The organism is Citrobacter sp. TBCS-15 (genome assembly GCF_005280815.1).
Lineage (GTDB): Bacteria > Pseudomonadota > Gammaproteobacteria > Enterobacterales > Enterobacteriaceae > Citrobacter > Citrobacter werkmanii.
Genome location: NZ_SZWK01000251.1, coordinates 1 through 230,686, shown reverse-complemented (window position 1 = coordinate 230,686; position 230,686 = coordinate 1). Strand labels below are relative to the sequence as shown.

Below are 230,686 nucleotides of genomic sequence, written 5' to 3'. Positions count from 1 at the left end.
AAAAACGCGGCCCGGCAATTGCTCAGGCGTTTGACGCCGAAGGCAAACCGAGCAAAGCGGCAGAAGGTTGGGCGCGTGGCTGCGGTATCACCGTTGACCAGGCCGAGCGTCTGACCACCGATAAAGGCGAGTGGTTGTTGTATCGCGCGCATGTGAAAGGCGAAAGCGCTGAAACGCTGCTGCCGAACATGATCGCCACCTCGCTGGCTAAGCTGCCGATCCCGAAACTGATGCGCTGGGGCGCGTCTGACGTCCATTTCGTGCGTCCGGTTCACACCGTGACTCTGCTGCTGGGCGACAAAGTGATTCCGGCAACGATTCTGGGCATTCAGTCCGATCGCGTGATTCGCGGCCATCGCTTTATGGGCGAAGCGGAATTCACCATCGATTCTGCCGATCAATACCCAGAAATCCTGCGTGAGCGCGGTAAAGTGATTGCGGATTACGCTGAGCGTAAAGCGAAAATCAAAGCCGATGCAGAAGAAGCGGCGCGTAAAATTGGCGGTAACGCCGATCTGAGCGAAAGCCTGCTGGAAGAAGTCACCTCGCTGGTAGAATGGCCGGTAGTGCTGACCGCGAAGTTCGAAGATAAATTCCTCGCGGTTCCGTCAGAAGCGCTGGTTCACACCATGAAAGGCGACCAGAAGTACTTCCCGGTTTACGCCAACGATGGCAAACTGCTGCCGAACTTTATCTTCGTTGCCAACATCGAATCGAAAGATCCGAGCCAGATTATCTCCGGTAATGAGAAAGTTGTGCGCCCGCGTCTGGCGGATGCCGAGTTCTTCTTCAATACCGACCGTAAAAAACGTCTGGAAGATCATCTGCCGCGTCTGCAAACCGTGCTGTTCCAACAGCAACTGGGTACGCTGCGCGACAAGACCGATCGTATCCAGGCGCTGGCGGGCTGGATTGCTGGTCAGATTGGCGCTGACGTGAACCACGCAACGCGTGCGGGCCTGCTGTCCAAGTGTGACCTGATGACCAACATGGTCTTCGAGTTCACCGACACCCAGGGCGTGATGGGCATGCACTATGCGCGTCACGATGGCGAAGCGGAAGATGTGGCCGTGGCGCTGAACGAGCAGTATCAGCCGCGTTTTGCCGGCGATGACCTGCCGTCTAACCCGGTAGCCTGTGCCGTCGCGATTGCCGACAAAATGGACACCCTGGCGGGTATCTTCGGTATCGGCCAGCATCCGAAAGGCGACAAAGACCCGTTTGCGCTGCGTCGTGCCGCGCTGGGCGTGCTGCGTATTATCGTTGAGAAGAACCTGAATCTCGATCTGCAAACGCTGACCGAGGAAGCGGTTCGTCTGTACGGCGACAAGCTGACCAACGCGAAAGTCGTGGATGACGTTATCGACTTTATGCTCGGTCGCTTCCGCGCATGGTATCAGGACGAGGGTTACACCGTTGATACCATTCAGGCCGTGCTGGCGCGTCGTCCGACTCGTCCAGCTGATTTCGACGCGCGTATGAAGGCGGTATCGCACTTCCGTACGCTGGAAGCCGCGTCCGCGCTGGCTGCGGCGAACAAGCGTGTATCAAACATCCTGGCGAAGTCTGAAGAAACGCTGAACGACCGCGTGAATGCGGCAACGCTGAAAGAGCCGGAAGAAATTGCGCTGGCGATGCAGGTTGTGGTGCTGCGCGACAAGCTGGAGCCAGTCTTTGCAGCCGGGCATTACCAGGAAGCGCTGGTTGAGCTATCGGCACTGCGTGAACCGGTCGATGCCTTCTTCGAGAAAGTCATGGTTAACGTAGAAGATAAAGAACTGCGTATTAACCGTCTGTCTATGCTCGAAAAACTGCGCGAGCTGTTCCTGCGCGTGGCGGATATTTCGCTGCTACAGTAACGGTCCTGAGCTGACTTAGAAAATGCCGGATGGCGTCTCCGCCTTATCCGGCATTTTTTATGTTGTTAGCGCAACTGCAACTTAGTCAGGCAGGTCTGGCTGTCTTCCATAGTCTTAATGGGATACTCGGCTGATTTACCGTTGTAGTTTACTGCGATGGTGCCTTCCATATTGCGCGGTAGCCATACCCCGACGAAGCCGTTTCGACCGCTTTTCATCGCTTTTTGTACCACGACCTCTCCCTTACTGTCCGTCACTTTGACATTGAATGTCTTCTCCGGCATTTCGCCCTGGCAGCCAGACAGACTATGGTTGAAGCAAGGGTGTGTTTGCCATTCATAGGGGGCGAATGACAGGTAGAATTTGTCACCGAGCGGCAGGGTATAAACCTGATCGCCGGAAGAGAGTTTCAGCGCGGTGCTGGTGACAGACGCTGAGTAAGGCAACGGGCGACTCTGCGGCGACTGGTCAATAGTCTCTACGATTTGCTCAACGGATTTACCGCTGAGTCCATGTTCCGCCAGAAAAGTGGCTTCCGGGGTCGCCGCGAATGCAGTACCCGTTGTGAGCAAACCTAAAACCAGCAGCAGTGAGGATTTCGACATAGCTTCAATTCCTTGTGAACATTATGGAATACAGACTGGCTCACTATAAAGCTTGCCCTTAGGGAAAGGTCAAAGGTACGGCGGGTAAAGTAATGCAAAGACCCGTTTCGGTGGGATGTATTGCGAAATACAGATAAAAAAATCCCCGCCGTTTGGCAGGGATTCAGAATTTTGAGCTTTTTAAGCTTACAGGCTGGTTACGTTGCCAGCTGCCGGGCCTTTAGCGCCGCTTTCGATGGTGAAGGAAACTTTCTGACCTTCGTCCAGAGATTTGTAGCCATCGTTCTGGATAGCAGAGAAGTGTACGAACACGTCTTTAGAGCCATCGTCAGGAGTGATGAAGCCGAAACCTTTATCAGCGTTGAACCATTTTACGATACCAGTCATTTTACCGGACATAGTGTATTACCTTTTAAAAAATAAGTGTGCCTTTCGGCGATATGGCGTGCTCTACAGATTTTTTAACAGTAAAGGAAATGCTCACTACGAGGGGTATCAATGATAACTCTTGAAGGGACTTGCCTTACTAAACTGCTGTAATGGTCTGTACGTCAAACCGTTGAGAGCATTAACTCATTTTACGCCTGTGGATGCAACTACTATTTTCTTATTTGTGGATACCCTCCGTAAGGGAACGGCCCTTTTACCGGACCGTTCTTCAGCAAAATTAAAAAATAGTTCAATCCATCAATTGCTTACTTAATCTCGGATCGGCCTGGATCAGGCGCATCAACTTCAATTCGGTAGTGGAAGGCTTTACGCGTTTAGACTCCCATTCATGCACCATCGCGACCGTCACGCCCATCACTCGGGCAAAATCATCTGTTTTTAAACCTGTCCCTCGTCGTAGCTGTTCAAATTCGGTGAAAGGGTTGGTTTTTTGCGTCAGAGTAACTGTCTGCGATACATCTTTAAAAACAATCTGCTCCAGACTGCTCAGCAGTTCAAACATTGGATCTTTGTATTCCATTGAGAACTCCTATAAATCACACAGCGGGATCGTGAATTTCATCGAAGCTCCTTAAGAGTAGTCGGAAAAAATGAAGTCGGATCTAAGGTTTGCGTGATGGATTCGTTTCAGCAGAGTATGAGCGACAAGCCTTTACAGGCTAACAAACTGATTAAGGTCGCGATCTCCGAACGATCACTCCCGATTGTAAAGATGACGAAAATACGACCCTGGGTAATGAATGGCGCATTGTTTAGCAAAAAAAAGGGGGGCGGGAACGGTTATTTTCCCTCACAAGATTACGCGGAAAGGGTATCTTGAGAGCCTGACCTGGACTATCCTTGTCAACGTCTGGCACGCGGGTGTCGTTGTGCGCATTTTTGGGTGAAAGGAGTATTAAAATGGCGACAGGTAAGTCCTGCTCTCGCTGGTTTGCGCCTGTTTTGGCGCTCTTAATGGTAGTTGGCCTGAGTGGGTGTTTTGATAAAGAAGGCGATCAGCGCAAAGCGTTTATCGATTTTCTGCAGAATACTGCAATGCGTAGCGGGGAGCGTTTGCCAACGCTGACCGCCGATCAGAAAAAACAGTTTGGCCCGTTTGTGTCCGATTACGCGATTCTGTATGGCTATTCTCAACAGGTTAATCAGGCGATGGACTCCGGTCTGCGCCCGGTCGTTGATAGCGTAAATGCGATTCGTGTTCCTCAGGATTATGTGACTCAGCGTGAACCGCTGCGTCAGGCAAATGGCGCACTGGGTGTGTTAGGGCAACAGTTGCAGAATGCGAAACTGCAGGCAGATGCTGCGCATGGCGCGCTGAAGCAGGGTGAGGATCTCAAGCCGGTCTTTGACCAGGTCTACAATAAAGTCGTCACTGCACCTTCAGAGGCGCTACAGCCGCTGATCCCTGCCGCGCAAATCTTCACGCAGCAACTGGTGCAGGTCGGTGATTTTGTGGCGCAGCAGGATACGCAGGTGAGCTTTGTCGCCAACGGTATCCAGTTCCCCACTTCACAACAGGCAAGTCAGTACAACACGCTGATTGGCCCGTTGGCTGCTCAGCATCAGGCGTTTACTCAAGCCTGGACTGCTGCGGTGAATGCCACTCAGTAAAAGAGTGCTGTAATACATAGAAGGCCGGGTAAGCGTAAGCGCTGCCCGGCCTTTTGTTTATTGCGCGACCTGCGGGTTGACGCAGTTCTTCTCCACTCTTCCTTGCAGCGCATCGATTAAGTTATCCACCGCACAGGCCGCCATGTTATAGCGCGTTTCGTGCGTGGCTGAACCAATGTGCGGCACGGCCACCACGTTGGGCAGTGACAGCAGCGGAGAGTCTGTCGCTAATGGCTCCTGCTCAAATACATCCAGACCTGCGGCATGAATGTCGCCGTTTTGCAGAGCGCTAATCAACGCTTTTTCATCGACCACCGGGCCACGTCCAGCGTTAATGAAAATGGCGGAAGACTTCATTTTAGCAAACTGCTCGGTACTGAACAGATGATGTGTTTCGTCGGTTAATGGCAGGATCAGGCAGACAAAATCAGACTCCTGCAACAGCGTGTCGAGATCGCAGTAACGTGCGTTGAAGCGTTCTTCCGCTTCCTGATGATGACGGCGGGCGTTATAGAGAATCGGCATGCTAAAGCCAAAATGCGCACGTTGCGCCAGCGCCAGCCCGATACGACCCATGCCGACAATGCCCAGCGTTTTGTGGTGGACATCGGTACCAAACCAGTCTGGCCCGATACTTTTGGTCCATTCGCCTGACTTCACTCGCTCAGCAACTTCCACCACACGGCGAGCGGTGCTTAGCACCAGCGCCATTACCGTATCGGCGACGGTTTCCGTGAGCACGGTTGGCGTATGCATCAACAGTACCTTACGCGCATTGAGGGCATCGACATCGAAGTTGTCATAGCCTACGGAAATTGTGGATGTCGCACGCAGCCTGGGCATTTTCTCCAACAGCGCGGTATTGACGGCTTCACTGGAGCCCAGCAGACCTTCGGCGTTGGCAAAGGCCTTGGCGTGCTGTGCGACCGTTTCCGGGCGCAGGTTAGGCACCTGAGTCACAGTAAAATGCTCTTCCAGGCGATGCAGTAAATCGTCAGGTAACGCTTTATAGAGAATAATGGACGGCTTCATGCGAATCTCCGTAAGTTAAAATTTAAGCGTGGCGTGCGCCAACCGGAATTTGGGAATTATTAGCAGGCTTAACAATTAAAGTTAGCCATACTGAGGCAAAAAGCGCTACCCCCATAAAAATGTACGAGGCGGATGGGCTGCCGGTTGCGCCATTGAGGTAGCCGACAAACCAGGAACCAAAGAATGAGCCCAGCGCGCCCATGCTGTTAATCAACGCCATTGCACCTCCGGCGACGTTGCGTGGCAGCATTTCCGGGATGATGGCGAAGAAGGGACCATATGGGGCATACATTGCCGCGCCCGCGATAACTAACAGCGTGTAGGACAGCCAGAAGTGATCCGCGCCAACGGCCCAGGAGCCGATAAAGGCGAAAGCGGCAATCAGTAACAGCGGCCAGACAAACAGCTTACGATTTTGCAGTTTATCAGAGGCCCAGGAGACGAGAATCATCGCTGCCGTCGCCGCCAGATACGGTACGGATGACAGCCAGCCAACTTCCACCATCCCCAGATTTGCGCCGCCGTTGCGAATAATGGACGGCAGCCACAGCACAAACCCGTAGACGCCAATACTCCAGGCGAAATACTGCATACACAGCAGGATGACGTTACGTGAGCGGAAAGCCTCACCGTAGTTACGCACGGCTTTGATCCCTTGTTGCTCTTGTTCCAGTTGGGCCTGAAGCGCAGCTTTTTCGGATTCCGACAGCCAGCCGACCTGAGACGGTTTGTCTTTTACCAGTACCCACCAGCAGAACGCCCAGATGATGGCCGGGAAGCCCTCGATGATGAACATTTCCCGCCAGCCCAGCGCCTGAATGAGATAACCGGAAACGACGGACATCCATAAAACAGTAACCGGGTTACCGAGGATTAAGAAGGTGTTAGCGCGTGAACGCTCGGATTTCGTAAACCAGTTGCTGATATAAATTAGCATTGCGGGCATCACGGCAGCTTCAACGACGCCAAGAATAAAGCGGATAGCGGCCAGCATCGGAATATTGCTGACCATCCCAGTTAACGAGGCACAAGCCCCCCACAGGATCAGGCAGACGAAAATCAGTTTTCGTACGCTGCGGCGCTCGGCGTAAATTGCGCCCGGGATCTGGAAGAAGAAATAGCCAAGGAAAAACAGAGCGCCCAGCAGAGAGGAGATCCCTTTGGTAATGCCGAGATCCTCGTTAATGCCTGCGGCGGAGGCGAAGCTGAAGTTCGCGCGGTCAAGGTACGCCAGGCTATACGTGATAAACACGATTGGCATGATGTACCACCAGCGTTTTGCTGCATTGGTTGAGCTATTCATAGACTGCCCTCTGGTTATGCTGATACGCCGCCTCTGTATGTAGGGTACAGCGGTGGCCGGGGATTTATTCCCCTAATTGTTCACGTGTGGGTAATCCTTCGCTGTCGCCCTGAACCTGAATGGCCAGTGCGCCAATTTTATTGCCGCGGGTCACCGCCTGATGCAGCGAACGGCCTTCCAGCAGAGCGCTGATCACGCCCACGGCAAAGCCATCGCCTGCGCCGACCGTATCAACCACGTTGTCGACTTTTACCGGTGCGACGCAGCCGTGCTCGCCGCTGGCGGTTTTGTACCAGGCGCCATCTGCCCCGGTTTTGATAATGACTGCCTTCACACCATGGCGTAGATAAAAGTCGGCGATGGCTTCAGGTGTTTGTTGTCCGGTGAGAATCATTCCCTCTTTTAGGCCAGGCAAAACCCAGTCAGCCTGGAATGCCAGCCGGTTCAGTTTTTCCACCATCTCGGCTTCGCTTTTCCACAGCACCGGACGCAAATTCGGGTCAAACGAGATGGTTTTCCCCTGAGCTTTCATGGCGCGGGCGGTATGCGCCAGAAGTTCATAGGAACTGGCGGAAAGCGCGGCTGCCACGCCGCTCAGGTGCAAGTGACGCGCGCTGGCAAAATAGTCCTCGTGGTAATCCTCAATACTGAGATGGCTGGCTGCGGAATCTTTGCGGAAGTATTCCACAATGGGATCGGTTCCATTTTCGACCTTAGATTTAAGCTGAAAGCCGGTAGCGAAGCGCTCGTCCTGAGTGACTCCCTGCGCATCAATCCCTTCTTTTTCCAGCGACTTAATAATAAAACGGCCAAAACTGTCGTTACCTACGCGGCTTACCCAGCCTACATTCAGACCCAAACGAGCAAGACCGGTCGCCACGTTGAGTTCAGCGCCTGCAACGCGCTTGATAAACTGCTCTACATCCGCCAGGTCGCCGGTTTGCGTGGCGACAAACATCGCCATCGCTTCACCTATAGTGACCACATCCAGTGAATTCTTCANGGCGGGTAACCGCCGTTAAATCCTGTCCTTCCAGGGGAAACTCGATGCCGCGCGGAACATCGTCAGGCAGCGTTTTTAACAGCGCCAGCCAGCGCGGATCGGCTGCATCAGGCGGCACTGCACGGTAGCTGTCGCGATGTGTAACCGCGGCTTTGACATGGATGTATCCCACGGTTGGCGCCAGGTTTTTCGCCGCCTCTTCCGGGGAGTCGCCAACCCACAGCCAGTTGCCCATATCAAAGGTCAGCGAGATCGGCAGGTTTTGCATTTGGCAGGCTTCGTTAAAGTGCTGCATTAGCTGCAGGCGTCCGCAGGCGGTCTGATCGTTTTCGACAACCAGTTCCATCCCGCTGTTATCCAGCCATTCGCGTAAAACGTCGAACTGTTCGGTATGGGAAAAATGACCAAGTGAGACTTTTAACCACAGCGCTTGCAAGGTCTGCGCTTCCGCAAATAGCGCCGGAAGACGGGGGTTGAGGTTACCGTCCTCAAGGAACAGCGGCTCAGGCGCTGAATAACAGGCCAGCAGGCCGAAGATTTCGATCGCTGAGGCCATCGTTGACAGCGTGGTGAGTTCGGCGTCAGTTAGCATCTCGCGGCGAATTTCGACGCCGTCAGCACCGGCTTCAGCAATGATGGGCAGCATGGCGGTTTGTCCACCCGCAGCGCGGACCTGCTCATAGCCGTAGGCGGCGGTGACCACCATAATTTTTCTTTTCATGGAAACTCCATAACCAGCGTTCTTGCTATAACGCTAGATGGAACCGGTTCCAAAGAAAAGCCTGGGATGTCGAATTTATGATCACCATCACGAAGGAAATTTAGCGGGCGGTAGAGCCGCGCACGATCAGTTCACCAGAGAAAACCTGTTCCTGAATGGCGTCAGAGCCGCCATCGATCCGGCGTACAACCTGTTCCACAGCGGTGTAGCCAATCTGCCATGTGGGTTGTTTCAGCGTGGTAATACCGACACCCGCCAGCTCGGCCCATTCCAGCTCGTCAAAACCAAGTAGCCCGATATCGCTGCCCCAGTTGAGGCCAATGCGCTTCAGGGCGCGGGCAACCTGTAGCGTAAGGGCACCGTTGGCGGAGATAACGGCTTTGCGCATGCCTCGATGCTGCTGGTGGAACTGGCGCAGCGTGTCATCCAGTTGCGCATTGTCCGTTAGCGGAACTTCGGCATTTTGCGCGATAACGCCGGGATAGCGTGCGAGCGTGGCGCGAAAGGCGCTCAGACGTTCGCGGCGGGTATTCACCATGCCGAGTGGTTCGCTGAGAAACAGAATGGCTTCAAAGCCTTGTTCAAGCAGGTGTTCCGTGGCAACCGTTGCGGCCTGGGTGTTATCCAGCCCGACCATATCGCAGGCGAAATCAGGAATTTTACGATCAATCAGTACCATCGGCAGCGCAGACTGTTGCAGGCGATTCAGCCCCTCTTCCCGCATCCCAACGGCGTTGACCACAATCCCTTCGACCTGGTAACTGCGCAACAGGTCAAGATAGTGCAACTCCTGATCCACTTCGTTATTGGTGTTACATACCAGCGGGGTAAAGCCTTTATCGCGACAGGCGGCTTCAATTCCGCTTAATACGTTGACGGAGTAGGGGTTGGTAATATCTGCGATGATCAGGCCAATCAGGCGGGTGCGACCGTGTTTCAGGCCGCGTGCCATCAGGCTGGGTCGGTAGTCGAGATCGGCAATGGCTTGTTCAATGCGGGCCAGCAGCGCGTCGGATAGCAGGTGCTTTTCACCGTTGAGGTAGCGTGAAATGCTGGTCTTGCCGGTTTTTGCGGCCTTCGCCACATCGCTGATGGTTGCCCGTGTTGATTTGCTCATCGCTGATTTCTCTGAATTTGGTGACAACACCTTAACGCGAAAATCAACGATGGCAAGTGCTTCATGCCGGATCGGGCGCAGCCTGTCTCCGGCTCAAAACGTTACTGGATCGGGCTTAAGGTAATCTCTACGCGGCGGTTCTGCGCTTTACCTTCCGCCGTGCTGTTGCTGGCGATTGGATTTGCCGGACCCATACCCTGAGTGCGGATACGGTTAGCGGCGACGCCTTGAGTGATCAAGGCGCTGGCGACGGAGTCCGCGCGCTGCTGTGACAGGCGCATATTCAGATCCTGGCTGCCGGTGCTGTCGGTGAAGCCCAGCACGTTAACCGCGGTTTTATTGTACTCTTTCAGGACCATGGCCACGCCGGTCAGGGTGTTAGCCCCGGCAGGTTTCAGGTTGGCACTGCTGCTGTCGAAGGTGACGTTGTTTGGCATGTTCAGAATGATGTTATCGCCACTACGCGTCACGCTGACGCCGGTTCCCTGCATTTTTTCGCGCAGTTTTGCTTCCTGCACGTCCATGTAATAGCCGATACCACCGCCAACAGCCGCGCCAGCTGCTGCGCCAATCAGTGCGCCCTTGCCACGATCTTTCTTCGAAGAAGAGAGTGCGCCAATACCCGCGCCGACCAGAGAGCCAATGCCTGCGCCAATACCGGATTTACCCGCTTCGCGCTCGCCGGTGTAAGGGTTTGTTGTGCAGCCAGAAACCGCCAGGGCGCCGCTCACGATGGCAGCAATAACAAAAACACGTTTCTTCATCTCAATTCCTTAATGACTTATTCTTCTTTGCCACAGCGACGGTGGCGGTTGATTATGACGTGTGAACATGAAGAAAATTCCAGGGAAGACTCTGAAATTTGTAAGTAACATTGAACGGCAGAATAAATAAGCCGCTACATCGTATTCAGGAGCGCCATCTTGGCTAATTCACCCGCACACTACTCGGTGTTAACCGCTGCCCACTGGGGACCTATTCTCGTCGAAACCGATGGCGAGACCGTTTTCTCCTCCCGTGGCGCGTTGCCCACCACTCATCCCAACTCTTTGCAAACCGTGGTGCGTGACCAGGTACACAGTAAAACGCGGGTACGTTTTCCGATGGTACGTAAAGGCTTTCTCGCCTCGCCGGAAAGCCCACAGGGCGTGCGCGGGCAGGATGAGTTTGTTCGCGTCAGTTGGGATGACGCGCTGACGCTTATCCATACGCAGCATAAACGTATCCGTGACAGCTATGGCCCGGCCTCGATTTTTGCTGGTTCCTACGGCTGGCGCTCCAACGGCGTGTTACACAAAGCCGCGACCCTGTTACAACGTTATATGGCACTGGCGGGCGGTTATACCGGGCATCTGGGGGATTACTCCACGGGCGCCGCGCAGGCCATCATGCCGTACGTGGTGGGCGGCAACGAAGTTTACCAGCAGCAGACCAGCTGGCCCGTCGTGTTGGAACACAGCGATGTGGTGGTGTTATGGAGCGCCAATCCGCTGAATACCCTGAAGATTGCCTGGAATGCTTCCGACGAACAGGGTCTTGCTTACTTTGAGGCATTGCGGGATAGCGGCAAACGTTTGATCTGTATCGATCCGATGCGATCGGAAAGCGTGGATTTCTTTGGCGATAAGATGGAATGGATCGCCCCGCATATGGGTACCGACGTGGCGCTGATGCTGGGCATCGCGTATACGCTGGTGGAAAACGGCTGGCACGACGAAGACTTTCTCGCCCGTTGTACCACTGGTTATGAGCGGTTTGCCGACTATCTGCTGGGTAAAACTGACAATGTCGCAAAAACGGCAGAGTGGGCTGCTGAAATTTGTGGGATAACTGCGGCAAAAATACGCGAACTGGCGGCGATATTTCACCAAAATACCACCATGCTGATGGCCGGATGGGGCATGCAGCGCCAGCAGTATGGCGAACAAAAACACTGGATGATTGTCACCCTGGCCGCCATGCTCGGGCAAATCGGCACGCCAGGCGGAGGCTTTGGGCTGTCGTATCATTTTGCCAACGGTGGGAATCCAACGCGTCGCGCCGCAGTATTGGCTTCGATGCAGGGCAGCGTGAAAGGCGGTACCGATGCGGTGGATAAAATCCCGGTGGCGCGAATTGTCGAAGCGCTGGAGAACCCCGGAGGCTTTTACCAGCACAACGGAATGGACCGACATTTCCCGGATATCCGCATGTTATGGTGGGCCGGCGGGGCCAATTTTACTCATCACCAGGACACCAACCGTCTGATTCGCGCCTGGCAAAAACCGGAGCTGGTGGTTATCTCGGAGTGTTTCTGGACCGCCGCCGCGAAGCATGCCGATATCGTATTACCGGCGACCACCTCGTTTGAGCGCAACGATCTCACCATGACGGGTGATTACAGCAACCAGCACCTGGTGCCGATGAAGCAGGTTGTGCCGCCGCAGCATGAGGCGCGCAATGATTTTGATGTCTTTGCCGAGCTGAGCGAGCGCTGGGAAAAGGGCGGCTATGAACGATTCACCGAAGGTAAAAGCGAGCTGGCGTGGCTGGAGACCTTTTACAATATCGCCGGGCAGCGCGGGGCCAGCCAGCAGGTCACACTGCCGTCCTTCACCGAGTTTTGGCAGCGGAACATCCTGATCGAAATGCCGGAAAACCCCGCCAGCGCGCACTTTATTCGGTTTGCGGATTTTCGCCGCGATCCACAGGCGCATCCGCTGAAAACGGACAGCGGCAAAATTGAAATCTACTGTGCGAGGATTGCCGGTTACGGCTATGCGGATTGTGGTGGGCACCCGATGTGGCTGGCGCCTGATGAGTGGTTTGGTAACGCCGAGCCGGGTCAGTTACAGCTGCTTTCCGCCCATCCGGCGCACCGTTTGCACAGCCAGTTGAATTACAGTGCGTTGCGTGAGCAGTATGCGGTGGCGGATCGTGAGCCCGTTACGATCCATCCGCAGGACGCGAACGCTCGTGGTATTAAGCATGGCGACACGGTGAGGGTGTGGAACCCGCGTGGGCAAATTCTGGCGGGTGCAGTCGTGACGACAGGGATCAAACCTGGCGTCATCTGCATTCATGAAGGCGCCTGGCCTGATTTGGATCTTACTGCCGGTGGTATTTGTAAAAATGGCGCCGTCAATGTGCTGACCAAAGATCTCCCCAGCTCGAAGCTGGGGAATGGCTGCGCGGGCAACACTGCCCTGGCGTGGCTCGAAAAATACAATGGACCCGCCCTGACGCTTACGGCGTTTGATCCGCCTGCCAGCCCATAATCCACGTGGGGTGGTGAGTCTCTTCCTGCCATGCGCCGTCTTCAATGCGAAAACCCAGCGCATGGTAGAAGTTTACCGCTGACTGATTCTTCTGGTAGACCTCCAGGCTGAGCAGGGAAAAGCGCTGCTGGACATGCCGCACCAGCGCTGTGCCAATTCCGCTTCTGATGGCCGCTGGCGCGACAAACAACGCGCCAAGAAAGCGTTCGTCAATCACGCTGACAAAGCCTTTGAGTTCACCTTCCTCTTCCCACACCCAGGTTTGCGCGGCGGGCAGGTATACATCACGCACGACGGGTTCACTTTCGCGCCAGTAGCGTTCGTCGATAAACGGATGGGCATGGATCGTGCTTTCCATCCACAGCGCCAGAATTGACGGCAGATCGTCAGCTTTAGATTCACGAATCATGTTGTGCCCCTGGGTAACAGATGCAACTGGTGATATGGTCGTTGACCAGACCACAGGCCTGCATAAAGGAGTAACAGATGGTGGTGCCGACAAACTTAAACCCGCGTTTTTTTAATGCCTTAGACAGAGCATCTGACGCAGGCGTTGAGGTGGGGATATCGCTCAGGTTGGCGGCGCAGGTCACTTGCGGTTGGTTATCAACAAATGACCAGACGAACTCGCTAAACGGTTCACCGTTTTGCGCCATAGTCAGAAAGGCGCGAGCGTTACCGATAATGGCCTGAATTTTTCCGCGATGGCGAATAATGCCGGCATCCTGTACCAGCCTTTCCACATCCTCTTCGGTCATGGCTGCCACTTTTTCCGGATCAAAATGGTGGAAGGCGTGGCGATAATTTTCCCGTTTCTTCAGTACGGTAATCCATGATAATCCCGCCTGCTGGCCTTCCAGGCAGATCATTTCGAACAGCTTCTTGCCATCGGTTTCGGGGACGCCCCATTCCTTGTCGTGATAGGCAATGTAAAGTGGGTCCTGGCTGACCCATCCGCAACGCTGCATATTCTTCCTCGCTGTTTTTACTGGCGTAAAAATTTCATTCGGCCCGCCTTGACGCGCCAGCTAAAAAGACAATATTTAATACAGGGCCTGATGGGCCCGATTTCCTACACACAATGACAATAATATCGCCGAATTCGGCTCTTTTCTGGAGTCGCGTTGATGATTATAAGAAACAGTAGTGGTCGCCAAAGGTTAACTCTGGCGAGCGTCGTAGTTTGTGCGCTGTCCATCAATACAGCATATGGCTGGCAACAAGAATATATCGTTGATGCGATGTCAGGGCATACGGCTGAACGTTATACATGGGACAGCGATCACCAACCACGTTATAACGACATTCTGGAGGAACGAATTCGTTCTACGCAGAACGTGGCGGGGCCGGTGGTGAATCTGGCCGATCAGACGCTGATGGATACGACCAGCGGCATGAGTATGGGCTGGAACTTTCCTCTTTCCAGGCAGGTAACAACCGGACCGGTCGCCGCCTTACATTATGACGGCTCGACCACGTCTACCTACAACGAGTTTGGTGATAGCGCGACCTCGATAACACCGACCGATCCGATGTGGCATGCCAGCGTCAGTACGTTAGGCTGGCGAGTCAATTCGCAGTTCGGTGATGTGCGACCATGGGCGCAAATCAGCTATAACCAACAGTTTGGCGAGAATATCTGGAAGACGCAGTCGGGTCTCAGCCGCATGACGACAGCAGGACAGGACGGTAACTGGCTGGATGTCACCGTCGGCGCAGATATGCTGTTGAATCCACATATGGCGGCTTACGCCGCACTTTCTCAGGCAGAAAACAGTACCAACAACAGCGACTATATGTACACCATGGGGGTAAGTGCCAAATTTTAACGAAAGCAATCATCGTTTATACATCTCAGTTACATATTGAGATCAACAATCACACGCTTTCCAGCGATAGCGTGTACTAACACATGCGGTAAAGTTCAGTATCCCAACTTTTTGTCTCGTCATTCATTCCGCATTCCAGGCATTTCATTCCGTTCTGACGGCATTTCATGCCGTTTTTTCCTGGTATAAATGGCGCTTCGGTATGGTTGTTGGCAGAGAATTTCCCATTTTGCTTATGCAGGAAGACTGCCATGAAAACTACTGATTATCAGCGTACCCGTTGGCTGACACTGATCGGCACCATCATTACCCAATTTGCCTTAGGTTCTGTTTATACCTGGAGCCTGTTTAACGGCGCGCTCTCTTCTAAACTTGACGCACCGGTGAGCCAGGTTGCGTTTTCCTTTGGTTTACTGAGCCTGGGGCTGGCGATTTCTTCTTCCGTCGCCGGGAAGCTGCAAGAACGTTTTGGCGTGAAGCGCGTCACCATGGCCTCCGGTATCTTACTGGGCGTCGGCTTCTTCTTAACCGCCCACTCTGACAGCCTGATTATGCTGTGGCTGAGTGCCGGTGTACTGGTCGGTCTGGCGGATGGCGCCGGATACCTGTTAACCCTTTCCAACTGCGTAAAATGGTTCCCTGAGCGTAAGGGGCTGATTTCCGCCTTTGCCATCGGCTCTTATGGCCTGGGTAGCCTCGGTTTTAAATTTATCGACAGCCAACTGCTTAGCACCGTGGGTCTGGAAAAAACCTTTATGATCTGGGGCGCAATTGTGCTGGTGATGATCGTTTTTGGCTCCATGCTGATGAAAGATGCGCCGAATCAGGAAGTGAAGGCGAAAAATGGTGTGGTCGAGAACGACTACAGCCTGGCGCAGTCCATGCGTAAACCACAGTACTGGATGCTGGCCGTGATGTTCCTCACTGCGTGTATGAGCGGGCTGTATGTAATTGGCGTGGCGAAAGATATTGCGCAGAGCCTGGCGCATATGGATGTTGCCACGGCGGCAAATGCGGTGACCGTCATCTCCATCGCTAACCTGTCAGGCCGTCTGGTTCTGGGTATTCTGTCCGACAAAATCTCTCGTATTCGTGTTATCACCATTGGTCAGGTAGTTTCGCTGGTCGGTATGGCGGCGCTGCTCTTCGCCCCGCTCAATGACGTTACTTTCTTTGCGGCAATTGCTTGTGTGGCATTTAACTTTGGCGGCACCATCACCGTGTTCCCGTCACTGGTGAGTGAGTTCTTTGGCCTCAATAACCTGGCTAAAAACTACGGGGTTATTTACCTGGGCTTCGGTATCGGCAGTATTTGTGGTTCCATTATCGCCTCGCTGTTTGGCGGATTCTATGTGACCTTCTGCGTTATCTTTGCGCTGTTAATCATCTCGCTGGCACTTTCTACCACTATTCGCCAGCCACAACGTAGCGTATATACCGAGGCGCACGCCTAAATCTATTAGTGGTCTGATTAATACCTGGCGCATATATTTACAAAAATATATGCGCCATTTGCATTCTCTATAAGCACTTTTCTTCCCTCTTGTGGTCTACTTACCCGCGCCCGTAGATATTTCACCTCTGCTGTTGTCGCATTTTTCCCCTGTAAAGTCTGTTTGGCCGCTGCACAGGGAGTTTTTATCCCGATCCCCAGGGTTTGTTTGCATGAGATACATTAAGTCGATGACGCAGCAGAAACTCAGTTTCTTGCTGGCAATCTATATCGGTTTGTTTATGAACTGTGCTGTATTTTTCCGTCGTTTTAGCGGATATGCGCACGAATTCACCGTCTGGAAAGGACTCTCTGCGGTTGTTGAATTAGCCGGCACTGTGCTGGTGACCTTCTTTTTATTACGGCTTCTCTCTTTATTCGGTCGACGGGCCTGGCGTGTGCTGGCCACCTTTGTGGTGCTGTGTTCTGCCGGCGCCAGCTATTATATGACCTTCCTGAACGTGGTTATTGGCTACGGTATTATTGCCTCCGTCATGACCACGGATATTGATTTATCGAAAGAAGTGGTTGGCTGGCATTTCATCGTGTGGCTGGTTTCGGTCAGTATTATCCCATTGGTGTTGATCTGGAGTAACCGCTGCCGCTATACCCTGATGAGACAGATTCGTACGCCGGGCATGAGATGGCGTAGCGTGGCGGTGGTGTTACTGGCAGGTCTGATGGTGTGGGTGCCGATTCGCCTGTTGAGTATGCAACAGAGAAGCGTTGAACGGGAAACTGGCATCGATCTACCCAGCTATGGCGGGGTTGTGGCGAACTCTTATTTACCGTCAAACTGGCTCTCGGCGTTGGGCCTGTACGCCTGGGCGCAGGTGGATGAGTCTTCAGATAACAAATCGCTGATGAACCCGGCCAAAAAGTTTACCTATGTTGCGCCGAAGAACCTCGACGACACCTATGTGGTGTTTATCATCGGCGAAACCACCCGCTGGGATCATATGGGGATTTTTGGCTACGAGCGAAATACCACGCCAAGGCTCGCCCAGGAGAAAAATCTGGCCGCGTTCCGGGGATATTCCTGTGATACGGCAACCAAACTTTCTCTGCGCTGCATGTTTGTACGTGAAGGTGGGGCGGAAGAAAATCCTCAGCGAACCCTCAAAGAACAAAACGTTTTTGCCGTGCTTACTCAGTTAGGGTTCAAGACAGACCTTTACGCAATGCAAAGCGAGATGTGGTTTTACAGTAATACCATGGCGGAGAACATCTCCTACCGTGAGCAGATCGGCGCTGAGCCGCGTAACCGTGGCAAAAACGTTGATGACATGCTGTTGATTCCCGAGATGCAGCAGTCTCTGCAGCAGAACGATGACGGTAGTAAGCACCTGATTATTCTGCATACCAAAGGCTCGCATTTTAACTATACGCAGCGCTACACCCGTGAATATGCACAGTGGAAGCCGGAATGCGTCAATGTTGATAGCGGCTGCTCAAAAGCTGAGATGATCAACTCATTCGATAACTCGGTAACCTATGTGGATCACTTTATTACGCAAGTGTTTGACCAGCTGCGCGATAAGAAAGCGATAGTGTTCTACGCCGCCGATCATGGTGAGTCGATTAACGAGCGTGAGCACCTGCACGGGACGCCGCGTAAAATGGCGCCGCCAGAGCAGTTCCGCGTTCCTATGCTGGTGTGGATGTCTGACAAGTATCTGGAAGATCCCGACCATGCGAAGGTGTTCGCGCATCTGAAGCAAGAAGCTGATATGAAGGTGCCGCGTCGTCATGTGGAGCTATACGACACTATTTTAGGTTGCCTCGGTTATACCTCGCCAAATGGCGGTATTAACGAAAATAACAACTGGTGCCGTATTCCGGACGCGAAGAAGGTTGCAGCCCAGTAACGAAGGCTGCTGACTTTCTCGCCGATCAAATGGCATTTTGATGCTAAGGGATTGACGGGCGCGCTGCTGAGCAGTAAGATGCGCCCCGCATTCGGTGATTGGCGCAGCCTGGTAGCGCACTTCGTTCGGGACGAAGGGGTCGGAGGTTCGAATCCTCTATCACCGACCAAATTAGAAAAGCCAGCCTTCGGGCTGGCTTTTTGCTTTCCGGAATTGACGAGGATGAGAACCTCCGGGGGCAAGAGGTTCGACTCGAGCGTAGCGAGAGAACGTTGCGTCAGCAACGGCCCGCAGGGCGAGCCACGCAGTGGCGAGTAATCCTCTATCACCGACCAAATTCAAAACCCTGCTCAACGAGCAGGGTTTTTTGCATTATAGCCCGTGAGGATGAGAACCTCCGGGGGCAAGAGGTTCGACTCGAGCGTAGCGAGAGAACGTTGCGCCAGCAACGGCCCGCAGGGCGAGCCACGTAGTGGCGAGTAATCCTCTATCACCGACCAAATTCAAAACCCTGCTCAACGAGCAGGGTTTTTGCATTTGTAGGCCTGATAAGCGCAGCGCCATCAGGCAATTCGGGAGGCATCGCCGGATGGCGTCGCAGGTGCCTTATCCGGCCTACAGGCTTAGTTTCATCCCGGCGTGTATGGTGTTATTCCAAACCCATCTTTGACCTTCATTTTGTCTACAAAAATTGTGCGCCACTTCCCACTGACTGTTAACGATTCTGTGACATATTCCATTGCCTTTTTTTATATTTGCATGAAACTTTTTTTGCGCTACTTATGGCTGAACCTGGCATTTTCCGCTGTGCGTTTTAACGTTCATGGTATTAATCGCTCAGATATGCAGCATTAATTTAGAAAGTTTTAAGAATTTGCATAAATGTTAATCACCAAATGTTGCTAAATATTAAGATATTTATTCTGGTACAGAGCGCGTAGCACAAATTTCCCTGCTGAAAATAGCCGTCTGCACTTTTTTTAATCTTTGTTTGTCAATTCTCACCGTTGGTGTAAATCACGGTTACCTGTATTGACGTTTTCACATTCTGTTGACAGATTGTAGGGCATGAGGGGCATTTCATGGAGAATCCGCACTGCAACTCAGTCGCTTATGTGAACGGAATCCCCATCCTCTTAACGCCGACCCGGCCGGGTAAAAAACAAAAAAGGCCAGGCGGTGCAAACCCACTGCAAAGGGTAAAACAACAAACATCACATTTGGAGCAGAAGAATGAGTATTTCCTTGAAGAAGTCAGGGATGCTGAAGCTTGGTCTGAGCCTGGTGGCCATGACCGTCGCAGCAAGCGTACAGGCTAAAACTCTGGTTTATTGTTCAGAAGGGTCTCCTGAAGGCTTTAACCCGCAGCTTTTCACCTCTGGCACCACCTATGATGCCAGCTCCGTACCGATCTATAACCGCCTGGTTGAATTCAAAATCGGTACCACCGAAGTAATCCCGGGCCTTGCTGAGAAGTGGGAAATCAGCGAAGACGGTAAAACCTACACCTTCCACCTGCGCCAGGGCGTGAAGTGGCAGGACAATAAAGATTTCAAACCGACGCGCGATTTTAACGCCGATGACGTGGTGTTCTCGTTCGATCGTCAGAAAAATGCCCAGAACCCGTACCACAAAGTCTCTGGCGGCAGTTATGAATACTTCGAAGGGATGGGTCTGCCAGATCTGATCTCCGAAGTGAAAAAAGTGGACGATAAAACCGTTCAGTTCGTACTGACGCGTCCGGAAGCTCCTTTCCTGGCCGATCTGGCGATGGACTTCGCTTCTATTCTTTCTAAAGAATACGCAGACAACATGCTGAAAGCCGGTTCCCCGGAGAAAGTAGACCTCAACCCAATTGGTACCGGCCCGTTCCAGCTGCAGCAATACCAGAAAGACTCCCGTATTCTGTATAAAGCTTTCCCGGGCTACTGGGGTACTAAGCCGCAGATCGACCGTCTGGTCTTCTCTATTACGCCTGATGCTTCCGTACGTTACGCCAAACTGCAGAAGAATGAGTGCCAGGTGATGCCGTATCCGAACCCGGCAGACATCGCGCGTATGAAGCAGGATAAAAACATCAACCTGATGGAGCAGGCTGGTCTGAACGTGGGCTACCTCTCTTACAACACCGAGAAGAAACCGTTTGATGACGTCAAAGTTCGTCAGGCGCTGACTTACGCGGTAAACAAAGAAGCGATCATCAAAGCCGTTTATCAGGGCGCTGGCGTGGCCGCGAAGAACCTGATCCCACCGACTATGTGGGGCTATAACGATGACATTAAAGACTACAGTTACGATCCTGAGAAAGCGAAAGCGCTGCTAAAAGAAGCCGGTCAGGACAAAGGCTTTACCGTTGAGCTGTGGGCAATGCCGGTACAGCGTCCGTACAACCCGAACGCACGCCGTATGGCGGAGATGGTTCAGGCTGACTGGGCGAAAATTGGCGTTCAGGCCAAGATTGTGACCTACGAGTGGGGCGAGTATCTGAAACGCGCCAAAGCGGGTGAGCATCAGGCCGTCATGATGGGCTGGACCGGTGACAACGGGGATCCGGATAACTTCTTCGCCACCCTGTTCAGCTGTGCGGCAGCGAAAGACGGTTCCAACTACTCTCGCTGGTGCTACAAGCCGTTTGAAGACTTGATCCAGCCGGCGCGTGCCACCGACGATCACAACAAGCGTATCGAACTGTACAAACAAGCTCAGGTTGTTATGCACGATCAGGCTCCAGCTCTGATTGTTGCTCACTCCACCGTGTACGAGCCAGTGCGTAAAGAAGTTAAAGGCTATGTGGTTGATCCATTAGGCAAACATCACTTCGAAAACGTCTCTGTCGAATAATTAAAAGCAATCAAGGAAGCGCTGCGCCCCGGTGTTGTGTAGGCCGGATAAGCGCAGCGCCATCCGGCGTAATGCTTTACCCGCGATGCAGTTTGCGTGGGATAAGATTTGTGAGCAATACAGACTCACGGTTCCAGGCCGTGCGTCATTAGAGAGAATCCGGGTTATGTTGCAGTTCATTCTCCGACGTTTGGGACTCGTCATCCCCACGTTTATCGGTATCACTCTTCTCACTTTTGCCTTCGTCCATATGATCCCCGGCGATCCGGTAATGATCATGGCGGGTGAGCGTGGGATCTCCCCTGAGCGTCATGCTCAACTGCTGGCCGAACTTGGTTTGGATAAACCGATGTGGCAGCAGTACCTCCATTATATCTGGGGGGTTATGCATGGTGATTTAGGTATCTCGCTGAAAAGTCGTTTACCTGTGTGGGATGAGTTCGTGCCTCGTTTTAAAGCCACGCTGGAACTTGGCGTCTGCGCGATGATTTTCGCCGTCGCAGTGGGTATTCCGGTGGGTGTGCTTGCCGCCGTTAAACGCGGTTCCATTTTCGATCACACCGCCGTTGGACTGGCGCTGACCGGTTACTCGATGCCGATTTTCTGGTGGGGCATGATGCTGATCATGCTGGTTTCCGTGCAGTTGAACCTGACGCCGGTTTCCGGCCGGGTGAGCGACATGGTATTCCTTGATGATTCCAACCCGCTGACCGGTTTTATGCTGATTGACACCGCTATCTGGGGTGAAGAGGGTAACTTTATTGATGCGCTGGCGCATATGATCCTGCCCGCGATGGTGCTGGGTACCATTCCTCTGGCGGTAATTGTGCGTATGACTCGTTCATCAATGCTGGAAGTACTGGGTGAAGATTACATTCGTACCGCCCGTGCCAAAGGCCTGACCCGTATGCGGGTCATCATCATTCACGCTTTGCGTAACGCCATGCTGCCCGTTGTCACGGTTATCGGCCTACAGGTTGGTACGTTGCTGGCCGGGGCGATCCTGACCGAGACTATTTTCTCATGGCCTGGGCTGGGACGCTGGTTGATCGATGCGTTACAGCGCCGCGATTATCCGGTGGTACAGGGCGGGGTGCTACTGGTCGCGACGATGATTATTCTCGTCAACCTGCTGGTAGACCTGCTGTACGGCGTGGTGAACCCGCGTATTCGTCATAAGAAGTAAGGGGCCATCATGTCACAGGTTACTGAAAATAAAGTTATTGCCGCACCGGTGCCGATGACCCCGATGCAGGAGTTCTGGCACTATTTCAAGCGCAATAAAGGCGCGGTTGTCGGGCTGGTTTATGTTGTCATCATGATTCTGATTGCGGTCTTTGCGAATGTTCTCGCCCCGTATAATCCGGCTGAGCAGTTCCGTGATGCGCTGCTGGCACCGCCTGCGTGGCAGGAAGGCGGCACGATGGCGCACCTGTTTGGTACTGACGATGTGGGCCGCGATGTGCTCTCGCGTCTGATGTACGGCGCGCGTCTGTCGCTGCTGGTCGGCTGTCTGGTCGTGGTTCTCTCCCTGCTGATGGGGGTCATTCTCGGGCTGATCGCCGGCTACTTTGGCGGGATTATCGATAACGTTATCATGCGCGTTGTCGATATCATGCTGGCGCTGCCGAGCCTGTTACTGGCGCTGGTGCTAGTGGCGGTATTTGGCCCCTCGATTGGCAACGCCGCGCTGGCGCTGACGTTCGTGGCGTTACCGCACTATGTGCGCCTGACACGCGCCGCCGTACTGGTGGAAGTCAACCGCGACTACGTTACCGCTTCGCGCGTGGCGGGAGCCGGTGCGATGCGCCAAATGTTCGTCAATATTCTGCCTAACTGTCTTGCGCCGCTGATTGTTCAGGCATCGCTTGGTTTCTCTAACGCTATTCTCGATATGGCTGCCCTCGGCTTTCTGGGGATGGGCGCACAGCCGCCTACGCCGGAATGGGGCACCATGCTCTCTGACGTTCTGCAGTTTGCCCAAAGCGCCTGGTGGGTCGTGACCTTCCCGGGGCTGGCGATCCTGCTGACGGTGCTGGCATTTAACCTGATGGGTGACGGTCTGCGTGACGCGCTCGATCCCAAACTGAAGCAGTAAGAGGTTCGAGATGGCGTTATTAAATGTAGATAAATTATCGGTGCACTTCGGCGACGTAGGCTCCGAATTCCGCGCCGTAGACCGCATTAGCTACAGTGTGAACCAGGGTGAAGTGGTTGGCATTGTGGGAGAGTCCGGCTCTGGTAAGTCTGTCAGTTCGCTGGCGATTATGGGGTTGATTGACTACCCTGGCCGTGTGATGGCCGAAAATCTGGAGTTTAACGGTCGTGACCTGAAGCGCATCTCTGAGAAAGAGCGTCGCCAGCTTGTGGGCGCGGAAGTGGCGATGATTTTCCAGGATCCGATGACCAGCCTTAACCCGTGCTACACCGTCGGCTATCAGATTATGGAAGCCATCAAGGTGCATCAGGGCGGCAATAAAAAAACGCGCGTTCAGCGGGCGATTGACCTGCTGACGCTGGTGGGGATCCCCGATCCGGCTTCGCGTCTGGATGTGTATCCGCACCAGTTGTCCGGTGGGATGAGCCAGCGCGTGATGATCGCGATGGCGATTGCCTGTCGTCCGAAGTTGCTGATTGCCGACGAACCGACGACGGCGCTGGACGTGACCATTCAGGCGCAGATCATCGAGCTGCTGCTGGAGTTGCAGCAAAAAGAGAATATGGCGCTGGTTTTGATTACCCACGACCTGGCGCTGGTGGCAGAAGCGGCGCACAAAATCATCGTGATGTACGCCGGGCAAGTCGTAGAAACCGGCGCTGCACAGGATATTTTCCGCGCGCCGCGTCATCCGTATACCCAGGCATTACTACGCGCGTTGCCGGAGTTTGCGCAGGATAAAGCGCGTCTGGCCTCGTTACCGGGTGTGGTCCCAGGTAAATATGACCGACCGACGGGCTGTTTGCTGAACCCGCGCTGTCCGTATGCAACCGACAAATGCCGCGCTGAAGAACCTGAACTGAATCTGCTGGAAGGCGGTCGTCAGTCGAAATGCCACTACCCACTTGATGATGCCGGGAGGCCCACACTATGAGTACGCATGAGGCCACCTTGCAACAGCCGCTGTTGCAGGCTATCGATCTGAAAAAGCACTACCCGGTGAAAAAGGGCATGTTCGCCCCGGAACGCCTGGTAAAAGCGCTGGACGGTGTCTCCTTTACCCTCGAGCGCGGTAAAACGCTGGCGGTGGTAGGTGAGTCCGGCTGTGGAAAATCCACGCTTGGCCGCCTGTTGACGATGATTGAAGTGCCGACCGGCGGTGAGCTGTATTACCAGGGGCAGGATCTGCTCAAGCACGACCCGCAGGCGCAGAAGTTGCGTCGGCAGAAAATCCAGATTGTGTTCCAGAACCCGTACGGTTCTCTGAATCCGCGTAAGAAAGTGGGGCAGATTCTGGAAGAGCCGTTGCTGATCAACTCCACGCTTAGCAAAGAGCAGCGGCGTGAAAAAGCGTTGGCGATGATGGCGAAAGTCGGGCTGAAAACGGAGCACTACGATCGTTACCCGCATATGTTCTCCGGCGGCCAGCGTCAGCGTATCGCGATTGCCCGTGGTCTGATGCTGGACCCGGACGTGGTGATTGCCGACGAACCGGTCTCGGCGCTCGACGTTTCGGTTCGTGCGCAGGTACTGAATCTGATGATGGATTTACAACAGGATCTTGGACTGTCCTACGTTTTTATCTCGCACGACCTGTCGGTGGTGGAGCACATTGCCGATGAAGTGATGGTGATGTATTTAGGCCGCTGCGTGGAAAAAGGGACCAAGGATCAGATCTTCAATAATCCGCGTCATCCGTATACCCAGGCGCTACTCTCTGCCACGCCACGTCTGAACCCGGACGACCGCCGCGAGCGTATCAAACTGACCGGCGAGCTGCCGAGCCCGCTGAATCCGCCGCCGGGCTGTGCGTTCAATGCTCGTTGCCGCCGCCGCTTTGGTCCGTGTACCCAGCTTCAGCCGCAGTTGAAAGACTATGGCGGTCAGCTGGTGGCCTGTTTCGCCGTTGACCAGGATGAAAACCCACAGCGATAAACGTGGGTTATGACCTAATAACCGGAGCCTTGTGCTCCGGTTTTTTTATATTTTGTTTTTACGTCCACAATGTGAGTCCTCTGGCAGAACATTATTCCACAGCGTCTAAAATGTAGTCAGATTCCCTTTTGTCACAGAAATAGCGATTTCGCAGTTGCTAACGATCAGGAGCAAATGTGGTCACGATACGCTGGGATATTAAAACAATTGATCGTCTGTCGATGGTTGAGGATGTCCTGAAGGAATTTTCCTGCTGTGATATCAATATCATCTCCATGAAAGTCACGCCGGGACGGATCCTGATTAAATCCTGGTGCCGCCAGCTGCAGGATATTTCCTGCGTGCAATCCTGTTTAAGCCAGCGCGCCGATATTATTAACGTCGCTTACCTGTGTGAAGAGATAAGTGAACTGTCAACGTCCGAGCCGGAACGCCCGCGCTATTTCTCTGACATTATTTGCAGTAGCCAGAGCATGCGCTTGCTTATCGAAAAGGCGATCAGAATTGCCGACAGCAAATATACCGTTCTGATCCGCGGTGACACGGGAACCGGCAAGGAGTTACTGGCCCGGGCTATCCATAATTCCGGGCAGCGGCGGTTTTATCCGTTTATTCCGGTCAACTGCTCTGCATTACCTGAGTCGTTGATGGAGAGTGAATTCTTCGGCTATGAGAAAGGGGCCTTTAGCGGCGCAGATTGTAAAGGCAAAAAAGGGCTGTTTGAAATGGCTGATAAAGGCACCCTATTTCTCGATGAGTTTGGTGAAATGTCGCTGAGCTTACAGGCTAAATTACTGCGTGTGCTTCAGGATGGTGGGATCCGTCGCGTTGGCGGGGCACAAATTATACCGGTTAATGTACGTATTATTGTGGCGACCAACGCCAATCTGGAAGAGATGGTGGAACAACGTCTGCTGCGTGCCGATCTCTATTATCGCATCAACGTACTTTCACTCACCATTCCTCCTTTAAGGGAGCGTCCGCAGGATATCACTCTGCTTATTCGCCACTTTGTGCAGAAGTACGCGAAGGAATTTCAGCGCCGGATAATCCTGGATAAAGCCTGTTTTGCGGCCTTGCACCATCACGCCTGGCCGGGAAACGTTCGTGAACTGGAAAATACCATTATTCGTCTGATGCTGATGGCGGAATCGGATGTCATTACCCTGGACGAACTGGGAATGGTGAATTTACCCGCGGTTGAGCAAGCCCCAACGGAACGCCCTTTTAAAGAACAGGTTCTTAGTGCTGAGCGTCAGCTCATCGAACAAATGGTCGAAGATAATGTGTCGTCGCGGCATATCGCTAAAGCGTTGGGGGTGTCGCATACGACGGTGTTGAATAAAATTCGCAGCTATCAGTTGGAGAGTGTGAGTTAAGCGCCGCCAGTGGCTGGCGGCGCGTTAGACGGGTTATTCAATCAGCTTCAATAATGGCGACAGGCATAGCAGAATTCCGTACAGCAGGATCAGCCAGGTTTTAACGCCGCGCAATTTCTCCAGTTGCGTTACTTTATAGATCAGGAAAAAAGGAATAATACACGACACAATCCCGTACAGTGGGCTACCCAACTGGAAGAAAACCAGTACCGATACGCGGAACGACACCCAAATAACCAGGGTGATCACAATAAATGTGCAAATACCCAGCGTAAGCACTAACGGATTAATTTTCTCAACGTCAATGACACGACTCAGGACGTTAAGAATAATACCCTTTATCGCCTCATGGAATCCCAGGTAAATACCAAAAAACGCAGTTAATACGGCGAAGATATTCAGTACCGTTGAGGTGATATGAATAATTTGTCCTGGAATAACCTGCGCTGCCAGCGCCAGGGCGGAAATATTTTGTTCAAAGGCCGAAACGGCCTCTTCATGGCTAATCGAAAAGGTAAAAGAGAAGGAGAAAAACAGAATAACAGCAATCAGCGTAATGTAACTGATGCGATGCGTGCGTATCGCCATGCGCGTCGCCAGTACCCGGTCAGCCACCCGTTTGCGATAAGCGATGTTCATTGGGTTTAATACCTGTATAAACACCGCAGAGAAGAAGCAGAACGGGATGGTCAACAGCACGTTGCGAAAGAAAACCGAGGCTTCAGGAAATGCGCTGATATTGCTAAAGTTCCAGTGCGGGACCATCGCAAAACCAAACACGATGATGATCCCCACTTTTACTACTACCATCGGACCGGAGATTTTGAACAGCAGCTTTTCTCCCCCGGAAGCAATGGCGACCAGCACGGCAAAAATGGCAACTTTGTAGATTATTGACTGCGAAAGGTCGGCCTCGGTCAAGCCAAAGGTTTTGATATAAGAGGCACTGTCAAATACTACGGATAAGGAATAAATAAATATACCGTGAATAATCATCAGGAAGTAAATGACGCCAAGAAATACGCCCCAGTTTTTCCCCAAATAATGACTTATAATATCGGTATAGTCATTACAGGTTTCACTTTCTGATAATGTTTTTAAATAAATGTCCTGCACAATATAGGTTGCGGGATAAGCAATAATAAAGGCGACAATAAATACCCAAATACCAGTTAAGCCAATTTGTACCGGCATCAGTACCGTTCCGGCGCCAATTGCCATGCCGATACAGAGTAATACCCAGCCAAAATCGTATTTCGTGAACGGTATTTTTTTTGAGATTGGTACGGCGGTTGCTGTATTGTTGCTTAATTGTAATGTGTTGTCCTGCATAGAACCCCCTGCCCAAAATACACGCTCTCCCCGGAAAAGGATTGCGCGTATAGCCAGACTGTTGTGCCTTGATTCCCAACAGCCTGAACCGATCGGCGTCGGCTCAGGCTGTAGTGGTCAGAATGTTGCCTTTCTGATGGCGTGTTCAAGGTCGTTAATAATATCTTCTGGATCTTCAAGACCCACAGAAAGACGGATAAGCCCGTCGGTAATACCTGCTTTAAGCCGTTCCTCTGGCGCAACGGGCGAATGTGTCATAGACGCTGGGTGCTGAATGAGGGTTTCGGTATCACCGAGACTGACCGCGAGGAGGCACAATTCTACAGAATTGATCATCCGTCTGCCAGCCTCGAGGCCGCCGGCGATTTCGAAGCTAATAATTCCTCCTGGCAGACTCATCTGCCGTTGGCCCAGCTCATACTGCGGATGTGAAGAGAGACCGGGATAATAAACATGGGTGATGGACGGATGTCCTTCCAGGAAGCGGGCGATTTTCATCGCATTTTCGCAGTGACGTTCCATTCGAATGCCCAGTGTTTTAACGCCGCGCAGCGTCAACCAGGCGTTGAACGGACTCATGCAGCCGCCGGTGATATCTTTCAACCCAACAAACCGCGCCTGGTCGATAAACTCCTGCTTGCCGACGATAATGCCGCCAATCACATCCCCGTGACCGTTGATATATTTGGTGACGCTGTGCACCACGATGTCTGCGCCCAGTTGCAAAGGCTGCTGACAGTACGGCGACATAAAGGTGTTATCCACCACCAACACTGCGCCTTGCTGATGGGCAATACCGGCCACCGTTTCAATATCAACCAATGAGAGCGTCGGGTTGGCGGGCGTTTCGATATACACCACTTTGGTTTCCGGGCGCATGGCGGCGCGAATTTCTTCAGGATTCGCCGCATCGACGAAGCTGACGTTAATCCCGAACTTCGGCATGCTGTGTGACAGAAACGCGTGGGTGCAGCCGTAAATTGCGCTGGCTGAAACGATATGGTCACCCTGCTGGCACAATGTCAGCAGCGTTGTGGTGATGGCAGAAATACCGGACGCGGTTGCCAGTCCGGCTTCACCTCTTTCCAGCACCGCCAGCTTTTTCTCCAGCGCATCGGTGGTGGGGTTACCCAAACGAGTATAAATGTACCCGGACTCCTCCAGCGCAAAGCGGGCGGCACCTTGTTCGGCGCTGTCAAACACAAACGTTGAAGTCTGGAAAATAGGCGTACTGAGCGCGCCAGTTGAAGGGTCGGGTTGTTGCCCCGCGTGAACGATCTGGGTGTTGAATCCGTAAGTACGACAGTCAGACATGATATCTCCTTTAATTCGGAACAGAACAGCTCACACTCAAATAGCAATCGCTGTGCCAGAAATTGAATTAATAGATATCAACGAGTTATGTATTTACCTGGGTTGATGGTCGGCAGGAATGTTGCCAACTGGCAAGAATCTTTCCAGCGTCCTGGCGAGAAACGGGTGAAATGCGAGGCGCTACGCAAAGCGGAATATTGCGCGGTGATATGGCGAATGGGCTGCCGTAGAATCAGCGGCAAGCTGGGAATTCCCGGTGAGGCGCAATGTTGCGGGGGCTTGATCCCCGGCGGCATCGGTTGCTGGAAAGAGAAAACCCCCGCACGTTGTTCGGTATAAACCTGGCAACAAAACGGGGGCTAACTTGACTCCAGACAAGTTAAGAATAGCCGCGAACAGTTGCCATTGCAACACAGGCGGCTATATGACGCTCGCACAGTTAGGCGTGGCCTTCTGGCACGATTTAGCGGCTCCGATCATCGCTGGTATTATTGCCAGCCTGATTCTGAGCTGGCTGCGTAACAGGAAGTAATGCTCTTAGTGGGCGTCTGCCTACCGTGATGGCAACATGCGCCCGAACCAGGCCGCAGGGGTGACCTTGCGGCCTTTTTCGGCTTAAATGCAGATAAATCTCGTCGTCAGGTGCCTATCCTGTCGCGATAATGCACGCTGGGAAGTTTTCAGATACCGTCTCTCTTAATACCGCTACGATCGGGTATACTCTGACGGCAGTTTCGTCTATCCGTGGAGAGTCAGTTTGCGTGTCAGTCGCTCGTTAACAATTAAGCAGATGGCAATGGTCGCGGCCGTTGTCATGGTGTTTGTTTTCATTTTTTGCACCGTTTTGTTGTTCCATCTGGTACAGCAGAACCGCTATAACACGGCTACACAACTGGAAAGTATCGCTCGCTCCGTCCGTGAACCTCTTTCCGACACTATCCTGAAAGGGGATATTCCCGAAGCGGAAGCCGTTCTACGCAGTATTCGGCCAGCAGGCGTGGTCAGCCGCGCTGATGTGGTGCTCCCCAATCAGTTTCAGGCGCTGCGGATGAGCTTTATTCCCGAACGCCCGGTTCCCGTTACGGTGACCCGCCTGTTTGAGCTGCCGGTGCAAATTTCGCTGCCGGTCTATTCACTTGAGCGTTCAGCGAACCCACAACCGCTGGCGTATCTGGTGCTGCAGGCGGATTCGTACCGCATGTACAAGTTTGTGATGAGCACTCTCTCAACGTTAGTGACCATTTACTTACTTTTATCGTTAATACTCACGGTAGCCATCTCATGGTGTATTAACCGTTTGATTGTGCATCCATTACGCAAAATCGCTCGTGAGTTGAACGACATTCAACAGCAGGACCTGATTGGCTATCAACTGGCATTACCACGTCTGCATCAGGATGATGAGATTGGTATGCTGGTGCGTAGCTACAACCTCAATCAGCAGCTCATCAAACGCCATAGCGAAGAGCAAAGCGACCATTCGATGCGCTTCCCGGTTTCAGAATTGCCCAACAAATCGTTTTTAATGGGATTGCTGGAGCAGGTAGTGACGCGTCAGCAAACGACGGCGCTGATGATTGTCACCTGTGAAACCCTGCGTGATACCGCGGGCGTGTTAACCGAAACTCAGCGAGAAATCCTGCTGCTCACGCTGGTCGAAAAACTGAAATCCGTATTGGCTCCCAGAATGGTGCTTACCCAGGTGAGCGGCTATGACTTTGCCATCATCGCGCATGGTGTAAAAGAGCCCTGGCATGCTATTACGCTAGGTCAGCAAGTACTCACTATCGTTAATGAGCGGTTACCGATTCAGGGCATTCAACTACGTCCGAACTGCAACATTGGGGTGGCGATGTTTTATGGTGATTTAACCGCAGAGCAACTCTACCGCCGCGCCCTGTCCGCCGTGTTAACGTCGCGTCATAAAGGTAAAAACCAAATTCAGTTCTTTGATCCGTTGCAAATGGAAGAGGCGCAGCAGCGTTTAACCCAGGAAAACGATATTTTAACCGCTATGGATAACCAGCAATTTGCGCTCTGGATGCAGCCCCAGGTAGAGATGTCCAGCGGCAAGGTATTGAGCGCAGAAGCATTATTGCGGATGCAGCAGCCGGACGGTAGCTGGGAGCTTCCGGAAGGGTTAATCGACAGAATTGAGTCTTGTGGTCTGATGGTGACAGTCGGTTATTGGGTGCTGGAAGAAACATGCCGCCAGCTGTCAGCCTGGCAAGAACGCGGTCTGATGCTGCCGCTCTCGGTGAATTTATCCGCTCTCCAGTTGATGCACCCAAGTATGGTGTCTGATCTGCTGGAGTTGTTGACGCGCTATCGCATTAAGCCTGGCACATTGATTCTGGAAGTGACTGAAAGTCGGCATATTGACGATCCCCACGCCGCAGTGACCATTTTGCGACCGCTGCGCAACGCGGGCGTGCGCATCGCGCTGGACGACTTTGGCATGGGGTATGCGGGTCTGCGACAGCTACAGCATATGAAGTCGCTACCGGTGGATGTACTCAAAATCGATAAGATGTTTGTCGATGGTGTGCCCGAAGATTGCAGCATGATCTCCGCTATCATTCAGTTGGCACACAGCCTCAATTTGCAGATGATCGCCGAAGGCGTTGAAACGGAAGCGCAACGCGAATGGTTATCACAAGCCGGGGTGGAAGTGGCGCAAGGCTTCCTGTTTGCCCGACCCGTTCCGGCAAATATCTTTGAAGAACGTTACCTGGCACCGGAAAGCGCTGATTACAAAAGTTAAAAAAGGTCTCGCTTGTGCGAGCCAGCTCAAAATTTTTAACATTTTTGTATCAATTATGATCCAGGTGCATTTCTGTCATGTTGAGTGGGTGTTACTTTAAGGCCGCAGGTTAAACAAAACCTTACAAGACCTGTGGTTTTTACTTTAAGGACACCCTATGAAGACCTCTATATTCAAAAGCCTTTACTTTCAGGTCCTGACAGCAATTGCCATTGGTATTCTCCTTGGCCATTACTACCCTGAATTAGGCGCCCAAATGAAGCCGCTTGGTGATGCTTTCGTTAAGCTCATCAAGATGGTCATCGCACCTGTCATCTTCTGTACTGTCGTGACCGGCATTGCAGGTATGGAAAGTATGAAAGCAGTAGGCCGCACCGGTGCGGTTGCACTGCTCTATTTTGAAATTGTCAGTACGATTGCGCTGATCATCGGCCTTATCATCGTCAACGTGGTGCAACCCGGTGCCGGGATGAACGTCGATCCGGCAACGCTGGATGCCAAAGCGGTAGCGATTTACGCCGAACAGGCAAAAGACCAGGGGATCGTAGGTTTCCTGATGGACATTATCCCTGCGAGCGTCATTGGCGCGTTTGCCAGCGGTAACATCCTGCAGGTATTGCTGTTTGCGGTAATGTTTGGTTTTGCTCTGCATCGTCTGGGCAGCAAAGGCCAGATGATCTTCAACGTAATTGAAAGCTTCTCGCAGGTTATTTTCGGCATCATCAATATGATCATGCGCCTGGCGCCGATCGGTGCTTTCGGTGCCATGGCCTTTACCATCGGTAAATATGGCGTCGGAACGCTGGTGCAACTGGGGCAGCTGATAATCTGCTTCTACATCACCTGTATTCTGTTTGTGGTTCTTGTACTGGGCTCCATTGCTCGCGCGACTGGCTTTAGCATCTTCAAATTCATCCGCTATATCCGTGAAGAGTTGCTGATCGTACTGGGTACATCTTCTTCTGAATCCGCACTGCCGCGTATGCTCGATAAAATGGAGAAACTGGGCTGTCGGAAGTCGGTTGTCGGGTTGGTTATACCCACGGGGTACTCGTTTAACCTTGATGGGACATCCATCTATCTGACGATGGCGGCGGTGTTTATCGCTCAGGCCACCAACAGTCACATGGATATCTTCCATCAGATAACCCTGCTGGTGGTGCTCCTGCTCTCCTCGAAAGGCGCAGCGGGTGTGACCGGGAGTGGCTTCATTGTTCTGGCCGCGACTATCTCTGCGGTGGGGCATTTACCGGTCGCTGGCCTGGCGCTGATTCTCGGTATTGACCGCTTTATGTCTGAAGCCCGTGCGCTGACCAACCTGATTGGTAACGGTGTTGCAACCGTCGTTGTGGCTAAATGGGTGAAAGAACTGGATACCAAAAAGCTGGATGACACGCTGAATAATCGTGCGCCGGATGGCAAAACGCACGATTTATCCTCTTAATCTCGTCACTTATGCCCGTAGTCCCTTCCAGGACTGCGGGTGTTTGCGCATAATTACCCCCTGTGCCTGAAACCGTCGATTCGGCGGCGTCGGGATTTTTTCACTTCCTCCGTGACATTTTCATGTTCTTGCGGTCTAACACGAAGTGTTTTTAACGTCATATTCAGAGAGCCCTTTCGCGGGCTGTCTTTTTATTACCAGGATAGTTGATCAGGGGTTCACATGCAGGGCACAAAAATTCGACTTTTAGCGGGCGGCTTGCTGATGATGGCCGCTGCCGGCTATGTGCAGGCAGATGCGCTCCAGCCTGACCCGGCGTGGCAACAGGGCACGCTGGCAAATGGTTTACAGTGGCAAGTGTTAGCCACTCCCCAGCGCCCCAGCGACCGTATTGAGGTTCGCCTGCTGGTCAATACCGGTTCACTCACCGAAAGTACGCAACAGAGTGGTTTCAGCCATGCGATCCCGCGTATCGCGCTGACGCAAAGCGGTGGCCTTGATGCCACGCAAGCCCGTTCATTATGGCAGCAGGGGTTCGATCCCAAACGTCCCATGCCGCCCGTTATCGTTTCCTATGATTCCACGCTATATAACCTCAGTCTGCCTAACAGCCGTAACGATCTGCTGAAAGAGTCACTTTCTTACCTGGCGAATATTTCCGGCAATCTGAGCATCACCCCTGAAACGATCAACCACGCGCTGAGTAGCGAAGATATGGTCGCAACCTGGCCGTCCGATACCAAAGAGGGGTGGTGGCGCTACCGTCTGAAGGGCTCAACCCTGTTGGGGCACGATCCAGCCGATCCGCTGAAAACGCCTGTCGACGCCACGAAAATCCAGTCCTTCTACCAGAAATGGTATACCCCGGACGCGATGACGCTGATTATCGTTGGTAATGTAGATGCGCGCAGCGTAGCTGAGCAAATCAACAAAACCTTTGGCGAGTTAAAAGGAAAACGCGAAACACCTGCGCCGGTGCCGACGCTCTCGCCGCTGCGTGCGGAAGCCGTGAGCATTATGACCGATGCGGTACGTCAGGATCGCCTTTCCATCATGTGGGACACGCCGTGGCAGCCAATCCGTGAATCCGCCGCGCTGTTACGCTACTGGCGAGCTGATTTAGCCCGTGAAGCGCTGTTCTGGCATATTCAGCAGGAACTGACCAAAAACAATGCCAAAGATATCGGCCTTGGATTTGATTGTCGGGTCCTGTTCCTGCGTGCCCAGTGCGCTATCAACGTGGAGTCGCCGAACGATAAGCTGAACGCGAACCTCGGTACGGTTGCGCGTGAGTTGGCGAAAGTGCGTGACAAGGGACTGCCGGAAGAAGAGTTCAATGCGCTGGTGGCGCAAAAGAATCTGGAACTGCAGAAACTGTTTGCCACCTATGGCCGTACCGATACGGATATTTTGATCAGCCAGCGTTTGCGCTCGCTGCAAAATCAGGTGGTGGATATCGCGCCTGAACAGTATCAGCGTTTACGCCAGAGCTTCCTCAACAGTCTGAACGTTGAGATGCTGAATCAGGATCTGCGCCAGCAACTGTCGCAAGATATGGCGTTAATTCTGCTGCAGCCGAAGGGGGAGCCTGAATTCAATATGAAGGAACTGCAGGCGACGTGGGATAGCATTATGGCACCCATTACCGCAGCGGCAACGCCGGTAGAAACGGATGAGTCACATTCTGAAGTGACGGATATCCCGCCGGTACAGTAACCTCCAGGCCGGATAAGGCGGTTACGCCGCCATCCGGCCTTGGGTGGGTAGGCCGGGGGCGCTTCGCTTGCCCGGCCTACAAGAACAACACGTTATTGCGGCATAGCGTCGCGTGGGATAATCGCCCCGCGATGCTGAATCACCGTGCTTGCCGTCAGGTGACCGCGTTTTGCGGCATCGGCGGCATCGCCACCGGTCAGACGTACCGCCAGATACCCTGCGCTGAAGGAATCTCCCGCAGCGGTGGTATCAATCACTTTCTCTTTCGGCAATTTAACGGCCGGGACGTCGATCAGCGCTTCGCCCTCGATAGAAACCAGGCAAGAATCTGCGCCGCGCTTCACCACGACTTCCTGAACACCAGCCGCGTGCGTACGGGCAATTACCTCGGCTACAGGTCTTTCACCCCACAACGCGTCCTCATCATCCAGCGTCAGGAACGCGATATTAGTGCATTCCAGCATCTGCTGATAAACCTGCTGCGTTTCTTCTTTGCTGCTCCACAGGCGTGGACGGTAGTTATTGTCAAAAATGACTTTTCCACCGTTAGCGCGGCATTCACGCAGTAACGTCAGCAGTTTGTTACGGCTGGCCGGGCTTAAAATCGCCAGGCTGATTCCGCTCAGATACAAATAGTCAAACGTCGCCAGCTCTTCGCAAATAGCGGCGGACTGTTCGCTCTCCAGCCAGAATTTTGCTGCGGCTTCATTACGCCAGTAATAGAAGGTACGCTCGCCGGTGCTATCGGTCTCAATGTAGTAGAGTCCCGGCAGGCGGTTTTCCATACGCTGGGTTAATGAGGTGTCAACATTTTCACTCTGCCAGGATTCGAGCATTTGTTGGCTGAAACTGTCAGTACCCAGTGCAGTCACATAGTGTACGGAAAGTGCCGCCGCATCGACCTGGCGGGCGATATAAACGGATGTATTCAACGTGTCGCCACCGAATCCGCGCTGAACGTCAGCGCCTTTCTGTGACAGCTCAATCATGCATTCGCCAATCACGGCAATCTTTCTGGACATAGTCGTAACCTGCTCTGAAAAAAATTAGCGTTAGTGTGCGCTGTGGGTGTTAAGTGGTCAACTATATTAAAACAACGTTCCATTATTTTTTTGAGCCAGCACGTGTTCTGCGCTGTTTTTGCCGCTTAGTTTTTATTTTGCCTGCGGCGGAACGTAAAGTTCTGCGCCCGAGCGCCGATAACCTTTGACGAGTCCGGTCAGTCACACTCTTATTTACAGGACATCTTTGATGATAAAGCAGGTTACCCAGCAGCTCATTACGCCCGATGCGAGTATCGAAAGCTTGCAGGCGAGACGCTATTGGCTGCAGTGCGAGCGTGCTTACACCTATCAGCCGATTTACCAGACTGATGGACGGCTGATGGCCGTTGAACTGTTGACCGTCGTGAGCCATCCTGCTAACCCTGCCCAACGTATTGCGCCAGATCGCTATTTTGCTGAAGTGGCCGTCCGACACCGTATAGAGGTCGTGAAAGAGCAGCTTCTGCAGCTTGAGCTGAAAGGTGACTTTTTCAGAACCAATAACCTGCTGGCATCAGTGAATGTCGATGGCCCAACGCTGATTGCAATGCGCCAGGATCCTGAAATCCTGAAAATCATCGAATGCCTGCCCTGGCTGCGTTTTGAGCTGGTGGAGCATATCCGCCTGCCGAAGGGATCGTCGTTCGCCTCAATGTGCGAGTTTGGTCCACTCTGGCTGGATGACTTTGGTACCGGAATGGCGAACTTCTCGGCCCTGAGCGAAGTGAGTTACGACTATATTAAAGTGGCGCGGGATCTGTTTGTCATGCTGCGTCAGACGCCGGAAGGCCGCAATCTCTTCACGCTGTTGTTACAGCTGATGAACCGCTATTGCCGCGGGGTGATTGTTGAAGGTGTTGAAACACTTGAAGAGTGGCGTGATGTGCAAAACTCACCGGCTTTCGCGGCGCAAGGCTATTTTCTTTCTCGTCCAGTACCTCTGGACACCCTCGAAGAGGTGATCCTGTCGCTTTGATTCGGATGTAACGTCCCTCATTTTGCCCTGCTGGACTATCTTTAGGACAGGCAAGGAAGGAAGTGAGGACGCTAACTATGACAAAAGCAGGCAAAATAACCGTATCAATATCAGGGGTTTTCTTGTTGTTGATCGTCGTATTCATCATTGTGATTGCGACATTTGACTGGAACCGGCTCAAACCGACCATCAACCAGAAAGTCTCTACAGAACTCAACCGGCCCTTCGCCATACGGGGCGATCTGGGGGTGGTTTGGGAGCGCCAGAAGCAGGAAACCGGCTGGCGTAGCTGGGTTCCGTGGCCGCACGTTCATGCCGAGGATATTATCCTTGGCAACCCGCCAGAGATTCCCGACGTCACCATGGTGCATCTTCCTCGCGTGGAAGCCACGCTCGCGCCACTGGCATTACTGACAAAAACCGTCTGGCTACCGTGGGTCAAGCTGGTAAAGCCTGATGCGCGCCTTATCCGTCTGTCGGAGAAAAACAATAACTGGACCTTTACCCTCGCAGAAGACGAAAACCGCGATCCTAATGCGCCGCCATCCGCGTGGTCTTTCCGGCTGGATAATATTCTCTTCGATCAAGGGCGCATCGCTATTAACGATAAGGTGACCCGCTCGGAGCTTGAGATCCTGGTCGATCCGCTGGGTAAGCCATTGCCTTTTAGCGAAGTGACGGGCGCAAAAAGTAAAGAGAGTCAAAGCCGCGTTGAGGATTACGTATTTGGTTTGCAGGCCAAAGGACGCTATAACGACGAACCGCTAAGCGGTAGCGGAAAAATAGGTGGGATGCTGGCGCTGAGGGGCGAAGGAACCCCTTTCCCGGTGCAGGCTGATTTCCGTTCGGGCAATACGCGGGTAGCATTTACCGGTACGGTAAATGACCCGATGAATATGGGCGGCGTGGATCTGCGGCTTAAATTCTCGGGTGATTCGCTAGGGGATTTGTACGATTTGACGGGGGTGCTGCTCCCGGATACGCCGCCATTTGAAACCGACGGGCGTCTGGTGGCGAAAATTGACCCGGAAAAATCCTCCGTTTTTGATTACCGCGATTTTAATGGTCGCATTGGCGACAGCGATATTCATGGAACGCTAACTTATACTACCGGTAAGCCGCGTCCGAAACTGGAAGGGGACGTCGAATCACGCCAGCTGAGACTGGCTGATTTGGGACCGCTGATTGGTGTGGATTCGGGTAAAGGCGCGGAAAAGGCCAAACAATCTGAACAGCGCAAAGGTGAGAAGAGCGTCCAGCCTGCCGATAAAGTCTTACCGTATGACCGCTTCGAAACTGACAAATGGAATGTTATGGATGCTGACGTACGTTTCAAAGGTCGACGCATTGAGCACGGCAGCAGCCTACCGATTAGCGATCTCTCCACCCATATCATCCTGAAAAATGCCGACCTGCGCCTGCAGCCGCTGAAATTTGGCCTGGCGGGAGGCAGCATTGTTTCCAGAATCCATCTGGAAGGGGATAAAAAGCCGATGCGCGGGCAGGCGGACATTCAGGCTCGCCGCCTGAAACTAAAAGAGCTCATGCCGGATGTAGAACTGATGCAGAAAACGCTCGGTGAAATGAACGGTGACGCTAAATTTAGCGGCAGTGGAAACTCGGTGGCCGCGCTGTTGGGGAACAGCAATGGCAACCTGAAGCTGCTGATGAACGATGGCTTAATCAGCCGGAATCTGATGGAAATTGTGGGGTTAAATCTGGGTAACTATCTCGTTGGTCAGATATTTGGTGACGACGAGGTTCGCGTAAACTGCGCGGCGGCGAATCTGGATATCGTTAACGGCGTGGCGCGTCCGCAGATCTTTGCTTTTGATACGGAAAATGCGGTGATCAATGTGATCGGGACCGCGAGTTTTGCGTCTGAGCAACTGGATTTAACCATCGATCCGGAGAGCAAAGGTATTCGTATTATTACGCTGCGTTCGCCGCTGTATGTTCGCGGGACCTTCAAGAACCCGCAGGCAGGCGTAAAAGCTGGGCCATTGATTGCGCGTGGTGCGGTTGCCGCCGCATTAGCCACGTTAGTCACCCCAGCGGCGGCACTGTTGGCGCTGATTTCCCCTTCCGAAGGTGAAACCAATCAGTGCCGGACGATACTGTCGCAAATGAAGAAGTGATGTCAGGCCGGATGCGGTGTTTACGCCGCATCCGGCAAAAGAATCACAATGACTGATGACGGGTCTCATGGGTTAACAGCAGCGCGATCAATGTTAACGCCGCCATCGACGCCAGATACGTTCCTACCGCTGCCAGACCGTAGTTCGCCTGCAGCCATGCGGCAATATAAGGGGCAACGGAAGCGCCAAGAATCGACGAAACGTTATACGAGAATGAGGCGCCCGTGTAGCGAACCTCGGTTGGGAACAGCTCCGGCAGCAATGCGCCCATTGGACCAAATGTCAGTCCCATCAGACTTAAACCCAGCAGCAGGAAAGCGAACACCAGTGCCGGATTGCCTGAGCCGAGCAGCGGTTTAAAGGCAAACAGCGCAAACAGAATGATAAGCGTGGTGATGATGAGCATGCTTTTGCGGCGACCAAATGCGTCGGCCAGCAGCCCCGCTACAGGCACCATAACGCCAAAGCCAATTACCGCCATCATCAGCATCCACAACACTTCATTACGCGGCAGGCCAAGCCCTACAGGCGCAGCGGCTGTACTGAACGTCATTGAATAGACGGTCATGATATAGAACAGCGTATAGGTCGCCAGCATGATGAACGTACCGAGGATCGTTACGCGAACATGTTTTGTCAGTAAGGTACCCAGCGGGATTTTCACCTGTTTTTTCGCCGCAGCCACTTTGGCGAAGACCGGGGACTCATGCAATGAAACGCGAACGTACAGGCCGATGATCACCAGTACCGCAGAGAAGATGAACGGTACGCGCCAGCCCCAGCTCATAAACTGTTCATCGGTCAGCAGCCAGGAAAGCATCAGGAAGGTGCCGTTGGCGAAGAAAAAGCCGATAGGTGCGCCCAGTTGCGGGAATGACCCGTACAGTGCGCGTTTACGCGGCGGCGCGTTTTCCGTTGCCAGCAACGCCGCGCCGCCCCACTCACCGCCCAGACCTAAGCCCTGACCAAAACGAGCGAGCGCCAGCAGCAACGGGGCGAAAATGCCGATAGTTTCATAGCCCGGCAGCAGGCCAATGACAACCGTTGAAATCCCCATGGTAAGCAGTGATGCAACCAGCGTGACTTTACGGCCTACGCGATCGCCGAAATGGCCGAACACTGCGGAGCCGATTGGCCGGGCCACAAAAGCGATAGCGAAGGTGGCGAGGGACTGCAGCGTAGCCGCGGTCGGATCTCCCTGCGGGAAGAAAATATGGGGGAACACGATCACCGCGGCGGTCGCGTAGATATAGAAGTCGAAGAACTCAATGGCGGTACCAATGAGTGAGGCGACGACGACTTTATTGCGCGAGTTGACCGGGGTGTGTTCCTGTTCGTTGTCGAGTGTTGTGGCTGTTGCTTGCATAATATTTTCTTATTTTTGGCCGAACGAAAGGCCATATTACGCACAGCAAAAGCGATATTTCAATCTGTAACAAACCCTGTGATTGAGCAAAAAGAGAGCAAAAAGGGAATAATATTTATGCTGGAGATTTCACTTCCATGAAATGCTTCACATAATTTAAAACTTAGATGATAAAACTGGTTTTTGGTTAAATAAAAGTTACGAGTTGGATTTATTCACTAAATCAGTAAGAGCAGGCGGCATTATAATTGCCGGATGGCGCTGCGCTTATCCGGCCTACAAACTCACCCGTAGGCCGGATAAGACGCGTGCGTCGCCATCCGGCAATTCACAACTAATCCGGCAGTGGCTATTGAGTTTTCCCCGGCATTCGCGGGTCATCTTTGTATTCCGCTGTCGCAATCCAGGCGGCGCAAAACAGCGTCAGACGAGCGAAGAAGTAGAAGAACGCCATCAGTCCAAGCACGGAACCAAACGCCGCGCCTGACGGCGATTGCACCAATGATGGCAGCGTGTAGGTCATGATCATTTTGATAACTTCAAACCCCAGCGCCGCGATAAACGTACCGCGAATAAGTGCTTTCTTACGTGGCCGGTGACGCGGCAGTCGCCAGAAAATCCAGAAGAAAAGTAAATAGTTGGCGAAAATAGAGATGGTCAGGCCGATCAGGCGCCAGGCGGGCTTCAGCCATTCGATGCCGTCGAGATACAGCGCAGAGATAATCATCTGCTGGGCGGAACCGGCGATAGAAGTAATGGACAGGGTGACAATCAGCGCAATCAGCAAACCAATCAATGAGACAAAATCTCGCAGGTATTTTACCCAAATTTTTTCCTGATCCTGCGGTGTACGCTCCCAGACATCTCGCGACTGGGCACGAATCGCTTCTCTCAGATTGCCCATCCAGTTAATCCCAGAATAAAGGGCGATCCCAAGCCCGACCAGACCCACGGTGGTTCGCTGCTGAACGGCGGTGTTAATGGTGTTTTTCAGCGTGGAGGCGAGCGTCGGGTCGCTGACATTAAGCAGAATCTTGCCGAAGATATCCTGTAACAGCGTAGGGTGCGAGGCGAGAATAAAACCGGCGGCGGCAAATGACACCATCAGGATAGGGATCATCGACAGGAACGAGAAGTAGGTGATAGCGGCGCCAAACTGGTTTCCCATGCGGTCATTAAAACGCTCTGCGGCTCGAATCATATGGGCGATGACGGGCTGACGTTGAATTTTATCGGCGAGGGTCAGGGCTGTTTGCAATGCCTGGTTGGTTGTACCGTTGGTTTCTGTTTTTTCACGCTCCTGGGTCTCAATTTTTGGGATCGGTGCGTGCTCAAGTTCCTGAATGGGGCGTTTTATCTCTTTTTCCTGCGTCATCAGGCCAGTATTCCTTGTTCTGTTCATTCTCAGGACAGTATAGCTTGTCAGTCAACATAGTCTTTCATTACGCCGGTCAGCCATTCCATAAACAGATGAACCCGGCGGGAGAGGTTGCGGCGATGCGGATACAACAGAGAAACCGGCATTGGCGCGGCACGATACTGCGGTAATACCTCGACCAGCGTACCGGTGCGCAGGGCGTCGCGTACGCCGACGCGTGGCACCTGAATAATGCCCAGGCCGGCAAGGCACGCGGCATGATAGGTTTCCGTGCTGTTCACCGTCAGCATGCCGCCGGTTTTAACCCATTGAGTACCGTTGTCTGTCGCCACTTCGAAACCTTGCGCACGGTTTCCCAGGTTCACTGAGTAATGCACCACCGCATGCGAGGCTAAATCTTCCAGGCTTTCCGGGTAGCCAAAGCGGGCCAGATATTTTGGGCTGGCGCAGTTAATCTGCGTGAGTTTCCCCAGCGGACGGGCAATCAGCCCTGAATCTTTCAGCGTACCGACGCGTACCACGCAGTCGAAACCTTCGCGGATCAAGTCCACCAGACGGTCGCTGCTGCTGAGTTCGAGTTCAAGTCCCGGATATTGATGCAAGAAGGCTGTCAGGCGGGGCATCACCAGATTTCTCGCAACGCCCACCGGCATATCCACGCGCAGCTTGCCGCTGATGCTGGCCGGATCGTGATGAAATAGCCCATCCAGTTCATCCAGATTACTTAACAGATCTTTCGCGCGTTCATAATAGATCATGCCGTCTTGTGTGAGCTGGACGCGTCGGGTGGTGCGGTGCAACAGCTGCGTGCCAAGATGATTTTCCAGGGCCTGGATTTGTCGCGATACGCTACCTTTAGGTAGTCCAAGGGTGTCCGCCGCACGCGAAAAACTCTCCAGTTCTGCGACGCGGATGAACAACTGCATTGCGTGAATTTTATCCATTCCCATGCCCTATTGTTGTTCTGTACGAAACAGTAATGCGTAGTTAGCGGTATTTATTGTTTTTTTACCACCTAATAAGCTTTGTCTCAATCTTCACTACACAAGAAATGAGGTTTCTTATGACGCAACGTATCGCATTGGTGACCGGCGGCGGTCGTGGACTCGGTAAAAACGCCGCGCTTAAGCTGGCGGGCAAAGGAATTGGTATCATCCTGACGTGGAACAGCAATGAAAAAGAAGCGCAGCAGGTTGTGGATGAAATTCGCCAATCTGGCGGTAAAGCCGCGGCATTGCCGTTGAATGTCGGGGATATTTCAACATTCCCTCAGTTTATAAAACAGGTGCAGAAAACCTTACAGGCCCAGTGGCAAAGCGACACCTTTGATTATTTATTGAACAACGCCGGGGTTGGTATTAATGCGCCGTATCCGGCGTTCACCGAAGCGCAATTTGATCAACTTTTGAATATTCACTTTAAAGGTCCATTCTTCCTGACGCAGAATCTTTTACCGCTGATGAATCAAGGCGGCAGGATCCTCAATGTTTCAACCGGGCTCGCGCGCTTTGCATTGCCGGGTTACAGCGCATACGCGGCCATGAAAGGGGCGATGGAAGTGTTAACCCGTTATCAGGCAAAAGAGCTGGGAGAGCGCGGAATTACCGCCAATATTATTGCCCCCGGCGCGATAGAAACGGATTTTAGCGGTGGAAATGTGCGGGATAACGCGCAACTGAATGCGTACATTGCATCGCAAACTGCGTTGGGGCGCGTTGGTTTGCCGGATGATATCGGTGACGCGATTGCCGCATTGCTCAGCGATGAGCTGGCCTGGATGACGGCGCAGCGTATTGAGGTCTCCGGCGGGATGTTCCTGTAATCCATAGTGTCTTATTCAGCCAGATATTGGCTGAATAAGCATTTAATGCGATGTTGTATTTTGTAACACATTTGGCTGATAGTATGGATTCCTTATTTTTCGCCACAAATATAGACTGCGTTTAATTAATTTTAATTTGATGGATATAAACGTCAGAATATAAGAATTTACTTAATATGTGTCGCTGTTTTTGTTCCTTTGTGTGATTCTGTTGATTGAGCTGTAACTAATCATAATTTCTGCTTCTTTCTTCTGCGACTATCGGTAGAATAGCCCTCCGCCAAATGGTGACTTCTTATTTTACCCTATGGGTTATACCCTTCCGCGCGCTAAGGCTAATATCTTATTCAGACGGAGATAAATAATGCAGTTAATAATGTTTGACAGGCAGTCAATATTTATTCATGGAATGAATGTAAGTTTACAGCAACGTATTCCAGGAGTGAATGTTCAGGGTGTCAGTCAGGCAGATGATCTGTGGCAGAAACTGGAAGACAACCCTGATGCGCTGGTAATGCTGGATGGCGATCTTGATGCTGAGTTCTGCCGCAGCTTGCTACAACAGATCGCGCAGCGCTATGCGGCGGCAAAAGTGCTGGTAACAGTAACGGATTGCCGTAAAAGATGGCTACAGGAGGTCACGCAATTAAACGTGCTGGCCATTGTTCCACGTGACTCTGACGCGGAAACCTTCACACTGGCGCTCAATAGTGTCGCGATGGGCATGATGTTTATCCCCAGAGACTGTATTACAGCGACTGAGAGTAGCAGACAAAATATAAAATCGCTCAGTGCGCGTCAGCGGGAGATTCTGACGATGCTGGCCGCGGGCGAATCGAATAAACAAATTGGTCGACTGTTAAATATCAGTACCGGAACGGTAAAAGCCCATCTTGAATCGCTTTATCAGCGCCTGGAGGTAAAAAACCGTACCCAGGCGGCAATGATGTTAAACGACGCCATTTAATGGCCGCAAATTTCACAGTCAGAACACTTCTGGCTGTGAAATCGCCACAGGCCAAATTTCTGCAGCGCTAAATCGAGTTATTCCCACGCTGAATATCCACGTAATTAATGCTTCCAGTTGAAACCGATCTTTTATTTGCGGTCTTTTCTCATGTATGAACCCCTCGCAGAGATGCAGATCGGCGAGCAGAAGTGATTCTGCCTGCATTAGCGTAATGGGAGTATCAAAGGTTTCTTCTGCGGCAATTTCATGCCCGTAACCTATCACCCAAACCCCATTTTTATCCTGATACTTTTCCAGCGACAGGCCTTGCCATTGCTTAATAAATGCGACACAGGCGGGTGTGAAATGCGTCGAACGGAGCGGCATAAGACTCTCTGAACAAAGAGATATATTTTAAGAAATCCACTCTGTTACGCCAGTTGCCATGTGGCCAGTTTTTACAGCAAAACGCCTTATGGCATTGGCGGCCGATATTCACGTTTTAACAGGCCGAAAATTCAGTCATCGCGCCATATGTGATGCAGCCGCTTCCCGCAGCGTATCTTTGTGAATGTATTCGTTCACCCTCAGTGGACGACAGATCGGGCGTGATGTTTTCAATACAGGCGCGGGCATATCTCCTGAATAATTTTCAATGATTGTGCGGAAGTCACTGTAAAACAGATTTATTTGTTATATGAATGTATTTTAGTCTACGTCGATACATATCTGCTTTCATAGAAAATAACGACATACCATTGTGTGGCCGCACGTTTTGGGTCCTTTTAGGGAAGATGATGACCAATAGCGCGTTACAAGCGACAAGTACACCCTTTGAACGTTGTCTGGCAATCATTCGTCAGGCATCGGTAGAAATATTGCTGCTGTTAGGCGTGCATGTAGCAGAAGGCAAAGAGCCGCGATGGTTCCTCGAGCAGCTTGACCAGGCCAGACTGAATCTGGGCGGTTGGGGAGCTGTCGCCAGACGGTTGCAGATGAATGATGCGCAGTTGAGCCAGTTCACTCTGCGGCTGCGTCATCTGCAGCAGAGCGTGCCACAGTATGAAAATGGCCAGGACGTCAGTGAAAACCAGCTGATTTCTGCGCTGCGCTTCGTGGCGTCTCTGGAACAATTGCGCCAGCAACAGCCGATCCTGAAGTATGAAACTGAGATTGAACGTGCAGAGCCGGAAGCACAGATCCACGCGCAGCGTCAGCTTCGTGCAATAGAGTTAACGCTCAAATCGCTTATCGCACGAGTATGGCCGGATCAACATCCACTCAACAGCTTCCTGAAGCAGCACTTCGGGGGTGAACGTCTGCGTCGCTGGTTAAAGCTGGGTGAAAGTCGGGATGCGCTGGACGGCATGATGTTCAGCGAGCTGGCGCTGATGGTCGTGGATAAGAAATTGTTTGTACGCCACTTTACCCAGATTTTTAACGACACCTCGGTGCTGACGCTGTTTGTCGAACCCCGTCTTACGTTGCGTATGTTCCTCGATGATTGTCGGCTGGCCCGTAACGGCGTTATTGCACAGCAGCCGCTGACCTCGGTACAACTGATGCTGCTGGAGTGTCAGTACCGACAGATTACTCACCCTGTACAACGGGCATTTGCAGAACGGCGTACGCGTGTTAATCCCGCGTCGTATATGGAGTCTGATGAGGCGACCGTCCGCCAGTTCTGGGAAACGGCAAAGCAAAAGGATGAGCAGGCGGGCGGCGATAAACAGGAAATTGCCGACAGTATTGATCCGCCGGAGAAGCGAGCAAAGCGCAGTGCGGAGGAGCGTGAACAGCTGATTTCCGGCGTGTTGTGGGTCGCGGTCGGCGTGATGGTGCTGGTGATTTCGCTGGGTGCGTTCTGGTTATTCACTTCGCCAGCGCCACAGGCGTCATCCGGACAAGCCGTTGAAATCGTGCAGGAGGAGCCACGGCGTGATGCACCTTCCGCACGGGAATCTGTGACCCGAATGGGGATCACCTGGGATGCTTTTAACATGCGCGCGGCTATCGATCGCAACGATACTCGCGTGACGTCACTGTTCCTGCAAGGCGGGATGGACTGGAAGCTGGCGTGGACGGAGCAGGCATTTTCTGCGGGCAATACCGAGGTATTGAGACTGCTGCTGCGCTATCCTGCGCAGATGAACGAGAGCAAACCTTGCAGACAGTTTATGAGTACGCTCAGTCATGCCATGTCGAATGGGGCGTCACTCACTTCCTTGCACAAAAGCTACCTGCAAAGTTTTTGTTCGGTTCCGGCGGTTATCGCGCGTCAGCAGTATGATCTGGAACAGGCTCAGCGGCGCGCTCGTGCAGAGCCCAGCCCGGAGAATAAGAAGTGGCAAAAAATTCATACTGAACTCTACGATGCGATTAACTAACGGCCTGAGGAGTCAGGCCGTTAGCGGCTAAGGTTCGCCATACAGACCGATGAGTCGGCGCACCACGCCGTTTGTCCAGCCAAAGCCGTCCTGCAACGGATATTCCCCGCCGCCGCCTTCGCGCGGCATGCCGTCGGCAATATGGTATTTTTCGATAAGCTTATGGTGTTCCTGGTAAAAGAGATTCACCGTTTTCAACCAGTTACGGGCTATTTCATCGCCAAGATGGTCGTCGCCATACAGTTTGAAACCTTGAATAGCCATCCATTGCAGCGGTGCCCAGCCGTTGGGTTTATCCCACTGCTCACCGGTTTCATGTTCTGTGGCTAAAATGCCCCCCGGCGTTAGCAGGCGGCTGCGTACCGCATTGGCTAGTCGGTCGGCTTGTTCATGCGTTGCCATGCCGACATACAGCGGTACGATACTGGCGGCAGAGAAGAGGGCCATTTGTTCACGTCGCCAGTCATAATCGCGATAGCAGCCGTTTTCATCATCCCATAAGTAGCGATTCACCGCGTCGCGCCGGTCATTGGCCTTCTGGCGAAACAGCGCTTCAGCTTCTTTATCACCTTTCAGCGCCGAAATATTGGCGATGGTGCTCTCCAGCTTGTAGAGGAATGCGTTCAGGTCAATTGGGATGAATTGTGTCGTGCGTATGCTGGCAAGGCGACCTGCATCGCGTAGCCAGCGCGAGGAGTAATCCCATCCCGAGGCCGCGCCTGCACGCAAATCGCGATACACCTCATTGGGCGGTCGCCCCGAATGCTTGGCGGTCTCGACGTCTTCAAGCCACGATTCATCGCGCGGCGTATCACGATCGTCCCAATAGCGGTTGAGCAAGGATCCGTCCGACATTCTGATCACGTGGCGGTAGGCCTGGTTGAGCACCAGGGAATCGGCGCCATCCATCCAGAACGCGTACTCCATTTTTAGATGATCAAGATAACGGCGCGCGCCACGTACGCCATCTTCTTCAAACAGTTCCACCATCAGCGCAAAGACTGGCGGCTGCGAGCGGCTCAGGTAGTACGTTCGATTACCATTTGGGATGTGACCATAGTTTTCGATCATCCAGGCAAAGTTATCCGCCATACATTTCAGCAGATCTTCGCGACCGCTCTCTGCCAGACCCAGCATGGTGAAATAGGAATCCCAGTAGTAGGTTTCGCTAAAACGTCCGCCAGGCACAATATATGACTGCGGTAACGGCAGCAGAGAGGACCAGGGAATGTGATCCTGCGGTTCGCGCGTCAGCACTGGCCATAGTTGATCGATATGTTCTTTCAGCGAATTTTCCGGGTCAGAAACGTATTCACTGGAGGGGGCTTCCGGGAGCCAGAAATGGTTCTCAACAAAGCGCTTCAGATCAAAGTCCCGATGGCGTTTGACCTTGCGATAACGGATCAAAATATCCAGCGGGTCCATTTTGGGCGCACAGTCGGGGAAGGTTTTGCTATCGGCAAACAGTTTCGACGACTGAACGTGTTCGAACAGCTCAAGGTAACGATCGGCCGGGGTTAACGCATCTGAGGCGGGCAGCCCTTCAATCATCTCCGGCTCAGGCTCTGCCTCAATCATTTCATCCAGCTTTAACTCGCACGGATCCATTTCATAAAGCAGATCGATGTCGATCGTCAGTTCTTCAGAAGGGGCGTGGGGTAGTTTCTGGTTGAGCATAATGAGAAAGACCTCCGATGGACGTTGAAATAGTAAGGCTGTTGCCCGGTCGTCAGTTAAGCGTAGACATTCGCTTCGGTATTGGCTGAGTAAAGCGTGCGGTTGATCACGTTTTAGAGTCGCGCGTTATTTAAAAAATTAAACTATCTCAATGATAATAATGAATAATTCAGAATCGTGCGCGACCTTAAGATATTCCACTTTCAGAACATTCGATTGCTACGAGGTGTGAATGGGTTCAGATAACGCCTTATCTCTATAATAGGCACAGGCTATTCTATTGATAGTTCTCCTCCATGTAATTGCTTGATACTTATCAAAATAGTAATCCCCTCATTTCCTATGATGGTCAAGTCTGACAAAGACTGTGCATTAATTATTCTAATTTTTCTGGGTCACAATAACTCACAACGGTGAGGGTAAAATAATGAAAATCATTACCCGTCTTACCGCGATTGCCATAGCTGGCGTCGTGATTTGTTATTTTGGATTATCCGGTTATGTGTGGTATCACGATAATCAACGGAGCAAACAGGCTGATGTTCAGGCCTCTTCGCTGGAAGCAAATAATAAAGTTTTAGGATTCTTACGCGAAAAAGGATGCGATTATTGTCACACCCCTTCGGCTGAATTACCTTTCTATTCTTCTTTTCCTGTCGCTAAGCAGTTGATGAATTACGACATTCAACTGGGATACAAATCCTTCAATCTTGAGGCCGTTCGTGCGGCGCTGGTCGCGGATAAACCCGTTTCGCAAAGCGACCTGAATAAAATTGAATGGGTGATGCAGTACGAAACCATGCCGCCGACGCGTTATACCGCGCTGCACTGGGCCGGTAAAGTGAGCGATGCGGAGCGCGAAGAAATTCTGGGCTGGATTGCGAAACAGCGTGAACAGTACTACGCCAGTAATGATACCGCCGCGCAGCATCGTAATGAACCCGTACAGCCAATACCAGAAAGCATCCCGACCGATGCCCGGAAGGTGGCGCTGGGCTTTACGCTTTATCACGATCCACGTATTTCCGGCGACAGCACGATCTCTTGCGCGCACTGTCATGCCCTGAATGCGGGTGGTGTGGATGGCCGGAAAACGTCAATTGGCGTAGGCGGAGCGGTTGGGCCGATCAACGCGCCAACGGTGTTTAACTCAGTCTTCAACGTGGAACAGTTCTGGGATGGTCGTGCGCCGACATTGCAGGCGCAGGCAGGTGGTCCGCCGTTGAACCCAATTGAAATGGCGTCTAAATCCTGGGATGAAATTATCCAGAAGCTGGATAAAGATCCGCTATTGAAGCAAGAATTTATTGCGGTTTATCCACAGGGGTTCAGTGGAGATAATATTACTGATGCGATTGCTGAGTTTGAGAAAACGCTGATTACGCCAAATTCGCCGTTTGATAAGTGGTTACGTGGTGATGAGGAGGCGTTAACGGCCCAGCAAAAACATGGCTATCAATTATTTAAAGAAAATAAGTGTGCGACCTGTCACGGAGGTATTATTTTAGGCGGACGCTCATTTGAACCATTAGGTTTGAAAAAGGACTTTAATTTCGGCGAAGTTACTGCCGCAGATATTGGCAGGATGAACGTGACCAATGAACTACGTGACAAACTTCGTCAGAAAGTTCCAGGATTACGTAACGTTGCGCTGACTGCGCCTTATTTCCATCGCGGTGATGTGCCAACGCTTGATGGCGCGGTTAAATTGATGCTGCGTTATCAGGTGGGTAAAGAACTGCCGCAGGAAGATATCGACGATATCGTGGCGTTCCTCGAAAGTTTGAATGGGGTTTATACGCCGTACATGCAGGGTAAATAATTATTGCCCCTATCCAGCCTGGCGCATTTTGCAGGCTGGATAATTCTCCTTTACCTGGCGGGTGTTTACCTCTGCTCGCCCACGAATATTTCCCATAATTCTTCTACCGCTCTGGACATTCTGCCTGCAGGTCGAAACAGTCGGATATCAATGGGTACCCATAACCCGCACTTCTGTGGAGCCGCTGCGGCGATCGTCCCGGCCCGAACGTCCGGAGCCGCCAGATTTTCCGGCAGCCAGGCAATGCCGTCCCCGGCTTTAACCATCGCCAGCAGCGTGGCGGCCAGATCGGCGGTGAAGGCGATGTCCATACCGCGTCGGGCATGATTCACCGGTGACGTATTCGAGAGGATCCTCCCCAGACCGGATTCTGCAGAGAAGGAGAGAAACGGAAACTTTTTGCCCCCCGTAGCCTGCCAGAGCGGCTGATGAGAGCGGGGATCGCATTTGGAGTAAGGTATTAACGTTTCTCGTCCAAGGCGGACGCTGAGATATTTCGTCTGATCAAGGTTGATGTGCATGTGAGGGTGGTAATAACACAGCAGGAACTGCGCATCCCCTTTTTCAATCATCCTTTCACAGGCGCTGAGCGTGTCTGACAGCAGGCGAAATGAGCCGAAACGGGCGATTTTTTCGTTATTACGCATCAGCGCCGGAAAAAATGAGAACGACAGGGAATGCGTTGCGGAGAAAATAACATCCGGTCGGGTATTTCCCGCCGCTTCGATGGTTTCATTTCTCAGGGTGTATAGCGCCCGGATCAGTTCGGGCACCTGAGCGACGAAAACTTCCCCCGCACGGGTCAGGCTGACGCCACGGCGGTTACGTTCAAAAATCGGCGTTCCAAGCCACTCTTCCAGCGAAACAATGCGCCGACTGAATGCGGGCTGCGTCACATATCGGGAAGCGGCTGCACGGGAGAAATTGAGTGACTGCGCCAGCGCAATGCAGTCTTCAAGCCAGGTGAGTTCCAGGTGATGCCGATTTTGCATTACAGCCAGCCTCTTTGGCATTAGATCAGTAAATGAGCACTGCTTAAGATGGAGAAATACAGGACGATGGCGTCCTTAAATGCTGCCTGGATGCATTATGCCAATAATAAACCGGCATGAGTTATCACTTTTTACAGGCGCGTAAGTGCGAGTATAACTGACTAACAACCCGCCGGAGAAAACATGCGTATCCTCGATGTTGTAGAAATTACCAAACCCATCGCTTCCCCTATTCGTAACGCCTATATCGATTTCAGCAAGATGACGACCAGTCTGGTGGCCGTTATGACTGACGTTGAGATAGAGGGTCGTCGCGTGGTGGGATACGGATTTAACTCTAATGGTCGTTACGGCCAGGGGGGATTGATCCGCGAACGCTTCCGTAACCGCATTCTGGACGCTGACCCGGAAAGTCTGCTGAATGCCGAAGGCGATAACCTGGATCCGCATAAAATCTGGGACGTCATGATGAGTAATGAAAAGCCGGGGGGCCATGGTGAGCGCTCGGTGGCTGTGGGTACGCTGGATATGGCTATCTGGGATGCCGTTGCCAAAATTGCCAACAAGCCGTTGTTCCGTTTGCTGGCTGAGATGAAGGGCATTGAGGCGAATCCACGCGTCTTTGTCTACGCGGCGGGAGGTTACTATTATCCGGGTAAAGACCTGAGCGCGCTGCGTCAGGAAATGCGAGGCTACCTGAACCGCGGCTACAACGTAGTTAAAATGAAAATCGGCGGCGCATCGTTGGAAGAGGACCGTCGCCGTATCGAAGCGGTATTGACTGAAATTGGCGATGGAGCGCGTCTTGCCGTCGATGCCAATGGCCGCTTTAATCTGGAAACCAGTATTGCCTATGCCAAAATGCTACGAGATTATCCATTGTTCTGGTACGAAGAAGCTGGCGACCCGCTGGATTATTCTCTCCAGGCCGCGCTGTCAGAATTTTACCCAGGCGTGATGGCGACAGGTGAAAATCTCTTTTCTCATCAGGATGCGCGCAACCTGCTGCGCTACGGCGGCATGCGCCCGGATCGCGACTACCTGCAATTTGACTGTGCGCTTTCCTACGGTCTGGTCGAATATCTGCGTACCCTCGACGTACTGGCGCAGTTTGGTTGGTCCCCATCACGCTGCATACCGCATGGCGGTCATCAGATGTCGCTGAACATTGCGGCGGGTCTTGGTCTCGGTGGGAATGAAAGTTATCCGGATCTGTTCCAGCCGTACGGCGGTTTCCCGGATTCAGTGAAGGTGGAAGAGGGTCATATCGTCATGCCAGAACTGCCGGGCATAGGGTTTGAAGGTAAATCTGACCTGATTAAAGAGATGCGCGCGTTGGCCGAATAGCGCTGGCGGCGGTGAGATAACGCCCCTCTGGTTGCCGGAGGGGCGCGTGTTAAGTGAATAGCGTCTACACGTGGGCAATTAGCGCATAGTGACGAATTCTTCTGCCGCCGTCGGGTGAATCGCAACGGTGTTATCGAAGTCTTTCTTAGTCGCGCCCATTTTCAGCGCCACCGCGAAGCCTTGCAGCATTTCGTCCATGCCAAAACCGATACCATGAATACCAACAATCTTCTCTTCCGGACCCACGCAAACTAGCTTCATGCGGCAAGGCTGGCGGTGTGAAGTCACGGCAGTGTACATCGCGGTAAACGAGGATTTATACACTTTCACCTGGTCATCGCCGTGCTGTTCGCGAGCCTGCTGCTCGGTCAAGCCCACGGTGCCAATCGGCGGGTGGCTGAAGACCACGGTCGGGATGTTGTTGTAGTCCAGATGCTCGTCCGGCTTGTTGTTAAACAGACGCTCGGACAGGCGACGGCCCGCGGCAACGGCAACCGGCGTCAGCTCAACGGCACCGGTGTTATCGCCAACGGCATAAATCCCCGGTACGCTGGTGTTTTGGTATTTATCAACGACGATGTAGCCTTTTTCGTTGGTTTTCACGCCAGTAACGGCCAGGTTAAAGTTATCGGTGGCTGGTTCACGACCGATCGCCCAAATCAGGCAATCCACCGTTTCGCTACGGCCATCTTCCAGTTGCAGAGTCAGACTGCCGTCGGCGTTTTTAATGACCGCTTGCGGAATCGCATGAGTATGCAGGGTCGGACCTTCGGTGTTCATCACCTCGACCAGCGTCTCGACGATCATCGGATCAAAGCTGCGCAGCGGCGCGTGTTTACGCACGAACAGGTGAGTTTCTGCGCCCAGGCCGTTAATTACGCCTGCCAGTTCAACGGCGATGTAGCCTGCGCCAACAACGGCTACACGTTTTGGCAGCGCTGGCAGCTCAAAGAAACCATCGGAGTCGATACCGTATTCCACGCCTGGAATGTTCGGATGGCTCGGGCGCCCGCCGGTGGCGATCAAAATATGATCGGCAGTAATGGTTTCACCGTTCACTTCAATGGTTTTGGCATCAACGAAGCGGGCAAAGCCTTTAATCACATCAACGTTATTTTTACCCAGCACGTTGTCGTACGAGGTATGAATGCGATCGATATAGGCGGTACGGCTGGCGATCAGTTTATCCCAGTCGAACTTATTAATGGTGGTATCGAAACCGTAATCCGGGCCGTACATATGAATCGCTTCACGGATTTGTGCGGCATGCCACATCACTTTTTTCGGTACGCAGCCAACGTTAACGCAGGTGCCACCTAACTCTTTGGCTTCAATCAGTGCGCATTTCTGGCCGTACATTGCCGCACGGTTAATGGAGGCAATACCGCCGCTGCCGCCGCCAATAGCGATGTAATCATAGTGCTTGGTCATGACCGCTCCTTCATGTTCATTGTAGGGCGGAGAAGCGTTACGCCATCCGCCAAAATATTCGCGATTGTATACCTGAAATTAAAAGGTTCCACCGATGGCTGCGATTACTCCGGCACGATCCAGCTTACGGAAGTGTGTCCGGTTCCAGCGGGAACCAGCTTGCTATGTAGCCACGGCAGGACGTTGTTCATCTGCTGCTCCAGCTTCCACGGCGGGTTAATCACAATCATGCCGGACGCCGTCATGCCGCGCTGATCGCTGTCCGGGCGCACCGCCAGCTCAATTTGCAGAATTTTGCGGATACCGGTGTCTTCCAGATCGTGGATCATGCGCTTGATTTGCTGGCGCAGGACCACCGGATACCACAGCGCATAGGTGCCCGTTGCGAAGCGCTTGTAGCCTTCGTTAATGCCGGTCACTACCGCCTGGTAGTCGGTTTTGATTTCGTATGGCGGATCGATAAGGATCAACCCGCGACGGGAAACCGGCGGTAATTTTGCTTTTAGCTGCTGATAACCGTCGGCTTTGGCTACGCGTGCGCGTTCATCTTTTTGAAATTCGCCGCGCAGCAAAGGAAAGTCACTCGGATGCAGCTCGGTTAATTGCAGGCTGTCCTGTTCGCGCAGCAGCTGACGTGCAATTAACGGGGAGCCTGGATAGTAGCGCAACTGGCCGCTACGGTTGAAATGCTGCACCACGGAAATATAGGGTTCAAGTTCAGCAGGCAAATCGTCCTGCTGCCAGATACGGGCAATACCTTCCAGGTATTCACCGGTACGTTCGGCATGCTCACTGCTCAGCTGATAACGGCCTGCGCCAGCATGGGTGTCCAGATAGAGAAACGGTTTTTCTTTCTCTTTGAGCGATTCAATGATCAGGCTCTGAACGGTGTGTTTAAGGACGTCGGCGTGGTTGCCTGCGTGATAACTGTGGCGATAGCTGAGCATGGGTAATGAAATTCCGCTGAAATGACGATTTGCGACAGTTTACAGCAGATCGGCACAGATTACCCGTAGGCCCGGTAAGCGTAGCACCACCGGGCGTCTTTCCGTCACGGTGAGCATTGAAATCCTCTACACTTAACCCCATTGTACAAATTAATATGCACAGCGCCGGATACGCGCTTCATTCACTCTTTTCAACAGGACCGCGCTAATGACCAATCCATTGCTGACTCCCTTCGAACTGCCGCCGTTTTCTAAAATTCAGCCCGAACATGTTGTGCCAGCCGTTACTAAGGCGCTGAACGATTGTCGCGAAAACGTTGAGCGAGTCGTTGCGCAGGGCGCGCCGTACACTTGGGAAAATCTCTGCCAGCCGCTTGCTGAAGTGGACGATGTGCTGGGGCGTATTTTCTCTCCGGTCAGCCACTTGAACTCGGTGAAAAACAGCCCGGAACTGCGTGAAGCCTACGAGCAAACACTGCCGCTGCTCTCCGAGTACAGCACCTGGGTTGGACAACATGAAGGTCTGTACAAAGCGTACCGCGACCTGCGTGATGGCGACCATTACGCCACCCTGAACACTGCACAGAAAAAAGCGGTCGATAACGCGCTGCGTGATTTTGAACTGTCCGGTATCGGCCTGCCGAAAGAGAAACAGCAGCGCTACGGCGAAATCGCCACCCGTTTGTCCGAGCTGGGTAACCAGTACAGCAACAACGTGCTCGACGCCACCATGGGCTGGAGCAAGCTGGTGACCGACGAAGCTGAACTCTCCGGCATGCCGGAAAGCGCGCTGGCGGCGGCGAAAGCGCAGGCCGAAGCCAAAGAGCAGGAAGGCTACCTGCTGACCCTGGATATCCCAAGCTACCTGCCGGTCATGACCTACTGCGACAACCAGGCGCTGCGTGAAGAGCTGTATCGCGCCTACTCCACCCGCGCCTCCGATCAGGGGCCGAACGCGGGCAAGTGGGACAACACCCCGGTGATGGAAGAGATCCTCGCGCTGCGTCACGAGCTGGCGCAACTGTTGGGCTTCGAAAGCTACGCCTTTAAATCTCTGGCCACCAAAATGGCGGAAAACCCGCAGCAGGTGCTCGACTTCCTGACCGATCTGGCGAAACGCGCCCGTCCGCAGGGGGAAAAAGAGCTGGCCCAGCTGCGCGCCTTCGCCAAAGCCGAATGTGGCGTTGAAGAGCTGCAGCCGTGGGATATCGCGTACTACAGCGAGAAACAAAAACAGCATCTGTACAGCATCAGCGATGAACAACTGCGTCCGTACTTCCCGGAAAACAAAGCCGTTAACGGTCTGTTTGAAGTGGTAAAACGTATTTACGGCATCACCGCGAAAGAGCGTACTGATGTTGACGTGTGGAACCCGGAAGTGCGCTTCTTCGAACTGTATGACGAAAGCAACGAACTGCGCGGCAGCTTCTACCTCGACCTGTACGCCCGCGAACACAAACGCGGCGGGGCGTGGATGGACGACTGCGTCGGCCAGATGCGCAAAACCGACGGCACGCTGCAAAAACCGGTCGCCTATCTGACCTGTAACTTTAACCGTCCGGTGAACGGCAAACCGGCGCTGTTTACCCACGACGAAGTGATCACCCTGTTCCACGAGTTCGGTCACGGCCTGCACCATATGCTGACCCGCATCGAAACCGCCGGGGTGTCCGGTATTAACGGCGTGCCGTGGGATGCGGTCGAACTGCCAAGTCAGTTTATGGAAAACTGGTGCTGGGAGCCGGAAGCGCTGGCGTTTATCTCCGGTCACTATGAGACCGGCGAACCGCTGCCGAAGGAACTGCTGGATAAAATGCTGGCGGCGAAAAACTACCAGGCCGCGCTGTTTATCCTGCGTCAGCTGGAGTTCGGCCTGTTCGACTTCCGCCTGCACGCGCAGTACAACCCGGAGCAGGGGGCGAAGGTCCTTGAGACGCTGGCCGAAATTAAGAAACAGGTCGCCGTGGTGCCTGGCCCAACCTGGGGCCGCTTCCCGCACGCCTTCAGCCACATTTTTGCCGGTGGCTATGCGGCGGGATACTACAGCTACCTGTGGGCCGACGTGCTGGCGGCGGATGCATTCTCCCGCTTCGAAGAAGAAGGCATCTTCAACCGCGAAACCGGTCAGTCATTCCTCGATAGCATCCTGACCCGTGGCGGTTCGGAAGAGCCGATGACGCTGTTCAAACGCTTCCGCGGCCGTGAACCTCAGCTCGATGCCATGCTGGCGCATTACGGCATCAAGGGCTGATTGTTCGCGTGAAAATTTGTTTACTGGATGAAACGGGCGCCGGAGACGGCGCCTTATCTGTTCTGGCCACCCGCTGGGGGCTGGAGCATGATGAAGACAACCTGATGGCGCTGGTGATGACGCCGGAACATCTGGAATTGCGCAAGCGAGACGAACCGAAACTCGGCGGCATCTTCGTCGATTTTGTCGGCGGTGCCATGGCGCACCGACGTAAATTCGGCGGCGGTCGTGGTGAAGCGGTGGCGAAAGCCGTCGGCATCAAAGGCGATTATCTGCCGGACGTGGTTGATGCCACCGCCGGGCTGGGGCGCGATGCGTTTGTGCTGGCCTCCGTCGGCTGCCGTGTGCGGATGCTGGAACGCAATCCGGTGGTCGCCGCGTTACTCGACGACGGTCTGGCGCGCGGCTATGCCGATGCGGAAATTGGCCCGTGGTTGCAGGAACGTTTACAGCTGATTCACGCCTCAAGCCTGACGGCGTTAACCGATATTACCCCACGTCCACAGGTGGTCTATCTCGACCCGATGTTCCCGCACAAGCAGAAAAGCGCGCTGGTAAAAAAAGAGATGCGCGTGTTTCAGTCGCTGGTGGGGCCGGATCTGGATGCTGACGGTTTGCTGGAACCGGCGCGTCAGTTGGCAACCAAACGTGTGGTGGTGAAGCGCCCGGACTACGCGCCGCCGCTGGCTGACGTGGCCACGCCTAACGCGGTGGTGACCAAAGGGCATCGGTTTGATATTTATGCCGGAACCCCTCTGACGGAGTAACGGATTGCCCGATGGCGCTACGTTTATCGGGCCTACAATTCTCAATTATTTGTAGGCCGGATAAGGCGTAAGCCGCATCCGGCACTGAGTATTACTGTTCGGTACTTGGCGTATTAATCATTCGGTTCAGCCATGGCACCATAATTGCCATTACGACCGTTACCGCCAGCGTCACCAGGCCTATCTTACTGAAGACATTGGTATAGATAGGCAGCGTTTGCAGTGGGTCGGTGATGTTTTCCGGTACTGCGGTGAACGTCGCGACATAACCCCCCATCAGGAAAGCGGCTGCCTGGGTCAGGAACCACATCCCAAGAATAAAGCCCATCAGGTGCTGCGGCACCAGCGCGGCGACCATCGCCAGTCCCAGGGCGCTTATCAGCAGTTCACCCAGACTCTGGAACAGATACACCAACACGATAAACCACGGCGACGTCAGTCCCTGCGCATCGGCAAACCACATTCCGGCAGCAGCAGCGGTCAGGAAGCCCAGCGAACACAGGAACATACCGAGTGTAAACTTCATCGGCATGGTCAGGTCTTTGCCTTTGTTTCCCAGACGGGTATAAATTGCGGCCAGCACCGGACTTGCCAGTACCACCCAGAACGGGTTCAGCGCCTGGAAGCTTACCGGGTTGATGGCGAAACCAAGAATTTCATGGTGCACGTTATTGATAGCAAAGAAGTTAAGTGACGTAGGCATCTGTGCGTACAGTACATAGAACACGACCGCTTCCAGCATCAGGATAAAGGCCACGAACATCTTGTTGCGCCCGGTTTTATCCAGTTTGAAGGCCTGACGGAAGAAAATGATCGTCACGGCAATCGACAGAACGATCAGCACCAGGTTGGCAATCTTCACGTTGTGCATCAGCCAGGCGCAGATAAATATCGTCACTACCGTACCGGCCAGCACGCAGAATAGATTACGGAAATTCAGCGGCTTATGATCTGGCTCAGAACCGATATTCTTCACCATCCCACGGCAGGCAAAGTAGACCAGCAGTGCGACGATAAGCCCGGCCCCGCACAGGTTGTAGGTCACCGCGTAGCCAAACTTATCGGCAATCACCGGCGCCAGCGACAGCGACAGCAGCGAACCGATGTTAATCGACATATAAAACAGGGTGAAAGCGCCATCCAGTCGGGCGTCTTTCGGTGGATAGCATTTTGACAGCAGGCTTGCCGGGTTGGCTTTAAACAGCCCGTTACCCACGGCAATGGTACCCAAAGCAATAAAGATCAGATCGGGCTTGAGTAGCGACATCCCGGTCATGAAGTAGCCGATCGCCAGCACAATCGCACCGAGTACCAGCGTGCGCTTGGTCCCTAACAGGTGGTCGCCGACGTAGCCGCCGATCGAGATCAGGCCGTAGACCAGTGCGGCAAAAGCACCAAAGGTGACGAATGCCTGTTCCTGAGAAAAACCGAGTTGCTTAACAAAAAATACCGCCAGGATGCCCTGAACGCCGTAATAGCCAAATCGTTCCCATAATTCCACAAAGAAGATCATGAAGAACGGACGAGGTTGCTGCAGCAAGCCCGTAGGTGCAGTTTTATTCATATTCCATCGCCTTTCAAAGCCATCCCGAAAAGTATGAACGCGTATGCTTAAACGCGCCGAAAAAGTCTTGTTTTGTTATAGACTGCGGCGATTAGCCGTGCGGGTAGAGTATTATACAGATAGTTTTCGATCCAATTAGTTGATCACACTAATTATGATTTGTTTGTTGGGTTGATGTACTAATTGTGTCCGGATGATAAAAACAAAAACGCCCGCGCGAGCGGGCGTTTACAGGCTTTACTGTTTGCAGCGGGCCGGGTTATCTCCCGGCGGCAAGCATTTTATGCTTCTTCGTCGTCACGTAACGGAACAATCAGCATGTCGACGTGGACGGTGTTGATCAGTTGACGTGCGGAGGACATCAGTTTGCTCCAGAAATCCTGGTGGTGACCACAAACGACCAGATCCATGTCGTATTTTTTGATGGCATCAACCAGAACCTGGCCCAGGTCGCCGCTACCGCTCAGGGTTTCGGTGATAGGGTAGCCTGCGTTGGTGGACAGCTCGGTTAACGCGTGGTGGGTTTCTTCAGAAATACGTTTCTGCATGTCGCCCAGATTCACGTCGATTAGCCCGGTGTACAGGTCGGAATAGTTTACGTCAACGTGGATAAGGGAGACTTTAGCATTGTAAGGCCGCGCCATGGAGACCGCTTTTTCAACCAGAACTTTGCTTTCCGGAGAAAGATCAACCGCGATAAGAATGTGTTTATAAGCCATAGTGTTACTCCTTCCATAAGTTGTCGATGACTAGCCTGCTGGCGTTTATCTGCCGCCGCGTCATTCGCGTCCTGCGAACCTTATGCGCGGGGCTAGCCCAGTCGTAAAAACGTATCATATAAGGACTATCCTTACATTATAGCGACCAGGATAATCCGTCAATCCGCCTTGCTTGCCAAGCAGTTAAACAAATTTTTTAGTTAATTGCATTGATAGCGATTAACCTTCTGGCAAAAAAATTAACTAATCTCCTACACTATTTAGAGAGGCGCTCGGATGCGTGATACTAACACGAGCGGTTTCGGTAGCACTCTTCACTGAATGATTGGTAGGGTATCGGGGAGCGGTAGTCCCGGAAAGGAGTTCCGTGGGCGGGTCGCCGGGGAGGAGATATGATAAGCACCATTGCGTTGTTCTGGGCTTTGTGTGTCGTTTGCATTGTTAATATGGCGCGCTATTTTTCTTCGTTACGCGCACTGTTAGTGGTACTTCGTGGTTGCGATCCATTACTTTACCAGTATGTCGATGGTGGGGGATTTTTTACCTCGCATGGGCAACCCAACAAGCAGATGCGTCTGGTGTGGTATATCTACGCTCAGCGTTACCGCGATCATCATGATGATGAATTTATACGCCGCTGTGAGCGGGTTCGCGGTCAGTTCATTCTTACCAGCGCGTTATGCGGACTGGTGCTTATCAGCATGGTTGCGCTGATTATCTGGCACTGATTACCAACAACAGATACAAAAAAAGCGGGTCAGTTTCCTGACCCGCTTTTTTACCGTGCATCCGCTTAGATAAGCTTCAGGGAGAGCCAGTACAGCACCCCGGAAAGAATAATCGCCGCCGGCAGGGTGAAGACCCAGGCCATCAGAATGCTGGTTACCGTTTTACGCTGTAAACCGCCGCCATCAACAACCATCGTTCCCGCAACGGAAGAGGAGAGAACGTGGGTGGTGGAAACGGGCATACCGGTGTAGCTGGCAAGACCGATAGAGACTGCAGCGGTCATCTGCGCCGACATCCCCTGGGCATAGGTCATGCCTTTCTTACCGATTTTCTCACCAATGGTAGTGGCTACGCGACGCCAGCCAATCATCGTACCAATACCCAGCGCCAGTGCGACGGCCATAATGATCCAGATAGGCGCGTACTCAATGGTGCTCAGCATATCAGCTTTCAGTTTTTTCAGCAGACGTTGATCGTCGGCGCTTACGCCAGGCAATTTCACCACTTTATCTGTAGTATCAGAGATACACAGCATAATACGGCGCAGCTGACCACGCTGTTCAACGCTTAACTTGTCGTAGGTTTCCAGATTCGCCAGCATACCTTTCGCACGCTCAAGCGCGTTGATGGTATTCGCCGGGTGGCAATGGAACTCTGTCGATGCCGTTGTGACCGTTTCCGTCGGGGACGGAATCAGCTGGTCAACGCCAGTCGCCTGCTTGAGCAGGTCCGGGCGTTGCTGGAAGAAGACTTCGACGTTATTGATAGCATCGCGGGTACGGGTAATTTCGTAACCGGAAGCATTCATATTCACTACGAAGCCCGCAGGCGCTACGCCAATCAGTACCAGCATCACCAGACCAATGCCTTTCTGACCATCGTTCGCGCCGTGAGAAAACGCCACGCCGATAGCGGAGAGGATCAGGGCAATACGCGTCCAGAACGGCGGCTTTTTCTTGCCGTCTTTCTTTTCACGTTCTGCCGGGGTCAGGTGGATACGGGCACGTTTTTTCGTACCACTCCAGTAGCGACGCAGAATGAAAATAAGACCGCCAGCAACCACCAGGCCGACAATCGGCGAGATGATAAGCGAGGCAAAAATCCCCATCACTTTCGGGATGTTAAGTGCGTCCACCACCGAGGTGCCGTTCATCAACGCATTGGTTAAACCAATACCGATAATCGCGCCAATCAGCGTGTGGGAGCTGGATGCAGGTAAACCAAAGTACCAGGTACCCAGGTTCCAGATAATTGCCGCCAGTAGCATGGAGAACACCATGGCGAGGCCATGTGATGATCCCATATTTAGCAGCAGATCCGTTGGCAGCATATGCACGATGGCATACGCTACGCTGAGACCACCCAGCAAAACACCAAAGAAGTTGAACAACGCAGCCATGACCACCGCCAATTGCGAACGCATTGCACGGGTATAGATCACGGTTGCGACAGCATTGGCTGTGTCATGGAAGCCGTTAATTGCTTCATAGAACAGCACGAAAGCCAGAGCAAGCAATAGTAAAAGCCCGGTATGTAAATCCAGGCCAGCAAACAAATGTAGCATAGGACGTTACGCCATTTTGAGGACATGAACGCGGCGCATTATCAGTGACTTTGGCGGCGCGGGCAAAGTGAAATATAGAGTTTTTTTGATTTGTCTCCTGCTTTGTTTTACACCACTAAAGAATTATCCTATATATTTCAGATAAATACCCTTTATCGGTAGTTTGGCGCTGGTGCGACCACTGAGGAATCTTTACAATTCACCTCCGCTTTTTAGAGAGGATCGCAACGTGGAAAGGTTTGATACCGTTATTATAGGCGCTGGCGCAGCGGGTATGTTTTGTGCCGCGCAGGCAGGACAAGCAGGTAGTCGTGTGCTGCTGATTGATAATGGTAAAAAGCCGGGACGCAAGATCCTCATGTCTGGCGGGGGCCGCTGCAACTTTACCAACCTTTATGTCGAACCTGCCGCGTATTTGAGTCAAAACCCGCATTTTTGCAAATCGGCGCTGGCGCGTTACACCCAGTGGGATTTTATCGATCTGGTGGGCAAGCACGGTATCGCCTGGCACGAAAAAACGTTGGGTCAGCTGTTTTGCGACGATTCTGCCCAGCAAATTGTCGATATGCTGGTGGACGAGTGTGAAAAAGGTAACGTAACTATGCGGTTACGGAGCGAAGTCCTCAGCGTTGAGCGGGAGGGTGAAGATTTCATCCTGGCGCTGAACGGGATGACTGTCGGCACGAAAAAACTGGTTATCGCCTCTGGTGGTCTTTCGATGCCGGGTCTGGGCGCGACGCCGTTTGGCTATAAAATTGCCGAACAATTCGGTCTGAACGTGTTGCCGACGCGCGCAGGTCTGGTGCCTTTTACTTTACACAAGCCGCTGCTGGAGCAGCTTCAGGTGCTCTCTGGCGTATCCGTTTCCTCCGTTATCACCGCCGAGGACGGTACGGTCTTTCGTGAAAACCTGCTCTTTACGCATCGCGGGCTTTCTGGTCCGGCCGTGCTGCAGATTTCCAGTTTTTGGCAGCCAGGTGAATTTGTCAGCATTAATTTGTTGCCGGATGTTGACCTTGCGAGCTTCCTTGATGAACAGCGCAGCGCCCACCCTAATCAGAGCTTAAAGAATACGCTTGCTATGCAGTTGCCAAAACGCCTGGTGGAATGTTTACAGCAGTTAGGGCAAATCCCGGATGTCTCGCTGAAACAACTGAACGTGCGCGATCAGCAAACGCTGGTGGAGACCCTGACCGAATGGCGGGTGCAGCCGAACGGTACGGAAGGGTATCGTACCGCTGAAGTCACGCTGGGCGGCGTGGATACCAACGAGCTGTCATCGCGCACAATGGAAGCCCGCAAAGTGCCAGGACTCTATTTTATCGGTGAAGTGATGGACGTCACCGGCTGGCTGGGTGGATACAACTTCCAGTGGGCATGGTCGAGCGCCTGGGCGTGCGCGCAGGATTTGAACGAAAAAAACTAACTTAATACCTCCGACGCAGGTGGCGGGTATAAACGCCTGTCGCCTAACTTTTTTTAAATGCTTGATTAACAATTGTGCTACATATCACAAAATTAAAGCCAGCTTAAAAAGTCGCTTTGACACGCTTTGCCTTACCTTCTAGAGTGGAAAAATACAGATTTTAGATAAGAGACTATCTGTGAAATTAAGATGGTCTCTTATTGCATTTTTTTAGCTAATGGCGACCTTCTTCCGAATATTATGAAGGGGAAAGCCATGTCCGCATGCTCATTCTCAAATCCGATAAAAATCCGTGGCGTTGATGACGTTATCAATTGCATCGATTCTCGCGGAAAAATAAGTGGCAGAGCCGGTATTATTTGGTGGTTAGCATTAGGCGGCCTGTTTCTTGATGCTTTTTCAAATTCAGCTCTGAGTGCTGGATTAAATCCAATGACCCGCAATTTAAATCTGAGCGCAACTGAAGTTGCGTTACTTACCTCATTTTCATCGTGGGTTGCCATATTATTTAATCCCATTGGCGGCTGGATTGCCGATCGCTGGGGGCGTGTACCACCGCTGATTATCGCCAAAGTAATGGCGGTGATTGGTGCGCTGTTGGTGATGTCATCCTCCAGTTTCAGCACCATAATCGTGGGCCGCTTCTTTGTTGGCGTGTCTTATGGGATGGATTTTGCCGTGGCCATGGCGATGCTGGCAGAGTTCACGCCAGTGAAACTAAAAAGCCGTTTAAACACCTGGCAAGGGGTTTGGTATGTTGCGGTTTGTTTAAATCTGGCATTAGCGCTGATGTTTTATTCCTGGGATGTTGGGGATGCTATCTGGCGTTATTCTATTGCCGTGACAGCGTTATGTGGACTCATCGTACTTTTTTTCCAGTTCCGTTATTTAGTAGAAAGTCCGGTATGGTTGGCGAGAAAATCACGGCTTTCTGATGCTGTGATCGCTATGAATAAAATATACGGTGATAATTTTATTCTGGCGCCAAAAGCGGAGCAAAAACCTGTCATTGGGCAAGCAGAAAAAGGGGCGAGAAATGTACTGCTAATATTCCGTGGCGTATATTTACCGCGTACGATTCTGGCTTCTACGGTTCAGATCTGCCAGTCAATCCAATATTTTGGTGTCGGCTGGTATTTGCCGGTTATTAGCGCCGCGATGTTCGGTAAAAACTTTGTGTACGCAACCTTGTGTTCACTATTTTTTAACGTATTTGGTATTGTTGGTGGTTTCTTGTCTCCTGCAATCGGTCGTCGTCTGGGCTTGCGCCGCTCTTCGGCGATCGGTTTTGCCGTGGCTTTTCTCGTACTGCTCACGCTGGGACTGTTCAGCGACAGTATGCCGCTGTGGGCCTCTTTGCTGGTTCCCGCGTTGTTTATTCTTTGTCACTCAGGTGGACCCGGTGCAAACGGGAAAAGCCTTTCATCCCTCTCTTTTCGCAGTGAACTGCGGGCAGGCGCGAATGGCGTGGTCGGTGCGCTCGGGGCAATAGGTGCGGCGCTCGGTCTGTTTATCTTCCCCGTTTTCCGTGATCTCTACGGCTTGCAAACGACCTTCCTGATCATGTCCGCCGTGCCGTTGTTCGCCAGCATCGTCTGCTTTGTGATCCCATGGGATCCCACTCGCACCACGATTCAGCCGGATAACGAGCCTGGCGCCCCGCAGTTCGAATCACCCCATTCACCCTATCCCGAGTCGATGGCCCCAGAATCAAACAGGAGTACGAAATGATTGAATATGAAGATGTCATTCTGGCTATTGATGAAGGTACATCTGGTACGCGTGCGGCAGTGGTGGGGCGAAATAGCCAGGTCCACTGCCTTGAATACCAACCGCTTCAGGTCAGTAGCCAGCGCCATGGCGTTGTTGAACAAGATGCTGATGAAATTTTGCAGGCCACTATTGCGGTATGTCGTACAGCGATTGCTAATGCGCAGCACAGCAAGATGCGTATTGTGGCGCTGGCGATTGCGACGCAACGTTCAACGGCGGTGCTCTGGGATGCAGACACTGGCAAGGCGCTGGCACCTGCGATGGTCTGGCAGGATGCACGTTTTACGGATGAGCTGGCGCGACTTGCTCCCGAATGGGATGCGAAACTGCTGCCGGTAATTGGACGACCGGTTGGGATACGTTCACCTTACCTCTGGGCGTCATACCATATCGCCAATACACCGGCAGTGAAGAGCGCGCACCAGGCCGGAACACTGGTTTTTGGCACCGTTGACAGTTGGTTGCTCTGGCATCTGGCGGAAGAAAAAAAATGTGTCACTACCCCCACCAACGCCACCTCTGCGGGCGCGTATTGCCTCAACGAGCATCAGTACCATTTGCCATGGCTGCAGACCCTGAGGTTCCCGACGTCATTGCTGCCTGAATTGCACGATGATACCGATGATTTTGGCTCTACACGTGAAGATATCCTCGGGATCAGCGTCCCGATCCGGGCTTGCGCCGGGGATCAGTTTGCGGGGGCTATTGGGCTGGGTTGCACTGAGCGCGGGCAGGCGTTGTGTATGCATGGGACCGGCAGCTTTGTTGATTTAATGATGGGGCCGACGGTGCCGACATTGAAAAAAAGTTGTGAAAGTACGCTCACCATGACCGCGCGCCGACAAAAAGGACGCTCGCACTTCTCTGTAGAAACATTCGTCCCGACGACCGGTTCGGCCCTGAACTGGGTGTGCGAAAAGCTGCGTTGGTTCGACTCACCCGAGCAAATCAGCGAGCTGGCTGCGCAGACCAATGATTCTGGCGGCGTGAGTTTCATTCCAGCATTAACGGGGCTGCGTGTTCCTCATTTGCAGCCGCATGCCCGCGCCTCGCTTAACGGTATTTCAATCTCGACCACGCGTCCGCAGGTGGCCTACGCCATTCTGGAAGGCATTGCGCATTCGGTAGCCGCCTGTATGCGCGCGAATGAAGCGGCAACCGGCATCGCAACGCAAGAGCTGGTGGTAGGCGGCGGGTTGTCCAATAGCGACACGTTATTGCAAATCCAGGCCGATGTTAGCGGGATCCCCGTACGACGGATGGCCGAAACGGCGAGGGCCAGCTTACGCGGCGCGGCGTTTCTGGCGGGAGCCGATGGGCTGCTGTGGGATTCGTTGTCTGATGCCTGCGCCACGCTGAAAACGGCGCGTCTGTTTGAACCCAAAATCAGTCATGACCTTCGCGAACAAAAAATCAACCGCTGGGAGATGCGTATTGCGCTCGAAATGGAAACCGCCAGCAGCCTCACTACCGCTAATCAGGAGCACGCCGACTCATGAAGTTTTTCCCTTCGCGAAAGCCAAACAAAACACGCAGTGATATGTACGGCGCCGAGCCGTTGCGTCTTCAGCGTCCTGAGCAACTGGACCGGCTGGAAAGCGAAACCTACGACATTCTGATTGTCGGCGGCGGAGTGACGGGAGCCTATGCGGCGCTGGATGCCAGCCTGCGCGGCTATCGGGTGGCGTTAATTGAGAAGAGTGATTTTGCCTCGGGGACGTCATCGAAGTCATCAAAAATGGTGCACGGCGGCCTGCGTTACATCGAGCAAGGGAACCTCGGACTGGTACGTCATTCTTTGCTCGAACGCCAGCGCATGCGCCGCAATGCTCGCCATCTGGTGCAGCGGCTGCCCTTTTTATTTCCGGTACTCGATAAGAATGGCGTGTTTGATAAACGCATGTCCTCTGCGTTTGAAAGTCTGCTCTGGACCTACGATCTCGCCGGGGGATGGCGGGAAGGTATTCTTCACCAAAAATTAACTCCGGCGGAAGTGTTATCGCACTGCCCAACGCTGAAAGAAGAGCAGCTCTCCGGTGGCTTTATGTATTTCGATGCCCGCGTTGATGACGCCAGGTTAACGCTTGCCCTGGTACGGACGGCGGCGTTTCATGGGGCGACGGTGACAAATCATGCCGAAGTCATCGAAACCACACGCGACCAGCATGGCAAGGTCAATGGGGGCATCGTGTATGCCGATGGCAGGGAAATCCGGGTCAAAGCGCGGGTGGTCATTATGGCGACGGGCGTCTGGTTGCGTGACTGGAGTGGGCTGAAAAAAGGGGAATCATCGCCGCTGAATATCCGTCCGGCGAAGGGGGTTCATGTCGCCATCCCGTGGATGAAAATTCGCAATGATTGCACGGTGACCATTCCGGTGGCCGGACGCAGTCGGCGCGCGACCATCACGCGCTGGGGCAACGTCTCCTATCTGGGCACTACGGATGAAGACTATCAGGGCGATTTGAACGATGTTCACTGCAATCGCACTGAACTGGACTTTCTGCTGGAAGGCGCAAACTCGGCGCTGAAAACGGATCTGCGCCCGGAAGATGTGGTGGGAAGTATCGCTGGTTGCCGCCCGCTTGTCGGTAGCGCGGGCGGCAAAACCGTTGAGATGAAGCGTAACCATGAGATCAGGGTTGCAGCGGACGGACTGATTACCATTGTCGGCGGCAAACTGACGACATCACGCCACATGGCGGAAGAAACCATTGATGCGGCCAGCAAAATACTGGGCCGTAAAAAAGCCTGCTCAACGAAAACTGCGTATTTGCTGGGCGCGGCTGGCTATGACCCACAGGCCATTCTGGCCTCTGGCGGCCTGTCTGCGCATCTGGGCGAGCGCTATGGCACCGAAGCGCATTTTGTCAGTGACATTATTCAGGCCGATCCCTCGCTGGTTAAACCTATTGTGGAAGGGCTTCCCTACACCGAAGCGGAAGTGGTGTATGCCGTACGCCATGAGCTTGCCAGCACCATTGATGATGTGCTGTCGCGTCGAATTCGCGCGCGTCTGATGGCACGCGATGCGTCAGCCGCTGCCGCTGAACGCGTTGGGGAGATACTGCAACAAGAACTCCGGTTACAGCCTGAACAGGTGGCAAAACAGGTAGCCAGCTATCAGGCCGCAATTAAACATGAAAAATCAATGCTTATGGGGACATCAGAATGATCAGTAAAGAAGCGATTAAACGTGGTTACAACCGTGGAAACTATACCGTTGGCGCACATACTCGCCCCGCATGGGCAACGGATATCACCCGCAGCAATGGCGCAAAAGGAATGCAGGTAGATCCCGTTGCGGTTAGCGAAGCGACGTGTGACCGGCTGCGGGTGATTGCTGATGAGGTGCTGACGTCGGAGTCCGATGTGATTACCTGGACCCGCGACTGGTGGGCCGGTTCGATGATTGCGGAAACCCAGGGCGCGCCCGCCACCTCAAAAGGCGTGATTGTACGCGTTTCTACCGTAGAACAGATTCAGGACGTAATGCGCCTCGCCAGTGAATCCGCTATTCCGGTCACAGTTTCTGCCGGGCGCAGTAACGTTACCGGAGCCGCATTGCCGTTGCGCGGGGGGATTGTGCTCGACGTTTGCGAACTCAACAAATTGCTCGATTTTGACCCGCAAAGCCAGATTGTTGAGGTAGAAGCCGGCATGTTTGGCGATATTTTCGAGAAAACTATTCAAAAAGAGTATGGCATGACCATGGGGCACTGGCCGTCATCGTTTGGGATCAGTACTGTCGGCGGTTGGGTTGCCTGTCGCGGTGCGGGACAGCTATCTACACGCTACGGAAAAATTGAAGATATGGTTTTTGGCATGGATGTGGTGCTGGCTGATGGGCGCTTAATCACCGTTGGCGGTTATGCCCGCAGCGCTATCGGACCTGATTTACAGCAAATGTTTATCGGTTCGGAAGGCACGCTGGGCGTGATTGTACGTGTGCGTTTGAAGCTACATCGTCTGCCGGATTATGGCCGTGCCATCGCCTGGGGCTTTTCCAGTTTTGCCAGTGGGCTGGAGGCGTGTCGTGAAATCTTACAGCATGGCGCTAATCCAGCGGCACTGCGCTTGTACGATAACCTGGAAAGCGGCGTGCAGTTTGGCCTGCCCGAGACCAATGTCCTGTTGATTGCGGATGAAGGAGAGCCCGACATTGTCGACGCGGTGCTGGCGATCAGTGAACGTATTTGTCAGCAGAGCGGAGAAGAACTTGACGGTGAATCTATCTTTGAGCGCTGGCTGGATACCCGGTATCTGACGGGAAAAAGCGCCGAAGGCTTTAAGAAAAGCCCCGGCCTGGTGGCGGATACGCTGGAAATGGTGGGGCGTTGGCGCGATCTCAGCGCGGTTTATGATGATGTGGTGGCAGCGATCAACGCCGTACCGGGCACGCTGGCGGGGTCAGCGCATCAGTCTCATGCCTATGTCGATGGCGCATGTCTTTACTTCTCGCTGCGTGGCGATGTACCCGTCGAGCAGCGTGCGGCCTGGTATCGTGCGGCATGGGATGCGGCAAATGCGGTACTGATTAAACACAATACTTCCCTTAGCCATCACCATGGCGTCGGGTTGCTCCGTTCCCCCTACATGCAGGCTTCTTTAGGCGAATCGCTGTCGGTTCTGGCTGATATTAAAAAAGCGCTGGATCCGCAGAATATCCTTAACCCGGGCAAGCTGGGCTTAAGCGCCCAGCTTCACGCGCATCAGGCAGGTCAATCATGATAAAAAACCTTGGCGTGCTTCTGGCACGCCAGCCCGTCATCATGGCGATTTACGGTATTGAGCAACTGAAAACCGCACTGTCCAGCAAAGCTGAAGTCTGCATTATTGCCAATATCGATCTGATCAAGCTTCAGCCGGTGATCGAACTGCTGTCGAAGGCGGGAAAGTACGTCATCGTGAATATCGACAGTTGTAATGGGCTGTCTCAGGATAAAGGCGGCATTGATTATGTGGCCGAAACGGGGGCGATGGGGTTGCTTTCCACGCGTCTGCAAACCGTACAGCGCGCGAAAAAATGCGGGCTGATCACCATGCAGAAAATCTTCGTCACCGACCGCTCCACCTGGCTACGCAGCCTCAAAGCCGTGGAGCAAAGCGAACCCGATTATGTGCAACTGATGCCTGCACAGATGCTGCCGTTGCTGCCGCAGGCCGATCGTAATGTGTTGCCGCCGATTGTGGCCTCCGGGTTTGTCTGCAATGAGGAACATGCCCGGACGGCGCTGTTGCACGGCGCGATAGCTGTATCAAGCAGCGACAGCGCGTTATGGGATGTGAATTTGCTACGTTAAACCACCGGGAGCCAAAAATGGAAAACACGCAGCTGTTTGTCGTTGCACATTATTTTGCCCAACCGACGATGGGTGACAAGGTTAACGACGCGCTCAGAATACTGGCAGGGGCAACGCGTCAGGAGCCTGAAAATATATCGTATGAGTTTTTCCGCTCCACGGAAGATGGCGATCGCTTTGTGATTCTTGAAACTTATCGTTGTGCAGAGGGGCTGGAACTTCACCGGCAAACGGAACATTTCCAACGTATTGGCACTGGCATTATTGCCCCGATGCTGGCGCGTAAAGAGGTGAAAAGCTTTCACATTCATCCCGATGAACCGCATTGCTAAAAGCTGTCCATTTTCACTGCAAGGAATACCTCAATGAACAAAGTCATGAAGGATTTTGCGTTTACCACGGTAGCGGAAATCATCGTCGAGTGGGCGGGGGCGTCACGGTTAGGAGAGATCCTTCAGCCACGGTTTAGCGTGCGTCGTGTATTGCTGGTGACCGATCCCGGTCTGGTCAAGGCAGGGGTTTTACCGCCGGTTCTGCACAGTCTGCACGACGCAGGGTTTCAGGTGACGGTTTATGATCGGGTCCAACCCGACCCACACGAGCGCCTCGTTCGCGAAGCTTTACAGGTTGCCCGCGATGGTAACTGCGAGATGGTTATTGGTCTGGGGGGCGGTTCCTCGCTCGATGTCGCGAAGCTGGTGGCTGTATTAATCAACGCTGAACAAGACCTGGCGGAGCTTTACGGCATCGACAAGGTCACCGGGAAACGCCTACCGCTGGTTAACATTCCCACCACCGCCGGCACTGGGTCTGAAGTCACCAATATTGCAATTTTGACGACCAACGATGACAGCAAAATGGGCATTGTCTCCTCGCAACTGTATGGCGATTTGGTGCTATTGGATGCGCAACTGACCCTGGGACTTCCTCCTGTCCATACTGCCGCCGCCGGGATAGATGCGATGGTGCATGCGATTGAGGCCTATACCGGCAAGCATAAGAAAAACCCACTCTCGGACGCGCTGGCCCGCGAAGCGTTACGTTTAATCAGTCGCTATCTGGTGACCGCATGTCGTGACGGGCACAACCGTGAAGCGCGAGAAAATGTGCTGCTGGGCGCGATGCTGGCAGGACAGGCTTTCGCTAACTCTCCGGTGGCGGCGGTGCATGCGCTGGCTTATCCCTTGGGTGCCAGACACCATATCCCGCACGGCTTGTCGAATGCGCTAATGTTGGTTCCGGTGCTGCAGTTTAACGTGGCGGTAACGGCCCCACTTTATGCCGAGCTGGCTCCCGTCATTGGGGCGCAGGTGACAGGAAACGTGGATATCGATGCCCAGTCGTTTATTGCCGGGATGGTAAGCATTATTGCGGCAACCGGGGCGCCGAACAGGCTACGTGACGTTGGTGTTCCCGCAGACGGTCTGGCGATATTGGCGCAGGATGCCATGCAGCAGACCCGCTTGCTGGGCAATAATCCCGTTACGCTTAATGAAGACGATGCGTTGCGGCTTTACCAGCAGGCTTATTAAACCCTGAACGTGTCCGGTGAGTGGATCACCAGACACGCTTTGTCGGCGGTAATATCCCCACTACAACCGAATAGACATATTGAATCCAGGTGTTAGTATTCAATAGACAGCAGTTATGAGTATGCGTGTTTCATTTCCGGCCAGGAACGCTGATGATGACAACATTACTACCCGATTTCACAGCATTTTCGTCATTCACTTCCTTCGCGGCGCGCGTTGCCTTAACGCCTGCTCGCTCAATGGCCATTGTTTTTCATTCCTTCTCATCCCGGATGGAATCTCCCGCTGAATAGCTGTTCAGTGGGCTTTGTGACACGCAACGTTTGATAACAGGGATTACGGCGGGTCGAATATGGATAAGTTTAAGCGTCATCTGATGTGGTGGGGAGCGGGTGTTCTTTTGGTGGTGGCCGCGATAGCCTGGTGGATGCTGCGCCCTGCGGGAATACCGGAGGGGTTTGCAGCCAGCAACGGCAGAATTGAAGCCACCGAAGTGGATATTGCCACTAAGATTGCCGGGCGTATTGATACCATCCTCGTTTCGGAAGGGCAGTTTGTCCGTCAGGGCGAGGTGCTGGCGAAAATGGATACCCGCGTGCTGCAGGAACAGCGGCTGGAGGCGATCGCGCAAATCAAAGAAGCCGAAAGCGCGGTGGCGGCGGCGCGAGCGTTGCTGGAACAGCGGCAAAGTGAAATGCGCGCCGCGCAGTCGGTGGTAAAACAGCGTGAGGCGGAACTGCAGTCGGTCTCTAAACGTCATGTGCGTTCCCGTTCGCTATCCCAGCGAGGGGCGGTGTCCGAGCAACAACTGGATGACGATCGGGCCGCGGCGGAAAGTGCACGTGCCGCGCTGGAGTCGGCAAAGGCGCAGGTCTCTGCGGCCAAAGCGGCAATTGAAGCCGCTCGTACCAGCATCATTCAGGCGCAGACCCGCGTAGAAGCCGCACAGGCTACCGAACGTCGCATTGCCGCTGATATTGATGACAGTGAGCTGAAAGCTCCGCGCGATGGTCGCGTACAGTATCGCGTAGCCGAACCGGGCGAAGTGCTTTCCGCGGGTGGGCGTGTGCTGAATATGGTCGATCTCAGCGATGTCTACATGACGTTCTTCTTACCTACCGAACAGGCTGGCTTACTGAAGATTGGCGGCGAAGCGCGACTGGTGCTGGACGCCGCGCCGGATCTGCGTATTCCGGCGACCATCAGCTTTGTGGCCAGCGTCGCGCAGTTCACGCCGAAAACGGTGGAAACCAGTGATGAACGGCTGAAGCTGATGTTCCGCGTCAAAGCGCGTATCCCGCCAGAGCTGTTGCAGCAGCACCTCGAGTACGTGAAAACCGGTCTGCCGGGCATGGCGTGGGTGCGTGTCGATGAAAATCGCGCCTGGCCTGAGGATCTGATGGCGAGGTTGCCGCAATGACGCATCTGGCACTGGTTCCCGTTCCTCCCGTGGCGCACCTTGACGGCGTGAGTCAGCATTACGGGAAAACGGTCGCGCTGAACAATATCACGCTGGATATTCCCGCCCGTTGCATGGTGGGGTTGATTGGCCCGGATGGCGTTGGGAAATCGAGCTTGTTGTCGCTCATCTCCGGCGCGCGGGTCATTGAACACGGCAACGTGATGGTGCTGGGCGGCGATATGCGCGACCCGCAGCACCGCCGGGATGTCTGCCCGCGCATTGCCTGGATGCCGCAGGGGCTGGGGAAAAACCTGTATCACACGCTGTCGGTGTATGAGAACGTCGATTTCTTTGCCCGCCTGTTTGGTCATGATAAAGCGGAACGCGAAGCGCGGATTACCGAGCTGCTAAATAGTACCGGCCTGGCGCCGTTTCGCGATCGTCCTGCCGGGAAACTCTCGGGGGGGATGAAACAAAAGCTGGGGCTGTGCTGCGCGTTGATCCACGACCCGGAGCTATTAATTCTCGATGAACCCACCACCGGGGTCGATCCCCTGTCCCGCGCTCAGTTCTGGGATCTGATTGACAGTATTCGCCAGCGCCAGACCAACATGAGCGTACTGGTTGCGACCGCCTACATGGAAGAAGCCGAGCGCTTCGACTGGCTGGTGGCGATGAACGCCGGGGAGGTGTTAGCCACCGGGAGCGCACAACAGCTACGGGAACAAACCGCCAGCGATACGCTGGAGCAGGCGTTTATCGCGCTGTTACCCGAAGCCCAGCGTCAGGCACACAAACCGGTGGTGATCCCGCCGTATCACGCTGAGCGGGAAGAGATTGCCATTGAGGCGAAAGATTTGACCATGCGCTTCGGCAAGTTCGTCGCCGTTGACCACGTTAACTTTCGCATTCCGCGCGGGGAAATCTTCGGTTTTCTCGGCTCCAATGGCTGCGGCAAATCTACCACCATGAAGATGCTCACCGGGCTGCTGCCCGCAAGCGAAGGCGAGGCATGGCTGTTTGGGCAAGCGGTTGACCCGAAGAATATCGATACCCGCCGCCGGGTAGGCTATATGTCACAGGCGTTTTCGCTCTATAGCGAGCTGACCGTGCGGCAAAACCTCGAACTCCACGCGCGGCTGTTCCATATCCCCGAGGCAGAAATCCCTCAACGCGTACAAGAGATGAGCGAGCGCTTTAGCTTGGCCGATGTCGAAGACGCGTTGCCCGGCGCTCTGCCGTTGGGGATCCGTCAACGCCTGTCGCTGGCGGTGGCAGTGATTCATCGCCCGGAAATGCTCATTCTTGATGAGCCGACCTCCGGGGTCGATCCGGTGGCGAGGGACATGTTCTGGCAATTGATGGTTGATTTGTCGCGCCAGGATAAAGTGACCATTTTTATCTCCACCCACTTTATGAATGAAGCGGAGCGCTGCGATCGCATGTCGCTGATGCATGCCGGAAAAGTGCTGGCCAGCGGCACGCCGCAGGAACTGGTGAAGCAACGCGGTGCCGCCAGTCTGGAAGAGGCGTTTATCTCCTGGTTACAGGAAGCGGCTGGTCCGGCGCCGGAGACTACGCTTTCGCAAGCGGATACGCCGGTGGTGCATGAAAATAATCAGCCGCCACGCCAGGGCTTTAGCCTGCGGCGTTTGTTCAGCTACAGTCGGCGTGAAGCGCTGGAGCTGCGACGCGATCCGGTGCGCTCCACGCTGGCGCTGATGGGGACGGTGATCCTGATGCTGATTATGGGCTACGGCATCAGTATGGATGTGGAAAACCTGCGTTTTTCGGTGCTCGATCGTGACCAGACCGTCAGTAGCCAGGCGTGGACGTTGAATCTGGCAGGGTCGCGCTATTTTATCGAGCAGCCGCCGCTCACCAGTTATGACGAACTGGACAAACGGATGCGTTCGGGCGAGGTGGCAGTAGCCATTGAAATCCCGCCCAATTTTGGCCGCGATATCGCGCGTGGAACGCCGGTGAAGATTGGCGTCTGGGTTGATGGGGCGATGCCGAGCCGCGCAGAAACGGTCAGAGGCTATGTACAGGCGATGCACCAGACCTGGCTGCAGGATGTGATGGCCCGTCAGCCCAATGCCAGCGGGCAAAACGGGCTGATGACCATCGAGACGCGCTATCGTTACAACCCGGATGTGAAGAGTCTGCCGGCGATTGTTCCGGCGGTGATCCCGCTGCTGTTGATGATGATTCCTTCCATGCTCAGCGCACTCAGTGTGGTGCGCGAAAAAGAGCTGGGGTCGATTATCAACCTGTACGTTACGCCCACCACCCGCAGCGAGTTTTTGCTCGGCAAACAGCTGCCTTACATCGTGCTGGGAATGCTGAACTTCCTGCTGCTATGTGCGCTGTCGGTGTTTGTCTTCGGCGTCCCGCATAAGGGTAGCTTTTTAACACTGACGCTGGCCGCGCTGCTGTACGTCACCATTGCTACCGGACTGGGCTTGTTAATCTCTACGTTTATGAAAAGCCAGATCGCCGCCATTTTTGGTACGGCGATTATTACGCTGATCCCGGCGACACAGTTTTCCGGGATGATCGATCCGGTGGCCTCGTTGGAAGGGCCGGGACGCTGGATTGGTGAAATTTATCCGACCAGCCATTTTCTGACCATTGCGCGCGGGACGTTCTCTAAAGCGCTGGATCTGGCGGATCTTTGGCAGCTATTTATCCCGCTGGCAATCGCTATTCCTGTAGTGGTTGGTCTGAGCGTATTACTGCTGAAAAAACAGGAGGGGTGATGCGCCGATTACGCAATATTTATAACCTTGGCATCAAAGAGTTACGCAGTCTGCTGGGTGACAAAGCGATGCTGACGCTGATCGTTTTCGCCTTCACGATTTCGGTTTACTCCTCCGCAACTGTCCTGCCGGGGTCGCTACATCTGGCGCCGATTGCCATCGCGGATATGGACCAGTCGCAGTTGTCGAACCGGATTGTGAACAGCTTTTATCGCCCGTGGTTTTTGCCGCCGGAGATGATCACCGCCGATGAGATGGATGCCGGGCTGGATGCCGGTCGCTACACCTTCGCTGTGAACATTCCGCCTGATTTTCAGCGTGATGTGCTGGCCGGGCGACAGCCGGATATCCAGGTCAACGTCGATGCCACGCGGATGAGCCAGGCCTTCACCGGCAACAGCTATATCCAGAATATCATTAGTGGTGAAGTGAACAGTTTTGTGGCGCGTTACCGCGATAATAATGAGCCGCCGGTGGCGCTGGAAATGCGCATGCGCTTCAACCCCAACCTGGAGCCTGCCCGCTTTGGCGCGGTAATGGCAATTATCAATAACATTACCATGCTGGCGATTGTGCTTACCGGGTCGGCGCTGATCCGCGAGCGCGAACATGGGACCATTGAGCACCTGCTGGTGATGCCGGTGACACCGTTTGAGATAATGATGGCGAAAATCTGGTCGATGGGACTGGTGGTGCTGGTGGTTTCCGGTCTGTCGCTGATGCTGATGGTAAAAGGCGTACTCGGGGTGCCAATTGAAGGCTCGATACCGCTGTTTATGCTGGGCGTGGCGCTGAGCCTGTTCGCCACCACCTCGATCGGCATATTTATGGGTACGCTGGCGCGTTCCATGCCGCAACTGGGGCTGCTGATGATTCTGGTGCTGCTGCCGTTACAGATGCTCTCCGGCGGCTCCACGCCGCGTGAAAGCATGCCGCAGGCGGTGCAGGACATTATGCTGACCATGCCGACCACCCACTTTGTCAGCCTCGCGCAGGCGATACTTTATCGCGGGGCCGGGTTTAACATCGTCTGGCCGCAGTTCCTGACGCTGCTGGCGATTGGCGGGGCGTTCTTCCTGATAGCGCTGCTGCGTTTTCGCAAGACGATCGGCACGATGGCGTAAACATTATTGCCGGATAAGGCGCAGCCGCCATCCGGCAACGAAACAGGCAATCACTCTTCTTTCGGCAGGCACTGCAAATGACCGTGGCGTACGCCGCGCTGGGAAATGACGTCATCGGCAAAATGCTGCACATCGCCCATGTCACCTTTCAGCACAGCGATTTCCAGGCAGTCGTCATGGTTGATATGCACATGTAATGTGGCGACCGATAAATCATGGTGGTGGTGCTGGGTGGAAACAATACGGCTCGCCAGGTCGCGTTTCTCATGCTCATAAACATATGAGAGTACCGCGAAGCCTTGGGTGCCGTGCTCCTGGGTGGTTTCTTGCGCCAGTGCGCCGCGCAGAATATCGCGGATCGCTTCGGAACGGTTGTTGTAGCCACGGCGCTGGCTCAGGCCGTCGAGCGTTTCCAGTAAATCGTCATCGAGGGTAATGGTGACTCGTTGCATCTGCAATTAACCTTTCATGTGGCGCGTTGGCGCACAGGGAATAAAGGGAATAGCGTATTTTGTAACATACGTCAGGCATCCGGGGAAAAGGTTAATGCTCCCGCAATAAACGCAGCAGGGTACTGACCTGTTCATCCAGCGGGGCGAGCGTATCTTTAACGATCAGATGCAGCGGCGTGGCGCGGCGAGCGCCATGGCTTAACGGCAGCGGACGTAAAAGCCCCTGGGCCAGTTGCGTCTGAATACGCTCCTCAGGCAGCCAGCCGTAACCGACCTGATACATGACAGCATCAATCGCGGCATCAATGGTAGAGAAGGTCCAGGCATCGCGCACCGGTTGCTGCGGGTTGTCGCGATCGGCAATGCGAATCAGTGGCCACGCGCGTAATGCGTCTTCATCCAGCGGTGCATCAAGAGTGCAGAGCGGGTGATCGCGATGGGCAACGGCCACGAAGTCAATGTTCATCAGCCATTCACCACGCCCGGTAACATCCTGACGCCGGGTCAGGACCATTACGTCCGCATCGGCATGCGCTGCCAGCCTGTCGTCTGCATTTTCCAGTACCTCGGTCAGCCGCACCTGCGTTTGCGGCCACGCCAGCTGAAACTGCTTGAGGATCGCGAACAGGCGTTTGCGTGGGAAGATACTATCCACCAGCAAATCCAGCCGTGTTCGCGTGCCGTTTTGCAACGTTGCTGCCCGGGTCTCCACCCATAAAAAGGCCTTCAGTAACGGTTTGACCTGAGCTAGCAACAACTCGCCCGCCGGGGTTAAAACCGCCCTGCGGCCTTCCGGCGTCAGCAGCGGCACGCCGAGTCGCTCCTGCAGTAGCGCCAGATTGTAGCTTACCGATGACTGGCTACGGTTGGTCTCTTCCGCGGCTTTCGCAAAGCTGCCCAGTTCCACCACTTTCTCCAGCAGGGCCCATTGTTCGAGGGTTGTTTTGTGCATAACTCATCTAAAAATTGAATGAATATGATGTAAACATAGCGTTATTCATCCAATTTTTGAAGCGTTAAGATCTTCGCATCAAGTAAGAGGAGAACGAATATGAGCGCTTTTGATAAACATGATTTGAGCGAATTTGTCGGCAAACATCTGGTCTATACCTACGATAATGGCTGGAATTACGAGATCTACGTAAAAAATGAGACCACGCTGGATTACCGCATTCACAGCGGTATTGTGGGTAATCGTTGGGTGAAAGATCAGCGGGCGTATATTGTGCGGGTAGGGGCGAGTGTTTATAAAATTTCCTGGACCGAACCGACCGGGACCGACGTCAGCCTGATCGTAAACCTGGGCGACAAACTCTTTCACGGCACCATCTTTTTCCCGCGCTGGGTGATTAACAATCCGGAAAAAACGGTGTGCTTCCAGAATGATCATATTCCGTTGATGATGTCGTATCGCGATGCGGGTCCGGCGTATCCAACCGAGGTGATTGATGAGTTCGCGACCATCACCTTCGTGCGTGACTGCGGGGCAAACAATGACGACGTGATTGCCTGCGCGGCGAGTGAGTTGCCGAAAAACTTCCCGGAAAATTTACGCTAAGGCTTCCAGACGCTGCACGGCGTCGGCGGTCAGGGTAAATGGCGTGGGGGTGCACACCGCCAGGCTCAGGGTATCGATCTGGCACTGGCTGACGGAGAGTGAGGAGGTCAGCGCGGTGCTATCGACGCTGACGATTTGCCAGGCGCTGCCGCCACGCTGTTTCACAATAGCTTCTTTACGCGTCCAGATACGCCAGAACGCCGCCAGCTGTTGCTCCGGGCGTTCGGCCTCTACTTCGGCATGTTCTCCGAGACTGAACACCGTGTTTGCCAGCGTCTGCCAGTTATCGCGCGGGCGCACGACTTCAATATCGCAGCCGACTTCCCCTTCGTCGCTGAGCAGCAGGACGATGTCATCGCCGCTATGGCTGAGATTGAACCACAGAGGCGTATCAGCGGGAAAGGCAGGTTTTCCTTGTTCACCGTAGACAATGTCCGGCAATGGCGAAAGGGCATGGGAAAGCAGCACGCGGCCTGCCAGCCAGCGTGCCCGGCGAGCACCTTGCGGCGCTTGCTCTTTCATCGCGGCAGGCAGTTCGCCAGCGCTTAAAACAGAAACTTTCCCAAGAACGATCTGATACATATCAGGACTAACCTTTAGTAATAATGGGGTTGTGTATCATTCTTCACGTGCCATTTGCAAGTTTATCCCGGTAATCGACTTTTGGGTCTGCCTGGTCCCAGCAAAATTGCCAGTTTGCTGCCGCCTTTGGTGGTTTCCATCCAGATTTTACACACGCTGGTTAACGGCACGGAGAGTAACATGCCGACCGGGCCGAGCAGCCATCCCCATACCAACAGGGAGAGAAAGACGATCAGCGTCGATAATCCCAGGCGGTGCCCCATCATACGGGGTTCGAGAATATTACCAATCACCATATGCACGACCAGAAACAGCGCGCCAACCAGCACGCATTCGTAAATGCCGTTGAACAGCAGCGCCTGAACCATGGGCGGGACGGCGGAAATGACCGAGCCAATATTGGGCACGTAGTTTAGCAGGAATGCCAGCACGCCCCACATCAGAGCAAACTGAATCCCCATCAGCGCCAGCCCCAGCCAGACAATGGCGCCGGTCCATAAGCTGAGCAACGTTTTCAGCGCCAGATAGTGTGAAACGCCCTTCAGCGCCCGATGCAGTCCCGCAATATGAATCTGCGGATTGTTTAACGCGAAGCGCAGCTTATAGGGAACGTGGCGCACTTCAAACAGCATAAAGACGACCGTCATTACCAACAGGACGACGCTGGCCATGGCGCCGGAAAGACTCGTCATTAGCGTGGTCGTGAAGGTCATCAGTTTGTCGGAGTCCATCCGTTGCAGCATGCGCTCCGGGGACATATGCAGGTTCAGAAAGGGGACCATTTCTTGCAGATACAGAACTTTGCGCGTCAACTCCTTATTGTATTTTGGCAACATGGCCATGAACTCAGTGATCGACGATGCAAGCACGCCAACCAGCGCCGTAAGAACAATCAGCATTACCACGACCACTAACGTAATGGCTACCGGGCGACGCACCCCCCGGCGAATAAACCAGGTGACCAGCGGGTTCAATACGATGGCAAAAAAGAGCGCCAATAGCAGTTGCACAATGATATCCGCCGCGGCATGGATGCCCGCAAGGATCACCACCAAAGCGGCCAGTTTGAGCAAAATATGCATACCCGTTTTATCGGGCTGAGCGGTTGTCATGTTTTCTTCCTGTTTGCGTTTTTGCATTAAGTGTAGCGGTTGGCTTGCGTCTGTTATTCCTAAACTGGCTGCTGATTTATGGTCTGCAACATGGTAGAAATGAAACACTGTTGTGAAAATGTGGTGACCTTCCATGCCCGAACCCGTCGCTGAACCGACGCTAAGCGGTTTGCGCCTTAATCTGCGCATTGTTTCGGTGGTGATGTTTAACTTCGCCAGCTATCTGACCATCGGCCTGCCGCTCGCGGTATTGCCAGGCTATGTCCATGATGTGATGGGATTTAGCGCCTTCTGGGCGGGGCTGGTTATCAGCCTGCAATATTTCGCCACGCTGCTGAGCCGCCCTCATGCTGGTCGCTATGCCGATCTGCTGGGGCCGAAAAAAATCGTGGTATTCGGACTGTGCGGCTGCTTTTTAAGTGGTTTGGGCTACCTGCTGGCGGGATCAACGAATGGTTGGCCGTTGGCCAGCCTGTTGCTGCTATGCCTGGGGCGCGTGATTCTGGGCATCGGGCAAAGCTTTGCCGGGACCGGCTCTACGCTATGGGGCGTGGGAGTTGTTGGCTCAATGCATATCGGACGGGTGATTTCGTGGAACGGCATCGTGACCTATGGCGCGATGGCGATAGGCGCTCCGCTGGGCGTTCTGTGTTATGCCTGGGGAGGCTTACAGGGGCTGGCGCTGACCGTGATGGGCGTGGCGCTGTTGGCAATACTGCTGGCGCTCCCCCGTCCGGCGGTGAAGGCCAGCAAAGGCAAACCGTTGCCGTTTCGCGCGGTACTTGGACGCGTCTGGTTGTACGGCATGGCGCTGGCGTTGGCCTCCGCCGGATTTGGCGTGATCGCCACCTTTATCACGCTGTTTTATGATGCTAAAGGTTGGGACGGCGCAGCTTTTGCGCTGACGCTTTTTAGCTGTACGTTTGTGGGTACTCGCTTGTTATTCCCAAATGGTATCAATCGGTTAGGTGGGCTCAATGTCGCGATGATCTGTTTTAGCGTCGAGATTGTTGGGTTACTGCTGGTGGGCATGGCCTCCATGCCGTGGATGGCGAAAATCGGCGTTCTGCTGGCAGGTGCCGGGTTCTCGTTGGTCTTCCCGGCGCTGGGCGTGGTGGCGGTAAAAGCCGTCCCGCAGCAAAATCAGGGCGCCGCGCTGGCGACCTATACGGTGTTTATGGATTTATCGCTGGGCGTTACCGGGCCGCTGGCCGGGCTGGTAATGACGTGGGCGGGTGTACCGGTTATCTATCTGGCGGCAGCCGGGCTGGTGGCGGTGGCGTTACTGCTGACCTGGCGGCTAAAAAAACGGCCTCAGGTGGTGTCACCGGAGGCCGAGTCATCGTCTTAACCGTTACTGGATAACCAGCGTGTTAATGATGTTTTCTGCGGTCGTTTGCGCTTTTTGCTGATCGTCAGCAGGCAGCGTGATTTGCAGCGTCAGCAGTTGGTTGTCCACTTTACCCAGCACCACGGAAGAGTAAGCGGTCTGGCCTTTGGCCGAGATGATGCTGTCTAACTGTTGCAGCGTGTGGCCTTTCAGCTCAATAGATTTATTGGTGACGACCTGCAACTGCGGGTCGCGGCTACGCTGCTGATCTTCCAGGCGTTTTGCCAGCACCGCCAGATCTTCGTTGGTATTGTCGCCGACAATTACAATCACCGCTTTCTGGCCGGTTGCGTCAGAATACACGTGCATATTGTTCGCCTGGGTACCCAGCTTGCCGCTCTGATCGGTCATATCCGCGGGCAGGGAAAAACTGAGTTTGCCGTCCAGCAGGCTGACCGGTTGTCCGGTGGCGCTACTCTCTGCGGCAGCACCTTCTGCTGGCGCTTTTGTATCGCTATTATCACAGGCCGCAAGCCCCATAACCAGCAGGCCAATACCGACATATTTAACCAGATTGCGCATTGACTTCTTCCTTTCGATAAACGGCCATAACGGCTCATTCGACCATCTTATCACAACTCGGAAAATGAACCTTTAACTCGTCTGCAATGCAGATAATTCAGATTTATCTGCCAGCCTTTTCAGTAACATATTCAGCAGTACGCCGTACATCGGCAGGAAGAAAATAATGCTGATCAGTACCTTGAAGCAGTAGTCGACCAGCGCGATTTCCATCCAGTGCTCGGCCATAAAGGCATCCGGGCTACGCCAGAAAGCGATAAAGAAAAAGGCCAACGTATCGCTGATGTTGCCAAACAGCGTGGAAGCCGTCGGCGCCAGCCACCAGCGGCGGTTCTGACGCAGGCGGTTAAAGACATGCACATCCAGAATTTGTCCCAGCGCGTAAGCCATAAAGCTGGCTGCAGCGATACGGGCGACAAACAGGTTAAAGTGCAGCAGCGCGCTGAACCCCTGCCAGGATCCCATATAGAACAGTGATGAAACAACATAGGAGATCAGCAGCGCGGGGATCATCACCGCAAAGATGATACGTCTTGCCAACGGCGCGCCAAAAATACGCACGGTCAGGTCGGTCGCGAGGAAAATGAACGGAAAGCTAAAAGCGCCCCATGTGGTATGGAAACCAAAAATGGAGATCGGGAGCTGCACCAGATAGTTGCTGGAGGTGATCACCAGCAGATGAAATAGCGATAGCCAAAACAACGCTTTTACGCGCTGAGATTGTGTAAACGGAGTCATATTGTGACCTTTTTGTTGGATGGGGTGAGGGAACCCAATAAAAAACCGTCGCATGATACTGCTTTAAGAGCACATTGCAATGGTTGTTTTTCACGCAATCGTTAACCTGATTGGCTTACGCCACAACAGAGCGTAAAATAACGCCGTTTTTGCATGAATGAGACTACGATGAGCGATCTGTTTACCTCTCCCGATCATACGCTTGATGCCCAGGGACTACGCTGCCCGGAACCTGTAATGATGGTGCGTAAAACTGTGCGCGGTATGCAGGCGGGTGAAACGTTGCTGATTGTCGCCGACGATCCGGCGACAACCCGCGATATTCCCGGCTTCTGTACCTTTATGGAGCATGAACTGGTGGCCAAAGAGACCGACTCTCTGCCGTACCGCTATTTAGTGCGCAAAGGGCAGTAATCTTGTTATGCCGGATGGCGCTAACGCTTATCCGGCCTACAGGTTACCCTTTACGCAACAACCGCAGCGCGTTCGCGGTCACCAGCACCGTCGCCCCCGTATCAGCCAGCACCGCCAGCCACAGTCCGGTTATCCCGAGCAGCGTGGTGACGAGGAAAATCCCCTTCAAACCCAGCGCAATCGCAATGTTCTGGCGAATATTAGCGTGGGTGGCGCGCGCCAGTTGAATCATTTGCACCAGGCCACGCAGACGGTTGTGGGTCAGGGCGGCATCGGCGGTTTCCAGCGCGACGTCGGTCCCGCTACCCATGGCAATGCCGATGGTCGCCGCTTTCATTGCCGGAGCGTCGTTGATACCGTCGCCGACCATCGCCAGCGGCGACTGTTGGTTGAGATGGGTAACGGCCCGCACCTTATCTTCCGGCATTAATCCTGCTTTGAATTCCAGACCCAGCTCCCCGGCAATGGCTGCTGCCGCGCGTGGGTTATCGCCGGTCAGGATTACCCCTTTCACGCCGATCTGAGTGAGCTCGCTGATGGCCGTGCGGGCGTCATCGCGCAGCGTGTCCTGTAGAGCCAGTACGCCGAGAACGGTATCGTTACGCAGCACCAGCACCACCGTCTGGCCCGCGCTTTCCAGCTCGCTAATCTGTCCGGCAAAGGCATCGGCAGGCTGTTTGCCCGCAGCGCAAATCAGTACGCGCTCGCCGTTGACCAGCGCTTCAATTCCGGAGCCAACCAGCGCCCGTTGTTCTTTCGCTACAGGAATTGTCAGCTCACGCGTTTGCGCTTCCCGAACAATCGCCTGCGCCAGTGGGTGTGTTGCACCTTGCTCTACCGCCGCTGCCAGCGCCAGCAGTTCAGCCTCATCAATACCGCTTGCCGAATGAATCGCCGTCACGCGCGGTTTACCGATGGTCAGGGTGCCGGTTTTATCAAACGCCACCTGCGTGACTCTACCCAACTGTTCCAGTGTCGCACCGCCTTTAATGAGTGCGCCACGACGCGCCGCGGCGGCAAGACCAGAGGTAATCGCTGCGGGGGTTGAGATAACCAGCGCACACGGGCAGCCAATCAGCAACAGCGTCAGTCCTTTATAAATCCACTCCTGCCACGAGGCGGCAAACAGCAGCGGCGGGACGAGGGTAACCAGCAGCGCAACCGCCATAATAGCGGGGGTATAAATTCGGCTGAAACGGTCAATAAAGCGCTCAATGGGGGCGCGGCGTTCTTCCGCTTCTTCAATCAGCTTCAGAATGCGATCGATAGCGCTGGCGCCCGGCTCGGAGAGCACTTCCAGCGTAACCAGACGATCCACGCTGGTGGCGCCCGCCGGGACTTTCTCGCCGGTGGCGCGTTCAACCGGGATCGATTCGCCGGTCAGGGCGCTTTCATCAAAGCTGGCAAAGCCGGAGACCAACTTACCGTCGGCAGGTAAACGCCCACCGGCGGCAACTTCGATAATATCGCCAGGCTGGAGGGTATTGATAGCCACCTCTTCGCGCTCGCCGTTACGCAGGCGCGTGGCGGTTTCCGGCTTGAGTGCCATCAGTGCGCTGACCCCTTTACGGGCGCGGCTGGCGGCCCACCCTTCCAGACGCTCACCAATTAAAAACAGCAGTAGCACCATGGCGGCTTCCGCCGTCGCGCCGATAAACAGCGCGCCAATCGCGGCCACGCTCATCAACGTTTCAATGGCGAAGTAGCTGCCGGTTTTCATCAGACGTAGCGCCTGACGGGCAATGGGATACAGGCCCACCAGCGTGGTGGCGATAAACGCTATCTGACCGAAAGGATGATTGAACTGCTCCAGCCCCCAGCTAATCGCCATCATGATTATCAGCGAAATCAACGGCAGGTTCTCTCTAAAGCGTGATTCGGGGGCGGCTTCCGGTGCTTGTTCATCGCGCAGGGTATAACCTGCCTTTTGTACCGCGCTTTCAACTTGCTGACGGATATCAGAACCCGCATCGACGACCAGTTTTTCGGTGGCGAACAGCACCTGGACCTGGTTGACGCCGCTCACCTGGCGGACCGCATTTTCCACTTTCCGGGCGCAGGCGGCACAGTCCATTCCTGCCACTTTCCAGGAATAACGGGTGCCAATTACCCTTTCGGATACGGGTGATGGGGTTGAGCAACTTCCTTCACAGCAGCAGTCGTCCGTTTTTTGTGGGGCAGGTGCTGGCTTGAAAGAAGAGAATTGTGGGGCTTTTTTGCCAGGGGCATCGGGCGTCGACATGGCATCCTCCGGTTAATAATCATTTCGTATTAACCGAAGGATACACTCTGAAGTCGACTCCAGAGTCAAGCGATATTACAGATACAACGAACGAACAATCAGGAAATGTCCGGCGAAGTAGCAGGCGGCGGCAATGGCGTTATCGGCGCGGAAGCGGCGGCGATAATGGCTACCCAGCCAGACAAAATTGCCGATGAACAATAATGAGGCGCCGAGGAATGCCGACAGCGCGGGGCCAGTGGGGCGGAAGAACCACAGTTCGCCCGCCATCCAGACCATCATCAGCGTGATGCCGATAAAAGTACAGATGGCTAAACGCAGCTCTTCCAGTCTCGTCCAGATGATAGCGATCAGCAGTGCTCCCAACACCACCAATACCAATGGCAAAGGCCAGAAGAACGACAGCGTCATTTGGCTGGCGAAATAGATGGTATACAGCAGGTGTGAGAGGAAAAATGCCCCCACGGCGTAGAGCAGACGTTGGCGCGGCAACAGCGTCAGCGCATCGCCCAGCAGTGAGGCAAGCAGCCCTGCCAGCACCAGATAGCTGATGGCGTTAAACATTGGCGCCTGCCAGGCCAGCAGCGCCAGCAGGAGTAAAGTTAGGGGTTTAAAGACCCAGCGTTGCCAGGCGGGCCCACGATAGGAAGCATCCACGAACAACCATGCGGAAAGGCAGACAGCGATAAACGACCAAAGCATCTTAGTTCCTTGAATTCGTTATTTTTTCGTAAGCGGGGTGCTTACGGCTCTATTGTTCAGTGTAGAGGTCGACACTGCCAGATGACAACACCATAACAGGCAATGTATGCTTATTTCCGCATTTTCTGATGGGTTAATACTATGAGCAAGCCGCCACTTTTTTTCATTGTTATCATTGTCTTAATTGTTGTAGCTGCGTCGTTTCGCTTTGTCCAGCAGCGGCGTGAAAAAGCGGATAACGATGCAGCACCGCTGGTGCAAAAGCAGGTGGTAGTGAGTAATAAGCGGGAAAAACCACTTAACGATCGGCGATCACGTCAACAGGAAGTGAGCCCGGCAGGAACCAGCATGCGCTATGAAGCCAGCTTTAAGCCGCAAAGCGGTGGTCTGGAGCAGACGTTTCGCCTGGATGCCCGGCAGTACCATGCGCTAGCTGTCGGAGACAAGGGCACGCTGAGTTATAAAGGTTCGCGTTTTGAGGATTTTACGGCTGAACGTTAAGGTTGCATCTGACTGATGCCGGATGGCGGCTTACGCCTTATCCGGCCTACAAATTTTGTCGCCCCGCCCCGCCTCGCAACGCGCCGCCGGGAGAAAAGTTCACAGTTACTTCTTCAACTGGTCCTTAATCTTCTTCTGCCATACCAGCAGTTCAAAGACGCCGAACAGGAAAATGCGGATTTTCTCCCCGCTGGTCATCTGCGGGCCATCTTTTGGCATGGTGCTTTTCAGTAGCGCCAATTGCATGCCGTGCATCAGCACCATAAATATCAGTGCGACGTTAACGAAGATGTTAAGCGGGCGTGGAAAGGGTTGAAAAATATTCAGTAGTAAAAAGGCCCAGACGCACAGCATCAGCAGGCGTCCCAGGTTAATCAGCATCGTGCTCTCCTTGTGCTTCACGTTGATACAGGCGGTAGGCGACCTGTCCTGCCACTTTTTCACGGTATAGTGACCAGTTTACCGGAACCGGCGGCAGGCCGTTTTCGACTTCGCTTTCAACGTAGATATACGCTTCATCTGCCAGCCAGCCATGGGTTTCCAGAAGGGTTAATGTTTCTTCCAGTAATCCTTTGCGAAACGGCGGGTCAACGAACACCACGTTATGCGGCGTACCGGGTTGGGCCAGAAACGCCAGCGTATTGGTGTTGACGACGCGGGCATGATTTGCCTTCAGCGTAGCAAGATTCTTTTGCAACTGCTGCGATACCGCGCGATCCATCTCCAGAAGCGTCGCATTTGCCGCATAGCGAGAGAGGGCTTCCAGCCCCAACGCGCCGCTGCCGGCGAAGCAGTCCAGGCAATGTGAATCGACCATTACCGGGGCCAACCAGTTAAATAAGGTTTCGCGTACGCGGTCGGTGGTCGGGCGCAGGCCGGGACTGTCCGGAACCGGGAGTTTACGGCCACGCCATTGCCCGCCAATAATGCGGATCTGGCCGCTACCAGAGTGATTCGGTTTTTTCATTTCAATTATTGTTCAATCCGCTGCTGACGTGTCATTCCAGGCGGTGATGTGAGTTAAGTTAAGTGATAGACTATTTCATCATTTTTTTAGCTGCTATGTACATAGCGTTGACGCTGTGCCATGAAGCAACAGCGGGGGAGTGTAGTCGCAAATGGCGAAAGAGAAAAAACGTGGCTTTTTTTCCTGGCTGGGCTTTGGTCAAAAAGAGCAGGCACCGGAAAACGAGACAGAACTAAAAAACGAAGAACAACAACCGGTTGCTGAAGAAACTACCGTCGTTGACGAACAGCCGCGCGCCGAGGAAACCCGTAGCGAGGCACAAACACAAGCCTTTGCTGCTGAAGTTGTTGAAGTCACTGAACAGGTTGCGGAAATCGAAAAACTGCAGCCGGAAGAAGAGCCTGTTGCTGAGCAACTGCAGCCGGAAGTTGAAGCGGTTGCTGAATCCACTGTTGAACCTGCAGTGGAAACCCCTGCGGCGGCGGTTATCGAACACGAAGAATTGCCGCTGCCGGAAGAGGTGAAAACCGCAGATGTTTCTGCCGAAGAGTGGCAGGCTGAAGCAGAAACTGTAGAAATCGTCGAGGCGGTTGAAGAAGAAGCCGAAAACGAACCGCAACTGACCGATGAAGAACTTGAAGCGCAGGCCCTGGCCGCTGAGGCGGCGGAAGAAGCCGTCATGGTGGTGCCGGTTGAAGAACCTGCCGTTGAAGAACCGGTAGAAGAGGCGGTCCAGGAGCAGGAAAAACCAACTAAAGAAGGTTTCTTTGCGCGTCTGAAACGCAGCCTGCTGAAAACAAAAGAAAACCTCGGTTCCGGATTTATCAGTCTGTTCCGCGGTAAAAAGATCGACGATGATCTGTTTGAAGAGCTGGAAGAGCAACTGCTGATCGCCGATGTGGGTGTAGAAACGACCCGCAAAATTATTGCGAATCTGACGGAAGGCGCCAGCCGCAAGCAGCTCAAAGATGCAGAAGCGCTGTATGGCCTGCTGAAAGATGAGATGGGCGAGATTCTGGCGAAGGTTGATGAGCCGCTAAACGTCGAGGGTAAAACGCCATTTGTTATCTTGATGGTTGGCGTCAACGGCGTGGGTAAAACAACTACCATTGGTAAGCTGGCGCGTCAGTTTGAGCAGCAGGGGAAAACGGTGATGCTGGCGGCGGGCGATACCTTCCGTGCGGCAGCGGTAGAGCAGTTGCAGGTCTGGGGTCAGCGTAACAATATCCCGGTGATTGCGCAGCATACCGGCGCGGATTCCGCCTCGGTTATCTTTGATGCTATTCAGGCCGCGAAGGCACGTAACGTAGACGTGCTGATCGCTGATACCGCAGGACGTTTGCAGAACAAATCGCACCTGATGGAAGAACTGAAAAAAATCGTTCGTGTCATGAAGAAGCTCGACGAAGAGGCGCCGCATGAAGTTATGCTGACTATCGACGCCAGTACCGGGCAGAATGCGATAAGCCAGGCCAAACTGTTCCATGAAGCGGTGGGCTTAACCGGTATCACCCTGACCAAGCTGGACGGTACGGCGAAGGGTGGGGTCATCTTCTCGGTTGCCGATCAGTTTGGCATCCCTATCCGTTATATTGGTGTGGGCGAACGTATCGAGGATTTACGTCCGTTTAAAGCGGGCGATTTTATTGAGGCACTTTTTGCCCGAGAGGATTAACAATGATTCGCTTTGAACATGTCAGCAAGGCCTATCTCGGTGGGAGACAAGCGCTGCAGGGAGTGACCTTCCATATGCAGCCTGGCGAGATGGCGTTTCTGACCGGCCACTCTGGTGCGGGTAAAAGTACCCTGCTGAAGCTGATCTGTGGAATTGAACGGCCCAGCGCCGGAAAAATCTATTTCAGCGGGCATGACATCAGCCGTTTGAAAAACCGTGAAGTGCCGTTTCTGCGTCGTCAGATTGGCATGATTTTTCAGGATCACCACCTGTTGATGGACAGAACCGTGTTTGACAACGTGGCAATTCCGCTGATCATCGCGGGCGCCAGCGGGGACGATATTCGTCGTCGCGTGTCAGCGGCACTGGATAAGGTCGGGCTGTTGGACAAAGCGAAAAACTTCCCGATTCAGCTCTCCGGCGGTGAACAACAGCGCGTGGGCATCGCCCGTGCGGTGGTGAATAAACCTGCGGTACTGCTGGCGGATGAACCGACGGGGAACCTGGATGACGCGCTGTCGGAAGGGATCCTTCGCCTGTTCGAAGAGTTTAACCGCGTCGGGGTCACGGTATTAATGGCCACGCACGATATTGGTCTGATCTCCCGTCGCTCCTACCGCCAGCTGGTCCTGAGTGATGGACACCTGCATGGAGGCCTGGCGCATGAATAGACGTGACGCTATCAATCAAATCAAACAGTTCGGTGGCCGACTGGATCGTTTTCGTAAATCAGGCGGCGCGCCGGGTGATGGCGGTCGTAATGCGCCGAAGCGTGCGAAAGCCGCGCCAAAACCGAACTCACGTAAAACCAACGTCTTTAACGAGCAGGTGCGTTACGCGTTCCAGGGCGCGTTGCAAGACCTGAAAAGTAAGCCGCTGGCGACGTTCCTGACGGTGATGGTGATCGCCATCTCCCTGACGCTGCCAAGCGTGTGTTACATGGTTTATAAAAACGTAAACCAGGCGGCAAGCCAGTATTATCCCTCGCCGCAAATCACCGTCTATCTGCAAAAAACGCTGGATGACGATGCCGCCGCGCGGGTGGTGGGTCAGTTGCAGGCCGAACAGGGTGTCGAGAAAGTAAATTATCTTTCCCGCGAAGATGCGCTGGGTGAATTCCGTAACTGGTCCGGTTTTGGCGGTGCGCTGGACATGCTGGAAGAGAACCCGCTTCCTGCCGTAGCGGTGGTGATCCCGAAACTGGACTTCCAGGGGACGGAGTCGCTGAACACCCTGCGCGACCGTATTGCACAAATCAACGGTATTGATGAAGTGCGGATGGACGACAGCTGGTTCGCTCGTCTGGCGGCGCTGACGGGACTCGTGGGGCGCGTATCCGCGATGATTGGCGTGCTGATGGTGGCGGCGGTCTTCCTCGTCATCGGTAACAGCGTGCGCCTGAGTATTTTTGCGCGTCGCGATACCATTAACGTGCAAAAGCTGATTGGCGCAACGGACGGATTTATCCTGCGTCCATTCCTTTACGGCGGCGCGCTGCTCGGTTTTTCCGGCGCATTTCTTTCACTGATTTTGTCAGAAATTTTGGTGATGCGTTTGTCGTCAGCGGTGACTGAAGTGGCGCAGGTTTTTGGAACAAAGTTTGATATCAATGGCTTATCATTCGATGAGTGCCTGTTATTGCTGCTGGTGTGCTCAATGATCGGCTGGGTGGCAGCCTGGCTTGCCACGGTTCAACATTTACGCCACTTTACCCCCGATTAAAAAATCTCTGGTATAATCTTTCCCTGCACTGAGTAGTTCGCTCTGCAGGGAAAGAGTCCCTGTTATCTCTTCCCGGCGTATTCATTGTGATGTCACATTTTGTGCGTAATTTATACACATTACGACATGGAACTTGTGGATAAAATCACTGTCTGATAAAAGATTGAATGATATTCTCGTTGCTCATAAGCTCTGGCATGGTTGTTGCTACTGGTTTTTGTTAATTAGTTTTTGCCAACGCGCCAGATGAAAAGATTGAGAGGATTTGAATGACCAAAGAAATGCAAAATTTAGCTTTAGCCCCTGTTGGTAACCTGGAATCTTACATCCGGGCTGCGAACGCGTGGCCGATGTTGTCGGCTGACGAGGAGCGGGCACTGGCTGAAAAGCTGCATTACCAGGGCGATCTGGAAGCAGCTAAAACGCTGATCCTGTCTCACCTGCGCTTTGTTGTTCATATTGCTCGTAACTACGCGGGCTATGGCCTGCCGCAGGCGGATCTGATTCAGGAAGGTAATATCGGCCTGATGAAAGCCGTGCGCCGTTTCAACCCGGAAGTGGGTGTGCGCCTGGTTTCTTTCGCTGTGCACTGGATCAAAGCTGAGATCCATGAATACGTTCTGCGTAACTGGCGTATCGTGAAAGTCGCGACCACTAAAGCACAGCGTAAGCTGTTCTTTAACCTGCGTAAAACCAAGCAGCGTCTGGGCTGGTTCAACCAGGACGAAGTTGAAATGGTGGCTCGTGAGCTGGGTGTTTCCAGCAAAGACGTGCGCGAAATGGAATCCCGTATGGCGGCGCAGGACATGACGTTTGATATGTCTTCAGACGACGAGTCTGACAGCCAGCCGATGGCGCCGGTTCTGTATCTGCAGGATAAATCCTCTAACTTTGCCGATGGCATTGAAGAAGATAACTGGGAAGATCAGGCCGCGAACAAACTGACTCACGCAATGGAAGGTCTGGACGAACGTAGCCAGGATATCATCCGCGCCCGTTGGCTGGACGAAGACAACAAGTCGACGTTGCAGGAACTGGCCGATCGCTACGGCGTTTCTGCTGAACGTGTTCGTCAGCTTGAAAAGAACGCCATGAAAAAACTGCGCGCCGCTATCGAAGCGTAATCTTCCAGTAAACCTGGAAATGCTGATAAACCCTGGATGAAAATCCGGGGTTTTTTGTTTTTATCTCTCCCTCTATCTCCTGACGTTTAGGCTTTTTGTCATCAAGTTGTTATCTGCATGTCAAATTTAGCTATTCCAAAATAATAAAAATCGGGTATGTTTTAGCAGAGTATGCTGCTAAAGCACGGGTGGCTATCCAATAATCGAAATAAAGTGCTGAACAACAACATCACAACATACGTAATAACCACAATAATGGGGATTGTCAGGATGAATATGAAGGGTAAAGCGTTATTGGCAGGATGTATCGCCCTGTCTTTGAGCAATATGGCGTTTGCTAAGGATATTAAAGTGGCCGTTGTCGGCGCAATGTCCGGTCCGGTAGCACAGTATGGCGATCAGGAGTTTACTGGCGCAGAGCAGGCGATTGCGGATATCAACGCCAAGGGCGGGGTGAAAGGTGACAAACTGGTCGTGGTGAAATACGACGACGCCTGCGACCCGAAACAAGCGGTAGCGGTCGCGAACAAAGTGGTCAACGACGGGATTAAATACGTTATCGGTCATCTGTGCTCATCTTCTACCCAGCCCGCGTCAGATATCTATGAAGATGAAGGCATTCTGATGATCACCCCGGCAGCAACGGCGCCGGAGCTGACTGCGCGTGGTTATAAGCTGGTGATGCGTACCACCGGCCTGGATTCCGATCAGGGGCCAACTGCCGCCAAATACATTCTGGAAAAAGTGAAGCCGCAACGCATCGCCATCATTCACGATAAGCAGCAGTACGGTGAAGGTCTGGCGCGTGCGGTGCAGGACGGCCTGAAGAAAGGCAACGCCAACGTGGTGTTCTTTGACGGAATTACCGCCGGTGAAAAAGACTTCTCGACGCTGGTGGCGCGCCTGAAGAAAGAGAATATCGATTTCGTTTACTACGGTGGTTATCACCCGGAAATGGGGCAGATCCTGCGTCAGTCTCGTGCCGCAGGTCTGAAAACCCAGTTTATGGGTCCGGAAGGGGTAGCGAACGTGTCGCTGTCTAACATTGCGGGTGAGTCTGCGGAAGGCTTACTGGTAACCAAGCCGAAGAACTACGACCAGGTGCCAGCGAACAAACCGATTGTGGATGCTATCAAGGCCAAGAAACAGGATCCAAGTGGCGCATTCGTGTGGACCACTTACGCCGCGCTGCAATCCTTGCAGGCCGGCCTGAACCAGTCTGACGATCCGGCTGAAATTGCCAAGTACCTGAAAGCAAACTCAGTAGAAACCGTAATGGGGCCGCTGTCCTGGGACGAGAAGGGCGATCTGAAAGGCTTCGAATTCGGTGTGTTTGACTGGCATGCAAACGGGACGGCGACCGACGCCAAGTAATTGAGTGCCGGGTGGCGGCTTCGCCTTACCCGGCCTACATACCTGGAAAATTGCGAGGTGGTTTTTTATTTTTTGTTCCCAGCATGTAGGCCGGATAAGCGTCAGCGCCATCCGGCTTTTTTATCTTTTTTCCCAGCCATCTGCCTGGGCTGTAAAGCCTAACGCCTGCATAAACGCGGCCATCACGCTGCGGTCTTCAACGCCTACATCTGCCATCCACCATGAACTCACACTTGGGTTTTCGCGGATCACCTCTTCGATCAAATACTGCCCGACGCCGCGACGACGGGTGATTTCACGTACGCGCAACGAATCCAGAGCACCTTGTGTGCCGCTCAGGGTGACACGTACAGCGCCTAACAGACGCTCGTTAAAACGCGCGGCGTAGATCCGGTGCGTTTCATCTACGCTTAACGATGAGGCGGAATATTCCGGCCAGATTTTGCCCAGATCAATCAGATCCTGGGCGCTAAAGTTGTTTAAACGAACGATGGTCAGCTTCATTAGCAGCATGTCCAAATCACAAAAGATGGAAGCAGTGTACCGAAATAATTCACCCGGATGCTTTCTCTTTTTTATGCGATTAACCAGGTTAATCGTTTTACGACAACGGTAATGACAGTTTGAAACATTAGAGATTGAAAAACAGGCAGGATAATACCCTGGGATGCAGCATTTTATTCCGCTCTTTGTACCGTTATTTTATGCTGACAAACGTGCTTTTTTTTGTTTATCTATAGTGAAAAGCAGAATATTATCTTTTCTTAATCGACTGAAATATAGAGATTTTAGCCTGATTTTGCTTAAAAAACTGTGCTAAACCATTAATGAGATTGGTAAAAATAGTGCAGTTCAAAAAAAGCACAGTCTGCTTTTTAACCACATAAATACAAAATATTAATTACGTCACGAATGGGGATTCAGGTAATGAAACGGAATGCGAAAACAATCATCGCAGGGGTGATAGCACTGGCAATGTCGCATGCTGTCATGGCAGAAGATATTAAGGTTGCTGTTGTCGGGGCGATGTCGGGTCCGGTCGCACAGTGGGGTGATATGGAATTTAATGGCGCACGTCAGGCCATTAAAGATATCAATGCCAAAGGTGGGATCAAAGGCGACAAGCTGGTCGCCGTGGAATATGACGATGCTTGCGATCCAAAACAGGCTGTTGCCGTAGCAAACAAAATCGTCAACGACGGTATTCAGTATGTTATTGGCCACCTGTGCTCATCTTCGACTCAGCCAGCGTCAGACATCTATGAAGACGAAGGGATCCTGATGATTTCCCCGGGGGCAACCAACCCGGAACTGACTCAGCGCGGTTACGCACACATTATGCGTACTGCGGGTCTGGACTCCTCCCAAGGACCAACGGCCGCGAAATACATTCTGGAGAAGGTGAAGCCGCAGCGCATCGCCATCATCCATGATAAACAGCAATATGGTGAAGGTCTGGCGCGTTCGGTGCAGGACAGCCTGAAAGCGGGCAAAGCCAACATCGTCTTCTTTGATGGCATCACCGCTGGGGAAAAAGATTTCTCTGCGCTGATTGCCCGCCTGAAGAAAGAAAATATCGACTTCGTCTATTACGGCGGCTACTACCCGGAAATGGGGCAAATGCTGCGCCAGGCGCGCTCCGTTGGCCTGAAAACTCAGTTTATGGGGCCAGAGGGTGTGGGTAATGCCTCTCTGTCTAACATTGCTGGTGATGCCGCAGAAGGCATGCTGGTGACGATGCCAAAACGCTATGACCAGGATCCGGCGAATAAAGCGATTGTCGACGCGCTCAAAGCTGACAAGAAAGATCCAACCGGACCGTACGTGTGGATCACTTATGCAGCCGTCCAGTCACTGGCGAGCGCAATGGATCGCAGCGGAAGCAAAGAGCCGCTGGATCTGGTGAAAGATCTGAAAGCACACGGGGCTGATACCGTGATTGGGCCGCTGAAATGGGACGAAAAAGGCGATTTGAAGGGATTTGAGTTTGGTGTCTTCCAGTGGCACGCCGACGGATCATCGACCGTCGCGAAGTAATACCTGAAGACGAGTTATCCCACCGCCCGTGCAAAACGGGCGGGTTAAGAAAGGTTACCTTATGTCCGAGCAGTTCCTCTATTTCTTGCAGCAGATGTTTAACGGCGTCACGCTGGGAAGCACCTACGCGCTGATCGCCATCGGTTATACGATGGTGTACGGCATTATTGGCATGATTAACTTCGCCCATGGCGAGGTGTATATGATCGGCAGCTATGTCTCCTTTATGATCATCGCTGCGCTAATGATGATGGGGATTGATTCCAGTTGGCTACTGGTCGCGGCGGGCTTCGTCGGCGCGATTGTGATTGCCAGCGCCTACGGCTGGAGTATTGAACGGGTGGCGTATCGGCCCGTGCGCAGCTCCAAGCGTTTGATCGCGCTAATTTCCGCTATCGGGATGTCCATCTTCCTGCAAAACTACGTCAGCCTGACGGAAGGTTCGCGCGACGTGGCGCTGCCCAGCCTGTTTAACGGCCAGTGGACTGTCGGCAGTAGTGATAACTTCTCTGCATCTATCACCACTATGCAGCTGGTTATCTGGATTGTAACCTTCCTCGCGATGCTGGCGCTGACGCTGTTTATCCGCTATTCGCGTATGGGACGCGCTTGCCGCGCCTGTGCGGAAGATCTGAAAATGGCCAGCCTGCTCGGCATTAACACCGACCGCGTGATTGCGCTGACCTTTGTGATCGGTGCGGCAATGGCGGCGGTTGCGGGCGTGCTGCTCGGTCAGTTCTATGGCGTAATTAACCCCTACATCGGCTTTATGGCCGGGATGAAAGCCTTTACCGCGGCGGTACTGGGCGGCATTGGCAGCATCCCTGGCGCGATGATTGGCGGCCTGATTCTGGGCGTTGCCGAAGCGCTTTCTTCTGCTTATCTGAGTACCGAATACAAAGACGTGGTGTCGTTCGCGCTGCTGATTCTGGTACTGCTGGTGATGCCGACCGGTATTCTGGGTCGTCCGGAGGTAGAGAAAGTATGAAACCGATGCATTTTGCAATGGCGCTGCTCTCTGCCGCCATGTTCTTCATTCTGGCGGGCGTCTTTATGGGCGTTCAGTTAGAACTGGATGGCACCAAACTGGTGGTGGATACCGCTGCGGATATCCGCTGGCAGTGGGTGTTCATCGGCACTGGCGTGGTGTTCCTTTTCCAGCTGTTGCGTCCGGCCTTCCAGAAGGGCCTGAAGAGTGTCTCCGGGCCGAAGTTTATTCTGCCAGCGATTGACGGCTCAACGGTGAAACAGAAACTGTTTCTGGTGGCGCTGCTGGTGATTGCCGTGGCATGGCCGTTTATGGTCTCGCGTGGCACGGTGGACATCGCCACGCTGACGATGATTTATATCATCCTCGGCCTCGGCTTAAACGTGGTGGTGGGGCTTTCCGGCCTGCTGGTGCTGGGCTACGGCGGCTTCTATGCCATCGGCGCTTACACCTTTGCGCTACTGAACCACTATTACGGCCTCGGTTTCTGGACCTGTCTTCCGTTGGCAGGACTGGTTTCTGCCGCTGCGGGGTTCCTGCTCGGCTTCCCGGTCCTGCGACTGCGCGGTGATTATCTGGCGATTGTGACCTTGGGCTTCGGCGAAATCGTCCGTATCCTGCTGCTCAACAACACCGAAATCACCGGCGGCCCGAACGGTATCAGCCAGATCCCGAAACCCACCTTTTTCGGTCTTGAGTTCAGCCGCAGCGCGCGTGAAGGTGGCTGGGATACCTTCAGCAACTTCTTTAACGTGAAGTATGACCCGTCCGATCGCGTGATTTTCCTCTATCTGGTGGCGTTGCTGCTGGTGGTGTTCTCGCTGTTTGTCATCAACCGTCTGCTGCGTATGCCGCTGGGACGTGCGTGGGAAGCGCTGCGTGAAGATGAAATCGCCTGCCGTTCACTGGGCTTAAATCCTACACGCATCAAGCTGACCGCCTTTACCATCAGCGCCGCGTTCGCGGGTTTTGCTGGCACGCTGTTTGCCGCGCGGCAGGGTTTTGTCAGCCCGGAATCGTTCACCTTTGCCGAGTCGGCCTTTGTGCTGGCGATTGTGGTTCTGGGTGGGATGGGTTCGCAGTTTGCGGTCATCCTCGCAGCTATCCTGCTGGTCGTGTCACGCGAACTGATGCGTGATTTCAATGAATACAGCATGTTAATGCTGGGTGGTTTGATGGTACTGATGATGATCTGGCGTCCGCAGGGCTTGTTGCCGATGACCCGTCCGCAGTTGAAGCTGAAAAACGGGGAAGCAAAAGGAGAGCAGGCATGAGTCAGCCATTATTATCCGTTAACGGCCTGATGATGCGCTTCGGCGGTCTGCTGGCGGTGAACAACGTTGAGCTGGAACTGAGGCCGCAGGAAATCGTTTCGTTAATCGGGCCAAACGGCGCGGGTAAAACCACGGTCTTTAACTGCCTGACCGGTTTTTATAAACCGACGGGCGGGACGATTAAGCTGCGCGACCAGCACCTGGAAGGGCTGCCGGGCCAGCAAATCGCGCGTATGGGCGTGGTGCGCACTTTCCAGCACGTACGCCTGTTTCGCGAAATGACGGTGATTGAAAACCTGCTGGTGGCGCAACACCAGCAATTGAAAACCGGCGTCTTTTCCGGCCTGTTAAAAACGCCGTCGTTCCGTCGCGCGCAGAGTGAAGCCCTGGATCGCGCCGCCACCTGGCTTGCGCGTATTGGTTTGCTGGAGCATGCCAACCGTCAGGCCAGTAACCTCGCCTACGGTGACCAGCGTCGGCTGGAGATCGCCCGCTGCATGGTGACACAGCCGGAAATCCTGATGCTCGACGAACCGGCCGCTGGCCTCAACCCGAAAGAGACTAAAGAGCTGGACGAGCTGATTGCCGAGCTGCGCAACCATCACAACACCACCATTCTGTTGATTGAGCACGATATGAAACTGGTGATGGGAATTTCCGACCGTATTTACGTGGTGAACCAGGGCACGCCGCTGGCGAACGGGACGCCGGAACAGATTCGTAATAACCCGGACGTGATCCGCGCCTATTTAGGTGAAGCATAATGGGGGCGAGGCATAATATGGATAAGGCGATGTTATCGTTCGATAAAGTCAGCGCCCACTACGGCAAAATTCAGGCGCTGCACGAGGTTAGCCTGTATATCAATCAGGGTGAAATCGTAACGCTTATCGGCGCCAACGGCGCGGGTAAAACCACCCTGCTCGGTACGTTATGCGGCGACCCACGCGCGACCAGCGGGCGAATTGTCTTTGATGGTAAAGACATTACCGACTGGCAGACAGCGAAAATCATGCGCGAAGCGGTGGCGATCGTTCCGGAAGGGCGTCGTGTGTTTTCGCGTATGACGGTGGAAGAGAACCTGGCGATGGGCGGCTTCTTTGCCGAGAAGGACCAGTTTCAGGAACGTATCAAGTGGGTGTATGACCTGTTCCCGCGCCTGCATGAGCGTCGCATTCAGCGTGCGGGCACCATGTCCGGCGGTGAACAACAGATGCTGGCGATTGGCCGCGCGCTGATGAGCCAGCCGCGCCTGTTGCTGCTGGATGAACCTTCTCTGGGGTTGGCGCCGATTATCATCCAGCAGATCTTTAACACCATTGAGCAGTTGCGCGAGCAGGGGATGACCATCTTCCTCGTCGAGCAGAACGCCAACCAGGCGCTGAAACTCGCCGACCGCGGCTACGTGCTGGAAAACGGTCATGTGGTACTGGAAGACACCGGCGATGCGCTACTGGCGAATGAAGCGGTGCGTAGCGCTTATCTGGGCGGTTAAGATTTCTCTTAAGAGTTAAGGGGCCTGATGGCCCCTTTTTATCGCGTTATGTTATTATTGAGAATGGTTATCAATAATAATATGAACATGGAGAAAGGATGATACGTTCAGGTACCTGCATGATGATTGGAACTCTGTTATTGGCGTTTGCATCTGGCGCTCAGGCATTGGAACCGCAAACGTTCGACCCGCGCGATCCGTCTATCTGGGAAGAGAAACCAACCAACCCGTTGGCACAGTCCAGCTCGCCCTGCGAAGTCTTCACCAGCTCGGTATGCCCTGGCTGGGAAGATGAGAAATCAGATATCCAGCGTGAACGTGAGCGGCGGGAACAGCAGCGTTTACAGAATGAATTTGAACGACGCTGGCGTCGGGATTAACGTTACCGGAGTGAATGGGCAGCGTGTCAGGTCACGTCGCTAGCTAAATCTGCAGGTATTGCGAGCCTTGTCCCAGCAAGCATAGGTTATTTGCTGCATAATCAACGGCTTGATGTATATCTCGAGTCAATGGTAATTGAATGAATGATTTACCGCGTCAAACTGACGTGCTGCCCATGCCCGCAATAGAAGGTGTCACGGTCTCTTTTAATGGACTGCACTATCTGCGCCCGGAACTGCTGCTGGACTTCGTCAGCATCAGTAGCGCGCCGTTGCTTGCCGTTACGCCTGTTGCATTGCTGTACTCTTCTGTTGGTGTGCTGCAGCAGGTCGAGTTACGCAAGCTGCCGGTTGAAGTCGTTGGCCGTGTGGTTTATCCCATCACTTCGCTGAAGCTTCCTGCGTTACGAGGAAAGCTCATCATTAACGCCCAGTCGCGACGGCTCAAGTTTCTGGAAAGTCTGGTGGCGATATCGCCGGAAGATAATATCCACGGTATGCAGGTTCTGGGCCTGGCGCTGGAGTTTACGTTCGCACAACCTGAGTGATCTCATCTGTACGGCAAATCTTTTTATGGGCCGGGTAAGGCACCTCCCCGGCTTTGTTGTGCTCCACCCCGCATTTTCCTGTCACTCCGCTTTCACCGCCTTGCCATCTGTTTGTCGCCTTACTATCTTTTTTTTGTAATAAAAAAGTTATTTTTCTGTCATTCGAGCATGTCATGTTACCCCCGCGAGCATAAAACGCGTGATATCGCGCATCCGGCACAACAAGAGAGATAACCGATGATATCGTTACGACATACAGCTTTAGGACTGGCACTTAGCCTGGCATTTGCAGGTCAGGCGATGGCAGTTACCACCATCCCGTTCTGGCACTCAATGGAAGGCGAACTGGGTAAAGAAGTTGATTCACTGGCGCAACGTTTTAATGCCGCCAACCCCGACTACAAAATTGTTCCACAGTACAAAGGTAACTACGAGCAGAGCCTGAGCGCAGGTATTGCCGCCTTCCGTACCGGAAACGCCCCTGCGCTGTTGCAGGTTTATGAAGTGGGTACGGCAACGATGATGGCCTCAAAAGCCATTAAACCGGTCTATGAAGTATTCAAAGAGGCTGGCATCAACTTCGATGAATCTCAGTTCGTGCCGACGGTTTCCGGTTATTACACTGACTCGAAAAGCGGACATCTGCTCTCCCAGCCGTTTAACAGCTCCACGCCGGTGCTGTATTACAACAAAGACGCCTTCAAAAAAGCCGGTTTAGACCCTGAGCAACCGCCAAAAACCTGGCAGGATCTGGCGGAATACACCGCGAAGCTGAAAGCCGCAGGTATGAAGTGTGGCTACGCCAGCGGTTGGCAGGGCTGGATTCAGATCGAAAACTTCAGCGCCTGGAACGGTCTGCCGGTCGCCACCAAAAACAACGGTTTTGACGGTACTGACGCGGTGCTGGAGTTCAATAAACCGGAGCAGGTGAAACACATTGCACTACTGGAAGAACTGAATAAAAAAGGTGATTTCAGCTACTTCGGACGTAAAGATGAATCCACCGAGAAGTTCTACAATGGGGATTGCGCCATTACCACTGCTTCTTCTGGTTCTCTGGCCGACATCCGTCACTACGCCAAATTCAACTATGGCGTCGGCATGATGCCGTACGATGCCGACGTGAAGGGCGCGCCGCAGAATGCGATTATCGGTGGGGCCAGCCTGTGGGTGATGCAAGGCAAAGACAAAGCCACCTACGAAGGCGTAGCGCAGTTCCTTAACTTCCTCGCGAAACCAGAGATTGCTGCCGAATGGCACCAGAAAACCGGCTATCTGCCGATCACCACTGCCGCGTACGATCTGACTCGGGAGCAGGGCTTCTATGATAAGAACCCCGGGGCCGATATCGCCACCCGTCAGATGCTGAACAAACCGCCGTTACCGTTCACTAAAGGGCTGCGTCTGGGCAACATGCCGCAGATCCGTACCATCGTGGATGAAGAGCTGGAAAGCGTGTGGACCGGAAAGAAAACCCCACAGCAGGCGTTGGATGCCGCGGTTGAGCGTGGCAATCAGTTACTGCGCCGCTTTGAGCAATCGACCAAATCTTAATATGAAATGCCGGGTGGCGGCTTTGCCTTACCCGGCCTACAAAGTACGCGTAGGCCGGATAAGCGTAGCGCCATCCGGCACCTTCCAGGAAAAGAACCTTCATGTCCTCATCCCGTCCGGTGTTCCGCTCGCGCTGGCTTCCCTATTTACTGGTGGCCCCGCAGTTGGTTATCACCGTTATTTTCTTTATCTGGCCCGCCGGTGAAGCGCTATGGTACTCGCTACAAAGCGTTGATCCTTTTGGCCTTTCCAGTCAGTTTGTCGGACTGGAAAACTTTGTCGCGCTGTTCCATGACCCGTACTACCTTGATTCGTTCTGGACGACGATAAAGTTCAGTTCGTTGGTTACGGTAAGCGGCCTGCTGGTGTCGCTGTTTTTTGCTGCGCTGGTGAATTATGTCGTGCGCGGTAGCCGTTTTTACCAGACGTTGATGCTGTTGCCCTACGCCGTTGCGCCCGCTGTTGCCGCCGTACTGTGGATCTTCCTGTTCAACCCGGGTCGCGGGCTGATTACCCATTTTCTCGGTGAGTTTGGCTATGACTGGAACCACGCGCAAAACAGCGGTCAGGCAATGTTTCTGGTGGTGTTCGCGTCTGTCTGGAAGCAGATTAGTTACAACTTCCTGTTCTTCTTTGCCGCACTGCAATCTATTCCCCGATCGCTGATCGAAGCCGCCGCGATTGATGGCGCGGGGCCGATTCGCCGCTTCTTTAAGCTGGCATTGCCGCTGATTGCGCCAGTAAGCTTCTTTCTGCTGGTGGTGAATCTGGTGTATGCCTTCTTCGATACCTTCCCGGTGATCGACGCCGCCACGGCAGGTGGACCGGTACAGGCGACTACAACGTTGATTTATAAGATCTATCGTGAAGGCTTTGTCGGCCTGGATCTCTCTGCGTCAGCCGCGCAGTCGGTGGTGCTGATGTTCCTGGTCATTATTTTGACAGTGGTGCAGTTCCGCTATGTGGAAAGTAAGGTGCGTTACCAATGATTGAGAACCGTCGTGGGCTGACAATATTTAGCCATGCCATGCTGATTATGGGGATCATGGTGATCCTGTTCCCGCTGTACGTCGCGTTTGTCGCGGCGACGCTGGACAACAAAGCGGTATTTGAAACGCCGATGACGCTTGTTCCCGGCACGCAGTTGCTGGAAAACATGAAATACATCTGGGTCAACGGCGTGGGCGTCAACAGCGCGCCGTTCTGGTTGATGATGCTCAACAGTTTCATCATGGCGTTCAGTATTACGGTGGGGAAAATCACCGTCTCTATGCTCTCTGCGTTCGCTATCGTCTGGTTTCGCTTTCCGCTGCGCAACCTGTTCTTCTGGATGATTTTTATCACCCTGATGCTGCCGGTTGAGGTGCGTATTTTCCCGACGGTGGAAGTGATCGCCAACCTGAAAATGCTCGACAGCTACGCGGGTCTGACGCTGCCGCTGATGGCATCGGCTACTGCGACCTTCCTGTTCCGTCAGTTTTTTATGACGCTACCGGATGAGCTGGTTGAAGCGGCGCGTATTGACGGCGCGTCACCGATGCGTTTTTTCCGCGATATCGTGCTACCGCTGTCAAAAACCAATCTGGCGGCGCTGTTCGTGATCACCTTTATTTACGGCTGGAACCAGTATTTGTGGCCGTTGTTAATTATTACCGATGTCAACCTGGGCACTGCGGTAGCGGGCATCAAAGGCATGATCGCCACCGGCGAAGGTACCACCCAATGGAATCAGGTGATGGCAGCCATGCTGCTGACGCTCATCCCTCCGGTAATCATCGTGTTAGCCATGCAGCGTGCCTTCGTGCGTGGTTTAGTGGACAGTGAGAAATAAAATGGCTGGTTTAAAACTACAGGCAGTAACCAAAAGCTGGGATGGCAAAACCCAGGTGATTAAACCGCTGACGCTGGACGTTGCGGACGGTGAGTTTATCGTGATGGTCGGGCCATCCGGCTGCGGCAAGTCTACGCTGCTGCGGATGGTGGCTGGGCTGGAGCGGGTCAGCGGCGGCGATATCTGGATCGATAATAAGCGCGTCACCGAGATGGAGCCGAAAGATCGCGGCATTGCAATGGTGTTCCAGAACTATGCCCTCTACCCGCATATGAGCGTGGAAGAAAACATGGCCTGGGGATTGAAGATTCGTGGAATGGGCAAGGAGCATATTGCCGAACGGGTGAAAGAGGCGGCACGTATTCTCGAACTGGGTGAATTGCTTAAACGTCGCCCGCGCGAACTTTCAGGCGGCCAGCGTCAGCGCGTGGCGATGGGACGGGCGATTGTTCGCGATCCGGCGGTATTCCTGTTCGATGAGCCGCTTTCTAACCTCGATGCCAAGCTGCGCGTCCAGATGCGTCTGGAGTTACAACATCTGCATCGCCGACTGAAAACCACCTCGCTGTATGTGACGCACGATCAGGTTGAAGCGATGACCCTTGCCCAGCGGGTGATGGTGATGAACAAAGGCATTGCCGAGCAGATCGGTACGCCGGTTGAGGTGTACGAGAAACCTGCCAGCCGTTTTGTGGCGAGCTTTATCGGCAGCCCGGCGATGAACCTGCTGGACGGGCGCATTAGCGCTTCGGGTACGCATTTTGAACTGGATGACGGCATGGCCCTGCCCATTGCCAGGAACGTCCGGGAATATATTGGGCGTAACATGACGCTGGGTATCCGCCCGGAGCATATTGCGTTAAGCTCGCAGGCCGATGGCGGTGTGCCGTTGGTTGTCGACACCCTGGAAATGCTGGGCGCGGATAACCTGGCGCACGGACGCTGGGGTGAGCAAAAGCTGGTGGTGCGACTGGCGCATCAGCATCGCCCGACGGCAGGCAGCACGCTATGGCTGCATCTGCCAGAAAATCATTTGCATCTCTTTGATGGCGAAACAGGACAACGCGTATGAGTAACTGGCCTTATCCCCACATTGCCGCCCATCGCGGCGGCGGTAAGCTGGCACCGGAAAACACCCTGGCGGCGATCGACGTGGGGGCGCGATACGGGCATACCATGATTGAATTTGACGCTAAATTGTCGAAAGACGGCGAGATCTTTTTGCTGCACGACGACAATCTCGAACGGACCAGTAACGGCTGGGGCGTGGCGGGTGAGCTGAACTGGCAGGATCTATTACGCGTGGACGCAGGCGGCTGGTTTAGCGGCGAGTTTAAAGGCGAACCGCTGCCGCTGCTCTCGCAAGTGGCTGAGCGCTGCCGTCAGCACGGCATGATGGCGAATATTGAAATTAAACCCACGACCGGTACCGGAACGTTAACCGGCAAAGTCGTGGCGCTGGCTGCGCGTGAACTATGGGTGGGAATGACGCCGCCGCTGTTGTCGTCTTTTGAAATTGACGCGCTTGAAGCAGCGCAGCAGGCGGCTCCAGAACTGCCGCGCGGTTTACTGCTTGATGAATGGCGTGACGACTGGCGCGAACTCACTACCCGGCTCGGCTGCGTCTCGATTCATCTTAATCATAAGCTGCTGGATGAAGCGCGCGTGGATGCGCTGCGCGACGCGGGGCTACGTATTTTGGTTTATACCGTCAACCGACCCCAGCGCGCGGCAGAGCTGCTGCGCTGGGGAGTGGACTGCATCTGTACCGATGCCATTGATACAATAGGGCCGGATTTCCAGCCCTATTAAGGCCCGATCGTTTTTAACGGAACGTTAGGCTGCGGCGTGCTGGAGGGCTTCAGCATGTCGCCGTTCTTTTTCTCCGACAGCATATGTTGCTGTTTATTCAGCGAACTGTCCGGGTTGCGGGTTCCGTTCAACATGCCACCGTTGCTGTTGGGCAGCATCTGCTGTTGACCCGAATTCAACTCTCCCGGCTGAGACTGAAGGACTCGCTGGGAATTAGTGTTGATTTGGTTTTCCATGTGCTGTTGCTGCATGCGGGTTTGCGTTTGCAACTGCTGGTTGAGCATCCCTTTTTGCTGAATTTGCTGCGTTTGCATTTGGGTCTGCATACGCTGCTGGCTCGGGATCTGGTAACCCGGTTGATTCGGGTTATTCATGGTGTTGATGGGCTGTGCAAAGCCTGCAAACGGCAATAGCATGGCTAAAAGTAAGAGTCGTTTCATCGCTTTTCTCCTCTCGGGGATCGTTTAAGTTTACTCCTTTCTCGCCGTTACGATGATTATTTCAGAGTTATGCACCAGGCTTAGTGGGGGCCGACCCCATACATCTGGAGAATAACGATGATAAAACCGACGTTTTTACGCCGGGTAGCCATTGCTGCTCTGCTCTCAGGAAGTTGTTTTAGCGTTGCTGCCGCGCCGGCAGCGCCACCACCGGTATCCTACGGTGTCGAGGAAGATGTGTTCCATCCCGTGCGTGCGCAGCAGGGAATGGTGGCCTCGGTGGATGCATTAGCCACCCAGGTTGGGGTGGATATCCTCAAACAGGGGGGCAATGCCGTCGATGCCGCCGTGGCCGTTGGCTATGCGCTGGCGGTGACGCATCCGCAGGCGGGTAATCTGGGCGGTGGTGGTTTTATGCTGCTGCGCACCAAAGACGGTAACACGACGGCGATTGATTTTCGTGAAATGGCGCCTGCTGCCGCGACCCGTGATATGTTCCTCGACGATCAGGGTAACGCCGATGCGAAAAAGTCGCTGACGTCGCATCTGGCATCCGGTACGCCGGGTACCGTGGCGGGTTTCTCGCTGGCGCTGGAGAAATACGGCACGATGCCGCTGAATAAAGTAGTGCGTCCGGCGATGAAGCTGGCGGAAGAGGGTTTTGTGGTTAACGATGCGCTGGCCGACGACTTAAAAACTTACGGCAGCGAAGTGCTCCCTAATCATGAGAACAGCAAAGCCATTTTCTGGAAAGACGGCGAGCCGCTGAAGAAGGGCGATAAGCTGGTCCAGAAGAATCTGGCGAAAAGCCTGGAAATGATTGCCGAAAATGGCCCGGATGCGTTTTATAAAGGGGCGATTGCCGACCAGATTGCCGGGGAAATGCAGAAGAACGGCGGTCTGATGACCAAAGAGGATTTAGCCAGCTATAAAGCCGTTGAGCGTACGCCAATCAGTGGTGACTATCGCGGGTATCAGGTCTTCTCCATGCCGCCGCCATCCTCGGGCGGTATTCACATCGTGCAGATCCTTAATATTCTTGAAAACTTCGACATGAAGAAGTACGGCTTTGGCAGTGCCGATGCCATGCAAATCATGGCGGAAGCGGAAAAATACGCCTATGCCGACCGTTCAGAGTATCTGGGTGACCCGGACTTTGTGAAAGTGCCGTGGCAGGCGCTGACCAACAAAGCCTATGCGAAAACGCTGGCCGATCAAATTGATATCAACAAGGCCAAACCTTCCAGCCAGATAAAACCGGGCAAGCTCGCCCCGTATGAAAGCAACCAGACCACCCACTTCTCGGTGGTGGATAAAGACGGCAATGCCGTGGCGGTGACCTATACCCTGAATACTACCTTCGGCACCGGGATTGTGGCGGGTAATACCGGTATTCTGCTCAATAATGAAATGGACGATTTCTCTGCCAAGCCAGGCGTGCCGAACGTATACGGACTGGTGGGCGGCGACGCCAACGCGGTTGGTCCGAAGAAGCGTCCGCTGTCGTCTATGTCGCCGACTATCGTGGTAAAAGACGGAAAAACCTGGCTGGTGACCGGCAGCCCTGGCGGGAGTCGAATCATCACTACCGTGCTGCAAATGGTAGTGAACAGCATTGATTTCGGAATGAACGTCGCCGAAGCGACCAACGCGCCGCGCTTCCATCATCAGTGGTTGCCGGATGAGCTTCGCGTTGAGAAGGGCTTCAGCCCGGATACAATCAAACTGCTGGAGCAAAAAGGACAGAAAGTGGCGCTGAAAGAGGCGATGGGCAGCACACAAAGTATTATGGTTGGGCCGGATGGCGCACTGTATGGCGCGTCCGACCCGCGTTCCGTAGATGACTTAACGGCGGGATACTAAGCATAACGGCCCTCTTCGATGGGAGAGGGCTTGTCGGGTAGTTTTCACTATAGTGAATGGTCTTGGTGATGCTGGTCAATTTCGATTAGCAACTTATGGCCTTGGGCAGATACGCGATAATAATCCATTCCTGAGGGGGTCCTTGCTACTATATCGACTAAACCCGCTTTAGATAGGTTATTTATGAGCCTGACTACGTTACCAACTCCATCCATTTTCCTACTGGTCATTGCGCGATCAAGATTATACCAGGTCCAATTTACGTCATCTCTGGAAGCTAATAATTTCAAGATGTTAAGTTCAGTATTGTTTACCATGATGGTGCATCCGGGTGATAAAGGTCATTACCAGTTATTCTATAATCTTCGAGTGTTGATGTATGCGTGTTATTCCATAGATCATAAGCCTCTTGGTTATCGCTTGGCCTGCCAGTTTCCCAACCTAAATTGCAATAACGTTGATACTCTCGACATTCATGAGTGTAGTAGTTTAAATCCACTTGTTCTGGTAACAACTCACCGTTCGCTATCTTTTTTAACGGCTTACCATAAATTCATTACCAGGATCTGGATCGAAGCGAGATATGTGTTTTTCTACAATTGCAATTCCTTCATGGGTAATATTTACGCCTTCAGTTGTAAGATGTTCAACAGGGCCTCCCGCTTTATCTGGATCAAATGGCCTTGATGTATAAGTTCCTTTCGCTCCAAACTGCTCCAGTTCTTCTAATTCAGGAAATTTCATCCTTCCCATAGTTAAGCCTGCAGCTACTGAAGCACCAAGAATCAGCAATCCTTTGTTATCCATAACCTGCTCGTAACCCGCAGGAGCATCGCCACCCAGCTTTTCCGCCGTTTCCCTGAAACCGTCGATATTGCCGTTGTAGATCCCTCCGGCGGCAAGCAGTCTGCCAACCCCTTTGCTGTTTAACGTTTTGAGGCCGTTGTCTGCGGGGGTTTTTGGTCGGGGGATAAACAGGCGGTTGTAGTTTTCGGGCAATGCCAGGTAGCTGAACTCAGTGTTGGCAATAAGATGTTTGCAAAGGATATATTCATAGCTGATGGTTATTGTTTCTGTATCTAAATTATTTTCACTGAATTGGTGTTGAATACCTGATAAGAATGCTCCCCGCAGTTGAATATAATAATACTTCTCCCATCTACCGAATCTATTGATACGGTAGAAATAAAACTCCATATACAACTGTTCGTTGTTATTAATCGTATTAACAAACAACGGTGTACTTTTATCGATAAGTTTACAAAATCGCAGTCCGTGCAAATGTGAACCTCTGCCAGTACTGGTTATACTATTAGAGAGCGAAAAGGCAAAAATCTCGTCTTCGTGCCCTGATTGCCAGCGGTTACCCACAGATGCAACGGTTCCACATCCGTCAGAAATAGCGCCCTGCTGTTGTCCAGAAACCATCAGATAGACGATATCACTCATGACATCCTTATCCTTTTATTACGTGTTGTCGTGAAAAGGGTAATTCTTTCTTTGTTGTAATTACGCTTTCTGATGGCGTTCGTATATAGCAGAAATAAAACGTTTCACTTTAAGTGAGTTTTTTTGAGGGGAATCTGAATATAAATAATGTGTAAGATGAGAATTTATATATTCAATAATTTGGAGTTATAGATGGAGTATTGGTCGATATTGTTTTATCCATATCGATAGCCTACAGCATTCTGAACGATGTAGGCCTGACTGGTAGGTTATGGCGCATATTGCTGCAGTGATTCGGACCAGCGGAATATTTGGCTGCTTTTATCCTGTAGATTAACGCGCTCTAAGTCATAAAACCCGTGCGTCTTTGCCGAGCGCATTTTGAGAATGTACTTACTTTCGCTGATGTCGTGCTGCCTTGTGCCGTCTTTATTCCAGTCTCCGGCGATGTCTGAATAGTAATAAACAAGGTCAGAAAACACGTTGATTATTTTGCTGTCTTTGATGGTGTAGAGTTCCAGCACTTCATAAAATGCGCCACCGCCGGAGTAGGCATCGGAGTATCCACCCCGTACCCCGAATGCCAGGGTATCGGGTGCTATCCGGTACGGTGCCAGATCCAGCTTTGTATAATAAGCCAGCGGTCTGACGGACTCATCATCGCTCTCTTTTTCAGCGGCTTTATTCCACTCTGAGAGCTGGTTTAACGGTTTTTCCGAGCGTGCAATCGGCGTTAGCTGTGGATTCTGCCAGGAAAAAACGCCGAGATATAATTTATTAGCGCGCCCGTTGCTGTAGTTTTCCGGGCAGGTGTTATCCGCGTATTTTTTTGCTTGCTCGGCGTCAGCCGTATTATCGGCAAAACAGGCAATGCCAATATATTTACCGTCTTTTCCCCAAGATTTAGCACCAGTCAGGATCAGGTTGTCAGGATCTTCATTCGGTGCAACCCAGGCAATCCACTGCTTTTCAGATAAGCCCTGAGGAAGCTCACCAAATCCTTTTGCAGGGGTTGCTCCCGCCATTTGTTCAGCGAAAATCTGTTTACCTTCCGGATGTTGGATGGCACTGGGTACGGAATCGAGATTTTGTACAGTAGTGGCAAAAGCAGGGGAGAGCGAGGCCAGCAAAACCAGGGGAAGAAACTTTTTCACTATTGCGTCCTTTCAATAATCAGGGCGATATGACTCGCCCTTAAATTTATTTCACGCGCGCCATAAAGTACGCATCAACGTATTCACCGTTGCGCAGGCCGTATTTTTTACCGGTGCCTTCGATTTCAAAACCGTACTTCTTATAGACCGCTACGGCGGGCTCGTTATCAACAAATACCGTTAGCTCAATGCGGTCAACGCGCAGCCAGTTGTCGCACATATCGATCATGGTGCGGATCAGCGCGCTGGCGACGCCGCGGTTTTGCCAACGAGCGTCAACGCAAATACCGAAATCAGCGACGTGGCTGCGGCGCGGGCGCTGGGCAACTGCAATGGAAAGATGTCCCACGACGATATCATCGATGCAGGCAACCAGCTGTTTGATCCCCGGCTGATCGGTGAGTCGCGTTTGCCACATCTCCATGGAAGGATGAGGAACCTGTAGCGTGTTGTGGTACACCTCCGGCTGGGCGTGGATCTGACGAATGGTATCGTAATCTTTCGGTTCAGCGTGGCGTATCACTATCTCACTCATTCCTTATCTCCTGCAGGGTTAATTGAGCATTTACACTCGCTGAGAAAGAAAATTCCGTCAACTGCATTTTTTTGCAAAAAGAAGTAGACAAGTGCGAATGAGAATGATTATTATTGCTCTGCGTTCAGGGGAACCCCTACGGAGAACCTGAAAGCACGACATTGCTCACATTGCTTCCAGTATTACTTTAGCCAGCTTTTGCTGGCTTTTTTTTGGGGTTTTGTTTCAGCCTGGCTTACTTGTCATTTTGTCCCCGGGAAGTGCTCGTGCTCCTCACGTACATTTAATACGCTCCGGGCCCTGCGCGCTTGCCGTGAACAAACTGACCGCGACGCCGACGGCCGATTTTGAGGCATCTGCTTTTGTAGGCCGAATAAGGCAATGCCACCATCCGGCAAAGAATCCAACATTCAGTCTTCAGTCGCTTTGCGCTATGGTGTAGACAATCACCTTCAAAAGGATCGTCTCATGACCTTACACTGCGCATTTATTGGATTCGGTAAAAGCACCACCCGTTACCATCTCCCTTACGTTCTGAATCGTAAAGATACCTGGCATGTCGCGCATATTTTCCGTCGTCACGCTAAACCGGAAGAGCAGGCACCGATCTATTCCCACATTCACTTCACCAGCGATCTGGATGAGGTGTTGGGCGATCCGCAGGTGAAACTGGTGATCGTCTGTACTCATGCTGACAGCCATTTTGAATACGCTAAACGCGCGCTGGAAGCGGGTAAAAATGTGCTGGTTGAGAAACCCTTCACGCCGACGCTTGCGCAAGCAAAAGAGCTGTTCGAACTGGCGCGAAGCAAAGGACTGACCGTTACGCCGTATCAGAATCGCCGTTTTGACTCCTGCTTCCTCACCGCGAAAAAAGCCATTGAGAGCGGCAAGCTCGGCAAGATTGTTGAGGTTGAAAGCCATTTCGATTACTACCGTCCTGAAGCAGAAACCAAGCCGGGACTGCCGCAGGACGGCGCGTTTTATGGTCTGGGCGTACACACCATGGATCAGATTATTTCCCTTTTCGGGCGTCCCGACCATGTAGCCTATGACATTCGCAGTCTGCGCAACAAAGCGAACCCGGATGATACCTTTGAAGCGCAATTGTTCTATGGCGACCTGAAAGCCATTGTGAAAACCAGCCATCTGGTGAAAATCGACTATCCGAAGTTTATCGTTCATGGCACCAAAGGCTCGTTTGTGAAGTACGGCATCGACCAGCAGGAAACCAGCCTGAAGGCCAATATCATGCCCGGTGAACCCGGTTTCGCCGCTGACGATTCTGTTGGTGTGCTGGAGTATGTCAATGATGACGGTGTTACGGTGAAAGAAGAGGTGAAACCGGAAGTGGGGGACTACGGTCGCGTCTATGATGCGCTGTACCAGACGCTGACCGTCGGTACGCCTAATTACGTCAAGGAATCTGAAGTTCTTACCAACCTGGAAATCCTCGAGCGTGCTTTCGAACAGGCAACGCCTGCCACGATAACCCTCGCTAAATAGCCTGCGCAGACTCCTCTGGGCTTGTTCATATTTTTTGAACAGAGGAGTCAATTTTCACCCTCTATGATCCCAGGCGGATTGAGTCCACACTTACTCCATCGAAAACATCTGGGGGTGAACATAATGATCTATTTACGCAAAGCTAACGACCGTGGCCATGCTAATCATGGTTGGCTCGATTCCTGGCATACCTTTTCTTTTGCCAACTACTATGACCCGAATTTTATGGGATTCTCGGCACTGCGCGTGATTAATGATGACGTGATCGACGCGGGCCAGGGCTTTGGTACTCACCCCCATAAAGACATGGAAATCCTGACTTATGTGCTGGAAGGCGCGGTGGAGCATCAGGACAGTATGGGCAATAAGGAGCAGGTTCCGGCCGGTGAATTCCAGATTATGAGCGCCGGTACGGGGATCCGTCATTCGGAGTACAACCCGAGCAATACTGAGAAACTGCACCTGTATCAAATCTGGATCATGCCGCAGGAAAACGGGATTACGCCGCGCTATGAACAGCGCCGTTTCGATGCGGTGCAGGGCAAACAGCTGGTGCTGTCGCCGGATGCCCGTGATGGTTCGCTGAAAGTGTACCAGGATATGGAGCTGTATCGCTGGGCACTGCTCAAAGATGAGCAGTCGGTGCATCAGATTGCCGCCGAGCGCCGCGTCTGGATCCAGGTGGTAAAAGGCAATGTCACCATTAACGGCACCAAAGCCACCACCAGCGATGGTCTGGCAATCTGGGATGAGCAGGCAATTTCGATTCATGCCGATAGCGACAGCGAAGTGTTACTGTTTGACCTGCCACCAGTATAACGTGCTGTAGCCCTTTGTAGGCCGGATAAGACGCGAAAGCGTCGACATCCGGCTTTTCATCGTTTGTCATTAATTCCGCACGTCCGTGGTAAACTGGGCAAATCTATCCCTTTTTAACGCTTCAGGACGATGAAAAAGAAAAGACCCGTACTTCAGGATGTAGCCGACCGCGTGGGCGTGACCAAAATGACGGTCAGCCGCTTTTTGCGTAACCCGGAGCAGGTCTCCGTGGCGCTGCGGGGCAAAATTGCCGCTGCACTTGATGAGCTGGGTTATATTCCCAATCGCGCACCTGATATCCTTTCTAACGCCACCAGTCGCGCTATCGGCGTGCTGTTACCGTCTCTCACCAACCAGGTTTTTGCTGAAGTGTTACGCGGCATTGAGGCCGTCACCGACGCGCATGGTTATCAAACCATGCTGGCGCACTACGGCTATAAGCCCGAAATGGAGCAAGAGCGTCTGGAGTCGATGCTGTCGTGGAATATCGATGGTCTGATCCTCACTGAACGTAGCCATACACCCCGTACGCTGAAAATGATCGAAGTCGCGGGAATCCCGGTCGTCGAGCTGATGGACAGTCAGTCCCCGTGTCTGGATATCGCCGTCGGTTTTGATAACTTCGAGGCCGCACGTCAGATGACCGCCGCTATCATCGCCCGTGGACACCGTCATGTTGCTTATCTCGGCGCGCGTCTTGATGAACGTACTATCATCAAACAGAGGGGCTACGAACAGGCTATGCGCGATGCCAATCTGGTGCCGTACAGCGTGATGGTGGAGCAGTCTTCATCTTACTCATCCGGTATTGAACTTATCCGTCAGGCGCGGCGTGAATATCCGCAACTGGACGGTGTGTTCTGTACCAACGATGACCTGGCGGTAGGGGCGGCATTTGAATGTCAGCGTTTAGGGCTGAAAATCCCGGATGATATGGCGATTGCCGGTTTCCACGGCCATGATATCGGCCAGGTAATGGAGCCGCGTCTGGCGAGTGTGCTCACGCCGCGTGAACGGATGGGCAGCATTGGCGCAGAACGCCTGCTGGCGCGTATCCGAGGTGAAGCAGTCACACCTAAAATGTTAGATTTAGGTTTCACCTTGTCACCGGGTGGATCTATTTAAGCCAACAACTTTGAAGTAGCTCACACTTATACACTTCGAGCACGAATGGATATTGCTTCTCCATTTATCCGGCTGGACAATGTTACCGATAACAGTTACCCGTAACAATTTCCTGATTCTTGTACCAGTGGGGGCAACGCTTTGAGCACGACTAATCATGATCACCACGTTTACGTTCTGATGGGCGTATCGGGCAGCGGTAAATCTGCTGTCGCCAGCGAAGTGGCGCATCAACTGCAGGCCGCGTTTCTTGATGGCGATTTTCTCCATCCGCGCAGCAACATCATGAAAATGGCTTCCGGTGAGCCACTCAACGATGACGACCGTAAACCGTGGTTACAGGCGCTGAATGACGCCGCCTTTGCGATGCAGCGTACCAATAAGGTGTCGCTGATCGTCTGTTCCGCGCTGAAAAAAGTCTATCGCGATCAGCTGCGCGACGGTAACCCGAACCTTTCATTCATTTACCTGAAAGGCGATTTCGACGTAATCGAAAGCCGCCTGAAGGCACGTAAAGGCCACTTCTTCAAAACGCAAATGCTGGTAACCCAGTTCGAAGCGCTGGAAGAACCGGGTGCGAATGAAAATGATGTTCTGGTGGTTGATATCGATCAGCCGCTGGACGGTGTGGTAGCTAGCACCATTGAAGTGATTAACCAGGGCAGTAAGTAGTGACTACATTAACGCTTGTTTTAACAGCAGTAGGGTCTGTTTTATTACTGCTGTTTTTGGTGATGAAGGCGCGTATGCATGCCTTTGTTGCTTTGATGGTGGTGTCCATTGGTGCAGGTCTCTTTTCCGGTATGCCGCTTGATAAAATCGCGGCGACCATGGAAAAAGGGATGGGAGGCACGCTCGGTTTCCTGGCGATTGTGGTGGCGCTGGGAGCGATGTTTGGCAAGATTCTGCATGAGACCGGCGCGGTCGATCAAATTGCCGTCAAGATGCTTAAATCTTTCGGTCACAGCCGTGCGCATTATGCGATTGGCCTGGCCGGCCTGATTTGCGCGCTACCGCTGTTCTTTGAAGTGGCGATTGTGCTGCTGATAAGCGTGGCGTTCTCGATGGCTCGCCACACCGGTACTAATCTTGTGAAGCTGGTCATTCCGCTGTTTGCGGGGGTGGCGGCAGCTGCGGCGTTCCTGCTGCCGGGACCTGCACCGATGCTGCTGGCATCCCAAATGCACGCTGACTTTGGCTGGATGATCCTGATTGGTCTGTGCGCAGCCATTCCGGGCATGATTATTGCCGGGCCGTTGTGGGGCAATTTCATCAGCCGTTACGTTGAACTGCATGTACCAGAAGACATTACCGAGCCGCATCTGGGCGAAGGCAAAATGCCCTCCTTTGGCTTCAGTCTGGCGCTGATCCTGCTGCCGTTAGTACTGGTTGGCCTGAAAACCATCGCCGCGCGCTTTGTACCAGTTGGTTCTTCAACCTACGAATGGTTCGAGTTTATCGGTCACCCGTTTACCGCGATTCTGGTTGCCTGTCTGGTGGCGATTTACGGCCTGGCAGTGCGCCAGGGCATGGCAAAAGATCGGGTGATGGAGATATGCGGTCACGCGCTGCAACCGGCGGGTATTATTCTGCTGGTGATTGGTGCGGGCGGCGTGTTCAAGCAGGTGCTGGTTGATTCCGGCGTTGGCCCGGCATTGGGTGAAGCGTTAACCGGTATGGGGCTGCCCATTGCCATTACCTGCTTCGTGCTGGCGGCGGCGGTACGTATCATTCAGGGTTCCGCGACCGTGGCCTGCTTAACGGCGGTCGGTCTGGTCATGCCGGTGATTGAGCAACTGAACTACTCCGGTGCGCAGATGGCGGCGCTGTCTATCTGTATCGCAGGCGGCTCAATCGTCGTCAGCCACGTTAACGACGCCGGTTTCTGGCTGTTCGGTAAATTCACTGGCGCGACCGAAGCGCAAACACTGAAGACCTGGACGATGATGGAAACTATCCTCGGCACGGTCGGCGCGATTGTCGGTATGATTGCTTTCCAACTGCTGAGCTGAGTCTTGTTGCCCGGTGGCGCTGTGCTTACCGGGCCTGGAAACGGGCACATATCGACACCATAGGCCGGGTAAGGCGAGGCCGCCACCCGGCGAGCATATTACCCCTTCATCCACATCCGTACGCCATCGAGGAACATCTGGGTTGCCATCATCACCAGAATCAATCCCATCAGACGTTCCAGCGCGTTCACCCCTTTCTCGCCCAGCAGGCGTAAAAACAGCGACGACTGCAGCAGAATCACAAATGTCCCGCCCCAGGCGATCAGCAGCGCAATCACCAGATGCCCCATCTGATTTGGGTACTGATGTGATAACAGCATCAACGAGGCCAGGATTGTCGGCCCGGCCACCAGCGGGATTGCCAGCGGTACGATAAATGGCTCTTCGCCTGCCGGAAGGCCGGTGCTGTTCCCGGTGGCGCTGGGGAAAATCATCTTAATGGCAATCAGGAATAAAATGATGCCCCCGGAAATCGAGACGGTTTCTGCGCGAAGGTTAAGAAATGCCAGAATTTTCTCGCCCGCAAACAGGAATATCAGCATCACCAACAGCGCAATGAACAGCTCGCGAATCATAATCGCGCGGCGGCGTTTTGGTTCGGTATGTTTCAATACGGACATGAAAATGGGCAGATTTCCGAGCGGATCCATAATCAGGATCAATAAAACTGCCGCTGAAATGATTTCATTCATAACTCAAATTCCCTGATAATTACCGCGGACTTTCTGCTTGCTTGCGCAGCGGGATAAGTCGCATTACTGATGGCTTCGCTATCATTGATTAATTTCACTTGCGACTTTGGCTGCATTTTGTATGGTGAAGGATATGCCACCAGGACGCTGGCATACATACACAGCACACATCTTCGCAGGAAAAAACGCTATGAAAAATGTTGGTTTTATCGGCTGGCGCGGTATGGTCGGCTCTGTTCTCATGCAACGCATGGTTGAGGAGCGTGACTTCGACGCCATTCGCCCTGTTTTCTTTTCTACTTCCCAGCTCGGGCAGGCGGCACCGACGTTTGGTGGAACCGCGACCGGCACGCTTCAGGACGCTTTTGATCTGGACGCGCTGAAGGCGCTCGATATCATCGTGACCTGTCAGGGCGGCGATTATACCAACGAAATCTATCCAAAGCTTCGTGAAAGCGGTTGGCAGGGTTACTGGATTGACGCGGCCTCTTCGCTGCGCATGAAAGACGATGCCATCATCATTCTCGATCCGGTTAACCAGGATGTGATTACCGACGGTCTGAACAAAGGTATTAAGACTTTTGTCGGCGGTAACTGTACCGTTAGCCTGATGCTGATGTCTCTCGGTGGCCTGTTTGCCAATGACCTGGTCGACTGGGTTTCCGTGGCGACCTATCAGGCGGCTTCCGGCGGCGGCGCACGTCATATGCGTGAACTGCTATCCCAGATGGGCCATTTGTATGGCCATGTGGCCGATGAACTGGCGACCCCTTCTTCTGCTATTCTCGATATCGAACGTAAAGTGACGACCCTGTCCCGCAGCGGTGAACTGCCGGTTGATAACTTTGGCGTACCGCTTGCCGGGAGCCTGATTCCGTGGATCGACAAACAGCTCGATAACGGTCAGAGCCGTGAAGAGTGGAAGGGACAGGCGGAAACCAACAAAATTCTCAACACCTCTGCTGTGATCCCGGTAGATGGCCTGTGTGTGCGCGTCGGCGCGCTGCGCTGCCACAGCCAGGCGTTCACCATTAAACTGAAAAAAGATGTGTCTATTCCGACCGTGGAAGAGCTGCTGGCGGCACACAATCCGTGGGCCAAAGTGGTGCCAAACGATCGAGAGATCACCATGCGTGAGTTAACCCCGGCGGCCGTTACCGGTACGCTGACCACGCCAGTAGGCCGTCTGCGTAAGCTGAATATGGGACCGGAGTTCCTGTCAGCCTTTACCGTGGGCGATCAGTTGCTGTGGGGAGCTGCGGAGCCATTGCGCCGTATGCTGCGCCAGTTGGCGTAATAATTTGTTAACGATCAAGGGGTGAGGAATCACCCCTTTTTTTGCGTAATACAGGAGTAAGCGCAGATGTTTCATTTTTTACCAGGAGTAAGATAAAGCATTGGCTATTCTTTAAGGGTGACTTAGTACCGGAGGTATTAAGTTGTTGCCTGAAGGTGGGACGACGCAGAGAGGATGCACAATTGTGCTGCGCCGTTCAGGTCAAAAAAAGTGTCACTACCTGATGTCGAAAATCAGTTGGAAGGCGTGACACCATAAAACAGGATGACAACCATGTCCGTTCGTATCGATAGAGACGTGATTAATGCGCTAATTGCAGGCCATTTTGCGGATCCTTTTTCCGTACTCGGTATGCATCAAACTGACGCGGGACTTGAAGTCCGCGCCTTACTTCCAGACGCCACAGAAGTGTGGGTGATCGAACCCAAAACCGGACGTAAAGTCGGCAAGCTGGACTGCCTCGACTCTCGCGGTTTTTTCTGTGCTGTACTTCCCCGCCGTAAAAATTTCTTTCGTTATCAGTTAGCCGTTGTCTGGCATGGCCAGCAGAATCTGATTGATGACCCTTATCGTTTCGGTCCGCTAATCCAGGATATGGATGCCTGGCTGTTATCTGAAGGTACGCACCTGCGTCCTTACGAAACGCTGGGCGCGCATGCGGATACCATGGATGGCGTAACCGGTACGCGTTTCTCAGTCTGGGCGCCCAACGCCCAACGTGTTTCAGTGGTCGGGCAGTTCAACTACTGGGATGGCCGTCGTCATCCGATGCGTCTGCGTAAAGAGAGCGGTATCTGGGAGCTGTTTATCCCCGGCGCACAGCATGGTCAGCTGTATAAGTACGAGATGATCGATGCTAACGGTAAGTTGCGCATTAAAGCTGACCCTTACGCCTTCGAAGCGCAGATGCGCCCGGAAACCGCGTCGCTTATCTGCGGCCTGCCCGAAAAAGTGGTGCAAAGCGAGGAGCGCAAAAAAGCCAACCAGTTTGATGCGCCGATCTCTATCTACGAGGTGCACCTGGGTTCATGGCGTCGTCATACTGATAACAACTTCTGGCTGAGCTACCGCGAACTGGCGGATCAACTGATTCCTTACGCCAAGTGGATGGGCTTTACTCATCTCGAGCTGTTGCCGATTAACGAGCATCCGTTCGACGGCAGTTGGGGCTACCAGCCTACCGGCATGTATGCGCCGACCCGTCGTTTCGGGACGCGTGATGATTTCCGCTATTTTGTGAATGCCGCGCATCAGGCGGGGCTGAACGTCATTCTGGACTGGGTTCCGGGCCATTTCCCGTCAGATGATTTTGGTCTGGCAGAGTTTGATGGCACCAGGTTGTATGAGCACAGTGACCCGCGTGAAGGGTATCACCAGGACTGGAATACGCTGATCTACAACTACGGTCGCCGTGAGGTCAGCAACTATCTGGTGGGTAACGCCCTGTACTGGATAGAACGTTTTGGTATTGACGCGCTGCGCGTGGATGCCGTGGCGTCGATGATTTATCGCGACTACAGCCGTAAAGAAGGGGAATGGGTCCCGAACGAATTTGGTGGTCGTGAGAACCTCGAAGCGATTGAATTTTTACGCAATACCAACCGTATTCTTGGCGAGCAGGTGCCTGGCGCCGTGAGCATGGCGGAAGAGTCAACCGACTTTGCCGGCGTATCAAGACCGCAGGACATGGGCGGTTTAGGGTTCTGGTATAAGTGGAACCTCGGCTGGATGCACGACACGCTGGACTACATGAAACTGGATCCGGTTTATCGTCAGTATCATCACGACAAGCTGACCTTCGGCATGCTGTACAACTACACCGAAAACTTTGTTCTGCCGCTGTCGCACGATGAAGTGGTGCACGGTAAAAAATCCATTCTCGACCGCATGCCGGGAGACACATGGCAGAAGTTTGCCAACCTGCGCGCTTACTACGGCTGGATGTGGGCTTTCCCGGGTAAGAAACTGCTGTTTATGGGCAACGAGTTTGCTCAGGGACGTGAATGGAATCACGACGTCAGTCTGGACTGGCACTTACTGGAAGGCGGCGATAACTGGCACCACGGGGTGCAACGTCTGGTACGTGACCTGAACCATACCTACCGCCATCACAAGGCGCTGCATGAACTCGACTTTGACACCTATGGTTTTGAATGGCTGGTGGTTGACGATAAAGAACGTTCGGTGCTGATTTTTGTTCGTCGTGACAAAGCCGGAAACGAAATTATCGTTATCAGCAATTTTACGCCAGTACCTCGCCACGGCTATCGCTTCGGTATCAATCAGCCGGGCAAATGGCGTGAAATCCTCAATACCGATTCGATGCATTACCACGGTAGCAATACCGGCAACGGCGGCGCGGTACATAGCGATGAAATCGCCAGTCATGGCCGCCAGCACTCACTGAGCCTGACGTTGCCGCCGTTGGCGACGATCTGGCTGGTTCGGGAGGGGTAATGACGCATCTGGCAACCGGCAACGCCACCCCGCATGGTGCAACGTATGACGGCCATGGCGTTAATTTCACGCTTTTCTCGGCCCACGCCGAGCGCGTTGAATTATGTGTATTCGATGAGCAAGGCTGTGAACTCCGCTACGACCTGCCGGGACGTAGCGGCGATGTCTGGCACGGTTATCTGGCCAACGCCCGTCCGGGCCTGCGCTATGGCTATCGCGTACATGGTCCGTGGCAACCAGAGCAGGGCCACCGGTTTAACCCGGCGAAACTGCTGCTCGATCCTTATGCGCGCCGGGTGGATGGCGAGTTAAAAGATAACCCGCTGCTGCACGGCGGGCTAAATGAACCTGATCATCATGATAATGCCGCCATCGCGCTGAAGGGCGTGGTGGTATCTGACCATTATGACTGGGAAGACGATGCCGCGCCGCGCACGCCGTGGGGCAATACCGTGATTTACGAAGCGCATGTGAAAGGACTGACGTATCTGCATCCTGAGCTGCCGGAAGAACTTCGCGGGACCTATAAAGCGCTGGGTCATCCGGTAATGATCGACTATTTCAAGCACCTTGGCATTACTGCGCTTGAGCTGCTACCGGTGGCGCATTTCGCCAGCGAACCGCGTCTTCAGCGGCTGGGCTTGTCGAACTACTGGGGCTACAACCCGGTCGCTATGTTCGCGTTGCATCCGGCTTACGCCTGCTCGCCGGAGAGCGCGTTGGATGAGTTCCGTGATGCGGTGAAAGCGTTACACAAAGCGGGGATTGAGGTCATTCTCGACATCGTTTTGAACCACAGCGCCGAGCTGGATCTCGAAGGCCCCGTCTTCTCGCTGCGCGGAATTGATAACCGTAGCTATTATTGGATCAGGGATGATGGCGATTACTACAACTGGACCGGTTGTGGGAACACCCTCAATCTGAGCCATCCCGGCGTTGTGGAGTACGCGTGTGAATGCCTGCGTTACTGGGTTGAAACTTGCCACGTGGATGGTTTTCGTTTTGATTTAGCGTCCGTTATGGGGCGTACGCCTACGTTTCGTCAGGATGCGCCGTTGTTTACTGCAATCAAAAACTGTCCGCTACTCTCACGCGTCAAACTGATTGCGGAACCGTGGGATATCGGTGAAGGCGGGTATCAGGTGGGGAACTTTCCACCGCCGTTTGCCGAGTGGAATGACCATTTTCGCGATGCGACGCGACGTTTCTGGCTCCAGCGTAATCTCTCTTTGGGAGAATTTGCCGGGCGTTTTGCCGCCTCCAGCGACGTGTTTAAACGCAATGGCCGCAAACCCAGCGCCACGGTCAATCTGGTGACAGCGCATGACGGTTTTACCCTACGTGACTGTGTGTGCTTCACAAATAAGCACAATGAAGCGAATGGTGAGGAAAATCGCGACGGCACTAGCAATAACTACAGTGATAATCATGGTAAAGAAGGGTTAGGCGGCACGCTGGACCTGATTGAACGGCGGCGCGACAGCATTCATGCGCTGTTGACCACGCTGTTGCTCTCACAGGGAACGCCGATGCTGCTGGCCGGTGACGAGCATGGTCATAGCCAGCACGGCAACAATAACGCTTACTGTCAGGATAACGCCCTGACCTGGCTGGACTGGCAGCAGGCAAACGGTGGGCTAACCACATTTACCGCCGCGTTGATTCATCTTCGTCAGCAAATTCCGGCATTAACAGGCGATTGCTGGTGGGAAGAAGGCGATGGCAATGTTCATTGGCTGAATAAGTACGCACAACCCTTAAGTGCGGATGAGTGGCAAAACGGCCCGAGGCAGATGCAAATCCTGCTTTCTGGCCGTTTCCTGATTGCAATTAACGCCACGCTTGAGGTGACAGATATCGTTTTACCTGAAGGGGAATGGCGAGCTATTCCCCCATTTGCCGGAGAGGACAATCCGGTGCTTACGGCTGTCTGGCAGGGACCTGCGCACGGACTGTGTGTGTTCCATAGAGGATAAAAAAGGAGTTAGTCATGGTGAGTTTAGAGAAGAACGATCGTGTTATGTTGGCGCGCCAGCTGCCATTAAAATCTGTTGCCCTGATCCTGGCCGGTGGCCGCGGTACCCGCCTGAAAGATTTGACCAACAAACGTGCCAAGCCGGCCGTGCACTTTGGCGGTAAATTCCGCATTATCGATTTTGCTTTATCCAACTGTATTAACTCCGGCATCCGCCGTATCGGCGTGATCACGCAATACCAGTCGCACACGCTGGTACAGCATATTCAGCGCGGCTGGTCGTTCTTTAGCGAAGAGATGAACGAGTTTGTCGACCTGCTGCCTGCCCAGCAGAGAATGCAGGGTGAAAACTGGTATCGCGGCACGGCGGATGCGGTAACTCAAAACCTGGACATCATTCGCCGTTACAAAGCGGAATATGTGGTGATCCTCGCAGGCGATCATATTTATAAGCAGGACTACTCGCGTATGCTGATCGACCACGTCGAGAAGGGCGCGCGTTGTACCGTGGCTTGTATGCCGGTGCCTATCGAAGAGGCCAGCGCGTTTGGCGTAATGGACGTGGACGACAGCGACAAAATTATCGAGTTTGTTGAAAAACCTGCTAACCCGCCAGCCATGCCAGGCGATCCGACCAAATCCCTTGCCAGTATGGGGATCTACGTTTTTAACGCCGACTACCTGTATGAATTGCTGGCGGAAGATGATCTCGATGAAAGCTCCAGTCACGATTTTGGTAAAGACATCATTCCAAAAATCACTGAAGCTGGCATGGCATATGCACATCCCTTCCCGTTGTCCTGCGTACAGTCTGACCCGGAATCCGAGCCGTACTGGCGCGATGTGGGAACGCTGGAAGCTTACTGGAAGGCCAACCTCGATCTGGCCTCAGTGACGCCTGAACTGGATATGTACGACCAGGACTGGCCAATCCGTACGCATATGGAATCTCTGCCGCCGGCGAAATTTGTGCAGGATCGTTCCGGTAGCCACGGAATGACGCTGAACTCGCTGGTTTCCGGCGGCTGTATCATTTCTGGTTCGGTGGTAGTGCAGTCCGTTCTGTTCCCGCGAGTGCGGGTGAATTCATTCTGTAACATTGATTCGGCAGTGTTGTTGCCTGAAGTATGGGTAGGACGTTCATGCCGTTTACGTCGCTGTATCATTGACCGCGCCTGCGTTATCCCTGAAGGCATGGTGATTGGTGAAAATGCGGAAGAGGATGCACGTCGCTTCTACCGCTCAGAAGAAGGCATTGTGCTGGTCACGCGTGAAATGCTGCGCAAACTGCAAATCAAACAGGAGCGATAATGCAGGTTTTACACGTATGTTCAGAGATGTTCCCCCTGCTAAAAACCGGGGGACTGGCGGATGTGCTTGGGGCGTTACCGGCCGCGCAAATTGCCGACGGTGTAGATGCCCGCGTGCTGCTCCCGGCGTTTCCGGATATCCGTCGCGGCATTCCTGATGCTCAGGTAGTGACGCGTCGCGATACCTTTGCAGGCAGAATCACGCTGCTGTTCGGGCATTACAACGGTGTCGGCATTTACCTCGTTGACGCGCCGCATCTCTACGACCGTCCTGGTAGCCCGTATCACGACACCAACCTGTTCGCTTATACCGATAACGTCCTGCGTTTTGCGTTACTCGGCTGGGCCGGATGTGAAATGGCCTGCGGGCTTGACCCATTCTGGCGCCCGGATGTGGTGCATGCGCACGACTGGCATGCCGGTCTGGCTCCGGCGTATCTGGCGGCGCGCGGCCATCCGGCGAAATCGGTGTTCACCGTACACAACCTGGCGTATCAAGGCATGTTTTATGCAAAGCATATGGATGACATCCAATTGCCATGGTCGTTCTTTAATGTGCACGGACTGGAGTTTAATGGGCAGATTTCGTTCCTGAAGGCCGGGTTGTACTACGCAGACCACATTACGGCGGTGAGTCCGACTTACGCTCGGGAGATTACCGAGCCGCAGTTTGCCTACGGCATGGAAGGTCTGTTGCAGCAGCGTCATCGGGAAGGACGGCTTTCCGGCGTGCTGAACGGCGTGGATGAAAAAATCTGGAGCCCGGAAACCGATCTGCTACTGGCCTCGCGCTATACGCGCGACACGCTGGACGAGAAGGCGGAGAACAAACGTCAGCTACAAATTGCGATGGGACTTAAGGTTAACGATAAAGTGCCGCTGTTTGCTGTCGTGAGCCGTCTGACCAGTCAGAAAGGGTTAGATCTGGTGTTGGAGGCTCTGCCGGGTCTGTTAGAGCAGGGTGGTCAACTGGCGCTGCTTGGCGCGGGCGACCCAGTATTACAGGAAGGCTTCCTGGCCGCTGCGGCGGAACATCCAGGACTGGTAGGGGTACAAATTGGTTATCACGAAGCCTTCTCGCACCGCATCATGGGCGGGGCTGACGTCATTCTGGTACCCAGCCGCTTTGAACCGTGCGGCTTAACGCAGTTGTATGGACTGAAGTATGGCACGCTGCCGCTGGTGCGGCGTACCGGTGGGCTGGCGGATACGGTCTCTGACAGTTCGCTGGAAAACCTGGCGGACGGTATCGCCAGTGGGTTTGTCTTTGAAGACAGTAATGCCTGGTCGCTGCTACGCGCGATCCGGCGTGCTTTCGTATTGTGGTCCCGGCCTTCGCTTTGGCGGTTTGTTCAACGCCAGGCCATGACCATGGATTTTAGCTGGCAAGTCGCGGCGAAGTCTTACCGCGAGCTTTACTACCGCTTGAAATAGATATCCAGGAATCACCTATATGAACGCTCCATTTACTTATGCATCGCCCACACTCAGCGTCGAGGCACTTAAGCATTCTATTGCCTACAAACTGATGTTCACGATTGGTAAGGACCCGGTCATTGCCAACAAACATGAGTGGCTGAACGCCACGTTATTCGCGGTGCGCGATCGTCTCGTGGAGCGCTGGCTGCGTTCTAACCGTGCGCAATTATCCCAGGAAACCCGTCAGGTTTATTATCTGTCAATGGAGTTTCTGATTGGGCGCACGCTTTCCAATGCGCTGTTATCGTTGGGGATTTACGACGATGTTAAAAGTGCGCTGGAAGGTATGGGATTAGATCTGGAAGATCTGATCGACGAAGAGAATGACCCCGGTCTCGGTAACGGTGGCCTCGGACGCCTGGCAGCCTGCTTCCTCGACTCACTGGCAACGCTGGGTCTGCCGGGACGTGGCTACGGTATCCGTTATGACTATGGCATGTTTAAACAGAACATTGTCGATGGTCGACAAAAAGAGTCCCCGGACTATTGGCTGGAATACGGTAACCCGTGGGAATTCAAACGCCACAACACGCGCTACAAAGTGCGCTTTGGCGGCCGCGTGCAGATGGAAGGCAAGAAAACGCGTTGGATTGAGACCGAAGAGATCCTCGCAGTGGCCTACGACCAGATTATCCCCGGTTATGACACTGACGCTACGAATACGCTGCGCCTGTGGAATGCCCAGGCCAGTAGCGAAATCAACCTCGGTAAATTTAACCAGGGCGACTACTTTGCGGCGGTGGAAGATAAAAACCACTCCGAGAACGTCTCCCGCGTACTGTATCCAGATGACTCTACCTATTCGGGACGCGAGCTGCGGTTGCGTCAGGAGTATTTCCTCGTCTCCTCAACGGTGCAGGACATCCTGAACCGTCATTATCAACTGCATAAAACCTACGACAACCTGGCCGATAAAATCGCCATTCACCTTAACGACACCCACCCGGTGCTGTCGATCCCAGAGCTGATGCGCCTGCTGATCGATGAACACAAATTCAGTTGGGACGATGCGTTTGAGGTGTGCTGTCAGGTCTTCTCATATACCAACCACACCTTGATGAGCGAAGCGCTGGAGACCTGGCCGGTGGATATGCTGGGCAAAATTCTGCCGCGCCATCTACAAATCATTTTTGAGATTAACGACTACTTCCTGAAGACGTTGCAGGAGCAGTATCCGAACGATACCGCTCTGCTGGGACGGACGTCGATTATCGATGAATCAAACGGTCGTCGTGTGCGTATGGCATGGCTGGCGGTGGTGGTGAGCCACAAGGTTAACGGTGTGTCTGAACTGCACTCCAACCTGATGGTGCAGTCGCTGTTTGCTGACTTTGCGAAGATTTTCCCGACCCGCTTCTGCAACGTGACCAACGGTGTGACGCCGCGTCGCTGGCTGGCGCTGGCGAACCCATCGCTTTCTGACGTACTAGATGAGAACATTGGCCGCACCTGGCGTACTGATCTCAGCCAGCTCAGCGAGCTTGAGCAGCACTGTGATTTCCCGTTAGTGAATCAGGCTGTGCGTCGTGCGAAGCTGGAGAACAAAAAGCGACTGGCAACGCTCATCGCCCAGCAGCTGAACGTGGTAGTGAACCCGAAATCGCTGTTTGATGTGCAGATCAAGCGTATTCACGAGTACAAACGTCAGCTAATGAATGTGCTGCATGTGATCACCCGCTACAACCGCATCAAAGCCGATCCAGACGCCGAGTGGGTGCCGCGCGTGAATATCTTCGCGGGTAAAGCGGCTTCAGCCTATTACATGGCGAAGCACATCATTCATTTGATCAACGATGTCGCGAAGGTGATCAACAACGATCCGCAGATTGGCGATAAATTGAAGGTCGTGTTTATCCCCAACTACAGCGTCAGTCTGGCGCAGGTGATTATTCCTGCCGCCGATCTGTCTGAGCAGATTTCGCTGGCCGGGACCGAAGCTTCTGGGACCAGTAATATGAAATTTGCGCTCAACGGTGCGCTGACCATCGGGACGCTGGATGGTGCCAACGTTGAGATGCTGGAGCATGTGGGAGCAGAGAATATCTTTATCTTTGGTAATACGGCAGAAGAGGTCGAGGCTTTACGTAGCCAGGGCTACAAGCCGCGTGAGTATTACGAGAAAGACGAAGAGCTGCATCAGGTATTGACGCAGATCGGCAGCGGCGTGTTCAGCCCTGAGGAGCCGGGACGCTACCGTGATTTGGTCGATTCATTGATCAACTTTGGCGACCACTATCAGGTGCTGGCGGATTATCGCAGCTATGTCGATTGCCAGGATAAGGTTGATGAGCTGTATCGCCATCCGGAAGAGTGGACCACGAAGTCGATGATAAACATCGCCAATATGGGGTACTTCTCATCGGACAGGACGATCAAAGAGTATGCCGAAAACATCTGGCATATTGATTCGGTGCGGTTGTAACACACGAGGCCGGGGGCGCTGCGCTTGCCCGGCCTACGTTTATGCACTTTTGAAGGCCGGATAAGGCGTTAGCCGCCATCCGGCATTTTTATCAGGAGGCCAGCGACAGCTGGTGCTTCTCGACATACTCCGTCAGCCACTGGGTCATGCGGGACTGCTGTTCAGCATTCAGCCACATGCCTTCTTTCGTACGACGCCACAGCGCATCTTCCGCGCGACGCACCCACTCGTGCTCAACCAGATACTTCAGCTCGGCCTCATAGAACTCATGGCCGAAGTCTTCGCCTAACTCGGCAATTGACGTGGCGTCGCCGATAATCCATTCAGTATTGCTGCCGTAGGTACGTGAATAATGGCGTGTCAGCGATTCGGTCAGGAACGGATAGCGACGGCGCAGTTTTGCTGCGTAATCTTCGCGATCGCCGCCAATATCACCGCCAGGCAGGATGCACTCTTTGGTCCATGCCGGGCCAATGCCCTGATAGTATGACGACAGTTTTTCCATCGCGTGCTCGGCCAGCTTACGATAGGTTGTCAGCTTACCGCCAAACACCGACAACAGCGGAGCTTTGCCGTTTTCGTCGTGGATATCCAGCGTGTAATCACGAGTAATAGCCTGCGGCGAGTCGGACTCGTCATCACATAGCGGACGCACGCCCGAGTAGGTCCAGACGATATCGTCACGGCCCAGTTGTTTCTTAAAGTGCGCGTTGTAGACCTTCAGCAGGTAATTGATTTCGCTCTCATCAATTTTCACTGCTTTCGGGTCGCCTTTGTATTCGACGTCAGTCGTCCCGATAATCGAGAATTCGTCCATCCATGGGATGACAAACACAATACGTTTATCTTCGTTTTGCAGAATATACGCTTGCTTCTGGGTATGTACGCGCGGCACCACGATGTGGCTACCTTTAATCAGGCGAATACCGTACGGCGACGGTAGATGCATGCCATCGTCGAAGAACTCTTTCACCCACGGTCCGGTGGCGTTGACCAGACCACGCGCCTGCCAGGTGTGCTTTTTACCGGTATCGATATCTTCGGCTTCAACAATCCACAAGCCGTTTTCACGGCGAGCGGAGGTGGCACGGGTGCGGGTTAATACTTCACCGCCTTTGCGTACGACCATTTGGGCGTTTGCCAAAACCAGACGCGCATCGTCTACCCAGCAGTCAGAATATTCGAAACCGCGCACAATCTCAGGTTTCATTACGGAATCCGCGCCAAAACGCAAACCGGTAGAACCCGGCAAACTGGTGCGTTTGCCCAGATGATCGTACATAAACAAACCAATACGGATCATCCATGCCGGACGCAGGTGCGGGCGATGGGGCAGACGGAAGCGCATAGGGAAGGCGATATGCGGTGCCATTTTCAACAGTACTTCACGTTCTGCCAGCGCCTCGCTCACCAGGCGGAATTCGTAGTGTTCCAGGTAGCGCAGGCCACCGTGGATGAGTTTGGAGCTGGCGGAGGAGGTGGCGCAGGCTAAATCCTGAGCTTCCAGCATCAGCACGGATAAACCGCGTCCAGCGGCATCTGCCGCGATACCGGCACCGTTAATGCCTCCACCTATCACAATCAGATCTTTGGTTTCCATGCTGGCCTCTCGCACTTTCGTTATAGCTCATTAATGTTCGTTATCGAACATAATAGCAAAGAATCGCGCCATTGGTAACATCGGATAAACAATTTACAGTGATACATATAACATTATGGCGTTTACCTGCTCAGGCAACGTACACTGGAGGGTAATATTGGTTACCTGCCAGAATATAAGTAGAACTTAACAAGAGAACGCCATGGATCAGTTTGAGTGTATTAATGTCGAAGAAGCCCATCAGAAACTACTGCACGGAATGGCGGTGCTCGTGGACATCCGCGATCCGCAAAGCTATGCGATGGGCCACGCGCCGCAGGCCTTTCATCTGACGAACGACACGTTGGGGACGTTTATGCGTGACCATGATTTTGATACTGCCGTAATGGTGATGTGTTACCACGGCAACAGCAGTAAAGGCGCGGCGCAATATCTTCTTCAGCAGGGCTATGACGCGGTTTACAGCGTTGACGGCGGCTTCGACGCCTGGCATCGACATTTTCCTGCAGAAGTGACATACGGTTCGTAAGCTAACAAAGATGCAGCCTGAAACGGACAGGATATATATACTGTCCTCTTTTGTGTGGAATAAGCGACAGCAATAATGTTGATGATTACCTCTTTTGCTAACCCCCGCGTGGCGCAGGCATTTGTTGATTATATGGCGACACAGGGCGTTATCCTGACGATTCAACAACATCAGCAAACGGATGTCTGGCTGGCGGATGAGTCCCAGGCTGAACGCGTGCGTGCTGAACTGGCGCGATTTCTCGATAACCCGGGCGATCCGCGTTACCTCGCGGCCAGTTGGCAGTCAGGTCATACTGACAGCGGTCTGCGCTATCAACGTTATCCGTTTCTGGCCACATTGCGCGAACGTGCCGGCCCGGTGACCTGGGCGGTAATGGCGGCGTGTGTGTTGGTGTTTATCGCGATGAATGTGCTGGGCGATCAGGCGGTAATGCTCTGGCTGGCCTGGCCGTTCGATCCTTCGCTGAAATTTGAGTTTTGGCGTTATTTCACCCACGCTTTTATGCACTTCTCGCTGATGCACATTTTGTTCAACCTGCTGTGGTGGTGGTATCTCGGCGGTGCGGTTGAAAAGCGCCTGGGCAGCGGAAAGCTGATTGTCATTACTGTGATCAGCGCCTTGCTGAGCGGTTATGTGCAGCAGAAATTTAGCGGCCCGTGGTTTGGCGGGCTGTCTGGCGTGGTATATGCGCTGATGGGCTACGTGTGGTTGCGCGGCGAGCGCGATCCGCAAAGCGGTATTTTCCTGCAGCGTGGTTTGATTATCTTTGCCTTGATCTGGATTGTTGCCGGCTGGTTTGATCTGTTCGGCATGTCGATGGCGAACGGCGCACATATCGCCGGGCTGGCCGTGGGTCTGGCAATGGCGTTTGCCGATACGATGAATGTGCGGAAACGAACTTTGTAGGCTGGATAAGCGTTAGCGCATCCGGCAAAATTCCAGGGAACAATAATGAAGCAAACACAACGACATGACGCGATCATTGAGCTGGTAAAAAAACAGGGATACGTCAGTACCGAGGAGCTGGTGGAGCATTTCTCCGTCAGTCCGCAGACGATTCGCCGGGATCTGAATGACCTGGCCGATCAAAATATGATTTTGCGTCACCACGGCGGCGCGGCGTTGCCATCCAGTTCGGTCAATACCCCATGGCATGACCGTAAAGCGACGCAGACGGCGGAAAAAGAGCGCATTGCGCGCAAAGTTGCCACGCAGATCCCTAACGGTTCAACGCTGTTTATTGATATCGGCACCACACCGGAAGCGGTGGCGCATGCGCTGCTTAATCACAGCAACTTACGCATCGTGACCAATAACCTCAATGTGGCAAACACGCTGATGGCGAAAGAGGATTTCCGCATTATTCTGGCCGGGGGCGAACTGCGTAGCCGTGACGGCGGCATTATGGGCGAAGCGACTCTCGACTTTATTTCCCAGTTCCGTCTGGACTTCGGCATCTTGGGGATCAGCGGCATCGACAGCGATGGCTCTCTGCTGGAGTTTGATTATCACGAAGTGCGCACCAAACGCGCGATCATTGAGAATTCACGTCATGTCATGCTGGTGGTGGATCACTCGAAGTTCGGACGTAACGCGATGGTGAATATGGGCAGTATCAGCATGGTGGATGCGGTGTATACCGACACGCTACCGCCAGCCGGTGTGATGCAGGTTATTGCCGACCACCATATTCAGTTAGAGCTGTGCTGAGATAATTGCCTGATAAGCGTAGCGCATCAGGCATTAACTATACCCCATAGCCCATCATCTTCAGCAGTTTCTGCGCATGTTGCACCGCATCCTGGCGGTGGGCGACGCCGAGCTTTTGGTACAAATTGCGGATGTGCGTCTTAATGGTCGTGGCTGCAACGGCCAGCTCACCGGCGATCTGCTCGTTGCTGTAACCTGAATAAATGAGTCCCAGAACCTGCCATTCGCGCTGGGTCAGCGGGCTGGTGCGGATAAGCTCCGGCACTTCCGGATGGGTAAGCAGTCGCTCAACGAATCCTTCATCAAAGTGGGCGAATTTGTGGCGGTGGTGCTGGTTAATCTCCCGCAAAACGCGCTGGGCGCGGTGCTGGTCGAGTTCTGGCAGCGTATTGAGCTGAATCAGTTGGCGCAACTGCTGCGCCATCGCCTCACCTTCGATAACAAAGTGGCTGATAAATCCGGTACGGTTCGCCAGTTGCAGCGCTTCGAGTAAGACGCGCTGCGCGTCATTTTTGCGTCCTGCCTGCCAGTACAACTGATTAAGCAGCAACAGGTTACGGTTCAGATCGCTCATCAGGCGCAGGTTACGCGCATTTTCATTTAACTCTTCCAGTACGATTTCCGCCGGTTCAAACTCACCCAGCAGGATCTGCGCGCGGGCGATGTTGCGCCACTGACTTTGCAGGAAGTGGTTATTAGCGAACTCCGGCTTCGGCGTGTGGCGCAGCCAGTTGGCGGCCGAGTTTTTGTCACCCACCATTTGCCAGTAAATCACCCGTACCTTATCGGCGTTCGAGATCCAGTCGCTATGATAACGACCATTGCCCAATAAGTTTTCCAAACGGTTGAGCAGGCTACGCGCGTTGTCTAAATCGCCCCGGGCCAGCGAACACTGAATCAGCAGCGCCAGGCACTGTAGCTGTTGCTGTGGCTGGAATGTGGAAAGTAACTCAATGCCCGCGCGGGCAGACGCTTCGGCTTCGTCCAGACGTGCCCATGCCCACAGGAGTTGCGCGCGAATGCGCACCAGGAACTCGTGCATCGGCAACTGTTCCAGGTGCTGCTCTTTGATCAGCTGGAACGCCTTTTCCTGCGTCTCCCAGGCCGCCTGTAAAAAACCCTGGGCAAATAAAATTTCGCTTTGCTGGATCAGACTCCACAGCGCGTAATGCCAGACATCATGATGGCGCGCCATTTGCTCGGTTTGCTGCATCAACGCCAGTGAACGTGTGAGATCGCCCTTACAATGCAGGACTTCACCATGCACCGAGGTGGCAACGATACGGCTATAGAACCAGGCGATAGGTAATTCATCCAGCGCCAGTTTTGCCAGACGTTCAGCTTCGTCAGGGTTTCCGTCGTTAATCGCTACCTGTGCCCGCAGCGCGTTAAATTCAGCGTACAGCGTCGGCTCCATGTCGCCTTTCATCTCTTGTTCTGCACGGGCCAGCAGGGTATTAACCTCGCTGTAGCGGTGCTGGCTTTGCATCAGCCAGGCTTGCAGCAGAACCAGACGCGGATTTTCCAGTAGGCTTTCCCACGGCAGGGCTTTCAGCGACTCTTCCAATAGCGCCAGTTCGCTGTGGTTAAACAGGCCCCACGCATGGTTAAGCAGGATATCGCGTAGCATGTGGGCATCGCCTGCCGCCAACGCGTGGTGGATAGCTTCGCTAGGGAAACCCTGCGCCATCCAGCTTTCTGCGGCGGCGCGGTGTATTTCAGGCAGCTCGCTCGCCAGTTCCCACTGGCAACGCTGGCGTAAAAAGCTGCCAAACAGTGGGTGATAACTGAACCACTCGCCGACGTCATCCATCCGCTGCAGAAATAACCCCTGACGCTCAATTTCCTCAAGTCGCATTTGCCCGTTTTCTTCGCCGGTGACCCGAACGATCAGCGCATCGTTCATCGAACGCAGGATGGCGCTTTTTAGCAGAAAGTGACGGGTGCCGAGGTCAACGCTGTCCAGCACTTCATCCACCAGGTAGTCGGATAAATGGCTGGCGTTGATTCCGGCGAGGCGTCGTGCCGACTGGTGCGCAGAGTTATTGTTCTGGCGAGCGGAAAGAGCAATCAGTTGTAACGCAGTAGCCCAGCCAGCAACGTCATCGCACATCCGGCTGCTTTCAGCTGCTTCAATAGGGGAGGATAAACGACGATCGAAAAATTGTTTCGCTTCCTGATGGTTAAAGGCCAGCTGTTGGCTGCCTATTTCCAGCAACTGATCGCGCACCCGCAGGTTGGCAATGCCCAACTGCGGCAGATTACGCGACAGAACGACCAGTGTGAGATTTTCAGGCTGGTGACGCAGGAAAAAGCGCATTGCCTCGTGAATGGCCGGATTGGAGATCAGGTGATAATCATCCACCACCAGATAAAGTGGACGATGCCACTCGGCCAGTTCAATAAATAGCTGCGCAAACAGTGAGGTCAGGCTGGCATACTGGCGTTTTTGCACCATCGCTTCGCTGGTGGTGCAATGTCCACCGGTCGCCTGCTGGATCGCGGCAATCAGATAGCTGGCAAAGCGCTCCTGCTGGTTATCGCCTTCATCCAGAGAGTACCAACCTAACTCGGTCTTCCCCGCCGCCCATTGTGAAACAAGCGTTGTTTTTCCATAACCAGCAGGACTTGTGATCAGGGCGAGCCTGAAATTGTTCGCGCCGGAAAGTTTAGCCAACAGGCGCTCACGAACCACCGTATGGTCGAGACGAACCGGACGACTTAATTTAGACGGAATCAACATAAGTTAGTCACTTCACTGTGTGAAAATGGGGAAGAATGATTTTTTTTGCGCTTCGTAATTAATAGATATAAGGTCGGCCAGATTGGTATTTTATGCAAGCTAAGCGGGCTTTTTGTGTGTCTGATTTTGCACTATGTCACAAATCTATACATCTATTGCAATAATTTCTTTAAAGAGTCGCAACAGGCGTGGTGACTGGATCCAGCGTGACTTTCACCCAGCGGAAAGATTCCACTTTTTTATGTTGTTACTGTATCGTTTAATAAAAAGACGATGAATTTTGTGCTCGACTTAAAACTTTCATGTGAAATAACTCAAGCAGAATGCGTATTTCAGGTGAGAAACTATTTCTCTGTTTACATATTTTTTCTAAATATCATCTTACTGTTTGATATTGTCTGGCTAATCTCTTTAGGTTAATGCGAAAACCGTGATGCATTTCAGGGGGATGCGGGGGAAACCTACGTATTGACCGGCAATGCCTCTCTTCTTTAAGTGGCGGCGATCACACTTTTATGCTCATCCCCGCCCCTCCTCCCTCCCTAATCCGTGCCAGGATGAGGAAGGTCAACAACGAGCCTGGCAAACTAGCGATAACGTTGTTTTATTACCTAAGGACCTGGAATCCCTATGTCACAGCCAACCTTCAACAAAGATCAATTTCAGGCAGCCCTGACGCGTCAGTGGCAGCATTTCGGTTTACTGTCGGCTCACGAAATGACGTCGCGCCAGTGGTGGCAGGCAGTGAGTGGGGCGTTGGCTGAGTTACTCAGCGCCCAGCCAGCGGTGAAACCGGCAAAAAATCAGCGCCATGTTAACTACATCTCGATGGAGTTTTTGATTGGTCGTCTGACCGGCAACAACTTACTCAATCTGGGCTGGTATCAGGGGGTGAGCGATGAGCTGAAAGCGCACGACATCAACCTGACCGATCTGCTGGAAGAAGAGATCGATCCGGCGTTAGGTAACGGTGGGTTGGGGCGCCTGGCGGCCTGCTTCCTTGATTCGATGGCGACGGTCGGCCAGTCGGCGACGGGCTATGGTCTCAACTACCAGTACGGCCTGTTCCGCCAGTCTTTTGCCGACGGTCAGCAGATGGAAGCCCCGGATGACTGGCATCGCGGTAGCTACCCGTGGTTCCGTCACAACGAGGCGTTGGACGTGCAGGTCGGCATTGGCGGTAAAGTCACCAAAGAGGGACGTTGGGAGCCTGGGTTTACCATCACCGGCCAGGCCTGGGATCTGCCGGTTCTCGGCTACCGTAACGGCGTGGCGCAACCGCTGCGTCTGTGGCAGGCCAGCCACGCGCATCCGTTTAACCTGACCAAATTTAATGACGGCGATTTCCTGCGTGCTGAGCAGCAGGGCATCGACGCCGAAAAACTGACCAAAGTGCTGTACCCGAACGATAACCACACCGCGGGTAAAAAGCTGCGCCTGATGCAGCAGTACTTCCAGTGCGCCTGCTCCGTAGCCGACATTTTGCGTCGTCATCATCTGGCCGGGCGTAAGCTGCACGAACTGGCTGATTACGAAGTGATTCAGCTTAATGATACTCACCCGACTATCGCGATCCCTGAGCTGTTGCGTGTGCTGATTGATGAGCACCAGATGAGCTGGGACGATGCGTGGGCCATTACCAGCAAAACCTTCGCTTACACCAACCATACCCTGATGCCGGAAGCGTTAGAGTGCTGGGATGAGAAGTTGGTGAAAGCGCTACTGCCGCGCCACATGCAAATCATCAAAGAGATTAATGACCGCTTTAAGAAACTGGTCGATAAAACCTGGCCGGGTAACGCTGAAGTGTGGGCGAAACTGGCGGTGGTGCATAATAAACAGGTACGTATGGCCAATATGTGTGTGGTCAGCGGTTTTGCGGTTAACGGCGTGGCGGCGCTGCACTCCGATCTGGTGGTGAAAGATCTATTCCCGGAATATCACCAGCTCTGGCCGAACAAATTTCATAACGTCACCAACGGGATTACTCCGCGTCGCTGGATTAAGCAGTGCAACCCGGCGCTTGCCGCACTGCTGGATAAATCGCTGAAAAAAGAGTGGGCCAACGATCTCGACCAGTTGATTAACCTGGAAAAATACGCCGACGACGCGAAGTTCCGTCAGACTTATCGTGACATTAAGCTGGCGAATAAAAAGCGCCTGGCAGAGTTTGTGAAGGTACGGACTGGTATCGAAATCAATCCGCAGGCAATCTTTGATATTCAGATCAAACGCCTGCATGAGTACAAGCGTCAGCATCTGAACTTGCTGCATATTCTGGCGCTGTATAAAGAAATTCGTGAAAACCCGCAGGCGGAACGCGTGCCGCGCGTATTCCTGTTTGGCGCAAAAGCCGCTCCGGGTTACTACCTGGCGAAAAATATTATCTTCGCTATCAACAAGGTGGCGGAAACCATCAATAACGACCCGAAAGTTGGCGACAAGCTGAAAGTTGTCTTCCTGCCGGATTATTGTGTCTCGGCGGCGGAAATGCTGATTCCGGCGGCGGATATCTCTGAGCAGATCTCAACCGCCGGGAAAGAAGCTTCCGGCACCGGTAATATGAAACTGGCGCTGAACGGCGCGTTAACTGTTGGTACGCTGGATGGTGCCAACGTCGAAATCGCCGAGAAGGTGGGTGACGAGAATATCTTTATCTTTGGTCATACCGTGGAAGAGGTGAAAGCGCTGAAAGCGAAAGGCTATGACCCGGTGAAATGGCGTAAGAAAGATAAGGTGCTGGATGCTGTTCTGAAAGAGTTGGAAAGCGGGAAATACAGCGACGGCGATAAACATGCCTTTGACCAGATGCTGCACAGTATTGGCAAGCAAGGCGGTGATCCGTATCTGGTCATGGCGGACTTCGCGGCCTACGTTGAAGCCCAGAAGCAGGTTGACGTGTTGTACCGTGACCAGGAAGCCTGGACCCGTGCGGCGATTCTGAATACCGCGCGTTGCGGCATGTTCAGTTCAGATCGCTCTATTCGCGATTATCAGGCTCGTATCTGGCAGGCGAAACGTTAAGGAATCGCGATGGAAAGCAAACGTCTGGATAATGCCGCGCTGGCGGCGGGGATCAGCCCTAATTACATTAATGCCCACGGTAAACCGCAGTCTATTGGCGCCGAAACCAAGCGGCGTTTGCTTGACGCCATGCATCGCACCACCGCCGCCACGAAGGTGGCGGTGACCCCGGTGCCGAACGTCATGGTTTATACCGCGGGTAAAAAAATGCCGTTGGCGGTTGAGGGAAGTGGAGAGTTTAACTGGCTGCTAACTACCGAAGAGGGTGTGCAGCACAAAGGGCATGCCGTCGGCGGTAAATCTTTCAACCTTCCGGCGAAGCTGCCGGAGGGGTATCACACGTTTACCCTGACTCAGGGGGAGTTGCGTGCCCATTGCCGCATCATCGTGGCGCCGAAACGCTGTTATGAACCGCAGGCGTTGTTGGCCGGGCAGAAGCTGTGGGGGGCATGCGTTCAGCTTTACACCCTACGTTCAGAAAAAAACTGGGGGATTGGCGACTTTGGCGATCTCCGTGCCATGTTGGTGGATGTGGCAAAGCGTGGCGGCGCGTTTATTGGTTTGAATCCGATTCATGCGCTGTATCCGGCGAACCCGGAAAGCGCCAGCCCGTACAGTCCGTCCTCACGTCGCTGGCTGAATATAATTTATATTGATGTCAACGCAGTAGACGATTTCCACCACAGTAAAGAGGCGCAGGCCTGGTGGCAGAAGCCAGCGACTCAGCAAGCTCTGCAACGCGCGCGTGACGCCGTATGGGTTGATTACTCCACCGTTACCGCACTAAAGATGACCGCGCTACGTATGGCGTGGAAAAGCTTCTCTGCGCGCGATGATGAGCAGATGGCGGCATTTCGCCAGTTTGTGGCTCAGGAAGGCGATAGCCTGTACTGGCAGGCGGCCTTTGACGCCCTGCATGCGCATCAGGTGAAAGAAGACGCCTTGCGCTGGGGCTGGCCGGTGTGGCCAGAGGCTTTCCAGTCGGTGGACTCGCCAGAGGTCAAACAGTTCTGCGAAGCGCATCGTGATGACGTGGACTTCTACCTGTGGCTTCAGTGGCTGGCGTATACCCAGTTCGCTGACTGCTGGAAAACCAGCCAGGGCTTTGCGATGCCTGTCGGGCTGTATCGCGACCTGGCGGTTGGTGTGGCTGAAGGCGGGGCGGAAACCTGGTGCGACCGCGAGCTGTACTGCCTGAATGCCTCGGTTGGCGCGCCGCCGGATATTCTCGGTCCGCTGGGGCAAAACTGGGGGCTGCCGCCGATGGATCCGCACATCATCACGGCACGTGCTTACGAACCGTTTATCGAACTGCTGCGCGCTAACATGCAGAACTGCGGTGCGCTGCGTATCGACCATGTTATGTCGATGCTGCGTCTGTGGTGGATCCCTTACGGTGAAACGGCCGATCACGGTGCCTACGTGCATTATCCGGTCGACGACCTGCTTTCAATTCTGGCGCTGGAAAGTAAACGTCATCACTGCATGGTGATTGGTGAAGATTTGGGTACGGTGCCGGTAGAGATCGTCAGCAAGCTGCGCGATAGCGGCGTGTACTCCTACAAAGTGCTTTATTTTGAGAATGACCATGAGAAAAACTTCCGTGCGCCGAAAGCGTACCCGGAACAATCAATGGCAGTCGCGGCGACGCATGACCTTCCTACGCTTAAAGGTTATTGGGATAGCGGCGATCTGACGCTGGGTAAAGCGTTGGGGCTCTATCCGGACGAAGTCGTACTGCGTGGCTTGTATCAGGACAGAGAACTGGCCAAACAGGGGCTGCTGGACGCGCTGCACAAATATGGTTGTCTGCCAAAACGTGCGGGCCACAAGGCCTCATTGATGTCGATGACGCCGATTCTTAATCGTGGCATGCAACGCTACATCGCTGACAGCAATAGTGCGCTGCTGGGCCTGCAACCGGAGGACTGGTTAGGAATGGCGGATCCGGTCAACATCCCGGGGACCAGCGACCAGTACAAAAACTGGCGGCGTAAGCTCACCGTCACGTTGGAGCAGATGTTTGCCGATGACGGGGTGAACAAGCTGATTAAGGATTTGGATAAGCGCCGCAAAGCCGCTGCGAAGAAGAAGTAAAAAAGCCGGGGATTTCCCCGGCTTTTTTGTCTGGGATATGTAGGGGTTAAACCACCATACCCAATAGCAGACAACCCACCAGACCGCAGACTGAGATAATGGTTTCCAGCATTGACCATGACTTGATGGTCTCACCGATGGTCAGGTTGAAATACTCCTTGAACAGCCAGAAGCCTGGATCGTTCACGTGGGAGAAAATGACGGAACCGGAACCGACTGCAATAACCATCAGCTCAGGGCTTACGCCAGTCGTCGCAATCAGCGGCGCCACGATCCCACCTGCAGTAATCGCAGCAACGGTCGCGGAACCCAGCGCGATACGCAGTACCGCAGCGATAGACCATGCCATCAGCAGCGGGGAAACACTTGAACCGTGCATCATTGAAGCGATGTATTTGTCCACGCCGCTATCAACCAGAACCTGTTTGAAGGCACCGCCACCACCGATGATCAACAGCATCATCGCGATGATTTTGATTGAGGACACCAGCGTGTCGTTAATCTGATCCATCGAACGTCCACGGTTCAGACCAAAAGTGAACATCGCAATCAGCACCGCGATAAGCGTAGCCATGACCGGGTCGCCAAGGAATTCTGCAACAGTCAGGAAAGCATGACCTTTTGGCAGAATCATCTCCGCGACGGCGCGCATCGCCATCAGGATAACCGGAACCAGAGAGGTCCAGACGCTGACGCCAAAGCCAGGCATCTCTTCTTCAGTAAAGGTTTTCGCGCTGTACAGACCTTCCGGGATTGGCTTATCGATGCCTTTCAGGAAACGTGCGTACACCGGACCGGCGAGAATCACGGTCGGGATGGCCAGAATCGTACCAAACAGCAGGGTTTTACCCATATCTGCGTGGAAAATGGTGGCAATAGCGGTTGGACCCGGGTGCGGCGGCAGGAATCCGTGTGTGACGGACAGCGCAGCAGCCATTGGTACACCAACGTACAGCAGAGGGATATTTGCCGCCGCGGCAATTGTGAACACCAGCGGCAGCATCAGAACGAAGCCGACTTCATAGAACAGGGCGAAACCGACGGTGAAACCGGTTAATACCACCGCCCACTGAATGTGTTTTTTACCGAATTTAGCAATCAGCGTGGTGGCAATGCGCTGTGCGCCGCCACAGTCCGCCAACATTTTGCCCAGCATGGCGCCAAAACCCATAATCAGGGCGAGGCTGCCAAGAGTTCCGCCGACGCCGGCTTTAATAGAACCGATGACTTTATCCAGTGGCATCCCTTGCATCAATCCGACAGCAAGCGCCACCAGGACGAGAGCGATGAAGCCGTTCATTTTGAAACGGATCATCAGGAGGAGTAACAAGATTACACCGATAGCAACGATGACTAATGGCATGATTTACCTGGCCTTTACTTTGTTATGGGTAACGTCAGTGTTTAGATGACAAATTCCGATTGTCCCGACCGGGAACAGAGTATTTACAGCACCAATGCTGATTACCTTCAAAACTAATCAGTTTAGCTGGCTATTATGTGTGTGTTAGGTGCTGATACGAATGATACGGGTAACATGCAGCGCTTGAAAATCACCTGGGCAGGCAAAATTTAAATTATGAGAGGCTGGTCAAATTATGCAGGGGATTGTTGCAGGGCACAGGCAGAGAAATGCAGGGTTGTAGGCCGTTACGCTGCCATTCGGCAGCAATGCCCGATAGCGACGCGGATGCGTCTTATCGGGCCTACGGCAACTCTACAGCTTAGGACTTAGTAGTAAGAGTGCTCACCGCGCTGGTGTTCGGTTAAATCGCGAACGCCTTTCAGTTCAGGGAATTCAGCCAGCAGCTGTTTCTCGATACCTTCTTTCAGCGTTACATCTACCATTGAACAGCCGTTACAGCCGCCGCCAAATTGCAGAATGGCGTAGCCTTCATCGGTGATCTCCATCAGAGAGACGCGGCCGCCATGGCCTGCCAGCTGTGGGTTGATCTGCGATTGCAGCATGTACTCTACGCGTTCCATCAGCGGCGCATCATCGGCAACTTTACGCATTTTGGCGTTTGGCGCTTTCAGCGTCAGCTGGGAGCCTAACTGGTCGGTAACGAAATCGATTTCTGCATCTTCCAGATACGGTGCGCTCAGTTCATCAACATATGCGGTCAGCAGGTCAAATTTAATGGCGGTGTCGGTTGCTTCCACGGCGTCTGGCGGACAATAAGAAACGCCGCATTCAGCGTTAGGCGTGCCGGGATTAATCACAAATACGCGAATTTGTGTCCCTTCTTCCTGATTTGCCAGCAGTTTGGCAAAGTGCGCTTGTGCAGCATCGGAAATATGGATCATAGTAATGGCCTAATAGTTGACTATTTTACTTGGTTATAATACGCCCATCATCGAGGCTCTACAAGGTTCGACACAGGCACCATACCTGGACAGTCGCCGCGCCGTTGCGCAAAAGCAGCTGCGCGATTTCCGCGACGGTACTTCCGGTAGTGACGACATCATCCACAATAACCATATGGAGTCCCTGCACTGGCAATTCAAGGCGAAAGGCATTTTTCAGGTTACGTTTGCGTAATCTGGCGCTGAGATGGTGTTGTGTAGCGGTGGCCCGAACCCGTGTGATGGCCTGCCTGTCCCAGTCGCAGCCAAGCCAGTGCGCCAAAGGGCGACACAGTAAGTCGCTCTGATTAAATCCTCTGCGCCAGTGTCTGCGTTGCCAAAGTGGGACGCTAACGATCCTGTCCAGCAGAGGAAGACCGCTGACGCGCCGGGCCTGTAATACCTCCAGCAACAGTAAACGTGAAAGGGCAATGGCCATTTCGCTGCGGCGTGAAAACTTAAACTGGTGGATAAGTCCGCTCAGCGGAGGAATATAGTCACTGACGGCGATCAGACGCTGCCACGGCGGGGGTTTTTGCAGGCAACGGCCGCAGGGAAACGAAGGATGCGCGGCAGGTAGTCCGCATTGAGGACATCGGCTGAGAGGTTGACGCGTTGCCCGCGAGCAAACCGAACAGATCCCCCAGTGCCCCAACGTCAACGGCATTCGGCATAGCCAGCACAATCCTGGTACTGTTAGCATAGATGCATCCTTTCAGGCTAAAAGAGAACAATAACTGATGAATGACATTTGGTGGCAGACCCAGGGTTCGGGAAATTGCCATCTTGTGCTGCTGCACGGATGGGGACTGAATGCGGAAGTATGGCATTGCATAAGTGAGGAACTGAGCTCGCATTTTACGCTGCACCTTGTCGACTTGCCGGGATTTGGTCGCAGTCAGGGTTTCGGCGCAATGTCGCTGGAAGAGATGGCTGAACGGGTATTAAGACAGGCGCCGGAGAACGCTATCTGGCTCGGCTGGAGTCTTGGCGGGCTGGTCGCAAGTCAGGTGGCGTTAACGCACCCTGAGCGTGTTCAGGCGTTGGTGACCGTCGCGTCTTCACCTTGCTTTAGCGCGCGCGCTGAATGGCCGGGAATTAAGCCGGAAGTGCTGGCAGGTTTCCAGCAGCAACTGAGCGAAGATTTTCAGCGTACAGTGGAGCGTTTTCTGGCATTGCAAACGATGGGCACGGAAACCGCGCGTCAGGATGCGCGGGCGCTGAAGAAAACGGTGCTGGCTTTACCCATGCCGAAAGTCGAGGTGCTTAATGGCGGACTGGAGATCCTGAAAACAGTCGATCTGCGTGAGCCGTTATGCTCGGTGGATAAGCCTTTCCTGCGGATGTACGGTTATCTTGATGGTTTGGTTCCGCGCAAAGTCGTCCCGATGCTGGATACCCTGTGGCCACTGAGCGAGTCGTTGGTGTTTGCCAAAGCCGCGCATGCGCCGTTTATCTCACATCCAACGGAGTTCTGCTCAGCGCTGGTGGCGTTAAAACAGCGGCTATAAATCCGCTGTTTTGCCCGGTAGAATCATGCTGCCGGGCTGGGAATTAATGGCTGAACGTAGCCAGATCCTCAGCAGTCAGGCCGGTGATTCTGCAGATAGTCAGCGGGTCTATGCCATCAGCCTGCATGGTTGTTGCAATGCGCAGAGCTTCCTCACGTTTGCCTTGTTGCAAACCCTCTCGTAACCCTTTCCTGTGACCTTCTTGAAGACCATTAAGGTGCCCTTCCTGACGTAATCTTTCGGCAATTGTCATCAACTTTTCCTTGTGTTGAGGTAAACGTTCGGCGACCTGGTGAATAAATTCGCTAAAACGCGCGGTGTCCCCGGCCTGCATCAGGTAATTAAACAGGGCTTTCAACTGGTTGTCATTAGCGTGTCCTTTAACAAGCAGGATGGCGAGTTTTTCTACTAACCCCATCAAATCTCGTTTACGAATATGTTTTTGGATGAGCTCCAGCAGCGCCATCCGGCGGTGCTGCATGATCTCGTCATCTGGCACAACGGTGATATCGACCAATGGAAATGCTGTGGCATAAAGTGGTCTGGCTGCCTCCGGGTTGTCAAATTCGTCCAGCCAGCAGAGTGAATATGGATATGGGCTGACGGTACCATGATAAAAAAGTATGGGGATCACCAACGGTAGTTTCTTATGGCCCGCGTCCAGATGCCTCTGCATTACGGCAATGGCATAGCGCATGAGGCGAAATGCCATATGAGCATCCGCGGTACTCTGATGTTCAATGATGGTGTAAATGTAGCCATCGCCTTCACGAGTTTTCAGCGACCACAACACGTCTGAATAGTACGCGCGCAAATCATCTTCAATAAAGCTGCCCGATTCCAGTTGTAGTGTGTTCAGATCGCAAAGTGCACGTAAAGAGTCGGGTAGATGAAGTTGCAGAAAATCGCGGGCGGTCGCTGGGTGGTTCAAAAACGTTTTGAAAATCGCGTCATGCGGCGTAGCTGTCGTGTCAGTATTCATGGCGAACCGTCACCTGGGAAATAAGATGACGAGACTCTACTTGCCCGATCGACAGTAATCATCCACGAGTTGATAGTTCTGCGCGGAAGGCAGAGGGATAGATCTGTTTTGCTGAAACAGTGAAATCGTTGTGGGAGCCGTTACGCAAAAAGCCGGATATCAGCATAAACGCTGAATCCGGCAGGAGCGGCACACTAGCGCAAAGCCCACCACTCGCGCAGGCAGGCTTTACCTTCCGGGCAACTCTTGCAGCTTCCGGACAGACACCCATCGGCATCTTCCTGAATCCGCACCGCTTTGCCCATCTTTTCTAACTGATTCAGCATGGCGTCAATCATTGGCTGCGGGGTATGCAGCGTGTGGCTAATTTGCTTTGCCTCCATACGCCCCCGCAGCGCCAGTAAATCACGAACCTGAATAAGCGATGCCATTGTTGACGACCTTAGTGGCAATCGCCAGTGGTACTGGAACAGCAGGAGCTAGCCGTTCTGTTGGTTGACAGCAGTGAGAGATCCACCCGGCTGCGGGCACGGCGCAGCAGACCCAGCAATACGATGTTAAACAGGATGACGGCTAAGATGCACACCAGACTGTAAGTCGGATGCTCTTTGTAACTGACGGTCTGATAAAACAGCGTCGACAGTGAATAGGCGATGTTCAGGCCCCACAGGATCGAGAAGCCCATCCAACCACGGCTTGATTCACGTGCGATAGCACCCATCACTGAAATGCACGGGACATACAGCAGCACGAAAATCAGGTAGCTGTACGCGGCGGCGGCGCTGCCAAATTTCTCGCCCATCACGCCCATTGCGCCTGTAGCCATCTCGCCGTCGCCTTTGCTGGCTTCGATAGGGTTGGCCAGAACGCTCAGGCTAAAGGTATCTTTCAGGCTTTGCCAGGTTTCATCCACCGCACTGAACAGCTCTTCACCGAGGTGGAAATCTGCCGGATTGAACTCTTCTTCCTGAATGTTTTCTGCGGTATAGAGCGTGTTCAGCGTACCGACAACCACTTCTTTCGCCATCGCGCCGGTAAACAGACCTACGGTTGCCTGCCAGTTATCTTCGTGAACGCCAATCGGCTTAAAGACTGGGGTAATAACGCGGCTAACGGAGGCTAGAGCAGAGTCGTTGATGTTGTCGACGATTTTTCCGCTCAGCGAGAAGCTGTTAAACGCGCTGAGGAAAATGCTGACGATGATGATGACTTTACCGGCACGCAGCACGAAGCCTTTCAGGCGTTGCCAGGTCTGAATAATCAGGCTCTTGATGTGCGGCACATGGTACACCGGAAGCTCCATCACGAACGGTGTTGCTTCGCCACGCATGATGGTGTGTTTGAGCATCAGACCGGTCAGTACCGCCATGATGATACCCAGTACATACAACGAGAAGACCGCCAGCGCGCCGTTCTGACCAAAGAAAGCCGCGGCAAAGACGGCGAAAATCGCCAGGCGTGCGCCGCAGGACATAAACGGCGCCATCATGATGGTCATCAGACGTTCACGTGGGGCATCCAGGGTACGGGCCCCCATCACCGACGGTACGTTGCAGCCAAAACCGACTATCAGCGGGACAAACGATTTACCCGGCAGTCCCAGCGCCTGCATCAGGCGGTCCATCACAAACGCAGCGCGCGCCATGTAACCGGAGTCTTCAAGGAAGGAGAGGAACAGGTACATCATGCCGATTTGCGGTACCAACGGTAGCACGGTGTTAATCCCGCCGCCAAGACCTTGCGCCAGGAAGATGGTCAGCCAGTCCGGGAAGTGCAGCGTATAGCCAATCCATTGAATACCATGAATAAATAGCGCCACGGAACCCACATCGAATAACGGCTGCAGCGCGCCGCCAATGTTAATGGCGAGCAGGAACATCAGGTACATCACGAACAGGAAAATTGGCAGCCCAAGGAAACGGTTGAGGACAATTTTATCCACCGCGGTAGTGAAACGGCTCGGCTCTGCCGTCAGGGTATTACTGACGGTATCGCAGATTGCGGCGATGCATTGGTAACGCGCATCGGCGATATGCAGCGCCGGATCGTCCATTGTTTCGCTTAGACGCGCAATGGCGGCATCGAGGTTTTGCGCGGCGTCACCGGCGTAGGCACGGCTGTAGATATCGCCTTCCAGCATTTGCAGGCCCAGCCAGCGGCGCTGTTTTAGCGGCATATCTTTGGCCATCGCGTCAGCGAGGGAATCGGCTTCCTGCAGCAGCGGCTGGGCATAATGCACCAGTTCGACGGTGTCGTTTTCTTTATAGCGATCGATCGCCAGCTTCAGCGCTTCAATGCCGCGGGCGCGGGTGGAGACCAGCGGAACCACCGGGCAGCCAAGACGGGCGGAGAGGGCGTCGATATCGATACGGATTTGCTGTTTCTCAGCAATATCCAGCATGTTCAGGGCGACGATACAGGGAATACCCAGCTCAAGCAGTTGCAACGTCAGGTAGAGGTTGCGCTCAAGGTTTGAGGCATCGACCACGTTGATCAACAGATCCGCGTCGCCGCTTAAAATGTAGTGACAAGCGATTTGCTCATCGAGAGAGGTCTGTGATGAGATTGTTGTCAGTGAATAGGTGCCGGGTAAGTCGACCAGCGTGACCTGATGGTCCGTCGTGGCGAAATGACCTTCTTTACGCTCAACGGTAACGCCAGCCCAGTTGCCTACACGCTGACGCGCGCCGGTGAGCTGGTTGAATAAGGTTGTCTTGCCGGAATTAGGATTACCAATTAAACCAATGGTTAGTTTTTTCATTTTTATAGACTCACTGTATTAACAGGACACCGCTTCCACTTCTAATAACGCCAAATCCTTTTTACGCAATACCAGACTTACGCGACGCGTTTCAATATGGATAGGATCGCCGAGCGGGGCGACGCGAACCACGTTGAAGGATGAGCCGGGTAGCATGCCAAGTGACAACAATTTCTGACGATAAGCCGGGCTGATTTCACGGGCAAAACCGGTAATTTTCCACGCACTGTCAGGAGTGAATTGCATAGGGACCTACTTATATCTCGCTAACTGGGTGATTACCTCATGGGGCGACAGGGCGGCATGAGACCAGATGATTAGCCAACGTAAGGAAAGAGTAAATAATCAACAAACCAATGATAATGAGAATGGTTTCTATCATCAATAGAATAAGTGTGACGGAATGTACAATTAGATAATAATTTGAGCCAATTTTGATATTCCTCAATATTTATTCTGGTTGGGGACGAATGATTCGCGCTAGCAATTATTGAAATCCTTAATGTTTAATTAAGGTTTCATCTGTTAATGAAGTGATAAATATAATGAGGAAGAGAGAAGATAATATAGCAAATATGCCGGATACGGTATTTACACCGCTATCCGGCACATGATCCAAACTTAGCGCTTTTTACCCATTGCCGCTGCCAGCGCATCCATCATCGCGCTGTTGCCCGCAGGCTGAGCGTCACGGCCACGAGGTTTCGCGGCTTTTGGTGCCGGACGATTGCCCTGAGTACGATCGCTATTTTCGCCGCTGCGGCGCGCGTTGGTTTCACCTGGCTGCTCATCCAGACGCATAGTCAGCGCGATACGCTTACGCTGTAGGTCTACTTCCAGCACTTTTACCTTCACAATATCACCCGCTTTCACCACGGTGTGTGGATCTTCGACGAACTTATTTGACAGTGAAGAAATGTGCACCAAACCGTCCTGGTGTACGCCGATATCGACAAACGCGCCGAAGTTGGTGACGTTGGTGACAGCCCCTTCCAGAATCATTCCCGGTTGCAGATCGTTCATGGTTTCTACGCCGTCAGCAAACTGTGCGGTTTTGAATTCAGGACGCGGGTCGCGGCCCGGTTTTTCCAGCTCTCTGATAATGTCGGTGACGGTTGGTACCCCGAAACGTTCGTCGGTAAAGTCGGACGCTTTCAGATTACGCAGTTCTGTGCTGTTGCCCATCAGATCACGCAGCGATTGCTCGGTGGCAGCCAGAATGCGTTCCACAATCGGATACGCTTCCGGGTGAACGGTGGAGGCATCCAGCGGATTATCGCCGTGATTGATACGCAGGAAGCCCGCGCACTGCTCAAAGGCTTTAGGTCCCAGGCGGCTGACTTTGAGCAGTTGTTGGCGGTTCTGGAACTGGCCGTTCTCATCGCGCCAGGCGACGATGTTTTGCGCCATCATGCGCGTCAGGCCCGCCACGCGGGTCAGCAGCGGTACGGAGGCGGTGTTCAGATCCACGCCGACGGCGTTTACGCAGTCTTCCACTACCGCATCCAGCTTACGCGCCAGCTGCGTCTGGCTGACGTCGTGTTGATACTGGCCCACACCGATAGATTTCGGATCGATTTTCACCAGCTCAGCCAGCGGATCCTGCAGACGACGGGCGATAGACACCGCCCCACGCAGCGAAACATCGAGGTCCGGGAACTCCAGGGCCGCCAGCTCGGAAGCGGAGTACACTGATGCGCCGGCTTCGCTGACGATTACTTTCTGCGCGGTGACTTGCGGGAACTGTTTCTGTACATCGAGGAAGAAACGCTCGGTTTCGCGCGACGCCGTACCGTTACCAATCGCCACCAGCTCAACGTTGTATTTTTCACATAACGCCGCAACGGCGACGGCGGCTTTGGCGGCCTGACCGGTATGCGGATAAATGGTATCGGTAGCGACCAGTTTGCCGGTACCGTCAACCACAGCTACTTTTACCCCGGTACGCAGACCCGGATCGAGGCCCATTGTGGCGCGCAGTCCGGCTGGGGCGGCCATCAGCAGGTCATGCAGGTTGCGGGCAAAGACGTTAATCGCTTCATCTTCCGCACGTTCGCGCACGGTACCCATCAGCTCGGTTTCAAGGTGCATCAGCACTTTGATGCGCCACGTCCAGCTCACAACGCCTTTACGCCAGCTGTCGGCAGGTGCGTTATTCAGGCGCAGTCCCAGATGATCCTGGATAATCTGCTCGCCGTGGCTCTCTTTTGGCGGCTCATCGAATTGCGGGTCGGCATTCAGAGAAAGCTGTAACACGCCTTCGTTACGACCACGAAACATGGCCAGCGCACGGTGGGATGGCACGGTAGAAATCGGTTCATGGTGGTCGAAGTAGTCACGGAACTTCGCCCCTTCCTCTTCTTTACCGCTGACCACGGTAGAAACCAAATGCGCGTTTTTCCACAGGTAATCACGAACTTTTGCCAGCAGCGCGGCGTCTTCTGCGAAACGCTCCATCAGAATGTAGCGCGCGCCATCGAGAGCGGCTTTGGTGTCCGCCACGCCGTTTTCGGCGTTGAGGTATTTTGCGGCTTCCGTTTCCGGGTCGTGGGAGGGGTCGTTCCACAGCAGATCAGCCAGTGGCTCCAGCCCGGCTTCAATGGCGATTTGCCCACGGGTGCGGCGCTTGGGTTTGTACGGCAGATAGAGATCTTCGAGTTCGGTCTTACTTAACGTACCGTTGATCGCATTCGCCAGATCATCGGTCAGTTTGCCTTGCTCGCCGATAGATTTCAGGATCGCCTGACGGCGGTCTTCCAGTTCACGCAGATATCCCAGACGGGTCTCCAGATTACGCAATTGCGTATCGTCCAGACCGCCGGTGATTTCCTTACGATAACGTGCGATAAACGGCACGGTGTTCCCTTCATCAAGCAGGCGAACGGCAGCTTCTACCTGTTCAGCACGAGCCTGAATTTCACCTGCGATAATGCGGCAGAAAGAATCATTCATCATGGATAGCTTCGTCTATAGGATAAAAAATCAGGGGATAGTTATACGGATTGACTGGCAAAAATGCCAGTCATCTACGGGGGCTTCGGATTGTTCCGGTCTCACTTCACGTATTCGATCTCGTTTACATACCAACTGGCTTCGCCGCCAGGGGTGTTGACTACCGCGAGATCGCCTACCTCTTTTTTCAGCAGCGCCCGCGCCATTGGCGAATCGATAGAGATGTAATCTTTACGACCGAAGATCTCATCGTAGCCGACAATGCGGAATTTGCGGATGTCGCCATCGTCATTTTCAATCTCGACCCATGCGCCGAAGAAGACTTTGCCTTCCTGTTGCGGGGAGTAATCGACGATTTTCAGATTTTCCATGCACTTGGTCAAATAACGAACGCGGCGGTCAATCTCGCGCAGGCGCTTTTTATTATACTGGTAGTCGGCATTTTCGCTGCGGTCGCCCAGACTTGCGGCCCAGGTGACCTTTTTGGTGACTTCCGGGCGCTCTTCACGCCAGAGATAATTCAGCTCTTGTTTGAGTTTTTCATACCCTTCACGGGTTATCAGGGGCGTTTTCATCTTATTGTTTTACCTTCGACTCTGTGATGATGCGCACAATTAGTATTACGTGAGCATATCAACAGAATAAATAATGTATTGCGAGAAACATTGTATACTTAAGCTGCTGTTTAATATGCTTTGTAACAATTTAGCCTGGAATTCATACCAGAATTCGCTGGTGACTCACGTGAGCTTTCTTAAGAATATACACTTAATTGTTGCGAACCTTTGGGAGTAATAACAATGCAAGAGAACTATAAGATTCTGGTGGTCGATGACGACATGCGCTTACGTGCGCTTCTGGAACGTTATCTGACCGAGCAGGGCTTCCAGGTTCGAAGCGTCGCAAACGCTGAGCAGATGGATCGTCTGCTGACCCGTGAGTCCTTCCACCTGATGGTGCTGGATTTAATGCTGCCGGGTGAAGACGGCCTGTCTATTTGCCGTCGCCTGCGCAGCCAAAGCAACCCGATGCCGATCATTATGGTGACCGCGAAGGGTGAAGAAGTTGATCGTATCGTAGGGCTGGAAATCGGCGCTGACGATTACATTCCGAAACCGTTTAACCCGCGTGAACTGCTGGCGCGTATTCGTGCCGTACTGCGTCGTCAGGCGAACGAACTGCCGGGCGCACCTTCTCAGGAAGAGGCGGTTATTGCCTTTGGTAAGTTCAAACTGAACCTCGGTACGCGTGAAATGTTCCGCGAAGATGAGCCGATGCCGCTCACCAGCGGGGAGTTTGCGGTACTGAAAGCGCTGGTAAGCCACCCGCGTGAGCCGCTGTCTCGCGACAAGCTGATGAACCTGGCCCGTGGTCGTGAATACTCGGCGATGGAACGTTCTATCGACGTACAGATTTCTCGTCTGCGCCGTATGGTGGAAGAAGATCCGGCGCATCCGCGTTATATTCAGACCGTATGGGGCCTGGGCTACGTTTTTGTTCCGGACGGTTCTAAAGCATGAGGCGAATGCGCTTCTCGCCACGAAGTTCGTTTGCCCGCACATTATTGCTCATCGTCACCTTGCTGTTTGCCAGCCTGGTGACGACTTATCTGGTCGTGCTGAACTTCGCGATTTTGCCGAGCCTCCAGCAGTTTAATAAGGTCCTGGCCTACGAAGTTCGTATGCTGATGACCGATAAACTGCAGCTGGAGGACGGTACACAACTGGTGGTGCCTCCCGCGTTTCGTCGGGAAATTTATCGTGAGTTGGGTATTTCCCTCTATTCCAACGAGGCCGCTGAAGAGGCCGGACTGCGTTGGGCGCAACACTATGAATTCTTAAGCCATCAGATGGCGCAGCAGTTGGGTGGCCCGACAGAAGTCCGCGTTGAGGTCAACAAAAGCTCGCCGGTCGTGTGGCTGAAAACCTGGCTGTCGCCCAATATCTGGGTACGTGTGCCGCTCACTGAAATCCATCAGGGTGATTTCTCGCCGCTGTTCCGCTATACGTTGGCGATCATGCTGCTGGCCATTGGCGGCGCATGGCTATTTATTCGTATTCAGAACCGACCGCTGGTGGATCTTGAACATGCGGCGTTGCAGGTAGGGAAAGGTATTATTCCGCCGCCGTTGCGTGAGTATGGCGCTTCTGAGGTGCGTTCTGTTACCCGTGCCTTTAACCATATGGCGGCAGGCGTGAAGCAACTGGCCGATGACCGTACATTGCTGATGGCAGGGGTGAGCCACGATCTACGTACTCCACTGACGCGTATCCGTCTGGCGACGGAAATGATGGGCGAGGAAGACGGTTATCTCGCAGAATCCATCAATAAGGACATCGAAGAGTGTAACGCTATTATCGAGCAGTTTATCGATTATCTGCGTACCGGTCAGGAGATGCCGATGGAGATGGCAGATCTGAACTCGGTGTTAGGCGAAGTGGTAGCGGCGGAAAGCGGCTATGAGCGTGAAATTGAGACTGCGCTGCTGCCGGGCAACATTCAGGTGAAGATGCATCCACTGTCGATCAAGCGTGCGGTTGCCAATATGGTGGTTAATGCCGCCCGCTATGGTAACGGCTGGATTAAGGTCAGTAGCGGTATGGAGCCGCATCGCGCCTGGTTCCAGGTGGAAGATGATGGTCCGGGTATCAAGCCGGAGCAGCGTAAACATCTGTTCCAGCCGTTTGTCCGCGGGGACAGCGCGCGTAGTACCAGCGGTACGGGTCTGGGGCTGGCGATTGTGCAGCGTATTATCGATAACCATAACGGTATGCTGGAAATTGGCACCAGCGAGCGGGGTGGGTTGTCGATTCGCGCCTGGCTTCCGGTGCCCTTCACTCGTGCGCAGGGCACCACGAAAGACGCATAAAAAAGGGAGGCGAAATGCCTCCCTTTTTGTTGTTGCAGGCCGGATAAGGTGAAACCGCCATCCGGCAACGTTAATTAAAGCTGCGGCCCGGCGCTAACCAGCGCTTCACCTGCTGGGGTGTCGGTGTACTTCTCGAAGTTCTCGATAAACAGTTTCGCCAGTGCATTGGCTTTTTCCTGCCACTGCTCCGGTGACGCGTAGGTATTACGCGGATCGAGAATACGAGTATCCACACCCGGCAGTTCGGTTGGGATAGCCAGGTCAAACATTGGCAGACGGAATGTTTCTGCGTCGTCCAGTGAACCGTTCAGAATGGCGTCGATAATCGCGCGAGTATCTTTGATGGAGATACGCTTACCGGTACCGTTCCAGCCGGTGTTAACCAGATACGCCTGCGCACCTGCCGCCTGCATACGTTTCACCAGCACCTCTGCGTACTGCGTTGGGTGCAGCGTCAAAAATGCTGCGCCAAAGCAAGCAGAGAAGGTTGGGGTCGGTTCAGTGACGCCACGCTCGGTACCGGCCAGTTTAGCGGTAAAGCCAGACAGGAAGTGGTACTGCGTTTGATCGGCGGTCAGGCGAGAAACCGGCGGCAGCACGCCAAACGCGTCGGCGGTCAGGAAGATAACCTTAGTGGCATGACCCGCTTTTGACACCGGCTTAACAATATTCTCGATGTGATAAATCGGGTAGGAAACACGGGTGTTCTCGGTTTTGGAACCGTCGTCGAAATCGATGGAACCATCTCCGCGCACGGTAACGTTTTCCAACAGCGCGTCACGACGGATCGCGTTGTAGATTTCCGGCTCGGCCTCTTTAGACAGTTTGATGGTCTTGGCGTAGCAACCGCCTTCGAAGTTAAACACGCCATCGTCATCCCAACCGTGTTCATCATCGCCGATCAGGCGGCGTTTGGGGTCGGTGGACAGCGTGGTTTTACCGGTGCCGGACAGGCCAAAGAAGACCGCCACATCACCTTTTTCCCCGACGTTTGCCGAGCAGTGCATAGAGGCGATGCCCTTCAGCGGCAGCAGGTAGTTCATGACGGAGAACATCCCTTTTTTCATCTCGCCGCCGTACCAGGTACCACCAATCAACTGAATGCGTTCAGTCAGGTTGAATGCCACGAAGTTTTCTGAGTTCAGACCCTGCTCTTTCCATTGCGGGTTGGTGCATTTAGCGCCGTTCATTACGATAAAATCAGGTTTAAAATCAACCAGTTCTTCGTCGCTTGGGCGGATGAACATATTTTTGACAAAATGCGCCTGCCAGGCCACTTCGGTAATAAAGCGCACGGAAAGACGGGTATCGGCGTTAGCGCCGCAGAACGCGTCAACGATAAACAGGCGTTTGCCAGAGAGTTGCTGGGTGACTAACCCTTTCAGATGTTGCCAGGTTTCCGGGGAGAGCGGTTTGTTGTCGTTCTTGCCTTTACCTTTGTCTGACCACCACAGCGTATCTCGCGTGGTGTCGTCGCGGACAATGTACTTATCCTTCGGCGAACGCCCGGTAAAGATACCGGTATCAACAGCAACGGCGCCCAGATCCGTTAACACGCCACGCTCATAACCTTCCAGATTTGGATCAAGTTCTTCCTGATACAACAGGTCGTAGCTGGGATTGTAAACGATATCCTGAACGTCATTGATACCATAAGCCTTGAGATCTTGCGGGGTTAAACTGTTGTTCACACGCATTTCACTGCTCCTTAGCCAATATGTATTACCTGGAATAGTAAGGTTTTTTTGGGATTGCTAACCGCGACAAGGCTCATAGATTTACGCATCCGGAAAAACCACAGGCGACCGAATGCGCTGCGACTCCTGTCACAAAGAGGCAGATATTATGGCAGGAAACCCTTTTTTGTTGTGGAAAATGTTCTTAAAACGTTAATAGAGAGTGTTTTTGACGGGAATCTTGTGAGTGTAATCGCATTCACGTAAGAAAAATACGTAACTCATACATAAACAATATCGATTCACTTCCCGTGGCGGTGGTCTGAATCCGGTCCATCAATGCTCAAAATTGTGAAGTTGATGCGATAATTACCTTTTCTCTTCATTCTGGATGACGACATGGATAGTGTTAAACTTTCACGCACAACTCGCTGGGGCATGATATCCATCGGCCTGCTTCAGGGGATATTGTGCTACCTGCTAATGACGTATCTTGTGCCGCATAACGACGGCTGGCTGTTCTACGGCATGCCCGCGACAATTGCCCTCTCTTCGGCGCTTCTACTCACCGTGGTCTCTTTCAAACAGCGTGTGCTGTGGTTCTGGATGGCGCTGATCTTTGTTGTCGTGCTGGCGATGAGCGTCTGGCTAAAGTGGCAAATCGAGGGCAGCGACAGGTGGCGGCAAAATGATATTTTTATGCTCTACGGCTGGCGATTACTGCTGATGGCGATGCTGGCTTTGCCGTGGATTCAGTACTCGCTCCAGGCATCCCGTCAGCAGACGCGCTATGCGCAGTTTTATACGAGCTTGTGGCTTAACGCGCTGACGTTACTGATCGTCTTTATTTCTAATGGCTTGTTCTGGCTGGTGCTCCTGCTGTGGAGTGAGATGTTTGAGCTGGTCGGGATTACCTTTTTTAAAACGCTGTTCTTTGAAACCGACTGGTTTGTGTATGTCGCGGTAGGATTGATCACGGCTCTGGCGGTCGTGTTAGCCCGCACGCAGTCGCGTCTGGTCGTCGCAGTACAAAAGCTGCTGACGTTTATCGCCACTGGCCTGCTGCCCCTGGTCGCTTTGCTGGCGCTGATGTTTATGCTGACCTTGCCTTTCACTGGACTGGAGGCTATCTCGCAGCGGGTGTCTGCGGCTGGGTTGATGTCAACGCTGACGCTGCTCCTGCTGTTGTTGATGGCTATCGTGCGTGAGCCGCAAAAAGAGGCGCTTCCTTATCCTGGCGCGTTGCGCTACCTGATCAAATGTTCTCTGGTTGTCGCGCCCATCTATATGCTGATCGCCGGTTGGGCATTGTGGGTGCGAATTCAGCAGTACGGTTGGACGCCCGAGCGTTTACATGGTGTGCTGGTGGTCTGCGTGCTGCTGGTCTGGGCGTTTGGTTATTTGGCGAGCATTTTACGCCGTGGGCGGAATCCGCTTGCGTTTCAGGGGCAGGTGATTCTTTGTGTTTCGTTACTGGCGTTGGGGCTGTTGATTCTGCTGTCGTCGCCGGTTATTGATGCCTGGCGCATCAGCGTCAACAGCCATATGGGGCGGTATCACAGTGGGAAAATTAAGCCGGATCAGGTCAGCCTGTATATGTTGGATCGCAGCGGAAAACCGGGACGTGCCGCATTGGAAGCATTACAAAAAGATGTGGCGTTTAATCAGGACAGTAAGCGCCGACGCGACTTGAATTCTCTGCTGCAAGGAAGTCGCAATCCCATTCAGGATCTGAGTGCCACTCAGTTAGCGCCGAAAGTGACGATCGCACCGGGTAGCAAGCAACCTGATGAGAGCTTCTGGACGTATGTCAAAGGGCAGAGCTACCGTATTACCTCCTGCGTTGAGGAGAACGCATGCGTGCTGGTCGATCAGGACCTCAATGCGGATGGTAAGCCTGAACAGGTGCTGTATGCCTTTGGCGATGGGGTGAGTCTGGTTTTCGGTTTGCAGGAAAATAAATGGGATCTGTTAGCGGTTGCCGAGCTTCCTGAAGGATTCAATAAGGATAAATTACTGCAGGCGGTGGCGAACCATCAACTGGCTTCAGCCCCCAGAATCTGGCGGGATATCACTATTGATGGCACCCGATTGCAGATGAATTATTACAACGAGTGATCTTGTTGCCGATAGCGTTTTGCCGGATGGCGACGCGAACGCCTTATCCGGCCTACAATAGTTTTCCGTAGGCCAGATAAGCGCCATCACGCAAGACGGTGATTAATGTACCTGTGGGTCTGCCGGGGACGCGTTGCTGCGGATCTCAGCAATGTCCATGGCGTTAAACAGATAGTGGCTACCGCAGTAATCGCAGTGCATATCGATCTCGCCTTCTTCCGCCAGAATGCTGTCCACTTCTTCGTCCGGCAGCGTTTTCAGTGCGCCTGCGCAGCGTTCGCGTGAACAGGTGCATTTGAACTCAACGTCCTGCGGATCGTAGAGAGTGACTTCCTCTTCGTGGTACAAACGCCACAGCACTTCGTTGGCTGGCAGCGTCAACAGCTCTTCGGTTTTGATGGTTTCGGTCAAAGCGGTGAGGTGATCGAAATCATCTGCCTGCGCGTTTTGCGCCGGCATCACCTGCAGCAGCATCCCACCAGCGGCGGGTTTGCCATCGACGTCGCCAGTTCGGATAAACAGACGAGTCGGTAGCTGTTCAGAACGCATGAAGTAATCTTCCAGACAGGCGGCCAGCGTGTCGCCTTCCAGACCGACCACCCCCTGATAACGCTCGCCTTCTTCCGGCGTAATGGTGATCACCAGGTAGCCGTTACCTACCAGCGTTTTCAGATCCGCGCCTTCAGGAATATCACCCTGCATGCGGGCCACGCCACGCATCTGCTGGTTGTTATTGCCGTTGATGACGGCCAGGCTCAGCGGACCATCGCCCTGCAACTGAACGGTGATATCACCAGCAAACTTCAGCGTAGCGGTGAGCAGGCTGGTGGCAACCAGTAGTTCAGCCAGCACGTTTTTGACCGGCTGCGGGTAAGTATGGTTTTCGAGGATCTGTTGCAGGGTTTCCGAAACGGTCACCAGCTCGCCGCGCACGGCAAAGTTTTCAAACAGATAACGATGTAATTGGTCATGTTGCGGCATAATCATCTCTCTTGCAGGTGACAGTCACTCGCTGTCGCCGTGTTTAAATCGTAACAGGTCGCGGCGTTCTTTCTTGTCCGGTCGTCTGTCCGGGTGCGGCATGGTTAACGCGTTAAGTTTACGCGCCAGCGCCATTTTTTCGCGTTTTTCCACGCTTTCCGCGGTTTCTTCATACAGCGTAACGGCTTCTGTGGCCGGGCGACGCTGCTCGGTAATGGCCTTGATAATGACCGTTCGCTCGTCATTTCCCTGGCGCAGGGTGAGGGTGGCGTTCAGCTCGACAATTTTGCTCGGCTTACTGCGCTGGCCGTTGTAATGCACCTTACCGCCTTCAACCATTTCGCGGGCCAGCGCACGCGTTTTATAAAAGCGCGCAGCCCATAGCCATTTATCCAGCCTGACTTCAGCAGAGGGCTTTTCTTTCATGGCGTCTCCTTCACATCAGTGAGGGGATCAGTCGGCGGTAGTCATTCAATGACGGATGGCGTGCGTACTGTTTTTCCGCAATACCTGAGTCGGGATTGGTTACGCCGAGGCAGTAACGAATGCCGAACAGAGCAGCAGCGTCGAGAATGGGTTCGCTATCGTCAATAAACAGCGTCTTCTCTGCACTCATTCCCGTTTCTTCAGCCACAGCGTGCCATAACCGCTGATCCTCTTTGGGATAACCAAATGTGTGGGTGGAAAGTAATAAATCAAGGTGCGAGGCCAGACCGGTATGCTCTAGTTTTACCGCGAGATTATGCGGATGTGCGTTGGTGAGCAAAATACGGCGTTTGCCGCTGGCTTTCAAAGCATCAAGAAACGGTACGGTATCTTCACGCAAAACGGCGCGTGGTCCTTGTTCCGTTGTCATGGCGCAAATATCCAGATCCAGGCACTCGCTCCAGTAATCCAGGCAGTACCAGTTTAGCGTATGCTGCACGGCATGATACTGCTGGCGAATATAGTCCTGGGCTTCCTGGGGAGAGATGCCCTGCTTCGCGCCGTAGGTTTCCGGCACCAGTTTTTGCCAGAAATAATTGTCGAATGCCAGATCGAGTAGCGTGCCGTCCATATCCAGCAACACGGTGTCGACATCCTGCCAGGCAATATTGATATGCATGGAAACTCCCCAGAAGAAAACATGATGCGCGACAGGGTAGCATATCCTGGCGCGCGAGCGTGTTATCGAATCAGGCTTTCCGGGTCGTCAATCAGCGTTGGGTTGAGGCAACTTTCGTAGTAGCTCTGAATTTCCGCGATGCGCGAACGATGGCGCTGGTAGCGTCTGAATGCCTGAACGCTGTTATAGATAGTGCATCCGAGCATGGAGAGCATCAGCAGCGTCGTGCCAAGGTAGCGCCATAATCCTGAACGATCCGGGATTCGGTGCAGGCCAATGTGCTGAGTACCGTTGGCGTCGGTAGAGATATTGGTGACAATCCCCTCCGCGCGAAATGGTGTTTGCATTAGCATCTGAGCCAGACGCTGGAAGGCGTTCCACTGTTCTTGCGGCGGGTAGTCATACAGAGAGGTCGACGGCCAGGGCTGATCCACCAGATCGCTGCCTTCGTCGCTGATAATCAAAAAACCGCCAGGGGCAGGGCTATTCAGCGCCTGGGCCGCACGCGCTGTCTCGCGTGCAATAAACGGCGCCGTAGAGGTATTCACCAGATTATCCAGCGACTCTGCGCTTACTGGACGCAACAATACGTTTACGCCATCCAGTTTTCCGGCGTTAGCGCGTTTCACCAGCGCAGCCCAGTCTTTACTGTTACCGAGGTTAACTAGCGCATTTTTTAAGCGTACGCATTCATCTTTGGCTGCGCACAAATCGGCTGTTTTCAGGACAATTTCACCAAAATCGTCCAGTAACACCATGCCGGACTTTTGGATTGCCGAACGTAACGACGCGCTGACGCGGGAATCATCATCCGGTTTGGGGTGCAACTGGCGGTTTACGGCCTGCGTGAGCGCGGTGGCTTTATTCACCAGATCGGATTCAGGAAGCGGTAGCGCGCGCGCGTCATTCCAGATAATTTGCGTGCAATCAAAAGGCATGAACGGCGTGGCGGGCTGTGTATTCCAGCTCCCTTGGGTATGAATGTTACACATACCTGTGCCGCTCAGGTGTAGCGTGTCCCCCACGCGGACGCCCGCGTTCTCAAGCTGTTTCACGCTGGTGGCTTCGATAGTCTGTGCACCTTTCATCCACGAAAGCGTGAATTTTATCGGCATATCTAACGGGATCCAGAACAGTAGCATCAGCAGCACCAGCAGCGAACCGCCTGCGATAACGGCATTGCGTAGCCAGTGTTGCAACGGGAAATTTTTAACTTCGTCGTGCAGGGATAAAAAACGCCCCTGGCGAACAACGTGGCGATCGAGATAAATATCGATATCCGTTTGCTGACCGAGATCCTGCGCAATGTATGGCTGCCAGTGAGGGGGGTAGATCAGATCAATAATACCCAGAGAGATATTGTTAATTTGCTCCTGGTCGTTCTCGCCAAACAATCCCCAGCGACGCGGTGTCCCGCGCAGACAATGAATTTCTCGCAGGGCGGTTTTAGATGGCGGAGCGAACAGCCCCCACAGACCTGCACCCAGCAACAGCACCGCGCCACCGACTGCCCACGGCACAAACGTATCCGGGATGATTAAACATAAAAAGAACAGCAGGAACGATGCGGCGATCAGTAACGCTTCGCGTAATCCAGAAGGGCGGCTGAGCGCATATTCTTCATGGGTTTCCTGACGAATATTCAGTAGTTCGATTTGTTCGCTTTCTTCACCGCGAATGGACGCCTGGGTAGAGGCGGTATGCTGCAACGCATAGCCACGCGCTTCCTGCATATATTCCTGCAGCGTGTGGCCGTTTAGCGAAATAACCAGCGGCAACGTATTGGTGTGGATCAGCTCAACGCTGTTTTCGTCATTGATGTATTGTTCCCAAAAAGGCGGCAAATGCACCTCAACGGAATCAAGATAATAGCGCCATTTGTTAGGATCGTCGGTGGTAATGCCGTAACGTGTAATCGCGTGCGTAAGCACAATGACGCTGTTACTTTGGGCATTCAGCGTTAACGATACCGGCGCAGAGCTGGCGCCCGTTGGACCTGGTACTTGCTGAATTTGACTCAGGTTTTCGAGATAGTTTTCGACAGCGCTGCGTTCTTCAGGCGTAAGTTTACGCTTCGCGGCGTCTGAAAAGACGTTGCTCAAGGGTAAATTTTTCCGTCTGGATTTCGTTCTGAGTCGCCACCCTGCAAGCAATGAGCAGGCCAGCAAAGCAGCTAAAAAAATCAGAATGGTGCTCATGCTTTCCCCATCTTACTTAGTCTGTCAGGCGTGGTCAGTCGCACCCTGTTCAATATTCGTGATTCTTTAGTTGGCTATCGGCAAGTGTGGAGTTGAACTTGAGCATCTTAAAGCGCAGCCCAGTAAATGCGAATCATAGCAAAATCACTAAAAATGGAATATCAGCAAATTCCTGGAGTTATTTCAACCTATTGACTTTTAATTTGAAATAGGGATTAACTTTTAGTACGTTACATAAATGTAAATAAACGGCAATTCACGTTGCCGAAACCGTGCGGTATATCGCACAATGACCCCAGATTTCACAGCAAAGATCCTCACAATGAGCAAATCATTACAAAAACCCACGATTTTGAAAGTGGAAACCGTCGCCCAATCCCGGCTGTTTAAGGTCGAAAGCGTGGACCTTGAGTTCAGCAATGGCGTACGCCGCGTTTATGAACGTATGCGGCCCTCCACGCGTGAAGCAGTAATGATTGTGCCGATTGTGGATGACCACCTGATCCTTATCCGCGAATACGCGGTCGGGACCGAGTCCTACGAACTGGGTTTTTCCAAAGGATTAATTGATCCCGGTGAAAGCGTATTTGAGGCGGCGAATCGGGAACTGAAAGAAGAGGTGGGATTTGGCGCGAAAGATCTGACTTTTTTGAAGAAACTCAGCATGGCGCCATCTTATTTCTCCAGCAAGATGAACATTGTGGTGGCAGAGGATCTTTATCCTGAATCGCTGGAAGGGGATGAACCTGAGCCATTACCGCAGGTACGCTGGCCACTCGCGCATATGATGGATTTGCTGGAGGATCCTGATTTCCACGAAGCTCGCAATGTGAGCGCGTTGTTCCTCGTACGCGAATGGCTGAAAGGGCAGGGCCGGCTTTAATATCTATCCCACTAAATACACAAACAATAAAAAAGGCGCCGAAGCGCCTTTTTTGATCAGAACAGTTCGTGTGTCTCACCATTATCGATAATGGTTGTCCCTACCTCGTGTACCGCCTGCTGCGTTGGCTGAGTACCTTCAATGAAATACTCTGCACGGCTGTTACCGCCGCTCGCCAGTTGACCGGTACTGCGATCGATATTGACTGTCACAATACCCGGCGGCGGCGTCAACGGCTGCTCAGGCACTCCTTCCAGCACGGATTTCATGTAAGCATCCCACGCAGGCTGTGCGCTCTTCGCGCCGCCTTCATAGCCGGAGATTTGATCTTTGATCGCCCCGGAAGCTGTCGTGTGACCCAGATTGCGGCGATGATCATCAAAGCCGATCCATACTGACGTCACTACGCCTGGCCCGTAACCGGAGAACCATGCATCTTTCGAACTGTTGGTGGTCCCGGTTTTCCCGCCGATATCATGACGCTGTAAATCGCGACCGGCACGCCAACCAGTTCCCATCCAGCCTGGTTCACCAAAGATATTGGTGTTCAGCGCGCTTTTAATCAGGAAGGCCAGCGGCGTGTTGATCACGTGCGGAGCGTACTCCTGCGTTCCACTTTGCGCGACCAACGCCTGATTCGCCTGCTCAAGCTGCGGCATAGGCACGGCGGCATTCTGCTGTTCCTGCGAGACAGCGACATCTTCTACATTGCTGTTTTCCAGCACGTTAGATTTCTGGGTATCGCCATAAATCACCGGGATATCACAATCCGGGCAGGCAATTTTTGGCTTCGCTTCGAAGATAACGCCGCCCATATCGCTTTCGATCTTACTGATGAAATACGGATCGACCAGGAAACCTCCGTTCGCCATCACCGCGTAACCGCGCGCCACCTGCATTGGCGTGAACGAGGCGGAACCCAGCGCCAGCGACTCGGTGTGCACAATGTTCTGTGCCGGGAAGCCGAAACGTTGCAGATACTCTGCCGCGTAATCCACGCCCATGGCGCGCATGGCACGGACCATCACCACGTTTTTCGACTGGCCCAGACCCTGACGTAAACGGATAGGACCAGCATACTGCGGCGGTGAGTTCTTCGGCTGCCAGTCGGAACCGGCACCGGCATCCCAGCGGGAGATCGGCACGTCGTTGAGCATACTCGCCAGCGTCAGACCTTTATCCATCGCGGCGGTATAGAGGAATGGTTTGATGTTGGAACCCACCTGGCGTAGCGCCTGGGTTGCACGGTTAAACTTGCTCTGGTTGAAGTCAAAACCACCCACCAACGCCAGCACCGCGCCGTTTTGCGGATTAATAGAAACCAGGGCGGAGTTAACGTCCGGCACTTGCGCCAGCCACCAGGCATCGCCAACCTGGCGTACCCAGATTTGCTGACCGGCCTGTACCACATCTGTCACTTTACGCGGTGTCGGACCTTGCTGGGTATCCGAGCGGTAAGGACGCGCCCAGCGCATGCCATCCATCCGTAATGACACTGACGTACCATCCGCCAGCGCGGCAATGGCTTCCTGCGGATTGGCGCTGGTGACAACCGCCGGCAACAGTGGCCCATATGTTGGCAGCGCTTTCAGCGTATCGGTAATTTTTTTGCTGTCCCAACTGCCTTCGCCCACTTTCCACAGCACGTTTGACGGGCCGCGGTAGCCGTGGCGCATGTCGTAATCCATCACGTTGTTACGTACTGCCTGCTGAGCCGCCTGCTGCACTTTGCGCGTAATGGTGGTGGTGATGCGATACCCGTCTTCATAGGCTTTCTCGCCATAGCGGTTATACATCTCCTGGCGCACCATCTCAGACAGATACGGCGCAGAGAAGGCGATTTCCGGCGCGTGGTAGTTGGCGTCAATGGCTTCATTACGCGCCTGATCGTACTGGGCCTGCGTAATGTAGTTTTCACTCAGCATACGCGACAGCACGACGTTACGTCGCGCGGTGGCCCGGTCCATCGAATAGAGAGGGTTGAAGGTTGACGGCGCTTTTGGCAGACCGGCAATCACTGCAATCTCACTTAAGCTGAGCTGATCGACCGTCTTACCGAAATAGACCTGTGCGGCAGCACCCACGCCATAGGCGCGATACCCCAGGTAGATCTTGTTCAGATACAGCTCGAGGATCTCATCTTTACTCAACAATTGTTCAATGCGGATCGCCAGAAACACTTCTTTGATCTTACGCATCAGCGTACGTTCCGGGCTCAGGAAGAAGTTTCTCGCCAACTGCTGGGTAATAGTACTCGCCCCTTGTGAAGCGTGACCGGAGAACAATGCGACGCTGGCTGCACGGAAGATTCCCACCGGGTCTACCCCGTGGTGCTCATAAAAGCGGCTGTCTTCTGTGGCGATAAAAGCTTTGACCATCACTGGCGGCATCTGATCCAGCGTGACCGGGATTCGACGTTTCTCGCCATATTGCGCGATCAGCTCGCCGTCAGCGCTGTAAACCTGCATCGGGATCTGTAAACGCACATCTTTGAGCGTCGCGACGTCAGGTAATTGCGGCTCAATATAGCGATAGAGGCCATAAATCGAGCCTGCTCCCAGCAGGATGCAACATACTGCAAGGATTAATAAATACTTTACGAACTTCACTGGAGATTTCCCATTTAGTGGCATTTGGGCAGTTTATAAACAAACGCGCGGTAGTATAAAGGCAAGCCAGACGCATTGATATACCCGTTAAAGCAACGGGTGATAAGGAGATCATCAGCAATGGCTTTCAATATCTGGAAAATTGGTCTGCATATTCAGCAACATGAAGCGCTGGCTGCCGCTGTCGTTCGCGACGCGACCGGTTGGTTTCTACAGCGCTGGTGGCGTATGCCGCTGGCACCTCAGGCTATCGTTGATGGCCACATTCGCGAGCCTGAACAGCTTGTCGCAACGCTACTGCCGTGGAGCCGTGAGCTTCCTCGCCGACATCATATTCATCTCTCCTTTCCCGCCAATAGGACGTTACAAAAAAAGTTTCCTCGCCCGGCAATATCCTTGCGCGAGCCAGAGCAAACCGCATGGTTGTCCGGTTCGATGGCGCGTGAACTGGATATGTCGCCGGATGCGCTGCATTTTGATTATAGCGAAGACACGTTGAGCCCGGCGTTTAACGTCACCGCCGCTCAAAGCAAAGAGATTTCAACGCTGCTGACGTTAATACAAACGCTGAAAGTACAGGTTAAAGCGATTACGCCGGACGCCAGCGCCTTACAACGATTTATTCCTTATTTACCCGAAGATCAACAGTGTCTGGTATGGCGTGATGATACCCAGTGGCTATGGGCGACCCGCTCGTCATGGGGGCGAAAATTGACGAGCGATATTAGCCGTCTCGACGAACTCGCCGCGACGTTATCTCTTTCCCCGGCAGCCATTGCGCTATGCGACCCCAGCGGATTCGATCCTTTAAATGTCGTGTCCGTTCGCCAGCCGCCAATTCCACCGCAAAGTCACCGCTTTGCCATTGCATTGGGACTGGCTATGGGAGGAACGTATTGATGATAGCGACCATCAATCTTCTGCCCTGGCGTCAGACACGGCGGTATGCCTGTTTGCGCTTCTGGGGTGTCTTCTTTAGCGCTTCGCTACTATTGAGCATTGGCGTGACGTTAATCTATTACAGTGTTTTTAGCATGGAAAACCGGGTCGAACTCCTGCTGGTAGAGGCTGAAAATAAGCGGATAGCGGCGCTGACGGCGCTAAAGCCTCGTTTGCAGCAGCGTCTGCAACAATGGCAACAGGTACAAGCGCGAAACAAACAGCGTGACCAGACCCAAAGCTGGCAACAGATTCTGCAACAGCTGGCGGAATTACTCCCGGAACAGGCGTGGTTAACCAAAATGACCTGGCAGCAAGGGACGCTGGAGCTGACCGGAAATACGTTGAGCTTTGCCGCCCTTAAGTCACTGGAAACGCAATTACGCCAACAGCCGTGGTTTGCGTTAAATCGCCCCGGCGAAACGCAGCAGGATGCCCAAGGGCGCTGGCAATTCCACTATCGTCTGACGCGGAGTGACACGCATGATAACGCTCTGTGATGCCTGGCTGGCGCAGTCGCCGCGCTTTCGATTTATGTGCGCATGCGGCTGGATTTTAGGGCTGCTCATGATAGTAGCGCTATGTCTTTACCCCGCCGCCAGGCAGCGGGGTATGCAACAACAGGCGCTGAACCAGCAGCGTGCCGCCATTCAGACGCAATGGCGAAACGTGTATTTGCTGGCATCATCGCCAGGAGAGTCTGAAGAAACGTTTACTCCGTTTTCCCCGCTGCTGTTTCAGACCCCCCTTGCACGTCTTGTTCACTGGCAACCCACCATTAAGGGCGGGGAGATGACGCTGAGGCCAGCGTGGGATGCTATCCCGCCGATGTTTGCCCAACTGGCGGAACAAGGGATGAACGTCAGCCGGTTTTCTCTCAGTGTAGAAGGCGCTGAACTGCTGTTAACGCTACAGCTGGAACATCTGAATGACGGTTGAACGCTGGCTGTTGGCGTGCATTAGCGTGCTGATCCTGACCGGTATGCGCAATCCCTTCTTACCGCCGGAAGATCCTTGCCAGATAGCCGAGCTGTCGACGTGGCGCTATCAGGGCATGGTGAGCGTGGGTGAGCGACCGATCGGCATCGTGCAGGATGGGCAGCACAAATGGCGGCGAGTTGAGCGAAACGACGTCCTGAAAAACGGCTGGACGATTTCGCAGATAACGGCTGAAAGCTTAACTCTCAACACAGAGAAAAGCTGCGAGCCTGCTCAATGGCAGTGGCAACGACAGGGAGCGATAAATGAATCGATGGATGAGATGGATAGCCATGATGCTGCTGGTCGTGGTGCCCGGCGAGCTGGCGGGAAAACCGCAAAACGTAACGCTGGTGGTGGATGATGTGCCTGTTGTGCAGGTTTTGCAGGCCCTGGCGGAACAAGAAAAGAAAAACCTGGTGGTTTCACCGGATGTTGGCGGGGTGCTGTCACTTCATCTGACCGATGTGCCCTGGAAGCAGGCATTGCAAACGGTCGTGAAAAGCGCCGGATTGGTGCTACGTCAGGAGGGCAACATTCTGCATGTGCATTCTGTGCAATGGCAGAGTGAAAATGCGGCCCGCCAGGAAAATGAACAGGCGCGGATTCAGGCCAGCCTGCCTTTGGAACAACGCAACATCATTTTGCAATACGCTGACGCCGCCGAGTTGGCAAAAGCTGGAGAGAAGCTGCTGAGCGCCAAAGGCAGCATGACGGTGGATAAACGAACCAACCGCTTACTGCTGCGTGATAATAGCGTGGTGCTTAACGCGCTGGAAAAATGGGTGGCGCAAATGGATCTACCCGTTGAACAGGTCGAACTGGCGGCGCATATCGTCACGATTAATGAAAAAAGTTTGCGCGAGCTGGGGGTTAAATGGTCGCTGGCTGAAGCGCAACAACCGGGGGCGGTGGGGAATGTCACCACGCTTGCCAGCGATCTTTCGGTGCCCGCGGCGACATCCCGTGTGGGATTTAATATTGGTCGTATTAACGGTCGGTTACTGGAACTGGAGTTGTCGGCACTGGAGCAAAAACAGCAGCTTGATATCATCGCCAGCCCGCGATTACTGGCTTCTCATCTGCAACCTGCCAGTATTAAGCAGGGCAGCGAGATCCCGTATCAGGTCTCCAGCGGAGAAAGCGGGGCGACATCCGTCGAGTTTAAAGAAGCGGTCCTGGGGATGGAGGTTACGCCCACTGTTTTGCAGAAAGGTCGAATCAGGTTGAAACTGCATATTAGCCAGAATGTTCCCGGGCAGGTGCTACAACAAGCTGATGGTGAAGTTCTGGCTATCGATAAGCAGGAAATTGAAACACAGGTTGAGGTAAAAAGCGGAGAGACGATCGCGTTGGGCGGCATTTTTTCACATAAAAATAAATCTGCGGCTGACAGCGTACCGTTGTTAGGCGACATCCCCTGGCTTGGCTCTCTTTTTCGTCACGATGGAAAAGAAGATGAACGTCGGGAGTTAGTGGTCTTTATTACGCCCAGACTGGTGTCAACGGAATAACTTATGCATGAAAAACCGTTGTTTTTGCACTGAACACGTTTCAGGGATTTGACGTGGGGGTGTATTTAGCATACAAGGAGTACCGATTTGAGCGTCGGTACTTTTCTTTACTTGTGCGGCAATGAATACGCTTTGCCTTTCTGGTGGTGTGTCATAGGCTTATTTAGCCGTCATTTGACTGCGCGATACGTCGCCAGGTCTGATGTTTGCAGGGCTGCATGCCTGTCACGACCAGAAATGCGTAGGGTTTGGTGATTTATTCAGTTGCCAAACCCGCTTGAGTATTGAGATAATTTTCAGTCTGACTCTCGCAATATCTTATGAGGTTTCAGTTCATGTCCTGCTGCGCTGGGTGTCTGCGAAGCGGGTTTACCATTAACGAATAGTCTTAGTAGTACCGAAAAAATGGCAGAGAAACGCAATATCTTTCTGGTTGGGCCTATGGGTGCCGGAAAAAGCACTATTGGGCGGCAGTTAGCTCAACAACTCAATATGGAATTTTACGATTCTGATCAAGAGATTGAGAAACGAACCGGAGCTGATGTGGGCTGGGTCTTCGATGTAGAAGGTGAAGACGGCTTCCGTGATCGCGAAGAAAAAGTCATCAACGAGTTGACGGAAAAACAGGGTATTGTGCTGGCAACTGGCGGTGGCTCTGTAAAATCACGTGAAACACGTAACCGTCTCTCCGCGCGTGGCGTCGTGGTCTATCTTGAAACGACAATTGAAAAACAACTTGCGCGTACTCAACGTGACAAGAAACGCCCGCTGCTGCAGGTAGAATCACCGCCTCGTGAAGTTCTGGAAGCGTTGGCTGACGAACGCAATCCTCTGTACGAAGAGATTGCAGACGTGACCATTCGCACTGACGATCAGAGCGCAAAAGTCGTAGCAAACCAGATTATTCACATGTTGGAAAGCAACTAATTCTGGCCGAATACACACTCGTCTGCGGGTACAAGTAACTAAGGTGGATGTCGCGTAATGGAGAGGATCACAGTCACTCTCGGGGAACGTAGTTACCCTATCACCATCGCGGCTGGTTTGTTCAATGAGCCAGCTTCATTCTTACCGCTGAAATCGGGCGATCAGGTTATGTTGGTGACCAACGAAACCCTGGCTCCCCTGTATCTCGATAAGGTTCGCGGCGTACTTGAACAGGCGGGTGTTAACGTTGATAGCGTTATCCTTCCCGATGGCGAACAGTATAAAAGCCTGACGGTTCTGGACACGGTCTTCACCGCGTTACTGCAAAAACCGCACGGTCGTGATACCACGTTAGTCGCACTTGGCGGCGGCGTGATTGGCGATCTGACCGGTTTTGCGGCAGCCAGTTATCAGCGCGGCGTTCGTTTCATTCAAGTCCCGACAACCCTGTTGTCGCAGGTCGACTCCTCCGTTGGCGGCAAAACTGCCGTAAACCATCCCCTCGGTAAAAACATGATTGGCGCGTTTTACCAACCAGCCTCCGTGGTGGTGGATCTCGATTGCCTGAAAACGCTTCCTGCGCGTGAGCTGGCATCGGGGCTGGCGGAAGTCATCAAATACGGCATCATTCTTGACGGTGAGTTTTTCAACTGGCTGGAAGACAATCTGGACGCGTTATTGCGTCTGGACGGTCCGGCAATGGCGTACTGTATTCGCCGTTGTTGTGAGCTGAAAGCAGAAGTTGTCGCAGCAGACGAGCGCGAAATGGGCTTACGTGCTTTACTGAATCTGGGACACACGTTCGGCCATGCGATCGAAGCTGAAATGGGTTATGGCAATTGGTTACATGGTGAAGCCGTCGCAGCAGGTATGGTAATGGCTGCTCGTACGTCAGAACGTTTGGGTCAGTTTACCTCCGCGGATACGCAGCGCATTATTACGCTGCTACAGCGAGCAGGCTTACCGGTTAATGGGCCGCGTGAAATGTCTACCGAGGCTTATTTGCCGCACATGCTGCGAGATAAAAAAGTGTTAGCGGGAGAGATTCGTTTAGTGCTTCCGCGGGCAATAGGGAAGAGTGAAGTGCGCGGCGGAGTGTCGCACGAGGTGGTTCTTAACGCTATTGCTGATTGCCAGCAGGCGTAACAACAAGAAAGGTCCGACGTACGTTGCAAAACGTAGGTCTTTTAGCTTCAGGTTACGTGCAAAGTTGTAAGCATTAACCTTTGAGTGGGGTGTTAAATGGATGAATTCAAACCAGAAGACGAGCTGAAACCCGATCCCAGCGATCGTCGTACTGGTCGTTCTCGTCAATCGTCTGAACGCGATAATGAGCCGCAAATCAATTTTGATGATGTTGATCTGGATGCTGACGATCGCCGTCCTGCGCGCGCACGTAAAGAGCGTGAAGAAGAGCGGGACATCGAGGAAGACTATGAATCTGATGACGATGCGGTGGATGAAGAGCGTGTAGAACGTCGTCCGCGCAAGCGTAAGAAAGCGGTCAGTAAACCTGCCTCTCGTCAGTATATGATGATGGGTGTCGGTGTTCTGGTGCTGCTGCTTCTGATCATCGGTATTGGTTCTGCGCTGAAAGCCCCCTCATCTTCTTCCAGTGAACAGACTGCGTCTGGCGAGAAGAGCATCGATCTTTCTGGCAGCAATGCGACGGATCAGGCGAACACGAATACGCCTGCAACGGGCGCAGAGCAGACTGCGGGCAATACCCAGCAGGATGTTTCCTTGCCGCCGATTTCCTCTACCCCAACTCAAGGGCAGACGCCTGCGGCAACTGAAGGCCAGCAGCGTGTTGAAGTGCAGGGCGATCTGAACAATGCGCTGACGCAACCGCAAGGTCAGGAGCAGGTTAACAACGTTGTGGTGAACTCTACGCTGCCGACCGAACCTGCGACCGTCGCACCAGTTCGTAATGGTACTGCTGCGCGCCAGACTGCGAAAACGGAAACGGTTGAACGTCCTGCTGCTACGCACCAGGAACGTAAACAGGCCGTCATTGAGCCGAAGAGCAAACCGCAGACCACGGTGAAAGCGACGACGACAGAGCCAAAACCTGTTGCTCAGGCAAAACCAACCGCGACTGCGCCGACGACCACAACCAAAGCGCCTGTGGTAACCGCTGCGCCAAAAGCGACAGCAGAACCGAAAGCAACCGCGACGACGACACCTGCACAGACCGCAACTCCTGCGCCAACCGCGACGGCAACGCCTGTTGCTGGCGGAGCGAAAAGCACAGGGAATGTTGGCGCGTTAAAATCTGCGCCGTCCAGTCATTACACGCTGCAGCTCAGCAGTTCTTCTAACTACGACAACCTGAACGGTTGGGCGAAGAAAGAAAACCTGAAGAACTACGTGGTGTATCAGACGACGCGCAACGGTCAACCGTGGTATGTTCTGGTGACGGGTGTGTATGCGTCTAAAGAAGATGCAAAACGTGCAGTGTCTACGTTACCCGCCGACATTCAGGCGAAAAATCCGTGGGCAAAACCGCTGCACCAGGTTCAGGCCGATTTGAAGTAAGATAGGATATGTTCTGCAATGGTTTGCTGTTTCGCCCAATTGCGGGACAAAGACTAAAGCGCAGGATGCTGTCGGAGCTTTCTCCACAGCCGGAGAAGGTGTAATTAGTTAGTCAGCATGAAAAAAAATCGCGCTTTTTTGAAATGGGCAGGGGGAAAATACCCCCTGCTTGATGATATCAAACGGTATTTACCTCAGGGTGAGTGTCTGATTGAACCCTTCGTAGGGGCCGGGTCGGTGTTTCTCAACACCGACTTTTCTCGTTATATTCTTGCCGATATCAACAGCGACCTCATCAGTCTCTATAACATCGTGAAGACCCGCACCGATGAGTACGTGCAGGCTTCGCGCGAGCTGTTTATGCCAGAAACTAATCAGGCTGAGGTGTACTACCAGTTTCGGGAAGAATTTAATGCCTGCCAGGATCCATTCCGCCGCGCAGTGCTATTCCTGTATCTGAACCGCTTTGGTTACAACGGGTTGTGCCGTTATAACCTGCGCGGTGAGTTTAACGTACCGTTTGGTCGTTATAAAAAACCTTACTTCCCGGAAGCCGAGTTGTACCATTTTGCTGAAAAAGCGCAGAATGCGGAGTTCCATTGCCTCTCCTATGAAGAGTGCATGGACCGTGCGGATACCAACTCCGTAGTCTATTGTGACCCGCCTTATGCACCGCTTTCGGCGACGGCAAATTTCACCGCGTATCATACCAACAGCTTTAGTCCGAAAGAGCAGGCGCATTTGGCCGAGATGGCAGAAAAGCTGGTCAGTAAGCAGATCCCGGTGTTAATTTCGAACCATGACACGCCCGATACCCGTGAGTGGTACCGGGCAGCGAAACATTTTCAGGTCAAAGTGCGGCGCAGCATCAGCAGCAATGGCGGCACGCGTAAAAAGGTGAACGAACTGCTGGCGCTGTATAAACCAGGAGTCGCAACGCCTGCGAAAAAATAATTCTCAAGGAGAAGCGGATGAAACAGTATTTGATCGCCCCCTCAATTCTGTCGGCTGATTTTGCCCGCCTGGGTGAAGACACCGCGAGAGCGCTGACTGCCGGTGCCGATGTAGTACACTTCGACGTTATGGACAATCACTACGTACCGAACCTGACCATCGGACCGATGGTGCTGAAATCGCTGCGTAAATATGGCATCACCGCCCCGATTGATGTTCACCTGATGGTGAAACCGGTCGATCGTATTGTCCCGGACTTCGCCGCCGCTGGCGCCAGCATCATTACTTTTCATCCGGAAGCCTCCGAGCACGTTGATCGTACCTTGCAACTGATCAAAGAGCATGGCTGTAAAGCGGGCCTGGTGTTTAACCCGGCAACACCTTTGAGCTACCTGGATTACGTCATGGATAAGCTGGATGTGATCCTGCTGATGTCCGTTAACCCAGGCTTTGGTGGACAGTCTTTCATCCCGCAAACGCTGGATAAGCTGCGTGAAGTGCGTCGTCGTATTGATGAATCTGGCTATGACATCCGCCTGGAAGTTGATGGTGGCGTCAAGGTGAACAATATTGGTGAAATCGCGGCGGCGGGTGCAGATATGTTTGTTGCAGGCTCCGCTATTTTCGACCAACCAGACTACAAAAAAGTCATTGATGAAATGCGCAATGAACTGGCGAAGGTAAGCCATGGATAAGTTTCAGGATATTCGGGGCGTAGCCTTTGACCTCGACGGTACGCTGGTCGACAGCGCGCCGGGATTAGCCGCAGCGGTGGATATGGCGCTGTATGCGCTGGAATTGCCGGTTGCTGGTGAAGAACGTGTTATCACCTGGATTGGTAATGGTGCAGATGTACTGATGGAGCGCGCGCTGGCGTGGTCTCGTCAGGAGCGCGCGACATTACGTAAAACGATGGGTAAGCCCCCCGTTGATGATGATATTCCCGCCGAGGAACAGGTACGTATTTTGCGTAAGCTGTTCGACAGGTACTACGGCGATGTCGCAGAAGAGGGGACATTCCTGTTCCCTGATGTTGCCGATACGCTGGGCGCGTTGCATGCTAAAGGTTTGCCGCTGGGTCTGGTGACCAACAAACCAACCCCGTTTGTCGCGCCATTGCTCGAGGCGTTAGATATCGCCAAATACTTCAGCGTGGTCATCGGTGGTGACGACGTGCAGAATAAAAAACCACACCCGGATCCACTACTGCTGGTGGCAAGCAAGCTTGGCATTAAGCCCGAGCAAATGCTCTTCGTAGGGGATTCTCGTAATGATATTCAGGCGGCTAAGGCTGCTGGTTGTCCGTCCGTTGGTCTGACGTATGGTTACAACTATGGTGAGTCTATCGCCTTGAGCGAGCCCGATGTCATGTCCGACCGCATTAATGAACTACTGCCCGCTCTCGGGCTTCCGCATAGCGAAAATCAGGAATCGAAAAATGACTAAGCCCATCGTTTTTAGTGGCGCACAGCCCTCAGGTGAATTGACCATTGGCAACTATATGGGTGCGCTGCGTCAGTGGGTGAACATGCAGGATGACTACCATTGCATCTACTGCATCGTTGACCAACATGCCATTACCGTTCGTCAGGATGCTCAGCAACTGCGTAAAGCAACGCTGGATACGCTGGCGCTGTACCTGGCATGCGGGATCGATCCTGAAAAAAGCACCATTTTCGTTCAGTCTCACGTACCGGAACACGCACAGTTAGGCTGGGCGCTGAACTGCTACACCTATTTCGGCGAGCTGAGCCGTATGACTCAGTTCAAAGATAAATCTGCGCGTTATGCAGAAAACATCAACGCCGGTCTGTTTGATTATCCGGTACTTATGGCGGCAGACATTCTGCTGTATCAGACCAACCAGGTACCGGTTGGCGAAGATCAGAAACAGCATCTGGAACTGAGCCGCGATATCGCTCAGCGCTTCAACGCGCTGTATGGCGACATCTTCAAAGTGCCGGAGCCGTTCATTCCTAAATCCGGCGCGCGCGTGATGTCGCTGCTGGAGCCGACGAAGAAAATGTCCAAGTCGGATGACAACCGCAACAACGTGATCGGTCTGCTGGAAGATCCGAAATCTGTGGTTAAGAAAATCAAACGAGCGATGACTGACTCGGAAGAGCCGCCTGTTGTGCGTTACGACGTGAAAGAAAAAGCGGGCGTTTCTAACCTGCTGGATATCCTCTCTGCCGTCACTGGCCAGAGTATTCCGGAGCTGGAACAGCACTTCGAAGGCAAAATGTATGGTCATCTGAAAGGCGAAGTCGCAGAAGCCGTTTCCGGTATGCTGACCGAGCTTCAGGAACGTTATCACCGTTTCCGTAACGATGAAGCATTCCTGCAGAAAGTGATGAAAGAAGGTGCGGAAAAAGCCAGTGCACGCGCGTCTGTTACGCTGAAAGCCGTTTACGAAGCGATTGGTTTTGTCGCCAGGCCGTAATGTTCTCTGCGTTGTTGAAGAAACCGGGTTTCGCCCGGTTTTTTTTCGCCTGCTCGTTGGTAAATCTCAAAAAATGTGAACCGTCTCGCCGTTTGCATATTTCCCCATTGCGCTATATCTTCATTTTAATGAAGATATAAATATTCAATTTACTGAAAATATAAAATGCGTCGGACATTTATTAAGAAAGAGGGGGTTGTGCTGACAACCCTGGCCCGTTACCTGCTCGGTGAGAAGTGCGGTAACCGACTGAAAACGATAGATGAATTGGCTGCTGAGTGTCACTCATCGGTAGGATTAACCCAAGCTGCGTTGAAAACGTTGGAATCCTCGGGGGCGATCCGTATCGAGCGTCGTGGGCGAAACGGTAGCTATCTGGTGGAGATGGATAATCGTGCGCTGCTCAAGCATGTGGATATTAATAACGTCGTCTGCGCAATGCCGCTGCCCTATACCCGTTTATATGAAGGGCTGGCGAGTGGGCTAAAGGCGCAGTTCGAGGGGATCCCGTTTTATTACGCGCATATGCGCGGGGCTGATATTCGTGTGGAATGCCTGTTGAACGGCGTCTACGACATGGCGGTGGTTTCCCGGCTGGCTGCGGAAAGTTATCTCGCTCAGGATGGATTGCGCATCACGTTGGCGCTGGGACCGCATACCTACGTTGGCGAGCACCAACTGATTTGCCGCAAGGGTGAATCCGCAGCGGTAAAACGAGTCGGACTCGATAACCGCTCGGCGGATCAGAAAATCATGACCGAGGCCTGTTTTGGCGACCGCAACGTTGAATTGATCGATATGCCTTATCACGAGAGCTTGCAGCGCATTGCGAAAGGCGATGTCGATGCGGTTATCTGGAACGTGGTTGCGGAGGCTGAGCTGGCTGTACTGGGGTTAGAAGCCACGCCGCTCACCAACGATGCGCGGTTTCTTCGGGCCACAGAGGCTGTAATACTGACCCGGGCAGAGGATTATCCGATGCAGCAGCTTCTACGAGCCGTTGTGAATAAAGAGGCACTGCTTGCCCACCAACAACGTGTGGCGAACGGTGAACAGGAACCCAGCTATTAAGTAAAGGCGAACGACATGGAAAACAGGCTTAACCTGCTGTGTGAAGCGGGCGTTATCGACAAGGATATTTGTAGCGGCATGCTGCAGGTGATCAGACGGCTGGATGAAGAGTGGCGTTTGCCGGTTCATAGCGAGCAAGGGATTATGGCGATGACCCATATGGCGAGCGCGTTGATGCGCAGCCGCCAGGGCGAAGTGATTGAAGCGCTGGACGGTGAGATTTTGGCGGAGATGGCGCAATCACCTCTCTGGCCAACTATTTTGCTGGTTCATCAGGCGCTGCTGAAAGAGTTTACGGTGACGCCGCACGCTAATGAGGAAGGTTACATGCTGGCGAACCTGTATGGATTGTGGATGGCGGCGAACGAAGGCGTCTGAAATCAATGAAGAATTAGCTTAGCGCACCCTAAATATTCAAAAAAATGAATATTTAACTGAAGGATTAGAAACGAGGCAGAGAAATGTTTATAGAGGCATTGAAACGCCAGAACCCCGCGCTGATCTCGGCCGCTATCGCGTTATGGCAGCAGGGAAAAATCGCACCTGACAGTTGGGTCATTGATGTTGACCAGGTTATTGAGAATGGCAAACGCCTGCTGGATGTCGCCAGGCAACATGGCATTTCGCTGTATCTGATGACCAAACAGGTTGGACGCAACCCCTGGCTGGCGGACAAGCTGTTGCAGCTTGGCTATGAAGGCATTGTGGTTGTGGATTACAAAGAGAGTCGCGTTATGCGCCGTGCCGGGTTACCGGTTGCGCATCAGGGACATCTGGTGCAGATCCCGTCGCGACTGGTCAATGAGGCTGTGGCGCAGGGGACCGAGGTTATCACGCTGTTCTCGTTAGAAAAAGCGCGCGAAGTCTCGGCTGCCGCGGTGAAAGCCGGCTGTGAACAGAACGTGATGTTGAAGGTGTATGACAAGGATGATTTTCTCTATCCGGGGCAGGAAAGTGGTTTTCCGTTGGCGTATCTGACGGATGTGGTCAATGAAATCCGCAGACTGCCGGGTCTGCGCCTGAGCGGGTTAACCCATTTTCCCTGCCTGCTATGGGATGAAAAAACAGCGCAGACGGTGCCGACACCTAACCTGCATACCCTGGTGAGTGCCCGACACCAGTTGGCGGAAGCCGGAATTGCCATTGAGCAACTTAATGCGCCGTCAGCCAGTAGTTGCACGTCGTTACCCCTGTTGGCGGAATATGGCGTCACCCACGCCGAGCCGGGCCATGCGTTGACCGGCACTATCCCTTCCAACCAAAAAGGCGACCAGCCGGAACGCATCGCGATGCTGTGGTTGAGCGAGGTTTCGCACAATTTTCGTGGAGACAGTTATTGCTACGGCGGGGGGTATTACCGTCGCGGCCATGCGCAAAACGCGCTGGTCTTTACGCCAGAAAGCGACGCGCCGATCGCCGCAACGCTGAAACCCGTGGATGACAGCAGCATTGACTACTACCTGCCTGTGGCCGGTGAGTTTCCGGTGAGCAGCGCGGTGATCTTCTGTTTTCGCACACAGATCTTCGTGACGCGTAGCGACGTCGTGCTGGTGTCCGGTATTCAGCGTAACGCGGCTGAAATCGTCGCCCGCTACGACAGTCTTGGCAATATTCTGGAGGACTAATGGCCCGATTCGTGGTGTTGGTTATTGATAGCTTTGGCGTTGGCGCAATGAAAGACGTCACGCTGGTCAGGCCGCAGGATGCCGGAGCGAATACCTGTGGTCATATCCTGAGCGAGTTCCCGCAGCTACAGCTGCCAACGCTGGAAAAGTTGGGACTGATTAACGCCCTGGGCTTTGCGCCGGGGGTGATGAAACCTTCAGCATCGGCAGTCTGGGGCGTTGCACAGTTGCAGCATGAAGGCGGCGATACCTTTATGGGTCATCAGGAGATCCTGGGTACGCGTCCTCAGGCGCCGTTGCGGATGCCGTTTAACGACGTCATCGATGGTGTTGAGCAAGCGTTGAAAGCCGCAGGCTGGCAGGTGGAAAGGCGTGGTAGCGACCTGTCGTTTCTGTGGATTAACGACGCGGTGGCGGTAGGGGATAACCTCGAAGCGGATTTAGGACAGGTCTATAACGTTACCGCCAATCTTGCTGTTATGCCGTTTGATGAGGTGTTGAAAATTGGCCGCGTGGTACGTGAGCAGGTACAGGTTGGGCGCGTGATCGCGTTTGGTGGGCTGCTTACGGACAGTCAGCGCATTCTGGATGCCGCTGAGACCAAAGAAGGACGCTTTATCGGTATAAGCGCCCCACGCTCCGGCGCTTATGACAACGGTTTTCAGGTCCGGCATATGGGTTACGGCGTAGATGAGCAGGTGCAGGTTCCGCAAAAACTTCATGAAGCCGGAATCCCTACCGTACTGGTCGGTAAGGTGGCGGATATCGTTGGCAATCCGCACGGGCGCAGCTGGCAAAACCTGGTGGATAGCCAGCAGATCATGGATATCACCCTTAACGAATTTAACGCGGAGCCGACGGTATTTATCTGTACCAACATTCAGGAAACCGATCTTGCCGGACACGCTGAAGACACGGCGCGTTATGCCGAACGGTTGCAGGTTGTTGACCTTAATCTTTCGCGCCTTCTGGCCGCTATGGATCCAAATGATTGTCTGGTGGTCATGGCCGATCACGGCAACGATCCGACCATTGGGCACAGTCATCATACCCGAGAGGTTGTACCGGTTCTGGTGTATCGGCAGGGGCTGGAGCCAGCAAAATTAGGTATTAGGGCGACGTTATCCGATGTTGGCGCTACGGTGTGCGAATTTTTCGGCGCGTCGTTACCACAAAACGGCAGCTCTTTTCTTTCGGCATTACGGCTTAAAGAGGACATCTTATGAGTTTTGATCCGATGGGTTACACCTGGGTTCACGAACATCTGCATATCGATCTCTCCGGGTTCAAGAATAACCTCGATTGCCGGTTAGATCAGTACGACCTCATTTGCCAGGAGATGAAGGATCTCCGGGCGTTAGGTGTCAGCAACATTATTGAGATGACCAACCGCTATATGGGGCGTAATCCGCAATTCATGCTCGACCTGATGCGCGATACCGGCATCAACGTGATGGCCTGCACAGGCTATTATCAGGATGCTTTTTTCCCCGAGCATGTTGCGACACGTAGCGTGGAACAGCTCGCGCAAGAGATGATCGATGAGATTATCATCGGTATCGATGGCACTGAGTTGCAGGCTGGAATTATCGCGGAAATCGGCTCCAGTGAAGGAGTGATTACGCCGCTTGAAGAGAAGGTTTTTATCGCCGCAGCACGCGCGCATAACGAAACCGGACGCCCCATTTCGACCCATACCTCTTTTAGCACCATGGGACTGGAACAACTGACCCTGCTGAGGACGTACGGCGTTGACCTTTCTCGCGTAACCGTTGGTCACTGCGACCTGAAAGATAACCTCGACAATATTTTACGCATGATCGATCTCGGCGCGTATGTGCAGTTCGATACCATCGGTAAAAACAGCTATTACCCGGATGAGAAACGCATTGGCATGCTGCACGCGCTACGCAATCGTGGGCTGCTAAATCGCGTGATGCTCTCTATGGACATTACTCGCCGCTCGCATTTAAAAGCCAATGGCGGCAATGGCTATGACTATCTGTTAACCACTTTTATCCCACAGTTGCGCCAGTCAGGATTCAGCCAGGCCGATGTGGACACGATGTTACGTGATAACCCCTCACAATTTTTCCAATAAGGACAGAATCATGAAAAAAATTGGCGTTGCTGGCTTACAACGTGAGCAGATTAAAAAGACCATCGAAACCGCCGCTCCTGGCTGCTTTGAGGTATCCATTCATAACGATATGGAAGCGGCGATGAAGGTGAAATCCGGACAACTGGATTACTACATCGGCGCTTGTAACACCGGCGCGGGCGCAGCGCTGTCGATTGCCATTGCGGTGATTGGCTACAACAAAAGCTGCACTATCGCCAGGCCGGGTATTAAGGCGAAAGACGAACATATCGCAAAAATGGTTGCGGAAGGGAAAGTGGCTTTTGGCCTCTCCGTCGAACATGTTGAACATGCGATACCGATGCTGGTTAACCATCTGAAATAAAAGGCATGACTATGGATCTGTACATTCAGATTGTGCTGGTGGCCTGCCTGACCGGCATGACGTCACTTCTGGCGCATCGCTCGGCGGCTGTCTTTCATGACGGTATCCGTCCGATTCTGCCGCAGCTGATCGAGGGATACATGAACCGCCGCGAGGCGGGAAGTATCGCGTTTGGTCTGAGTATCGGTTTTGTGGCGTCGGTGGGGATCTCTTTTACCCTAAAAACAGGTTTGCTTAACGCCTGGCTGCTGTTCCTGCCAACGGACATTCTCGGTGTGCTGGCGATGAACAGCCTGCTGGCGTTCGGTCTGGGCGCTATCTGGGGCGTATTGATTCTGACCTGCCTGCTGCCGGTAAACCATCTGCTCACGGCGTTGCCGGTTGATGTGCTGGGTAGCCTCGGTGAGCTGAGTTCTCCGGTGGTTTCTGCATTCGCACTCTTCCCGCTGGTGGCGATTTTTTACCAGTTTGGCTGGAAGCACAGCATTGTCGCCGCGGTAGTGGTACTGATGACCCGTGTGGTGGTCGTGCGTTACTTCCCGCATCTGAACCCGGAATCCATTGAGATCTTCGTCGGGATGATGATGCTGTTGGCCATCGCCATTACGCATGATATTCGCCATCGTGGTGATGACGAGATAGATGCCAGCGGGTTATCGGTCTTTGAAGAGAGAACTTCGCGGATTATTAAAAACCTGCCGTACATCGCCATTGTCGGCGCGTTGATTGCCGCCGTCGCCAGTATGAAGATTTTCGCCGGCAGTGAAGTTTCGATTTTTACGCTGGAAAAAGCTTACTCGGCGGGAATTACGCCGGAGCAATCGCAGACACTGGTTAACCAAGCGGCATTGGCGGAATTTATGCGCGGGCTGGGTTTTGTGCCAATGATTGCGACAACCGCGCTGGCGACGGGTGTTTATGCGGTAGCTGGCTTCACGTTCGTCTATTCCGTTGGCTACCTGGCGCCGAACCCGTGGATTGCGGCAATCCTTGGCGCTATCGTGATTTCAGCGGAAGTGCTGCTGCTGCGTTCGATTGGCAAATGGCTGGGACGGTATCCGTCAGTGCGTAACGCGTCGGACAATATTCGTAATGCCATGAATATGCTGATGGAAATGGCGCTGTTGGTCGGCTCGATTTTTGCCGCTATCAAGATGGCGGGCTACACCGGCTTCTCGATTGCGGTGGCGATTTACTTCCTCAACGAATCGATAGGGCGTCCGGTTCAGAAGATGGCGGCCCCGGTCGTGGCGGTGATGATCACCGGTATTGTGCTGAATATTCTCTACTGGTTTGGTCTGTTTGTTCCGGCTTGAGGAGGCGTAAAAAATGAAAACATTCCCTCTGCAAAGCCTGACGCTCGCACAAGCGCAGCAGAAGCAGTTTGCGCTGGTGGATACGCTGTGCCGTCACTTTCCCGGCGCTGATTTTCTGACCGGAGGTGACTTGGGACTGGTGCCGGGGCTGAATCAGCCTCGGGTGACGCAGCGTGTGGAAAAAGTGCTGGCCGAGGCATTTCATGCTGAGGCCGGCGTGTTGGTTCAGGGGGCTGGTACCGGTGCGATACGCGCCGGACTGGCGGCGCTGCTCAAACCCGGCCAGCGACTGCTGGTTCATGATGCGCCCGTTTACCCCACAACACAGGTACTCATCGAGCAGATGGGCATTACTCTGGTCAGGGCAGATTTCAACTGCCTCCCGGAAATCACGCGGGTTATTACGCAGCATCGCCCGGATGCCGCGCTGGTGCAACATACGCGTCAGCAGCCGCAGGATCGTTACATTTTAACCGAGGTACTGGCGGAGATTGCGCGCTGCGGCGTACCGACGTTAACCGATGATAACTACGCCGTCATGAAGGTAGACGGTATCGGCTGTGAACATGGGGCGACGCTGTCTACATTTTCCTGCTTCAAGCTCTTTGGCCCGGAGGGAGTTGGGGCGGTTATCGGCAAGGCGGAGGTTATCGCCAGAATCCGTGCGACTCTCTATTCCGGCGGCAGCCAAATTCAGGGGGCGCAGGCCCTGGAGGTGCTTCGTGGTTTGGTTTTTGCTCCGGTGATGCATGCGGTACAGGCTGGCGTTTCAGAACGATTGCTGACGCTACTCAATAGCGGCGTGATACCTGAGGTTAAAAAGGCGGTTATTGCCAATGCCCAGTCGAAGGTGCTAATTGTTGAGTTTCATCAGCCGATTGCCGCCCGCGTACTGGAAGCGGCGCAAGAGAAAGGCGCATTACCGTATCCGGTGGGGGCAGAGTCGAAATATGAGATCCCTCCTCTGTTTTATCGTCTTTCCGGGACGTTTCGCGAAGCAAATCCGTCGCTGGGCGATTATGCGATTCGTATTAATCCAAACCGGAGTGGAGAAGAGACCGTACTACGTATTTTGCGTGAGAGCGTGAATGCGATAGCATATGAATGAGCATAGAATCTGAAAATGCAAAAAACCGGGAAATACCCGGTTTTTTTGTATCTGCGCAATAACGTCTATTACTGATCTGCAGCCGGGCCACAGCCACCAATAATTTTAGAAATTGAAATTGCCGGATGCAGGAAATAATCGTAGCTGCAGTTATTTTTTTTGTTTTCGATATGACCAGTACATGCGGTCAGTGTAGCCAGAACCCCAGCGACAATGGTGATTTTTGCAAATTTAAACATGTTAAAAATCCTTGTTAGATATCTATTTTAAAATGGATGAAATCCATTTCTCGGCGGTTAGGATATCAACTAACATAAAACTTAAGTAGTCCAGAAAAGGACTTGGTAATTTTTATATAAAACATATGGTTAGTGAATTGTTTTTAAATTAAAACAGCCTGGTATTAATAAGTAATACCAGGCTGCCGATTTAATTTATTAGCGGAATGTTTTTCTGAAATTTAACATAAAGCCTTTATCGCTGATGTTGTCCTCTTTCCACTGGTAAGCATCCAGATTCAGGCTGGCGTCTTTGGTGCTGTATTTCACGCCGATGGTTGCCAGACCATTAACGCCGCCGCCTTTTTGACCGTCATCCACGCCGAACGATTGACCCGCCGCACCCTGTAATGACGCTGTACGCTGGCTCTTGCTGTAGCTCAGGTTCGGGCCGCCTTCCAGCGTGGCGGTGGCACCCCAGCCGTTTTTCCCAACGTAATCCAGCTTCAGGCCGACAATGGAATCTACAGCGGTTTCGCTGCCAGCGTTCATCGACAGGTTAAAATCTCCTGCACTGCGCTCTTTGTAACCATCTTCCATGGTGTGACGGAATTTCACCCCGGCATACGGCGTGACTTTCAGCGCATCGCCCATCATGGTGAAAGTTTTCGCTCCTTCGCTGCGAAGCTCAAGATACTGCTGACGTGCGTCGGAATCCGCCACCTTGTTGGTGTCGCCATATGAGACAGAACGGCTGCTGTCGAGGTTGTGCACGTCATAACGCAGGCTGTTGTTCCACGCCAGACCTTCATCAAACGCCATGCTGTGCTTCAGACCAAAGAACTGACTGTAGCCGCCGGTCAGGCCGTTATCGCCCGCGGTTTTCGAACCGTCGCCATTCAGACGCGCAATACCGTACTCCAGCGTCAGATTCTGGCTGGCGGTAAGATCCAACGTCTGGCGTAATGCCAGCATGTCGTACTGGGTATCGTTGCCCAGCTCAGCGCGTGGGTCGCCTTTCGCTACGACGTTGAACGCTAAACCATCTTTGATCTGCGGCGCAGCGTCGGCCAGCATGGTAAAGCGGTTGCTGAGTACACGCGCTTCACGGAATACCGTGGTGGCCTGACTGCCGCTTACCTGTTTCAGCGCGCTGTTCAGCTCAGCAGTGGTGCTTACGTTAAGGCTGGTGTACAGCTCGTTGTTGGTGTAACCAGCGTCCAGCGCACTCGCCACGCCAGAAACGCTGGCGTCGGTGGCCACGTCGGCATAGGCGTTTTTGGTCATGGTGACGTCAACGTTGCCGTCGCTGTCCTGGCTACCCTGGGCGTTCCACACTACGCTGGTGGATGTGATGTTGTCCGCACCCTGGATATTGCTGCCGGTGAAGGCGTTATCCACCACCACGGTGGTCTCCGCCGTGCCGCTGGTAAAACCGGTATCCACCTTCACGTTGTCACCAATCACCAGATTATTGGCTTTCAGCGTACCGGAACTGCCATCGGCGTTGGTGCCGACAATATAGTTGGAGAGCTGCTGCGGCGCGTTTGGATCCGCTGGCGGCGTGGGGATGCTGCCCTCGGTTGGGGCGGTAGCCGCATCTGGGATAACGATGTCTGCCGTACCGTTGTGGTCATCCAGCGTACCGGTGGTGCCCGGTGCGTAGATGTCGCAGCCGCTGTCGCACAGCAGGTTGATTTCACCGTTGTTAATGATGGCTTTGGTCTGGCCGCCAAACGCATACGAGTCATCGGCGTAAACGTTGATCACGCCGTCTGCGGCGTTGTTAATAGTGGTGGCTTTACCGTTGCCTTTGATACCGATAAGCCCGGTGCCGTTGGTGCCGTCCTCCTTGCCCTGCTCAGTACCGACGTTGATGGTGCCGCTGTTGACCAGGTTGATTACATAGCTGCTGGTGCCGCCGCTAATCGCCACGGCGTTATCGCCCTGCACGTTGATAGTGCCCTGGTTGCCAAAGTTATAGCCGCGGCCCAGGTTAATCAGCGGCGCATCCGGGTTAATACCGTTGATCACGCCGGTTTCGGTGTTCCAGATCCATTTGGGGTCATTGCTGCCGTTGACCGTGGTGATGGCGCTGTAACCGTTAGTGGCGGTGATGGTGCCGCTGTTCACCTGGGTCAGCGAATCATTGGCGCGTGTCAGGTTGATAATGGTGTTCTCGCCGCCTTCCACCGCGCTTCCGCTGTTGGCAAGCGTTGCGCCCTGCTGGTTATAGAAGTAGAAGCTGCCACTGACCAGCGATTTGCCATCTTCCGCCACCGTCATATCGCCGGTGTTGACGATTTCTTGCTGGTAGCTGCCGCCCACGATGGAGCCGGTAAAATCACCGTCATTGTAGAAAGTAACGTCGCCGTTAAGGGTTAACAGATCAGTGGTGATGCTGCCGCCCTCTTCATTGAAGAGGCTGTGCCAGGTGGAAATAGCATCTGCGTCCAGCGTCCCGTAGTTGGCCAGCGCGTTAGCCCCGCCGTTAATCGTCAGGGTGCCGTTGACGGTAAGTGAAGCGCCAGCCTCGTTGTACAACCAGCCCCCGCTAACGTCCACATCACCGTTCAGGGTTTCAGTACCGTAGTTTGCCAGCGTACCATTGGTGAAGAAACCCGCGTCAGAAGTCTGGGTGTCGCTGTCGCCGCTGCCAGGCAGGGACTGAATCCAGATTTTATCCGTTGGTGCGTCGCCCATATGGGAATCAGCGTCATCCATCGGGCTGCCGTTAAGGTTGATGGAGCCGTTATTGATGATGTAGCTGGAACTGTCGCTCAGAAACGCCTGGCCGTAATCGGCGTCGATGTTAATCACGCCGGTAGTGTCATTGATGACGACGCCGCCGTTGAGCGCCGCCATGCCGACCAACTCGTTTGCCTGGCCTTCAACGCCTGCATCGGCGGTCAGGGTGATCATACCCTGGTTAATCGCGGTGCCACCGTTGAGCGCCATCATACCGAACCCGGCGTTGTTGACGGTAATGGTGCCGGTGTTGATGGCGGTGGCGTCGCCATCGGCATCGGTGGAACCCGCCACCATTCCTGAGCTGGTGAGATAGAGCGATGACGGCTGCCAGTAGCTGGTGCTGGTGATGTTATTTTCATCGTCCAGCGTCGGGACCAAGCCGTCCAGATAGATATCGCCTGCGTTTGACGCTGTTCCTCTGCTGGCAGTTACGCCATATACACCCGCGCCCTGCAAATGGATAGTGGCATCCTTATCATTAACGACATCGCCATAATCCGTAGCCAACATGGCGTAAAAGGTGTGGGTGTACCATTTCAGTGGATATGCGCCATCACCGCCACTGCCCTGCGGCGTCTGGTCAGAAATGATGGTGATATCGCCGTCGGCTTTGTTATGAACAGCCGATCCCTCGCCACTAGCCCTTGTGATGGTTGCACGATCCTCACTGCTGTTGCTATTGGTCGCGTAGACAAGAATATCTCCGCTGTTGCGGACTTCCGCGCCGTTATCTGCGCGAATGACGGAATATACGCCATGGCTTGTAATATCGCCTTTATTTTCAATTGATGTGCCTTCGCCATCAGCCATCAGCAACGCGTTGTAGGTGAAAAGGTTTGTGGGTATATAACTGACATTAACGTCAACAACTGAGTCATCACCCAGAATCAGGGAGCCGCCATTGTTGACCCGCGCCAGTACAACGTGACCACCCACTATCGTGTTGGTATCAATGGTAGAATGACCGTTTAGCGTAACGGTACTGTTACCGCTGACGCTGATGCCGGTAATGTCGGCAGAGGTTCTATCAAGTGGATCCTCGCTGTGGGTGATATTAATACCGCCGCCAATCTCAACGTCGTTATCATCACCTGTTACGCTCAGGCCAACAACGTCCAGGTACTGCCCGCTGGTGGCGGACAGATCGTTGTCATCAATATTCAGCGCGCCATTAAGGGTAACGTTATTGTCATTACCGCTGACAACAACGCCGGTTAACGGGGGATCCCCGGCAGCCAGATCATCCTGCCCGTAGTCGGCGCTGATATTTACGTTGCCGGTGATATCAACGGCGTTGCTGTCGCCGCTCACGCTCACGCCTGTCGCTGAGCTAAATACGCCTTCGCTATCCTGGACTGAGACAACGTTAATATCGCCATCCAGCGTAACCTGCGACATATCGCCGCTTACCAGCGCGCCGGTGCCGTTAAGGCTGACGTCAATATCCCCTTTGTTTTTGAAAGTGTTTTTTTCGCCTGCAACCACAAAACCTATGGAGTCCTGATCGCGGACGGTGGCATTGCCGGTATTTTTTGCTTCATTTCCGGTGCCGTAGGTGATGATGCCCATCGCGCCGTCGGTGACCAGCAGATCGCCCGCCTGGGTCAGGCTGCCGTTATCGCCATTGATAACTACGGCGGCAGAGCCTGCGCCATCCACCGCGATATCGCCGGTATTGGCGATACGGGCACCGTCGCCGTCAATTTGCGTACCGATGGCGCCGCCGGAGATAGTCTGATTACCTTCGTTGATAATAAGCGCGTTGTTGCCGTCGATATACAGCGCCGTGGAGTCCGCGCCGCTGACGGTGGTGCTCCCGGCGTTATCGATAACCACGTTGTCGCCGGTAATGTGGCCGCCGGTGCCGCCGTCGGTGATGGTCATATCACCGTCGTTGTTGACGCGGGCGTTATTGCCGTCAATGACGGTACCGGTGGAGCCTGCTCCGCTGATGTTAGAGGTACCGGTATTCTTAATCGTGGCGTTGTCGCCATCGATGATGATGGCGGTGCCGCCGCCGCTTACGGCAATGTCGCCGGAGAAATCGGTGCTGGTGCCGTTGCCGGAAATCAGCGCGCCGGTGGCGTTGTCCACCGTTGAGTGGCCCGAAATGGTGTTGGTGGTGCCGTCTCCGGAGATAACCATACCGGTGGCACCGTCGGTCACGCTGGAGTCCCCGGTGAGCGTGTTGACGGTTCTATCGCCGGAAATAATCGCGCCGGTACTGCCCTGGCCGCTGATATCCATGCCGCGATCGGTAGAATGCGATTCGTCGTCGCCGCTGATAACCGTGGTTTTATCGTCGGCAATAATCAGATAGCCACGGCTGTCGTACTTCCAGTAGAGACCGTTTTCCTGGGTGCCTTCAATCACGGCGGCATTGGCGTCGGTCACGTCCCAGCCGGAGACGTTCAGCGTTTTGCCGTCCAGGGTGGTGAGCTGCCACTGGTTGTTCTGTTCTGAATAATTCCACACGGCACCCTCGAGAACGCTGCCGCTATCCAGTTTGAAGCTATCGAAGGCCAGGGTGTCTTTGCCTTTATCGATGGTGACGCCGTTGCTGAAGGTAGTAACAGAGTTATCTGGGGGCGTGTCGTCGTCATCAGGCGGGGTCACATCGTCATCGCCGCCATCATCGGGCGGGGTCACATCGTCATCGCCGCCATCGTCAGGCGGGGTCACATCGTCATCGCCGCCATCGTCAGGCGGGGTTACATTGTCATCGCCGCCATCGTCGGGCGGGATCACATCATCATCGCCGCCATCGTCGGGCGGGGTTACGTCGCCGCCATTGTCGGGCGTAGGGGGCATATAAGAATGAGTGGAATCTCCGCCACTGTTATTTTCAACGCCAATAGCCACGCCCGCGGCCAACGCAGCAACGCCGCCAGCAACCCAGCCCCAGTGATTATCTTTTTCAGATAATGTAGCAAGGCAGGCCGGTGAGAGTTTTTCGCGCTTTTCTTTAGGCAGGGAGGAGATATTACTGGGACATTCTTTTTCATCATCGTTATTCTCTGCGGCGATGGCCGGAATGTAATAACTTTGCATCGCGAGAGCTATAGCGATAGAAATAAGTTTTTTCTTTTGCATAGGGTTCATCTTTGATTAATATTTTCCTTGCGTACTAAATATATGCAGATAGCGATACAGGCAATGATGAAATGGCCAGAGTAAAATTATCCTTTAGTGTTTATTTTATCACCCGATAACCTGGGTAGGTCAAATTGAATACTTAACGATACTATTTGCGGTATGAATGGATGTGGGGCGAATTTGGCTAATGAAAGAGTTTTTACGCAATATTATTAATAATCAAATTCACTTCATGAATTTAATTTGGGTTGCTTAATTCAATTTTAAGTAAAGTTAATTCGAAGTTACGAGTAGTTGTAAAAAAAGCCCTGGGGAACAGGGCTTTTTTTAATTAATGGTTAGAGAACCAGTTCAGCTTATCGCGAAGGCCTACCACACGACCAACAATAATTAGCGCTGGGCTTTCAACCTGTTGCGCTAATTCCCCGAGCTGCGTCAGCACACCGTTGACGACGCGTTGTTTCACGGAGGTGCCGTTTTCTACAAGTGCAACCGGCATATCGGGCTGCATGCCAAATTCGATCAGTTTTTCCTGAATCGTGGCCGCCTGGTTCAGCCCCATGTAGAACACCAGCGTCTGTTTCTCTGCCGCCAGATTTTCCCAGTCCAGCTCGCCGCCGGTTTTCAGGTGCCCGGTAACCAGACGAACGCTCTGGGCGTAATCACGATGGGTCAGTGGAATGCCGGAATAGGCGGAACAACCGGAGGCTGCGGTAATACCCGGTACGACAGAGAATGGAATACCGGCGTGGCAAAGCGTTTCCAGCTCTTCGCCACCGCGACCAAAGATGAACGGGTCGCCACCTTTCAGTCTCACGACGCGTTTACCCTGTTGCGCTTCACGCAGCAGGATCTGGTTAATCTCTTCCTGCGGTACGCAGTGGTAACCCGCACGTTTACCGACGAACACCCGGTCGGCATCGCGGCGCACGAGGTTCATAATATCGTCGGAAACCAGACGGTCATAAACCACTACGTCTGCCTGCTGGATCTGCTGCAGCCCTTTCAGCGTCAGCAGCCCGGCATCGCCAGGACCGGCACCAACCAGCACCACTTCTCCACGGTGATCCAGTGGTTCGCTAAGCAACTGCTCGGTGGTTTCTTCGACGGCTTTTGTGTCACTGTTTGCCAGCGACTGCGCCAGGCGGTCATTAATGAACAATTTTTCCCAGAAGCGGCGACGTTCACCCATACTGGCAAACTGTTTTTTAACCCGGGAGCGCAACTTGCCGGCATATTGCGCGACCTGGCCCAGATGCTGAGGCAGCATGGATTCGAGTCTTTCACGCAGCAGACGGGCCAGCACCGGTGAAGTGCCGCCAGAGGAGACCGCCACCATCAGCGGCGAGCGGTCGATAATGGAGGGCATGATAAAACTGGCTGCTTTTGGCGCATCGACCACGTTGCAGAAGATACGGCGTGATTCTGCGGCGGTGCTGACGCTTTGGTTAACGGCATCGTCATCGGTGGCGGCGATAACCAGCCAGCAAGGATCGAGCAGGGACTCATCGAACGGCCCCTCAACCAGTGTCAGCATGCCTTCATTTGCCCATACGGTGAACTGCGGAATAAACGCCAGCGCATTAACTGTTATACGGGCGCCCGCTTCCAGCAGCAACCGCGCTTTGCGTTCTGCGACATCACCACCGCCGACGATCAAGCAGTCGCGGTCACGTAGTTGACAAAATATAGGCAAATGGTCCACGACATTACCCCTTAATTATTGGCAGCAGCCTCTGGCTGATTGATTTTTGCCGGAGCCGGACGCTCCGATTTTGGCGTAGCATACCAATAACCCAATCCCATGAATACGACACCGGACAAAGTATTACCGAGTGTCACCCACAACAGGTTATGACCAATTCCGGCCAGGGTATAGGCTTCGCTATGATGACCGAACCAGGAGAGGGCAAACAGCGTCATGTTGGCAACTGAGTGCTCGTAGCCGGAAGCAATAAATGCCAGCAGACACCACCAGATAGCGAGGAATTTCGCTGCGCCTTCGGTACGAATTGCCATCCAGATTGCCAGACAAACCAACCAGTTACACAGCGCGCCTTTGAAGAACAGCACCGTTGCAGGCGCTGTGGTTTTCGCCAGTGCAACCGAATGCACGATGCTGGTATCGATCGGCAACAGGCTGCCGCCGCCCCAGCTATAAAGCAGGGCGACAAACACGGATCCGACCAGATTACCCAGCCAGGTTTGCGGCAAAATTGCCCACATTTGACCGTGGCTGATGGTGCCCGCTTTAACGCCGAGCGTCAGGAACATGGTGTGACCGGTAAACAGTTCAGAACCCGCGATGATGACCAGCGTTAAGGCGATACCAAAGGTTGCACCCATCACCAAAGGACGTACGGATGGGTCGAGCAGATTGCCGAGGGTGAAAATAAGAATGATGCCAAGACCGACATAAGCCCCTGCCATTGCTGAACTGACCCAGAATCCGAGCGGGTTATTAGTCGACAGGCGTGCGATGCGCGCAGCGTTAGCCGCACACTTATTGATAGTGTCAGTAAACATTTGATTATCCTTTTCTCACTTCATCCTTTGCACTGCCTCTTTGTTGGCTGCCCTCGCTCACCCCAGTCACATAGTGAACTATGCTCCTGGGGATTTTCTCGGTTGCCGCCGCGATGCAGTACAAATGATTTTGTGATAACAATTAAAATGAAAAAAATACAAAAAAGGGGAGGCGTTGCGCCTCCCAAAAATTTATTAACCGCGCAACTGCACCGTGCCGTCTTTTACTCGCGCTTCGTAATGTTTTACCGAGAACTGTTCGTCTTCCATGCACAGCCCATCGCTTAAACGAAAGCGCTGTTTTTTCAGCGGGCTGGCGACCCACAGTTCGCCCTGATGTTCAGCGATCAAACCACGAGAAAGCACGCTGGACTCAAAGAACGGATCGATGTTGCTGATCGCAAACACCTGGTCGCTGTGATACGGGCGGAAAATCGCGACTTGTTCAGTACCTAACAGGGCACAGACGCCTGTTGCAGGCAGAATGTCATCGATTTTGCAGATGTTTTGCCACTGGCTCATGCGTTCTCCTCCACCAGAGTCACCGGGATACGCTCATAAGGCGTTGCCGGACGATGTTGTTCACGTTCAGGCACAACCTGGACGTTCGGGTCGCGTTTGTCGCTGTTGATGAAGTGCTTGAAGCGAACCTGCGCGGATGGGGTGTTAACGGTTTCTGTCCACTCGCAGACCACCGCTTCACGCAGACGGGCCATCTCTTCTTCCAGATGTTCGTTCAGGCCCAGCTTGTCGTCGATGATGACCGATTTCAGATACTCGATGCCGCCTTCCAGGTTGTCTAACCATGGTGCGGTACGGGTCAGTTTGTCGGCAGTGCGGATGTAGAACATCATGAAGCGGTCGAGATACTTCAGCAGCGTTTCGCGATCGATATCCGCCGCCAGCAGATCCGCATGACGAGGTTTCATCCCGCCGTTACCGCAAACGTACAGGTTCCAGCCTTTTTCCGTGGCGATGATACCCACGTCTTTGCCCTGGGCTTCCGCGCATTCACGGGTACAGCCGGAGACACCGAACTTCATCTTGTGCGGCGTACGGATGCCTTTGTAGCGGTTTTCCAGCTCGACGCCGAAACCGACGCTATCGCCCACGCCGTAGCGGCACCAGGTGCTGCCCACGCAGGTTTTCGCCATACGCAACGCTTTAGCATAGGCATGACCGGTTTCGAAACCGGCTTCAATCAACTGGCGCCAGATTTCCGGCAGGTCATCTTTCTGTGCGCCGAACAGGCCAATACGCTGAGAGCCGGTGATTTTGGTATACAGGTTAAATTCACGCGCGATACGCCCCACGGCCACCAGACCTTCAGGGGTGATTTCACCGCCAGCGGAGCGCGGGATTACAGAGTAGGTGCCGTCTTTCTGGATATTCGCCAGGAAGTTGTCGTTGGTGTCTTGCAGCGGTGTGTGCTGAGGTTTGAGAATGTACTCATTCCAGCACGAGGCCAGCAGGGAACCGACGGTCGGTTTACACACTTCACAGCCGTAGCCTTTCCCATGTTTTGCCAGCAACTCTTCGAAGGTTTTAATGCCTTCTACGCGAATGAGATGGAACAGTTCCTGACGCGAGTACGGGAAGTGTTCACACAGGTTGTTGTTAACTTCAATACCCTGTTTCGCCAGTTCAGCGTTCAGGACCTGCGTTACCAGTGGGATACACCCACCGCAACCGGTACCGGCTTTGGTTTCAGCTTTCAGCGCCGCAACGGTGTGGCAACCTTTATTGATAGCAGCAACCAGCATGCCTTTGGTGACGTCGAAGCAGGAACAAATCTGCGCGCTGTCCGGCAGTTTATCGACGCCGATAGACGGTTTGCCGCTGCCCGCATGTGCTGGCAGGATCAATGAGTCCGGGTTTTCCGGCAGTTCGATAGCGTTCAGCACCAGTTGCAGCAGATTGCCGTAATCGCTGGTGTCGCCTACCAGAACCGCGCCGAGCAGCGTTTTGTTATCTTTGCTGACAATGAGGCGTTTGTAGACTTCTTTGCTCTCGTCGAGGTAAACGTAGCTGCGCGCACCCGGTGTGCGGCCATGTGCGTCGCCAATCCCGCCAACGTCAACGCCGAGCAGCTTCAGCTTGGCGCTTAAATCTGCGCCTTCGAAGGCGTTTTCGGTTTCGAGGATATGGTCAACGGCAACCTGCGCCATTTTGTAGCCGGGTGCCACCAGACCATACACACGGTTGTTCCAGCTGGCGCATTCGCCGATGGCATAGATGTCCGGGTCAGAAGTCTGGCAGGTGTCGTTAATCACGATCCCACCGCGCGGAGCGACGTCCAGACCGCACTGGGTAGCCAGTTTGTCGCGTGGACGAATACCGGTAGAGAAAACGATAAAATCGACCTCCAGTTCGCTACCATCGGCAAAACGCATGGTTTTGCGCGCTTCGACGCCTTCCTGAACAATCTCTTTCGTATTTTTGCTGGTGTGCACACGCACGCCCATGCTTTCAATTTTGCGACGTAACTGTTCGCCACCCATATGATCCAGCTGTTCAGCCATCAGCATCGGAGCGAATTCAATCACGTGGGTTTCAACGCCGAGGTTTTTCAGCGCACCGGCGGCTTCCAGGCCCAGCAGACCACCGCCGACGACAGCACCGCGTTTGCTACGGCGCGCACAAGACTCAATGGCGTTGAGATCTTCAATGGTGCGGTAAACGAAGCAGTCCTGTGTTTCCGAACCTTTAATCGGCGGGATCCACGGATAAGAGCCAGTCGCCATGATCAGCTTATCGTAATAAACCGTACGCCCCGCGCTGGAGTGGATCACCTTCTCCTGGCGGTTGATGGTAATTGCGCGCTCGCCCACTAATACCTTAACGCCGTGCTTCTCGTAGAATCCTTCGCGCACCAGAGAAAGCTCTTCGGCGGTGTGGTGGGAGAAGTAGGAAGACAGGTGTACGCGGTCGTACGCTTTGCGGGGTTCTTCACAGAAGACGGTAATATCAAAATTGGCAGCGTCGGATTTATCAAGAAGATCCTCAATAAAGCGATGGCCGACCATACCATTACCGATAATAGCGAGTCTGACTTTGCTCATTTTTGCCTCGATTTCTTTTCTATTACCGCCTACCTTAACGATTCAGCAACCCCGCTTATTGATACAAATCAAATTCGCTCTCATATACTCCTTAAGAGGTATATGACTGATTTACCTACATTTTTATAAGTTACGGAATTGACTGGCTTTTCGTGTTTGTATAAATAGCGTACAAATTAAGGGGTTTTTGTATGAATTGGCCTGCATCACCTGGAGAGGTGGGGGATGCGAGGTATATGCCGGATGGCGCGGACACCATCCGGTAGTGTGCAGGCCGGGTAAGCGGAAGCGTCCCCGGCAGTGAGATTAATGCGTGGCTGGAGCGTTATGCTGGCGATGGCGCGTGACAAACCCAAGAACAAAGCACATCACGAACACAACGGCATACAAGCCGTTAGCCGTTTGCAGTGCCGCCATTGGACCGCTATGAGCGACGATCGGGCCAGTGACGACGAAAGTAAGCATGGTACCGATGGTGCCGCAAGTCAGAACGAAGTTAACCAGTTTAGGTGAGGCGACCTTCGTCTGTTGGGAACCGAGGGTAATGATGGTGGTATAAATCGCGCTGGAGAAGAAGCCCAGTGTCAGAATGAACCACGGCATATGCTCTGGCGTACCGGTGATAAACAGATACATCAGGATGGTGGCCAAACCCGCCAGTACGGTCAGGATGCGCTGCAGATCGAAGAAACGCAGAATAAAGCTAAACGCCCACATGCCAACCATGTAAGACATCCAGAAGTCGCTGACCAGTTTACCCGCATCACCCAGGCTCATGCCCAGACTTTTGGCATATTCCGGTACCCATGAGATAAAACCAAGCTGGCCGAGGATGTAGCATAAAGCCGCAATGGACAGAAACAGTACGCCAATGCCCCATTTTTCTTTTACTACCGGTGCGTCTGACTGCTGCGCGTGTTTGCCAAGCGCCGGGAATTCGCAACCGAAGGTCAGCAGGAAAATAGCAACATAGACCAGGCCGATGCAGGCATAAACCCAGTACCATTCAATGCTGCGCGCTAACAGGAATGCTGCCACCATCGGGAAAATCATGCCAGCCATGCTGAAGAAAGAGTCCGTAAACAGCAGGCGGGAACCGCGCTGGCGACCTTCATACATCTGCGTGACCAGGAATGTACCAATCGACATGGTGATACCGCTCACCAGCCCAAGGACAAACATTGCTGCTGAGAACAAGGCCAGGCTATGGCTGAGCATCAGTCCGGCGACCGCCAGAACCATCAGGATAAAGCCAAAGCGCAACTGGGTTTTCAGGGGCACAATCTCCATCAGCCATGCATTCAGGAAGATAGAGATCAGGATGCCGGCATTCAGGAAAGTGAAGGTGTTACTCATACTGGAAACGGGCAAATGGAAGTAATCTGCGATATTTCCCATCACCATCCCGGTGACAATTACCAACGCGCCTGTCAGGGCGTAGGAGAGAAAGCTAATCCATGTGAGCTTAATGCGGTTGCTGTTAGTCATGACTGGCCTGTATAGAAGTGTAAGGCGCATTGACTGCGCCGTGAGCGGGCAGATTTTAGGCGCTTTAGTGACACATTTAAATATTTAATGGCAATAACTTGCTCCGTTACATTTTTGTATGTGATCTCGATCACAATGAGTATTGCGACTGTGAGGTTACATTTGTTTCAAGTACGTAAAATTAAGTAAAGGGATGGCCTTGTCCTTGAAGGCTCTTTAGAATCAATTCACTTGCTTCATTTCTGCTCTTGTTAAGGAATTCTCATGCTCAAATCGACTCTGGCGGCTGTTGCAGCTGTTCTCGCTCTTTCCGCTCTCTCCCCTGCAGCACTGGCAGCAAAAGGTGACCCACATGTCCTGCTGACCACCTCTGCGGGTAACATTGAGCTGGAGCTGAACAGCCAGAAAGCCCCGGTTTCAGTGCAAAACTTTGTCGATTATGTGAACAGTGGTTTCTATAACAACACCACGTTCCACCGTGTGATCCCGGGCTTTATGGTACAGGGCGGCGGCTTCACCGAGCAGATGCAGCAGAAGAAACCTAACCCGCCAATCAAGAATGAAGCCGATAACGGGCTGCGTAACACCCGTGGCACGATTGCGATGGCGCGTACAGCAGATAAAGACAGCGCGACCAGCCAGTTCTTTATCAACATCGCAGACAACGCTTTCCTCGATCACGGCCAACGCGACTTTGGCTATGCTGTATTCGGTAAAGTTGTGAAAGGTATGGATGTCGCGGATAAGATCTCTCAGGTACAGACCCATGATGTTGGTCCTTACCAGAATGTCCCGTCAAAACCGATTGTTATCCTTTCAGCTAAAGTTCTGCCGTAATCGTATTTTTCGCGGGTAGTTCCTGCCCGCGTTCTCTCCCTTCTCTGCGTAACCCGAAATTGCTGCTTATACTTGTGGCAAGTGCCGCTTACATTCAGGGAGGTCACGTGAAAAAACTCACCGATAAACAAAAGTCCAGACTCTGGGAGCAACGGCGTAATGTCAATTTCCAGGGAAGCCGACGACTGGAAGGCGTGGATATTCCACAGGTTACTCTGAACGCGGAAGACGCCCTGGCGCGTCTGGAAGAGTTGAGGAGGCACTATGAGCGATAAATTCGGTGATGGACGTGACCCTTATCTGTACCCCGGTCTGAATGTGATGCGTAACCGCCTGGGGATTCATCAGGCCCAGCGTCTGGCACAAGCGGCATACGAATTAACAGCACTGCGCGCCGCGACGATTGAGTTGGGGCCTTTAAAGCGTGGCTTGCCACACCTGTGCGCCATTCATCGCCAGTTATACCAGGATATTTTCGACTGGGCGGGGCAGTTGCGGGAAGTTGATATCTACCAGGGCGATACTCGCTTTTGCCATTTTGCCTATATCGAGAAAGAGGGCAATGCGCTGATGCAGGATCTGGAAGAGGAGTCCTGGCTGGTGGGATTGCCGGAAGACAAATTCGTCGATCGCCTCGCGCACTATTATTGCGAAATTAATGTGCTGCATCCGTTTCGTATTGGTAGCGGTCTCGCGCAGCGTATTTTCTTCGAACAGTTAGCGATTCATGCCGGGTATATGCTGAGCTGGGATGACATTCAGGTTGAGGAGTGGAACCAGGCGAACCAGAGCGGGGCAATGGGCGACCTGAGCGCTCTGCGGGCGATATTTCGTAAAGTGGTAAGCGAAGCCCCGGAAACTGAGTAGAATAGCGCGGGTCTTATGTACCGGAGCCGCCATGATCCTGCTTATCGATAACTATGATTCTTTTACCTGGAACCTGTACCAATACTTCTGCGAACTGGGCGCTGATGTTCTCGTCAGGCGTAACGACGAGCTGACGCTGTCGCAAATTGACGCGCTGAATCCGCAAAAAATCGTGATTTCCCCGGGCCCCTGCACGCCGGATGATGCCGGTATCTCGCTGGACGTTATTCGCCATTTCGCGGGCAACATCCCGCTGCTGGGCGTGTGTCTCGGTCACCAGGCGATGGCGCAGGCGTTTGGCGCGACCGTGGTTCGGGCAGCAAAAGTGATGCACGGTAAAACCTCGCCGATTACGCATAACGGGCAGGGCGTTTTTCAGGGACTCGCCAACCCATTAACCGTGACACGCTACCATTCTCTGGTGGTTGCCCCCGAAACGCTTCCTGACTGCTTTGAAGTGACGGCCTGGAGTGAGACACAGGAGATCATGGGTATTCGCCACCGCGAGTGGGATCTGGAAGGTGTGCAGTTTCACCCGGAGAGTATTCTCAGCGAACAGGGGCATCAGCTGCTGGATAATTTCCTCCAACGGTGATTTATGGTTGCTATTCAGTGATTTTTTATTCATATTTTGTGATTATAATTTCACTAGCATTTCTGCTTAACAGGGTGGTAATGACATGGCAACTGAACAAACTGCGATTACGCGCGCGACATTCGATGAAGTAATTCTGCCGATTTATGCACCGGCTGAGTTTATCCCGGTAAAAGGAAAAGGGAGTCGAGTCTGGGATCAACAGGGCAAAGAGTATGTTGATTTTGCGGGCGGCATTGCAGTTACCGCGTTAGGGCATTGCCATCCGGCGCTGGTTGAGGCGTTAAAAACCCAGGGCGAAACCCTGTGGCACACCAGTAACGTTTTCACCAACGAACCAGCGTTGCGCTTAGGTCGTAAAATCATTGATGCGACCTTTGCTGAACGCGTGCTGTTCATGAACTCTGGTACCGAAGCCAACGAAACCGCCTTTAAGCTGGCGCGTCATTATGCCTGCGTACGCCACAGCCCGTTCAAAACCAAAATCATTGCCTTTCATAATGCGTTTCACGGTCGTTCGCTGTTTACCGTATCTGTTGGTGGGCAACCGAAATATTCCGACGGCTTTGGACCAAAACCGGCGGATATCATCCATGTGCCGTTTAACGATCTGCATGCGGTAAAAGCGGTGATGGACGATCACACCTGTGCGGTGGTGGTTGAGCCAATTCAGGGGGAAGGCGGAGTTACTGCGGCAACCCCGGAATTCCTGCAAGGTTTACGTGAACTCTGCGACCAGCATCAGGCGCTGCTGGTATTTGATGAAGTGCAGTGTGGGATGGGGCGTACCGGCGATTTATTTGCCTATATGCACTACGGCGTGACGCCGGATATCCTCACCAGCGCTAAGGCGCTCGGCGGCGGCTTCCCGGTGAGCGCCATGTTGACCACCCAGGAAATTGCCTCCGCGTTCCACGTGGGTTCGCACGGTTCCACTTACGGCGGTAATCCACTGGCCTGTGCAGTTGCAGATGCCGCGTTTGATATCATCAACACCCCGGAAGTGCTGGAAGGTATTCAGGGCAAACGTCAGAAGTTTGTGCAGCATTTGCAGCAGATTAATCAGCAGTTCGATATTTTCAGCGATATTCGCGGCATGGGGCTGCTGATTGGCGCCGAGCTGAAGCCGCAGTTTAAAGGCCGGGCGCGCGATTTCCTCTACGCCGCCGCGCACGAAGGGGTGATGGTGTTGAATGCCGGGCCGGACGTAATGCGTTTCGCGCCGTCGCTGGTGGTGGAAGACGCGGATATCGAGGAAGGGATGCAGCGTTTCGCGCAGGCGGTGGGGAAGGTGGTGGGCTGATTGCCTGATGTCGGCGCGAGCGCCTTATCCGGCCTACAGGGTAAGGTTTGATTCGTAGGCCGGATAAGCGTAGCGCATCCGGCAGTCGATCTTAACCTTTCATATCCCGCAGTCGGCGGCTCAGCCAGATGCCGTGGTGTGGGCGCTGACGCCATGCGACCGACGAAATGGTGTGCATGGTGTTCAGATGCCCCAGAACCCGCTGCAGATGCTGCTCCAGGGTGCTTAACGGACCGTGGGACAGCATCTCTGGTGCCTCGAGAATATTCACATCGCCCGAGCTTCCCGGTCCGTCATATTCCAGCCGCTGCTGACAGCGCTGAAGCGCGATTTCGCAGGACTCCAGATACCGCTGTGCCAAATCCGGCGTCAGCATCGTATGTTCCCTCGCCAGCGTGGTCATCGCGTTGATGTGTTCGACAATAAACTGGCTGTGCGTGACCCACAGTTTCATATCCGCCAGATAGTGCGAGTTGAATCCCGGCTCCTGCATTGCCTGATTCAGTGAGTTAAACAGCGTGTTATGCGCCTGGTTGACCCGCATGCGTTGATACGCCAGCGGCGTGGCCTGCGGATCGTTGCTGAGGATCAGGCGAATGGCTTCCTGATCGGCTTCTAACGCATCGTGGGCGTTCTTACGCAACAGACCACTCTGCCACTGCGGCCACAGCCAGAGCGTGCCGCCAAAGGCGATTAAGCAGCCAATCACCGTGTCGACAAACCGCGGCACGATAAATTGTTCCCCATTCAGCGTCAGCAGTTGCAGGGTGTATACCGCCGTAACCGTAAAGCCGACGGTGGCCCAGCCGTAGTTTTTGCGAATGATCAGATAGCTGCCTAATGTGATCAGCAACATGCCTGCCAGCGTGAAACCTTCCTGAATATGAAAGTGCAATGTGACGCCCGCAATCACCAGTCCGACGAGCGTCCCCACCGAACGATGCAAAATACGCACCCGGGTCGCCCCATAGCCATTTTGCGTGACGAACAGGATCGTCATCAAAATCCAGTAAGGTTTAGGCAGATGTAAGGCGCTGCCCATCAGGCTGGCGATACTCAGCATGACGCTGATGCGCCCGGCGTTACGCAGCGCCGGGGATTTCAACGACAGATAGTTTTTCAGCGCCGGGATCAACGGCAACCGCCGTTGTTTGTCTGCCATTAAATCACGGGCATACAGCGGGCGCTGGGTCCGTAGCACGCGGGCGATACGGCTGAAGTGCCAGTAGCAAAACTGTCCTACCGGATTATCCGGATGCTGGTTGGCGATTTTCTCCAGCGAGCCAATCTGCTTTTCCATTGAGAAACGGGTCGGTAAGCGGTGATACAAGATATCATCGGCCAGGACGCGCAGGCGGGCGGCGACGGTGCGCGCGTTCCAGCGAATCACCTGTTCCGCGTGGCTTCGCTCGACCAGCTTTTGCACCTCTTCCGGCTGATGCAGGCTAACTGAAATATGTTCCTGCAAATCGAGCGCTTCCTGAAAGGCACGCAACAGTCGCTTGTATTCATTATTGTGATGCGTCGACAGCATGTGCATTTGCTGGTAGCACTGGGTAATCAAATCTACCGCTTTTTGTTGACGAACCAGTAATGGAGGCAGCGCTTTTTCTGGATCGGCATGCTGGGTCAGCAGACTGTACTTGGCCTCACAGTAATCGGCTAATTCGCGGTACAACAGGCTGAGCGATTCACGCAGTGGCTGCTCACGCCACATCCAGAACCAGAACCAGTTGAACAGACCATACCACAACGTACCCAGTGCATAGATCAGCAATGGCTCCCAGACGGGCATGTTCCCGGCAAGGCTTAACGTGAAAATTGCCGCGATGAGTGAGGCTGGCAGCAGTCGCGCATGCAACGGGCTTAGCTCGGCGGTTACGCCAAGAATTAGCGTCAGGCCGGTGAGGATGAGCGGCAGTGGTATATCTTGCGCCAGCAGTAACTGCATGATCAGGCTGCAACCGGCAAACAGCGATGCGCCAATAACTAAACGTTTAAAAAAGCGTTTATGCGGGGTATCAAGACCGGCAATGTTGCAACAGGCAGGGACGAGGGAAAACAGAAGCCCCAGATGAAGCTGACCAATGATAAGACCGACGGCCACAGGTAAACACAGCACCAGGGTCTGTCGTAGTGCGTAGTTGATCTCGGGGTGATAAATCAGTCTTCGCCACATCGGAGCAAACAAAAATGGCGCGCTACCGGGTAACGCGCCATTTCGATGGGATTAACGTGTGCCGTAAACGACGATGGTCTTACCGTGAGCGGAGATCAGGTTCTGATCTTCCAGCATCTTCAGAATACGACCAACGGTCTCACGGGAGCAGCCAACGATCTGGCCGATTTCCTGGCGGGTGATTTTAATCTGCATACCGTCCGGGTGAGTCATCGCGTCAGGCTGTTTTGCCAGATTCAGCAGAGTCTGAGCAATACGACCGGTGACGTCGAGGAAGGCAAGGTTGCCTACTTTTTCAGACGTGACCTGCAGGCGACGAGCCATCTGAGAAGACAGGCGCATCAGAATATCCGGGTTGACCTGGATTAATTGGCGAAATTTTTTGTATGAAATTTCAGCGACCTCACATGCGGTTTTGGCCCGTACCCAAGCGCTACGTTCCTGGCCTTCTTCGAAGAGGCCTAATTCACCAATAAAATCGCCCTGATTCAGATAAGAAAGGATCATTTCTTTCCCTTCTTCGTCTTTGATCAGCACTGCCACTGAGCCTTTAACGATGTAATACAACGTTTCCGCTTTTTCACCCTGGTGAATCAGCGTGCTCTTCGATGGGTACTTATGAATATGGCAATGAGACAAGAACCATTCGAGAGTCGGGTCTGTTTGCGGTTTGCCAAGCACCATGCGCGGTTATCCTCTGTTATAAGCTGTCTCCAGAGCCAGAAAACGACGCTGCCTCTGGGTTTGCAAAAATGTGCTTCCCGCTACCTGGGAAGGGGGCTACTAAAAATATACTGCAGCCTGTAATGTGATGTCCTCTGCATACATGCAGTACGTCAATGTATTACTGTAGCATCCCGACTGTTTTAGCATAGCTTTCGCCGTGTGTCTCCTGGTGTCTCGCTTCAGCATGACGCAGGTCGCCTTCCGTTGCGAGAATTGTTATGTACGCGTAATCTGTCAGGAAAATTGAAACATTGGAGTTACGAATTATGCAAGCGCGTGTAAAGTGGGTTGAGGGGTTAACCTTCCTCGGTGAGTCCGCCTCTGGCCACCAAATTTTGATGGACGGTAACTCCGGTGATAAAGCGCCGAGCCCGATGGAAATGGTATTAATGGCTGCAGGTGGTTGTAGCGCCATCGATGTGGTGTCGATCCTGCAAAAAGGGCGTCAGGATGTGACCAACTGCGAAGTGAAACTCACCTCTGAGCGCCGTGAAGAAGCGCCGCGTTTGTTTACCCACATCAATCTGCATTTCATCGTCACCGGCAACGATCTGAAAGAGGCGTCGGTCTCCCGTGCTGTTGATCTCTCGGCGGAAAAATATTGTTCTGTGGCATTGATGCTGGAAAAGGCGGTGAATATTACCCACTCCTATGAAGTGGTTGCTGCGTAATACGTGATGCCCGATAAGCGTAGCGCCATCGGGCACATCCCGTACATCACTCTATCTTTTTACCTTCCATCAATCGCTGGACCAGCGGCAGCATAATCAATTCCATCGCCAGACCCATTTTGCCGCCAGGTACGACTAATGTATTGATGTGGGAAATGAATGAGCCTTGCAGCATGGCCAGAAGCCACGGAAAGTCGATCCCTTCGAGATTACGAAAATGAATGACCACAAAGCTTTCGTCCAGCGACGGAATGCTCTTGGCTGCAAAGGGGTTTGAGGTATCGACGGTGGGTACGCGCTGAAAGTTAATGTGCGTACGGGAAAACTGCGGCGTGATGTAATTGATGTAATCGTCCATTGAGCGCACAACCGAGTCCATCACTGCTTCACGCGAGTGTCCACGCTCGCTGGTATCGCGGGTCAGCTTTTGGATCCATTCCAGGTTAACGATCGGCACCACGCCGACCAGAAGATCGACATGCCGGGCCACATTTTGCTGTGGGGTGACGACGCCGCCGTGTAGCCCTTCATAGAACAGGACATCCGTCGGTTCAGGCAATGGCTGCCAGGGGGTAAACGTTCCCGGGACCTGGTTCCACGGTACGGCTTCATCGTAGGTGTGCAGATATTTACGCGACTGACCTGTTCCCGTCTGGCCGTATTCAATGAAGGTTTGTTCCAGCAGACCAAAGTCATTGGCTTCGGGACCGAAATAGCTGATATGCCGCCCGGCATCGCGCGCTTTGCGAATCGCCATGTCCATTTCTGGACGGGTATAGCGATGAAAACTGTCACCTTCCACCTCGGCGGCGCGCAGATTTAGCTGCGCGAAAATTTTACGAAACGCGAGGCTGGTGGTGGTGGTCCCCGCGCCGCTGGATCCTGTTACCGCAATCACCGGATGTTTGGCAGACATAACAACTCCATGAATAGGTTGATTTTTTATTATAGTCAGCCGTCGGCTACGGATTACTCGTGAATCTGCTTCCTCGGCATGATGTTGACCGTTTCATGCAGTTCGGACCACACCAGGACGGCTTCACCTGATTGTAGTTGGCGTTTGACGTCGGCGACTTTTTGTTCGAGCGAGCGTTCATGTTCACCATAATCGGTGCCTTCGCGCAAGACAAAGCTTTCAATCAGATTGTCCAGTGCGTCCGGGGAGATGTCTTGCCAGGGGATAATCATGATGACGCCTCCAGATACGTTGTCAGCCAGTCGGGAATTCTTGATTCCAGCCACATCTCAGGGCGGCGCACCGTGCCGCCAATAAATCCGACGTGTCCACCGTGTTCAGTTAACTGGTACTCCACCTGTGAGGGCAGGTTTTCCGGTTCAGGGATCACGTGATGATCCATAAACGGATCGTCCTTGGCATGGATAATCAGCGTCGGTTTGGCGATCTGATTAAGCAATGGCATGGCGCTACACTGGCGGTAATAGTCTATAGCATCGGCAAAACCGTGGATTTTGGCGGTGATCAGATCGTCAAAATCACGAATGCGACGCAGGGATTTCAACTGGGTCAGACTCACCGGCAGCGAACCCGGATAGGCCTGTAGCTTACGCGAGGCGTTAGCTTTCAACAGATTGAGCAGATAGCGTTGGTAGACGCGTGAGAACCCCTTCTCCATATGGTAGCTACAGGCTTCCAGCACGAAAGGCGCAGAGACAATAACCGCTGCATCAATGGGAATGTCGTTGCCTTCTTTGGCCAGCAGGCAGGCCAGCATGTTCCCGCCGAGTGAATAGCCTACCGCCGCGGTCGGCACACGACCAAACTCGCGCTCCAGCCAATGTAAAAACCAGGTGCCATCTTCTGTTTCACCAGAATGATAAATACGGTTGAGACGATTTGGCTCGCCGCTGCAGCCGCGAAAATGCATCACCACGCCCAGCCAGCCACGCTTTTGCGCTGCTTCAATCAGGCCATGTGCGTACGGGCTGTTCAGACTGCCTTCCAGACCGTGAAAAACCACCAGGCGCGGTTTGTGCTTCGCCTGTTGCGGATCTTCACTCCATGCCAGATCGACAAAGTCACCGTCGGGTAATTCCAGACGCTGCCAATGGGCGTCGAACTTCACCTTGCGGCGAATTAAACGCGGCAGCATTGTCTGCAAATGGCGGTTACTGATACCGCGCATCGGGCGGAATTCTCGCGAATCATCAGTAGGTGGGATCATTTCTGTGGACGTGATTTCAACCATAACACCAGAGCAATTAATAATCGGAAAGAATAACTATACCGCGCGCAGCGCTTGCGGGTTAGCCAATATGTGATTTTGTCGCTAGTCAGTCAGCAGGTTACGCGAGAAAAGATGAAAATCGACGTCGGGCTTTCGTCGCCACAGGCGAGCTTTACGCGTCCCTGTCGCTACGCTTTCTCCGGTATCTTCAAACATTCCTGACGCTTCAAAGCGGCGAATCAGACTTTTACGCTGGATCGACTGACCGAGGATCACCTCGGTGGCTTCGAGCAGTTGCCCATGGGTAAATGTCTCCGGCAAGCAGTATACAGGCAGGAGTGAGTACATCGTTTTTTGCCGTAAGCGATGCAGGGCCGCCGTAATGATGTCTCCGTGGTCGAACGCGAGTGAATAATTTTTCAGTTCATCAACCGGGACCCAACGGGCATTGCTGACGCTGGCGATGTGCGGCGCACAGTCTACCCAGGCGATTAGCGCAAACCAGGTAACCGTCAGACTCCAGCCGCGCGGGTCGCGATCCGGGCCGGAAAAGGTATCCAGTTGTTCCAGCCACGAAGGCAAAACACCTGTTTTTTCAGTGAGCTTGCGTAGCGCTGTGGCGCGAGTGGAGTCATCGTGCTCGATATCAATGAAGCCACCAGGTAATCCCCAACGCCCTTTTTGCGGCTGGTTTGCACGTTCAACCAGTAATACGCACAGCGCCTGTTGATGCAGGGTAAACAGCACGCTATCGACCGTCACCAGAGGTGAGGGAAAGCGGCGGGCATCGTATTGATTCAGGTAGTCGGCTTCGGTGGTCATAAAGTACTCACGATGATTTGCAACGCCCACAAGTGTACCAGTCCAATACCGGGGGGCAAGGTTCGTTTTTTCTTATTATTTATCAGTTGATTATGCCGCAGTCTAAAAATAATGCATTTTGTGCTTGCTTAATATGTGTCTTAGGGACATTATTAATTGTGTCGAAGAGACACAATTAAAGGTGAGCGTGATGAGCATAAAACTGACACTAACGTTGGACGACCAGGACTACGGAATGACGCACGGTGTTTTTCCTGATGGCGCCGTCTGGTTGAAGGTTACTGAAGTATTACCTCCCTTTGCTCGTCTGATGCGCATTCGTGCGACGGCAATGCGCGACATGAACGACTTTATGCTGTTGGCGCAACTGGTGGAGGCGGTTCGCCATCAAACGGATGTACTGGTCAGTCATCTCGAGCTTCCCTGGTTGCCGTGTGCACGTCAGGATCGCCATATGGTGGCGGGTGATAGCTTTGCGCTGAAAGTCTTTGCCAGCCAGCTCAATACGCTGCAATTCGATAAGGTGAAGGTGCTCGATCCGCACAGCGACGCGGCGGCGGCAGCTATCAATAATTTTGTGGCGATTTCACAAGACACTTGCCTGCTACACAGCGCGACTTTGCAGCGCCAGTTCCAGCAAAAAACGCTAATGCTGGTCGCCCCCGATGCCGGAGCACTGAAGAAAATTGATGCCGTTGCCAGAGCGGTCGGTGTAGCGGAGTACGCCGTCCTGAGCAAAAAACGCGATGTAGCAAGCGGCAAACTGACGGGATTTGCTTTAGTGGCTGGAGACGTGAGGGGCAGGGATATGCTGATTGTTGATGACCTGTGTGATGCCGGCGGTACGTTCATCGGCTCTGCGCAGGTACTCCGTGATGCTGGCGCCCGTAGCGTCAGCCTGTATGTTACCCACGGTCTTTTCACTAAGGGCGTCGAACACCTGTTTGCGAACGGTATTGATGCTATCTACACCACCACCTCTTTCGCTGCCCCGACGCTGGAACATCCGCAGCTTGAGCTTATCGATATTGACGCGATTTACCGCGCCTGAGGGAGATACTGATTATGAAAATGAACCCGATTCTGGCTATCGACGGCTACAAAGTTTCTCACCGCGTACAGTATCCGCAAGGAACCAGCCGCGTGTATTCCAACTTTACCCCGCGCTGCGATCGCTTTTTCTCCTCGCCGTTGGCGGATGGCAAACTGGTGTTTTTTGGCCTGCAAGGTTTTCTGCAGTGGTTTCTGGTTGATCTGTTTAACGAGGCATTCTTTGCCCGTCCGGAAGACGAGGTGGTCAGGGAATACAAACAGGTCATGGACAGCTATCTCGGCAAAGATGCGGTAGCGGTTGATCATATCCGCGCCCTGCATCAGTTGGGCTATTTGCCGCTGCACATCAAAGCGCTGGATGAAGGCAGCAAAGTGCCGATGGCGGTGCCCGTTTTAACTATCATCAATACCCAACCTGAGTTTTTCTGGTTGGTGAATTACCTGGAGACCGTGCTGTCGGCAGAACTGTGGAAGGCGTCAACAAATGCCACCATTGCGCATCACTATCGTAAAATCTGCGCGCGCTGGGCACAGAAAACCTGTAGCGACCTTACGCACCTGGACTTCCAGTGCCATGACTTTTCCTTTCGCGGTATGGCCGGATTGCAGGACACCATGCAGGCGGGCTGCGGCCACTTGTTGAGCTTTAAAGGGACCGACAGTATTCCATCTCTGCTGTACGCCCGCGATTATTACACCGACGGCGAGCCCTATTTTATCGGCGCTAGCATTCCGGCGACCGAGCACAGCGTGATGTGTATGGGGGAGCGTGAGCATGAGATTGAAACCTTCCGCCGCCTGATTGCCGATCTCTACCCGCAGGGATTTGTGTCGATTGTCTCTGATACGTGGGATTACTGGCAGGTACTGACGGAGTACACCCGCGAGCTGAAGAACATCATTCTGGCGCGCGAGGGACGGGTGGTTTTCCGCCCGGACAGCGGTAACCCGGTTGAGATCCTGTGCGGTACTGGCGCGGATGAGGATACCCGAGCCGATCGTACGGCACAGGAGAAAGGCTCTGTGGAGGTGCTGTGGGAGATATTTGGCGGCACGGTTAACGCCAAAGGCTACAAGGTGCTCGACCCACATGTGGGGCTGATTTATGGCGATTCCATCACCCTTGAGCGGGCGAATGAGATCCTGCGTCGTCTGGAAGCGAAAGGTTTTGCCAGTTCAAATGTGGTGTTTGGCGTCGGTTCTTTTACCTATCAGTACAACACGCGTGACACCTTCGGTTTTGCGATGAAAGCTACGTGGGGAGAAGTCGACGGTAAAGGGCGGACGATCTTTAAAGAGCCGAAAACCGATAATGGCTTAAAACGCTCTGCCCGTGGTTTGCTGCGTGTGACGAGGAATGAAGCAGGTGATTTATGCCTGCATGACGAACAGACCTGGGAGCAAGAGCAGGAAGGGGAACTGAAAACTCGTTTTCTCAACGGCAAGCTGTTTAACCGTCAGCATTTCGACGATATCCGCCAGCGTCTGGCGGCGCAAAGGTAATTTCCCGTAAGCGGGTAGCATTACCCGCTTCCTCCTCCCTCCCGGCGTAAATTGATCATCGTCACAAATGGTTACTTCAATTATTACTCTCAAGCTAATGATTCTTTCCTACGCTTAATTGATGACTTTCTCACCAGGGTGCACACTCTTTCCAGTGTTAAGCAATCAAAATGATTAGCTGAATCAGGAGGTTAATAATGTTATCTGGGCAAACGCCAGCACGAGTCTGGAACACCCGCCGCACGGAAAAACAGCGCCGTCTGGCTTCCGTTCCGGTGCAGGGTAAGGTGCTGCCGACCGCAGACCTGACCGCGATGCTGGAAAAACTGATCGCGCCGGGTGACCGCGTGGTATTAGAAGGGAATAACCAAAAGCAGGCAGATTTCTTGTCCCGTATGCTGGCTGAGGTGAACCCGCAGATTGTGCATGACCTGCACATGATCATGCCAAGCGTCGGGCGCAGCGAGCATCTGGATATCTTTGAAAAAGGCATCGCCCGCAAGCTGGACTTCTCCTTCTCCGGCACCCAGAGCCTGCGTATCTCGCAGCTGTTGGAAGATGGTCAGCTGGAAATCGGCGCCATCCATACCTACATCGAACTCTATTCCCGTCTTTATGTTGACCTGGCCCCGAACGTGGCGCTGATTGCCGGTTATAAAGCTGACCGTAAAGGCAACCTCTACACCGGGCCGAGCACCGAAGATACGCCAGCGCTGGTGGAAGCCGCCGCATTCCACGATGGCATTGTCATCGCGCAGGTGAATGAACTGGTGGACGACGAATGTGACCTGCCGCGCGTGGATATTCCGGGCTCCTGGATTGACTACGTGGTTGTCGCCGACAAGCCGTTCTTTATCGAACCACTGTTTACCCGTGACCCGCGCCTGATTAAACAGGAACACATCCTGATGGCGATGATGGCGATTAAAGGCATCTACGCGGAACACCAGGTGCAGTCGCTGAACCACGGTATCGGCTTCAACACCGCGGCGATTGAACTGCTGCTGCCAACCTACGGCGAACAACTGGGGCTGAAGGGCAAAATCTGTAAACACTGGACCCTGAACCCGCATCCGACGCTGATCCCGGCGATTGAAAGCGGCTGGGTAGAAAGCGTGCACTGCTTCGGCGGCGAACTGGGGATGGAAGAGTACATCCGCGCCCGTCCGGATATCTTCTTCACCGGTTCCGACGGCTCCATGCGTTCCAACCGCGCCTTCTGCCAGCTGGCAGGTCAGTACGCGGTGGATATGTTTATCGGTTCCACCTTGCAGGTTGACGGCTACGCCAACTCCTCAACGGTGACCCGCGGCCGCCTTTCCGGCTTCGGCGGTGCGCCGAACATGGGTCACGATCCGCACGGTCGTCGCCACGCTACCCCAGCCTGGCTGAACATGATCACCGAACCGGATCCGATGCAGCGCGGTAAAAAACTGGTCGTGCAGATGGTCGAAACCTTCCAGGCCGGCGTGAAACCAACCTTCGTTGAGAAACTGGATGCGGTAGACGTGGCGAAAGCTTCCGGTATGCCGCTGGCGCCGGTAATGATTTACGGCGACGACGTGACCCACGTGCTGACTGAAGAAGGTATCGCCTACCTCTACCGCGCCAAAGATCTGGAAGAACGCCGCGCGATGGTCGCTGCGGTTGCCGGTATCACCGATATCGGTCTGGGCGTTGACGCGAAACGCGTTGCTGAGCTGCGTCAGAGCGGCAAAGTGGTCTACCCGGAAGATATGGGCATTCGTCGTACTGACGCCACCCGTTCGCTGCTGGCAGCCGGTAGCGTCGCTGACCTGGTGGAATGGTCCGGCGGTCTTTACAACCCACCTGCGAAATTCCGGAGCTGGTAATGAAACTTCTGCCCCAGATTCAGGTTGAAGGCGGTGCCGAATGGCTGGCGCGAACCGCCACGCAGTGTCTGATTGACGAAGCACGATTAAGCCCGAAACCCGGTCTGGTGGACAGTCGGGGGAACGGCGCGCACCACGATTTATCGCTTGCGCTAATGGAGCGCTCCGCGCACAGCCTGACCCCCACGTTTCAGGCGCTTGCGCAACAGAGCTGGCAGCGGCCAGCCGATATTGCGCTGAGACAAACCGTAGGGCGACTAGGCCGAGAAGGTGAGAAACAGATGATGGCCGCCACCGACGGCGTGAATACCCACCGCGGCGCGATTTGGGCGCTGGGGCTGCTGGTCAGCGCGGTGGCGATGCACGGCGGCGTGGGCAGCGCGCAGCAGGTAGCGATGACCGCCGCCGAGCTGGCAAAACTGCCGGATGCCGCCGCGCCGAAGGTCTTCAGCAAGGGGCTACGCGCCACCCACCGTTATCAGGTGCCGGGTGCCAGAGAAGAGGCGCAGCAGGCGTTTCCGCACATCATGCAGCGCGCGCTGCCGCAGCTTCGTTTAAGCCGCTTTAACGGCAGCAGCGAAACGCACGCCAGGCTCGATGCGCTGATGGCCATCATGACCTCGCTGACCGATACCTGCGTGCTGTCCCGCGCGGGGCTGGAAGGGCTTGATGCCATGCAGGACGGCGCCCGCGCCGTGCTGAGTGCAGGTGGTAGCGCCCATCCGGCAGGTCAGGCGGCCTTAGCGGCGCTCGATAGCCACATGTTGGCGCTGAACGCCTCGCCGGGCGGCGCAGCCGATTTGCTTGCCGCCACGCTGTTTCTCGATCGCATCGAATCGCCCTATTTCAAGCATTAAGAGGATGTTATGGAACACATTACGTTAACCGTACCGGCCAGCCGCACTTTAAGCGGCAAAGCGCTGGCAGGCGTTGTGGGCTCCGGGGATATGGAGGTGTTATTCACCGCCGACCAGGGCCAGACGTTAACCATTGATATCACCACTTCCGTCGATAACAGCCGCAGCCGCTGGGAAGCACTGATTAACCGTCTGCAGACGGTCAGCAGCCTGCCTGCGGGCCAACTGACTATCCACGACTTCGGCGCGACGCCGGGCGTGGCGCGCATCCGTATCGAACAGGTTTTTGAAGAGGTGAACTATGCGTGATGACCGCAGTTTTATCGAATTAAAAGCACGTCAGCGCGCGCAGGCGCTGCTGGATGAAGGCAGCTATCGTGAACTGCTCGACCCGTTTGAAGGCGTGATGTCGCCGTGGCTCGGCGCGCAGGGTATTGTTCCACAGGCCGATGACGGCATGGTGGTGGCGAAAGGCACCATCAATGGCAAACCGGCCGTTGTTGTAGCGATTGAAGGCGCGTTCCAGGGCGGCAGTATGGGCGAGGTGTCCGGTGCCAAAATGGCGGCGGCGCTGGAGCTTGCGGCGGAAGATAACCGCAACGGTATTCCGACTCAGGCCGTACTGAGCCTGGAAACCGGCGGCGTGCGTTTGCAGGAAGCCAACCTGGGGCTGGCGGCGATTGCCGATATTCATGCGGCGATTGTTGATCTGCGCCGTTATACCCCGGTGGTTGGCATTGTCGCCGGGACAGTCGGCTGCTTCGGCGGGATGTCTATCGCCGCCGCACTGTGTAGCTATCTGATTGTCACCCGTGAAGCGCGTCTGGGCCTGAACGGCCCGCAGGTTATCGAACAGGAAGCCGGGATTGAAGAGTATGACTCCCGCGACCGTCCGTTCATCTGGAGCATGACCGGTGGTGAAGTTCGCTACCAAAGCGGGCTGGTGGAAGCGCTGGTCGACGACGGCGTCAACGCGGTCAAAGCGGCGATGAACGAGGCGCTGGTCAAAGGCGTACCGGCAAAACATCGCACCGATAATTACGACTGGTATCTCGATCGCCTGACCAACTTCGACACGCGTAAACAGGCCGATACCGAACAGATTCATGCGCTCTTTGCCCGGGAGGTGAAATGATGAGTAACGCAATGAGCCGTGGCCAATTATGGCTGGAAACCCTGGTGCCAAACGCTAAACGTATCGAGGGTCTGTGTCCGTCCGTCCAGGCTGCCGACGGCGAGCTGAACGGTGAAACGGTGCGTTTTATTGCCGTGGTGCCGGACGCGAACAACCACTACCCACGCGCAGCCAAAGGCGAAGTAGGTCTGCTGGAAGGCTGGACCCTGGCGAAAGTGGTAAGCGAAACCATCGCCGCCGATGCCGATAAAGCCGTGAAGCGCCCGATAGTGGCGGTGATTGACGTGCCGAGCCAGGCCTACGGTCGTCGTGAAGAGGGCTTTGGGATTCACCAGGCGCTGGCCGGAGCCGCAGCGGCGTATGCCAATGCGCGTCTGGCAGGCCACCCGGTGATCGGCCTTATCGTCGGTAAAGCGATGTCCGGGGCATTTCTGGCGCACGGCTACCAGGCAAACCGCCTGATAGCCTTCAACGATAAAGGCGTACTGATTCACGCGATGGGCAAAGAGTCCGCGGCGCGCATCACCCTGCGTACCGTTGAGGCGCTGGAAAAACTGGCGGCAACTATTCCGCCGATGGCGTATGACATCAGCAATTACGCCACCCTGGGGCTGCTGGAAAATCTGCTGGATATCAGCAATCCGGACGCGCCTTCTGCTAGCGATCTGGCGCTGGTGAAAAACACTCTGCAACAGGCCATCAACGACGCGCGTCAGGACCCGACGCTGAAAAGCCGTCTGGGCGCTGACAATCGCCGCAGCTCTGCCCTCGTACGCGAACGCATGCGAGCAAGCTGGTAAGTAAAAAAGAGACCTGCCGGATGTACGACTCCGTGGGTGCAGTGACAGCACCCGCGTGGGTCGCTGCATCTGAAAAATAACAATCATCGCGTCAGTGCTACTTCTTTTAAGATTACAGGTGAAATATGACTTACGTAATTGTTCATGCTCTTGCTCCGATTTTCGTCATCATGCTGCTAGGATTCTGGGCCGGGAAGGCCAAAATGGTGGACAACAAGAATGTCTCCCTGCTCAATATCTTCGTGATGGACTTTGCGTTACCCGCCGCGCTGTTTAGCGCCACGGTACAAACACCGTGGGCCGGCATCGTTGCGCAGTCGCCGCTGATTGTGGTGCTGACGCTGGCAATGTGGATTACCTATGCCGCCATCTACTTTATGGCGACCAAACTCTTCAAAAAATCACCGCAGGATGCCGCCGTGCTGACCCTGACCGTTGCGCTGCCAAACTACGCCGCGCTGGGTCTGCCGATTCTGGGTAGCGTGCTGGGTGAAACCTCTTCCACCTCGCTGTCCGTTGCCGTTTCCATCGCCTGCGGCTCTGTGCTGATGACGCCGTTCTGCCTGCTGATCCTCGAACGTGAGAAAGCGCGTGCGGAAGGCGGTAACTCCGGCTCTACGCTCTCCATGCTGCCGGTGCTGATGTGGCGTTCGATTAAAAAACCGATCGTGATGGGGCCGCTGTTGGGGGTTATCCTCTCTGCCATTGGTATTAAAATGCCGGAGCTGGTGCTGGCGGCCATTAAACCGCTGGGTCTGTCTGCTACTGCGGCGGCGCTGTTCCTGACTGGTGTGATCCTCTCTGCGCGTAAACTGCAGATCAACACCGTGGTGATCACCTCAACTATCGCTAAACTGTTGATTCAACCGGCGATTGCCTGGGGTATCGTGCTGATTTTCGGCCTGCATGGCTCCGTAGCGATTACCGCTATCCTGATGATTGCGCTGTCCGCGGGCTTCTTCGGTGTGGTATTCGGTAACCGCTTTGGCGTGCAGTCGCCGGATGCAGAAGCCGTGCTGCTGTTGAGCTCGGTACTGTGTATCCTGTCGCTGCCGCTGTTTATCTCGCTGACTTCAGGAATCTAAATCATGAGCACAACATTACGCCCACACGACTTAATCTGGCTGAACGCGCGCGACGCGCTCGAAGATGTCACGGAATCCTGGGTGGATACCGTCTGGCATAGCGGCCTGCCGGTAGTGGTGCGGCGTGATGTTGATGCGCAGGGGCGCATTCCCGTGGGTGTCCGCGGGATGAAACGCGAGCAGCGCGCCGCCGGTTGGGTAAAAGCGGAGGCGGTCGTTCGCGTCTGCTCGCCGGAATCGCTGGTGGATCCGCTGTCGCTGCTGCGTTCGCCCTTTATCTCTCAGCCACCGGTTCAGGTGGCTTTGTTATTGGCGCAGCAGGCGTGGCCGTGGACGTGGGGTATTACCGGGAGTACCGGCTATGCGCTGGCGACCGGGATCCCGGTTATCCACGCGGCAAGCGATTTGGATCTGCTGATCCGCGCGCCGCAGCCGCTCTCCCGTGAGGCGCTGGAGAAGTGGCAGCTGCAGCTGGCGGGCGGGCTGTGCCGGGCAGATACCCAGGTAGATACCCCGCGCGGCGGCTTTGCCCTCAATGAGTGGCTGCGCGATGGAAAAGCGCTGTTAAAAACCTCACAGGGGCCGCAGTTGGTCCGCGACCCGTGGGGCAGGGAGGAGTCATGAAAATTCTGTTTACCTTTCCGGGGCAGGGGACGCAGCACCCAGGGATGCTGCAAAACCTTCCGGGGACGGAGCTGACCCAGGCGCGTGACGTGCTGGGGGCCGAGGTGGATACGCTGGATAGCCCTGAAGCGTTGAAACATACCCGAGCCGTTCAACTGTCTCTGCTGATTGCTGGCGTTGCCTGGGCGCGTGAGCTGGAACGTCGTGGCGTAGCGCCGGATATCGTCAGCGGGCTGTCGATCGGCGCTTATCCGGCAGCGGTTATCGCGGGTGCGCTGGAATTCAGCGATGCGCTGCGGCTGGTGGCGCTGCGCGGTGACTTAATGGAGCAAGCATACCCACATGGTTACGGTCTAACGGCCATTATGGGGCTGACGCTCAATCAGGTGGAAGCGCTGGTAGCTGATAGCGGTACTTACATCGCCAACCTGAATGCGGAAACACAGATTGTGATTGCCGGTACCGATGAAGCGATGGCTGAAGTGGCAAAACGCGCGATGGCAAAAGGGGCAACTAAAGCACATCGCCTGGCGGTGAGCGTGCCGTCGCATTGTGAACTGCTGGCCGAGCCTGCACAAAAGCTGGTTGAGGCGTTCAGCCAGGTGACGCTTTCCCGTCCACGCTACGCCTATCTGAGCGGCAGTACCGGGCGCGTGCTGTGGCAGCCGGAACGCATTGCCGACGATCTGGCGATGAATATGGCGCGCACGGTGCGATGGCAGGAGGCGGTTATCTCCGCTAACGAACGTGAAGCGCGGCTGGCGATTGAAATGCCACCCGGTGGCGTGCTGACCTGCCTGACGCGTCAGGCTGCATGGGAAGGGGAGTCTATCGCTCTGGAACGCAGCGGCATGGATGTGGCCGTGCATCTGGCAAAGCGCCTTCGCGCATGATGTGATGGCCCGATGGCGCTGCGCTTATCGGGCCTACAAAACCGGCTCGACACGCGTAGGCCGGATAAGACGCGTAGCGTCGCCATCCGGCAAATCAGTCGTTCTGGTTCAGCGCTCTGGCGTACATGCGCCCTTCAGCGGCCAGCGCCAGCAGGCTTGGGTCGCGCTCGCGGTTGCGGGCAAAGACGATGGCGATAAGCTGCTGCATCTGATACGGCTCAGCCAGTTTTTGTAGCTTCACGGTATTCTCATACATTTTCTTCATTCGCCCCGGCATCAAACAGAAACCCACTCCTGCCTGTACCAGACTGAGCATGGAGAAGATATCGTTCACGCGGGTGACAATCTCCGGCTCGAACCCGGCGATATGAAACGCTTCCTGGAAACCGGCGTAGGTCGCAAACCCTTCCGCCAGCGAGACAAACTTTTCATGGCGATAGTGGCGCAGGTCGGCCTTCGCGGTGGTATCCAGCGCGGCGGACATCGGCGCGGCGAGGTAGATATCGTCGTGGAACAGGGGGAGCACTTCGAGGCTGTTGCGGTCGATTTCGCTTTCGGAAATGGAGATGAGGATGGCATCCAGAACGCCGTCTTCCAGCATTTTCAGCAGCGCCTCGTTAGATCCCATGGTGAGGTCCAGCTCCAGGTCCGGACGGCGCAGCTTCATCCCCATAATCAAGTGCGGCACCGTCTCCAGCGTCAGCGAGTAGAGCGTGCCCACACGTAAACGGCCCTGGCCCACGCCTGCCGTTTTGCGCGTCTCTTCCAGCCCGCGCTCCATCAACTGCGTGACTTCCTGACAGTATTCCAGCAGCGTCCACGCCGCCGGTTGGGCAATCAGGTTGCGGCCTTTATGGACGAACAGCGGACAGCGAACGTTCTCTTCCAGCGTGTGCAGCGCCCGATGCACGCTGACGCCGCTGATGTTCAGCGCCTCGGCGGTACGGGCGATGTTGCCCTTCTCCATAAAGGTCATGAAGATGCTCAGCTTGCGGAAGGTAATATCGTTGGTCGTCAGCTGATTCATCATCGTCTTCCTATAGTTAGTCGGCCATCATCTGTTCGAGCTGTTCCTGCGCATCCAGCCAGGCCATTTCACACTCTTCCAGCCCGGATTTTGCGTTCGCCTGCTGCTGCAAACAGGCCGTGAGTTCGGCTTTGCGACTTTGATCGTACAGTTCGCTATCACCGAGTTTTTCTTCCGCCTGCGCCAACTGTGCCTGTAGTTTCTCCATCTCTTTTTCCAGACGGGCGATCTCTTTGCGCAGCGGCTGCGTCAGAGTGCGGAGTTCAGCTTCGCGACGCTTCTGATCCTTACGCGCCTGGGCGCTGTTCACGCTCTCCTTCGCCGGTTCGTCGCTCTGGTTTTCCTGTTTCTGCACATCGCTCAGCCACTGTTGATAATCTTCCAGATCGCCGTCAAACGGCTCGACTTTCTTGTCGTGCACCAGATAGAGGTCGTCGGTCGTGGAGCGAATCAGATGACGGTCGTGCGAGACCACGACCAGCGCGCCTTCGAAATCGATCAGCGCTTCGGTCAGCGCCTGACGCATATCCAAATCCAGGTGGTTAGTCGGTTCATCAAGCAGCAGCAGGTTCGGGCGCTGCCAGACGATCAGTGCCAGCACCAGACGCGCTTTTTCACCACCGGAGAAGCGGGCGGTCTGTTCGCTGACTTTATCGCCCTGGAAGCCGAAGCCGCCGAGGTAGTCGCGCAGTTTCTGCTCCAGCTCCTGCGGCGCCATGCGCGCCAGGTGCTGGATGGGCGATTCATCGGCACGTAAAAACTCCAGCTGATGCTGTGCGAAGTAACCCAGTTTAATGCCCTTGGCGAGCCCGATTTCACCGCTGATGGGGGCCAGTTCGCCCGCCAGCAGCTTAATCAGGGTTGATTTACCCGCGCCGTTACGACCGAGCAGGCCGATGCGTGAACCCGGCACCAGATTCAGTTTGATCGAATCGAGAATGACGCGATCGCCATAGCCGGCGCTGACCTTCTCCATCTTCAAGAGCGGGTTTGGCAGGCTTTCCGGTTGACGGAAGCTGAAGTGGAACGGGTTGTCGACATGCGCAGGGGCAATTAGCTCCATGCGTTCCAGCATTTTGATACGGCTCTGCGCCTGTTTTGCTTTCGTTGCTTTAGCGCGGAAACGATCGATATAGCTTTGCAGATGCGCCACACGCTCCTGCTGACTTTCGTACATCGCCTGTTGCTGCGCGAGGCGGGTGGCGCGCTGGATTTCAAACGCGCTGTAGTTGCCGGTGTACTCGAACATGGTTTGCTGTTCGATATGAATAATTTTATCTACTACCGGATCGAGGAAATCGCGGTCGTGGGAAATCAAAATCAGCGTACCCTGATAGCTTTTCAGCCATCTTTCCAGCCAGATCACTGCGTCAAGATCGAGGTGGTTAGTCGGTTCATCAAGCAGCAGAAGGTCTGAACGGCAAATCAGCGCCTGGGCCAGGTTAAGACGCATACGCCAGCCGCCGGAAAAATCGCTGACCGGACGTTCAAGCTGTTCATTGGAGAAGCCGAGGCCATGCAGCAGGCTTGCCGCGCGTGAGCGTACGGTCCAGGCGTCAATGGCATCCAGCTTGCCATGGACGGTGGCAATAGCGTGTCCATCGTTACGTTCGTTGGCATCGTTCAACTGCGCTTCCAGTTGACGATACTCGCGGTCGCCGTCAATCACGTACTCCAGCGCGGGCTGTGGCAATGCTGGCGTTTCCTGATTCACCCAGGCGAGTTGCCAGTTTCCCGGATAGGTAAATCCTCCGGCGTCAGCGCTGATTTCATTTTTCAGCAATGCCAGCAGAGTAGATTTACCGCAGCCATTTTTGCCCACCAGACCAACTTTCTGCCCTGGATTAATGGTGGCCGTGGCATTGTCCAGCAAGACGCGCACGCCGCGACGAATTTGTAACGATGAGAAAACAATCATAAGGCGCCGTATGTTCAGACTATGTTAATTTATCATTATGATAATGTAATGTGTGGGCCGTTTGCCGCACCGAGGCGCCATGGTAGCCCAAAACGTCGAAAATAGACAAAAGACAAAACCGGGAGGGGGATGATGTTCCAGCCAGCGAAAGTGTTGCTGCTGTATGCCCATCCGGAATCTCAGGACTCGGTCGCGAACCGGGTACTGCTTAAACCGGCCATGCAGCTCAGTAATGTTACCGTGCACGATCTTTACGCGCACTATCCTGATTTTTTTATCGACATTCCGCATGAGCAGGCGCTGCTGCGTGAGCATGATGTGATTGTTTTTCAACATCCTCTCTACACCTATAGCTGCCCGGCGCTATTAAAGGAGTGGTTTGACCGCGTACTGAGCCGCGGATTTGCCAGCGGTCCCGGAGGGAATCAACTGGCGGGAAAGTACTGGCGAAGCGTCATCACCACCGGTGAACCCGAAAGCGCGTACCGTTATGACGCGCTGAACCGTTATCCGATGAGCGATGTACTGCGTCCTTTTGAGCTAACGGCCGGTATGTGCCGCATGCACTGGATGAGCCCAATCATTGTTTACTGGGCAAGGCGGCAAACGAAGCAGGAGCTGGACAGTCATGCTAAAGCGTACGGTGACTGGCTGGTGAATCCGATTCCTGTGGGAGGCCGCTGATGGAAGGCTCTGATTTATTGACAGCGGGAGTGTTGTTCCTCTTCGCGGCGGTAGCTGCGGTGCCGCTGGCATCGCGGCTGGGTATTGGCCCGGTATTAGGGTACTTGCTGGCGGGGATCGCTATCGGCCCGTGGGGATTAGGATTCATTAGCGATGTGGATGAAATCCTGCACTTTTCCGAACTGGGCGTCGTCTTTTTGATGTTCATCATTGGGCTGGAACTTAACCCGGCCAAGTTATGGCAATTGCGGCGTTCAATTTTTGGTGTCGGTGCCGCGCAGGTGATGCTGAGCGCAGTGGCGCTGGCTGGCTTGCTGATGCTCACTGCGTTCTCCTGGCAAGCGGCAGTGGTCGGCGGCATTGGTCTGGCGATGTCATCGACCGCTATGGCGCTACAGTTGATGCGCGAAAAAGGCATGAACCGTAGCGAATCCGGGCAACTGGGTTTTTCGGTGCTGCTGTTCCAGGATTTGGCAGTGATCCCCGCACTGGCGCTGGTTCCATTGCTGGCGGGGTCTGCCGATGAACATTTTGACTGGATCAAAGTGGGCATGAAGGTGTTGGCTTTCGCCGGCATGTTGATTGGCGGACGCTATTTGCTGCGCCCTGTTTTCCGCTTCATTGCGGGTTCTGGCGTGCGGGAAGTGTTCACCGCCGCTACGCTGCTGTTGGTACTGGGTTCTGCGCTATTTATGGATGCGCTGGGATTGTCGATGGCGCTGGGAACGTTTATCGCGGGCGTGCTGCTGGCGGAAAGCGAATACCGCCATGAGCTGGAAACGGCAATCGATCCTTTTAAAGGCTTGTTGCTCGGACTGTTTTTCATCTCCGTAGGCATGTCGCTCAATCTCGGCGTGCTCTATACCCATATTCTGTGGGTAGCGGCGAGCGTAATCGTGCTGGTGGTCGTAAAAATGATGGTGCTGTATGTGCTGGCACGACTGAACGGCATGAGAAGCTCTGAACGAATGCAGTTTGCCGGCGTGTTAAGCCAGGGCGGAGAGTTCGCTTTTGTGCTGTTTTCAACGGCATCCTCGCAACGATTGTTTCAGGGCGATCAAATGGCGCTACTGCTGGTGACCGTCACGTTGTCGATGATGACCACGCCGCTGGTGATGAAGCTGATTGATAAATGGCTCTCCCGCCAGTTTAACGGCCCGGATGAAGAAGATGAAAAACCCTGGGTGGAGGATGATAAACCGCAGGTCATTGTCGTGGGGTTTGGACGCTTTGGTCAGGTTATTGGTCGCTTACTGATGGCCAATAAAATGCGTATTACCGTCCTGGAGCGAGATATCAGCGCGGTGAATCTGATGCGCAAATATGGCTATAAGGTCTATTACGGAGATGCCACCCAAGTGGATCTGTTGCGTTCTGCGGGGGCAGAGGCGGCGCAATCCATCGTCATTACCTGTAATGAACCCGAAGACACCATGAAACTGGTGGAGCTTTGCCAACAGTACTTTCCGCATTTGCATATTCTTGCGCGAGCGCGCGGACGTGTAGAGGCGCATGAGTTATTACAGGCCGGAGTGACGCAGTTTTCCCGCGAAACGTTCTCCAGTGCGCTGGAGCTGGGGCGTAAAACGCTGGTTACGTTGGGGATGCATCCGCACCAGGCTCAGCGTGCTCAGCTGCATTTTCGGCGGCTCGATATGCGCATGTTGCGGGAACTGATCCCCATACATACCGACACGGTACAAATCTCGCGAGCCAGGGAAGCCCGGCGTGAACTGGAGGAGATCTTCCAGCGTGAGATGCAGCAAGAACGACGTCAGCTGGATGGCTGGGATGAATTTGAGTAGAGGTAATCATGGCAATTCGTAAACGTTTTATTGCAGGCGCAAAATGTCCGTCCTGCCAGGCACAGGATTCGCTGGCGATGTGGCGCGAAAATAATATCGATATTGTTGAGTGTGTTAAGTGTGGTCATCAGATGCGGGAAGCCGATAAAGAGGCGCGCGAACACGTTCGCAAAGAAGAGCAAGTGATCGGGATTTTTCATCCGGACTAGCGATATGGCGCAGCTTTTTTTAAGCTAGAGGGTACACGGGTGCAGAATTCCGCTACAATCTGCGCCACTATTCTTTCCATGCTCAGGAGATATCATGAAAGTAGCAAAGGACCTGGTGGTCAGCCTGGCCTATCAGGTACGTACAGAAGACGGTGTGTTGGTTGATGAGTCTCCGGTGAGTGCACCGCTGGACTACCTGCATGGTCACGGTTCCCTGATTTCTGGCCTGGAAACAGCGCTGGACGGTCATGAAGTTGGCGACAAATTCGACGTCGCTGTTGGCGCAAATGACGCGTACGGTCAGTACGACGAAAACCTGGTGCAGCGCGTTCCTAAAGACGTCTTCATGGGCGTTGACGAACTGCAGGTTGGCATGCGTTTCCTGGCTGAAACTGACCAGGGTCCAGTACCGGTAGAAATTACCGAAGTGGAAGACGACCACGTTGTGGTTGATGGTAACCACATGCTGGCTGGCCAGAACCTGAAATTCAACGTAGAAGTTGTTGCGATTCGTGAAGCGACCGAAGAAGAACTGGCTCATGGCCACGTTCACGGCGCGCACGGTCACGACCACGATCATGACCACGGTCACGATGGTTGCTGCGGTGGTCACGGCCACGACCATGGTCACGAGCACGGTGGCGAAGGCTGCTGCGGCGGTGGCGGTAAAGGTAACGGCGGCGGCTGCGGTTGCCACTAATACCCTTCGTCTTTCAACCCACAGCGGTGTTGGCTGCGCTTTCAAATCCCGGTCACATAGTTATCTATGCTCCCGGGACTTCCTCAAGCTTGCCGCCTTGCTGTGATTTGAAATCCTTTGGGTATATGTGAGTAGGCCTGCTAAGCGTTCGCGCTATCGGGCACAAAAAAAGCGGGATATTCCCGCTTTTTTTACGTCTTAATAATGTGGCGGCGGGGTCTCTTCGGACTGAGACGCGATGTGGGACGGCTGCGTGGCTTTCAGCTTCTCAGTCAGCAGACGCAAATGATCGCGTAGTTTGGCCATTTCCAGTTCATGCGCAGTTACCGTCACGTTGAGCTCTTCAATGGTGATTTCCTGAAATGCCAGGCGGCTTTCCAGCTCGGCCAGGCGAGTTTCCAATGTTGTATCCTGCATGATTCACCTCTTTCTTTTTTCTCCGGCAGATCGCGGACTGCGGCGAATTCTACTTAACTTTGCCTGTTTGCACAGCACTCAATCTTCAGCAACGAAACTAATTTAAACAAAAAGAGTCTGAAAAGTGGTGATAATAGGGCGTGCCTGTATGTTGATTTGTTCTGCAACGCTTTATAGTACATTTTTATGTTAGATAACCCTGGGGTGAGATGCCCCGGCCCTGGAGAGATGGATGAAATCACTGTTTAAAGTAACGCTGCTGGCGACCACAATGGCTGTTGCTCTGCATGCCCCGATCACCTTCGCTGCTGATGCTGCGAAACCAGCCGCTACTGCTGACAGCAAAGCAGCATTCAAGAATGACGACCAAAAAGCCGCTTACGCGCTGGGCGCGTCCCTGGGTCGTTATATGGAAAACTCCCTGAAAGAGCAGGAAAAGCTGGGCATCAAACTGGATAAAGATCAGCTGATCGCTGGCGTTCAGGATGCGTTTGCTGACAAGAGCAAACTGTCCGACCAGGAAATCGAACAAACTCTGCAGGCGTTTGAAGCGCGTGTGAAGAGTTCCGCTCAGGCGAAAATGGAAAAAGACGCGGCTGACAATGAAGCCAAAGGTAAAGTTTACCGTGAGAAATTTGCTAAAGAGAAAGGCGTTAAAACCTCTTCCACTGGCTTGATCTACAAAGTAGAGAAAGAAGGTACTGGCGCAGCGCCGAAAGACAGCGATACCGTGGTTGTAAACTACAAAGGTACGCTGATTGATGGTAAAGAGTTTGACAACTCCTACACCCGTGGCGAGCCGCTCTCTTTCCGTCTTGATGGTGTTATCCCTGGCTGGACCGAAGGCCTGAAAAATATCAAGAAAGGCGGTAAAATTCAGCTGGTTATCCCACCGGATCTGGCTTACGGCAAAACCGGCGTTCCGGGTATTCCGGCCAACTCTACGCTGGTGTTTGATGTTGAACTGTTAGACATCAAACCGGCACCGAAAGCCGAGGCGCAGCCAGATGCTGCACCGGCCGATAAAGCTGCAGACAGCAGCAAAAAGTAAGCGAACAGTAACCGCCGCCCACAGGGCGGCGGTTTTTTATTATCGACAGGATATAATTAATACTGGAAAGCGCCTTGTGCGCTGTATTACTTTAGATGCCCCTATAATAGTGATGAGCCTGCCCTGACAACATAACGACAGGCTCCTGAAAAGGAGTGCTTTTTTTCATGTCCAGGTCGCTTTTAACCAACGAAACCAGTGAGCTAGATTTACTGGATCAACGTCCTTTCGATCAAACTGACTTCGATATCCTTAAATCCTATGAAGCGGTAGTGGACGGGTTGGCGATGCTCATTGGTTCCCATTGTGAAATCGTATTGCACTCTTTGCAGGATTTGAAATGCTCGGCTATCCGCATTGCGAACGGTGAACACACGGGCCGTAAAATTGGCTCACCGATAACCGACCTTGCATTGCGTATGCTGCATGATATGACGGGTGCGGATAGCAGCGTGTCGAAGTGTTACTTCACGCGCGCGAAAAGCGGTGTCTTGATGAAGTCGGTGACGATTGCCATTCGTAACCGAGAGCATCGCGTGATTGGTCTGCTGTGCATCAACATGAACCTCGATGTGCCATTCTCGCAGATAATGAATACCTTTATCCCACCGGAAACCCCGGAAGTGGGTTCTGCCGTGAACTTTGCTTCTTCTGTAGAAGATTTGGTCACCCAGACGCTGGAATTCACGATCGAAGAAGTGAATGCCGATCGCAATGTTTCCAATAATGCGAAAAACCGCCAGATTGTCCTGAATCTGTATGAGAAAGGTATCTTCGATATTAAAGATGCGATTAACCAGGTCGCCGATCGGTTGAATATCTCCAAGCACACGGTCTACCTCTATATTCGCCAGTTCAAAAGCGGCGATTTCCAGGGGCAAGACAAGTAATGCGCTTTACCATCATGGTGACGGGACCTGCTTATGGCACACAGCAGGCGAGTAGCGCGTTGCAATTTGCCCACGCGCTACTTAAAGAAGGGCATGAGTTATGCAGCGTCTTTTTCTATCGTGAAGGTGTGTATAACGCTAACTTCCTGACTTCGCCCGCCAGCGATGAGTATGATCTGGTACGGGCCTGGCAACAGCTGAATCAACAATATGGCGTGACGCTGAATATCTGCGTTGCAGCGGCGTTGCGTCGTGGTGTTGTTGATGAGGCTGAAGCAAAGCGGCTTGGACTGGCAGGTGCTAATTTACAATCAGGTTTTAATCTCAGCGGGCTGGGTTCGCTGGCTGAGGCGTCCTTGACCTGCGATCGCGTGGTGCAGTTTTAATGAAACGTGTTGCTTTTGTCTTTTCTACCGTGCCGCACGGCAGCGCATCCGGCCGTGAAGGGTTAGATGCATTACTGGCGACATCTGCGCTCACGGAAGATCTCGGCGTGTTTTTTATCGGCGATGGCGTCTTCCAGATCCTCCAGGGTCAACAACCGGACGTCGTTCTGGCACGAGACTATATCGCAACGTTCAAGCTGTTGGGGTTGTACGATATCGATCAATGTTGGCTTTGCGCCGCCTCATTACGTGAGCGGGGGCTTCAGCAGGGTGTTAATTTTGTGGTTGATGCCACGGCGCTGGAACCTGAAGATTTACGCCGTGAGCTAGGCAACTATGACGTCATTTTAAGGTTTTGAGACTCTCATGCTGCACACACTACACCGCTCCGCGTGGCTTACCGATTTCTCCTCTCTTCTTCGCCTGATTGAAAAAGACGATGAACTTTTATTGCTCCAGGATGGCGTGACGGCGGCAATAGAAGGAAGCCGTTTCCTTGAAAGTCTGCAAAATGCCTCCATTAAGGTCTCTGTGCTGGAAGAAGACATTAAAGCTCGCGGGTTAGATGGTCAAATTTCAGACAGTGTCGTCAGGGTTAGCTATACTGACTTCGTCAGACTTACGGTGAAGCATCCCAACCAGATGTCCTGGTAATTGCGGGATCGTTGTATATTTCTTGACACCTTTTCGACACCGACCTAAAATTCTGCGTCCTCATATTGTATGAGGTCGTTTTATTACGTGTTTACGAAGCAAAAGCTAAAACCAGGAGCTATTTAATGGCAACAGTTAACCAGCTGGTACGCAAACCACGTGCACGCAAAGTTGCAAAAAGCAACGTGCCTGCGCTGGAAGCATGCCCGCAGAAACGTGGCGTATGTACTCGTGTATATACTACCACCCCTAAAAAACCGAACTCCGCACTGCGTAAAGTTTGCCGTGTTCGTTTGACTAACGGTTTTGAAGTGACTTCCTACATCGGTGGTGAAGGTCACAACCTGCAGGAGCACTCCGTGATCCTGATCCGTGGCGGTCGTGTAAAAGACCTCCCGGGTGTTCGTTACCACACCGTTCGTGGTGCGCTTGACTGCTCCGGCGTTAAAGACCGTAAGCAATCACGTTCCAAGTATGGCGTGAAACGTCCTAAGGCTTAATGGTTCTCCGTTAAGTAAGGCCAAACGTTTTATATTAATGTCAAACTAAACTCTTAGAGTTTTGGACAATCCTGAATTAACAACGGAGTATTTCCATGCCACGTCGTCGCGTCATTGGTCAGCGTAAAATTCTGCCGGATCCGAAGTTCGGATCAGAACTGCTGGCTAAATTTGTAAATATCCTGATGGTAGATGGTAAAAAATCTACTGCCGAAACTATCGTATACAGCGCGCTGGAGACCCTGGCTCAGCGTTCTGGTAAAAACGAACTGGAAGCTTTCGAAGTAGCTCTCGAAAACGTGCGCCCGACTGTCGAAGTTAAGTCTCGCCGCGTTGGTGGTTCTACTTATCAGGTACCAGTTGAAGTCCGTCCGGTCCGTCGTAATGCCCTGGCAATGCGTTGGATCGTTGAAGCTGCTCGTAAACGCGGTGATAAATCCATGGCTCTGCGCCTGGCGAACGAACTTTCTGATGCTGCAGAAAACAAAGGTACTGCAGTTAAGAAACGTGAAGACGTTCACCGTATGGCAGAAGCCAACAAGGCGTTCGCACACTACCGTTGGTAATCCCTTCGGAGTTTTAGTCACCAGGCGGGCGCTTCTAGTAAGCAGCCCGCTTTGGGCTACTTAAATTGAACGCCTAAAAGATAAACGAGGAATCAAATGGCTCGTACAACACCCATCGCGCGCTACCGTAACATCGGTATCAGTGCGCACATCGACGCCGGTAAAACCACTACTACCGAACGTATTCTGTTCTACACCGGTGTAAACCATAAAATCGGTGAAGTTCATGACGGCGCTGCCACCATGGACTGGATGGAGCAGGAGCAGGAGCGTGGTATTACTATCACCTCCGCAGCGACTACTGCATTCTGGTCTGGTATGGCTAAGCAGTATGAACCGCATCGCGTAAACATCATCGACACCCCGGGGCACGTTGACTTCACTATCGAAGTAGAACGCTCCATGCGTGTGCTTGATGGTGCAGTAATGGTTTACTGCGCAGTTGGTGGTGTTCAGCCTCAGTCTGAAACCGTATGGCGTCAGGCAAACAAATATAAAGTTCCGCGCATTGCGTTCGTTAACAAAATGGACCGTATGGGTGCGAACTTCCTGAAAGTTGTTGGTCAGATCAAAACCCGTCTGGGCGCGAACCCTGTTCCGCTGCAGCTGGCGATTGGCGCTGAAGAAGCGTTCACCGGTGTTGTTGACCTGGTGAAAATGAAAGCCATCAACTGGAACGAAGAAGATGCAGGCGTAACCTTCACTTATGAAGATATCCCGGCTGACATGCAGGAACTGGCTGACGAATGGCACCAGAACCTGATCGAGTCCGCTGCAGAAGCTTCAGAAGAGCTGATGGAGAAATACCTGGGTGGTGAAGAACTGACTGAAGAAGAGATCAAAAAAGCTCTGCGTCAGCGTGTTCTGAACAACGAAATCATCCTGGTAACCTGTGGTTCTGCGTTTAAGAACAAAGGTGTTCAGGCGATGCTGGATGCGGTAATTGATTACCTGCCATCCCCAGTCGACGTACCTGCGATCAACGGTATTCTGGACGACGGTAAAGATACTCCGGCTGAGCGTCACGCTAGCGATGATGAGCCGTTTGCTGCTCTGGCATTCAAAATCGCTACCGACCCGTTCGTGGGTAACCTGACCTTCTTCCGTGTGTACTCTGGTGTGGTTAACTCCGGTGACACCATCCTGAACTCCGTGAAAACTGCACGTGAGCGTTTTGGCCGTATCGTTCAGATGCACGCCAACAAACGTGAAGAGATCAAAGAAGTTCGCGCAGGCGACATCGCTGCTGCAATCGGTCTGAAAGACGTGACCACTGGTGACACTCTGTGTGACCCGGATCACCCGATCATTCTGGAACGTATGGAATTCCCTGAGCCGGTAATCTCCATCGCGGTAGAACCGAAAACCAAAGCTGACCAGGAAAAAATGGGTCTGGCTCTGGGCCGTCTGGCTAAAGAAGACCCGTCTTTCCGCGTATGGACTGACGAAGAATCTAACCAGACTATTATCGCTGGTATGGGTGAACTGCACCTCGACATCATCGTTGACCGTATGAAGCGTGAATTCAACGTTGAAGCGAACGTCGGTAAACCTCAGGTTGCTTACCGCGAAGCGATTCGCGCGAAAGTTACCGATATCGAAGGTAAACACGCCAAGCAGTCTGGTGGTCGCGGTCAGTACGGTCATGTTGTTATCGACATGTACCCGCTGGAGCCGGGTTCAAACCCGAAAGGCTACGAGTTCATCAACGACATCAAAGGTGGTGTAATTCCTGGCGAATACATCCCGGCCGTTGATAAAGGCATCCAGGAACAGCTGAAATCCGGCCCACTGGCTGGTTACCCGGTTGTTGATCTGGGCGTGCGTCTGCACTTCGGTTCTTACCATGACGTTGACTCCTCTGAGCTGGCGTTTAAACTGGCCGCTTCTATCGCCTTCAAAGATGGCTTTAAGAAAGCGAAACCAGTTCTGCTTGAGCCTATCATGAAGGTTGAAGTAGAGACTCCGGAAGAGAACACCGGTGACGTTATCGGTGACTTGAGCCGCCGTCGTGGTATGCTTCGTGGACAGGAATCCAACGTCACTGGCGTTGTTATCCATGCTGAAGTTCCGCTGTCTGAAATGTTCGGATATGCAACCCAGCTGCGTTCTCTGACCAAAGGCCGTGCTTCTTACTCCATGGAGTTCCTGAAGTACGACGATGCGCCGAACAACGTTGCTCAGGCCGTTATTGAAGCCCGTGGTAAATAAGCCACAGGATTAAAACCTAAGTCCCGTGCTCTCTCCATAGGGGAGAGCACTATAGTAAGGAATATAGCCGTGTCTAAAGAAAAATTTGAACGTACAAAACCGCACGTTAACGTCGGCACCATCGGCCACGTTGACCACGGTAAAACTACCCTGACCGCTGCAATCACCACCGTACTGGCTAAAACCTACGGCGGTGCTGCTCGTGCATTCGAC

Annotated in this window: 202 protein-coding genes, 1 tRNA gene, 2 other RNA genes and 4 pseudogenes (1 of these 209 cut by a window edge); 133 read left to right on the top strand and 76 right to left on the bottom strand. The window is 53.6% G+C overall.

All coding sequences use genetic code 11. The annotated features are described in order from the left end of the window. A protein-coding gene (glyS, locus tag FDW96_RS13945) for a glycine--tRNA ligase subunit beta (protein ID WP_042311682.1) crosses the window boundary here: on the top strand, nt 1-1,859 show its 3' portion. The gene continues 211 nt to the left of window position 1, outside the view; 1,859 of the gene's 2,070 nt are visible here — the last part of the coding sequence; its start codon lies off the left edge, out of view; it ends in the stop codon at nt 1,857-1,859. Between the two features lie 65 nt (nt 1,860-1,924). Here glyS and cueP read toward each other — a convergent pair whose 3' ends face one another. From cueP to FDW96_RS13930, 3 genes are all read right to left on the bottom strand, one after another. Beyond that, complete coding sequence (gene cueP / locus FDW96_RS13940; protein ID WP_042311683.1) at nt 1,925-2,464, bottom strand: copper-binding periplasmic metallochaperone CueP; 540 nt, start codon at nt 2,462-2,464, stop codon at nt 1,925-1,927. A 186-nt stretch (nt 2,465-2,650) separates the two neighbouring features. Further along, entirely contained in the window at nt 2,651-2,863 is a 213-nt protein-coding gene (gene cspA, locus FDW96_RS13935; RefSeq protein ID WP_000014594.1) for an RNA chaperone/antiterminator CspA, read from the bottom strand. Nucleotides 2,864-3,143: 280 nt separating this feature from the next. Further along, nucleotides 3,144-3,434, bottom strand: coding sequence for an HTH-type transcriptional regulator (locus tag FDW96_RS13930; RefSeq protein ID WP_003024273.1), 291 nt, complete (start codon nt 3,432-3,434; stop codon nt 3,144-3,146). Nucleotides 3,435-3,814: 380 nt separating this feature from the next. On the opposite strand from FDW96_RS13930, the gene FDW96_RS13925 reads away from it, so the two are divergent. Then, nucleotides 3,815-4,525 (top strand): DUF3053 domain-containing protein, encoded by a 711-nt coding sequence (locus FDW96_RS13925; RefSeq protein WP_042311688.1) that lies wholly within the window; start codon nt 3,815-3,817, stop codon nt 4,523-4,525. Between the two features lie 57 nt (nt 4,526-4,582). Here the strand turns inward: FDW96_RS13925 and ghrB are convergent, their stop codons facing one another. The 6 genes from ghrB to FDW96_RS13895 form a co-directional block, all read right to left on the bottom strand. Further along, the gene (gene ghrB, locus FDW96_RS13920) at nt 4,583-5,557 is read right to left on the bottom strand and encodes a glyoxylate/hydroxypyruvate reductase GhrB (protein WP_137365841.1); all 975 of its coding nucleotides are present in this window, start codon (nt 5,555-5,557) and stop codon (nt 4,583-4,585) included. A gap of 22 nt (nt 5,558-5,579) precedes the next feature. Then, nucleotides 5,580-6,860, bottom strand: a complete 1,281-nt coding sequence (locus FDW96_RS13915) for an MFS transporter (RefSeq protein WP_042311692.1) — start codon at nt 6,858-6,860, stop codon at nt 5,580-5,582. A 64-nt stretch (nt 6,861-6,924) separates the two neighbouring features. Continuing rightward, nucleotides 6,925-7,863 carry a sugar kinase gene (locus FDW96_RS13910; RefSeq protein ID WP_212732909.1) on the bottom strand — a complete coding sequence of 313 codons (939 nt, stop codon included), beginning with the start codon at nt 7,861-7,863 and terminating at the stop codon, nt 6,925-6,927. Next, nucleotides 7,829-8,584 carry a sugar phosphate isomerase/epimerase gene (locus FDW96_RS13905; protein ID WP_137365840.1) on the bottom strand — a complete coding sequence of 252 codons (756 nt, stop codon included), beginning with the start codon at nt 8,582-8,584 and terminating at the stop codon, nt 7,829-7,831. The genes FDW96_RS13910 and FDW96_RS13905 overlap by 35 nt, the downstream gene beginning before the upstream one ends. A 100-nt stretch (nt 8,585-8,684) precedes the next feature. After that, nucleotides 8,685-9,701 carry a LacI family DNA-binding transcriptional regulator gene (locus tag FDW96_RS13900; protein WP_061380947.1) on the bottom strand — a complete coding sequence of 339 codons (1,017 nt, stop codon included), beginning with the start codon at nt 9,699-9,701 and terminating at the stop codon, nt 8,685-8,687. A 101-nt stretch (nt 9,702-9,802) separates the two neighbouring features. Beyond that, a complete protein-coding gene (locus FDW96_RS13895; RefSeq protein WP_003827397.1) occupies nt 9,803-10,465 on the bottom strand; it encodes an OmpA family lipoprotein in 663 nt (220 codons plus the stop codon). A 159-nt stretch (nt 10,466-10,624) separates the two neighbouring features. On the opposite strand from FDW96_RS13895, the gene FDW96_RS13890 reads away from it, so the two are divergent. Next, nucleotides 10,625-12,958 (top strand): molybdopterin guanine dinucleotide-containing S/N-oxide reductase, encoded by a 2,334-nt coding sequence (locus FDW96_RS13890; protein WP_137365839.1) that lies wholly within the window; start codon nt 10,625-10,627, stop codon nt 12,956-12,958. On the opposite strand, the gene FDW96_RS13885 is transcribed toward FDW96_RS13890, so the two are convergent. Both FDW96_RS13885 and tag read right to left on the bottom strand, forming a co-directional pair. Continuing rightward, nucleotides 12,927-13,367 (bottom strand): N-acetyltransferase, encoded by a 441-nt coding sequence (locus FDW96_RS13885; RefSeq protein WP_061380949.1) that lies wholly within the window; start codon nt 13,365-13,367, stop codon nt 12,927-12,929. The two genes, FDW96_RS13890 and FDW96_RS13885, sit on opposite strands and share 32 nt — an antisense overlap. Then, complete coding sequence (gene tag, locus FDW96_RS13880) at nt 13,357-13,926, bottom strand: DNA-3-methyladenine glycosylase I (protein WP_038635153.1); 570 nt, start codon at nt 13,924-13,926, stop codon at nt 13,357-13,359. Before tag ends, FDW96_RS13885 begins: the two co-directional genes overlap by 11 nt. Before the next feature lie 159 nt (nt 13,927-14,085). Here tag and FDW96_RS13875 point away from each other — a divergent pair, with 159 nt between their 5' ends. The 12 genes from FDW96_RS13875 to FDW96_RS13815 all read left to right on the top strand — a co-directional run bounded on the left by FDW96_RS13875 (nt 14,086) and on the right by FDW96_RS13815 (nt 26,460). Beyond that, nucleotides 14,086-14,787 carry an autotransporter outer membrane beta-barrel domain-containing protein gene (locus FDW96_RS13875; RefSeq protein ID WP_042311705.1) on the top strand — a complete coding sequence of 234 codons (702 nt, stop codon included), beginning with the start codon at nt 14,086-14,088 and terminating at the stop codon, nt 14,785-14,787. Between the two features lie 251 nt (nt 14,788-15,038). Further along, nucleotides 15,039-16,241 (top strand): MFS transporter, encoded by a 1,203-nt coding sequence (locus FDW96_RS13870; RefSeq protein WP_042311707.1) that lies wholly within the window; start codon nt 15,039-15,041, stop codon nt 16,239-16,241. Between the two features lie 211 nt (nt 16,242-16,452). Then, the gene (gene eptB / locus FDW96_RS13865) at nt 16,453-18,147 is read left to right on the top strand and encodes a kdo(2)-lipid A phosphoethanolamine 7''-transferase (protein WP_137365838.1); all 1,695 of its coding nucleotides are present in this window, start codon (nt 16,453-16,455) and stop codon (nt 18,145-18,147) included. Nucleotides 18,148-18,239: 92 nt separating this feature from the next. Further along, a tRNA-Pro gene (locus FDW96_RS13860) sits at nt 18,240-18,316 on the top strand. Nucleotides 18,317-18,348: 32 nt separating this feature from the next. Next, nucleotides 18,349-18,482: non-coding RNA, RtT sRNA (locus FDW96_RS13855), on the top strand. Between the two features lie 32 nt (nt 18,483-18,514). Beyond that, a non-coding RNA gene (locus FDW96_RS13850) (RtT sRNA) lies at nt 18,515-18,647 on the top strand. A 733-nt stretch (nt 18,648-19,380) separates the two neighbouring features. Beyond that, complete coding sequence (dppA, locus tag FDW96_RS13845; RefSeq protein WP_038635147.1) at nt 19,381-20,988, top strand: dipeptide ABC transporter periplasmic-binding protein DppA; 1,608 nt, start codon at nt 19,381-19,383, stop codon at nt 20,986-20,988. A 166-nt stretch (nt 20,989-21,154) separates the two neighbouring features. Next, a complete protein-coding gene (dppB, locus tag FDW96_RS13835; protein ID WP_032940634.1) occupies nt 21,155-22,174 on the top strand; it encodes a dipeptide ABC transporter permease DppB in 1,020 nt (339 codons plus the stop codon). A gap of 9 nt (nt 22,175-22,183) precedes the next feature. Continuing rightward, entirely contained in the window at nt 22,184-23,086 is a 903-nt protein-coding gene (dppC, locus tag FDW96_RS13830; protein WP_042311715.1) for a dipeptide ABC transporter permease DppC, read from the top strand. Between the two features lie 10 nt (nt 23,087-23,096). Further along, a complete protein-coding gene (gene dppD / locus FDW96_RS13825) occupies nt 23,097-24,080 on the top strand; it encodes a dipeptide ABC transporter ATP-binding protein (protein WP_042311717.1) in 984 nt (327 codons plus the stop codon). Continuing rightward, nucleotides 24,077-25,081, top strand: coding sequence for a dipeptide ABC transporter ATP-binding subunit DppF (gene dppF, locus FDW96_RS13820; RefSeq protein WP_079225848.1), 1,005 nt, complete (start codon nt 24,077-24,079; stop codon nt 25,079-25,081). The genes dppD and dppF overlap by 4 nt, the downstream gene beginning before the upstream one ends. A 176-nt stretch (nt 25,082-25,257) precedes the next feature. After that, nucleotides 25,258-26,460, top strand: coding sequence for a sigma-54-dependent Fis family transcriptional regulator (locus FDW96_RS13815; RefSeq protein ID WP_042311720.1), 1,203 nt, complete (start codon nt 25,258-25,260; stop codon nt 26,458-26,460). A gap of 33 nt (nt 26,461-26,493) precedes the next feature. On the opposite strand, the gene FDW96_RS13810 is transcribed toward FDW96_RS13815, so the two are convergent. Both FDW96_RS13810 and megL read right to left on the bottom strand, forming a co-directional pair. Next, the gene (locus tag FDW96_RS13810; protein WP_042311726.1) at nt 26,494-27,792 is read right to left on the bottom strand and encodes an aromatic amino acid transport family protein; all 1,299 of its coding nucleotides are present in this window, start codon (nt 27,790-27,792) and stop codon (nt 26,494-26,496) included. 117 nt (nt 27,793-27,909) lie between these two features. Further along, nucleotides 27,910-29,106, bottom strand: coding sequence for a methionine gamma-lyase (gene megL / locus FDW96_RS13805; RefSeq protein ID WP_061380953.1), 1,197 nt, complete (start codon nt 29,104-29,106; stop codon nt 27,910-27,912). Nucleotides 29,107-29,211: 105 nt separating this feature from the next. Between megL and FDW96_RS13800 the strand changes: the two genes are divergently transcribed. The 5 genes from FDW96_RS13800 to FDW96_RS13780 all read left to right on the top strand — a co-directional run bounded on the left by FDW96_RS13800 (nt 29,212) and on the right by FDW96_RS13780 (nt 35,030). Beyond that, nucleotides 29,212-29,445 carry a hypothetical protein gene (locus FDW96_RS13800; RefSeq protein ID WP_137365837.1) on the top strand — a complete coding sequence of 78 codons (234 nt, stop codon included), beginning with the start codon at nt 29,212-29,214 and terminating at the stop codon, nt 29,443-29,445. An 85-nt stretch (nt 29,446-29,530) separates the two neighbouring features. Further along, on the top strand, nt 29,531-29,638 hold the full coding sequence (locus tag FDW96_RS13795; RefSeq protein WP_042311730.1) for a type I toxin-antitoxin system toxin Ldr family protein: 108 nt from the start codon (nt 29,531-29,533) through the stop codon (nt 29,636-29,638). 225 nt (nt 29,639-29,863) lie between these two features. Then, nucleotides 29,864-31,870 (top strand): biofilm formation regulator HmsP, encoded by a 2,007-nt coding sequence (gene hmsP, locus FDW96_RS13790; protein WP_072014793.1) that lies wholly within the window; start codon nt 29,864-29,866, stop codon nt 31,868-31,870. Between the two features lie 157 nt (nt 31,871-32,027). Further along, nucleotides 32,028-33,314, top strand: a complete 1,287-nt coding sequence (gene dctA, locus FDW96_RS13785) for a C4-dicarboxylate transporter DctC (RefSeq protein ID WP_006687518.1) — start codon at nt 32,028-32,030, stop codon at nt 33,312-33,314. A gap of 222 nt (nt 33,315-33,536) precedes the next feature. Beyond that, complete coding sequence (locus tag FDW96_RS13780; RefSeq protein WP_137365836.1) at nt 33,537-35,030, top strand: pitrilysin family protein; 1,494 nt, start codon at nt 33,537-33,539, stop codon at nt 35,028-35,030. Nucleotides 35,031-35,122: 92 nt separating this feature from the next. Here FDW96_RS13780 and FDW96_RS13775 read toward each other — a convergent pair whose 3' ends face one another. Further along, nucleotides 35,123-36,052 (bottom strand): sugar kinase, encoded by a 930-nt coding sequence (locus FDW96_RS13775; RefSeq protein WP_137365835.1) that lies wholly within the window; start codon nt 36,050-36,052, stop codon nt 35,123-35,125. 229 nt (nt 36,053-36,281) lie between these two features. Between FDW96_RS13775 and pdeH the strand changes: the two genes are divergently transcribed. Both pdeH and FDW96_RS13765 read left to right on the top strand, forming a co-directional pair. Then, nucleotides 36,282-37,049: a cyclic-guanylate-specific phosphodiesterase gene (gene pdeH / locus FDW96_RS13770; RefSeq protein ID WP_042311746.1), complete on the top strand. Its 768-nt coding sequence runs from the start codon at nt 36,282-36,284 to the stop codon at nt 37,047-37,049. Between the two features lie 77 nt (nt 37,050-37,126). Further along, nucleotides 37,127-39,187: an AsmA family protein gene (locus FDW96_RS13765; protein ID WP_137365834.1), complete on the top strand. Its 2,061-nt coding sequence runs from the start codon at nt 37,127-37,129 to the stop codon at nt 39,185-39,187. A 43-nt stretch (nt 39,188-39,230) separates the two neighbouring features. Here the strand turns inward: FDW96_RS13765 and FDW96_RS13760 are convergent, their stop codons facing one another. The 3 genes from FDW96_RS13760 to FDW96_RS13750 all read right to left on the bottom strand — a co-directional run bounded on the left by FDW96_RS13760 (nt 39,231) and on the right by FDW96_RS13750 (nt 42,875). Continuing rightward, complete coding sequence (locus FDW96_RS13760; RefSeq protein ID WP_042311748.1) at nt 39,231-40,553, bottom strand: MFS transporter; 1,323 nt, start codon at nt 40,551-40,553, stop codon at nt 39,231-39,233. A 349-nt stretch (nt 40,554-40,902) separates the two neighbouring features. After that, nucleotides 40,903-41,928 (bottom strand): inner membrane protein YhjD, encoded by a 1,026-nt coding sequence (gene yhjD / locus FDW96_RS13755; RefSeq protein ID WP_042311750.1) that lies wholly within the window; start codon nt 41,926-41,928, stop codon nt 40,903-40,905. Between the two features lie 47 nt (nt 41,929-41,975). After that, nucleotides 41,976-42,875: a LysR family transcriptional regulator gene (locus FDW96_RS13750; protein WP_137365833.1), complete on the bottom strand. Its 900-nt coding sequence runs from the start codon at nt 42,873-42,875 to the stop codon at nt 41,976-41,978. A gap of 119 nt (nt 42,876-42,994) precedes the next feature. Here FDW96_RS13750 and FDW96_RS13745 point away from each other — a divergent pair, with 119 nt between their 5' ends. After that, nucleotides 42,995-43,753, top strand: coding sequence for an SDR family NAD(P)-dependent oxidoreductase (locus FDW96_RS13745; RefSeq protein WP_061380957.1), 759 nt, complete (start codon nt 42,995-42,997; stop codon nt 43,751-43,753). Nucleotides 43,754-44,117: 364 nt separating this feature from the next. Further along, nucleotides 44,118-44,720 carry a response regulator transcription factor gene (locus FDW96_RS13740; protein ID WP_042311756.1) on the top strand — a complete coding sequence of 201 codons (603 nt, stop codon included), beginning with the start codon at nt 44,118-44,120 and terminating at the stop codon, nt 44,718-44,720. An 18-nt stretch (nt 44,721-44,738) separates the two neighbouring features. On the opposite strand, the gene FDW96_RS13735 is transcribed toward FDW96_RS13740, so the two are convergent. Further along, nucleotides 44,739-45,089, bottom strand: a complete 351-nt coding sequence (locus FDW96_RS13735) for a glycoside hydrolase family protein (protein ID WP_042311758.1) — start codon at nt 45,087-45,089, stop codon at nt 44,739-44,741. A 410-nt stretch (nt 45,090-45,499) separates the two neighbouring features. On the opposite strand from FDW96_RS13735, the gene FDW96_RS13730 reads away from it, so the two are divergent. Beyond that, a complete protein-coding gene (locus FDW96_RS13730; RefSeq protein ID WP_061380958.1) occupies nt 45,500-47,089 on the top strand; it encodes an STY4199 family HEPN domain-containing protein in 1,590 nt (529 codons plus the stop codon). 27 nt (nt 47,090-47,116) lie between these two features. On the opposite strand, the gene FDW96_RS13725 is transcribed toward FDW96_RS13730, so the two are convergent. Beyond that, nucleotides 47,117-48,766, bottom strand: a complete 1,650-nt coding sequence (locus tag FDW96_RS13725; RefSeq protein WP_137365832.1) for an alpha,alpha-trehalase — start codon at nt 48,764-48,766, stop codon at nt 47,117-47,119. A gap of 427 nt (nt 48,767-49,193) precedes the next feature. On the opposite strand from FDW96_RS13725, the gene FDW96_RS13720 reads away from it, so the two are divergent. Further along, complete coding sequence (locus FDW96_RS13720; protein ID WP_137361633.1) at nt 49,194-50,588, top strand: cytochrome-c peroxidase; 1,395 nt, start codon at nt 49,194-49,196, stop codon at nt 50,586-50,588. Nucleotides 50,589-50,653: 65 nt separating this feature from the next. Here the strand turns inward: FDW96_RS13720 and FDW96_RS13715 are convergent, their stop codons facing one another. Beyond that, a complete protein-coding gene (locus FDW96_RS13715) occupies nt 50,654-51,580 on the bottom strand; it encodes a LysR family transcriptional regulator (protein WP_061380960.1) in 927 nt (308 codons plus the stop codon). A gap of 183 nt (nt 51,581-51,763) precedes the next feature. Between FDW96_RS13715 and FDW96_RS13710 the strand changes: the two genes are divergently transcribed. Continuing rightward, nucleotides 51,764-52,927 carry a mandelate racemase/muconate lactonizing enzyme family protein gene (locus tag FDW96_RS13710; RefSeq protein ID WP_137365831.1) on the top strand — a complete coding sequence of 388 codons (1,164 nt, stop codon included), beginning with the start codon at nt 51,764-51,766 and terminating at the stop codon, nt 52,925-52,927. A gap of 78 nt (nt 52,928-53,005) precedes the next feature. Here FDW96_RS13710 and gorA read toward each other — a convergent pair whose 3' ends face one another. Both gorA and FDW96_RS13700 read right to left on the bottom strand, forming a co-directional pair. Then, nucleotides 53,006-54,358: a glutathione-disulfide reductase gene (gene gorA, locus FDW96_RS13705; protein ID WP_042311770.1), complete on the bottom strand. Its 1,353-nt coding sequence runs from the start codon at nt 54,356-54,358 to the stop codon at nt 53,006-53,008. Between the two features lie 104 nt (nt 54,359-54,462). Next, entirely contained in the window at nt 54,463-55,305 is an 843-nt protein-coding gene (locus tag FDW96_RS13700) for a 23S rRNA (adenine(2030)-N(6))-methyltransferase RlmJ (protein ID WP_038635089.1), read from the bottom strand. Between the two features lie 208 nt (nt 55,306-55,513). Between FDW96_RS13700 and prlC the strand changes: the two genes are divergently transcribed. Both prlC and rsmJ read left to right on the top strand, forming a co-directional pair. Then, nucleotides 55,514-57,556, top strand: coding sequence for an oligopeptidase A (gene prlC, locus FDW96_RS13695; RefSeq protein ID WP_137365830.1), 2,043 nt, complete (start codon nt 55,514-55,516; stop codon nt 57,554-57,556). A gap of 8 nt (nt 57,557-57,564) precedes the next feature. Continuing rightward, nucleotides 57,565-58,323 carry a 16S rRNA (guanine(1516)-N(2))-methyltransferase RsmJ gene (gene rsmJ / locus FDW96_RS13690; protein ID WP_042311775.1) on the top strand — a complete coding sequence of 253 codons (759 nt, stop codon included), beginning with the start codon at nt 57,565-57,567 and terminating at the stop codon, nt 58,321-58,323. 91 nt (nt 58,324-58,414) lie between these two features. On the opposite strand, the gene dtpB is transcribed toward rsmJ, so the two are convergent. Both dtpB and uspA read right to left on the bottom strand, forming a co-directional pair. After that, the gene (dtpB, locus tag FDW96_RS13685; protein ID WP_042311784.1) at nt 58,415-59,887 is read right to left on the bottom strand and encodes a dipeptide/tripeptide permease DtpB; all 1,473 of its coding nucleotides are present in this window, start codon (nt 59,885-59,887) and stop codon (nt 58,415-58,417) included. Between the two features lie 281 nt (nt 59,888-60,168). Beyond that, nucleotides 60,169-60,606 (bottom strand): universal stress protein UspA, encoded by a 438-nt coding sequence (gene uspA, locus FDW96_RS13680; RefSeq protein ID WP_003023368.1) that lies wholly within the window; start codon nt 60,604-60,606, stop codon nt 60,169-60,171. Between the two features lie 392 nt (nt 60,607-60,998). Here uspA and uspB point away from each other — a divergent pair, with 392 nt between their 5' ends. Then, nucleotides 60,999-61,334, top strand: coding sequence for a universal stress protein UspB (gene uspB / locus FDW96_RS13675; RefSeq protein WP_003023371.1), 336 nt, complete (start codon nt 60,999-61,001; stop codon nt 61,332-61,334). Nucleotides 61,335-61,399: 65 nt separating this feature from the next. Here the strand turns inward: uspB and pitA are convergent, their stop codons facing one another. After that, complete coding sequence (gene pitA, locus FDW96_RS13670; RefSeq protein ID WP_038635082.1) at nt 61,400-62,899, bottom strand: inorganic phosphate transporter PitA; 1,500 nt, start codon at nt 62,897-62,899, stop codon at nt 61,400-61,402. A gap of 229 nt (nt 62,900-63,128) precedes the next feature. Here pitA and FDW96_RS13665 point away from each other — a divergent pair, with 229 nt between their 5' ends. The 11 genes from FDW96_RS13665 to FDW96_RS13615 all read left to right on the top strand — a co-directional run bounded on the left by FDW96_RS13665 (nt 63,129) and on the right by FDW96_RS13615 (nt 78,221). Next, complete coding sequence (locus FDW96_RS13665) at nt 63,129-64,325, top strand: NAD(P)/FAD-dependent oxidoreductase (RefSeq protein ID WP_137365829.1); 1,197 nt, start codon at nt 63,129-63,131, stop codon at nt 64,323-64,325. Nucleotides 64,326-64,565: 240 nt separating this feature from the next. Beyond that, on the top strand, nt 64,566-66,056 hold the full coding sequence (locus FDW96_RS13660; RefSeq protein ID WP_306463082.1) for an MFS transporter: 1,491 nt from the start codon (nt 64,566-64,568) through the stop codon (nt 66,054-66,056). Next, nucleotides 66,053-67,597: an FGGY family carbohydrate kinase gene (locus FDW96_RS13655; protein ID WP_137365828.1), complete on the top strand. Its 1,545-nt coding sequence runs from the start codon at nt 66,053-66,055 to the stop codon at nt 67,595-67,597. The genes FDW96_RS13660 and FDW96_RS13655 overlap by 4 nt, the downstream gene beginning before the upstream one ends. Then, nucleotides 67,594-69,273 (top strand): glycerol-3-phosphate dehydrogenase/oxidase, encoded by a 1,680-nt coding sequence (locus FDW96_RS13650; RefSeq protein WP_137365827.1) that lies wholly within the window; start codon nt 67,594-67,596, stop codon nt 69,271-69,273. The genes FDW96_RS13655 and FDW96_RS13650 overlap by 4 nt, the downstream gene beginning before the upstream one ends. Continuing rightward, a complete protein-coding gene (locus FDW96_RS13645; protein WP_137365826.1) occupies nt 69,270-70,829 on the top strand; it encodes an FAD-binding oxidoreductase in 1,560 nt (519 codons plus the stop codon). The genes FDW96_RS13650 and FDW96_RS13645 overlap by 4 nt, the downstream gene beginning before the upstream one ends. Continuing rightward, nucleotides 70,826-71,401: a glycerol-3-phosphate responsive antiterminator gene (locus tag FDW96_RS13640; RefSeq protein ID WP_042311797.1), complete on the top strand. Its 576-nt coding sequence runs from the start codon at nt 70,826-70,828 to the stop codon at nt 71,399-71,401. Before FDW96_RS13645 ends, FDW96_RS13640 begins: the two co-directional genes overlap by 4 nt. A 17-nt stretch (nt 71,402-71,418) precedes the next feature. Next, nucleotides 71,419-71,733, top strand: coding sequence for a putative quinol monooxygenase (locus tag FDW96_RS13635; protein ID WP_061380971.1), 315 nt, complete (start codon nt 71,419-71,421; stop codon nt 71,731-71,733). Between the two features lie 33 nt (nt 71,734-71,766). Beyond that, nucleotides 71,767-72,933, top strand: coding sequence for an iron-containing alcohol dehydrogenase (locus FDW96_RS13630; RefSeq protein ID WP_137365825.1), 1,167 nt, complete (start codon nt 71,767-71,769; stop codon nt 72,931-72,933). Nucleotides 72,934-73,285: 352 nt separating this feature from the next. Beyond that, entirely contained in the window at nt 73,286-74,353 is a 1,068-nt protein-coding gene (locus FDW96_RS13625) for an HlyD family secretion protein (protein WP_137365824.1), read from the top strand. Next, nucleotides 74,350-77,097, top strand: a complete 2,748-nt coding sequence (gene rbbA / locus FDW96_RS13620; RefSeq protein ID WP_061380973.1) for a ribosome-associated ATPase/putative transporter RbbA — start codon at nt 74,350-74,352, stop codon at nt 77,095-77,097. The genes FDW96_RS13625 and rbbA overlap by 4 nt, the downstream gene beginning before the upstream one ends. Further along, nucleotides 77,097-78,221 carry an ABC transporter permease gene (locus FDW96_RS13615; protein WP_042311808.1) on the top strand — a complete coding sequence of 375 codons (1,125 nt, stop codon included), beginning with the start codon at nt 77,097-77,099 and terminating at the stop codon, nt 78,219-78,221. Before rbbA ends, FDW96_RS13615 begins: the two co-directional genes overlap by 1 nt. Nucleotides 78,222-78,271: 50 nt before the next feature. On the opposite strand, the gene nikR is transcribed toward FDW96_RS13615, so the two are convergent. Beyond that, entirely contained in the window at nt 78,272-78,673 is a 402-nt protein-coding gene (nikR, locus tag FDW96_RS13610) for a nickel-responsive transcriptional regulator NikR (protein ID WP_006687486.1), read from the bottom strand. 91 nt (nt 78,674-78,764) lie between these two features. Beyond that, nucleotides 78,765-79,625 carry a LysR family transcriptional regulator gene (locus tag FDW96_RS13605; protein WP_042311810.1) on the bottom strand — a complete coding sequence of 287 codons (861 nt, stop codon included), beginning with the start codon at nt 79,623-79,625 and terminating at the stop codon, nt 78,765-78,767. 99 nt (nt 79,626-79,724) lie between these two features. On the opposite strand from FDW96_RS13605, the gene FDW96_RS13600 reads away from it, so the two are divergent. Beyond that, nucleotides 79,725-80,231 carry a phenolic acid decarboxylase gene (locus FDW96_RS13600; protein WP_042311811.1) on the top strand — a complete coding sequence of 169 codons (507 nt, stop codon included), beginning with the start codon at nt 79,725-79,727 and terminating at the stop codon, nt 80,229-80,231. Here the strand turns inward: FDW96_RS13600 and acpT are convergent. Together acpT and FDW96_RS13590 are read right to left on the bottom strand one after the other, a co-directional pair. Beyond that, on the bottom strand, nt 80,223-80,813 hold the full coding sequence (gene acpT / locus FDW96_RS13595; RefSeq protein WP_042311813.1) for a 4'-phosphopantetheinyl transferase AcpT: 591 nt from the start codon (nt 80,811-80,813) through the stop codon (nt 80,223-80,225). The two genes, FDW96_RS13600 and acpT, sit on opposite strands and share 9 nt — an antisense overlap. A gap of 62 nt (nt 80,814-80,875) precedes the next feature. After that, nucleotides 80,876-81,925, bottom strand: coding sequence for an AI-2E family transporter (locus FDW96_RS13590; protein WP_042311816.1), 1,050 nt, complete (start codon nt 81,923-81,925; stop codon nt 80,876-80,878). Between the two features lie 133 nt (nt 81,926-82,058). On the opposite strand from FDW96_RS13590, the gene FDW96_RS13585 reads away from it, so the two are divergent. Beyond that, nucleotides 82,059-83,276 carry an MFS transporter gene (locus tag FDW96_RS13585; protein WP_079225863.1) on the top strand — a complete coding sequence of 406 codons (1,218 nt, stop codon included), beginning with the start codon at nt 82,059-82,061 and terminating at the stop codon, nt 83,274-83,276. Between the two features lie 3 nt (nt 83,277-83,279). Here FDW96_RS13585 and FDW96_RS13580 read toward each other — a convergent pair whose 3' ends face one another. Together FDW96_RS13580 and FDW96_RS13575 are read right to left on the bottom strand one after the other, a co-directional pair. Continuing rightward, on the bottom strand, nt 83,280-83,837 hold the full coding sequence (locus FDW96_RS13580; protein ID WP_016154847.1) for a DcrB family lipoprotein: 558 nt from the start codon (nt 83,835-83,837) through the stop codon (nt 83,280-83,282). Between the two features lie 72 nt (nt 83,838-83,909). After that, a complete protein-coding gene (locus FDW96_RS13575) occupies nt 83,910-84,575 on the bottom strand; it encodes a 7-cyano-7-deazaguanine/7-aminomethyl-7-deazaguanine transporter (protein WP_061380975.1) in 666 nt (221 codons plus the stop codon). 168 nt (nt 84,576-84,743) lie between these two features. Here FDW96_RS13575 and tusA point away from each other — a divergent pair, with 168 nt between their 5' ends. Further along, the gene (tusA, locus tag FDW96_RS13570) at nt 84,744-84,989 is read left to right on the top strand and encodes a sulfurtransferase TusA (RefSeq protein ID WP_003827551.1); all 246 of its coding nucleotides are present in this window, start codon (nt 84,744-84,746) and stop codon (nt 84,987-84,989) included. 43 nt (nt 84,990-85,032) lie between these two features. Here the strand turns inward: tusA and zntA are convergent, their stop codons facing one another. Then, on the bottom strand, nt 85,033-87,231 hold the full coding sequence (gene zntA / locus FDW96_RS13565; protein WP_137365823.1) for a Zn(II)/Cd(II)/Pb(II) translocating P-type ATPase ZntA: 2,199 nt from the start codon (nt 87,229-87,231) through the stop codon (nt 85,033-85,035). 75 nt (nt 87,232-87,306) lie between these two features. Beyond that, the gene (locus tag FDW96_RS13560) at nt 87,307-87,933 is read right to left on the bottom strand and encodes a lysoplasmalogenase (protein WP_038635015.1); all 627 of its coding nucleotides are present in this window, start codon (nt 87,931-87,933) and stop codon (nt 87,307-87,309) included. Between the two features lie 141 nt (nt 87,934-88,074). Between FDW96_RS13560 and FDW96_RS13555 the strand changes: the two genes are divergently transcribed. Then, nucleotides 88,075-88,434, top strand: a complete 360-nt coding sequence (locus FDW96_RS13555; protein ID WP_137365822.1) for a DUF2500 domain-containing protein — start codon at nt 88,075-88,077, stop codon at nt 88,432-88,434. A 105-nt stretch (nt 88,435-88,539) separates the two neighbouring features. Here FDW96_RS13555 and FDW96_RS13550 read toward each other — a convergent pair whose 3' ends face one another. Both FDW96_RS13550 and rsmD read right to left on the bottom strand, forming a co-directional pair. Further along, nucleotides 88,540-88,815, bottom strand: a complete 276-nt coding sequence (locus FDW96_RS13550) for a DUF1145 family protein (RefSeq protein WP_042311836.1) — start codon at nt 88,813-88,815, stop codon at nt 88,540-88,542. Next, entirely contained in the window at nt 88,805-89,401 is a 597-nt protein-coding gene (gene rsmD, locus FDW96_RS13545) for a 16S rRNA (guanine(966)-N(2))-methyltransferase (RefSeq protein WP_042311838.1), read from the bottom strand. Before rsmD ends, FDW96_RS13550 begins: the two co-directional genes overlap by 11 nt. A 151-nt stretch (nt 89,402-89,552) precedes the next feature. Here rsmD and ftsY point away from each other — a divergent pair, with 151 nt between their 5' ends. From ftsY to livJ, 5 genes are all read left to right on the top strand, one after another. Continuing rightward, on the top strand, nt 89,553-91,076 hold the full coding sequence (gene ftsY, locus FDW96_RS13540) for a signal recognition particle-docking protein FtsY (protein WP_137365821.1): 1,524 nt from the start codon (nt 89,553-89,555) through the stop codon (nt 91,074-91,076). Nucleotides 91,077-91,078: 2 nt separating this feature from the next. Next, the gene (gene ftsE / locus FDW96_RS13535; RefSeq protein WP_006687468.1) at nt 91,079-91,747 is read left to right on the top strand and encodes a cell division ATP-binding protein FtsE; all 669 of its coding nucleotides are present in this window, start codon (nt 91,079-91,081) and stop codon (nt 91,745-91,747) included. After that, nucleotides 91,740-92,798 carry a permease-like cell division protein FtsX gene (gene ftsX, locus FDW96_RS13530; protein ID WP_042311999.1) on the top strand — a complete coding sequence of 353 codons (1,059 nt, stop codon included), beginning with the start codon at nt 91,740-91,742 and terminating at the stop codon, nt 92,796-92,798. Before ftsE ends, ftsX begins: the two co-directional genes overlap by 8 nt. Before the next feature lie 269 nt (nt 92,799-93,067). After that, the gene (rpoH, locus tag FDW96_RS13525; RefSeq protein ID WP_038634997.1) at nt 93,068-93,922 is read left to right on the top strand and encodes an RNA polymerase sigma factor RpoH; all 855 of its coding nucleotides are present in this window, start codon (nt 93,068-93,070) and stop codon (nt 93,920-93,922) included. 270 nt (nt 93,923-94,192) lie between these two features. Next, nucleotides 94,193-95,296 carry a branched chain amino acid ABC transporter substrate-binding protein LivJ gene (livJ, locus tag FDW96_RS13520; RefSeq protein WP_139815584.1) on the top strand — a complete coding sequence of 368 codons (1,104 nt, stop codon included), beginning with the start codon at nt 94,193-94,195 and terminating at the stop codon, nt 95,294-95,296. A gap of 41 nt (nt 95,297-95,337) precedes the next feature. Here livJ and FDW96_RS26185 read toward each other — a convergent pair. Together FDW96_RS26185 and panM are read right to left on the bottom strand one after the other, a co-directional pair. Further along, nucleotides 95,338-95,432 (bottom strand): annotated as a pseudogene (locus tag FDW96_RS26185) (hypothetical protein); the annotation flags it as partial. Beyond that, entirely contained in the window at nt 95,417-95,800 is a 384-nt protein-coding gene (panM, locus tag FDW96_RS13515; protein WP_038634992.1) for an aspartate 1-decarboxylase autocleavage activator PanM, read from the bottom strand. The gene panM and the pseudogene FDW96_RS26185, both read right to left, overlap by 16 nt. Nucleotides 95,801-96,223: 423 nt before the next feature. Between panM and livK the strand changes: the two genes are divergently transcribed. From livK to ugpQ, 12 genes are all read left to right on the top strand, one after another. Continuing rightward, a complete protein-coding gene (gene livK / locus FDW96_RS13510) occupies nt 96,224-97,333 on the top strand; it encodes a high-affinity branched-chain amino acid ABC transporter substrate-binding protein LivK (RefSeq protein WP_038634989.1) in 1,110 nt (369 codons plus the stop codon). Between the two features lie 61 nt (nt 97,334-97,394). Beyond that, a complete protein-coding gene (gene livH, locus FDW96_RS13505; protein WP_003827575.1) occupies nt 97,395-98,321 on the top strand; it encodes a high-affinity branched-chain amino acid ABC transporter permease LivH in 927 nt (308 codons plus the stop codon). After that, nucleotides 98,318-99,595 carry a branched chain amino acid ABC transporter permease LivM gene (livM, locus tag FDW96_RS13500; RefSeq protein ID WP_038634986.1) on the top strand — a complete coding sequence of 426 codons (1,278 nt, stop codon included), beginning with the start codon at nt 98,318-98,320 and terminating at the stop codon, nt 99,593-99,595. Before livH ends, livM begins: the two co-directional genes overlap by 4 nt. After that, nucleotides 99,592-100,359: a high-affinity branched-chain amino acid ABC transporter ATP-binding protein LivG gene (gene livG, locus FDW96_RS13495; RefSeq protein WP_003827578.1), complete on the top strand. Its 768-nt coding sequence runs from the start codon at nt 99,592-99,594 to the stop codon at nt 100,357-100,359. Before livM ends, livG begins: the two co-directional genes overlap by 4 nt. 17 nt (nt 100,360-100,376) lie before the next feature. Beyond that, nucleotides 100,377-101,090, top strand: coding sequence for a high-affinity branched-chain amino acid ABC transporter ATP-binding protein LivF (gene livF / locus FDW96_RS13490; RefSeq protein ID WP_087856271.1), 714 nt, complete (start codon nt 100,377-100,379; stop codon nt 101,088-101,090). A gap of 98 nt (nt 101,091-101,188) precedes the next feature. Then, nucleotides 101,189-101,470, top strand: a complete 282-nt coding sequence (locus FDW96_RS13485) for a hypothetical protein (protein WP_042311846.1) — start codon at nt 101,189-101,191, stop codon at nt 101,468-101,470. 140 nt (nt 101,471-101,610) lie between these two features. After that, nucleotides 101,611-102,018, top strand: coding sequence for a hypothetical protein (locus FDW96_RS13480; RefSeq protein WP_042311848.1), 408 nt, complete (start codon nt 101,611-101,613; stop codon nt 102,016-102,018). 237 nt (nt 102,019-102,255) lie between these two features. Further along, nucleotides 102,256-103,572, top strand: a complete 1,317-nt coding sequence (ugpB, locus tag FDW96_RS13475; protein ID WP_042311849.1) for a sn-glycerol-3-phosphate ABC transporter substrate-binding protein UgpB — start codon at nt 102,256-102,258, stop codon at nt 103,570-103,572. 101 nt (nt 103,573-103,673) lie between these two features. After that, the gene (gene ugpA / locus FDW96_RS13470) at nt 103,674-104,561 is read left to right on the top strand and encodes a sn-glycerol-3-phosphate ABC transporter permease UgpA (RefSeq protein ID WP_137365820.1); all 888 of its coding nucleotides are present in this window, start codon (nt 103,674-103,676) and stop codon (nt 104,559-104,561) included. Continuing rightward, a complete protein-coding gene (gene ugpE / locus FDW96_RS13465) occupies nt 104,558-105,403 on the top strand; it encodes a sn-glycerol-3-phosphate ABC transporter permease UgpE (RefSeq protein ID WP_003023450.1) in 846 nt (281 codons plus the stop codon). The genes ugpA and ugpE overlap by 4 nt, the downstream gene beginning before the upstream one ends. 1 nt (nt 105,404) lies before the next feature. Then, a complete protein-coding gene (locus tag FDW96_RS13460) occupies nt 105,405-106,475 on the top strand; it encodes a sn-glycerol-3-phosphate import ATP-binding protein UgpC (RefSeq protein ID WP_042311854.1) in 1,071 nt (356 codons plus the stop codon). Continuing rightward, nucleotides 106,472-107,215, top strand: coding sequence for a glycerophosphodiester phosphodiesterase (gene ugpQ, locus FDW96_RS13455; RefSeq protein WP_042311855.1), 744 nt, complete (start codon nt 106,472-106,474; stop codon nt 107,213-107,215). The genes FDW96_RS13460 and ugpQ overlap by 4 nt, the downstream gene beginning before the upstream one ends. Here ugpQ and FDW96_RS13450 read toward each other — a convergent pair. Beyond that, a complete protein-coding gene (locus FDW96_RS13450) occupies nt 107,212-107,655 on the bottom strand; it encodes a DUF2756 family protein (RefSeq protein WP_038634965.1) in 444 nt (147 codons plus the stop codon). The two genes, ugpQ and FDW96_RS13450, sit on opposite strands and share 4 nt — an antisense overlap. Before the next feature lie 117 nt (nt 107,656-107,772). Here FDW96_RS13450 and ggt point away from each other — a divergent pair, with 117 nt between their 5' ends. Beyond that, the gene (gene ggt, locus FDW96_RS13445) at nt 107,773-109,518 is read left to right on the top strand and encodes a gamma-glutamyltransferase (RefSeq protein WP_079225867.1); all 1,746 of its coding nucleotides are present in this window, start codon (nt 107,773-107,775) and stop codon (nt 109,516-109,518) included. Nucleotides 109,519-109,828: 310 nt separating this feature from the next. Here the strand turns inward: ggt and tssD are convergent. The 3 genes and pseudogenes from tssD to yhhY all read right to left on the bottom strand — a co-directional run bounded on the left by tssD (nt 109,829) and on the right by yhhY (nt 112,656). Further along, a pseudogene (tssD, locus tag FDW96_RS13435) lies at nt 109,829-110,967 on the bottom strand (type VI secretion system tube protein TssD). A 269-nt stretch (nt 110,968-111,236) separates the two neighbouring features. Beyond that, a complete protein-coding gene (locus FDW96_RS13430) occupies nt 111,237-112,121 on the bottom strand; it encodes a hypothetical protein (RefSeq protein WP_042311863.1) in 885 nt (294 codons plus the stop codon). A gap of 46 nt (nt 112,122-112,167) precedes the next feature. Beyond that, complete coding sequence (gene yhhY / locus FDW96_RS13425; RefSeq protein WP_137365819.1) at nt 112,168-112,656, bottom strand: N-acetyltransferase; 489 nt, start codon at nt 112,654-112,656, stop codon at nt 112,168-112,170. A 468-nt stretch (nt 112,657-113,124) separates the two neighbouring features. Between yhhY and FDW96_RS13420 the strand changes: the two genes are divergently transcribed. The 5 genes from FDW96_RS13420 to gntU all read left to right on the top strand — a co-directional run bounded on the left by FDW96_RS13420 (nt 113,125) and on the right by gntU (nt 118,118). Next, nucleotides 113,125-114,162, top strand: a complete 1,038-nt coding sequence (locus FDW96_RS13420; protein ID WP_137365818.1) for an oxidoreductase — start codon at nt 113,125-113,127, stop codon at nt 114,160-114,162. 123 nt (nt 114,163-114,285) lie between these two features. Beyond that, nucleotides 114,286-114,981 carry a quercetin 2,3-dioxygenase gene (gene yhhW / locus FDW96_RS13415; RefSeq protein WP_005121602.1) on the top strand — a complete coding sequence of 232 codons (696 nt, stop codon included), beginning with the start codon at nt 114,286-114,288 and terminating at the stop codon, nt 114,979-114,981. Nucleotides 114,982-115,110: 129 nt separating this feature from the next. Further along, nucleotides 115,111-116,106 carry a gluconate operon transcriptional repressor GntR gene (gntR, locus tag FDW96_RS13410; protein WP_008786351.1) on the top strand — a complete coding sequence of 332 codons (996 nt, stop codon included), beginning with the start codon at nt 115,111-115,113 and terminating at the stop codon, nt 116,104-116,106. Between the two features lie 141 nt (nt 116,107-116,247). After that, the gene (gene gntK / locus FDW96_RS13405; RefSeq protein ID WP_003023475.1) at nt 116,248-116,778 is read left to right on the top strand and encodes a gluconokinase; all 531 of its coding nucleotides are present in this window, start codon (nt 116,248-116,250) and stop codon (nt 116,776-116,778) included. Then, on the top strand, nt 116,778-118,118 hold the full coding sequence (gene gntU / locus FDW96_RS13400) for a gluconate transporter (RefSeq protein WP_032940610.1): 1,341 nt from the start codon (nt 116,778-116,780) through the stop codon (nt 118,116-118,118). The genes gntK and gntU overlap by 1 nt, the downstream gene beginning before the upstream one ends. Here the strand turns inward: gntU and FDW96_RS26180 are convergent. Both FDW96_RS26180 and yhgN read right to left on the bottom strand, forming a co-directional pair. Further along, nucleotides 118,041-118,208 (bottom strand): annotated as a pseudogene (locus FDW96_RS26180) (MarC family protein); the annotation flags it as partial. The gene gntU and the pseudogene FDW96_RS26180 sit on opposite strands and share 78 nt — an antisense overlap. Before the next feature lie 8 nt (nt 118,209-118,216). Next, the gene (gene yhgN, locus FDW96_RS13395) at nt 118,217-118,810 is read right to left on the bottom strand and encodes an NAAT family transporter YhgN (RefSeq protein WP_003023480.1); all 594 of its coding nucleotides are present in this window, start codon (nt 118,808-118,810) and stop codon (nt 118,217-118,219) included. 190 nt (nt 118,811-119,000) lie between these two features. Between yhgN and asd the strand changes: the two genes are divergently transcribed. The 6 genes from asd to glgP all read left to right on the top strand — a co-directional run bounded on the left by asd (nt 119,001) and on the right by glgP (nt 129,750). After that, nucleotides 119,001-120,107, top strand: a complete 1,107-nt coding sequence (gene asd / locus FDW96_RS13390; RefSeq protein WP_069323790.1) for an aspartate-semialdehyde dehydrogenase — start codon at nt 119,001-119,003, stop codon at nt 120,105-120,107. Nucleotides 120,108-120,380: 273 nt separating this feature from the next. Further along, complete coding sequence (glgB, locus tag FDW96_RS13385) at nt 120,381-122,564, top strand: 1,4-alpha-glucan branching enzyme (RefSeq protein ID WP_137365817.1); 2,184 nt, start codon at nt 120,381-120,383, stop codon at nt 122,562-122,564. Next, nucleotides 122,564-124,540, top strand: coding sequence for a glycogen debranching protein GlgX (glgX, locus tag FDW96_RS13380; RefSeq protein ID WP_137365816.1), 1,977 nt, complete (start codon nt 122,564-122,566; stop codon nt 124,538-124,540). The genes glgB and glgX overlap by 1 nt, the downstream gene beginning before the upstream one ends. A gap of 14 nt (nt 124,541-124,554) precedes the next feature. Continuing rightward, nucleotides 124,555-125,850 carry a glucose-1-phosphate adenylyltransferase gene (glgC, locus tag FDW96_RS13375; RefSeq protein WP_042311877.1) on the top strand — a complete coding sequence of 432 codons (1,296 nt, stop codon included), beginning with the start codon at nt 124,555-124,557 and terminating at the stop codon, nt 125,848-125,850. Next, nucleotides 125,850-127,283 carry a glycogen synthase GlgA gene (glgA, locus tag FDW96_RS13370; protein WP_137365815.1) on the top strand — a complete coding sequence of 478 codons (1,434 nt, stop codon included), beginning with the start codon at nt 125,850-125,852 and terminating at the stop codon, nt 127,281-127,283. Before glgC ends, glgA begins: the two co-directional genes overlap by 1 nt. Nucleotides 127,284-127,302: 19 nt before the next feature. After that, nucleotides 127,303-129,750, top strand: a complete 2,448-nt coding sequence (gene glgP, locus FDW96_RS13365; RefSeq protein ID WP_137365814.1) for a glycogen phosphorylase — start codon at nt 127,303-127,305, stop codon at nt 129,748-129,750. Nucleotides 129,751-129,841: 91 nt separating this feature from the next. Here glgP and glpD read toward each other — a convergent pair whose 3' ends face one another. Beyond that, nucleotides 129,842-131,350, bottom strand: a complete 1,509-nt coding sequence (gene glpD / locus FDW96_RS13360; protein ID WP_137365813.1) for a glycerol-3-phosphate dehydrogenase — start codon at nt 131,348-131,350, stop codon at nt 129,842-129,844. Nucleotides 131,351-131,552: 202 nt separating this feature from the next. Between glpD and glpE the strand changes: the two genes are divergently transcribed. From glpE to FDW96_RS13345, 3 genes are all read left to right on the top strand, one after another. Then, entirely contained in the window at nt 131,553-131,879 is a 327-nt protein-coding gene (glpE, locus tag FDW96_RS13355) for a thiosulfate sulfurtransferase GlpE (RefSeq protein ID WP_042311890.1), read from the top strand. 75 nt (nt 131,880-131,954) lie between these two features. Further along, nucleotides 131,955-132,788: a rhomboid family intramembrane serine protease GlpG gene (gene glpG / locus FDW96_RS13350; RefSeq protein WP_042311892.1), complete on the top strand. Its 834-nt coding sequence runs from the start codon at nt 131,955-131,957 to the stop codon at nt 132,786-132,788. Nucleotides 132,789-132,833: 45 nt separating this feature from the next. Further along, a complete protein-coding gene (locus FDW96_RS13345; protein ID WP_003023499.1) occupies nt 132,834-133,592 on the top strand; it encodes a DeoR/GlpR family transcriptional regulator in 759 nt (252 codons plus the stop codon). A 37-nt stretch (nt 133,593-133,629) separates the two neighbouring features. On the opposite strand, the gene malT is transcribed toward FDW96_RS13345, so the two are convergent. Next, a complete protein-coding gene (gene malT, locus FDW96_RS13340) occupies nt 133,630-136,335 on the bottom strand; it encodes an HTH-type transcriptional regulator MalT (RefSeq protein WP_137365812.1) in 2,706 nt (901 codons plus the stop codon). 630 nt (nt 136,336-136,965) lie between these two features. Between malT and malP the strand changes: the two genes are divergently transcribed. Then, nucleotides 136,966-139,359 (top strand): maltodextrin phosphorylase, encoded by a 2,394-nt coding sequence (gene malP / locus FDW96_RS13335; RefSeq protein ID WP_042311896.1) that lies wholly within the window; start codon nt 136,966-136,968, stop codon nt 139,357-139,359. A gap of 9 nt (nt 139,360-139,368) precedes the next feature. After that, on the top strand, nt 139,369-141,456 hold the full coding sequence (gene malQ, locus FDW96_RS13330; RefSeq protein ID WP_137365811.1) for a 4-alpha-glucanotransferase: 2,088 nt from the start codon (nt 139,369-139,371) through the stop codon (nt 141,454-141,456). A 46-nt stretch (nt 141,457-141,502) separates the two neighbouring features. Here malQ and gntT read toward each other — a convergent pair whose 3' ends face one another. The 3 genes from gntT to gntX form a co-directional block, all read right to left on the bottom strand. Continuing rightward, nucleotides 141,503-142,819 carry a gluconate transporter gene (gene gntT, locus FDW96_RS13325; protein ID WP_042311900.1) on the bottom strand — a complete coding sequence of 439 codons (1,317 nt, stop codon included), beginning with the start codon at nt 142,817-142,819 and terminating at the stop codon, nt 141,503-141,505. A gap of 368 nt (nt 142,820-143,187) precedes the next feature. Beyond that, nucleotides 143,188-143,763 (bottom strand): Fe-S biogenesis protein NfuA, encoded by a 576-nt coding sequence (gene nfuA / locus FDW96_RS13320; protein ID WP_003023509.1) that lies wholly within the window; start codon nt 143,761-143,763, stop codon nt 143,188-143,190. A 58-nt stretch (nt 143,764-143,821) separates the two neighbouring features. Then, entirely contained in the window at nt 143,822-144,505 is a 684-nt protein-coding gene (gene gntX, locus FDW96_RS13315) for a DNA utilization protein GntX (protein ID WP_137365810.1), read from the bottom strand. Nucleotides 144,506-144,542: 37 nt separating this feature from the next. On the opposite strand from gntX, the gene bioH reads away from it, so the two are divergent. After that, nucleotides 144,543-145,313: a pimeloyl-ACP methyl ester esterase BioH gene (gene bioH, locus FDW96_RS13310; RefSeq protein ID WP_137350119.1), complete on the top strand. Its 771-nt coding sequence runs from the start codon at nt 144,543-144,545 to the stop codon at nt 145,311-145,313. A 43-nt stretch (nt 145,314-145,356) separates the two neighbouring features. Here bioH and FDW96_RS13305 read toward each other — a convergent pair whose 3' ends face one another. The 6 genes from FDW96_RS13305 to greB form a co-directional block, all read right to left on the bottom strand. Further along, nucleotides 145,357-146,295, bottom strand: coding sequence for an Rpn family recombination-promoting nuclease/putative transposase (locus FDW96_RS13305; RefSeq protein ID WP_061380994.1), 939 nt, complete (start codon nt 146,293-146,295; stop codon nt 145,357-145,359). 194 nt (nt 146,296-146,489) lie between these two features. Beyond that, nucleotides 146,490-146,726 carry a [Fe-S]-dependent transcriptional repressor FeoC gene (gene feoC, locus FDW96_RS13300; RefSeq protein WP_038634895.1) on the bottom strand — a complete coding sequence of 79 codons (237 nt, stop codon included), beginning with the start codon at nt 146,724-146,726 and terminating at the stop codon, nt 146,490-146,492. Between the two features lie 11 nt (nt 146,727-146,737). Then, on the bottom strand, nt 146,738-149,056 hold the full coding sequence (gene feoB, locus FDW96_RS13295) for a Fe(2+) transporter permease subunit FeoB (protein ID WP_042311913.1): 2,319 nt from the start codon (nt 149,054-149,056) through the stop codon (nt 146,738-146,740). Nucleotides 149,057-149,074: 18 nt separating this feature from the next. Beyond that, a complete protein-coding gene (feoA, locus tag FDW96_RS13290; protein WP_003023519.1) occupies nt 149,075-149,302 on the bottom strand; it encodes a ferrous iron transporter A in 228 nt (75 codons plus the stop codon). 375 nt (nt 149,303-149,677) lie between these two features. Beyond that, complete coding sequence (locus FDW96_RS13285) at nt 149,678-152,011, bottom strand: Tex family protein (protein ID WP_061380995.1); 2,334 nt, start codon at nt 152,009-152,011, stop codon at nt 149,678-149,680. A 98-nt stretch (nt 152,012-152,109) separates the two neighbouring features. Continuing rightward, a complete protein-coding gene (gene greB / locus FDW96_RS13280; RefSeq protein WP_003023524.1) occupies nt 152,110-152,583 on the bottom strand; it encodes a transcription elongation factor GreB in 474 nt (157 codons plus the stop codon). A 225-nt stretch (nt 152,584-152,808) separates the two neighbouring features. Here greB and ompR point away from each other — a divergent pair, with 225 nt between their 5' ends. Both ompR and envZ read left to right on the top strand, forming a co-directional pair. Beyond that, nucleotides 152,809-153,528 carry a two-component system response regulator OmpR gene (gene ompR, locus FDW96_RS13275; RefSeq protein WP_001157751.1) on the top strand — a complete coding sequence of 240 codons (720 nt, stop codon included), beginning with the start codon at nt 152,809-152,811 and terminating at the stop codon, nt 153,526-153,528. Beyond that, nucleotides 153,525-154,877 (top strand): two-component system sensor histidine kinase EnvZ, encoded by a 1,353-nt coding sequence (envZ, locus tag FDW96_RS13270; protein ID WP_042311918.1) that lies wholly within the window; start codon nt 153,525-153,527, stop codon nt 154,875-154,877. Before ompR ends, envZ begins: the two co-directional genes overlap by 4 nt. 74 nt (nt 154,878-154,951) lie before the next feature. Here envZ and pckA read toward each other — a convergent pair whose 3' ends face one another. Continuing rightward, nucleotides 154,952-156,574: a phosphoenolpyruvate carboxykinase (ATP) gene (gene pckA, locus FDW96_RS13265; protein ID WP_061380996.1), complete on the bottom strand. Its 1,623-nt coding sequence runs from the start codon at nt 156,572-156,574 to the stop codon at nt 154,952-154,954. A 378-nt stretch (nt 156,575-156,952) separates the two neighbouring features. On the opposite strand from pckA, the gene FDW96_RS13260 reads away from it, so the two are divergent. Continuing rightward, nucleotides 156,953-158,671 (top strand): DUF4153 domain-containing protein, encoded by a 1,719-nt coding sequence (locus FDW96_RS13260; protein WP_137365809.1) that lies wholly within the window; start codon nt 156,953-156,955, stop codon nt 158,669-158,671. Between the two features lie 102 nt (nt 158,672-158,773). Here the strand turns inward: FDW96_RS13260 and hslO are convergent, their stop codons facing one another. The 4 genes from hslO to igaA all read right to left on the bottom strand — a co-directional run bounded on the left by hslO (nt 158,774) and on the right by igaA (nt 162,955). Next, nucleotides 158,774-159,652: an Hsp33 family molecular chaperone HslO gene (gene hslO / locus FDW96_RS13255; RefSeq protein ID WP_016157640.1), complete on the bottom strand. Its 879-nt coding sequence runs from the start codon at nt 159,650-159,652 to the stop codon at nt 158,774-158,776. 24 nt (nt 159,653-159,676) lie between these two features. After that, the gene (gene hslR / locus FDW96_RS13250) at nt 159,677-160,078 is read right to left on the bottom strand and encodes a ribosome-associated heat shock protein Hsp15 (protein WP_003837900.1); all 402 of its coding nucleotides are present in this window, start codon (nt 160,076-160,078) and stop codon (nt 159,677-159,679) included. A gap of 10 nt (nt 160,079-160,088) precedes the next feature. Then, nucleotides 160,089-160,757 (bottom strand): GMP/IMP nucleotidase, encoded by a 669-nt coding sequence (gene yrfG / locus FDW96_RS13245; protein ID WP_042311923.1) that lies wholly within the window; start codon nt 160,755-160,757, stop codon nt 160,089-160,091. Between the two features lie 62 nt (nt 160,758-160,819). Beyond that, nucleotides 160,820-162,955: an intracellular growth attenuator protein IgaA gene (gene igaA, locus FDW96_RS13240; RefSeq protein WP_079225881.1), complete on the bottom strand. Its 2,136-nt coding sequence runs from the start codon at nt 162,953-162,955 to the stop codon at nt 160,820-160,822. A 322-nt stretch (nt 162,956-163,277) separates the two neighbouring features. Here igaA and nudE point away from each other — a divergent pair, with 322 nt between their 5' ends. Beyond that, nucleotides 163,278-163,838, top strand: a complete 561-nt coding sequence (gene nudE, locus FDW96_RS13235) for an ADP compounds hydrolase NudE (protein WP_038634868.1) — start codon at nt 163,278-163,280, stop codon at nt 163,836-163,838. Nucleotides 163,839-163,894: 56 nt separating this feature from the next. Here the strand turns inward: nudE and mrcA are convergent, their stop codons facing one another. Then, on the bottom strand, nt 163,895-166,447 hold the full coding sequence (mrcA, locus tag FDW96_RS13230; RefSeq protein ID WP_042311928.1) for a peptidoglycan glycosyltransferase/peptidoglycan DD-transpeptidase MrcA: 2,553 nt from the start codon (nt 166,445-166,447) through the stop codon (nt 163,895-163,897). A gap of 120 nt (nt 166,448-166,567) precedes the next feature. Here mrcA and FDW96_RS13225 point away from each other — a divergent pair, with 120 nt between their 5' ends. The 20 genes from FDW96_RS13225 to FDW96_RS13130 all read left to right on the top strand — a co-directional run bounded on the left by FDW96_RS13225 (nt 166,568) and on the right by FDW96_RS13130 (nt 184,325). Then, the gene (locus FDW96_RS13225) at nt 166,568-167,347 is read left to right on the top strand and encodes a DNA utilization protein HofM (protein ID WP_137365808.1); all 780 of its coding nucleotides are present in this window, start codon (nt 166,568-166,570) and stop codon (nt 167,345-167,347) included. Then, on the top strand, nt 167,347-167,886 hold the full coding sequence (locus FDW96_RS13220) for a PilN domain-containing protein (protein ID WP_137365807.1): 540 nt from the start codon (nt 167,347-167,349) through the stop codon (nt 167,884-167,886). The genes FDW96_RS13225 and FDW96_RS13220 overlap by 1 nt, the downstream gene beginning before the upstream one ends. After that, entirely contained in the window at nt 167,870-168,325 is a 456-nt protein-coding gene (locus tag FDW96_RS13215; RefSeq protein ID WP_079225882.1) for a hypothetical protein, read from the top strand. The genes FDW96_RS13220 and FDW96_RS13215 overlap by 17 nt, the downstream gene beginning before the upstream one ends. After that, nucleotides 168,315-168,728 (top strand): HofP DNA utilization family protein, encoded by a 414-nt coding sequence (locus FDW96_RS13210; protein ID WP_061381002.1) that lies wholly within the window; start codon nt 168,315-168,317, stop codon nt 168,726-168,728. The genes FDW96_RS13215 and FDW96_RS13210 overlap by 11 nt, the downstream gene beginning before the upstream one ends. Then, a complete protein-coding gene (hofQ, locus tag FDW96_RS13205; protein WP_170974715.1) occupies nt 168,643-169,878 on the top strand; it encodes a DNA uptake porin HofQ in 1,236 nt (411 codons plus the stop codon). The genes FDW96_RS13210 and hofQ overlap by 86 nt, the downstream gene beginning before the upstream one ends. A gap of 405 nt (nt 169,879-170,283) precedes the next feature. Continuing rightward, entirely contained in the window at nt 170,284-170,805 is a 522-nt protein-coding gene (aroK, locus tag FDW96_RS13200) for a shikimate kinase AroK (RefSeq protein WP_003023552.1), read from the top strand. Between the two features lie 57 nt (nt 170,806-170,862). Beyond that, nucleotides 170,863-171,951 (top strand): 3-dehydroquinate synthase, encoded by a 1,089-nt coding sequence (aroB, locus tag FDW96_RS13195; RefSeq protein WP_061381003.1) that lies wholly within the window; start codon nt 170,863-170,865, stop codon nt 171,949-171,951. 96 nt (nt 171,952-172,047) lie between these two features. Next, entirely contained in the window at nt 172,048-173,343 is a 1,296-nt protein-coding gene (gene damX, locus FDW96_RS13190; RefSeq protein WP_042311943.1) for a cell division protein DamX, read from the top strand. A gap of 117 nt (nt 173,344-173,460) precedes the next feature. Continuing rightward, nucleotides 173,461-174,297, top strand: a complete 837-nt coding sequence (gene dam / locus FDW96_RS13185; protein ID WP_042311945.1) for an adenine-specific DNA-methyltransferase — start codon at nt 173,461-173,463, stop codon at nt 174,295-174,297. 17 nt (nt 174,298-174,314) lie between these two features. Then, nucleotides 174,315-174,992, top strand: a complete 678-nt coding sequence (rpe, locus tag FDW96_RS13180; protein ID WP_003023561.1) for a ribulose-phosphate 3-epimerase — start codon at nt 174,315-174,317, stop codon at nt 174,990-174,992. Next, nucleotides 174,985-175,743, top strand: coding sequence for a phosphoglycolate phosphatase (gene gph, locus FDW96_RS13175; RefSeq protein WP_079225883.1), 759 nt, complete (start codon nt 174,985-174,987; stop codon nt 175,741-175,743). Before rpe ends, gph begins: the two co-directional genes overlap by 8 nt. After that, on the top strand, nt 175,736-176,740 hold the full coding sequence (gene trpS, locus FDW96_RS13170) for a tryptophan--tRNA ligase (protein ID WP_042311949.1): 1,005 nt from the start codon (nt 175,736-175,738) through the stop codon (nt 176,738-176,740). Before gph ends, trpS begins: the two co-directional genes overlap by 8 nt. A gap of 165 nt (nt 176,741-176,905) precedes the next feature. After that, the gene (yhfZ, locus tag FDW96_RS13165; protein WP_042311951.1) at nt 176,906-177,811 is read left to right on the top strand and encodes a GntR family transcriptional regulator YhfZ; all 906 of its coding nucleotides are present in this window, start codon (nt 176,906-176,908) and stop codon (nt 177,809-177,811) included. A gap of 15 nt (nt 177,812-177,826) precedes the next feature. After that, nucleotides 177,827-178,189: a hypothetical protein gene (locus tag FDW96_RS13160; RefSeq protein WP_061381007.1), complete on the top strand. Its 363-nt coding sequence runs from the start codon at nt 177,827-177,829 to the stop codon at nt 178,187-178,189. Between the two features lie 83 nt (nt 178,190-178,272). Next, nucleotides 178,273-179,436, top strand: coding sequence for a YhfX family PLP-dependent enzyme (locus FDW96_RS13155; RefSeq protein ID WP_061381008.1), 1,164 nt, complete (start codon nt 178,273-178,275; stop codon nt 179,434-179,436). Beyond that, on the top strand, nt 179,436-180,662 hold the full coding sequence (locus FDW96_RS13150) for a phosphopentomutase (protein ID WP_042311961.1): 1,227 nt from the start codon (nt 179,436-179,438) through the stop codon (nt 180,660-180,662). Before FDW96_RS13155 ends, FDW96_RS13150 begins: the two co-directional genes overlap by 1 nt. After that, a complete protein-coding gene (locus FDW96_RS13145; RefSeq protein ID WP_137365805.1) occupies nt 180,659-181,537 on the top strand; it encodes a phosphotriesterase-related protein in 879 nt (292 codons plus the stop codon). The genes FDW96_RS13150 and FDW96_RS13145 overlap by 4 nt, the downstream gene beginning before the upstream one ends. A gap of 10 nt (nt 181,538-181,547) precedes the next feature. Continuing rightward, entirely contained in the window at nt 181,548-181,901 is a 354-nt protein-coding gene (locus FDW96_RS13140; protein ID WP_047408212.1) for a DUF2620 domain-containing protein, read from the top strand. A gap of 11 nt (nt 181,902-181,912) precedes the next feature. Continuing rightward, nucleotides 181,913-183,217 carry a YhfT family protein gene (locus FDW96_RS13135; RefSeq protein WP_042311968.1) on the top strand — a complete coding sequence of 435 codons (1,305 nt, stop codon included), beginning with the start codon at nt 181,913-181,915 and terminating at the stop codon, nt 183,215-183,217. A 13-nt stretch (nt 183,218-183,230) separates the two neighbouring features. Next, nucleotides 183,231-184,325: an aminotransferase class I/II-fold pyridoxal phosphate-dependent enzyme gene (locus tag FDW96_RS13130; protein ID WP_137365804.1), complete on the top strand. Its 1,095-nt coding sequence runs from the start codon at nt 183,231-183,233 to the stop codon at nt 184,323-184,325. Nucleotides 184,326-184,393: 68 nt separating this feature from the next. Here FDW96_RS13130 and FDW96_RS13125 read toward each other — a convergent pair whose 3' ends face one another. From FDW96_RS13125 to tsgA, 7 genes are all read right to left on the bottom strand, one after another. Beyond that, the gene (locus tag FDW96_RS13125; RefSeq protein WP_042311973.1) at nt 184,394-184,564 is read right to left on the bottom strand and encodes a YhfL family protein; all 171 of its coding nucleotides are present in this window, start codon (nt 184,562-184,564) and stop codon (nt 184,394-184,396) included. A 198-nt stretch (nt 184,565-184,762) separates the two neighbouring features. Then, a complete protein-coding gene (gene bigA, locus FDW96_RS13120) occupies nt 184,763-190,387 on the bottom strand; it encodes an autotransporter adhesin BigA (protein ID WP_137365803.1) in 5,625 nt (1,874 codons plus the stop codon). Nucleotides 190,388-190,721: 334 nt separating this feature from the next. Continuing rightward, complete coding sequence (gene cysG / locus FDW96_RS13115) at nt 190,722-192,095, bottom strand: siroheme synthase CysG (RefSeq protein ID WP_042312024.1); 1,374 nt, start codon at nt 192,093-192,095, stop codon at nt 190,722-190,724. A gap of 11 nt (nt 192,096-192,106) precedes the next feature. After that, nucleotides 192,107-192,916: a nitrite transporter NirC gene (gene nirC / locus FDW96_RS13110; protein ID WP_137365802.1), complete on the bottom strand. Its 810-nt coding sequence runs from the start codon at nt 192,914-192,916 to the stop codon at nt 192,107-192,109. A gap of 195 nt (nt 192,917-193,111) precedes the next feature. Further along, nucleotides 193,112-193,438 carry a nitrite reductase small subunit NirD gene (nirD, locus tag FDW96_RS13105; RefSeq protein ID WP_042312029.1) on the bottom strand — a complete coding sequence of 109 codons (327 nt, stop codon included), beginning with the start codon at nt 193,436-193,438 and terminating at the stop codon, nt 193,112-193,114. Next, a complete protein-coding gene (nirB, locus tag FDW96_RS13100) occupies nt 193,435-195,978 on the bottom strand; it encodes an NADPH-nitrite reductase large subunit (RefSeq protein WP_061381016.1) in 2,544 nt (847 codons plus the stop codon). Before nirB ends, nirD begins: the two co-directional genes overlap by 4 nt. A 306-nt stretch (nt 195,979-196,284) precedes the next feature. Beyond that, nucleotides 196,285-197,466 carry an MFS transporter TsgA gene (gene tsgA / locus FDW96_RS13095; RefSeq protein WP_061381017.1) on the bottom strand — a complete coding sequence of 394 codons (1,182 nt, stop codon included), beginning with the start codon at nt 197,464-197,466 and terminating at the stop codon, nt 196,285-196,287. Between the two features lie 264 nt (nt 197,467-197,730). Here tsgA and ppiA point away from each other — a divergent pair, with 264 nt between their 5' ends. From ppiA to FDW96_RS13070, 5 genes are all read left to right on the top strand, one after another. Continuing rightward, entirely contained in the window at nt 197,731-198,303 is a 573-nt protein-coding gene (ppiA, locus tag FDW96_RS13090; RefSeq protein WP_003023595.1) for a peptidylprolyl isomerase A, read from the top strand. 107 nt (nt 198,304-198,410) lie between these two features. Further along, a complete protein-coding gene (locus tag FDW96_RS13085; protein ID WP_064507016.1) occupies nt 198,411-198,578 on the top strand; it encodes a YhfG family protein in 168 nt (55 codons plus the stop codon). Further along, nucleotides 198,568-199,170 (top strand): putative adenosine monophosphate-protein transferase Fic, encoded by a 603-nt coding sequence (locus tag FDW96_RS13080; protein ID WP_042312036.1) that lies wholly within the window; start codon nt 198,568-198,570, stop codon nt 199,168-199,170. The genes FDW96_RS13085 and FDW96_RS13080 overlap by 11 nt, the downstream gene beginning before the upstream one ends. Before the next feature lie 31 nt (nt 199,171-199,201). After that, nucleotides 199,202-199,765 carry an aminodeoxychorismate synthase component 2 gene (gene pabA / locus FDW96_RS13075; RefSeq protein ID WP_042312037.1) on the top strand — a complete coding sequence of 188 codons (564 nt, stop codon included), beginning with the start codon at nt 199,202-199,204 and terminating at the stop codon, nt 199,763-199,765. Between the two features lie 85 nt (nt 199,766-199,850). Beyond that, a complete protein-coding gene (locus tag FDW96_RS13070; protein ID WP_137350132.1) occupies nt 199,851-201,068 on the top strand; it encodes an aspartate aminotransferase family protein in 1,218 nt (405 codons plus the stop codon). A gap of 91 nt (nt 201,069-201,159) precedes the next feature. Here the strand turns inward: FDW96_RS13070 and FDW96_RS13065 are convergent, their stop codons facing one another. Further along, complete coding sequence (locus FDW96_RS13065) at nt 201,160-203,247, bottom strand: YccS/YhfK family putative transporter (RefSeq protein WP_137365901.1); 2,088 nt, start codon at nt 203,245-203,247, stop codon at nt 201,160-201,162. 51 nt (nt 203,248-203,298) lie between these two features. Beyond that, nucleotides 203,299-203,931, bottom strand: a complete 633-nt coding sequence (gene crp / locus FDW96_RS13060; RefSeq protein ID WP_000242758.1) for a cAMP-activated global transcriptional regulator CRP — start codon at nt 203,929-203,931, stop codon at nt 203,299-203,301. Nucleotides 203,932-204,239: 308 nt separating this feature from the next. Between crp and FDW96_RS13055 the strand changes: the two genes are divergently transcribed. Next, nucleotides 204,240-204,644: an OsmC family protein gene (locus FDW96_RS13055; protein WP_006687378.1), complete on the top strand. Its 405-nt coding sequence runs from the start codon at nt 204,240-204,242 to the stop codon at nt 204,642-204,644. A gap of 46 nt (nt 204,645-204,690) precedes the next feature. On the opposite strand, the gene FDW96_RS13050 is transcribed toward FDW96_RS13055, so the two are convergent. The 4 genes and pseudogenes from FDW96_RS13050 to FDW96_RS13035 form a co-directional block, all read right to left on the bottom strand. Further along, complete coding sequence (locus FDW96_RS13050; protein WP_042312044.1) at nt 204,691-205,560, bottom strand: phosphoribulokinase; 870 nt, start codon at nt 205,558-205,560, stop codon at nt 204,691-204,693. Nucleotides 205,561-205,613: 53 nt separating this feature from the next. Next, on the bottom strand, nt 205,614-205,832 hold the full coding sequence (locus tag FDW96_RS13045) for a YheU family protein (RefSeq protein WP_003023615.1): 219 nt from the start codon (nt 205,830-205,832) through the stop codon (nt 205,614-205,616). After that, nucleotides 205,829-206,888: pseudogene (locus tag FDW96_RS13040) on the bottom strand (hydrolase). The gene FDW96_RS13045 and the pseudogene FDW96_RS13040 overlap by 4 nt, the downstream one beginning before the upstream one ends. A gap of 44 nt (nt 206,889-206,932) precedes the next feature. Beyond that, entirely contained in the window at nt 206,933-207,652 is a 720-nt protein-coding gene (locus FDW96_RS13035; RefSeq protein WP_061381034.1) for an NUDIX domain-containing protein, read from the bottom strand. A gap of 190 nt (nt 207,653-207,842) precedes the next feature. Here FDW96_RS13035 and prs point away from each other — a divergent pair, with 190 nt between their 5' ends. The 10 genes from prs (at nt 207,843) to mdcH (ending at nt 217,455) form a co-directional block, all read left to right on the top strand. After that, nucleotides 207,843-208,703, top strand: coding sequence for a ribose-phosphate diphosphokinase (prs, locus tag FDW96_RS13030; RefSeq protein WP_137365801.1), 861 nt, complete (start codon nt 207,843-207,845; stop codon nt 208,701-208,703). Nucleotides 208,704-208,717: 14 nt separating this feature from the next. Beyond that, nucleotides 208,718-210,208, top strand: coding sequence for a nicotinate phosphoribosyltransferase (locus FDW96_RS13025; RefSeq protein ID WP_137365800.1), 1,491 nt, complete (start codon nt 208,718-208,720; stop codon nt 210,206-210,208). Nucleotides 210,209-210,405: 197 nt separating this feature from the next. Beyond that, on the top strand, nt 210,406-212,061 hold the full coding sequence (gene mdcA / locus FDW96_RS13020) for a malonate decarboxylase subunit alpha (protein WP_038634792.1): 1,656 nt from the start codon (nt 210,406-210,408) through the stop codon (nt 212,059-212,061). Next, nucleotides 212,061-212,918, top strand: coding sequence for a triphosphoribosyl-dephospho-CoA synthase (locus tag FDW96_RS13015; protein ID WP_137365799.1), 858 nt, complete (start codon nt 212,061-212,063; stop codon nt 212,916-212,918). The genes mdcA and FDW96_RS13015 overlap by 1 nt, the downstream gene beginning before the upstream one ends. 9 nt (nt 212,919-212,927) lie before the next feature. Next, complete coding sequence (gene mdcC / locus FDW96_RS13010; RefSeq protein ID WP_061381024.1) at nt 212,928-213,227, top strand: malonate decarboxylase acyl carrier protein; 300 nt, start codon at nt 212,928-212,930, stop codon at nt 213,225-213,227. Further along, nucleotides 213,220-214,053, top strand: coding sequence for a biotin-independent malonate decarboxylase subunit beta (locus FDW96_RS13005; protein WP_137365798.1), 834 nt, complete (start codon nt 213,220-213,222; stop codon nt 214,051-214,053). The genes mdcC and FDW96_RS13005 overlap by 8 nt, the downstream gene beginning before the upstream one ends. After that, the gene (gene mdcE / locus FDW96_RS13000) at nt 214,053-214,853 is read left to right on the top strand and encodes a biotin-independent malonate decarboxylase subunit gamma (protein WP_137365900.1); all 801 of its coding nucleotides are present in this window, start codon (nt 214,053-214,055) and stop codon (nt 214,851-214,853) included. Before FDW96_RS13005 ends, mdcE begins: the two co-directional genes overlap by 1 nt. A 125-nt stretch (nt 214,854-214,978) precedes the next feature. Next, nucleotides 214,979-215,938, top strand: coding sequence for an AEC family transporter (locus tag FDW96_RS12995; RefSeq protein ID WP_042312064.1), 960 nt, complete (start codon nt 214,979-214,981; stop codon nt 215,936-215,938). 3 nt (nt 215,939-215,941) lie between these two features. Continuing rightward, nucleotides 215,942-216,562, top strand: a complete 621-nt coding sequence (locus FDW96_RS12990) for a malonate decarboxylase holo-ACP synthase (protein ID WP_042312067.1) — start codon at nt 215,942-215,944, stop codon at nt 216,560-216,562. Then, nucleotides 216,559-217,455: a malonate decarboxylase subunit epsilon gene (gene mdcH / locus FDW96_RS12985; RefSeq protein ID WP_137365797.1), complete on the top strand. Its 897-nt coding sequence runs from the start codon at nt 216,559-216,561 to the stop codon at nt 217,453-217,455. Before FDW96_RS12990 ends, mdcH begins: the two co-directional genes overlap by 4 nt. A gap of 94 nt (nt 217,456-217,549) precedes the next feature. Here mdcH and FDW96_RS12980 read toward each other — a convergent pair whose 3' ends face one another. Both FDW96_RS12980 and FDW96_RS12975 read right to left on the bottom strand, forming a co-directional pair. Then, nucleotides 217,550-218,482: a LysR family transcriptional regulator gene (locus FDW96_RS12980; RefSeq protein ID WP_137365899.1), complete on the bottom strand. Its 933-nt coding sequence runs from the start codon at nt 218,480-218,482 to the stop codon at nt 217,550-217,552. A 16-nt stretch (nt 218,483-218,498) separates the two neighbouring features. Continuing rightward, nucleotides 218,499-220,400, bottom strand: a complete 1,902-nt coding sequence (locus FDW96_RS12975; protein ID WP_137365796.1) for an ABC transporter ATP-binding protein — start codon at nt 220,398-220,400, stop codon at nt 218,499-218,501. A 132-nt stretch (nt 220,401-220,532) separates the two neighbouring features. Here FDW96_RS12975 and kefG point away from each other — a divergent pair, with 132 nt between their 5' ends. From kefG to slyD, 4 genes are all read left to right on the top strand, one after another. Next, nucleotides 220,533-221,084 (top strand): glutathione-regulated potassium-efflux system ancillary protein KefG, encoded by a 552-nt coding sequence (kefG, locus tag FDW96_RS12970; RefSeq protein ID WP_024136663.1) that lies wholly within the window; start codon nt 220,533-220,535, stop codon nt 221,082-221,084. After that, nucleotides 221,084-222,889 (top strand): glutathione-regulated potassium-efflux system protein KefB, encoded by a 1,806-nt coding sequence (kefB, locus tag FDW96_RS12965; RefSeq protein WP_061381029.1) that lies wholly within the window; start codon nt 221,084-221,086, stop codon nt 222,887-222,889. The genes kefG and kefB overlap by 1 nt, the downstream gene beginning before the upstream one ends. Nucleotides 222,890-222,897: 8 nt before the next feature. Continuing rightward, nucleotides 222,898-223,098: a YheV family putative zinc ribbon protein gene (locus FDW96_RS12960; RefSeq protein WP_005121675.1), complete on the top strand. Its 201-nt coding sequence runs from the start codon at nt 222,898-222,900 to the stop codon at nt 223,096-223,098. A gap of 94 nt (nt 223,099-223,192) precedes the next feature. Next, the gene (gene slyD / locus FDW96_RS12955) at nt 223,193-223,798 is read left to right on the top strand and encodes a peptidylprolyl isomerase (RefSeq protein ID WP_003023634.1); all 606 of its coding nucleotides are present in this window, start codon (nt 223,193-223,195) and stop codon (nt 223,796-223,798) included. Nucleotides 223,799-223,996: 198 nt separating this feature from the next. Here slyD and FDW96_RS12950 read toward each other — a convergent pair whose 3' ends face one another. Further along, complete coding sequence (locus FDW96_RS12950; RefSeq protein WP_038634770.1) at nt 223,997-224,215, bottom strand: protein SlyX; 219 nt, start codon at nt 224,213-224,215, stop codon at nt 223,997-223,999. Nucleotides 224,216-224,447: 232 nt separating this feature from the next. Between FDW96_RS12950 and fkpA the strand changes: the two genes are divergently transcribed. From fkpA to FDW96_RS12905, 9 genes are all read left to right on the top strand, one after another. Next, the gene (fkpA, locus tag FDW96_RS12945) at nt 224,448-225,266 is read left to right on the top strand and encodes an FKBP-type peptidyl-prolyl cis-trans isomerase (protein WP_042312080.1); all 819 of its coding nucleotides are present in this window, start codon (nt 224,448-224,450) and stop codon (nt 225,264-225,266) included. Nucleotides 225,267-225,433: 167 nt separating this feature from the next. After that, complete coding sequence (locus FDW96_RS12940; RefSeq protein ID WP_003023643.1) at nt 225,434-226,156, top strand: transcriptional regulator; 723 nt, start codon at nt 225,434-225,436, stop codon at nt 226,154-226,156. Next, a complete protein-coding gene (gene tusD / locus FDW96_RS12935) occupies nt 226,156-226,542 on the top strand; it encodes a sulfurtransferase complex subunit TusD (protein WP_042312083.1) in 387 nt (128 codons plus the stop codon). Before FDW96_RS12940 ends, tusD begins: the two co-directional genes overlap by 1 nt. Then, nucleotides 226,542-226,901: a sulfurtransferase complex subunit TusC gene (gene tusC, locus FDW96_RS12930; protein ID WP_042312086.1), complete on the top strand. Its 360-nt coding sequence runs from the start codon at nt 226,542-226,544 to the stop codon at nt 226,899-226,901. The genes tusD and tusC overlap by 1 nt, the downstream gene beginning before the upstream one ends. Before the next feature lie 7 nt (nt 226,902-226,908). Next, on the top strand, nt 226,909-227,196 hold the full coding sequence (tusB, locus tag FDW96_RS12925; protein WP_038634759.1) for a sulfurtransferase complex subunit TusB: 288 nt from the start codon (nt 226,909-226,911) through the stop codon (nt 227,194-227,196). A 125-nt stretch (nt 227,197-227,321) separates the two neighbouring features. Then, nucleotides 227,322-227,696, top strand: a complete 375-nt coding sequence (rpsL, locus tag FDW96_RS12920) for a 30S ribosomal protein S12 (RefSeq protein ID WP_003023654.1) — start codon at nt 227,322-227,324, stop codon at nt 227,694-227,696. 95 nt (nt 227,697-227,791) lie between these two features. Beyond that, nucleotides 227,792-228,262: a 30S ribosomal protein S7 gene (rpsG, locus tag FDW96_RS12915; protein ID WP_003023657.1), complete on the top strand. Its 471-nt coding sequence runs from the start codon at nt 227,792-227,794 to the stop codon at nt 228,260-228,262. 96 nt (nt 228,263-228,358) lie between these two features. Then, nucleotides 228,359-230,473: an elongation factor G gene (gene fusA, locus FDW96_RS12910; RefSeq protein WP_038634754.1), complete on the top strand. Its 2,115-nt coding sequence runs from the start codon at nt 228,359-228,361 to the stop codon at nt 230,471-230,473. Nucleotides 230,474-230,542: 69 nt separating this feature from the next. After that, the coding region (locus FDW96_RS12905; RefSeq protein ID WP_072112497.1) for a GTP-binding protein at nt 230,543-230,686 on the top strand (144 nt) is incomplete at its 3' end.

Coding starts and splice junctions, on each gene's coding strand:
- rpsG (WP_003023657.1), top strand. CDS start 227,792: ATGCCACGTCGTCGCGTCATTGGTCAGCGTAAAATTCTGCCGGATCCG.
- FDW96_RS13005 (WP_137365798.1), top strand. CDS start 213,220: ATGCGTGATGACCGCAGTTTTATCGAATTAAAAGCACGTCAGCGCGCG.
- FDW96_RS13800 (WP_137365837.1), top strand. CDS start 29,212: ATGGTCGGCAGGAATGTTGCCAACTGGCAAGAATCTTTCCAGCGTCCT.
- pitA (WP_038635082.1), bottom strand. CDS start 62,899: ATGCTACATTTGTTTGCTGGCCTGGATTTACATACCGGGCTTTTACTA.
- dtpB (WP_042311784.1), bottom strand. CDS start 59,887: ATGAATAAAACTGCACCTACGGGCTTGCTGCAGCAACCTCGTCCGTTC.
- FDW96_RS13590 (WP_042311816.1), bottom strand. CDS start 81,925: ATGACAACCGCTCAGCCCGATAAAACGGGTATGCATATTTTGCTCAAA.
- rpoH (WP_038634997.1), top strand. CDS start 93,068: ATGACCAAAGAAATGCAAAATTTAGCTTTAGCCCCTGTTGGTAACCTG.
- FDW96_RS13700 (WP_038635089.1), bottom strand. CDS start 55,305: ATGCTCAGCTATCGCCACAGTTATCACGCAGGCAACCACGCCGACGTC.
- dppD (WP_042311717.1), top strand. CDS start 23,097: ATGGCGTTATTAAATGTAGATAAATTATCGGTGCACTTCGGCGACGTA.
- tusB (WP_038634759.1), top strand. CDS start 226,909: ATGCTGCACACACTACACCGCTCCGCGTGGCTTACCGATTTCTCCTCT.
- FDW96_RS13895 (WP_003827397.1), bottom strand. CDS start 10,465: ATGAAGAAACGTGTTTTTGTTATTGCTGCCATCGTGAGCGGCGCCCTG.
- FDW96_RS13150 (WP_042311961.1), top strand. CDS start 179,436: ATGGCCCGATTCGTGGTGTTGGTTATTGATAGCTTTGGCGTTGGCGCA.
- hslO (WP_016157640.1), bottom strand. CDS start 159,652: ATGCCGCAACATGACCAATTACATCGTTATCTGTTTGAAAACTTTGCC.
- kefG (WP_024136663.1), top strand. CDS start 220,533: ATGTTCCAGCCAGCGAAAGTGTTGCTGCTGTATGCCCATCCGGAATCT.
- livG (WP_003827578.1), top strand. CDS start 99,592: ATGAGTCAGCCATTATTATCCGTTAACGGCCTGATGATGCGCTTCGGC.
- livH (WP_003827575.1), top strand. CDS start 97,395: ATGTCCGAGCAGTTCCTCTATTTCTTGCAGCAGATGTTTAACGGCGTC.
- pabA (WP_042312037.1), top strand. CDS start 199,202: ATGATCCTGCTTATCGATAACTATGATTCTTTTACCTGGAACCTGTAC.
- FDW96_RS13055 (WP_006687378.1), top strand. CDS start 204,240: ATGCAAGCGCGTGTAAAGTGGGTTGAGGGGTTAACCTTCCTCGGTGAG.
- glgC (WP_042311877.1), top strand. CDS start 124,555: ATGGTGAGTTTAGAGAAGAACGATCGTGTTATGTTGGCGCGCCAGCTG.
- glpE (WP_042311890.1), top strand. CDS start 131,553: ATGGATCAGTTTGAGTGTATTAATGTCGAAGAAGCCCATCAGAAACTA.
- FDW96_RS12980 (WP_137365899.1), bottom strand. CDS start 218,482: ATGAATCAGCTGACGACCAACGATATTACCTTCCGCAAGCTGAGCATC.
- pckA (WP_061380996.1), bottom strand. CDS start 156,574: ATGCGTGTGAACAACAGTTTAACCCCGCAAGATCTCAAGGCTTATGGT.
- glgA (WP_137365815.1), top strand. CDS start 125,850: ATGCAGGTTTTACACGTATGTTCAGAGATGTTCCCCCTGCTAAAAACC.
- nfuA (WP_003023509.1), bottom strand. CDS start 143,763: ATGATCCATATTTCCGATGCTGCACAAGCGCACTTTGCCAAACTGCTG.
- yhjD (WP_042311750.1), bottom strand. CDS start 41,928: ATGACGCAGGAAAAAGAGATAAAACGCCCCATTCAGGAACTTGAGCAC.
- yhhW (WP_005121602.1), top strand. CDS start 114,286: ATGATCTATTTACGCAAAGCTAACGACCGTGGCCATGCTAATCATGGT.
- FDW96_RS13875 (WP_042311705.1), top strand. CDS start 14,086: ATGATTATAAGAAACAGTAGTGGTCGCCAAAGGTTAACTCTGGCGAGC.
- greB (WP_003023524.1), bottom strand. CDS start 152,583: ATGAAAACGCCCCTGATAACCCGTGAAGGGTATGAAAAACTCAAACAA.
- FDW96_RS13715 (WP_061380960.1), bottom strand. CDS start 51,580: ATGCAAAATCGGCATCACCTGGAACTCACCTGGCTTGAAGACTGCATT.
- cspA (WP_000014594.1), bottom strand. CDS start 2,863: ATGTCCGGTAAAATGACTGGTATCGTAAAATGGTTCAACGCTGATAAA.
- fusA (WP_038634754.1), top strand. CDS start 228,359: ATGGCTCGTACAACACCCATCGCGCGCTACCGTAACATCGGTATCAGT.
- dppF (WP_079225848.1), top strand. CDS start 24,077: ATGAGTACGCATGAGGCCACCTTGCAACAGCCGCTGTTGCAGGCTATC.
- malT (WP_137365812.1), bottom strand. CDS start 136,335: ATGTTGATTCCGTCTAAATTAAGTCGTCCGGTTCGTCTCGACCATACG.
- FDW96_RS13260 (WP_137365809.1), top strand. CDS start 156,953: ATGGATAGTGTTAAACTTTCACGCACAACTCGCTGGGGCATGATATCC.
- FDW96_RS13580 (WP_016154847.1), bottom strand. CDS start 83,837: ATGCGCAATCTGGTTAAATATGTCGGTATTGGCCTGCTGGTTATGGGG.
- FDW96_RS13420 (WP_137365818.1), top strand. CDS start 113,125: ATGACCTTACACTGCGCATTTATTGGATTCGGTAAAAGCACCACCCGT.
- nudE (WP_038634868.1), top strand. CDS start 163,278: ATGAGCAAATCATTACAAAAACCCACGATTTTGAAAGTGGAAACCGTC.
- dppA (WP_038635147.1), top strand. CDS start 19,381: ATGAGTATTTCCTTGAAGAAGTCAGGGATGCTGAAGCTTGGTCTGAGC.
- ompR (WP_001157751.1), top strand. CDS start 152,809: ATGCAAGAGAACTATAAGATTCTGGTGGTCGATGACGACATGCGCTTA.
- feoC (WP_038634895.1), bottom strand. CDS start 146,726: ATGGCATCGCTTATTCAGGTTCGTGATTTACTGGCGCTGCGGGGGCGT.
- gntT (WP_042311900.1), bottom strand. CDS start 142,819: ATGCCATTAGTCATCGTTGCTATCGGTGTAATCTTGTTACTCCTCCTG.
- gntR (WP_008786351.1), top strand. CDS start 115,111: ATGAAAAAGAAAAGACCCGTACTTCAGGATGTAGCCGACCGCGTGGGC.
- prs (WP_137365801.1), top strand. CDS start 207,843: ATGAGCATAAAACTGACACTAACGTTGGACGACCAGGACTACGGAATG.
- FDW96_RS13900 (WP_061380947.1), bottom strand. CDS start 9,701: ATGAGCAAATCAACACGGGCAACCATCAGCGATGTGGCGAAGGCCGCA.
- kefB (WP_061381029.1), top strand. CDS start 221,084: ATGGAAGGCTCTGATTTATTGACAGCGGGAGTGTTGTTCCTCTTCGCG.
- livK (WP_038634989.1), top strand. CDS start 96,224: ATGAAACGGAATGCGAAAACAATCATCGCAGGGGTGATAGCACTGGCA.
- zntA (WP_137365823.1), bottom strand. CDS start 87,231: ATGTCGACGCCCGATGCCCCTGGCAAAAAAGCCCCACAATTCTCTTCT.
- FDW96_RS13885 (WP_061380949.1), bottom strand. CDS start 13,367: ATGATTCGTGAATCTAAAGCTGACGATCTGCCGTCAATTCTGGCGCTG.
- hofQ (WP_170974715.1), top strand. CDS start 168,643: ATGAGATGGATAGCCATGATGCTGCTGGTCGTGGTGCCCGGCGAGCTG.
- aroK (WP_003023552.1), top strand. CDS start 170,284: ATGGCAGAGAAACGCAATATCTTTCTGGTTGGGCCTATGGGTGCCGGA.
- FDW96_RS13625 (WP_137365824.1), top strand. CDS start 73,286: ATGGATAAGTTTAAGCGTCATCTGATGTGGTGGGGAGCGGGTGTTCTT.
- FDW96_RS13160 (WP_061381007.1), top strand. CDS start 177,827: ATGGAAAACAGGCTTAACCTGCTGTGTGAAGCGGGCGTTATCGACAAG.
- slyD (WP_003023634.1), top strand. CDS start 223,193: ATGAAAGTAGCAAAGGACCTGGTGGTCAGCCTGGCCTATCAGGTACGT.
- crp (WP_000242758.1), bottom strand. CDS start 203,931: ATGGTGCTTGGCAAACCGCAAACAGACCCGACTCTCGAATGGTTCTTG.
- FDW96_RS13650 (WP_137365827.1), top strand. CDS start 67,594: ATGAAGTTTTTCCCTTCGCGAAAGCCAAACAAAACACGCAGTGATATG.
- FDW96_RS13735 (WP_042311758.1), bottom strand. CDS start 45,089: ATGCCGCTCCGTTCGACGCATTTCACACCCGCCTGTGTCGCATTTATT.
- FDW96_RS13585 (WP_079225863.1), top strand. CDS start 82,059: ATGCCCGAACCCGTCGCTGAACCGACGCTAAGCGGTTTGCGCCTTAAT.
- FDW96_RS13615 (WP_042311808.1), top strand. CDS start 77,097: ATGCGCCGATTACGCAATATTTATAACCTTGGCATCAAAGAGTTACGC.
- FDW96_RS13725 (WP_137365832.1), bottom strand. CDS start 48,766: ATGCTCAACCAGAAACTACCCCACGCCCCTTCTGAAGAACTGACGATC.
- FDW96_RS13145 (WP_137365805.1), top strand. CDS start 180,659: ATGAGTTTTGATCCGATGGGTTACACCTGGGTTCACGAACATCTGCAT.
- FDW96_RS13050 (WP_042312044.1), bottom strand. CDS start 205,560: ATGTCTGCCAAACATCCGGTGATTGCGGTAACAGGATCCAGCGGCGCG.
- bigA (WP_137365803.1), bottom strand. CDS start 190,387: ATGCAAAAGAAAAAACTTATTTCTATCGCTATAGCTCTCGCGATGCAA.
- FDW96_RS13285 (WP_061380995.1), bottom strand. CDS start 152,011: ATGATGAATGATTCTTTCTGCCGCATTATCGCAGGTGAAATTCAGGCT.
- dppC (WP_042311715.1), top strand. CDS start 22,184: ATGTCACAGGTTACTGAAAATAAAGTTATTGCCGCACCGGTGCCGATG.
- envZ (WP_042311918.1), top strand. CDS start 153,525: ATGAGGCGAATGCGCTTCTCGCCACGAAGTTCGTTTGCCCGCACATTA.
- FDW96_RS13645 (WP_137365826.1), top strand. CDS start 69,270: ATGATCAGTAAAGAAGCGATTAAACGTGGTTACAACCGTGGAAACTAT.
- yrfG (WP_042311923.1), bottom strand. CDS start 160,757: ATGCATATCAATATTGCCTGGCAGGATGTCGACACCGTGTTGCTGGAT.
- aroB (WP_061381003.1), top strand. CDS start 170,863: ATGGAGAGGATCACAGTCACTCTCGGGGAACGTAGTTACCCTATCACC.
- ugpE (WP_003023450.1), top strand. CDS start 104,558: ATGATTGAGAACCGTCGTGGGCTGACAATATTTAGCCATGCCATGCTG.
- FDW96_RS13925 (WP_042311688.1), top strand. CDS start 3,815: ATGGCGACAGGTAAGTCCTGCTCTCGCTGGTTTGCGCCTGTTTTGGCG.
- FDW96_RS13155 (WP_061381008.1), top strand. CDS start 178,273: ATGTTTATAGAGGCATTGAAACGCCAGAACCCCGCGCTGATCTCGGCC.
- yhfZ (WP_042311951.1), top strand. CDS start 176,906: ATGCGTCGGACATTTATTAAGAAAGAGGGGGTTGTGCTGACAACCCTG.
- FDW96_RS12960 (WP_005121675.1), top strand. CDS start 222,898: ATGGCAATTCGTAAACGTTTTATTGCAGGCGCAAAATGTCCGTCCTGC.
- ppiA (WP_003023595.1), top strand. CDS start 197,731: ATGCTCAAATCGACTCTGGCGGCTGTTGCAGCTGTTCTCGCTCTTTCC.
- FDW96_RS13125 (WP_042311973.1), bottom strand. CDS start 184,564: ATGTTTAAATTTGCAAAAATCACCATTGTCGCTGGGGTTCTGGCTACA.
- ftsX (WP_042311999.1), top strand. CDS start 91,740: ATGAATAGACGTGACGCTATCAATCAAATCAAACAGTTCGGTGGCCGA.
- glpD (WP_137365813.1), bottom strand. CDS start 131,350: ATGGAAACCAAAGATCTGATTGTGATAGGTGGAGGCATTAACGGTGCC.
- FDW96_RS13635 (WP_061380971.1), top strand. CDS start 71,419: ATGGAAAACACGCAGCTGTTTGTCGTTGCACATTATTTTGCCCAACCG.
- FDW96_RS13575 (WP_061380975.1), bottom strand. CDS start 84,575: ATGACTCCGTTTACACAATCTCAGCGCGTAAAAGCGTTGTTTTGGCTA.
- FDW96_RS13550 (WP_042311836.1), bottom strand. CDS start 88,815: ATGCTGATTAACCTGGGACGCCTGCTGATGCTGTGCGTCTGGGCCTTT.
- nikR (WP_006687486.1), bottom strand. CDS start 78,673: ATGCAACGAGTCACCATTACCCTCGATGACGATTTACTGGAAACGCTC.
- FDW96_RS13130 (WP_137365804.1), top strand. CDS start 183,231: ATGAAAACATTCCCTCTGCAAAGCCTGACGCTCGCACAAGCGCAGCAG.
- FDW96_RS13140 (WP_047408212.1), top strand. CDS start 181,548: ATGAAAAAAATTGGCGTTGCTGGCTTACAACGTGAGCAGATTAAAAAG.
- FDW96_RS13750 (WP_137365833.1), bottom strand. CDS start 42,875: ATGGATAAAATTCACGCAATGCAGTTGTTCATCCGCGTCGCAGAACTG.
- pdeH (WP_042311746.1), top strand. CDS start 36,282: ATGATAAAGCAGGTTACCCAGCAGCTCATTACGCCCGATGCGAGTATC.
- cueP (WP_042311683.1), bottom strand. CDS start 2,464: ATGTCGAAATCCTCACTGCTGCTGGTTTTAGGTTTGCTCACAACGGGT.
- FDW96_RS12940 (WP_003023643.1), top strand. CDS start 225,434: ATGTCCAGGTCGCTTTTAACCAACGAAACCAGTGAGCTAGATTTACTG.
- gntX (WP_137365810.1), bottom strand. CDS start 144,505: ATGCTAACAGTACCAGGATTGTGCTGGCTATGCCGAATGCCGTTGACG.
- FDW96_RS12950 (WP_038634770.1), bottom strand. CDS start 224,215: ATGCAGGATACAACATTGGAAACTCGCCTGGCCGAGCTGGAAAGCCGC.
- panM (WP_038634992.1), bottom strand. CDS start 95,800: ATGAAGCTGACCATCGTTCGTTTAAACAACTTTAGCGCCCAGGATCTG.
- FDW96_RS13775 (WP_137365835.1), bottom strand. CDS start 36,052: ATGTCCAGAAAGATTGCCGTGATTGGCGAATGCATGATTGAGCTGTCA.
- FDW96_RS13780 (WP_137365836.1), top strand. CDS start 33,537: ATGCAGGGCACAAAAATTCGACTTTTAGCGGGCGGCTTGCTGATGATG.
- FDW96_RS13605 (WP_042311810.1), bottom strand. CDS start 79,625: ATGCACAAAACAACCCTCGAACAATGGGCCCTGCTGGAGAAAGTGGTG.
- mdcE (WP_137365900.1), top strand. CDS start 214,053: ATGAGTAACGCAATGAGCCGTGGCCAATTATGGCTGGAAACCCTGGTG.
- asd (WP_069323790.1), top strand. CDS start 119,001: ATGAAAAATGTTGGTTTTATCGGCTGGCGCGGTATGGTCGGCTCTGTT.
- FDW96_RS13745 (WP_061380957.1), top strand. CDS start 42,995: ATGACGCAACGTATCGCATTGGTGACCGGCGGCGGTCGTGGACTCGGT.
- rpe (WP_003023561.1), top strand. CDS start 174,315: ATGAAACAGTATTTGATCGCCCCCTCAATTCTGTCGGCTGATTTTGCC.
- prlC (WP_137365830.1), top strand. CDS start 55,514: ATGACCAATCCATTGCTGACTCCCTTCGAACTGCCGCCGTTTTCTAAA.
- FDW96_RS13555 (WP_137365822.1), top strand. CDS start 88,075: ATGAGCAAGCCGCCACTTTTTTTCATTGTTATCATTGTCTTAATTGTT.
- nirB (WP_061381016.1), bottom strand. CDS start 195,978: ATGAGCAAAGTCAGACTCGCTATTATCGGTAATGGTATGGTCGGCCAT.
- FDW96_RS13065 (WP_137365901.1), bottom strand. CDS start 203,247: ATGTGGCGAAGACTGATTTATCACCCCGAGATCAACTACGCACTACGA.
- FDW96_RS12990 (WP_042312067.1), top strand. CDS start 215,942: ATGAGCACAACATTACGCCCACACGACTTAATCTGGCTGAACGCGCGC.
- FDW96_RS13215 (WP_079225882.1), top strand. CDS start 167,870: ATGATAACGCTCTGTGATGCCTGGCTGGCGCAGTCGCCGCGCTTTCGA.
- FDW96_RS13450 (WP_038634965.1), bottom strand. CDS start 107,655: ATGAAACGACTCTTACTTTTAGCCATGCTATTGCCGTTTGCAGGCTTT.
- igaA (WP_079225881.1), bottom strand. CDS start 162,955: ATGAGCACCATTCTGATTTTTTTAGCTGCTTTGCTGGCCTGCTCATTG.
- FDW96_RS13655 (WP_137365828.1), top strand. CDS start 66,053: ATGATTGAATATGAAGATGTCATTCTGGCTATTGATGAAGGTACATCT.
- feoB (WP_042311913.1), bottom strand. CDS start 149,056: ATGAAAAAACTAACCATTGGTTTAATTGGTAATCCTAATTCCGGCAAG.
- uspA (WP_003023368.1), bottom strand. CDS start 60,606: ATGGCTTATAAACACATTCTTATCGCGGTTGATCTTTCTCCGGAAAGC.
- FDW96_RS13765 (WP_137365834.1), top strand. CDS start 37,127: ATGACAAAAGCAGGCAAAATAACCGTATCAATATCAGGGGTTTTCTTG.
- FDW96_RS13560 (WP_038635015.1), bottom strand. CDS start 87,933: ATGCTTTGGTCGTTTATCGCTGTCTGCCTTTCCGCATGGTTGTTCGTG.
- FDW96_RS13025 (WP_137365800.1), top strand. CDS start 208,718: ATGAAAATGAACCCGATTCTGGCTATCGACGGCTACAAAGTTTCTCAC.
- FDW96_RS12975 (WP_137365796.1), bottom strand. CDS start 220,400: ATGATTGTTTTCTCATCGTTACAAATTCGTCGCGGCGTGCGCGTCTTG.
- FDW96_RS12995 (WP_042312064.1), top strand. CDS start 214,979: ATGACTTACGTAATTGTTCATGCTCTTGCTCCGATTTTCGTCATCATG.
- tusD (WP_042312083.1), top strand. CDS start 226,156: ATGCGCTTTACCATCATGGTGACGGGACCTGCTTATGGCACACAGCAG.
- nirC (WP_137365802.1), bottom strand. CDS start 192,916: ATGTTTACTGACACTATCAATAAGTGTGCGGCTAACGCTGCGCGCATC.
- gorA (WP_042311770.1), bottom strand. CDS start 54,358: ATGACCAAGCACTATGATTACATCGCTATTGGCGGCGGCAGCGGCGGT.
- FDW96_RS13710 (WP_137365831.1), top strand. CDS start 51,764: ATGCGTATCCTCGATGTTGTAGAAATTACCAAACCCATCGCTTCCCCT.
- FDW96_RS13225 (WP_137365808.1), top strand. CDS start 166,568: ATGGCTTTCAATATCTGGAAAATTGGTCTGCATATTCAGCAACATGAA.
- ugpB (WP_042311849.1), top strand. CDS start 102,256: ATGATATCGTTACGACATACAGCTTTAGGACTGGCACTTAGCCTGGCA.
- FDW96_RS13460 (WP_042311854.1), top strand. CDS start 105,405: ATGGCTGGTTTAAAACTACAGGCAGTAACCAAAAGCTGGGATGGCAAA.
- FDW96_RS13810 (WP_042311726.1), bottom strand. CDS start 27,792: ATGCAGGACAACACATTACAATTAAGCAACAATACAGCAACCGCCGTA.
- FDW96_RS13740 (WP_042311756.1), top strand. CDS start 44,118: ATGCAGTTAATAATGTTTGACAGGCAGTCAATATTTATTCATGGAATG.
- FDW96_RS13220 (WP_137365807.1), top strand. CDS start 167,347: ATGATAGCGACCATCAATCTTCTGCCCTGGCGTCAGACACGGCGGTAT.
- tag (WP_038635153.1), bottom strand. CDS start 13,926: ATGCAGCGTTGCGGATGGGTCAGCCAGGACCCACTTTACATTGCCTAT.
- ugpQ (WP_042311855.1), top strand. CDS start 106,472: ATGAGTAACTGGCCTTATCCCCACATTGCCGCCCATCGCGGCGGCGGT.
- FDW96_RS13080 (WP_042312036.1), top strand. CDS start 198,568: ATGAGCGATAAATTCGGTGATGGACGTGACCCTTATCTGTACCCCGGT.
- glpG (WP_042311892.1), top strand. CDS start 131,955: ATGTTGATGATTACCTCTTTTGCTAACCCCCGCGTGGCGCAGGCATTT.
- dctA (WP_006687518.1), top strand. CDS start 32,028: ATGAAGACCTCTATATTCAAAAGCCTTTACTTTCAGGTCCTGACAGCA.
- FDW96_RS13760 (WP_042311748.1), bottom strand. CDS start 40,553: ATGCAAGCAACAGCCACAACACTCGACAACGAACAGGAACACACCCCG.
- FDW96_RS13135 (WP_042311968.1), top strand. CDS start 181,913: ATGGATCTGTACATTCAGATTGTGCTGGTGGCCTGCCTGACCGGCATG.
- tusA (WP_003827551.1), top strand. CDS start 84,744: ATGAGCGATCTGTTTACCTCTCCCGATCATACGCTTGATGCCCAGGGA.
- malQ (WP_137365811.1), top strand. CDS start 139,369: ATGGAAAGCAAACGTCTGGATAATGCCGCGCTGGCGGCGGGGATCAGC.
- dam (WP_042311945.1), top strand. CDS start 173,461: ATGAAAAAAAATCGCGCTTTTTTGAAATGGGCAGGGGGAAAATACCCC.
- ftsE (WP_006687468.1), top strand. CDS start 91,079: ATGATTCGCTTTGAACATGTCAGCAAGGCCTATCTCGGTGGGAGACAA.
- livF (WP_087856271.1), top strand. CDS start 100,377: ATGGATAAGGCGATGTTATCGTTCGATAAAGTCAGCGCCCACTACGGC.
- ugpA (WP_137365820.1), top strand. CDS start 103,674: ATGTCCTCATCCCGTCCGGTGTTCCGCTCGCGCTGGCTTCCCTATTTA.
- FDW96_RS13915 (WP_042311692.1), bottom strand. CDS start 6,860: ATGAATAGCTCAACCAATGCAGCAAAACGCTGGTGGTACATCATGCCA.
- rsmD (WP_042311838.1), bottom strand. CDS start 89,401: ATGAAAAAACCGAATCACTCTGGTAGCGGCCAGATCCGCATTATTGGC.
- FDW96_RS13640 (WP_042311797.1), top strand. CDS start 70,826: ATGATAAAAAACCTTGGCGTGCTTCTGGCACGCCAGCCCGTCATCATG.
- tusC (WP_042312086.1), top strand. CDS start 226,542: ATGAAACGTGTTGCTTTTGTCTTTTCTACCGTGCCGCACGGCAGCGCA.
- uspB (WP_003023371.1), top strand. CDS start 60,999: ATGATAAGCACCATTGCGTTGTTCTGGGCTTTGTGTGTCGTTTGCATT.
- mdcC (WP_061381024.1), top strand. CDS start 212,928: ATGGAACACATTACGTTAACCGTACCGGCCAGCCGCACTTTAAGCGGC.
- FDW96_RS13870 (WP_042311707.1), top strand. CDS start 15,039: ATGAAAACTACTGATTATCAGCGTACCCGTTGGCTGACACTGATCGGC.
- FDW96_RS13720 (WP_137361633.1), top strand. CDS start 49,194: ATGAAAATCATTACCCGTCTTACCGCGATTGCCATAGCTGGCGTCGTG.
- gph (WP_079225883.1), top strand. CDS start 174,985: ATGGATAAGTTTCAGGATATTCGGGGCGTAGCCTTTGACCTCGACGGT.
- feoA (WP_003023519.1), bottom strand. CDS start 149,302: ATGCAATTCACTCCTGACAGTGCGTGGAAAATTACCGGTTTTGCCCGT.
- FDW96_RS13015 (WP_137365799.1), top strand. CDS start 212,061: ATGAAACTTCTGCCCCAGATTCAGGTTGAAGGCGGTGCCGAATGGCTG.
- malP (WP_042311896.1), top strand. CDS start 136,966: ATGTCACAGCCAACCTTCAACAAAGATCAATTTCAGGCAGCCCTGACG.
- FDW96_RS13345 (WP_003023499.1), top strand. CDS start 132,834: ATGAAGCAAACACAACGACATGACGCGATCATTGAGCTGGTAAAAAAA.
- megL (WP_061380953.1), bottom strand. CDS start 29,106: ATGTCTGACTGTCGTACTTACGGATTCAACACCCAGATCGTTCACGCG.
- rbbA (WP_061380973.1), top strand. CDS start 74,350: ATGACGCATCTGGCACTGGTTCCCGTTCCTCCCGTGGCGCACCTTGAC.
- FDW96_RS13045 (WP_003023615.1), bottom strand. CDS start 205,832: ATGATTATCCCCTGGCAAGACATCTCCCCGGACGCACTGGACAATCTG.
- mdcH (WP_137365797.1), top strand. CDS start 216,559: ATGAAAATTCTGTTTACCTTTCCGGGGCAGGGGACGCAGCACCCAGGG.
- mdcA (WP_038634792.1), top strand. CDS start 210,406: ATGTTATCTGGGCAAACGCCAGCACGAGTCTGGAACACCCGCCGCACG.
- rpsL (WP_003023654.1), top strand. CDS start 227,322: ATGGCAACAGTTAACCAGCTGGTACGCAAACCACGTGCACGCAAAGTT.
- dppB (WP_032940634.1), top strand. CDS start 21,155: ATGTTGCAGTTCATTCTCCGACGTTTGGGACTCGTCATCCCCACGTTT.
- yhhY (WP_137365819.1), bottom strand. CDS start 112,656: ATGAGTGAGATAGTGATACGCCACGCTGAACCGAAAGATTACGATACC.
- damX (WP_042311943.1), top strand. CDS start 172,048: ATGGATGAATTCAAACCAGAAGACGAGCTGAAACCCGATCCCAGCGAT.
- FDW96_RS13730 (WP_061380958.1), top strand. CDS start 45,500: ATGACCAATAGCGCGTTACAAGCGACAAGTACACCCTTTGAACGTTGT.
- livM (WP_038634986.1), top strand. CDS start 98,318: ATGAAACCGATGCATTTTGCAATGGCGCTGCTCTCTGCCGCCATGTTC.
- nirD (WP_042312029.1), bottom strand. CDS start 193,438: ATGAGCCAGTGGCAAAACATCTGCAAAATCGATGACATTCTGCCTGCA.
- FDW96_RS13795 (WP_042311730.1), top strand. CDS start 29,531: ATGACGCTCGCACAGTTAGGCGTGGCCTTCTGGCACGATTTAGCGGCT.
- acpT (WP_042311813.1), bottom strand. CDS start 80,813: ATGTATCAGATCGTTCTTGGGAAAGTTTCTGTTTTAAGCGCTGGCGAA.
- yhgN (WP_003023480.1), bottom strand. CDS start 118,810: ATGAATGAAATCATTTCAGCGGCAGTTTTATTGATCCTGATTATGGAT.
- glgP (WP_137365814.1), top strand. CDS start 127,303: ATGAACGCTCCATTTACTTATGCATCGCCCACACTCAGCGTCGAGGCA.
- ghrB (WP_137365841.1), bottom strand. CDS start 5,557: ATGAAGCCGTCCATTATTCTCTATAAAGCGTTACCTGACGATTTACTG.
- hslR (WP_003837900.1), bottom strand. CDS start 160,078: ATGAAAGAAAAGCCCTCTGCTGAAGTCAGGCTGGATAAATGGCTATGG.
- FDW96_RS13480 (WP_042311848.1), top strand. CDS start 101,611: ATGAATGATTTACCGCGTCAAACTGACGTGCTGCCCATGCCCGCAATA.
- FDW96_RS13485 (WP_042311846.1), top strand. CDS start 101,189: ATGATACGTTCAGGTACCTGCATGATGATTGGAACTCTGTTATTGGCG.
- fkpA (WP_042312080.1), top strand. CDS start 224,448: ATGAAATCACTGTTTAAAGTAACGCTGCTGGCGACCACAATGGCTGTT.
- eptB (WP_137365838.1), top strand. CDS start 16,453: ATGAGATACATTAAGTCGATGACGCAGCAGAAACTCAGTTTCTTGCTG.
- trpS (WP_042311949.1), top strand. CDS start 175,736: ATGACTAAGCCCATCGTTTTTAGTGGCGCACAGCCCTCAGGTGAATTG.
- FDW96_RS13930 (WP_003024273.1), bottom strand. CDS start 3,434: ATGGAATACAAAGATCCAATGTTTGAACTGCTGAGCAGTCTGGAGCAG.
- livJ (WP_139815584.1), top strand. CDS start 94,193: ATGAATATGAAGGGTAAAGCGTTATTGGCAGGATGTATCGCCCTGTCT.
- glgB (WP_137365817.1), top strand. CDS start 120,381: ATGTCCGTTCGTATCGATAGAGACGTGATTAATGCGCTAATTGCAGGC.
- FDW96_RS13305 (WP_061380994.1), bottom strand. CDS start 146,295: ATGAATACTGACACGACAGCTACGCCGCATGACGCGATTTTCAAAACG.
- ftsY (WP_137365821.1), top strand. CDS start 89,553: ATGGCGAAAGAGAAAAAACGTGGCTTTTTTTCCTGGCTGGGCTTTGGT.
- FDW96_RS13630 (WP_137365825.1), top strand. CDS start 71,767: ATGAACAAAGTCATGAAGGATTTTGCGTTTACCACGGTAGCGGAAATC.
- ggt (WP_079225867.1), top strand. CDS start 107,773: ATGATAAAACCGACGTTTTTACGCCGGGTAGCCATTGCTGCTCTGCTC.
- glgX (WP_137365816.1), top strand. CDS start 122,564: ATGACGCATCTGGCAACCGGCAACGCCACCCCGCATGGTGCAACGTAT.
- bioH (WP_137350119.1), top strand. CDS start 144,543: ATGAATGACATTTGGTGGCAGACCCAGGGTTCGGGAAATTGCCATCTT.
- FDW96_RS13070 (WP_137350132.1), top strand. CDS start 199,851: ATGGCAACTGAACAAACTGCGATTACGCGCGCGACATTCGATGAAGTA.
- FDW96_RS13210 (WP_061381002.1), top strand. CDS start 168,315: ATGACGGTTGAACGCTGGCTGTTGGCGTGCATTAGCGTGCTGATCCTG.
- FDW96_RS13600 (WP_042311811.1), top strand. CDS start 79,725: ATGAGCGCTTTTGATAAACATGATTTGAGCGAATTTGTCGGCAAACAT.
- tsgA (WP_061381017.1), bottom strand. CDS start 197,466: ATGACTAACAGCAACCGCATTAAGCTCACATGGATTAGCTTTCTCTCC.
- FDW96_RS13035 (WP_061381034.1), bottom strand. CDS start 207,652: ATGACCACCGAAGCCGACTACCTGAATCAATACGATGCCCGCCGCTTT.
- FDW96_RS13660 (WP_306463082.1), top strand. CDS start 64,566: ATGAAGGGGAAAGCCATGTCCGCATGCTCATTCTCAAATCCGATAAAA.